This window comes from Leptospira langatensis (assembly GCF_004770615.1).
Classification (GTDB): domain Bacteria; phylum Spirochaetota; class Leptospiria; order Leptospirales; family Leptospiraceae; genus Leptospira_B; species Leptospira_B langatensis.
Genome location: NZ_RQER01000004.1, coordinates 230,687 through 461,372 on the forward strand (window position 1 = coordinate 230,687; position 230,686 = coordinate 461,372).

Annotated in this window: 207 protein-coding genes and 3 tRNA genes (2 of these 210 cut by a window edge); 93 read left to right on the forward strand and 117 right to left on the reverse strand. The window is 44.8% G+C overall.

Annotation, left to right across the window (positions count from 1 at the left end; all coding sequences use genetic code 11):
- Nucleotides 1-524, reverse strand: the 5' end (the start) of a protein-coding gene (locus EHO57_RS05235; protein ID WP_135646185.1) for an exonuclease. Its footprint begins 1,045 nt before the window's first position; only the first 524 of its 1,569 coding nucleotides appear in the window; its start codon is at nt 522-524; its stop codon lies off the left edge, out of view.
- A 241-nt stretch (nt 525-765) separates the two neighbouring features.
- On the opposite strand from EHO57_RS05235, the gene EHO57_RS05240 reads away from it, so the two are divergent.
- Complete coding sequence (locus EHO57_RS05240; RefSeq protein ID WP_210410051.1) at nt 766-1,302, forward strand: inorganic diphosphatase; 537 nt, start codon at nt 766-768, stop codon at nt 1,300-1,302.
- A 93-nt stretch (nt 1,303-1,395) separates the two neighbouring features.
- Here EHO57_RS05240 and EHO57_RS05245 read toward each other — a convergent pair whose 3' ends face one another.
- Both EHO57_RS05245 and EHO57_RS05250 read right to left on the reverse strand, forming a co-directional pair.
- Complete coding sequence (locus EHO57_RS05245) at nt 1,396-3,303, reverse strand: 7TM diverse intracellular signaling domain-containing protein (protein ID WP_135646183.1); 1,908 nt, start codon at nt 3,301-3,303, stop codon at nt 1,396-1,398.
- Between the two features lie 156 nt (nt 3,304-3,459).
- Nucleotides 3,460-4,281, reverse strand: a complete 822-nt coding sequence (locus EHO57_RS05250) for an alpha/beta fold hydrolase (protein WP_135646182.1) — start codon at nt 4,279-4,281, stop codon at nt 3,460-3,462.
- 129 nt (nt 4,282-4,410) lie between these two features.
- On the opposite strand from EHO57_RS05250, the gene EHO57_RS05255 reads away from it, so the two are divergent.
- From EHO57_RS05255 to EHO57_RS05265, 3 genes are all read left to right on the forward strand, one after another.
- Nucleotides 4,411-5,361 (forward strand): helix-turn-helix transcriptional regulator, encoded by a 951-nt coding sequence (locus EHO57_RS05255; RefSeq protein ID WP_135646386.1) that lies wholly within the window; start codon nt 4,411-4,413, stop codon nt 5,359-5,361.
- Nucleotides 5,362-5,465: 104 nt separating this feature from the next.
- Nucleotides 5,466-6,359, forward strand: a complete 894-nt coding sequence (locus tag EHO57_RS05260; protein ID WP_246050534.1) for a sensor domain-containing diguanylate cyclase — start codon at nt 5,466-5,468, stop codon at nt 6,357-6,359.
- Between the two features lie 108 nt (nt 6,360-6,467).
- On the forward strand, nt 6,468-7,145 hold the full coding sequence (locus tag EHO57_RS05265; protein ID WP_135646180.1) for a class I SAM-dependent methyltransferase: 678 nt from the start codon (nt 6,468-6,470) through the stop codon (nt 7,143-7,145).
- Here EHO57_RS05265 and EHO57_RS05270 read toward each other — a convergent pair.
- Nucleotides 7,132-7,662 (reverse strand): DUF4442 domain-containing protein, encoded by a 531-nt coding sequence (locus EHO57_RS05270; RefSeq protein WP_135646179.1) that lies wholly within the window; start codon nt 7,660-7,662, stop codon nt 7,132-7,134. The genes EHO57_RS05265 and EHO57_RS05270 overlap by 14 nt on opposite strands.
- Nucleotides 7,663-8,061: 399 nt before the next feature.
- Here EHO57_RS05270 and EHO57_RS05275 point away from each other — a divergent pair, with 399 nt between their 5' ends.
- The 3 genes from EHO57_RS05275 to EHO57_RS05285 all read left to right on the forward strand — a co-directional run bounded on the left by EHO57_RS05275 (nt 8,062) and on the right by EHO57_RS05285 (nt 11,989).
- A complete protein-coding gene (locus tag EHO57_RS05275) occupies nt 8,062-8,787 on the forward strand; it encodes an MIP/aquaporin family protein (protein ID WP_135646178.1) in 726 nt (241 codons plus the stop codon).
- Nucleotides 8,788-8,823: 36 nt separating this feature from the next.
- A complete protein-coding gene (locus EHO57_RS05280; RefSeq protein ID WP_135646177.1) occupies nt 8,824-9,789 on the forward strand; it encodes a glycerophosphodiester phosphodiesterase in 966 nt (321 codons plus the stop codon).
- An 88-nt stretch (nt 9,790-9,877) separates the two neighbouring features.
- Nucleotides 9,878-11,989, forward strand: coding sequence for a SpoIIE family protein phosphatase (locus EHO57_RS05285; protein ID WP_246050535.1), 2,112 nt, complete (start codon nt 9,878-9,880; stop codon nt 11,987-11,989).
- A gap of 6 nt (nt 11,990-11,995) precedes the next feature.
- Here EHO57_RS05285 and EHO57_RS05290 read toward each other — a convergent pair whose 3' ends face one another.
- On the reverse strand, nt 11,996-12,643 hold the full coding sequence (locus EHO57_RS05290; RefSeq protein WP_135646176.1) for a hypothetical protein: 648 nt from the start codon (nt 12,641-12,643) through the stop codon (nt 11,996-11,998).
- A 161-nt stretch (nt 12,644-12,804) separates the two neighbouring features.
- Here EHO57_RS05290 and EHO57_RS05295 point away from each other — a divergent pair, with 161 nt between their 5' ends.
- From EHO57_RS05295 to EHO57_RS05320, 6 genes are all read left to right on the forward strand, one after another.
- Nucleotides 12,805-13,806 carry a hypothetical protein gene (locus EHO57_RS05295; protein ID WP_135646175.1) on the forward strand — a complete coding sequence of 334 codons (1,002 nt, stop codon included), beginning with the start codon at nt 12,805-12,807 and terminating at the stop codon, nt 13,804-13,806.
- A gap of 339 nt (nt 13,807-14,145) precedes the next feature.
- Nucleotides 14,146-15,477, forward strand: a complete 1,332-nt coding sequence (locus EHO57_RS05300; protein ID WP_135646174.1) for an imelysin family protein — start codon at nt 14,146-14,148, stop codon at nt 15,475-15,477.
- Between the two features lie 32 nt (nt 15,478-15,509).
- Nucleotides 15,510-17,126, forward strand: coding sequence for a di-heme oxidoreductase family protein (locus tag EHO57_RS05305; protein WP_135646173.1), 1,617 nt, complete (start codon nt 15,510-15,512; stop codon nt 17,124-17,126).
- Between the two features lie 12 nt (nt 17,127-17,138).
- Entirely contained in the window at nt 17,139-18,410 is a 1,272-nt protein-coding gene (locus EHO57_RS05310; protein WP_246050537.1) for an imelysin family protein, read from the forward strand.
- A 56-nt stretch (nt 18,411-18,466) separates the two neighbouring features.
- Complete coding sequence (locus EHO57_RS05315; RefSeq protein ID WP_135646172.1) at nt 18,467-18,883, forward strand: MAPEG family protein; 417 nt, start codon at nt 18,467-18,469, stop codon at nt 18,881-18,883.
- A 52-nt stretch (nt 18,884-18,935) separates the two neighbouring features.
- Complete coding sequence (locus EHO57_RS05320) at nt 18,936-19,658, forward strand: phosphate signaling complex PhoU family protein (protein WP_135646171.1); 723 nt, start codon at nt 18,936-18,938, stop codon at nt 19,656-19,658.
- A gap of 14 nt (nt 19,659-19,672) precedes the next feature.
- On the opposite strand, the gene EHO57_RS05325 is transcribed toward EHO57_RS05320, so the two are convergent.
- Genes EHO57_RS05325 through EHO57_RS05335 form a run of 3 tightly spaced genes read right to left on the reverse strand, consistent with a single transcriptional unit; the run spans nt 19,673 to nt 21,992 of the window.
- A complete protein-coding gene (locus EHO57_RS05325; RefSeq protein ID WP_167882295.1) occupies nt 19,673-20,581 on the reverse strand; it encodes a DUF1554 domain-containing protein in 909 nt (302 codons plus the stop codon).
- Nucleotides 20,582-20,589: 8 nt separating this feature from the next.
- Nucleotides 20,590-21,294, reverse strand: a complete 705-nt coding sequence (locus EHO57_RS05330; protein WP_135646169.1) for a hypothetical protein — start codon at nt 21,292-21,294, stop codon at nt 20,590-20,592.
- Complete coding sequence (locus EHO57_RS05335; protein ID WP_135646168.1) at nt 21,291-21,992, reverse strand: alpha/beta hydrolase; 702 nt, start codon at nt 21,990-21,992, stop codon at nt 21,291-21,293. The genes EHO57_RS05330 and EHO57_RS05335 overlap by 4 nt, the downstream gene beginning before the upstream one ends.
- A gap of 218 nt (nt 21,993-22,210) precedes the next feature.
- Here EHO57_RS05335 and EHO57_RS05340 point away from each other — a divergent pair, with 218 nt between their 5' ends.
- Nucleotides 22,211-23,014: a LamG domain-containing protein gene (locus tag EHO57_RS05340; RefSeq protein WP_246050539.1), complete on the forward strand. Its 804-nt coding sequence runs from the start codon at nt 22,211-22,213 to the stop codon at nt 23,012-23,014.
- 116 nt (nt 23,015-23,130) lie between these two features.
- On the opposite strand, the gene EHO57_RS05345 is transcribed toward EHO57_RS05340, so the two are convergent.
- Nucleotides 23,131-23,511 (reverse strand): TIGR04452 family lipoprotein, encoded by a 381-nt coding sequence (locus EHO57_RS05345; protein WP_135646167.1) that lies wholly within the window; start codon nt 23,509-23,511, stop codon nt 23,131-23,133.
- A 621-nt stretch (nt 23,512-24,132) separates the two neighbouring features.
- Here EHO57_RS05345 and EHO57_RS05350 point away from each other — a divergent pair.
- The 6 genes from EHO57_RS05350 to EHO57_RS05375 all read left to right on the forward strand — a co-directional run bounded on the left by EHO57_RS05350 (nt 24,133) and on the right by EHO57_RS05375 (nt 27,817).
- The gene (locus EHO57_RS05350) at nt 24,133-24,900 is read left to right on the forward strand and encodes a glucose 1-dehydrogenase (protein WP_135646166.1); all 768 of its coding nucleotides are present in this window, start codon (nt 24,133-24,135) and stop codon (nt 24,898-24,900) included.
- Nucleotides 24,901-24,911: 11 nt separating this feature from the next.
- The gene (locus EHO57_RS05355) at nt 24,912-26,075 is read left to right on the forward strand and encodes a thiolase domain-containing protein (protein WP_135646165.1); all 1,164 of its coding nucleotides are present in this window, start codon (nt 24,912-24,914) and stop codon (nt 26,073-26,075) included.
- A gap of 2 nt (nt 26,076-26,077) precedes the next feature.
- Nucleotides 26,078-26,434 carry a Zn-ribbon domain-containing OB-fold protein gene (locus EHO57_RS05360; RefSeq protein ID WP_135646164.1) on the forward strand — a complete coding sequence of 119 codons (357 nt, stop codon included), beginning with the start codon at nt 26,078-26,080 and terminating at the stop codon, nt 26,432-26,434.
- Between the two features lie 209 nt (nt 26,435-26,643).
- On the forward strand, nt 26,644-27,054 hold the full coding sequence (locus EHO57_RS05365; protein WP_135646163.1) for a c-type cytochrome: 411 nt from the start codon (nt 26,644-26,646) through the stop codon (nt 27,052-27,054).
- 115 nt (nt 27,055-27,169) lie between these two features.
- Nucleotides 27,170-27,385, forward strand: a complete 216-nt coding sequence (locus EHO57_RS05370; protein WP_135646162.1) for a hypothetical protein — start codon at nt 27,170-27,172, stop codon at nt 27,383-27,385.
- Nucleotides 27,386-27,478: 93 nt separating this feature from the next.
- Nucleotides 27,479-27,817, forward strand: a complete 339-nt coding sequence (locus tag EHO57_RS05375) for an STAS domain-containing protein (RefSeq protein WP_135583939.1) — start codon at nt 27,479-27,481, stop codon at nt 27,815-27,817.
- A gap of 2 nt (nt 27,818-27,819) precedes the next feature.
- Here the strand turns inward: EHO57_RS05375 and kdsB are convergent, their stop codons facing one another.
- From kdsB to EHO57_RS05410, 7 genes are all read right to left on the reverse strand, one after another.
- Nucleotides 27,820-28,560, reverse strand: a complete 741-nt coding sequence (kdsB, locus tag EHO57_RS05380; RefSeq protein ID WP_135646161.1) for a 3-deoxy-manno-octulosonate cytidylyltransferase — start codon at nt 28,558-28,560, stop codon at nt 27,820-27,822.
- Nucleotides 28,560-29,084 (reverse strand): flagellar basal body-associated FliL family protein, encoded by a 525-nt coding sequence (locus EHO57_RS05385; RefSeq protein WP_135646160.1) that lies wholly within the window; start codon nt 29,082-29,084, stop codon nt 28,560-28,562. Before EHO57_RS05385 ends, kdsB begins: the two co-directional genes overlap by 1 nt.
- 21 nt (nt 29,085-29,105) lie before the next feature.
- Nucleotides 29,106-29,933: a flagellar motor protein MotB gene (gene motB, locus EHO57_RS05390; RefSeq protein ID WP_135646159.1), complete on the reverse strand. Its 828-nt coding sequence runs from the start codon at nt 29,931-29,933 to the stop codon at nt 29,106-29,108.
- Nucleotides 29,934-29,954: 21 nt separating this feature from the next.
- The gene (locus EHO57_RS05395; protein WP_135646158.1) at nt 29,955-30,737 is read right to left on the reverse strand and encodes a motility protein A; all 783 of its coding nucleotides are present in this window, start codon (nt 30,735-30,737) and stop codon (nt 29,955-29,957) included.
- A 6-nt stretch (nt 30,738-30,743) separates the two neighbouring features.
- Entirely contained in the window at nt 30,744-30,968 is a 225-nt protein-coding gene (locus EHO57_RS05400) for a flagellar FlbD family protein (protein WP_135646157.1), read from the reverse strand.
- On the reverse strand, nt 30,965-32,068 hold the full coding sequence (locus tag EHO57_RS05405) for a glycosyltransferase (protein ID WP_135646156.1): 1,104 nt from the start codon (nt 32,066-32,068) through the stop codon (nt 30,965-30,967). The genes EHO57_RS05400 and EHO57_RS05405 overlap by 4 nt, the downstream gene beginning before the upstream one ends.
- 77 nt (nt 32,069-32,145) lie before the next feature.
- Nucleotides 32,146-32,949: an MlaD family protein gene (locus EHO57_RS05410; RefSeq protein ID WP_135646155.1), complete on the reverse strand. Its 804-nt coding sequence runs from the start codon at nt 32,947-32,949 to the stop codon at nt 32,146-32,148.
- 135 nt (nt 32,950-33,084) lie between these two features.
- Here EHO57_RS05410 and EHO57_RS05415 point away from each other — a divergent pair, with 135 nt between their 5' ends.
- The 3 genes from EHO57_RS05415 to ftsZ are packed head-to-tail and all read left to right on the forward strand — an operon-like array spanning nt 33,085 to nt 36,251.
- On the forward strand, nt 33,085-33,828 hold the full coding sequence (locus EHO57_RS05415; RefSeq protein ID WP_135646154.1) for a cell division protein FtsQ/DivIB: 744 nt from the start codon (nt 33,085-33,087) through the stop codon (nt 33,826-33,828).
- 4 nt (nt 33,829-33,832) lie between these two features.
- Nucleotides 33,833-35,059: a cell division protein FtsA gene (gene ftsA, locus EHO57_RS05420; RefSeq protein ID WP_135646153.1), complete on the forward strand. Its 1,227-nt coding sequence runs from the start codon at nt 33,833-33,835 to the stop codon at nt 35,057-35,059.
- Nucleotides 35,060-35,069: 10 nt separating this feature from the next.
- Entirely contained in the window at nt 35,070-36,251 is a 1,182-nt protein-coding gene (gene ftsZ / locus EHO57_RS05425; RefSeq protein ID WP_135646152.1) for a cell division protein FtsZ, read from the forward strand.
- Nucleotides 36,252-36,323: 72 nt separating this feature from the next.
- Here ftsZ and EHO57_RS05430 read toward each other — a convergent pair whose 3' ends face one another.
- The 12 genes from EHO57_RS05430 to EHO57_RS05485 form a co-directional block, all read right to left on the reverse strand.
- A complete protein-coding gene (locus EHO57_RS05430; RefSeq protein WP_135646151.1) occupies nt 36,324-37,394 on the reverse strand; it encodes a lipoprotein LipL41 in 1,071 nt (356 codons plus the stop codon).
- An 88-nt stretch (nt 37,395-37,482) separates the two neighbouring features.
- On the reverse strand, nt 37,483-38,313 hold the full coding sequence (locus EHO57_RS05435; protein ID WP_135646150.1) for a bile acid:sodium symporter: 831 nt from the start codon (nt 38,311-38,313) through the stop codon (nt 37,483-37,485).
- Between the two features lie 3 nt (nt 38,314-38,316).
- Nucleotides 38,317-38,850: a hypothetical protein gene (locus EHO57_RS05440; protein ID WP_135646149.1), complete on the reverse strand. Its 534-nt coding sequence runs from the start codon at nt 38,848-38,850 to the stop codon at nt 38,317-38,319.
- An 8-nt stretch (nt 38,851-38,858) separates the two neighbouring features.
- On the reverse strand, nt 38,859-39,605 hold the full coding sequence (gene map, locus EHO57_RS05445) for a type I methionyl aminopeptidase (RefSeq protein ID WP_135646148.1): 747 nt from the start codon (nt 39,603-39,605) through the stop codon (nt 38,859-38,861).
- Nucleotides 39,606-39,679: 74 nt separating this feature from the next.
- Entirely contained in the window at nt 39,680-40,312 is a 633-nt protein-coding gene (locus EHO57_RS05450; protein WP_135646147.1) for an arsenate reductase/protein-tyrosine-phosphatase family protein, read from the reverse strand.
- A gap of 36 nt (nt 40,313-40,348) precedes the next feature.
- Nucleotides 40,349-41,107: an amidohydrolase family protein gene (locus tag EHO57_RS05455; protein ID WP_135646146.1), complete on the reverse strand. Its 759-nt coding sequence runs from the start codon at nt 41,105-41,107 to the stop codon at nt 40,349-40,351.
- Between the two features lie 31 nt (nt 41,108-41,138).
- The gene (locus EHO57_RS05460) at nt 41,139-41,750 is read right to left on the reverse strand and encodes an RDD family protein (protein ID WP_135646145.1); all 612 of its coding nucleotides are present in this window, start codon (nt 41,748-41,750) and stop codon (nt 41,139-41,141) included.
- 13 nt (nt 41,751-41,763) lie between these two features.
- Nucleotides 41,764-42,150 carry an MORN repeat-containing protein gene (locus tag EHO57_RS05465; RefSeq protein ID WP_135646144.1) on the reverse strand — a complete coding sequence of 129 codons (387 nt, stop codon included), beginning with the start codon at nt 42,148-42,150 and terminating at the stop codon, nt 41,764-41,766.
- Between the two features lie 11 nt (nt 42,151-42,161).
- Nucleotides 42,162-42,677 (reverse strand): MarR family winged helix-turn-helix transcriptional regulator, encoded by a 516-nt coding sequence (locus EHO57_RS05470; protein ID WP_135646143.1) that lies wholly within the window; start codon nt 42,675-42,677, stop codon nt 42,162-42,164.
- Between the two features lie 4 nt (nt 42,678-42,681).
- A complete protein-coding gene (locus tag EHO57_RS05475) occupies nt 42,682-43,224 on the reverse strand; it encodes an acyl-CoA thioesterase (RefSeq protein WP_135646142.1) in 543 nt (180 codons plus the stop codon).
- Nucleotides 43,225-43,356: 132 nt separating this feature from the next.
- On the reverse strand, nt 43,357-44,010 hold the full coding sequence (locus tag EHO57_RS05480; protein WP_167882294.1) for a DUF4253 domain-containing protein: 654 nt from the start codon (nt 44,008-44,010) through the stop codon (nt 43,357-43,359).
- A 46-nt stretch (nt 44,011-44,056) separates the two neighbouring features.
- Nucleotides 44,057-44,872, reverse strand: coding sequence for a hypothetical protein (locus EHO57_RS05485; protein WP_246050541.1), 816 nt, complete (start codon nt 44,870-44,872; stop codon nt 44,057-44,059).
- A 221-nt stretch (nt 44,873-45,093) separates the two neighbouring features.
- Here EHO57_RS05485 and EHO57_RS05490 point away from each other — a divergent pair, with 221 nt between their 5' ends.
- Both EHO57_RS05490 and EHO57_RS05495 read left to right on the forward strand, forming a co-directional pair.
- Nucleotides 45,094-45,993, forward strand: a complete 900-nt coding sequence (locus EHO57_RS05490) for a FecR family protein (protein ID WP_135646139.1) — start codon at nt 45,094-45,096, stop codon at nt 45,991-45,993.
- Nucleotides 45,990-47,231 carry a hypothetical protein gene (locus EHO57_RS05495; RefSeq protein WP_135646138.1) on the forward strand — a complete coding sequence of 414 codons (1,242 nt, stop codon included), beginning with the start codon at nt 45,990-45,992 and terminating at the stop codon, nt 47,229-47,231. The genes EHO57_RS05490 and EHO57_RS05495 overlap by 4 nt, the downstream gene beginning before the upstream one ends.
- A 141-nt stretch (nt 47,232-47,372) precedes the next feature.
- On the opposite strand, the gene ompL47 is transcribed toward EHO57_RS05495, so the two are convergent.
- The 6 genes from ompL47 to EHO57_RS05525 all read right to left on the reverse strand — a co-directional run bounded on the left by ompL47 (nt 47,373) and on the right by EHO57_RS05525 (nt 51,912).
- Nucleotides 47,373-48,431 carry a multi-beta-barrel domain surface protein OmpL47 gene (gene ompL47, locus EHO57_RS05500; RefSeq protein ID WP_135646137.1) on the reverse strand — a complete coding sequence of 353 codons (1,059 nt, stop codon included), beginning with the start codon at nt 48,429-48,431 and terminating at the stop codon, nt 47,373-47,375.
- Between the two features lie 64 nt (nt 48,432-48,495).
- Entirely contained in the window at nt 48,496-48,984 is a 489-nt protein-coding gene (locus EHO57_RS05505; RefSeq protein WP_135646136.1) for a hypothetical protein, read from the reverse strand.
- A 50-nt stretch (nt 48,985-49,034) separates the two neighbouring features.
- Nucleotides 49,035-49,379: a DUF488 domain-containing protein gene (locus tag EHO57_RS05510; protein WP_135646135.1), complete on the reverse strand. Its 345-nt coding sequence runs from the start codon at nt 49,377-49,379 to the stop codon at nt 49,035-49,037.
- A gap of 9 nt (nt 49,380-49,388) precedes the next feature.
- Entirely contained in the window at nt 49,389-50,555 is a 1,167-nt protein-coding gene (locus tag EHO57_RS05515; RefSeq protein WP_246050543.1) for an Acg family FMN-binding oxidoreductase, read from the reverse strand.
- Nucleotides 50,556-50,625: 70 nt separating this feature from the next.
- Nucleotides 50,626-51,087, reverse strand: a complete 462-nt coding sequence (locus EHO57_RS05520) for an SAM-dependent methyltransferase (protein WP_135646134.1) — start codon at nt 51,085-51,087, stop codon at nt 50,626-50,628.
- Between the two features lie 114 nt (nt 51,088-51,201).
- Nucleotides 51,202-51,912 (reverse strand): hypothetical protein, encoded by a 711-nt coding sequence (locus tag EHO57_RS05525; protein WP_135646133.1) that lies wholly within the window; start codon nt 51,910-51,912, stop codon nt 51,202-51,204.
- Between the two features lie 182 nt (nt 51,913-52,094).
- Between EHO57_RS05525 and sppA the strand changes: the two genes are divergently transcribed.
- From sppA to EHO57_RS05570, 9 genes are all read left to right on the forward strand, one after another.
- Entirely contained in the window at nt 52,095-53,060 is a 966-nt protein-coding gene (gene sppA / locus EHO57_RS05530) for a signal peptide peptidase SppA (RefSeq protein WP_135646132.1), read from the forward strand.
- Between the two features lie 4 nt (nt 53,061-53,064).
- Nucleotides 53,065-53,667: a hypothetical protein gene (locus EHO57_RS05535; protein ID WP_135646131.1), complete on the forward strand. Its 603-nt coding sequence runs from the start codon at nt 53,065-53,067 to the stop codon at nt 53,665-53,667.
- 24 nt (nt 53,668-53,691) lie between these two features.
- Nucleotides 53,692-54,444, forward strand: a complete 753-nt coding sequence (surE, locus tag EHO57_RS05540; RefSeq protein ID WP_135646130.1) for a 5'/3'-nucleotidase SurE — start codon at nt 53,692-53,694, stop codon at nt 54,442-54,444.
- Nucleotides 54,441-55,145, forward strand: a complete 705-nt coding sequence (locus EHO57_RS05545) for a tetratricopeptide repeat protein (protein WP_135646129.1) — start codon at nt 54,441-54,443, stop codon at nt 55,143-55,145. Before surE ends, EHO57_RS05545 begins: the two co-directional genes overlap by 4 nt.
- 47 nt (nt 55,146-55,192) lie before the next feature.
- Nucleotides 55,193-55,264: transfer RNA gene (locus EHO57_RS05550), tRNA-Pro, on the forward strand.
- A 22-nt stretch (nt 55,265-55,286) separates the two neighbouring features.
- Nucleotides 55,287-55,363: transfer RNA gene (locus tag EHO57_RS05555), tRNA-Arg, on the forward strand.
- Between the two features lie 6 nt (nt 55,364-55,369).
- Nucleotides 55,370-55,445: transfer RNA gene (locus EHO57_RS05560), tRNA-His, on the forward strand.
- Between the two features lie 126 nt (nt 55,446-55,571).
- Complete coding sequence (locus EHO57_RS05565; RefSeq protein WP_135646128.1) at nt 55,572-55,814, forward strand: AbrB/MazE/SpoVT family DNA-binding domain-containing protein; 243 nt, start codon at nt 55,572-55,574, stop codon at nt 55,812-55,814.
- Nucleotides 55,811-56,221: a type II toxin-antitoxin system VapC family toxin gene (locus EHO57_RS05570; protein ID WP_135646127.1), complete on the forward strand. Its 411-nt coding sequence runs from the start codon at nt 55,811-55,813 to the stop codon at nt 56,219-56,221. Before EHO57_RS05565 ends, EHO57_RS05570 begins: the two co-directional genes overlap by 4 nt.
- Before the next feature lie 31 nt (nt 56,222-56,252).
- Here EHO57_RS05570 and EHO57_RS05575 read toward each other — a convergent pair whose 3' ends face one another.
- Nucleotides 56,253-56,873, reverse strand: coding sequence for a hypothetical protein (locus EHO57_RS05575; RefSeq protein ID WP_210410047.1), 621 nt, complete (start codon nt 56,871-56,873; stop codon nt 56,253-56,255).
- Between the two features lie 140 nt (nt 56,874-57,013).
- Here EHO57_RS05575 and EHO57_RS05580 point away from each other — a divergent pair, with 140 nt between their 5' ends.
- Both EHO57_RS05580 and trxA read left to right on the forward strand, forming a co-directional pair.
- Complete coding sequence (locus EHO57_RS05580; RefSeq protein ID WP_135646126.1) at nt 57,014-57,925, forward strand: TIGR01777 family oxidoreductase; 912 nt, start codon at nt 57,014-57,016, stop codon at nt 57,923-57,925.
- A 51-nt stretch (nt 57,926-57,976) separates the two neighbouring features.
- Complete coding sequence (gene trxA, locus EHO57_RS05585; protein ID WP_135646125.1) at nt 57,977-58,294, forward strand: thioredoxin; 318 nt, start codon at nt 57,977-57,979, stop codon at nt 58,292-58,294.
- A 160-nt stretch (nt 58,295-58,454) separates the two neighbouring features.
- Here the strand turns inward: trxA and EHO57_RS05590 are convergent, their stop codons facing one another.
- The 4 genes from EHO57_RS05590 to metG form a co-directional block, all read right to left on the reverse strand.
- Nucleotides 58,455-60,182, reverse strand: coding sequence for an acyl-CoA dehydrogenase family protein (locus EHO57_RS05590; protein WP_135646124.1), 1,728 nt, complete (start codon nt 60,180-60,182; stop codon nt 58,455-58,457).
- 167 nt (nt 60,183-60,349) lie between these two features.
- A complete protein-coding gene (locus EHO57_RS05595) occupies nt 60,350-62,071 on the reverse strand; it encodes an alpha-glucosidase (RefSeq protein ID WP_135646123.1) in 1,722 nt (573 codons plus the stop codon).
- 14 nt (nt 62,072-62,085) lie between these two features.
- Nucleotides 62,086-64,719 carry a [protein-PII] uridylyltransferase family protein gene (locus EHO57_RS05600; protein WP_135646122.1) on the reverse strand — a complete coding sequence of 878 codons (2,634 nt, stop codon included), beginning with the start codon at nt 64,717-64,719 and terminating at the stop codon, nt 62,086-62,088.
- 48 nt (nt 64,720-64,767) lie between these two features.
- Nucleotides 64,768-66,798: a methionine--tRNA ligase gene (gene metG / locus EHO57_RS05605; RefSeq protein WP_135646121.1), complete on the reverse strand. Its 2,031-nt coding sequence runs from the start codon at nt 66,796-66,798 to the stop codon at nt 64,768-64,770.
- A gap of 115 nt (nt 66,799-66,913) precedes the next feature.
- Here metG and EHO57_RS05610 point away from each other — a divergent pair, with 115 nt between their 5' ends.
- The gene (locus tag EHO57_RS05610; RefSeq protein WP_135646120.1) at nt 66,914-67,417 is read left to right on the forward strand and encodes a tellurite resistance TerB family protein; all 504 of its coding nucleotides are present in this window, start codon (nt 66,914-66,916) and stop codon (nt 67,415-67,417) included.
- Between the two features lie 20 nt (nt 67,418-67,437).
- On the forward strand, nt 67,438-68,376 hold the full coding sequence (locus tag EHO57_RS05615; RefSeq protein WP_135646119.1) for a hypothetical protein: 939 nt from the start codon (nt 67,438-67,440) through the stop codon (nt 68,374-68,376).
- A gap of 470 nt (nt 68,377-68,846) precedes the next feature.
- On the opposite strand, the gene EHO57_RS05620 is transcribed toward EHO57_RS05615, so the two are convergent.
- The 8 genes from EHO57_RS05620 to eat form a co-directional block, all read right to left on the reverse strand.
- Nucleotides 68,847-70,064: an RHS repeat-associated core domain-containing protein gene (locus EHO57_RS05620; protein ID WP_135646118.1), complete on the reverse strand. Its 1,218-nt coding sequence runs from the start codon at nt 70,062-70,064 to the stop codon at nt 68,847-68,849.
- Between the two features lie 206 nt (nt 70,065-70,270).
- On the reverse strand, nt 70,271-70,492 hold the full coding sequence (locus EHO57_RS05625) for a hypothetical protein (protein WP_135646117.1): 222 nt from the start codon (nt 70,490-70,492) through the stop codon (nt 70,271-70,273).
- Nucleotides 70,492-71,646 (reverse strand): RHS repeat-associated core domain-containing protein, encoded by a 1,155-nt coding sequence (locus EHO57_RS05630; protein WP_135646116.1) that lies wholly within the window; start codon nt 71,644-71,646, stop codon nt 70,492-70,494. The genes EHO57_RS05625 and EHO57_RS05630 overlap by 1 nt, the downstream gene beginning before the upstream one ends.
- Before the next feature lie 461 nt (nt 71,647-72,107).
- Nucleotides 72,108-79,220, reverse strand: coding sequence for an RHS repeat-associated core domain-containing protein (locus EHO57_RS05635; protein WP_135646115.1), 7,113 nt, complete (start codon nt 79,218-79,220; stop codon nt 72,108-72,110).
- Nucleotides 79,221-79,526: 306 nt separating this feature from the next.
- On the reverse strand, nt 79,527-79,757 hold the full coding sequence (locus EHO57_RS05640; protein ID WP_135646114.1) for a hypothetical protein: 231 nt from the start codon (nt 79,755-79,757) through the stop codon (nt 79,527-79,529).
- A gap of 209 nt (nt 79,758-79,966) precedes the next feature.
- Nucleotides 79,967-80,743 (reverse strand): ethanolamine ammonia-lyase subunit EutC, encoded by a 777-nt coding sequence (gene eutC / locus EHO57_RS05645; protein WP_135646113.1) that lies wholly within the window; start codon nt 80,741-80,743, stop codon nt 79,967-79,969.
- Entirely contained in the window at nt 80,740-82,134 is a 1,395-nt protein-coding gene (locus EHO57_RS05650; protein ID WP_135646112.1) for an ethanolamine ammonia-lyase subunit EutB, read from the reverse strand. The genes eutC and EHO57_RS05650 overlap by 4 nt, the downstream gene beginning before the upstream one ends.
- 121 nt (nt 82,135-82,255) lie before the next feature.
- Nucleotides 82,256-83,581, reverse strand: a complete 1,326-nt coding sequence (eat, locus tag EHO57_RS05655; RefSeq protein ID WP_135646111.1) for an ethanolamine permease — start codon at nt 83,579-83,581, stop codon at nt 82,256-82,258.
- A gap of 183 nt (nt 83,582-83,764) precedes the next feature.
- Between eat and ilvD the strand changes: the two genes are divergently transcribed.
- Both ilvD and EHO57_RS05665 read left to right on the forward strand, forming a co-directional pair.
- The gene (gene ilvD, locus EHO57_RS05660) at nt 83,765-85,621 is read left to right on the forward strand and encodes a dihydroxy-acid dehydratase (protein ID WP_135646110.1); all 1,857 of its coding nucleotides are present in this window, start codon (nt 83,765-83,767) and stop codon (nt 85,619-85,621) included.
- 125 nt (nt 85,622-85,746) lie between these two features.
- Nucleotides 85,747-86,358, forward strand: coding sequence for a hypothetical protein (locus EHO57_RS05665; RefSeq protein ID WP_167882293.1), 612 nt, complete (start codon nt 85,747-85,749; stop codon nt 86,356-86,358).
- Nucleotides 86,359-86,371: 13 nt separating this feature from the next.
- Here the strand turns inward: EHO57_RS05665 and EHO57_RS05670 are convergent, their stop codons facing one another.
- From EHO57_RS05670 to EHO57_RS05725, 12 genes are all read right to left on the reverse strand, one after another.
- Nucleotides 86,372-86,869 carry an Lcl C-terminal domain-containing protein gene (locus EHO57_RS05670; protein WP_135646109.1) on the reverse strand — a complete coding sequence of 166 codons (498 nt, stop codon included), beginning with the start codon at nt 86,867-86,869 and terminating at the stop codon, nt 86,372-86,374.
- A gap of 14 nt (nt 86,870-86,883) precedes the next feature.
- Entirely contained in the window at nt 86,884-89,496 is a 2,613-nt protein-coding gene (locus EHO57_RS05675) for an Lcl domain-containing protein (RefSeq protein ID WP_135646108.1), read from the reverse strand.
- A gap of 381 nt (nt 89,497-89,877) precedes the next feature.
- Nucleotides 89,878-91,551 (reverse strand): acyl-CoA dehydrogenase family protein, encoded by a 1,674-nt coding sequence (locus EHO57_RS05680; RefSeq protein ID WP_135646107.1) that lies wholly within the window; start codon nt 91,549-91,551, stop codon nt 89,878-89,880.
- A gap of 131 nt (nt 91,552-91,682) precedes the next feature.
- The gene (locus EHO57_RS05685) at nt 91,683-91,940 is read right to left on the reverse strand and encodes a hypothetical protein (RefSeq protein WP_135646106.1); all 258 of its coding nucleotides are present in this window, start codon (nt 91,938-91,940) and stop codon (nt 91,683-91,685) included.
- Between the two features lie 11 nt (nt 91,941-91,951).
- Nucleotides 91,952-92,971 (reverse strand): endolytic transglycosylase MltG, encoded by a 1,020-nt coding sequence (gene mltG / locus EHO57_RS05690; protein WP_135646105.1) that lies wholly within the window; start codon nt 92,969-92,971, stop codon nt 91,952-91,954.
- Between the two features lie 26 nt (nt 92,972-92,997).
- Nucleotides 92,998-93,537, reverse strand: a complete 540-nt coding sequence (locus EHO57_RS05695) for a phosphoribosyl-AMP cyclohydrolase (protein WP_135646104.1) — start codon at nt 93,535-93,537, stop codon at nt 92,998-93,000.
- Between the two features lie 90 nt (nt 93,538-93,627).
- Nucleotides 93,628-93,981, reverse strand: coding sequence for a single-stranded DNA-binding protein (locus EHO57_RS05700; protein ID WP_135646103.1), 354 nt, complete (start codon nt 93,979-93,981; stop codon nt 93,628-93,630).
- Nucleotides 93,982-94,135: 154 nt separating this feature from the next.
- The gene (locus tag EHO57_RS05705) at nt 94,136-94,444 is read right to left on the reverse strand and encodes a hypothetical protein (RefSeq protein ID WP_135646102.1); all 309 of its coding nucleotides are present in this window, start codon (nt 94,442-94,444) and stop codon (nt 94,136-94,138) included.
- Nucleotides 94,429-94,983, reverse strand: coding sequence for an RNA polymerase sigma factor (locus EHO57_RS05710; protein WP_135646101.1), 555 nt, complete (start codon nt 94,981-94,983; stop codon nt 94,429-94,431). Before EHO57_RS05710 ends, EHO57_RS05705 begins: the two co-directional genes overlap by 16 nt.
- 23 nt (nt 94,984-95,006) lie before the next feature.
- Nucleotides 95,007-95,459: a Spy/CpxP family protein refolding chaperone gene (locus EHO57_RS05715; protein WP_167882292.1), complete on the reverse strand. Its 453-nt coding sequence runs from the start codon at nt 95,457-95,459 to the stop codon at nt 95,007-95,009.
- Between the two features lie 58 nt (nt 95,460-95,517).
- Complete coding sequence (locus EHO57_RS05720; RefSeq protein ID WP_135646100.1) at nt 95,518-96,189, reverse strand: response regulator; 672 nt, start codon at nt 96,187-96,189, stop codon at nt 95,518-95,520.
- A gap of 294 nt (nt 96,190-96,483) precedes the next feature.
- Complete coding sequence (locus EHO57_RS05725; protein WP_210410046.1) at nt 96,484-97,764, reverse strand: phosphoinositide-specific phospholipase C-related protein; 1,281 nt, start codon at nt 97,762-97,764, stop codon at nt 96,484-96,486.
- Between the two features lie 264 nt (nt 97,765-98,028).
- Between EHO57_RS05725 and EHO57_RS05730 the strand changes: the two genes are divergently transcribed.
- Nucleotides 98,029-98,529 (forward strand): DUF1801 domain-containing protein, encoded by a 501-nt coding sequence (locus EHO57_RS05730; protein ID WP_135646099.1) that lies wholly within the window; start codon nt 98,029-98,031, stop codon nt 98,527-98,529.
- 68 nt (nt 98,530-98,597) lie between these two features.
- On the opposite strand, the gene EHO57_RS05735 is transcribed toward EHO57_RS05730, so the two are convergent.
- The 6 genes from EHO57_RS05735 to EHO57_RS05760 all read right to left on the reverse strand — a co-directional run bounded on the left by EHO57_RS05735 (nt 98,598) and on the right by EHO57_RS05760 (nt 107,366).
- A complete protein-coding gene (locus EHO57_RS05735) occupies nt 98,598-99,833 on the reverse strand; it encodes a lipase family alpha/beta hydrolase (protein ID WP_135646098.1) in 1,236 nt (411 codons plus the stop codon).
- Between the two features lie 132 nt (nt 99,834-99,965).
- Entirely contained in the window at nt 99,966-100,316 is a 351-nt protein-coding gene (locus EHO57_RS05740) for a CsaA family protein (protein ID WP_135646097.1), read from the reverse strand.
- A 65-nt stretch (nt 100,317-100,381) separates the two neighbouring features.
- Nucleotides 100,382-101,515: a hybrid histidine kinase/response regulator LvrB gene (gene lvrB, locus EHO57_RS05745; RefSeq protein ID WP_135646096.1), complete on the reverse strand. Its 1,134-nt coding sequence runs from the start codon at nt 101,513-101,515 to the stop codon at nt 100,382-100,384.
- 1 nt (nt 101,516) lies between these two features.
- Nucleotides 101,517-101,960: a response regulator gene (locus EHO57_RS05750; RefSeq protein WP_135646377.1), complete on the reverse strand. Its 444-nt coding sequence runs from the start codon at nt 101,958-101,960 to the stop codon at nt 101,517-101,519.
- A gap of 3 nt (nt 101,961-101,963) precedes the next feature.
- Entirely contained in the window at nt 101,964-103,997 is a 2,034-nt protein-coding gene (locus EHO57_RS05755; RefSeq protein WP_246050545.1) for an ATP-binding protein, read from the reverse strand.
- A gap of 228 nt (nt 103,998-104,225) precedes the next feature.
- Nucleotides 104,226-107,366 (reverse strand): SpoIIE family protein phosphatase, encoded by a 3,141-nt coding sequence (locus tag EHO57_RS05760; RefSeq protein ID WP_135646094.1) that lies wholly within the window; start codon nt 107,364-107,366, stop codon nt 104,226-104,228.
- A 173-nt stretch (nt 107,367-107,539) separates the two neighbouring features.
- Between EHO57_RS05760 and EHO57_RS05765 the strand changes: the two genes are divergently transcribed.
- The 4 genes from EHO57_RS05765 (at nt 107,540) to rdgB (ending at nt 111,474) form a co-directional block, all read left to right on the forward strand.
- Nucleotides 107,540-109,108 (forward strand): hypothetical protein, encoded by a 1,569-nt coding sequence (locus EHO57_RS05765; protein ID WP_246050547.1) that lies wholly within the window; start codon nt 107,540-107,542, stop codon nt 109,106-109,108.
- Complete coding sequence (locus EHO57_RS05770; RefSeq protein ID WP_135646093.1) at nt 109,105-110,349, forward strand: acyltransferase family protein; 1,245 nt, start codon at nt 109,105-109,107, stop codon at nt 110,347-110,349. The genes EHO57_RS05765 and EHO57_RS05770 overlap by 4 nt, the downstream gene beginning before the upstream one ends.
- A gap of 202 nt (nt 110,350-110,551) precedes the next feature.
- Nucleotides 110,552-110,890 carry an STAS domain-containing protein gene (locus EHO57_RS05775; RefSeq protein WP_135646092.1) on the forward strand — a complete coding sequence of 113 codons (339 nt, stop codon included), beginning with the start codon at nt 110,552-110,554 and terminating at the stop codon, nt 110,888-110,890.
- Nucleotides 110,887-111,474: an RdgB/HAM1 family non-canonical purine NTP pyrophosphatase gene (rdgB, locus tag EHO57_RS05780; protein ID WP_135646091.1), complete on the forward strand. Its 588-nt coding sequence runs from the start codon at nt 110,887-110,889 to the stop codon at nt 111,472-111,474. The genes EHO57_RS05775 and rdgB overlap by 4 nt, the downstream gene beginning before the upstream one ends.
- A gap of 3 nt (nt 111,475-111,477) precedes the next feature.
- Here the strand turns inward: rdgB and EHO57_RS05785 are convergent, their stop codons facing one another.
- Both EHO57_RS05785 and EHO57_RS05790 read right to left on the reverse strand, forming a co-directional pair.
- Complete coding sequence (locus tag EHO57_RS05785; RefSeq protein ID WP_135646090.1) at nt 111,478-113,124, reverse strand: ATP-binding cassette domain-containing protein; 1,647 nt, start codon at nt 113,122-113,124, stop codon at nt 111,478-111,480.
- Between the two features lie 236 nt (nt 113,125-113,360).
- Nucleotides 113,361-114,047, reverse strand: a complete 687-nt coding sequence (locus EHO57_RS05790; RefSeq protein ID WP_135646089.1) for an OmpA/MotB family protein — start codon at nt 114,045-114,047, stop codon at nt 113,361-113,363.
- A gap of 155 nt (nt 114,048-114,202) precedes the next feature.
- Here EHO57_RS05790 and EHO57_RS05795 point away from each other — a divergent pair, with 155 nt between their 5' ends.
- From EHO57_RS05795 to EHO57_RS05810, 4 genes are all read left to right on the forward strand, one after another.
- A complete protein-coding gene (locus tag EHO57_RS05795) occupies nt 114,203-114,895 on the forward strand; it encodes a hypothetical protein (RefSeq protein WP_135646088.1) in 693 nt (230 codons plus the stop codon).
- A gap of 121 nt (nt 114,896-115,016) precedes the next feature.
- On the forward strand, nt 115,017-115,610 hold the full coding sequence (locus EHO57_RS05800) for a TetR/AcrR family transcriptional regulator (protein ID WP_135646087.1): 594 nt from the start codon (nt 115,017-115,019) through the stop codon (nt 115,608-115,610).
- A 68-nt stretch (nt 115,611-115,678) separates the two neighbouring features.
- Nucleotides 115,679-116,926 carry a crotonyl-CoA carboxylase/reductase gene (ccrA, locus tag EHO57_RS05805; protein WP_135646086.1) on the forward strand — a complete coding sequence of 416 codons (1,248 nt, stop codon included), beginning with the start codon at nt 115,679-115,681 and terminating at the stop codon, nt 116,924-116,926.
- A 96-nt stretch (nt 116,927-117,022) separates the two neighbouring features.
- Entirely contained in the window at nt 117,023-118,036 is a 1,014-nt protein-coding gene (locus tag EHO57_RS05810; protein WP_135646085.1) for a zinc-dependent alcohol dehydrogenase family protein, read from the forward strand.
- A gap of 75 nt (nt 118,037-118,111) precedes the next feature.
- Here EHO57_RS05810 and EHO57_RS05815 read toward each other — a convergent pair whose 3' ends face one another.
- On the reverse strand, nt 118,112-119,911 hold the full coding sequence (locus tag EHO57_RS05815) for an N-acyl-D-amino-acid deacylase family protein (RefSeq protein ID WP_135646084.1): 1,800 nt from the start codon (nt 119,909-119,911) through the stop codon (nt 118,112-118,114).
- A 557-nt stretch (nt 119,912-120,468) separates the two neighbouring features.
- On the opposite strand from EHO57_RS05815, the gene EHO57_RS05820 reads away from it, so the two are divergent.
- Both EHO57_RS05820 and EHO57_RS05825 read left to right on the forward strand, forming a co-directional pair.
- Nucleotides 120,469-121,392, forward strand: coding sequence for an esterase/lipase family protein (locus tag EHO57_RS05820; RefSeq protein WP_135646083.1), 924 nt, complete (start codon nt 120,469-120,471; stop codon nt 121,390-121,392).
- 128 nt (nt 121,393-121,520) lie between these two features.
- Nucleotides 121,521-122,558, forward strand: coding sequence for a 2-dehydropantoate 2-reductase (locus tag EHO57_RS05825; protein ID WP_135646082.1), 1,038 nt, complete (start codon nt 121,521-121,523; stop codon nt 122,556-122,558).
- Between the two features lie 4 nt (nt 122,559-122,562).
- Here the strand turns inward: EHO57_RS05825 and EHO57_RS05830 are convergent, their stop codons facing one another.
- The 3 genes from EHO57_RS05830 to EHO57_RS05840 all read right to left on the reverse strand — a co-directional run bounded on the left by EHO57_RS05830 (nt 122,563) and on the right by EHO57_RS05840 (nt 125,048).
- Complete coding sequence (locus tag EHO57_RS05830) at nt 122,563-123,507, reverse strand: DUF2167 domain-containing protein (RefSeq protein WP_135698310.1); 945 nt, start codon at nt 123,505-123,507, stop codon at nt 122,563-122,565.
- A 125-nt stretch (nt 123,508-123,632) separates the two neighbouring features.
- Entirely contained in the window at nt 123,633-124,241 is a 609-nt protein-coding gene (locus EHO57_RS05835; protein ID WP_135643757.1) for a DUF2062 domain-containing protein, read from the reverse strand.
- Between the two features lie 18 nt (nt 124,242-124,259).
- Nucleotides 124,260-125,048, reverse strand: coding sequence for a tetratricopeptide repeat protein (locus EHO57_RS05840; protein WP_135643758.1), 789 nt, complete (start codon nt 125,046-125,048; stop codon nt 124,260-124,262).
- Between the two features lie 355 nt (nt 125,049-125,403).
- Between EHO57_RS05840 and EHO57_RS05845 the strand changes: the two genes are divergently transcribed.
- Nucleotides 125,404-127,509: a SpoIIE family protein phosphatase gene (locus EHO57_RS05845; RefSeq protein WP_135643759.1), complete on the forward strand. Its 2,106-nt coding sequence runs from the start codon at nt 125,404-125,406 to the stop codon at nt 127,507-127,509.
- Between the two features lie 14 nt (nt 127,510-127,523).
- On the opposite strand, the gene EHO57_RS05850 is transcribed toward EHO57_RS05845, so the two are convergent.
- The 3 genes from EHO57_RS05850 to EHO57_RS05860 all read right to left on the reverse strand — a co-directional run bounded on the left by EHO57_RS05850 (nt 127,524) and on the right by EHO57_RS05860 (nt 128,880).
- Nucleotides 127,524-127,877, reverse strand: a complete 354-nt coding sequence (locus EHO57_RS05850; protein WP_135643760.1) for a hypothetical protein — start codon at nt 127,875-127,877, stop codon at nt 127,524-127,526.
- Between the two features lie 120 nt (nt 127,878-127,997).
- On the reverse strand, nt 127,998-128,414 hold the full coding sequence (locus EHO57_RS05855; RefSeq protein WP_135643761.1) for a MaoC family dehydratase: 417 nt from the start codon (nt 128,412-128,414) through the stop codon (nt 127,998-128,000).
- 13 nt (nt 128,415-128,427) lie between these two features.
- Nucleotides 128,428-128,880: an FAS1-like dehydratase domain-containing protein gene (locus tag EHO57_RS05860; protein ID WP_135643762.1), complete on the reverse strand. Its 453-nt coding sequence runs from the start codon at nt 128,878-128,880 to the stop codon at nt 128,428-128,430.
- 203 nt (nt 128,881-129,083) lie between these two features.
- Between EHO57_RS05860 and EHO57_RS05865 the strand changes: the two genes are divergently transcribed.
- On the forward strand, nt 129,084-131,483 hold the full coding sequence (locus EHO57_RS05865; RefSeq protein WP_135643764.1) for a sulfatase family protein: 2,400 nt from the start codon (nt 129,084-129,086) through the stop codon (nt 131,481-131,483).
- Nucleotides 131,484-131,591: 108 nt separating this feature from the next.
- Complete coding sequence (locus EHO57_RS05870; protein ID WP_135643765.1) at nt 131,592-131,819, forward strand: hypothetical protein; 228 nt, start codon at nt 131,592-131,594, stop codon at nt 131,817-131,819.
- An 89-nt stretch (nt 131,820-131,908) separates the two neighbouring features.
- Here EHO57_RS05870 and EHO57_RS05875 read toward each other — a convergent pair whose 3' ends face one another.
- Nucleotides 131,909-133,210: an OmpA family protein gene (locus tag EHO57_RS05875; RefSeq protein WP_167882254.1), complete on the reverse strand. Its 1,302-nt coding sequence runs from the start codon at nt 133,208-133,210 to the stop codon at nt 131,909-131,911.
- A gap of 216 nt (nt 133,211-133,426) precedes the next feature.
- On the opposite strand from EHO57_RS05875, the gene EHO57_RS05880 reads away from it, so the two are divergent.
- Together EHO57_RS05880 and EHO57_RS05885 are read left to right on the forward strand one after the other, a co-directional pair.
- Nucleotides 133,427-134,461 (forward strand): helix-turn-helix domain-containing protein, encoded by a 1,035-nt coding sequence (locus EHO57_RS05880; protein ID WP_135643767.1) that lies wholly within the window; start codon nt 133,427-133,429, stop codon nt 134,459-134,461.
- Nucleotides 134,462-134,659: 198 nt separating this feature from the next.
- A complete protein-coding gene (locus EHO57_RS05885; protein ID WP_135643768.1) occupies nt 134,660-136,411 on the forward strand; it encodes an alpha/beta fold hydrolase in 1,752 nt (583 codons plus the stop codon).
- Between the two features lie 45 nt (nt 136,412-136,456).
- Here the strand turns inward: EHO57_RS05885 and EHO57_RS05890 are convergent, their stop codons facing one another.
- Together EHO57_RS05890 and cutA are read right to left on the reverse strand one after the other, a co-directional pair.
- The gene (locus EHO57_RS05890) at nt 136,457-137,065 is read right to left on the reverse strand and encodes a hypothetical protein (protein ID WP_135643769.1); all 609 of its coding nucleotides are present in this window, start codon (nt 137,063-137,065) and stop codon (nt 136,457-136,459) included.
- A 95-nt stretch (nt 137,066-137,160) separates the two neighbouring features.
- Nucleotides 137,161-137,478, reverse strand: a complete 318-nt coding sequence (cutA, locus tag EHO57_RS05895) for a divalent-cation tolerance protein CutA (protein WP_135643771.1) — start codon at nt 137,476-137,478, stop codon at nt 137,161-137,163.
- Nucleotides 137,479-137,645: 167 nt separating this feature from the next.
- On the opposite strand from cutA, the gene EHO57_RS05900 reads away from it, so the two are divergent.
- Nucleotides 137,646-138,503 (forward strand): patatin-like phospholipase family protein, encoded by an 858-nt coding sequence (locus tag EHO57_RS05900; protein WP_135643772.1) that lies wholly within the window; start codon nt 137,646-137,648, stop codon nt 138,501-138,503.
- An 85-nt stretch (nt 138,504-138,588) separates the two neighbouring features.
- Here the strand turns inward: EHO57_RS05900 and EHO57_RS18750 are convergent, their stop codons facing one another.
- Entirely contained in the window at nt 138,589-138,738 is a 150-nt protein-coding gene (locus EHO57_RS18750; RefSeq protein WP_167882050.1) for a hypothetical protein, read from the reverse strand.
- 480 nt (nt 138,739-139,218) lie between these two features.
- Nucleotides 139,219-139,371 carry a hypothetical protein gene (locus EHO57_RS18755; RefSeq protein WP_167882255.1) on the reverse strand — a complete coding sequence of 51 codons (153 nt, stop codon included), beginning with the start codon at nt 139,369-139,371 and terminating at the stop codon, nt 139,219-139,221.
- Between the two features lie 444 nt (nt 139,372-139,815).
- Here EHO57_RS18755 and EHO57_RS05905 point away from each other — a divergent pair, with 444 nt between their 5' ends.
- The 8 genes from EHO57_RS05905 (at nt 139,816) to EHO57_RS05940 (ending at nt 162,169) form a co-directional block, all read left to right on the forward strand.
- Nucleotides 139,816-140,979 (forward strand): acyl-CoA dehydrogenase family protein, encoded by a 1,164-nt coding sequence (locus EHO57_RS05905; RefSeq protein ID WP_135643773.1) that lies wholly within the window; start codon nt 139,816-139,818, stop codon nt 140,977-140,979.
- A gap of 86 nt (nt 140,980-141,065) precedes the next feature.
- On the forward strand, nt 141,066-142,490 hold the full coding sequence (trpE, locus tag EHO57_RS05910) for an anthranilate synthase component I (protein ID WP_210410030.1): 1,425 nt from the start codon (nt 141,066-141,068) through the stop codon (nt 142,488-142,490).
- Nucleotides 142,487-143,065 (forward strand): anthranilate synthase component II, encoded by a 579-nt coding sequence (locus EHO57_RS05915; RefSeq protein WP_135643775.1) that lies wholly within the window; start codon nt 142,487-142,489, stop codon nt 143,063-143,065. The genes trpE and EHO57_RS05915 overlap by 4 nt, the downstream gene beginning before the upstream one ends.
- Before the next feature lie 4 nt (nt 143,066-143,069).
- Entirely contained in the window at nt 143,070-144,977 is a 1,908-nt protein-coding gene (locus EHO57_RS05920) for an ABC transporter ATP-binding protein (RefSeq protein ID WP_167882256.1), read from the forward strand.
- Nucleotides 144,974-145,393: a response regulator gene (locus EHO57_RS05925; RefSeq protein ID WP_135643776.1), complete on the forward strand. Its 420-nt coding sequence runs from the start codon at nt 144,974-144,976 to the stop codon at nt 145,391-145,393. The genes EHO57_RS05920 and EHO57_RS05925 overlap by 4 nt, the downstream gene beginning before the upstream one ends.
- 540 nt (nt 145,394-145,933) lie before the next feature.
- Nucleotides 145,934-155,815, forward strand: coding sequence for a type I polyketide synthase (locus EHO57_RS05930; RefSeq protein ID WP_135643778.1), 9,882 nt, complete (start codon nt 145,934-145,936; stop codon nt 155,813-155,815).
- Nucleotides 155,812-156,261 carry a holo-ACP synthase gene (locus EHO57_RS05935; protein WP_135643779.1) on the forward strand — a complete coding sequence of 150 codons (450 nt, stop codon included), beginning with the start codon at nt 155,812-155,814 and terminating at the stop codon, nt 156,259-156,261. The genes EHO57_RS05930 and EHO57_RS05935 overlap by 4 nt, the downstream gene beginning before the upstream one ends.
- A gap of 10 nt (nt 156,262-156,271) precedes the next feature.
- A complete protein-coding gene (locus EHO57_RS05940) occupies nt 156,272-162,169 on the forward strand; it encodes a carboxyl transferase domain-containing protein (RefSeq protein WP_135643780.1) in 5,898 nt (1,965 codons plus the stop codon).
- A 49-nt stretch (nt 162,170-162,218) separates the two neighbouring features.
- Here the strand turns inward: EHO57_RS05940 and EHO57_RS05945 are convergent, their stop codons facing one another.
- From EHO57_RS05945 to EHO57_RS05980, 8 genes are all read right to left on the reverse strand, one after another.
- Nucleotides 162,219-165,194, reverse strand: a complete 2,976-nt coding sequence (locus tag EHO57_RS05945) for a PP2C family protein-serine/threonine phosphatase (RefSeq protein WP_135643781.1) — start codon at nt 165,192-165,194, stop codon at nt 162,219-162,221.
- 1 nt (nt 165,195) lies between these two features.
- A complete protein-coding gene (locus EHO57_RS05950; RefSeq protein WP_135643782.1) occupies nt 165,196-165,618 on the reverse strand; it encodes an ATP-binding protein in 423 nt (140 codons plus the stop codon).
- Between the two features lie 10 nt (nt 165,619-165,628).
- The gene (locus EHO57_RS05955; RefSeq protein WP_135584139.1) at nt 165,629-165,970 is read right to left on the reverse strand and encodes an STAS domain-containing protein; all 342 of its coding nucleotides are present in this window, start codon (nt 165,968-165,970) and stop codon (nt 165,629-165,631) included.
- The gene (locus tag EHO57_RS05960) at nt 165,970-166,893 is read right to left on the reverse strand and encodes a hypothetical protein (protein WP_135643783.1); all 924 of its coding nucleotides are present in this window, start codon (nt 166,891-166,893) and stop codon (nt 165,970-165,972) included. Before EHO57_RS05960 ends, EHO57_RS05955 begins: the two co-directional genes overlap by 1 nt.
- Before the next feature lie 224 nt (nt 166,894-167,117).
- Nucleotides 167,118-168,185: a sensor histidine kinase gene (locus tag EHO57_RS05965; protein ID WP_167882257.1), complete on the reverse strand. Its 1,068-nt coding sequence runs from the start codon at nt 168,183-168,185 to the stop codon at nt 167,118-167,120.
- 222 nt (nt 168,186-168,407) lie between these two features.
- Nucleotides 168,408-169,127, reverse strand: a complete 720-nt coding sequence (locus tag EHO57_RS05970) for an MgtC/SapB family protein (RefSeq protein WP_135643786.1) — start codon at nt 169,125-169,127, stop codon at nt 168,408-168,410.
- 112 nt (nt 169,128-169,239) lie between these two features.
- Nucleotides 169,240-170,019 carry an inositol monophosphatase family protein gene (locus EHO57_RS05975; protein WP_135643787.1) on the reverse strand — a complete coding sequence of 260 codons (780 nt, stop codon included), beginning with the start codon at nt 170,017-170,019 and terminating at the stop codon, nt 169,240-169,242.
- A gap of 11 nt (nt 170,020-170,030) precedes the next feature.
- Nucleotides 170,031-171,374, reverse strand: coding sequence for a HEAT repeat domain-containing protein (locus EHO57_RS05980; protein WP_135643788.1), 1,344 nt, complete (start codon nt 171,372-171,374; stop codon nt 170,031-170,033).
- A gap of 192 nt (nt 171,375-171,566) precedes the next feature.
- On the opposite strand from EHO57_RS05980, the gene hflX reads away from it, so the two are divergent.
- The gene (gene hflX / locus EHO57_RS05985) at nt 171,567-173,345 is read left to right on the forward strand and encodes a GTPase HflX (RefSeq protein WP_246050591.1); all 1,779 of its coding nucleotides are present in this window, start codon (nt 171,567-171,569) and stop codon (nt 173,343-173,345) included.
- Between the two features lie 20 nt (nt 173,346-173,365).
- Here the strand turns inward: hflX and EHO57_RS19015 are convergent, their stop codons facing one another.
- The gene (locus EHO57_RS19015; protein WP_281275678.1) at nt 173,366-173,491 is read right to left on the reverse strand and encodes a hypothetical protein; all 126 of its coding nucleotides are present in this window, start codon (nt 173,489-173,491) and stop codon (nt 173,366-173,368) included.
- A gap of 113 nt (nt 173,492-173,604) precedes the next feature.
- Here EHO57_RS19015 and murB point away from each other — a divergent pair, with 113 nt between their 5' ends.
- The 3 genes from murB (at nt 173,605) to EHO57_RS06000 (ending at nt 176,203) form a co-directional block, all read left to right on the forward strand.
- Complete coding sequence (gene murB / locus EHO57_RS05990; protein WP_135643790.1) at nt 173,605-174,558, forward strand: UDP-N-acetylmuramate dehydrogenase; 954 nt, start codon at nt 173,605-173,607, stop codon at nt 174,556-174,558.
- Nucleotides 174,559-174,573: 15 nt separating this feature from the next.
- A complete protein-coding gene (locus EHO57_RS05995; protein ID WP_135643791.1) occupies nt 174,574-175,155 on the forward strand; it encodes a TetR/AcrR family transcriptional regulator in 582 nt (193 codons plus the stop codon).
- Nucleotides 175,156-175,492: 337 nt separating this feature from the next.
- Nucleotides 175,493-176,203 (forward strand): TetR/AcrR family transcriptional regulator, encoded by a 711-nt coding sequence (locus EHO57_RS06000; RefSeq protein WP_246050550.1) that lies wholly within the window; start codon nt 175,493-175,495, stop codon nt 176,201-176,203.
- Nucleotides 176,204-176,346: 143 nt separating this feature from the next.
- On the opposite strand, the gene gpmI is transcribed toward EHO57_RS06000, so the two are convergent.
- Nucleotides 176,347-177,987 (reverse strand): 2,3-bisphosphoglycerate-independent phosphoglycerate mutase, encoded by a 1,641-nt coding sequence (gpmI, locus tag EHO57_RS06005; protein ID WP_135643794.1) that lies wholly within the window; start codon nt 177,985-177,987, stop codon nt 176,347-176,349.
- Between the two features lie 242 nt (nt 177,988-178,229).
- Here gpmI and EHO57_RS06010 point away from each other — a divergent pair, with 242 nt between their 5' ends.
- The 4 genes from EHO57_RS06010 to EHO57_RS06025 all read left to right on the forward strand — a co-directional run bounded on the left by EHO57_RS06010 (nt 178,230) and on the right by EHO57_RS06025 (nt 184,407).
- Entirely contained in the window at nt 178,230-180,275 is a 2,046-nt protein-coding gene (locus tag EHO57_RS06010) for a hypothetical protein (protein WP_135643795.1), read from the forward strand.
- A 160-nt stretch (nt 180,276-180,435) separates the two neighbouring features.
- Entirely contained in the window at nt 180,436-181,461 is a 1,026-nt protein-coding gene (locus EHO57_RS06015; RefSeq protein WP_135643796.1) for a DUF1554 domain-containing protein, read from the forward strand.
- 11 nt (nt 181,462-181,472) lie between these two features.
- Entirely contained in the window at nt 181,473-182,600 is a 1,128-nt protein-coding gene (locus EHO57_RS06020) for a DUF1554 domain-containing protein (RefSeq protein ID WP_167882258.1), read from the forward strand.
- A gap of 163 nt (nt 182,601-182,763) precedes the next feature.
- The gene (locus tag EHO57_RS06025; protein WP_135643799.1) at nt 182,764-184,407 is read left to right on the forward strand and encodes a hypothetical protein; all 1,644 of its coding nucleotides are present in this window, start codon (nt 182,764-182,766) and stop codon (nt 184,405-184,407) included.
- A gap of 115 nt (nt 184,408-184,522) precedes the next feature.
- Here the strand turns inward: EHO57_RS06025 and EHO57_RS06030 are convergent, their stop codons facing one another.
- The gene (locus EHO57_RS06030; protein ID WP_135643800.1) at nt 184,523-185,338 is read right to left on the reverse strand and encodes an LA_0442/LA_0875 N-terminal domain-containing protein; all 816 of its coding nucleotides are present in this window, start codon (nt 185,336-185,338) and stop codon (nt 184,523-184,525) included.
- Between the two features lie 139 nt (nt 185,339-185,477).
- Here EHO57_RS06030 and EHO57_RS06035 point away from each other — a divergent pair, with 139 nt between their 5' ends.
- Together EHO57_RS06035 and EHO57_RS06040 are read left to right on the forward strand one after the other, a co-directional pair.
- Nucleotides 185,478-186,032, forward strand: a complete 555-nt coding sequence (locus EHO57_RS06035) for an RNA polymerase sigma factor (RefSeq protein ID WP_425460772.1) — start codon at nt 185,478-185,480, stop codon at nt 186,030-186,032.
- Nucleotides 186,033-186,197: 165 nt separating this feature from the next.
- Nucleotides 186,198-187,232 carry a FecR family protein gene (locus EHO57_RS06040; protein WP_210410018.1) on the forward strand — a complete coding sequence of 345 codons (1,035 nt, stop codon included), beginning with the start codon at nt 186,198-186,200 and terminating at the stop codon, nt 187,230-187,232.
- Nucleotides 187,233-187,306: 74 nt separating this feature from the next.
- Here the strand turns inward: EHO57_RS06040 and EHO57_RS06045 are convergent, their stop codons facing one another.
- On the reverse strand, nt 187,307-187,753 hold the full coding sequence (locus tag EHO57_RS06045) for a DoxX family protein (RefSeq protein WP_135643802.1): 447 nt from the start codon (nt 187,751-187,753) through the stop codon (nt 187,307-187,309).
- Nucleotides 187,754-187,902: 149 nt separating this feature from the next.
- Between EHO57_RS06045 and EHO57_RS18760 the strand changes: the two genes are divergently transcribed.
- The 3 genes from EHO57_RS18760 to EHO57_RS06055 all read left to right on the forward strand — a co-directional run bounded on the left by EHO57_RS18760 (nt 187,903) and on the right by EHO57_RS06055 (nt 190,445).
- Nucleotides 187,903-188,067 carry a hypothetical protein gene (locus tag EHO57_RS18760; RefSeq protein ID WP_008590138.1) on the forward strand — a complete coding sequence of 55 codons (165 nt, stop codon included), beginning with the start codon at nt 187,903-187,905 and terminating at the stop codon, nt 188,065-188,067.
- A 69-nt stretch (nt 188,068-188,136) separates the two neighbouring features.
- Entirely contained in the window at nt 188,137-190,080 is a 1,944-nt protein-coding gene (locus tag EHO57_RS06050) for an ABC-F family ATP-binding cassette domain-containing protein (RefSeq protein ID WP_135643803.1), read from the forward strand.
- Between the two features lie 29 nt (nt 190,081-190,109).
- Nucleotides 190,110-190,445, forward strand: a complete 336-nt coding sequence (locus EHO57_RS06055) for a rhodanese-like domain-containing protein (RefSeq protein ID WP_135643804.1) — start codon at nt 190,110-190,112, stop codon at nt 190,443-190,445.
- Nucleotides 190,446-190,450: 5 nt separating this feature from the next.
- Here the strand turns inward: EHO57_RS06055 and EHO57_RS06060 are convergent, their stop codons facing one another.
- Together EHO57_RS06060 and EHO57_RS06065 are read right to left on the reverse strand one after the other, a co-directional pair.
- Nucleotides 190,451-191,374: an alpha/beta fold hydrolase gene (locus EHO57_RS06060; RefSeq protein WP_135643806.1), complete on the reverse strand. Its 924-nt coding sequence runs from the start codon at nt 191,372-191,374 to the stop codon at nt 190,451-190,453.
- Nucleotides 191,371-191,985, reverse strand: coding sequence for a TetR/AcrR family transcriptional regulator (locus EHO57_RS06065; protein ID WP_135643807.1), 615 nt, complete (start codon nt 191,983-191,985; stop codon nt 191,371-191,373). Before EHO57_RS06065 ends, EHO57_RS06060 begins: the two co-directional genes overlap by 4 nt.
- 159 nt (nt 191,986-192,144) lie before the next feature.
- Between EHO57_RS06065 and EHO57_RS06070 the strand changes: the two genes are divergently transcribed.
- Both EHO57_RS06070 and EHO57_RS06075 read left to right on the forward strand, forming a co-directional pair.
- Entirely contained in the window at nt 192,145-192,897 is a 753-nt protein-coding gene (locus tag EHO57_RS06070) for an acetoacetate decarboxylase family protein (protein ID WP_135643808.1), read from the forward strand.
- A 51-nt stretch (nt 192,898-192,948) separates the two neighbouring features.
- A complete protein-coding gene (locus EHO57_RS06075) occupies nt 192,949-194,130 on the forward strand; it encodes an acetyl-CoA C-acetyltransferase (protein WP_135643810.1) in 1,182 nt (393 codons plus the stop codon).
- A gap of 81 nt (nt 194,131-194,211) precedes the next feature.
- Here the strand turns inward: EHO57_RS06075 and EHO57_RS06080 are convergent, their stop codons facing one another.
- Together EHO57_RS06080 and EHO57_RS06085 are read right to left on the reverse strand one after the other, a co-directional pair.
- Nucleotides 194,212-195,219 carry an LLM class flavin-dependent oxidoreductase gene (locus tag EHO57_RS06080; protein ID WP_135643812.1) on the reverse strand — a complete coding sequence of 336 codons (1,008 nt, stop codon included), beginning with the start codon at nt 195,217-195,219 and terminating at the stop codon, nt 194,212-194,214.
- Between the two features lie 3 nt (nt 195,220-195,222).
- Entirely contained in the window at nt 195,223-196,017 is a 795-nt protein-coding gene (locus EHO57_RS06085; protein WP_135643814.1) for an SDR family NAD(P)-dependent oxidoreductase, read from the reverse strand.
- 221 nt (nt 196,018-196,238) lie between these two features.
- On the opposite strand from EHO57_RS06085, the gene EHO57_RS06090 reads away from it, so the two are divergent.
- A complete protein-coding gene (locus EHO57_RS06090) occupies nt 196,239-196,745 on the forward strand; it encodes a methylated-DNA--[protein]-cysteine S-methyltransferase (RefSeq protein ID WP_246050555.1) in 507 nt (168 codons plus the stop codon).
- On the opposite strand, the gene EHO57_RS06095 is transcribed toward EHO57_RS06090, so the two are convergent.
- The 3 genes from EHO57_RS06095 to EHO57_RS06105 are packed head-to-tail and all read right to left on the reverse strand — an operon-like array spanning nt 196,717 to nt 200,756.
- On the reverse strand, nt 196,717-197,985 hold the full coding sequence (locus EHO57_RS06095) for an amidohydrolase family protein (RefSeq protein ID WP_135643819.1): 1,269 nt from the start codon (nt 197,983-197,985) through the stop codon (nt 196,717-196,719). The two genes, EHO57_RS06090 and EHO57_RS06095, sit on opposite strands and share 29 nt — an antisense overlap.
- A 14-nt stretch (nt 197,986-197,999) precedes the next feature.
- Nucleotides 198,000-200,147, reverse strand: a complete 2,148-nt coding sequence (locus EHO57_RS06100; RefSeq protein WP_135643820.1) for a tetratricopeptide repeat protein — start codon at nt 200,145-200,147, stop codon at nt 198,000-198,002.
- A gap of 30 nt (nt 200,148-200,177) precedes the next feature.
- Nucleotides 200,178-200,756: an LIC_10572 family protein gene (locus EHO57_RS06105; RefSeq protein WP_135643821.1), complete on the reverse strand. Its 579-nt coding sequence runs from the start codon at nt 200,754-200,756 to the stop codon at nt 200,178-200,180.
- A 203-nt stretch (nt 200,757-200,959) separates the two neighbouring features.
- Between EHO57_RS06105 and EHO57_RS06110 the strand changes: the two genes are divergently transcribed.
- Both EHO57_RS06110 and EHO57_RS06120 read left to right on the forward strand, forming a co-directional pair.
- Nucleotides 200,960-202,249, forward strand: a complete 1,290-nt coding sequence (locus EHO57_RS06110) for a homoserine dehydrogenase (protein WP_135643823.1) — start codon at nt 200,960-200,962, stop codon at nt 202,247-202,249.
- A gap of 267 nt (nt 202,250-202,516) precedes the next feature.
- Entirely contained in the window at nt 202,517-202,888 is a 372-nt protein-coding gene (locus EHO57_RS06120; protein ID WP_135643826.1) for an STAS domain-containing protein, read from the forward strand.
- Here EHO57_RS06120 and EHO57_RS06125 read toward each other — a convergent pair whose 3' ends face one another.
- The 5 genes from EHO57_RS06125 to EHO57_RS06145 form a co-directional block, all read right to left on the reverse strand.
- Nucleotides 202,889-203,578 (reverse strand): phosphopantothenoylcysteine decarboxylase domain-containing protein, encoded by a 690-nt coding sequence (locus tag EHO57_RS06125; protein WP_135643828.1) that lies wholly within the window; start codon nt 203,576-203,578, stop codon nt 202,889-202,891. It abuts the gene before it with no gap.
- A gap of 8 nt (nt 203,579-203,586) precedes the next feature.
- Complete coding sequence (locus EHO57_RS06130; protein WP_135643830.1) at nt 203,587-204,126, reverse strand: phosphopantothenoylcysteine decarboxylase; 540 nt, start codon at nt 204,124-204,126, stop codon at nt 203,587-203,589.
- 36 nt (nt 204,127-204,162) lie between these two features.
- On the reverse strand, nt 204,163-205,488 hold the full coding sequence (locus EHO57_RS06135; protein WP_135643832.1) for a hemolysin family protein: 1,326 nt from the start codon (nt 205,486-205,488) through the stop codon (nt 204,163-204,165).
- A gap of 221 nt (nt 205,489-205,709) precedes the next feature.
- On the reverse strand, nt 205,710-208,193 hold the full coding sequence (locus EHO57_RS06140) for a tetratricopeptide repeat protein (RefSeq protein ID WP_246050558.1): 2,484 nt from the start codon (nt 208,191-208,193) through the stop codon (nt 205,710-205,712).
- Between the two features lie 192 nt (nt 208,194-208,385).
- Nucleotides 208,386-209,387, reverse strand: a complete 1,002-nt coding sequence (locus tag EHO57_RS06145) for an NAD(P)H-dependent glycerol-3-phosphate dehydrogenase (RefSeq protein ID WP_135643836.1) — start codon at nt 209,385-209,387, stop codon at nt 208,386-208,388.
- Between the two features lie 164 nt (nt 209,388-209,551).
- Between EHO57_RS06145 and EHO57_RS06150 the strand changes: the two genes are divergently transcribed.
- From EHO57_RS06150 to recG, 5 genes are all read left to right on the forward strand, one after another.
- Nucleotides 209,552-210,244, forward strand: coding sequence for a hypothetical protein (locus EHO57_RS06150; protein ID WP_135643838.1), 693 nt, complete (start codon nt 209,552-209,554; stop codon nt 210,242-210,244).
- A gap of 94 nt (nt 210,245-210,338) precedes the next feature.
- The gene (locus tag EHO57_RS06155) at nt 210,339-211,337 is read left to right on the forward strand and encodes a metallophosphoesterase family protein (protein ID WP_135643841.1); all 999 of its coding nucleotides are present in this window, start codon (nt 210,339-210,341) and stop codon (nt 211,335-211,337) included.
- A 4-nt stretch (nt 211,338-211,341) separates the two neighbouring features.
- Complete coding sequence (locus tag EHO57_RS06160; RefSeq protein WP_135643843.1) at nt 211,342-212,019, forward strand: hypothetical protein; 678 nt, start codon at nt 211,342-211,344, stop codon at nt 212,017-212,019.
- Nucleotides 212,016-212,411 carry a hypothetical protein gene (locus tag EHO57_RS06165; protein ID WP_135643845.1) on the forward strand — a complete coding sequence of 132 codons (396 nt, stop codon included), beginning with the start codon at nt 212,016-212,018 and terminating at the stop codon, nt 212,409-212,411. Before EHO57_RS06160 ends, EHO57_RS06165 begins: the two co-directional genes overlap by 4 nt.
- Nucleotides 212,392-214,506 carry an ATP-dependent DNA helicase RecG gene (gene recG / locus EHO57_RS06170; RefSeq protein WP_135643847.1) on the forward strand — a complete coding sequence of 705 codons (2,115 nt, stop codon included), beginning with the start codon at nt 212,392-212,394 and terminating at the stop codon, nt 214,504-214,506. Before EHO57_RS06165 ends, recG begins: the two co-directional genes overlap by 20 nt.
- A 67-nt stretch (nt 214,507-214,573) precedes the next feature.
- On the opposite strand, the gene EHO57_RS06175 is transcribed toward recG, so the two are convergent.
- The gene (locus EHO57_RS06175; protein WP_135643850.1) at nt 214,574-214,912 is read right to left on the reverse strand and encodes a TIGR04452 family lipoprotein; all 339 of its coding nucleotides are present in this window, start codon (nt 214,910-214,912) and stop codon (nt 214,574-214,576) included.
- A gap of 203 nt (nt 214,913-215,115) precedes the next feature.
- Between EHO57_RS06175 and EHO57_RS06180 the strand changes: the two genes are divergently transcribed.
- A complete protein-coding gene (locus tag EHO57_RS06180; protein ID WP_135643852.1) occupies nt 215,116-215,880 on the forward strand; it encodes a M15 family metallopeptidase in 765 nt (254 codons plus the stop codon).
- A gap of 73 nt (nt 215,881-215,953) precedes the next feature.
- Here EHO57_RS06180 and lpxA read toward each other — a convergent pair whose 3' ends face one another.
- The gene (gene lpxA / locus EHO57_RS06185; protein WP_135643854.1) at nt 215,954-216,733 is read right to left on the reverse strand and encodes an acyl-ACP--UDP-N-acetylglucosamine O-acyltransferase; all 780 of its coding nucleotides are present in this window, start codon (nt 216,731-216,733) and stop codon (nt 215,954-215,956) included.
- Nucleotides 216,734-216,887: 154 nt separating this feature from the next.
- Here lpxA and EHO57_RS06190 point away from each other — a divergent pair, with 154 nt between their 5' ends.
- Nucleotides 216,888-217,235, forward strand: a complete 348-nt coding sequence (locus EHO57_RS06190; protein WP_135643856.1) for an Hpt domain-containing protein — start codon at nt 216,888-216,890, stop codon at nt 217,233-217,235.
- A gap of 26 nt (nt 217,236-217,261) precedes the next feature.
- On the opposite strand, the gene EHO57_RS06195 is transcribed toward EHO57_RS06190, so the two are convergent.
- From EHO57_RS06195 to zapE, 4 genes are all read right to left on the reverse strand, one after another.
- Entirely contained in the window at nt 217,262-218,404 is a 1,143-nt protein-coding gene (locus EHO57_RS06195) for an N-acetylneuraminate synthase family protein (RefSeq protein ID WP_135643858.1), read from the reverse strand.
- Nucleotides 218,405-218,509: 105 nt separating this feature from the next.
- Nucleotides 218,510-219,310, reverse strand: a complete 801-nt coding sequence (gene panB, locus EHO57_RS06200; protein ID WP_135643860.1) for a 3-methyl-2-oxobutanoate hydroxymethyltransferase — start codon at nt 219,308-219,310, stop codon at nt 218,510-218,512.
- Nucleotide 219,311: 1 nt separating this feature from the next.
- A complete protein-coding gene (gene folK, locus EHO57_RS06205; RefSeq protein ID WP_135643861.1) occupies nt 219,312-219,764 on the reverse strand; it encodes a 2-amino-4-hydroxy-6-hydroxymethyldihydropteridine diphosphokinase in 453 nt (150 codons plus the stop codon).
- Nucleotides 219,765-220,625 (reverse strand): AFG1/ZapE family ATPase, encoded by an 861-nt coding sequence (gene zapE, locus EHO57_RS06210; protein WP_135645388.1) that lies wholly within the window; start codon nt 220,623-220,625, stop codon nt 219,765-219,767.
- 355 nt (nt 220,626-220,980) lie between these two features.
- Here zapE and fcpA point away from each other — a divergent pair, with 355 nt between their 5' ends.
- A complete protein-coding gene (gene fcpA, locus EHO57_RS06215; RefSeq protein ID WP_135645390.1) occupies nt 220,981-221,898 on the forward strand; it encodes a flagellar coiling protein FcpA in 918 nt (305 codons plus the stop codon).
- Nucleotides 221,899-221,957: 59 nt separating this feature from the next.
- Here fcpA and EHO57_RS06220 read toward each other — a convergent pair whose 3' ends face one another.
- On the reverse strand, nt 221,958-222,545 hold the full coding sequence (locus EHO57_RS06220) for an LA_3696 family protein (RefSeq protein WP_246050560.1): 588 nt from the start codon (nt 222,543-222,545) through the stop codon (nt 221,958-221,960).
- Between the two features lie 80 nt (nt 222,546-222,625).
- On the opposite strand from EHO57_RS06220, the gene EHO57_RS18765 reads away from it, so the two are divergent.
- Together EHO57_RS18765 and EHO57_RS06225 are read left to right on the forward strand one after the other, a co-directional pair.
- Nucleotides 222,626-222,769: a hypothetical protein gene (locus EHO57_RS18765; protein WP_167882259.1), complete on the forward strand. Its 144-nt coding sequence runs from the start codon at nt 222,626-222,628 to the stop codon at nt 222,767-222,769.
- 23 nt (nt 222,770-222,792) lie between these two features.
- Nucleotides 222,793-224,370 (forward strand): flavin-containing monooxygenase, encoded by a 1,578-nt coding sequence (locus EHO57_RS06225; RefSeq protein ID WP_135643863.1) that lies wholly within the window; start codon nt 222,793-222,795, stop codon nt 224,368-224,370.
- A 7-nt stretch (nt 224,371-224,377) separates the two neighbouring features.
- Here EHO57_RS06225 and EHO57_RS06230 read toward each other — a convergent pair whose 3' ends face one another.
- The 7 genes from EHO57_RS06230 to EHO57_RS06260 form a co-directional block, all read right to left on the reverse strand.
- A complete protein-coding gene (locus tag EHO57_RS06230; RefSeq protein ID WP_135643865.1) occupies nt 224,378-225,160 on the reverse strand; it encodes a TlyA family RNA methyltransferase in 783 nt (260 codons plus the stop codon).
- Nucleotides 225,141-226,076: a polyprenyl synthetase family protein gene (locus EHO57_RS06235; RefSeq protein WP_135643867.1), complete on the reverse strand. Its 936-nt coding sequence runs from the start codon at nt 226,074-226,076 to the stop codon at nt 225,141-225,143. Before EHO57_RS06235 ends, EHO57_RS06230 begins: the two co-directional genes overlap by 20 nt.
- Nucleotides 226,073-227,101 (reverse strand): synaptic vesicle VAT-1 family membrane protein, encoded by a 1,029-nt coding sequence (locus EHO57_RS06240; RefSeq protein WP_135643868.1) that lies wholly within the window; start codon nt 227,099-227,101, stop codon nt 226,073-226,075. The genes EHO57_RS06235 and EHO57_RS06240 overlap by 4 nt, the downstream gene beginning before the upstream one ends.
- Nucleotides 227,102-227,228: 127 nt before the next feature.
- Nucleotides 227,229-228,011: a dienelactone hydrolase family protein gene (locus EHO57_RS06245; RefSeq protein ID WP_135643869.1), complete on the reverse strand. Its 783-nt coding sequence runs from the start codon at nt 228,009-228,011 to the stop codon at nt 227,229-227,231.
- A gap of 148 nt (nt 228,012-228,159) precedes the next feature.
- Nucleotides 228,160-229,383: a hypothetical protein gene (locus EHO57_RS06250; RefSeq protein WP_135643870.1), complete on the reverse strand. Its 1,224-nt coding sequence runs from the start codon at nt 229,381-229,383 to the stop codon at nt 228,160-228,162.
- A 59-nt stretch (nt 229,384-229,442) separates the two neighbouring features.
- Entirely contained in the window at nt 229,443-229,883 is a 441-nt protein-coding gene (locus EHO57_RS06255; protein ID WP_135645392.1) for a GlcG/HbpS family heme-binding protein, read from the reverse strand.
- A gap of 313 nt (nt 229,884-230,196) precedes the next feature.
- Nucleotides 230,197-230,686: the 3' portion of a neutral/alkaline non-lysosomal ceramidase N-terminal domain-containing protein gene (locus EHO57_RS06260; RefSeq protein ID WP_135643871.1), read on the reverse strand. Its footprint extends 1,532 nt past the window's final position; 490 of the gene's 2,022 nt are visible here — the last part of the coding sequence; its start codon lies beyond the right edge, outside the window — the gene reads right to left on this strand; the stop codon is at nt 230,197-230,199.

Sequence of the window (230,686 nt, forward strand, 5' to 3'; positions counted from 1 at the left end):
CTTACTTCGATTTTTAGATGAGGATTCACTCCTTCCGACAAGGAATAAAGGACTTCGTTCAATTCGATCCCTTTCTCGTTATTCGAAGTGATCTCAAAATTCCGGATAGCGTTTGCCGATTTTCTTACGATTTGAAAGAAGACTTCTCTAACATTCTCTAAGCCGCCTTTCTTGGACGATTTGCAGCCCAATGCCAAAAGCATTACTTCGAGTTCTCCGGTATTCTTTTGAGAATAGATGCGTGGGATCACCAGGAGCAATCCTTCGGCGACAAGCTCCTCAATCTCCGTTACAAGCCTGGGATCCAATACTCCTGGCGCTGGAATCACAGGGATCTTTCCTGTCGTTAATCCGACTACGTTACTTGACTCTCCCGCAGTCAGCAATAGTCTCTCTGCTTCCGGACTAAAATAAGGTCTTTCTCCTTCTGGAAACGAATCTTTGGATCTAAGATTGAGATACAGCGGCTTAAAAGCAGCCAGCTGTCCGAGTTCGAAATGTTTTTGATCAGGTGCGGAAGTCATAACGTTATACAAATTTTAAGACTAAAAATATATTCATAATCGTCTCAAATTGATATAAAAAAACATATTTTTGCTTTATATCATACTATGTCTCTTCAAGCTCGGATCGACAAATATTTCTAATTTATTAAAAACGAATATATTCAATAACTTATAAATCGAACACGCCTACTGCATCCTTGCGATATCGAGCATAATCTACTTGATAGTTCCCGTCCCTCCTTAGCAATATCCTGGAATGATACAGCACCCTTGGCATGAAGCAAGCCCCGGCCCGAATCCTCCTCACGAGATCCACGCACTGATAGAAATCCCTGCAGGCAGTAAAGCCAAGTTCGAGGTAGATAAGGAATCCGGTCTGATCAAATTAGATCGAGTAGTCTTCGCGTCCGTCCATTATCCCGCGCATTATGGTTTTATCCCCCAGACCTTAGGCGATGACAAAGATCCTTTAGACATTCTAGTTCTTTGCTCCCAAGGAGTTCCCCCCTTATGTTTGGTACCGGCAAGAGTGGTCGGTGTGATGAGAATGATAGATAGAGGAGAAGGTGACGAAAAGATCCTGGCGGTCGCCTCAGGAGATAGAAGTTTTGATGGGATCGAAAATGTTTCCCAACTTCCTGCGTCCTTTCGTGCGGAGCTAACCCACTTCTTCTCCGTTTATAAGCAATTAGAAAGAAAAGAAGTCAGGGTAGAAGAACCCGAAGGCCCTGAAGTCGCGAAAGAGCTCATCCTGAGAGCATTAGATTTTTATAAACAAAAATATCCTAAGAAATAATACGGGATACTTAAGACGACCCGCAGAAATAATTGAGTGCCTATCCGTTAATATGAGATGGATCGTATTGAGCGAACAAGAGGTCGAGGAAAATCATCCCACGACCTCGTATACTTCGCTGGAATTGCTTTTGCCTTTTACCCTCACCTTGCCCAGCTTCTTGAAAGAATACTTCTTACGATTCTTCAACTTTCTGTAAGTATTATCACTCAGAAGAAGATTGGCATGAAATTCTTTCGTTAGCCCTTCTATTCGAGAGGCAAGATTGACTGCGTCGGAGATCACTGTTCCGTCCATTCTTTCCTCCTCTCCGATGGTGCCGAGCATTAGTGTTCCAGTATGTAAACCGATTCCGATCTTGATCGGCTCATAATTCCGATCCGCCCTGGATTCGTTCAACGCCTCGAGCTCTCTCAACATTTCCATCGCAGCTTCCAAGGCTTGGTCGGGAAGATTCGGAAAAAGGGCCATGATACCGTCCCCAAGATATTTATCTATGAAACCGCCGTGCTTCCGAATAATGGGCCCCATTCTTCTCATATAGGAATTCAAGAAATCGAAATTATCCTTAGGGGTCATCTTTTCGGATAACTGAGTGAAAGAACGGATATCGGAAAAGAGTATGGTCATCTCTCTTTGCACCTGATCCCCCAAACCGATCTCCGTAATATCGTTCTTATTTAGGAATTTCAAGAATGCTAAAGGAACGAAGCGGCTATAGGCCTTGTTGACTTCCAATAAGTTATCCGACAATCTCTCAATATACAAGAACGCCTGGGAAAACCGGAATGATAATAGATAAGACTGTACAAAGATGAATACGAACAGGCCCAAAGGAAGATAATATCCGGTGTTGATGACCGCTTGTGCGTATAGGCTATCGTTTACCGCTGCCGCAGTAAGAGCGAGCACTCCACCCAATGCCATTAAGGATCCTTCCGCTCTGCCCCGCACCAAACGAATGAGCACTTTAAAGAACCATACTATGATAAACAAAAGTACGATTTGAAAAGGGATCAGAGTATGAGAATAAATACTCGCAGGTGTGATCACCACCATTCCGGAAACTACTAGATTGAACCAAAGACAGAATTTTCGGATCTTGGCAGAGAAGGAATGGGGGTATAACGCGTCCAAATAGTAGATGAAGAATGGCACCGCCATATAAAAGGACAAATATTCCAGCTTATTAAAGAACTCCCAGGGCAGATCCGGGAACTTTTGGATCAGGAATCTTTCTCCAGTTACAAAAATCCTGAGACAGATGCTAGCGCAGAAGGCTCCGAAATATAATCCTGTACGATCCCTTCTTCTTAAGGAGAACAAGCCGAAATGGTACAGGGCCATGATGATAATGCTACCGAACAAGAACATCTCATTGGAAACCCTGCTATCCCTGAAACTGAGTAGATCGTTCTCCGTACCGATCCTTAAAGATTCCCAGAGGCCACCCTTGTAATGATTGAAGTTAGAGACCTCCACCTGAAGGATCATCTCCTTGTTCGGCTCTCCGATCGGAATGTACAAAGGAAGATATTGAGGACGAGAAGAATTCGGATCCGTTCCTACTACACCGTTCCCTCCGATCTTTTTTCCATCCAGGTATATGGAGGCAGCCGTCCCGGCAGCTTGGAAATGGATCATCAAGCGTCCCGAATTTTTACGTGGAAGGACCTTTAACGAATAAGTCCCGTAACCGAATGCCATCAAAGGATTCATTCCAGGAAGATGTGGGATCTGGTTCCAGTTCCCTGGCACTTGAACGAGAATGGGATTTTCGGACTTTCCATCCGTTTCCGGACGAGAGATCGGCAATTTCAACCATTGGAATTTCCACTCCCCATCCAAAGGCACAATCCCGTCTTCGGCGAAATTCCAATCCTTTAGATCCAAGACTCCTTTCTCGGCTCTGGGAGCAATCTTCGGATATACCTTAGTTCCGCAGGAAAGTAAGGGAAGGATAGATACGAGTAGAATGGAAAAAAGCAAACTGCGATTCATACGGATTCGGAGAATTTGACGAAATAGCATTATATTTTCTTCCTCTTCGAAACGTGTTTCGGCCTTGGACTTGCAAAGCAGGAAGCAATATTATTGAGATTTCTTTTGGGAAAAAATCAGAAATTTGCCTATTCTTCCGGAATCTGTAAAAAAATTTCAGAGCTTTTTGAGGAAAGTCTCTAATATATGATTGAATTCCAAGGGCTGGTCCAAATGCAACCAATGCCCAGCTTCTCGAACTAAGTGGAAAGAAAAGCCCCCCTGCAATCTGTGCAAGGAGAACCGATCCTCGTTTTCGGAGATAACGATCGCAAGTTTCGGTCCTGTGTATTTTCTAAGAGAGGGGTTTGGATCGTAATCCAGCAATTCGCTCGTAATACGGACCACCATTTCCTTTGGTGCCTTACGCAAATCCTCCAAGATCCTTTTCTTCACCTTAGGAAAGGAATGAGAGAGTAACTGATCCCAATAACCGTCTACCGTTTCTCGATAAGCACTGGAATGAAGAGCCTCCTTGATCTGATTTCGGACGGTCTCCGGGACTTCCTTGGGATCTCCGTTCGTATCTACCAGAACAAGACCTGCTACTCTGCCCGGATTTTCTCCGGCATATTGGAGAGCGACACTTCCCCCCATACTATGACCGACTAACACGAATTTGGGGAGCTGGAGAGAATCCACTATCGCAGCAATGTCTTTGGCCATTGAAGCGATCCTATAGTCTCCGTCCCTAGGTGGCTCGGAGTCCCCATGCCCTCTCAGTTCGATCCGGATCACTCTTCTTTTTTGCGCCAAGAAATTCTTGGCGTCCTCCCAATGAGATGCATTGCCCGCAAAGGAATGTACGAATACGATCGGAAGACTTCCATTCCCTTCGTCCTTAAAGAATATTTTTCCGGAAGGACCGGGAACGGATTTACTGAGTATGTCCCCCTTGCACAGAATGATACCGAATGTCGAAGTTGCTAAAGTAATCATAAATAAACCCCTAATCTAGTTCAGCCCGGATCTTCTCCGAACTTTTCCTTAAAATAATTTCCACACATAAAACAGTGTAATGGATTATACATGACAAGATCTGTCATATTTATAGATTATATTCATATTATGAGAGCGGATCGGCTTTTAAATATCCTTCTTCATCTGCAGGCCAAGGGAAGGACCACTGCTAAAGAACTTTCTAAAAAGCTAGAGATCTCGGAACGAACAGTACATCGGGACATGGAGGCATTATGTAGTGCAGGGATCCCTATTTACGCCGAACGCGGGATAGGCGGAGGATGGGCCCTAAGCGAAGGATATAGGACCAATCTCACCGGTTTCAAGAAAGAAGAAGTGATCTCACTTTTATTAGTTCATTCTTCTAGGGTCTTAGAAGATCTAGGAAAGAAGAAGGATTTCGACTCCGCATTTGTCAAACTGCTCGCGGCCCTTCCTCCAGCCTACAGAAAGGATGCGGAGACTGTACGGCAAAGGATCCATATAGACGGAGCCGGTTGGAACCGAGCCATCCGAGAATTGCCTCTACTTCCCGTTCTACAAGACGCGGTCTGGGAGGAAAGAAAGCTCAAGATCATCTACGAAAAGGAAGGCAAAAGGGAACCCAGAACGATAGAACCGTACGGGTTGGTCGCAATGGATACAACTTGGTACGTTGTAGCGAAAAGGGGTCGAGAGATGAGAGTCTATCGGATTTCCAGGATCAAAGAAGCCGAAATGATCTCAGACAGATTCGAAAGACCTAAGAAATTCGATCTGGCAAAGTACTGGGAAGAATGGGTTTCCGAATTCAAGTCCAGAGTACCCAAGTACATTGTCACCCTAAGAGTCACGGAAAGCGAAGGACAGAGGATCAAAAGCCTTCCCTATGTTCGATTCAAAGAATTGCGTACGTTAGACGGCGGATTCGCCGAGATTGACATCGATATGGAAACCAGAGAATGGGCCTTGAGCCATGTCATGCATTTCGGAGAGTCCATCTATGTCCAAGAGCCTGGAGAATTAAGAGAGGCGATCATCCAGAGAGCAAAAGACATCCTCGAAATGTATCGTTCTTAATTTTAAATTAACACGATTTCGCCTCAATGATGAGTGATTTTATTTTGGACCCGTGGTAATCTTTTTCTAAGCTGTTGCTTCTAATTGCGGAGATGTCTTCGACCTTGAAAAACTACTGGATCCGAAATCTCAACTTCCTGGAAAATATGGAAGATGCGATCCTTATTGTCGACGCCAAGGGGAAGGTCCTGGACTCGAATCATTCTGCCCAAAATATGGGCCTGCTCCCCGAAAAGAATAACGTAAAGGAACGTTTTTGGTATTCCAAACTGGTAGATCAGGATCCTAAGGAACATTCCTATCTTACTATTCCACTCCCCTCCGGAAAGAAACGATTCGTATGTAGGACAATCTCCATTCTAGTAGATGAGAAGGAACCGGCAAAAGCATTCTATTTTCGGGACCTGACGGATCAGATCCTCTATCAAGCCAAGGCAAAGCGCTTCGAGTCACTCTTCAGAAGAAGAGAACTAAAGATCAGAGAATTAGAAATTCGTGATAAACTCACCGGATTATTCAATCGGATGTATACGATCGAAGCATTTCAAGCGGAAGTCCATAGAGCGGAACGAAGTGAGTCCAAGATAGGAGTCGTATATTTTGATGTGGACCGATTGAAAGCGATCAACGAGATCTACGGCACAAGCAAAGGAGACGAGTTCCTAAAGGCATTCGGAAAGATCCTGTTGGACAATTCGAGACGAAGCGACATCTCCTCCAGAGTAGCCGGCGAAGAATTCCTTTTACTTCTTCCCGGTGCGAGTAGGAATATAGTCTTGGAAAGAGCCGAAAAGATCAGAAGGTTATTCTCAGAATTCTCTATAACTGAGAAATCAAAAGCCATCCAAGCAAGCGTTTCCGTCGGAGTCGCCATGTTCCCTGAAGACGGATCGACCCAAGACATTTTATTGAAAGAAGCCCAGGCGGCACTTTCCGTAGCAAAAAAATCAGGAAGGAATAGGGTCGTCTCCACGAGCAGAGGGGATTTCGAAATTTAGATCTTCCTTCGGATCTTACTCCCTTACTCTTTCGCTTCGCTTTGCACATCAAACCAGCGCTTGCAAAAATTGATTTATCCAATTCGATCTAAGATGTCTTATGGAAGGATGGGTCATGTAGAACGTTTCGAAGGTGAAAGAGCTCAGATCTACGAGAGAAGGATAAGTAAGATGATCCCTTTCTACGATGGGATCATGGAATTGGTCGCGACCGAGTTATTGGCAATCACTCCGGAATCCGGAAATATTCTTTCAGTAGGTTGCGGAACGGGAGGAGATTTCAAGAGCCTTTTAAAGATCGCTCCCGAAAGATTTTCCATCACTGGAATAGACCCTTCTCCTGAAATGATAGAGCAAGCAGTTCGAAAATATAAGGAAATCCATTTCGAATGCAAAACGGTAGATCAACTTCCTCTCGATCCCAAATTCCATTCTGCCACTTTATTATTGGTCCTTCATTTTATAGAAGATGACGGTGGAAAACTTTCCCTCTTAAAGGAGATCTATGATCGATTGAGGCCCGGAGGAAGTCTGATCCTATTCGACCTTTTCAAATCCATGCCGGAAGAAGATGACACTCTTCATTCCTACGTTAGATCCTATCTTTTGCAATTCAAAGGCTGGGAAGAAGAAGCCTTAACACAATATCTGAAAAGATTCTACGAATTGCATAGGATCCCGGAATCCAGATATCTGGAACTTTTTAAGGAAGCCGGTTTCTCCCGGGTCCAAAGAAAATTCCAGGCGTTTCATGTAGGAGGATGGATGGCGACTAAGAAGGCTTAAAGGAAGAAGTCATATTCTTGGACGCTAACTTCTTCTCATAAAATTCCTTAGAAGCGGCATAGATCGTCTTTTCAAAGGTGGCATAGACTTTTCCTTCTTCATCCTCGTATTTTACGGGAAGATCGAATACTATTTCACCTTTTTCTAATATTCCTTGTCTTGTTCTTTCGATCAATTCTTCAGTGATCAGGAATTTGGCCTTTACCTTGCCCACGATGGGCCTTACGAATTTTACCTTGGCAGCCTTGTCCCAGACCACATATTCCGGACCGAGGATCCACATCATGAGCAACATGAAATAAGGATCTACAGAGCTATAAATGCTTCCTCCATAAATCGTTCCAACACGGTTCAGTGTTCGAAGATTCTTTTTCAAGCCCACATGCAGCTCTTTATAGTCGGAAGAGATGAACTGGATCTTTCCTCCGGTACACCAAATACAAGGCCAGTAATTCAAGCGCAGCCTAAGCCACCAGGTGGAGAGTGATTCCTTTTTATCCGTCTTATATAGTTTCATAACAAAACCGTGCAATGATCCGCTTCGAAGTCTTAAAAGCAGCCCAGCGTTTCATTCCGAACTGAGCAAGAATTTTTTCAGGATATTCCGATGATCGCTTCCGTACTTCTTACTCAGAATGTTTTGCAATTCGGTTTCGTTCCTTACGGATTGCTCCCCTTCCAAACCGAAAGAACGTGCGCGAAGGAATAAGCCGAAATGGCCAAGGAAATTGACGCAGAAAGTCCCGCGATGCCTAATCCAATGGGGGGGACCGCAGAATACCAAGGGAAGCGTATGATAAATCCGTTTTTCGTATTTCTTAGGATCTCGTTTTAAGCTTGCCCTGGTTCCCACTCCATTCGATCATCCTTCAGCGAGTTTTAGCACTAAGACCGAAAATATGAGGCAAGATCGAGAATGTTATCCCCCTTCTTCGGAGAACTTTTAGGGACCTTTACGCTTATCCTTTTAGGCGACGGAGTAGTCGCAGGCGTATTATTAGAAAAATCTAAAGCAAAGGATTCCGGATGGATGGTGATCACTTCCGCCTGGGCCTTTGCAGTCATCATTGGGGTCTTCGTTGCCAAGGCATTCGGAAGTCCGGATGCTCACTTAAATCCTGCGATCACTTTAGGATTCGCAGTACAATCCGGAAACTATTCTAAAATCTTAACATACATTCCTGCGCAATTGTTAGGGGCCTTTCTGGGCGCATCCGCAGTTTATATGCATTATCTTCCGCATTGGAAGGAAACTAAGGACAAGGGAAAGATCCTTGCTGTCTTTTCTACGGATCCCGCGATAAAACATAGGAGTTCAAATTTCATCAGTGAATTTTTAGGGACCTTCGTTTTAGTGCTTGGGGTTTACTCCATCTTCTCTCCTCAGATCACGGACCTAACAACTCCTATGGGGATCCTTTCCGTAGGGATCCTAGTCTGGGCCATAGGACTTTCTATGGGAGGAACAACTGGCTATGCGATCAATCCTGCGAGAGATCTAGGTCCCAGACTCGCTCATTCTATTTTACCGATCCCTAATAAAGGTCCATCCGGTTGGGAATACGCCTGGCTTCCGGTCCTTGCTCCGCTTGCAGGAGGAGTCGTAGGCGGATTTTTATTAAAAGTATTTTTTGGATCGTAATACAGGATGATCTTAGATCGAATACACTGGAAACACATGAAACTTTTCTTTCTCAAAACATTCAGCCTGATCCTCGCCGCTTTTCTTTTTTACTGTGGAGGAGATCAAATCCGCAATCAACCTATGGACGGAACATTGGATTCCCAAGGGCACAGAGGAGCGAGAGGTCTAAAACCGGAAAATACTTGGCCCGCTTTCGAAGAGGCTCTGCAACACGGGATGACCACTTTAGAGCTGGACACCGTTCTAACTAAAGATCAAAAAATCGTAATACATCACGACTCGAACACAAATCCTGCGATTTGCACTAAGAAAGACGGCACTGAGATCTCTTCAGTCTCCCTGTATGATCTGACTCTGGCAGAGCTGAAACAATTGGATTGCGGCTCTAAGAAGAATATTAACTTCCCGGAACAGGCTTCCGTCCCAGGCACAGAACTCATCACTCTCGGCGAATTCTTCGATAAGATCAAAACCTGGGAAAGAACAGGAAAACGTCCTAAACTTCCCAAATTCAATATTGAGACCAAGTTCCCAAATGATGAGAATTCGAACGTGTCTCCCGAGATCTTAGAAGCTCACGTAAGTCTTCTTTTAAAAACGATAGAGGCGGCAGGCATGGTAGATAGAAGTACTGTGCAATCCTTCTATCTTCCCGCATTGAGCATAGCTAAGAAGAAGAATCCGAGGATCAAGACCTCCGCATTATTCTCTCTTACTTATCCGCAAGGGATGGCGATGAAATTAGGGTTCGGAGACTCCCGAAGACATGCAGTTTTGGAAAAAACCAAAGAGTTGAAAGCGGATATTATCTCGCCTTATTTTCTGTATGTTTCCCATGATTTCGTGACACAAGCGCATTCATTAGGAATTCGTGTTATACCTTGGACGGTAAACGATCCGGAAGAAATGAGAAGACTGATACGTGTCGGAGTAGACGGGATTATTAGCGACTATCCGGATCGACTGAATTCGGTTTTAAAAGAGACTGTGACTCCCTGATTTCGGTCCAATTCCGGATTAAAAGTTTGAATTCTTTGTGTTTTTACGGAGGAATTTCTCCATTCATCTCCGCAAAGAGGATGCTCGGTTGTCGGATAATCCTAAAAAATATTCGACAACTCGATCGGATTTTCTATGCTACCAGGCTGTGAGACGACCTCTTACAGCTTTTGCGATTCTACTAACGTGCATTTGCACTAGTCCTATATTCGCTTCTCCCATCCAGAACGGAGTGATTTCCGTTTCCGAAAGATCACTGAAGGAAAATCCGGAAGCGATTTCTCTGGAAGGAGATTGGCAATTCGCATACGGAGAATTTGTAGATCCCAAAGAGACGGCTAAATTCAAGAGCTGGGAGATCCTGCCCATCCCTCATTCGTGGCAGGGAAGACAAAGTGGTGATAAGGTCCTTCCAAGAGAAGGTGCAGCAACATTACGTTTAGTCCTAAAATTCCCTGCAGAAGATATTGGAAAGGAGATCGGCCTATTTCTTCCTGACTTCGCATCCGCATATAAATTATATTACAATGGCAAGTTGCTCTATTCATCAGGAAGCCCAAGTTTTCGAGCAGAGACGGAGATCGCAAAGATCAAGCCTGTGTATCTGCCCTTGCGAATAGAGAAAGAAGAGACTGAATTACTTCTTCATGGCTCGAATTGGATCAATAATTTCGGTGGATTTTGGCAGGTCCCCAAGATCGGGACCGTAGCCGAGATCAATCAGGAAAAGCTCATCAGCCAAGTCAGAGAGTCCTTTCTCTTTGGCGGACTCCTTATGATAGGGCTTTATCATATCGGTTTATTCTTATTTAGAAGAAGGGAGAAGTCTGCCTTATACTTTGCATTGTTTGCGTTCCTTCTCGCATTGAGAAACGTGTTAGTAGGAAGTCGCTTAGTCTTGGACCTATTCCCGAACTTTCCTTGGGAATCGCTCTTTCGTTTAGAATTCTTTTCCTTTTATACTTCCGTTCCTATATTCTTACTATTCCATCGTTCTTTATTCCCCAAAGACACTCATGCGGTAGTCGTTTACGGGGCTTGGGTGCTCGCGATCGGATACGATATTACCCTTTTATTAAACGTTTCCTTCTTTACCACACTGCTTGCCCCGTTCCAGATCGTTGCCGGGATCCTAGTCATCTATGTCTTGGTCACTGCCTGCATCGGGGTATGGAGAAAAAGAGAGGATTCTTTCTTATTCTTAGCAGGTTTCTTTACTCTCGGCTCAACTGTCGTAACGGATCTTCTATTGGATCGCTTGAATATCAGAGGAGTGAATACTTCTCCGTACGGTCTGTTGATCTTCACTATGTTCCAATCGCTCATCCTTTCTCGCAGGATCGCAAGAGCCTTCCGTAAATCGGAAGTGCTGAGCGAGAACCTAAAGATCACAAACAGCGCACTGAATATCCTAAAAGATAATTTGGAAGTCATGGTACGAGAAAAGACTTCCGAGCTAAATCATTCCTTGGAAAGGATCCGAAAGGATCTATTGGTCGCACAACGGATCCAGATGAAACTCTTTCCGGAGAATTCGGAGTCCTATAAAGAATTAAAGTACGCAGTAAAATATCTTCCAAGAGATGAGGTAGGTGGAGACTTCTACGACATATTCGAAATCTCTCCCGGAGTATATCGGATCTTCCTCGCGGATGCCACAGGACACGGAGTGCAAGCAGCGCTTGTAACCATGGCGATCAAGGCCGAATACGAAGGAATTAAATTCGGAGCCAAGGACCCGGGCTTCTGTTTGGATCTTCTGGACGATAAGTTCCAGAGAAAGTTCTCTTCTTTAGGTACGATCTTTTCTTCCATCATCGTAGATATTTATGCTAGAGAGAATCGATTGGTCTATGCATCCGCAGGACATCCGGATCAGGTCTTATTCACTTCCTCCGAAGCCCTTACCTTAAGAAGGACAGGTGCGATCGTCGGCTTAAGGAACAATAAGACTTACGAAAATGTGGAGAAAGTCTTCTATAGTGGAGACAGGATCTTTCTTTTCTCGGATGGAGTATTCGAACAATTCAATTCCCAAAGAGAAGCCTGGGGAGAGGCCAGATTGAGATCTAGGCTCTCCGAATTATCGAAAGAGCCGATAGAACATATCCCAGATCTCGTAATCAATGATATCAAAACCTGGCTGGGAAATTCTCAGCCCCAAGATGATATTAGCCTGATCGCAGTAGAAAGGGTCTAGACCCCATCACTCTTCGTCTTCTTCGAGTCCTAGATAGAATAAAGCCCATAAGGTATCGAAGAGGATTTGCATTAATAGTGCGAATCTTTCCTCTCTATCCTCGACGGATTGGTAATCTTCGATCAGGAATGAGACAAAGGGTTCCAATATCTTTCTTTCTTCCAAGTCGGGGATCGCGTTCAGGGTCTTGAGGCTGAATTTTTCCTCCGCAGGAACATTATGAAAGTTTAATCTAGTATTGATCACTGTAACCGCTATTTCCAAGAGCTCGTTGTCGGACATAGTTTTGACGCCCGCATCGTTCAATCCGGAAAGCAGGCCTGAGATTGCCTCGTCAGTGATCTCTTCGCTTCTATCCTCGTCCTCGTCGCTATAGGCTTCGGAAATGGCGATCAGCACCGCAGTAGCATGATCCAGAAAAGCGGAAAGCGCCTGGTCCAATCGCTCCTCATCTTCTTCCGTTAATTCCCTTTTAAATCCTGAATCCAAGTCGTCGTAAAAAGGCTCCGGATCGTCCGACTCGCAAGCGACAGAGGCAAAAGTGCGGACCGCCAACCAGAATGGGGATTTTTCGTGCCCTATGCGAAGGATCTCACTCGCATACCCAGAGACTGCGGCCCTCCATTCCGAGGGAGAATAGCTAGGAATTTCCATACTCCGAAGATAGGGATTTTTCTCAGACACGTCGACTCTATAAATATTCTCCGGCCGATTTTTGCGGAATAAAAATAGAATTCCGCTCCTTCTTCTCATCTATCTTGCGTAAGATAAGATTCTAGTTGCTTCGTCTAAGGATTTTCCGAATATCTTACCGCATGAATATAAGAACGGACTATGATTTTCCAAGATTCGATCCTCAATCCAAACTAGGGCATTATGAAAGTTGGTTCGTACGAGGAAATCATCCGACTCGGGCCCAAGCGCTCTGGATCCGATACACGATCTTCTCCCCGAAAGGCTCACCTGCAGATGCGATCGGCGAGATCTGGGCCATCTATTTCGATGGAGAAGAAGGAAAACATTACGTTTCCAAGTCTGAATTTCCCATCCAAGACTGCAGATTCCAATCCGAACCGTTCCATATCCAGATCGGGAATTCTATCCATACCTCTTCCAGGATTTACGGAACTGCAGGGACTAAGCCTGGATCGGTTCCCATGGAATGGGATCTGGGATTTTCCGGAGGAAGCAGTCCTCTTTTCCTTTTTCCCGAGAATTTATACGATAGTAAATTCCCTAAGGCAAAGGTTTTGGTAGGGCATCCCTCGATCACGCTTAACGGATTTATAAAATTCGGAAATCATAATGTAGAAGTATCCGATTGGAAAGGGAGCCAAAACCATAACTGGGGATCGAAGCATACCGATCAGTATGCCTGGGGCCAAGTAGTCGGTTTCGACGGGGACAAGGATTCTTTTTTAGAATTGGCTAGCGCAAAACTAAAACTAGGGCCGTTCTGGACCCCAGAGATCACTCCAATCGTATTTCGGTTCCAAGGGAAAGAATTCGCATTGAACGGTCTCTTCTCCTCATTTAAAAGAGCCGAGTACAAATACTTCGATTGGAGATTCCAGGCGTCTTCCCCCGAGATACGAATAGAAGGTAGGATACACGCAGACAAAAAGGATTTTGCCTGTCTGCGTTACGCAAATCCTCCAGGCGGTTGGAAATACTGTTTGAATACTAAGATCGCAAGAGCCGAACTTCTCATCCAAAGAAAGGGAGAAACTTCCCCTCTTCGTCTATTGGCCCCTAGAACCGCGGCATTCGAGATCTTAACCGAAGACTCTTCCCATGGCTTGAAAACGGAAGTTTGACAAATAAAGTCCTGATTCCGACCTTTTTCGAATTGACCGAGTTCCTTCTCTAAAAAATTTTGAGAGTCAGCCTCATTTTCGTTTAGGAAGTTCCAAGCCTAGAATGGCATGAAATTGCTGAAACGGAAAGGAGCTAGGGGTTTCCCTAGTTTTGGGCTGAGATGAACGATTCTATACTTAGAAACATTCTTGACTATATTTGAGAATAATTCTCACTTGCAGAATCAAGCCGGTGCCTGTCCCAGGTGCCGGAGGGAGTCATCCCCACAGTTCATCTCTGGCCCCGGCCCGACGGATTCGTTGGGACCGGGGATTTTTCAGCGAATTAAGGAGTTTTACATGCGGAACTTGCATCGAAAAGTTTTCAGCCTTCTTTTTAGCCTTTTATTCGGGCTCTCTTTCTTCCAATGCTCCGGGTCCGGTGGATCCGATATGTCCGGCCTAGCATTGATCGGCCTCGTGGATAGCCCTCCTTCTGCGACAATACCTGAGGCGCTAACACGTTATGCTGACTTAGCGTATGAATCGTATAACCAAGCGGTTACAGATGCGACCAGTTTGCAAACTGCGATCGCTACCTTTAACGCCACACCGAACGATACGAATCTTACTGCAGTAAAGAATGCTTGGGTAGTAGCTCGTTCCAGCTATTTGGTGACCGAGGCGTTCCGCTTTAGCCAAGGACCGATCGATCTGGATCCGGGTTATTGCGGAGGGTCTGCTCCTTATTCCGGAACGGACGAGTGCGAGGGTGCGCTTAACTCCTGGCCCTTGGACGAAGACGTGATCGATAACTATATAGGCGCTACCGCGATCGGCTCCATTACATTCACAAATATTTATTCCAAGAATGGCGACTCTACACTCGCTGCAGGCTCGGAAGGAGATCCGGATAAGGTAGTCATGACCGGCTATCATTCCATCGAATACCTGTTATGGGGAAAAGACAATAGCGGTACCGGACCTGGAGGAGCAGTCAACGCTGTTCCTGGCCAAAGGACTGCTTCCTATTTCCAAGATGCTACCAATGGTGCGAAGAGGTTAAAATTTCTCTCTGAAGTTACTGTGGGCTTGATCGGTCACTTGACCCAAGTACGAGACCAATGGGTAAGCACCGATCCTTCTAACTTCCGAGCTACTCAATTCCTTTTGACTGGGAACGAGAACACTTCCCTCTCCGATGTTTTCAAAGGAATGGGAGAATTTGTGGCTTCCGAATGGGGAGGAGATCGTTTAGCAGGGATCGCTAGCCAATCGCAAGAAGACGAGCACTCTTGCTTCAGCGATACTACTAAGGCGGACTTCTATTACGATGCACAAGGATTTGTGAATATTTGGAGCGGAAATTTCAATATTAAGAAAGGCGTAACGATCAGCACAGGCCCTGGACTTTCCGCTCTGCTTAGCTCCAAGAATAGAGTGAATGTTCTCTCCGATGCGGATAGAGCGAGGGATACGTTCTGCATCAATTTGGACGATGAGACCACAGATCCAAATTATACGACCCATTGTCCAAGCGGCTCCATTACGCATCGCTACGATCAGATCATTATCAATCCTGCTGATACGCAGCATACTGCCTTGGAGAATCTGCAAACTCTGATCTCAGATCGTTTGGCAAGGGACTTCGCAGCAGCAGCCACCAAATTGGGAGTCGATCTGACGCCGTAATAAATCCTAAAAAATAGAATGAAGAAATAAAAATGAACTGTGATACCAACAAAGGTTCCGGAAGAATTTCCGGAACATTACAAAACACTAAAGGGAATCGTCTGATCCAGGCGATTCCCTTACTCGTACTCGGGATATTTCTTGCGAATTGCCAGCAATCCAAAGGGAATGAGGATATTGCCGCTCTGATCGGAGCATTAAATAACAATACTTCGGCTAACGCAACGGATCCTGGCGAAGCATACTCCGGCGGTTATACTACGAATTTCATCACGAATGTAAGCGCGTTCGACGTGCGGGCTGCGAACCTCCGATACGGTGGAGCTAGCGAGTTCAACAGTGGTAACGCATTCTTCAATCGAAACTGGGCCGCAGAAGGAAGCAGCGCTGCTTTCGGTTTAGGTCCAACATTCAATACAAACTCCTGCCAAAACTGTCATTTACATGATGGAAGAGGCGCTCCTCCAAGCTCCGGTTCTGCGGACAATTCGCCTGGGATCCTATTTCGCTTATCAAAGGACGGAACGGATCCTACTACTGGAGGTCCGGTCGGTCTTACGAATTACGGATTGCAGTTGAATCATAAGGCGATCGGTTGCAATCCGATCTTGTATACGGGAGTAAACTTCGATTGTGATACCGGATCCGGCAGCGTGGCGGGAGCGAATTTCACTCCTCCGGAAGGAACAGTCTCTATTTCTTATGCGACCATCGCTGCTCCGAATTATCCGAGCGGAAGCCATACCTATCCGGATGGAACCGATATAACTCTAAGCCAGCCAACCTACACGTTCACTTGGAACGCTCTCTTTGGAGATCCGACGAGCACGGGAGAAGGATTTCATTTCTCCCCGAGAACGGCTCAGATCATTCCAGGCCTAGGTCTTTTGGAAGCGATCCCGGATTCGATCCTACAAGGCTGGGCGGATCCAAGCGATCTGGACGGAGACGGGATTTCCGGAAAGATCAACCAGGTATGGGACATTACGGCTAACGCGAAAAAGATCGGACGTTTTGGATGGAAATCGAACGAGCCTACACTATTCCAACAAACACAAGGAGCCTTCCAAGGCGATATCGGGATCACAAGTCCCCTTCATCCTGTGGACAATTGTCCGGCTGCCCAAACTGCATGCTTGGCTGCCGCAAGTGGAAGCCCGGATCCTGAGATCACCGCAAGTCTTGCAAATGCAGTGATCTTCTACAATAAGCTAGTCGGCGTTCCGGCAAGAAGGAATATCAACGATCCGGATGTGATCGCCGGTAAGGCATTATTCTCCAGTGTCGGCTGCGATAGCTGTCACAAGACACTCGTTCAAACAGGTTATGTTTCCGGATTTCCCGAACTTTCCTACCAATACATCAAACCGTATACGGATCTCCTATTGCACGATATGGGTCCGGGCCTCGCAGACGGTCGACAAGACTTCGATGCAACAGGACAGGAATGGAGAACTGCCCCGCTCTGGGGAATCGGTCTGATGCAAACAGTCAACGGACACACAAAGCTTCTTCATGATGGAAGAGCGAACGGAATCGAAGAAGCCATCCTCTGGCACGGAGGAGAGGCCCAGACCGCTCGACAAAATTTCCAAGTCTTAACTGCGACCCAAAGGGCCCAGTTAATTCAATTCTTGAAATCTTTATAAAGGGAATATAGAATGAACTCATCGATCCAAAAAAATAAGATTAGAAACATTTACGCAGGGCTTACTCTTTTACTCATCGCCGCGAATTGTGGTGGAGGCGGAGGTTCCAATATGTCCGGACTCGCCCTTCTATTCCAATCGGGATCCGGATATACGGATTTTCTAAAGTACTCCGGAGAGAATCTGATCCTTCCTACTCTTCAGAGTTTGAAAGACGATACTGCCGCATTATCAACGGCAGCAAATACATATGCAGGTTCTCCGGATGCGAGCACAAATCTCACGGCACTAAGAGCTGCCTGGATCCAAGCCCGTGTCTCCTTAAAGAAAGTGGAAACTTTCTATTTCGGACCGGCTTCCCTTCCTTCTAGCGCGAGCTATTATACTAAGCTGGATGGTTTCGAGAAGGGTTCCAGCACTCGACCTCTTTGGACGAATGTCAATCAGGTCATCCTAAATCCCGGCTCCAATCCTTGTGCCACTGGAACCATAGATGTTTCCGCGCTGAGCATTTGCGCATTTAAGTACAAAGGCTTTGAAGCCTTGGAAATGCTGATCTTCGACAATGATGGAGATCCCGCAACATCTACTAGTTTAAGTGCGATCAATACAGCAAACACGGGCAATGCGAGAAGAATGGCCTATCTCCAGGCCTTAGCCGGCCTAATCGCGCAGGACGCCGCCACTCTTTATACGACTTGGTCTCCTACAGGAGGAAACTTCGTAAAAAGCTTTATTGCCGGAACAGGAACATACTTCCGTAGTCCTGCCGAGTCTTTCGATACGTATATTCAATCTGTTGGGAATCTATCGGTCCAAATGGAAGAATTAAAATTGGGAACTCCTGCTTGCTTGAGTAATTCTTGCACGACGGCAGCCTCTCCTACTTCCAATGCCTTCTCCACGGAAGCGATCTATTCGAAGAATGGATACTCGGATCTGTACTATAATCTTCTCGGGATCGAGTGGGCCTATCTCGGAAATCCGGCGGACACTGAGATCCATTCTATTTCCACTTTGATCCAGGCCCAAAATCCTAGCTTAGATACAGACATCCAAAATGCGATCACCGCTCTCAAGAATTCCCTAAATTCCAAAGTCACTGGTTCCGCCGATCTTTTTGGGGATATCAATTCGGATGGAGGAGCGGTAAACGGCACCAATGTAACTACTTATGTAAAACCGGTCTGGTTACTCGCGGCGACACTGAAAGGCTTACTTACTGTTGATGCATTTTCCGCATTGGGAGTCCCGAATCTTCCTTCTGCAAACGACGGAGATTAAGAGAGACTTTAAAAAGTCCTTGCTAAGGCTCGGATTTCCTCTTTTCCTAACCGGCTATGATCAGTTCTCTTTACTCTCTTCTATTTTTCACGGGATGGACCATTCTCTTAGTTCTGTTCGTAGCAGGCTTTAGAACGGTTCAGGTCCTAGCCGGAAAGAAAAAATCGAATGAATTCCCTGCCTGGGTCCAACATGGCAGCGATCTATATTGGAGACTCCACCGAGCTCATATCAATTGTATCGAAAGCCTCCCGGTTTTCGCAGTCTTGGTTTTAACCTCTGCCTATCTAGGTTTTCAGGCTCCTCTTTTCGATTCCTTAGCAATGATCGTTTGCGGGGGAAGAGTTTTGCAAACTTCCGCACATTTAAGTGGGGGTGGGGAATGGAACGTGAATGTGAGATTTACCGGCTTTCTGATCCAATACGCTTCCTTCGCTTATATGCTAGTGATCCTTCTTCGATCCATGCTTTAAAAAACCTCTTGACCAAAGCGTACATTCGAAGTTAATCTTCGAAAGAAATTCAATGGCTTCTAAATTCGATTATCTCCGTAAGAATCTGTACGCTATGGCGGAGCTTTGCTTGGAACAGATATTGATCCTGGACGACGCTATCGAACAGGAAAATTCGGATCTGGCCAAACAGGTGATCGAGAGGGACGATCTGATCGATAGTTTGGAAAAGCAAAACGATAATCTTTCTCAGAATGCGATCTTAGAAGCGATCGCTAATAGAAATCTATTGGGAATGGATCAGATCGATGGCGAAGTCGTCCTGAAAAGAGATCCACTTCGCTTTGCACTCTCTGCAATCCGAATCAATCGAAGCTTGGAGAGAATGGGCGATCAGATCGTAAACTGCGCCACTTGTTACAGAAGAGGTCTTTTGCCCAAAGGTTTCTTTAGAGAAGAAGAGCTCCTGGACAAGATGCTATCCAGGGTAGTAACCCTGATCGGAATGGCGGTAGAATCCTTGGTGGAAGAAAAGAACCGCTTCTATGGTTCCGTCCACACTGTCGAGGAAGAGCTAAACAATCTCTGCCATGCTGCATTCTTAAAATTCGTATTGGATCCTCGTTTGGACAAGAATCAGTTCGCAGATCTGTATCGAATGATACTCGGGATCGAAAGAGCCGGAGACTATGCGGTAAATATTGCGGAAGAATTAGTTCGCCTGAACACAGGAATGGACATACGACATCTTTCCGATCCGGTCCAGGTAACCGAGAAAACAACCAAGAGCGTTTAACGATATCTTCTCTTTTATTGCTGCACGCAGATCAGAGATAGAACAGAATCACATGCAACGGCAACGGAAGAAACCCCACTGATCGTCGCATCCGATTGGTTCCCATCCACTCCTAGAACAGTATTCGAATTGGAAGTCCAACCGGAACAATTGCTCCCGGTAGTCCAATCCGCATTTAAGCCGGTCCAAAAACCCACTCCAGAAGAAGAAATCCCATTTCCGGAAGAATCTAAAAAATAACCGTTCGCATCCGTATCATAGGCCTTTGCACTAGTTGCGATATCCCAATACTGCATATTCGGTTTTAAGACCCAGTTGATCTGAGGAGCAGAAGCCCTTCTTATTGTCCCTGAAACCTCTAAGGCCTTATAACTCCCGGAAGGTAAAGTGGGATGACCGGAGACCTCGGTCGAGCAAATTGCATCCGCAAAATTTGCAGAGAAATTCCCGGCATAACTCGGATTCGTAGCAAAAAGATATCTATCATTGTCCTTTTGCTTCAGACTATAATGAATCGTTAGGTCCTGCGGATCCAAGATATCCAAAGTAAAAGAATTGTCCACGGTATCGGTATCGTCCGCGTTAGCCAGGATCTGGATCGTCTGAGCAGTATTATAATTCGAAGCGGTGAATACCAAAACGCTAGGAGTAACCGTAGCTAAGGAAGGATTACTTATGCTAAAACTATAACTCGCGGAACTACTAGGAGCTTTCGGCAGAGAAATAAAAAGAGTTAGAGACGATTCCTCCACAACGAGAGATCCTCCGGAAATGAGTACCTCCTGATTGCAGCTATCGAGTAGACAAGAGATGATCGCATTTTCATAAAATTCCAAGCTAGAAGGATCGCCTGGATTCTTTGTCTTAATAGCACAATCGACAAGCAATACGAATAAGCATACTCCTGAAAACCAACGAAACAAAGGATACCTCATTCCCTATAATGTGCAGGCTCCGGAGACGTAGGACTCGTCCCTTCTCCCTGCTCTAAATAGCTTTCTAGTTCTTCCTTTAGCCCGTGAGGAAGTTGCAATCCGGAACTTTCTATCCTTTCATTATATTTACTGAAAGAAAATCTATGACGAGAAGTTCCTAAGTAAACACTCAGAGCTTCAGAACCCCACTCTAGGATGTCCCGAATATATTCTTCGTTCTCTTCTAACTTCTCCGCATAAGGAATGAATAATGGACGATTGACCGGGCGACCTATGGTCCTATAGAACAGGAGCCTGCGAAGCACTTCGTGATCCTGCCAATTTCCGGATTCGAGTGCTTTTTCTACCATTCTTAGATTGATGCAGTCGAGGAATTCTACTTTCAGATTCTCATTCTTCAGTTTTCTGCGTAGAGTGGCCTTGATCTCTTCGGATTCGTATAAAAAATTAGGGCAGTACTCCGGACATTCTTGGTCCTTATGTAAATCACAATAATGTAATAGAATACAATCAATATCGGAAGAAGGTTCTACGATCCCGAAATTGATCGAACCCAGGATCTCCACTCCGGTCCTGAATCCCTTATCCTCGAGTTCCTTTAATGCGATACGACAAGCCTGCATTCTACGCAATGCTTCCTTGGTATCGTAGTTGCGGTACTTATTCTTGAGAGCTACATATTTTTCTATCAGGTAAGTCATGCAAAGGTTTCTCGCAAATAGCGGTTCATACCGTTTAATACTACCTCAGGGATTTCATGTCCACCCGGAAATGCCAATAATTCCCCTATCCAACCGGCTTCTAACAATACTGTCTCCAATCGTTTGGCGGCCGGGTAGCCTAGAACAGGATCCATTCTACCATGACTTTGAAAAAACTTATATCCCGGAGTTTGGGAGGCAAGCTTGGACCAATTGGTCTCATCCAATAGAGTTCCGGACAGAATGACAAGTCCTTTCGGCTTTTCCTGAGAGTTCAGCGTTAGATCTAGAGCCAGCATAGAACCTTGGGAAAAACCTCCCAAAACGATCCGATCCATAGGCACATTCAATGCTTGGATCATTGCCTCCACTTTCTCTCTAGCTTCCGCAAGGCCTGCCGGGTAACGTTCAAAAAGTTCTCTGGAACCGCCTGCCACCATGGCTCTTTGTAATGCTTCCATATCAATGGGGAACCAGGCTCTTCCGTTGTAGCCAGGCATAATGGGAACCTCTAAGATGCCTTCCGGAAAAATGAAATTCGTTCCTTCCGGAACATCCATATAGGAATACAAAGGAAGAAGATCGAACGCATTCGCTCCATATCCGTGTAAGAATATTACAAATGGACCTTGCGGATCTCCCGGGATACAGGCAGCTTTTACCGGTCCGATCTGAATTAAAGGAATTTCATTAGGCATACATTCCTTTTAAAGAATCGGTCCCAAATTGGCAAATCGATAATTAAGCCCGATTTATAACCGATCACTCATTCCAAATATGCAATTCATTTGAGAAGGTTCCCTAGAATATTATGAATTCATTTTATTTTAACGACCTTTTATATGGAAGGACATGTTGATATTTTATTGTCTTGTTAGACGAAATTACCCATCTTGCCCTAAGGTCCCGGTTTCGCGTGAAGATCATTCCTGCTAACATCAAAGCGATCATACTTGTTCTCTCTCTTTCTCTTCAGAACTGCGGGACCTATCTATTTCTGGCAGAAGAGAATGCCAAAACTAAAACCTATAATGGCTTAGTCATAGATCTATATGCGATCGCAAGTGCAAATCTGATCCATTACTGGCCGTTAGACGGGGATACAGAGGACAAGATCGGCGGCTTAGATTTAATTCCCGCAGGAAGCTCCGCCCCTACTGTTACCTTCGATCGGCATGGACTTCCAGGAGGAGCCTACCATTATCCGGGAGACGGCCTTACCTACCATCAATCGCTTTTAGCTCCCGGAGAGCCGATCTTAGATGGGGCTACTTCTTCATTCACGATCAGTGTATGGGTGAATGGAAAATTCAATCCGACATCCGGCGGTGGGAATGCTATTTTTCTCAGCCAAGGAGGAGGATTGGGAATGCAATATTATTCGAATACTGATGTGCCTTGTCTGAATTTGCTGCGAGCCTTTACAAATACGGGAGGGACCGGAGATGTAGATATGGGATCGGGTTGTACTTATGGAAAAGACGGAGTTTGGTATAATATGATATTTGTTTGGGATCATCCCAAACTAATCGGACATCTCTACATAAACGGAGTTCTATTTTCTACTTATACTAACGGAGGGAGGATAGGCCCCTGGGCAACTGGTGGCGCATTCTCTCTAGGATATTCCGATCTAGGAGGAGCCGGCTTTATTGGAAACATCGACGAGATAAGAGTTTACAATCAAGTCATACATCCAAGTCCCTTTGTAGGATGGTAAAGATAAACGGAAAGGTGAATGCAGATCCTGCTACCCAACATATTAAAAATACAGAATGCAAAAAGGGCAAGGCTTCCTGTTTTACAAAGCCCTGCCTCTCAAAGGATGGAAAACCCTTAGATCACTGCTCCGTCAGCCTTCAGATCACATTTGCTGGTCAAAAGAACTGTGTAGAACGGGCCTAAGACAAGAAGTCCAGTTGTCTTGATCTCTTTTACGCAACCATCCACATCGTCTTTCTTGTAGTATTTGCTATCATCCACCTTGGCAACTGCACCGGTCAGAATAGTATCCATTACAACGGCCTGTGCTACGAGGGCCGCAGGAGCTCCTAGGCTTCCGAAGATCAATGCCTCGGTTTGGGTGGTCGCATCTTTGATTTGCTGTCTTGCGTCAGCGCCTTTTACTCTATTAGAGAGACCGATCGGGTCCAATACAGCACAATTTCCTAATGTTAGGGCGATCAAGAATCCCAACATATAAACGGTTTTTTTCATGTTTCCTCGTCAGATGTTCTTCGCAACATTCGTGCGCAAAAACGTTTTTAGAATTTTAATCTATATATTTGCCCACCGTAGAAGACAGACACAGTCTTGAGAAAATTTCTATTTTATTCTCCAATAAACACATTCTAAATTCATAAAACACAAATCCGTTATATTCCATTTGGGATACGCACTAGAAGGCCAATCCGATCGAAAACGGAAACTCATCCGATTCCAGAAAGAGAGCCGTATCTATAAACAGAAGATCCAAAATGTATCGAGAGATCTCAGCAAACCGCAAACTCAGTTGTGAAAGTTCGATTTCACTAGATACTCATTCAAGTTTTGATCTCAAAATACAAAAGGTATCGATCTCATTCTCGATGCCCATCGCAGATTCCGATCTCAAAGAACAATCGATCTAGATCTCGATCCTCCATGATATTGCGAACAAATGTTCAATAACACCGAACACTGTTTTATCCCTCGGAATATCGAGGAATTTTTCCTTGTCGGGAATGGATAGTAGATCCATCTTTTACCAGAACAATCGTTCTGTTTCAGGCGAACCGAATCATAAGGATCGATTCGCAATATTTAAAGTTTTATATCCAAGGAAAGAAGAGGAATCCAATGGCAAAACAATTCGAAGGCAAAGTAGCATTAGTAACGGGAGCCGCTTCCCCAAGAGGATTAGGCCGAGCTATCGCAAATACGATCGCAAAAGACGGCGGAGACGTGGTAGTTGTGGACCTAAACAAGGAACATATCGAGCAGGCAGCTGCCGAAATCGCAAAAGAATTCGGAGTTAAGACCTTAGGAGTCGCAGCTAACGTAACCAAGCCTGACGATTGTGACGCAGTCATCACCGCAGTGAAAGATACCTTTGGAAAATTGGACTTCTTAGTAAATAACGCCGGAGTCTTGAAAGACAATCTTTTCATCCGAATGACCGAGCAGGAATTCGACTTCGTAATGGACGTAAACGCGAAAGGCGTCTTCTTAATGACCAAGTATGCTTCCAAACTGCTGCTCAAGGCTCCTTCCGGAAGGATCGTAAACATCTCTTCTCTTTCGGGATTGAGCGGCCAACCTGGACAAGCCAACTACTCTTCTTCTAAAGCGGCAGTGATCGCATTGACCAAGGTAGCAGCAAGAGAGTTCTCCGGAAGAGGAGTTCTAGTCAACGCGGTATGTCCTGGTTATGTGCAAACGGATATGACTGCTTCCCTTCCGGAAGAAGTCCAAAAGAAACTCACCGATCCTATGTTCATTCCCCTCAAGAGACCAGGAACACAACAAGAGATCGCGAACGCAGTGGAATTCTTCCTATCCGACAAGGCTTCGTATATCACCGGTGTATTTCTCCGTGTGGATGGCGGCGCCGGCATAGGAATGTAAGAGGGAAAACCATGAGAGAAGTAGCAATCATCGGGGCCTATGAAACGGTCCACGGAAATCTGAAAGATAGAACTCTTAGAGAACTAGTTACGGAAGCAGGGAACGGAGCCATCAAGGACTCCGGGATCGACAGAAAAGAGATCCAAGCTGTCTATGTGGGAAATTATGCGGGAAACGAGTTTAACGCTCAGAATACGATGGGTTCTTATGCGGCCAACTTACTCGGATTAGGTGACAAACCCGCAATCAGAACCGAAGGAGCTTGTGCTTCCGGCGGGATCGCAATGCGCCAAGGAGTACTCGCGGTCGCCTCCGGTCTGTATGACACTGTACTTGTTCTAGGCGTGGAAAAAATGAACGGGTTAGATCCGGAAACCACAATGGAGATCGTAGCGAGAGGCCAGGACCAGGATGTGGAAGGTGGCTATTGCATCTCCGGACCTTCTGGCTTTGCATTGAATGCGATCCGCCATATGCACGAATTTGGGACCACTAAGGAAATGCTCGCCACAGTTGCTGAGAAGAACTATTATCATGGAAGCCTGAACCCTTTCGCTCATAAGCAAAAGGAAATTTCCTTCAATAATATCATGAGAGCAAGAATGGTAACCACTCCATTCGGTTTTCATGATGTTTCCTTGGTAACTGACGCTTCTGCAGCGGTAGTGATCACTACTAAAGAAAAAGCCAAGTCTCTTAGAAAGGATTACGTAGTAGTCAAAGGATCCGGGATCGGAGGAGATTACTTCAATGTGGCTCTTAAGAAGGATTCCGTAAGCTTCCCAGCATCCGTGCAAGCAGCAGGCGAGGCGTTCAAGATGGCCGGTGTAGAAAGAAAGGACATAGACGTTCTAGAATGCCATGACTGCTTCACCATAACAGAGATCATCAATATCGAAGATCTTGGTTTTGTGGAAAAAGGAAAAGGCGGACAATTCACGAAAGACGGTCATACTCGTCTTGGCGGCAAACTTCCTGTAAATACTTCCGGAGGCCTGAAAGCAAAAGGACATCCGGTTGGCGCCACAGGAGTCGGCCAGGTAGTGGAAATGACCTTTCAATTGAGAGGACAATCCGACAAACGTCAGGTGGCAAACGCGCGCACTGCACTCACTCATGTTTTGGGTGGCCCGGGTGCAGTCAGTATCGTTCATATCCTACAGAGGGGAGAATAAGAATGCAAACTGCAGAATTAAACGCACTCACTGGAAAGAAATGCAAGTCCTGCGGATTCGAAGCAACGGATCCTGTAGTTTCCTGCACGAACTGCGGTTCGGAAGATGTAGAACCTAAAACCTTCTCCGGTAAGGGAAAGGTTTATACCTACACTGTAGTTCATGTGGGATTCGGACATCTCGCATCCAGAGCACCTTATGTATTGGCAGTCATCGAATTGGAAGAAGGCGCCAAGACCATGGGACTCATAGAAGGAGAATACCAAGGCAAGCCTATCACGGAATCGGTAGCGATCGATATGCCTGTTCAATTCCTGAGAACGGAAGAGAAAACAGGTTTTATCTTCAAGTCCGCATAACGTCCCTTCTGCGGGGAGAGACCTCCCCGCATTCCCTTCTTCCCAATCCAATCGATACTAAGAATCATCTCGAACAGAGAGTAGATACCGTGCCATTTCTTGACATTTCTCATCGGAGCCCTCGACTCCCGGACAATACCGTGACAAAAAAATCCTTTGCATTCTCTTTCCGAGAAAGAAAAATTGGATCATTCCAAAAGGAGTTATTCATGAAAACTCGGGCAATCCTGATTTCCCTATCCGTTTCCATCCTCTCCCTCATCTTCGTTTTGAACTGTGGAGATAAAGAAAAACCGAAAGAAGAGGCTGCACCAGCTGCTGCTTCCGCTCTTTCCCCTGAACTAGAGCAAGGAAAAGAGATCTTTGTACAAAACTGTGCGTCTTGCCACGGTGAAAAAGGTGCCGGAGACGGAGTTGCTTCTGCCAGCCTGAATCCGAAACCTAGAAATTATAAAGCACCTGCAAACGAGTGGAAAAACGGTCCAACCGAAGCCGGAGTTCTTAAGACTCTGAATAACGGTATTCCAGGAAATCCACAGTTGATGGTTGCATTCAAGTATTTGGGCGAAGAGAAATTAAAACTCGTAGCTAAATACGTAGTTTATTTGAACCAAAATTGATTTTTTTGTTTCCGAGAGTCAGGTTTGGCTCTCGGAAATTTCCCCTCTTTAAAAACCCCAAATCCCCTCTTTTCTTCTGGAAGTTTTATGGGCCAACTCCAAGCTAGTAAACGTGATGAATAAATCCTCTTCATCTACAGCACATTGCGATTCCTGCGGAACCGATCGTAATTCCCCCTTAATGAGAGAAGTGAAAACGTATGGAAAATGGTCCTGGTTTTTGATCCTATTCGGGATCTCTTCTAAACCAACCTCTGTTTCGTTCCAATGCTCCAAATGCGGACAGATCTTTGATAGACTTACTCCGGAGGAATTAGAGCACTACGTTTAATAGGCGTTCTTCGAGGCCTTTGGGTCCCATTTTCAGTCAGAAACGGGATTGACGGTCTTCGAGAAGGAATGTCTTTTGTGCTAAATAAGGCAGATGTCTGACGAATTCAAAATAATCGTGGATCTAGAGCCCAATGTCCCTGTAATCCATATTTCGGGAGAAATAACGTCCGAAGCGGATGACGAGATCATAGGAAAGTACCAATCGGTTCCTGAGCAACGCAGAAGCAGAGTGATACTCAATTTCCACGGAACGTCTTACATCAATTCGGCGGGACTCGCGACCTTGATCAGCCTAATCACCAAGGCCAGTGAATCTTCTTCTAAGATCGAATTTGCAGGATTAAACGATCATTTCCGCAAGGTAATGGATATCGTAGGTTTGACGGATTTCGTCCTAATCCACAATACTCTGCAAGAAGCTCTGAGCTGATCTTAGATCAGTCCCTTCTTCTTAAAATCTTCCACAACAATATTCAGGTCTTCGGGTGTATCTACGCTTAACGCGGCCCTCGAAGCTATATATACTCCAATAGAATGTCCCGCTTCCATAGCTCTTAATTGTTCCAAGGATTCGGATTCTTCCAAGTTGCTTGGAGGAAGTTCCGGATATCCCAAGAGAAAGTCCCGATCATACCCGTAGATCCCAAGATGTCTATATGCGGGAACGGTTTTCTTAAATTGGCTAGGTAGAGGAGAACGGGAGAAATACAATGCTCTTCCGTTCCGATCCATCACTACCTTGACCCGATTCGGGTCCGAGATCTCATTTTCTTCCAATAGAACTGCGGCAGTACTCATGGCCCAATCCTTTCGGTCGAGTTTGAGTTTGGCGACTCCGTCTATCAGCTCGGATTCTATCCCAGGCTCGTCGCCTTGCACATTGATGATGATCCCGTACTCCGGATATTGAAGTGCAACTTCTCGAATCCGATCCGTTCCGGAAGGATGATCGGGAGAAGTCATGGCTACCTTTCCTCCGTTTTCCAGGACAGCTTTGCGTATCCTTTCATCGTCGGTAGCGACCACTACTTCGGTCAATATAGAGGACTTTAAGGAATTCTTATATGTCCAAGCGATCATAGGAAGGTTCCCGATCATCGCAAGCGGTTTGCCTGGAAATCGGGAACTTCCGAATCTGGCGGGAATGACCCCGAGTACTTTGGGTCCCGTCATTAATTCACGATGAATTCTGTGAAGTAGACTTCTTGGATCTTTCCGTCCGTGAGGATATGATTGATCTGAGCCTTGATCTCTTCTCTTAGATCCAATTGGTCTTCGACTTCGATCAGATCGTCCTTGGTCTTTCTTCCGATGATCAGGTTCACCAAGTCTCTCATTTGTGCGATACGTTCGGCAAGTTCTGCGGTGATCTTGGCATCGTCTCTCGCAACACCGAAGGACAACTTCATCTTCACGAAGTGGGTCTCTCCCTTGTCTGCGGTATTGATCCTGAACTCATCCTGGAATTGAAAGGTTACCAAAGGAGGAGGAGGCTTTACCAAGGCCACGTTCTTCATTTCTCGGAACGTGCTAGTCGCGGCCTGTTTCGCAACAAACATGGAAACAAGCACAACTATGATAATTCCAAATACGGCACCGGCTATATAGATCAGCCATTTGATAAGGGGAGACGAGCCGGCGCCAGCATCCGCTGCGGGTAAACCGCCTTCTTCCTCGTCTATTTCGGGATCACCCATGGGTATTCTCCTTTTCCTCTTCTACTGTCCACTTTCTGTGGAAGATTCCGAACCGGGGACCCTGCTCTTAGGCAGGCCGAAATTCGATTCGTATTCGCTACGTTTGGTGGATTTTTCCGTTAAGATTACGATGTCTATTCTTCTATTGAAGGCCTTTGCTTCCGGAGTTCCTTGGTTCTCTACAACCAAGGGCCTGTAAGATCCGAAGCTCACTGCTTGGAACCAGCTCGGATCCAATTTGCCCACTCCCACGATATAATCCGTGGAATTGATCGCTCTCGCTCCCGCAAGATCCCAGTTATTCAAATAGGTTCTTTCTTCTCGATTTGGATTGGCTCCGGGCAAGACAGCATCCGCGTCGCAGTGACCTTCTACCCGAACGAATCTTTCTAGACCCTTGATGAGCCCGCTGGCCTTTTTCAACGTAGACTTGATCGGTTCCTGTAAAATGGCGGAGCCTGGATTAAAATAATCGGCGCCGACGAGACTGATCACAAGGCCTCTTTCGTCCTCTGTCACTCGTACTTTTCCGGCTTCGATTTCCGGTTTGAATAATTCGGTCGCAGTCTTCTTGGATTTAGAAAGAGCCTTTCCTGTAGTCATGGAGGGAAGGCTTTCTATGTTCATCCCCATCTCTTCCAGTTTTCCTTTGGAAAGAGTTTGGCCCCCATCAAAGAAGCCTGTGGTAGTCTTGAATGCGGAGAGAATGATCTGCATCTCGATCGCATTCGTCTTACCAGTACGATACAACATGATGAAGAAGCAAAGAAGAAGGGTCACCATGTCCCCGTACGTGAGCATGTACTCGGGAATATTCTGAATGCATTCTGGACATTTTTGCTGAGCCATGACCTTCTACCGAAACCTCAATTAATCGTTCTCGTCCTTGAGCACACCGCGTTCTCCCGGAGGAAGATAACTAGCGAGCTTATCCTTAACAATACGAGGGTTGTCCCCGGATTGAATGGAAAGAGTTCCTTCTATCATGATCTGTCTTACTAAAAGTTCGTCTTCGGATTTACGCATGAGTTTTTTCATGATCGGGATCGCGACCATGTTCGCACCCATGGATCCGTACAATGTGGTGATCAACGCTGCCGCCATCCCTGTTCCGATCGCACTCGCATCCCCGGATCCAAGGTTCTTCAACATCTGAACGAGTCCGATGAGAGTTCCGATCATCCCAAATGCGGGAGCGAGAGCTCCCCAGTTTTCCCACCAGCCTTTTCCGGCACTGTGACGAGAAGCGATATTGCTCATCTCGGTTTCCATAATATTACGCACGAGTTCCGGGTCAGTTCCATCCACCACGAGAGTAATTCCCTTTCTAAGGAATTCTTCCGGAAGTTCGTTCACGTCATCTTCTAATGCGAGTAGACCTTCTCTCCTTGCTTTCTCGGAGAAGGAAACGAGTGTCTTAATGAGTCCGATCAGATCGCTTTTCTCTTCGCGAAAGGCCTTGCGAGTTACCTTTCCCAGATCTAAAGTATTCTGCCAAGGGACCGCCATGATCGTACAAGCGGTAGCTCCTCCGAACGTAATTAAGATGGAAGGAATATCGACGATATCCAAGGGATTCAAACCCGCGGATAAGATCCCGAAAATAAATACTGTTACGGCAGAACCAAAGCCGATGATTGTTGCTATATCCATGATCTTTTAATCTGCCCTCTTTAATTGATCCGGCGCGGAACCCAATGGAAACACCAACACGCGCTTTTTGAACTCGATGATCTTTTCGATCACCTGGGGTATGCTTTCCTGGACTACGTATTTTCTATCGTTAGACAGAGTGATCGTCGTATCCGGGTTCGCTTCGATACATTCTATATGAGAGGCGTTTAGAACGAATTCAGTCCCTTTCAATCGGTGTAAGGTAATCAACCGCCTCTCCTCCCATGAGAGTTCTTTTTAATAGTCTCGACCGTATTGCTGATTTGGATGATGAATTTTTCCTCCGTAAACCGGTTTACAGAGGTCTGAAAATCCTTGGATTTCCAGTCTTTGCGCTCTGCCTGGGCCAAGGCCTCATTCAAAGAATCCACAGTCTGCTCTTGGAAGAAGATCCCAGTCTTTCCAGATACTACCGTTTCCAAGGCTCCTCCTTTCGCAAACGCCACCACAGGAGTACAATACCCTTGTGCCTCTACAGGTGCGATCCCAAAATCCTCCATTCCAGGAAAGATAAAGGTCCTCGCCTTAGAAAGATACTCCTCTACTTCCTTTCTTGGTCTATGAGGAAGGATCTCCACGTTGGAAGGTAGATTTTTTACTAATTTCTTATACTCCTGCCCGCTCCCCAGGATCTTGAGAGTTCGACCGTTCTTTCGATACGCTTCGATTGCTAAGTCGATCCTCTTGTACGGAGCGAATGCGGAAACGATCAGATCGAAGTTTTCTTTTTTAGAAGACTGGACCTTGTAGCCTTGGGGCAAGCAAGGGGGGAAGACTACCTTTGCATTCCTTCTATAGAATTTTTGGATCCTTCGAGATACAAAGGCGGAATTGCATAAAAACTCATCCACGCGATTTGCAGAGGCTGCATCCCAGGTCCTGAGATAATTCGAGACCGCTTGGAACGCGAAGAATTTCAAGCCACTCCGATTCGGAAAATAATCATAATACAGATCCCATACATATCTCATCGGGGAATGTACATAGCTCACATGGATCGCGTCCGGATCCGGGATCACTCCTTTGGCCACACAATGAGAAGAAGAAAGGATCAGATCGTATCCTCTTAGATCCAAGGACTCGATCGCAGTCGGAAACAAAGGAAGATACCAGCGGTACTTGGATTTGAAAGGAAGTCGATCCGTGAATGCGGTTACGATCTTTCTATTCTCTATCCTTTCGTTTAGCTTTCCTTTTTCGTAAAATAGAGTGAACAGGTCCGCATCCGGAAAGACTTTGAGGATAGAATCTAAGACAACTTCCCCGCCTCTCATTCCGTTCAACCAATCATGGATCACTGCTACTTTCATAAAAACTAGGATCGGCAAGGAGGCCTTGTTTGTCCCCGCCTTTTCGCAAGGAAGAAGAAAGGAAAAAAGCTCTCTTTCTAGAGTCGGTTCAGGTAGAAATCGCTGGAAACATTCCCGATCAGGGTCGTCCTGCGATAGAGGTTGATAGAGAAAGGAATCGGAGCACTGCGCTCTATCTTTCTATATCCTTCCACATATCTTCTCGCATCGTCTCCGAATACTCTTAGGTCCGTAACCGTCTCGGCAAGATTATCGTAGGTATCCGGATCGTTTATGAGTCTCGGGATAGTTCCCTTATTCCCTTTTAACTTATACGTGATCTCATCCAGGTTGCGGAAAAGAAGGGTGATATCGTTCCGATTCTCTCGGATCACTCCTGTAGAAGCCGCAAAGAAATCATCGTAGTATCTGGCAGAGGGTGCGAAGTCAGGACGAAATCCGTCTTCTTCCTTGTATGTTGGCTTAAAGAATGTTGCTTTGGGATTCTCTTCTGCACTTCCAGGATCGATGTCTATGGTACGTCCCGCAAGCAGGGAAGCTGTCTTAAAACTGATATTATAATTCGAATAGAGAGTGATCGGCTCTGCCAGTCGGATGGTCAGCTCTACCGCCTTGGTCCGATTCTTGTCCAAGAATCTTTTGTCAGGGACTTCTTCGATCGAGACCACATCCACGTCTCGAACAATCCCTCTTTCCAATCCTAGAATGCTCACAGGAGTTCCGGGTCGAATGCCTTGGGACTTTGGATAATAAATCTTTAAAGTAAAAGGATAGTCCTCTTCCGATCCGGACCGCTCGAGCACAGATTGATAGAGAAGAAAGAAGAAGGCGCAGAAAAAGGCAATGCCTAGATGCAAAGGGGAAGGGATGGGGAACTTCATACTTTCTTCTCTTAGATACCTTCGGTCCCGATTCGTATCAACTAAAACCTCAGTTCTCGGGAAAATTGGACAGGATCAGGGTCAAATTCCCGATAGACTTAAATAGAAAGAAGAAAAAACCCTATCTAGGGCAGCATGAGACATAATATAATTGACTTTTTGAAAGAATCCGTTCAAAAAAGAACGAGTTGGTGGCTTCTGGCCTTCCTCTTTCTTTTAGCCAGTATGCTAGGATGGGGAGTTCGGAGAGGTTCTCTCCCCCAGGAGCTGAACAAGCTCATACTGACCGGACACGAGACACTCAAGACCGAAGAAATAGTTCAGATCATGGGAATCCAACCGGGGACCTCCTTCGAAAATTACGACCTGAGCCAAATGGAACACCGACTAACCTCTCACCCCAGGATCAAAGCAGCTCATCTGGAAAAGAAAACGGACGACCAGCTATTGGTAGAGATCACGGAAAGAAAACCTACTTATATCGTGAACTCAGACGGTCATCTCTTCGAGATCGATTCCGAACTTAAAATACTTTCTATGGACGATGTCCGCACTCCGGGTCTGGCTGTTCTTTCCGGAACCTTCCCTAGGGAAAAAGGTGCCATGGCAGGAGCCGCTTTCAAAGACCTTCACACTTCCGTAGAGAATGCATTTCGTTCTTATCCGGCATTGAAGAATCGGATCTCAGAAGTCTCTCTTCATGAAGACGGAGAGATCTTTGTGTATGCGGACATTCCGAATCCGGTGAGCGTGCAGGTAGGGACCTTATTCCAAACGGAACAGGTCCGAAAATTATACGCAGTATTAGCATATCTTGAAAAAGATAAAGTAAGACCAAAGCTCGTGGATATACGAGGAGAAGACGCGGTCTACCATTAAGAATATGGAATCTTCAGAAAGAACAATCGTAGCCCTGGATCTCGGATCTTCCCTCACGAAAGTGGTAGTCGGACGTCCTGTCTCCGAGTATGAAACCGAGATCATTGGCACCGGAGTATTTCCTTCTTCCGGGATCAAGAACGGCTCCATAGTAAATATAGAGGCCACTACCCGTTCCATTATAGAAGCGGTCAGCGAAGCGGAACTTATGTGCGGGCAGGAGATCGGTTACGTTGTGGTGAACGTAACCGGTAAATCTGTCAAGGCGGACAACTCCAAAGGAGTGGTTGCGATCACAAACAGGGATAGAGTGGTCACCGAGCCCGATGTGGTCCGTGTCATAGAAGCGGCTCAGGCAGTGCGAGTTCCCGCAGACCAAGAGATCCTGCACGTTCTTTCCAAAGAGTTTGCGGTAGACGATCAATCTTCCATCAAGGATCCGATCGGAATGACTGGAGTCCGCTTGGAAGCCGAAGTCCATATAGTCACCGCAGGTATAACAGCTCTTCATAATTTAGAAAAATGTATTGAAGCTGCGGGTCTAGCAGAAGAGACCAGAGTGCTTTCCAGTCTGGCTTCTTCGGATGCGGTGCTTACCTCCGGAGAAAAAGACCTCGGAACCGCGGTCCTGGACATAGGCGCGGGTATCTGCGATCTGATCGTTTATATAGACGGAGGGATCTCTTACTCGGCAGTGATCCCATTCGGAGGATATAATGTCACCTCCGACCTATCGATCGGGTTAAAGACCACCATCGAGACTGCGGAGCTAGTCAAGAAAAGATACGGTCATTGTTCTTTAGAGGAGATAGATCCTACGGAAACGGTAGAGATCCCACCGATTAGCGGAAGACCCGCACGCTCCGTTCTTAGAGAAGAATTGGTGCATGTGATCGAGCCCAGAATGAGAGAGATCTTCGAGATGGTGGACGCGGAACTCGTGAAATCCGGAAAGAAATCCTTTTTAGCCGGTGGAGTCATTCTAACCGGAGGCGGAAGCCTTCTGGAAGGAATAGAAAGTCTGGCGGAAGATGTGTTTCATCTAACGGTAACCAGAGCGCGTCCTGCAGGATTGTCCGGACTAGCGGACAGAGTCTCTTCTCCTGAATTTGCAACTGCTGTTGGACTTATTAAATACGCATCTCGGTTAGGGGATATGGAAAGGAAGTCCCAGGATAGAAGCGAGACCTGGGGCAAGAAGATCCGGAGATGGATAGAGGAAAACCTCTAAGGAGTGAATCATGCTGCGTTTCGAAGAAGAAGATAAAACAAGCCCGGCAGTTATAAAAGTTTTGGGTATAGGCGGGGGCGGAATGAACGCAGTCGCCAGAATGGCAAATTCCAGTCTGAGAGGAGTGGAATACGTCATCATGAATACCGACGAACAAGTATTAAGACGTTCTAATATAGAAAATAAGATCGCTCTCGGCTCCAAGACTACCAGAGGAATGGGAGCCGGAGGAGATCCTGACTTAGGCGCAAAAGCCGCAGAAGAGGACCGAGAGAAGATCTCTGCCCTGATCCAAGGTGCGGATATGGTATTCGTGACTGCGGGAATGGGAGGAGGAACCGGAACAGGTGCCGCTCCTATCGTAGCTAAGATCGCAAAAGAGCAAAAGTGCCTAGTCGTCGGTGTGGTCACCATTCCATTCTCCTTTGAAGGAAAAAGAAGAATGGAACTTGCGAAACGAGGGATCGATCAGTTGAGATCTCACGTGGACACTTTGATCCTCGTAAACAATGAATCCATCTTCCAAGTGGTGGAAAGAGATACTCCGATCGACCAAGCGTTCCGAGTGATTGACGACATTCTATTGAACGCAGTGAGAGGGATCAGCGATATCGTAAACAATCCAGGGATCATCAATGTGGACTTTGCGGATGTCAAAGCGATCATGAGAGATACTGGAGACGCAGTCATGGGAGTAGGAGAAGGTTCCGGCGAGAACAAGGTCTCCCAGGCAGTGAATTATGCGATCGATAACGCTCTCTTGGATTCCAGATCCATTGCTGGAGCGACTTCTCTTCTAATCAACGTTACCGGAGGAAGCGATCTTACCATTTCCGATTGGAACGAGGTATCTCAGATCATCACTTCTCAAGTAGACCCGAATGCAAACATCATTATCGGTTTGACCGAAGACGAAGAACTCGAAAAGAGAATTCGGATCACTGTGATCGCCACCGGATTCCATAAACGTCCTTCCGGATTAAGCTCTACTCCAAAACAGCAGATCCAGCCCCAAAGAAAGGCAGTCGGAATGGAAATGGAAGAGCAATACCAAAACTTCAAGTCTGAACCGGAACGCATCAACGAGGCGGAAACGTATAGGGCTTTGAAGGCAAAGAATCCTTCTGCGAATATGAAAGAGGACTATGATATTCCTGCTTTCTTAAGAAGAGGGGAAAAAGGCAGAGGATAACTCTGCCTATATTCTAAAAATCGAATTCGACTTTCGGATCGAGAAAGGCAAAGCCGTATTCAAGTATATCCGTTACTCGATAGCTTCGGCAGCAGAAGAACTTAGTTTCCTAAGATCAATCAAATAAGATTCTTCAGGACCACCCAATTTTACGGCTTGATCGTACAGTTCGCTGGCCTTCTCAAAATCTCCCTGAGAAAAATAGTATGTGGCTAGATTCGCTTTTGCAGCCCACGATTTCCCTTTTGCTTTTTGGTCCGCCTTTTCCCAAGCCGCTTTCGCTCTTTGGAAGCTTGGGGTTTCTCCCTTGATCTCTTCGTATCCCTCGGTGAGATAGGATTCGATCTCCGGATCCTCATCCTTAATAAAGATAGATACGTTTTCCGATTTCACCCTAGGGGAAAGTCTCGCTTCGATCTCCGGAATAGTTTCGTCTAACGCTTTTGAAAGAGAATCCAACATGGCAGGACAATTCGTATCCCCTGCCCCATTGTCCACTACAACCGGTTTAGTGATCACTGCCTTCTTCATTTCTCCGGTGTCCACCCGTACGAGACTCGCCTCTATCGGCAAAAGGATCCTGCGAACACCTGTTGGCCTCATCACCGGTTGGGATTGTGGCGCTCCGTACACCGGCCCATAAGAACGGTACCTTCTATTCTGGTTTACGGCAGCCGCTACCTGCAAAGCCTGAACGCCCATGGCCCAGTAATCCGCTCTCATTTCGATTGTGCATTCGCTCACCGGCCTTGCCACAGAGATATATAAGATCGCTTCCGCGCCTAAAAGTTTGCCCATTTCGATCCGGTTCTGGGTGATCCCTGTCAAAGAAAAGGTCTGCTCATTCAATATGTCCGCCCTTTTACTCAAATCGATCAGCTTAAAATAAGAATCATTGGAGAAGGCCTCGAAGATCTTTTCCGGAACTACCGCAAGAAAGGAACGACTAACGTCATAATCTTCCATCCAGACATCCGACTTGGGCGGCTCCACTGCCAGACCCACATTACGAACCCCTTTTAAAAAGACCCTAAGTTCCCTTCCTTCCTTGGTTTGGGGATAATACGGATATTCCACTCGCACCGACCGGCAGGAAGCGTAGATAAAACAAGCAATGAAAATATATAAAAGATTTCGGCGCATAGAAGATCCGACCTTCCCTCGATCTAAATACTATCCTTTCTTCTGAAAATTCGGAAATTATTTTTTCATTTTCGGATCCAGCAGGATCTTAAGCGGATTTTCTTTCCTTCCATACCCAGGCAAAGACCGCTGCCAAGGCATACATCACGAGCCCATACATTAAGATAGTCAGTAATGTCTCTTTTTGCCTTACATGCAATTCTGCGAGCAATAACGCCAAAGAAAGACTTCTGATACCGGATACCATGGACAGGGATGCTTTAGTCTCTCTTTCTGATCCAAACAACAACAATCCGGGAGAAAGAGAAACAAGGACGGTTCCGATCGCTGCGATCCAGATCAATGGTCCGAGGCTCAAAGCAAATTCCCCGTATTGAATGATCAAAAGCAAAATAGAAAGTGCCAGACAAAGAGTACTAAATCTTTCCACCCACTCCGAAGAAACGTCCGCTATTTTTGAGAAGAAGTATCTGAATCCCAAGCCGACCAATAATGGTAGTCCTTGTAAAAAGAAGCCGATCATGAATAGTTTCAGGAATAGATCCAGAGAGAATCCGTCCCCGCCTTGGTAGATGGAAAAGATAAGCGGGGTTAAAACAGTATTCGCTCCATTCAAGATCGCAATGAGCAGCCCGCCCAAGGCAGGATTTCCTTGAGCAGTCAATACAAACAATCCACCCGACGCTCCTCCTGGAGAAGCAGAGCAAAGAAAGATAGAGATCAAAGCAAATTCGGAAATGGAAAGCGACTTACCTAAATAGAATGCGGACGCAGGTAAGATCCCGAAATTCCAAAGGAATGCGAATCCTAGAATAGGAGCGAACTGAGTCCAGGAACCTATCTCTTTTCTTTCGATCCTCATACCCAATCCAAGCATGGAAGACAAAGACAGAAGGACTAGGAGGGTGCGTATTAGCATTTTTTAATTCTTTTCGAGTACGTTCCGAATGGATTTTCTCTCTTTGAACGTTTGAGAGATAAAACTGGAGATCGCGAAGAAGAATGCAAATCCCAAAAAAAAGTACGGGGCGATCGATACTCTTTCCGGAGGCAGACTAGTCTGCACGAGCAAACCGTAAAACCCTACAACCAGCAAAGTAGCAGGAACTGTGATCGCAGCTCCCGTATTCACATACAATTTGAATCGAATTCCATTCTCTGACTTCTTTGCAACTCCGTACGACCAGAGCCAGTTCCTGTATTTGGGCAGAGTAGACGCATTCTGGAATAAAAGTTTATCTTCCTTGATCTGGATCTTATAGCCGGCTTGCTCCAAGAGTTTGCCTGCCTGATCGAAATTCCAAGTAGGCTCGAATTTACCTTTTAAGATCGCAGGCAGGAAGGTATGAAAATGAAATTCAGAGAAAGATTCCTTCTTCTTACGATCCCAAAGAGAATAGAAGAATACCAGAATGAAAATCAAAATAGGAAGCGTGTTTAAAATTATATGGATCATCTTTGCTTTTATGCCGCCGTTAGAATGATGGGTCCGAATTCTGTGACAACCACGGAATGTTCGAACTGAGCGGTATAAGAACCGTCGGGAGTCGTCAAGGTCCATCCGTCCGATCCTTCTACAAAACCTTCCGCTCCTGTCGAAACAAATGTTTCCACTGCGATTACCTGTCCCGATCTTAAGATCCGTTTGTCCCTGGGTTCGTAATAATTACAAATATCGAATGGTTCTTCGTGGAGGGACTTGCCTACTCCATGTCCGCATAAGGTTCGGATCACCTTAAACCCGTTCTTCTTCGCGGTATTCTCGATGGTCCTGCCGATCGAATTCAATCTTTGTCCGGTTTTCACGTTAGCAAGAGCGAGCTTTAAAGCCTCGGAAGAAACATCTAAGAGTTTACTTAGACCTTTATGATCTTTTCCAACGATCAGAGTAAAACCCGTGTCCGCAAAGTATCCGTTCAATTCCAAAGAAACATCCAAATTCAGAAGGTCGCCTTCTTTCAAGATCCTGTCACTTGGGATCCCATGAGCGATCTCCGTGTTCAAACTAATACAAGTGTATCCGGGGAATTGATACATGAGTTGCGGAGCGCTTCTTGCCCCGAACTTGGAAAAATAAGAATGCGCGATATGATCTAATTCCTTCGTGCTGATCCCTGGCTTAGCAGCTTCTCTCATTTGGACCAAAGTGTCAGCAGTGATCCTACCTATCTTTTGTAACGCTTCCAGATCTTCTTTATTACGGATCGTCATAAATATTAGTTCTACAGAAAGAAAGGAAGTGGCAAACGATAAATCTAGGAATTCCTAGAAGAATCAAAAGAATCTCAAAGTTTCCGTTTCACTTCTTGGAATGTATACAGAAGTTCGGAAGCAATTTGATCGCACGTCTGCAAATATCTTGCTAAAGGATTTTCAGAGTCGTCCGCAGACTTAGGATCTTCGAAAGGCAAAGAGATCCGAGCCTCCGCTCCCGAAACATAAGGACAGGATTCGTCTGCTTGGGAGCATACCAAAATCACAACGAATTCCGAGGTCGGGTTCGGTTGGTCTTGGAATTTTTTAGAGAACGCAAGAAGGGCAGGAGTACCATCGGCCCAACGGATGGAGTATTTTGGATTGCGAGGAGGCCCTTGGTTCTCGAGCCTAAAACCGCAAGTCTCTAGAGCTTGGATCGCATTCGGATGGAATTCACTGATCGTAGTCCCACCGGAAAACGATTTGATCCCGGGAAGATCAAAATACTGAGGAATGGCTGCGGCGAATGCCTGAGAGATCTGGCTCCTTCTCGAATTCTGAGTGCAGACGAATAAAAGATTCGCCTTTTGCCTTGTCTCGAAAGATTGAAGGATCGCGTCGGAAAAAGAGTCTAGGACTTTTTTTCGATTCGGAACGATGTTAGCCATCTTGGATTGTTGCGTTTCCAAATATTTTTTAAGAGGTTGGAATAAGGGAGACATTCCGCGAACTCTAAGCAGTAATTACCAAGGGGCAAGCTAGATTTTTACACTTAATCCGTAAAATTCCAGAGCGTTGCTATATAAGATTTTTTGCAATAACTCTCCGTCAAAGGTATCCAAGACTATGTCCAGATCCTCTTTCGAGAAAGGAGAAGGAGATCTCGTAGAAGGCAGATCTGTTCCGAAAAGAAGGGAGTCCGGATTCCTTTTTGCGATTTCCAATAGAGAATCGGAGATCTCTAAATTTGTTCTACCAAAACCGGTTGCCTTGATTCTCACCCCCTTCTCAGCAAGCCTTAAGATAGTGGGAAATCCTTCCTTAGACAAACCTAGATGATCTACAGAAACCTTAGGCAAGGAAAGGAGAACTCCTTCTAAGAACTCATCTATTTCCTTTGCATCAATATATAATTCAACATGCCAACCCGCCAGATCGAATACCTTGGCTCCTATTTCCTTGATCCGAGAAAGCTCTTCCGAGCCTCCCCTTCTCACATTAAAACGAACGGCTCTCACTCCTGCCTTATCTAAAGCGAGAATCTCCTCGTCCCTAGTGTATACGGGAAGTTGGGTAACCCCTACATAATTTTTTCCTAATGTAGTTAGGGCATCCAACAAATAGGTTTGATCAAATGCTTGAAAGGAACCGGATACGACTGCTCCGGCGGTAACGGAAAGCCAATTAGTATGCTTACGATAATCGGATACAGTAAAAGACTCCGGCAAGAAACCATGGTTTGGGACGAGAGGGAACCTAGGATCTATAATATGGAAATGAGAGTCGAAGATCCGCATGTATAAGAGTATAACACCGGTAAAACAAGAGTCAAGATCTTGACTTATCGTTGGACTGGCTTTCGAACCAAACTACCCTGGCCCCGGAAACCATATCGTGCAATGCCCTCTTCTGATGAGAGAACAAGATCAGTAAGGCGGAAAGCCCGTAGTATACGACCGAATCCCAAACCGCAAAGTCCTCGAGAGGATTTGCCTTCTGGAGAATGCGATTCACACCTGCCCAGGTCAAACCGGTCATTTCCGCACTATGCTGCATGAATATCATAGAATCGAAACTTGCCTTAGTGATCGTAACAGCGGACAATAATAGCTCCGGCAAACAACGTAAGAAGGATTTAACCCAGCCCAGATCCTGGTAATCGCAGTCCACCACCAAGATACCCGCCCAGTTCTTGCCAAGGGTGCGACCGAACTTCGCATGCAGTATAAATCTATAACCTACGTATAAAAGGGAATGTAAGGCAGTATAAAAAGGAAGCAATTGATATACCGTCTTATCATGATAGTATATTACAAATCCGTAAGGAATAAAAACCGGACAGAGGACCAAGAAATCCAGGAGCTGCGCATAGATCCGAATGCCTAGTCCAGCATGTCGAACGGATCCTTTTTGCAGGACCACCTCTTTGAAAAAACTCATGCCTTTCCCTTGTTCATTCGTAGACTTCCTTGTCTGCCTTCCATTTTCCCTTGAATATAATCGAACCGTCGGAAGCCTTTAAGATTCCCTTACCGTCTCTCTTATTTGCTTTCCAAGTTCCTTCGTACGAGCTTCCGTCCGGATACAGATTGATCCCTGTTCCTTCCTTGTTTCCCTTTACCCAAGTTCCATCATAAGATTCTCCGCTTTCAAGCAGAAGTTTCCCTTTTCCGTGAGCGAGTCCATTTTCAAAATTACCTTCGTAACGATACGAACCTGGAAGAGATCTAATTCCGTAACCTTCTCTACAATTTCCCTCTAGACATCTCGCAGAAAAGTAATAATATGCTCCGAACACAATAACGGGCAGAAGGAGCATTGGATAATAGGATCGATTCATTCGGTTACGAATTAAGATGGATTCTCTTTGGAGAATTCTTTGAAATTTCTTTTACGAACGATGGAATTCAATCGTTTCAATAGACGCTTTAGATCGTCTTCGCCCATTGCACTGATCACGGCGTCTTGGGCTTTTTCCCAGATCGGGTATGCGATCCGAAGAGCTTCGAGGCCCTTGTCCGTCAAAGCTACCTTTCTGGCTCTCTTTGTATCGGAAGGAATATCGGAAACATATCCAAGCTCTTCTAATGGAGAAAGGTTTCGCAAGAGAGTGGTCCTGTCCATAACCAGGAGGTCAGCAAGAACGGAAAGTTCCAAACCATCGGAGGCTCCCAAGGTGTGCAGCAAACTGAAACGTTGAGACGTTAGTCCCGCTTGCTCCAATTCCCTATCGTAAAACTGAGTCACTGCGCGAGAAGCTCTTCGCAGGTTAAAATTCACACAATTCAAACCTGCGCTAGTCATGTCTTCCTTGCTCGGAAATCTTTCCGATCTACGAGCGGTAGTATTTTGCGCTTTCTTGGACATTTATCTAATGAGATCCAATTCGTTCTCCAGAGTATTTTCCTTCTCCGACTTGTTTTCGCAACTGTTTTACCCTGGCTTCGAAGGAAGTATCTTCCATATCTTCCTCCTTATACAAACAGGATTCTAGAAAGGAGAATATTTCTTGATCGTGACGGGCAGGTCTTCCCTTGGCTAGATCCACAAACGTAAAATCCACCCAGGCAACTGCCTTCAATCGGGTGCCCTCCTTATCGAATAGAAGGGCCTCATTGCTAATACCTCCCGGAGTCAGGCGGCTCAAACGTGTCATGATCTTGACGATATCGTTATGTCGTACCGGTTCCAAATACTGGATCTGGGTCCTGGATACCACCCAGGATTTGCCGTATCGATTCCCATATTCGTAAAAGTCAAAGCTGGCGCTCTCTCTCAAGTGCTCCGATCTGGCCTCGATGAAATAATCCATGTATCGGGAATTATTCAAATGCCCGAAAGGATCGCAGTCCTGAAAGCGGATCCGCGTAAAATTATAAGGGGAAAGCTCCGGTTTAATAAGAGTAGATTCCATTCGTTTCTCCATGAGAAGAATTTTAGTGCAAATACATATATGTAATTACACATGTGTATTTGCATATATAGACCATTCTCAGAGATCGGTCAACGGGATTTTTTAGGAAATTTTAGTTGGTAAGAAGAAGTATTAATCCCACCATAAAGGCAAAAGATGATCCTCTAGTATCATTTTCTCCATTTCTTCCAGAGAACCTAGGTTTTGCTCCACAGCATCCGGACAGAAATCGTACGCTTCTTTAGCGAGTCTCTTTACATCTTTAGGCGGATCTACGAGTAAGGCACTGATCGAATCCGAATCAATGATCACGAATCTCATGGAAGAATATTTTTCTTCCCATTGTCTGAACTTCTTCTCTATACTTTCCGTATCGATATTATATTTGGGTGCGGCAGTCCCGATCTTTCTCAGAAGTTCGTATTTGTCTTGTTTATAAACGATCACAGCTCTATAAAAGGCGTTATAATTCCCGCCCTCGAACTCCGCTTCGTAGCCCGTAAGAAAGATCGTATATTTCCATTCTTCTAGCTTGGGTCTGAGTTTTCCCAGAAGATCCAGTGCCTCATCTTCTTTCATTCGAACGCTGATCCCGGGAGAAGGGACCAAGACCTCTTCTCCGTCCGGAGAGGCTTCTGTAGATCTTATATAAAATTTTTCTATTTTAGAATTTGTGAATTTTCTCACCAACTCCAAGACTTCCTTGTCCTTATCCCCACCGATCTCCGACTTGGAACAAGATAAGAAGAAGCCGAAAAGAATAAGTGATAGGAAAATCCTCTGCATGTTTGCCAAGATCCAAGACCTTTCCGATTTGGGAATCAGATTGTTTTTATTTACCAGGGATCTTATCCAGTACATCCGACCAATGAGATTTGTCCTGATCGGACATCCTTCCCTTGCGATCGTATCTGACGTTATAGATCCCGTATTCCCCTCTAAAAAGCTTGGCGACTTGGGAATTCAAAGTCTGCTTAGTACAGGAGGAATTCTCCCACGAATAAGCGATCCGATTTTCCGATTCTTGGTCTTTGGACCAATTCAGATTAGGACAATCCTTCTTCTTTCCGGACTCCAGAAGCGAATAGATCTGAGAAACAGAGGAAGATCGTACCTTATATACATGAATGGTGACCATTTCATTCCAATAGAGGACCGACTCGGCTTTAGGAACATACTGCAATAAAGCCTGTTCGTTTGTATTCACTTCGGAGGCAATCTTCCACTCTCTGCCATCCAAACGAATGACCTCGCCTTCCGCTTCCAATGAAAAATCCTTTCTGAGTTTCTTTTTCTCGGATTCGTGGACCAAGACTTCCGCTTGCAAGTGAGTGGGAAGCCCATTATCATTTTTTAATGTAATAAGGATCCATTTCCTGGTAGTACCGATCTTACGGATCCAGTCCATATTTTGAGCAGAAGAAGGGATCCTTTCCTTAAGAGAGAGTGTTCCCATAGGAAGAGGCTTTTCCTTCTTCCATAAAAATTGTTCGGAGGAATCTTCCGGGATCTCATACACTTCCAGACTTTCCAAGGAAGGATTTTTGATTGTGCCGGCCAGGCTCAATTTCAATTGTTTGTTTTCCGAAAGAAAGGAGATCTTTTCAATTTTGAACCAATCATTCTCCATCTTCTTCTTGCGGACCATATCCGGAAAACAAGAGGATCCGAAGATTACAAAAATGACAAGGACCCACGGAATCTTACCGAAAAAGATCATAGAAGTAAATTGTTCTAAAGAAAGAAATTCTTCGCTTCCCTTTTTCGCCTAAACATTGTATTTTGTGCGTATCCGAAATTTACTGTTAGAATTCCGCCCAAATTCTCATCTAATAATGGGTAGTACTATAGTTTCTCCAGGTTATTTCCATGTTTTCTCAAAAACCTAAGTTTTCCGTTTTTTCGTTCCGCCTAGCGAATGTCCTTTTGATACTTCTTCTCTCCGTATCCATGATCGGCTTATTGGCAGAACCTAAGAAAGGAGTCCATGAAGACGTATTCGAGTATAAGGTAAAAAAGAACGATACACTCTCAAAGATCGCCAAAGAATTCCTGCAAGATCCTAGAAACTGGAAAGAATTACTAAAATATAATGAGATCCCAAACCCTTCCTTGATACGTGAAGGCACGACTCTTTTCATTCCTGGATTCTTAAGAAAGGACACTATCTCCGCAACAGGAGAAAGAATAGAACCGAATTCGGGACCAGTGGCGATTGCCGATTTCCAAAAGGGACAGGTCCAGTATTCCAGGGATTTCGCTCCGAACGGCCTTCCCGCTTCCTGGAACAAACTCTCCAAGGACCAGATCTTGAATACGGAAGACTGGATACAAACTGGAGCGAATTCGTCTTCTAAACTTCTCTTTAATAAAAACGGTACCGTCGTAGAGTTAAGAGAGAAAACTTTGACCCGCATCCTGAAAATGAATGCGGACTCTATGAGCAACTTTAAGATGAACAAGGACGGAAGCATTCTGGAACTTAAGTCCGGTTATCTAGAAGCAAAAGTCCCTCCTAAGAAAGCGGGAGACGAGATCCGCAAATTTACAGTAGTCACTCCGACAGCAGTTGTGGGAGTTCGCGGAACGGAATTGTACGTGAACATGGTCGATCCGGACACTACTGCAGTAGGATGCTATAAGGGAGAACTAGAAGTCTCCGCAGAAGGAAAGACTGTAGCAGTCCCGGCAGGATTCGGAACGAATGTGGTCAGAGGGCAGGCTCCTTCTAAACCGGAAAAACTTCCCGAGAAGGTGGAGTTAGAGTGATCCAGAACCGCCAGTATATTAGAAAATTATTATTTTTAATTCCATTCCTATTTTCCTTCCTGCTTGCAGAAGGGATCTATTCTCAGCAACAAAGGATCAGCCTTCGTTGGAAGGCAAGTGCCGGAGCAGTGGAATACATTGTGGAGCTCTGTGAAGACAAAGAATTCACGAGCGTTCACCATTCTTATAAAACCAAAAATACCCGGTACGAATTCCATTCTCAGGATTCTAAATACTTTGTTCGAGTCGTCGGACTCAATGCGGAAGGTGTCAGAGGAGTCTCTTCTCCTGTAATTTCCTTGGAAGCAAAGTTTGCGGCGGCTCCAAAGGTTAAAGTAGAAAGACCTTCTAGTGTGGTCGCTGCTTCCGAAGAATTGCGGATCTCTTTGGGAGATCCGAACATGCCTGCAGTCTCAAATTCGAATACTTCTTCCGCAGGAACTCCTACAAAGCAGATCCCGGTAACCACTTACTATAGGGTCAACGGTGGAGACTGGCAAAAATATGACGGATCCATTTCTCTTATCAACGAAGGCTGGAACGAAGTTGAATTCTATTCCGAAGATATTTTGGGAAACAAGGAAACCCCTAAAAAGACAAGGTATCTGAAGGATACTACTCCGCCTTTAGTTCGTTTGGTGGGCCAGAAGAAGGGACCTTCCGGTCTGTACGAGATCAAATCCGGTGCGGAACTTACTCTGCAGATCACGGAGGAAGGCTCGGGTATGGAGGAGATCTCCGTTTCCCTATATTCCAGAGACGGAAGCGGCGCAGAAGAAAATGTTTCTCGCTCCGGAGAGGAAGCAAAGAAGCCGATCACCATTTCTTCCGCAGGAATAGACGGACTTTCCATTCTACGCTGGGAAGCGAACGATAAAGCAGGGAATTCTATTCAATCGGAACTTCCCTTGCTTTTAGATGCAAGAGCTCCTACCTGCGTTTTTGCTCCTACCGAGGGAAAGCTAAGAGAAGACGGCATCTACTATCTGAAAGAGAATGGGCTTATCTCCGTTCGATGCGAGGATCCAGCCACCGGTTCCGGATTGTCTAAATTGGAATATAAGATAGGAAACGGGCCTCTCACCGCTTATCAAACTCCGATCGGTTTCCCTGTCGGCGCTCATACGGTAACCGTATATGCTTCCGATCTGGTCGGGAATCGATCCGAGTTTAAGATCAAAGTAAACGCACTTCGTCCTGACTGGCAAAAGGCCGGAACGGAACTCCAAGAGAAGTAATCTTATTACTTCTGATATGCCGTTTATATAATTACACAGAAAGATACCTTGCTGCGTCTTCTTGTAAAATTAAGAAGGCCGACCTGCATTAAGAAAAGAGGATCAGGATCCGCCCGTTAGAGACGGATCCTGATGGGAATATTAGTTTTCTGAATTAGTTGGAGTTGAAGACGGGGCGGAAGAAGCAGGCTTAGCTGCTGGGGTAGCAGGAGCCGGTTTGTTGTCCACTTTCTGGATCTTAGTTTCAGGAGGAGTAGTATCCACGATGAATGCGATCCTTTTCACATCGCTTTCATTTCCTACCGAATCAACAGACTTAGCTTCTATCGTATGATTTCCTTGTGCTTCTACCGAAACCGGTTCTGTATAAGGCTTCCACTCAGATGCGTCAACCTTAAAAAAGATTTGTTTAATCCCGGACAGGGTATCGGAAGCCTTAATCGTGAAAGAGTTCCCGTTCTTTACATAAATCTTATCTTTTACGGTGACTAGGGCGGAACCAAAAAGCTCGACCAAAGGTTTTTCTTGGTCCACAGTCACTGCCAATACGGAATCCGTAGAGACGTTCCCGGATTTGTCCAATGCGGAAAACTTAATGGTGTTCACGCCGGCTTTCTCCAGCTGGATCGGCTTTCCGTCATAAACTCTTGGCTCGGAACCATTTAAAGAAATCTTAATATCTTGTACTCCGGCCAAATTATCCTGAGCAGTGATGACATAAGTCACAGTCTTAGTTGCATAGTTCGTGTTCTCATGCACGATCAACGCAGAACTTGGAGTGATCTTGGTAGAAGGAGGAGTATTGTCCACGAGCACGTTCAGATGCTTCTCCGGTTCCTTATTCCCCGCCTTATCGACAGCACGATAGGTGATCTTAGTAAGACCTTCTTTTACGAGAGTAATTGCGGATACATATTTAGTATAATCTCCGGAGCCGATCTTGTATTCGATATAATCCACCGAAGAACCTTCGTCCTTAGAATTAAAATCGAAAGAAGACTGGGAGTTAATGTACATGTCCGGTTTTTCGGAAGAAGACTCTCTTTCTGCGCGATCCGCAGAAGACGCAGGCTGAGTTCTGGAAGTCTCTGCCTTGGGAGCTGAGCTCTTAGGCTGATTGGAACCGGTAGGAGTTTGAGCAAAGACTGCACTGGAAACTAGCAAGAATGCTAGGGATACCCATAAGGGATTTCGATTCATTATCTTCTCCAATAGAAGCTTAGTGTTATCAGTGTTTGACGAAGAAAAACCTAGGATTCCGGGCTTAATTTTTGTGATTTTGCCTCGAAAAAGACCCTAATTTCCAGATCCGATACGCCGGGAAGAACGTGCAAATCACCGGCAAAAGCATCAGAACGGCATAGGTCCTAGAGAAAAAATTCGCGGGGATGGCAAGGATCGGAGCATGTGCCGACGAGTAGAGAGTCAGGTCCGAGTGAACCACAGCGCAAAGATGTAAATTTTGGATTGTGGAATATACGAAATAGATCGGGACATACGCCACATAATAATAGACGGAGATCAAAAACGGCAAGAAAGCGAAGACTAAGGACACGAGTCCGGTCGAAGGCAAACCGTAAGAAGTCAGAAAAAACGAAAAGATCGCACTCGCAAACGCCACCTGAGTAAACAGTACGAAAATAGAATCATCTTCTTGCAGGCAAGTCCCTGCATCCGCTAATTGGATGCAAAAAGGAACCAACAAGAAAGAGAAAACTCCCAACCAAAATAAGATCTTCCTTAATACATTCATGTTCTGTATTTTTCATTCCACAAGAAAAGAAAGAAGGAGTCAAACGCAAACTAAGCGGACAGGAATTCCCGGAGAGCGACCGCATTATTATATTCCGTATTTTTAGCAGAATATAAAAACGTAATCACCGATTGGTCCAAGGAAGCCTTTAGCTTTTCTACTCCTTCCGGATTCGATCTCAATTCCTTAAAATACCTGGCTTTGAATTCTGCCCAATGTTCCGGATCGTGACCGTACCATTTTCTGAGTTCGTTGCTCGGAGAGATTTCCTTTAACCAAAGGTCGATCTTTCCAGCCTCCTTACTGATCCCCCTCGGCCAGAGTCGATCGACTAGGATCCTCTTTCCGTCTTTGGGACTCGGAGCCTCATATACTCTTTTGATCTGGATCTTCAATGCAAATCCTTAGCGCAGAATAAAGTCTTCTACGTCTCTTCTTGGACTAAAGAAACGATAGTCGCTTCTTCCCAAACGAACAAGCATCTGGATCTTTTCTCCGGGCTTCAAAGAAGATTCAAATTTAGTCCTTAACTCGTTCATCTCCGGAAATTCTTGCAAGATCTGGCTCAACGGGTGCATCGCAAATCCATTCTTAGTTACGGAGAGATGCAATCGAGCATAGTCCCTTCCCGCCTGTACCCAATCCAAAGGTTCGTTCTTAGCAGTCTTGATAAACGCAAATCCTTTCGAACTTTCTACTTGAGAAGCGAATATGTCCATCCCTGATTTCTTATTTGCATCCGAATGCCAGGTTTCCTTTCCGGGGGTTAGAAAGAAGTTCCTGGCAACTAAATTCCTGAGACCGGATACCCCAAAACCTCTCATGGAGATCCCATCCTTAAACTTTTCCATCTCCGAATCGTTGTATCTGAACCAGATACGGGATTCCTCGTATTTAGGATAGGTGTAGGTCTCCACTTCCATCGCTGAGATCACTTGCTTTCTTAAAACTTCCGATTGGGACTTGGGAATAAAACCAAGTTCCGAGTATCGAATATTTGCATCCTTACGTATGGCGGAGAAGTCCTGCTCGGTCAGATCCTCTCCCTCGTAAATCGATCTCTTAGTGGCTCTTTCCGAAATAAATCCGGAGATCGGTTCCGTCACGATCGCATCCTGTTTTCTTAATATGATCTTTGCGATCGGTTTCTTTCCGATATCCTTAGTCGTATATTTTCCTTCCGGAAAAAGGGATATCTCCGCCTTATAACCTAAGCGAGTCGCTCCTAGGCTCAGCACTTCTAAAAAAGTACCCTGGCCGATATGCACTTGCCGAAAAGGAGGATCTGTTTCCTTCAGTAAACGGGTCTCGTCTACATACAAAAGAGCGGACTCGTCGTTTAGTATCTTGAATTTCCAAGGTTGGATATTATGCGGATTGGGAGCAGAGATCCCGATGCGGATCGCTTTTAAGATCGGACTTGCCGGTCCGGAAAGAAGAATTGGATCGAGAGGATCGGGTCTCTCATAGTCCTTTCTAGTTTCGGCACCAGAGCAGTACTGTAAAAACTGCGGAACGGTTAGAACAAGGCCGGAGGCGATACTTACTTTTAGGAATTTCTTCCGAGTCATGAAATTCATGAGCGAGAAAACTAAGAGGCTCTCCAGCCCAGTCAATCCAATTCGAAGGAAATATCTTGCTCTATTCCCAATAATTTATCATCAACTCACTCGACCAATCCGGTTGGACCACAGAAGACATAGGAAGGAATTCTCGCATCACAGGCTTGATATCCACCACGGGAGTTCCATCGATCGCATCCAGATATTTTACGAGAAGGTTTCTTCCATCTCTTCTCAACAGTTCTACGATGGTAACACCTAAATGGTTTGGACGGTCCTTCTTTCGTTGGGCAAAGATCCCGACCCTCGGCCATTTCTTATTTTCTCTCGGATGTTCGCTGCCTAGGACAACAGGCTTGTCTATCGCCTTATGAAAAATATATACAATCTCTAAATGGGAGAATGATTCGATCCCATCCAAACTCTCGGTTGGGATATCCTCCTCCAATCGGATCTCGGAGACTATCTCGGCCCAATAATCGTCTTCTGTTTCCTTGCGTGAGTTTGCAACAGTCGCAATCGGTCGAATCGTAAAATCCATATAGCCTCTGTTTTCTTCTATTGAGGCATTGAGACGAAGAATTCGGCAAGAAATTAACAAACGCCGTTATCCTCCATTTCGGATAACAACGCTTGTTTTAGGACCAGAAAGGAGTTATCTGCTCTCGTCGCCTGGTTTTGCGACTAGGAAGTTTTTGATGTACCCGATATTCTCCTCATCGAATTGGAAGGTAAGAGGCTTGGAACCGCTGTATACTCGAATAGTAAATTGGTTCGTTCCAAGAATAGCCTGTTCATCTTCTTTTTTTAAGAGAAAGGTACCGGTAAGTTCCTTATGAGTATGAGAAGCGGTCTGGGTCTTCGTTTGGGAAGAGTGAATACTATTATTTGTCTTCGTAAAATCCACAAATGCACTTTTATGACCGGTACTCGCATTGTTCGAGCTGCTGGATGAAAACCCAGGAGATGTAGACGAGGTAGTAGTCGTAGTCGACGAGAAACTTGTCACCATTTGACTGTTTGCATTTGCTATGATCAAAGGATTCGTTTTATCGCCAATCTTAATGAAACCGGTCTTTTCTAGAGAGCTATCTTCTGTTTCCACATGAATATTAAATCTCACTATGCTAGGGATCGCCTTATTATCCGCTCCAATCTCTCTAGAAAAATCGAAAACAGCGTAATAATGAGCCCAAGAAGCCTCCCCGAATGGCGTACTCACACCTTCGGAAGTCTGTTGCTGTAACTTCATAGAAACAATATGAGAATTCTTGAAATCGTCTCGCACGATGTTTACTTTTCCGAAACTAGCACAGTTCACCGCAAATAACGCAAGGGCCAAAAAACTAAGGATTGTTTTTAACAATTTTCCACTCCAATATCTTTGTATTTGATAAACAATTATTCTTATCCTCCCAGTCAAGTGAAACGGACAGAAGAACTAAAAGCCGTATACAGCCTCGAACAGACCGAGCACACTTCCTAACTTAAACGAATGCCCTCAGCTATTTCATTGACAACGAACCGGTACCAAGATCCTATTTATTTGTGGATCGAAATCGAATCGCCTTAGCCGTTACCTTTGTAGTAACCATCCTTTCCTTACTCGTGGGACTCATTAACCTGGCCTCCAGCGCCTCTCCTTCCAAGCTAACCAGAGTAGACGGTAGCTCCGGATTCGGAACGGATCGACTGGGAGCCACTCTCATCAAGATAGAAGGAGAGATCCACTCCGGATCTTCCAGCTATGAGTCCGCCGGAGCGCAAACCATACTACACCAACTGAGAGCCGTCGAAGACGATTCGAATATCGTGGGAGTCCTGATAGAGATCAACTCACCGGGCGGCTCCGTAGGCGCTTCTCAAGAGATCTATAAAGAGATCATGTATCTCCGCAAAGAAAAGAATAAGAAGGTCGTAGTCTCCATGAAGGACATCGCCGCTTCCGGAGGATATTATATAGCTTCCGCAGCGGATAAGATCTACGCGTTAGGCGGAACACTCACAGGCTCCATCGGAGTGATCGCAATCGCTCCGAATATCAAAGGCCTTTTGGATCGCTACGGTGTCAAGGTCCGCACTTTCAAGGAAGGAAAATACAAGGACTCACTCTCTCTCTTCCGGGACAATACACCTGAAGAAGATACGATGATCCAGAAAATGCTCTCCGACACATACGAAGAATTCGTCGAAGACGTAGCCAAAGGAAGGAACCAGACCGTTAAGTTTGTAGAAGCCTTGGCAGAAGGAAGAGTATATTCAGGCCAAGACGCATTCCGGAACAAGCTAGTAGACGATATAGGCGGAAGAAGAGAAGCATTAGCAGAACTCTCCAAGCTCTGCAACTACGAGGGAACCCTTCCACTCTACGAAGAAGAAGCGAATCCTTGGGATAAATTCTTTCAATTGCTGCAAGCTAAGTCCGGCAGTGTATTCGGCGGAGAAAAAGCGATCCTGCAAGAGCTGAAAAGATCTCCAGTTCTCGTTCTATATCCACAGGCAATGGCTTGGTAAGATTGTGCTAAAAGAATTATTTTTTAGATTCATAGACTTACTTGATGCGGTCTTGTTCGAACCCTTTCGTGCGGAGAATGTGATCTCCTCATGGGGAACCAATCCTCTTAGATCGGTTTGGACCTTTATCCTATTCCTCTCCTCATTGAGTGCGGGAGCCGGTTATGTTTTCATTTCCCCTCCTTTTACGAACCGAAGCGTAGGACAATTGATCACTGCGGCGATCGCTCACTTGATCTTCTTCCTTCTTCTTCCGTATGCAGTCGCGTTCATCACTGACGGTTATGCGCAGAGTAGAGGAAGAAAAGGGAACGCTGCCATATTTCTGCATTTCGTGCGCTTCTCCCTTTCCTTATTCCTCACTGCCGGGGCCTGGGGGATCCTACTCTCTCAATTCGGATTAAAGGGAAGCTTCGGGATCGTCACTTTGTATACGATCCATTACGGATTCTTTATCACGGTAATGGTGCGTGGGACTTCCTATATCTACGATCTGAAATTCAGGGATTCCTTAGTGATCAATTTAACTACCTTTCTAATCACTTTCTTTCTTCCCTTAAGCATGTACTTTGCTATCATTTCCTCGTTTACACCGGCTTTTCAATAGGAGAAATCACAAAAGAACTCTCGCATGAACATCCTGATCACGAACGACGACGGAATTTCCTCGAATGGAATTCTTGCCTTAGAAAAAGTTCTGGGAAAAGAGCATAATACATTCTTAATCGCACCTCTAAAGGAACGCTCTGCAACTTCCATGGCTCTTAGCATTCACGATTCTTTGAGAGTAGAGAAGGTGAATGAGAACCATTATATCGTAGATGGTTACCCGGTGGATTGCGTGAACATAGGGCTTCATGGAAATATCTTTCCTAAGATCGACCTGGTACTCTCCGGTATCAATCGTGGAGTGAATATGGGCCACGACGTTCACTATTCCGGCACAGTGGGTGCTGCGAGACATGGAGCCATCCACAATCGACGCTGTCTAGCTGTGAGTTCCGGGAATTGGGATAAGAGTTACGATTATATAAAAGAAGCGGAGCTCGTACGGGAAATACTCCGAGCCTGGACAGAGAACTTTCTGTCTGGCATCGTATACAATATCAATATCCCCGAAAAATTCGAGGCCTCGCTTTCTTCTGTCGAAGTAGCCAGACTTGGCAAGAGAACCTATGTGGATACCTATGAGTCCAAACCGATCATCGGAGGGATCTCCGAATTCTTCTTAGGAGGATCCGATCTAGGACATATACAAGAAGAAGGGACCGATTTCGATATCTTCTTCAAAGGTAAAGTACCCATTACACCTCTTAGCTTGGACCAAACCGAGAGATCGGAACTGGAAGAGTTCAAGAAAAGGATCCACGCAAGATCAAAATGACGGAGAAGAAGACCCCAAGAAAAATTCCTGCCAAAAGAAGGATCTTCACCGAGATCCTAAAGGAAAACTATACTTTCGCGATCACCCTCATAGACAGAGAGATGGCCGAAACAGGAAAGGATCCGGAACTACTTTACAATTTTGCAATATGTTGTTCCAGAACAGGAAACCACAAGAAATGCGTTTCCGTCCTGGAAGAATTGATGGAAGCCTTTCCTAAATTCTCCGAAAGGGATAACGCATTCCGGATGATGATCTATTCCATGATCAAGACCGGAAACTACAAGCTTGCGATCGAAAAGACAGACGAAAGATTAAAGCTTGCAGTCGACGATATCGTATTATTATCCCTAAAGGCTTCCGCTCAGGAAAAATCTGGAAACACAAAGGCCGCGATCGAAACCCATCTTAGGATACTCAGACTCAGACCGGACCATAAAAACAGCCTGAACTCGGTGGCCTACTTGCTCTTAGAAGGAAAAGAACCCAAACCGGAAGAGATCAAAATGGCAATGGAGAATCTAAAACGGGCTCTCCAGCTTGAACCGGACAATGCGGCTTATTTGGATTCCTTCGGAGTGCTTCTTTCCAGATTAGGCAAAACGGACGAAGCAAGAAGAGCTTTCGAAAAGGCCCTGGTCAAAGCTCCTTCCGAAGATATTATTTTGGAACATCTGAAAAAACTCGCTCAAAGCAAGTAACAAGCAGCTTGACACCTCGCCCTTCTGCGAAATTATGGATTACGATCCGGGATGTAGCGCAGTGGTAGCGCATCTGTTTTGGGTACAGAGGGTCGCAGGTTCAACTCCTGTCATCCCGAATCCCTCTTTTACAAAACAAAAGACTCGGTAGCTCAGTTGGATAGAGCAACTGCCTTCTAAGCAGTGGGTCGGGGGTTCGAATCCCTCTCGGGTCACCAAACATGGTGGACGTAGCTCAGTTGGTAGAGCTCCAGATTGTGGTTCTGGCTGTCGCGGGTTCAAGCCCCGTCGTTCACCCCAGTTTTCTTCTAACACCAATCAATTTTACAAAATCAATAAGATCCAAAGGAGCTCGAAGCTTTTGCACGAAAGCAGGCCCCTATTTTCATCTTGACAACTCCTTACTTTTTTTGTTATCGTAAGGAAATGAAGCTCCGATCCAAAATCACTTCAAAGTATCAAATTACAATTCCAAAGGAAATCAGGGATTCCCTAAAACTTTCTATGGAAGATGTAATTGAATGGTCTATCGACGAGCACGGTATTCATATCGAATCCGCAAATAAACCCTTTTTGAAATACCAAGGTTTTCTGAACGAAGGATCGACCGATATTAAATTGGATATTAAGAAAGCTTGGGAAGAAAGAGCTAAAAGATACTCTAAATGAAACTCATTTTAGATACCAATTGTTTCATTTCATTCTTAAATCGAAGGAACCAAGAACAACATGAAAAAATGGTCTCGTTTTGGGAGAAAGTTTCCCGCTTAGAATATGAAGTTATATTAACTTCCCACAACGTCTCCGAGATAGTTTTTGTATTTAAAAGTATCTATTCCGTTGAGCAGAAGGAGATCAATCAACTCATCCAGGATCTTTTAGCAAACCCAGGAGTCTCCTTTGAACCAGCTTATTATCCGGATATAATTCTATCCTTGTGGCCGAAAAGTATCAAAGATTACGGAGACGCAGTTTTAGCTGCAGCAAGCAGAATATTAGAAGTGCAAATTGTGACCTTCGATCAGGAATTCAGCAAATCCCTAAAAAAGCTCGGAATGGACCCTTATCTGATTTGAATGTCGCTGATCAAATAAAGAACCAACTTGTTTATTCCAAAACCTGAATGTCTTTCAGGCAGACATCTTTTCCGATCTCATCGAAATTGCCTTGGACTGCCCAGATGCTAATTCCTTTCGGATAATCCTTTTGAGGAACAGAAGAAAAGTTACTATGCAGAGGAATATGGACCGTATCCGATCCGGAGAAATCCAAAACCTTGGTCTCGTAATCCGTATCGTCAGGCAGTCTGGATTCTTTATCTACGTTGATCGCTTCTCTCAAGACGATCCTGAGTTTTAGTTTCGGGGTCTTGGTAGAACAAGCGCTAACTTGGATCTCTTTCCAAGGAGTTGGTCGATATACTCCATCCTTCAAACGATGCGTAAGTCTTAGCTCCAGATCGAAATCCGATTTTTGAGAAGAAGGTCTTAATTTTCTCCATTCTGTCTTTGGATTTCCGTCCGCAAGATACGGAGCCTGAGAGGATCTATCTTCCAGATAGGAGTCCGTGAAATCAAAACGTAAAAAAGGAGGTTCGGATTTGTACGACTCCAACTTGGAGATCGTAGAAGAATACAGGTAATAATTGCAAATTGCCAATCCGACCACGAAAATTAAGGCAAAGATCTTTGGAACGGCGTTCGATTTTATTGGATCCACTCGTTTCATCTTCCGATTTCCGACGCAAGAAGCAACTCGGATTTCCTTTCTTCTTGTCGAATCGAAACCGATTTCGAATCATGATCCCCAGAAGAATTTAGGCAAAAAGTTTTTAATTCTTCCTACCAAGTTATGGGGAGCTTCGCCTTATGCTCATTGGAATTGCCGGCGGCACGGGACTAATCGGATCCATGTTGGCGATCCGCTTGAAAGCGGAAGGTCATAGAGTCAGGATTTTCAGCCGTAGCGGAAAGCTTCCTCCTCGCCTGCAAAGAATTTCCGAATGGGATGTGCGGATCGGAACTCTTCCCACACGCGCCGACTTAGAAGGAGTCGAAGGGATTATCAATCTCGCAGGAGAACCGATCGCAGGAGTTCGCTGGACCCCAGAATACAAACAGAGGATCCGTTCTTCCAGGGTGGATTTTACGAGAGACTTGGTGGGACGACTGACTTCCATGGGAGAGTTCGGACCCAAATTCCTATTCAACGCTTCCGCAATCGGGATCTACGGTTCCTTCGAAACTGCTACTCCTCCCTTTGATGAGGATAGCCCTCCCGCCGAAGACGAGTTAGGCGTTCTTTGCAAAGATTGGGAAGAAGAAGCACTCGAAGCCCAAAAGGTCGGTATTCGCACGGTTCTTCTTCGCACAGGAGTAGTTCTCACTACAGAAGGAGGAGCACTCTCTTCCATGTTGCCCGCATTCAAATTATTCGCAGGCGGTCCCATCGGCACAGGCAACCAAGTCTTATCCTGGGTACATATCGAAGACCAACTCTCTGCGATCCTATTCCTTCTCCGCAAAGAAGAAGCAAAAGGACCTTTCAATATAGTATCTCCGGAGCCTCTTTCTAACGAGCAGTTCAGTAAAACATTAGGAAAAACGTTAGGACGTCCTGCATTCACTCGCATGCCTTCTTTTGCACTTTCACTCGCTCTCGGCGAAGGCTCGATCGTCGCAACCCACGGCCAAAGAGTGGTGCCAAAAAGACTGCTGGAACTAGGATATAAATTCAGATACCCAAGCTTGGAAGGCGCCCTGCGGAATCTTTTAGGTTAAAAAGAAAAAAACGGATTGTCCATTTCGATTTAGAATGTGTCTAATCTCTGTATGGAAAACACATTACCAGGTTCCTTCAACGACCTACTCAACAACCACGATAAACCGATCCTTGTAGATTTTTGGGCAGAATGGTGTGGCCCTTGTAAAATGGTAGCTCCCGAGCTAGAGAAATTCGCTCAGGCTCATAAAGGGGAAGTCACCGTCGTTAAGATCAATATCGACGAGAAACCTGAACTGGCTCAACAATATGGAGTGCAATCCATTCCTACTCTCGTTCTTTTCAAACAAGGACAGATCGCGGAGAAGGTTGTAGGAGCCATTCCTCAAGCGCAGATGGAAAAAGTCTTCGCTCCTAAATTAGCTTAATTGAATTTGCTTGGGCGGCCCTCTCGCTTCGCGAGAGTCGCGCTGCTCCGTGCTACGCTATCGCTTCGGTCCCAGCTTCTCTCGAATGAATAGACGAGAGTTCTTAAACAGCTGGGACTGATCCTCACACTTCGCATCGCTGCCGCTTAGTACAGCAAGATTACCAGTTTACGATCTCATCTACTTCTTCCGCAGTTAAACGGAAGGCTTCGTAATTCCCTTTCGCTTCCGGCAAGGTCTTGAACAGAAAGGCTCCCATTCCTTTTGCAAATGCATCGAACTTGGATCTCTTCGCTCCAGATTTCCGATCATGAACTGCTTGCTCTAAAAATTCGGAAAGAACCAACGCGCCGTAAGCCTGGTCAGAAAGATCCACTCGATAGGTCTCTTTCCATTCTCTTGGCTTCTCTTCTATATTGCGGTTCCAATCGTTGAGTAAAGCCTCTCCTAAGGAAGCAACCTCTTTGAGTTCAGGATACTCTTTCGCAGCTTGGAAATTCTTTCCTAACTCGGAAACGAAGGAGTCTCGGATCTTAGTACGATTCATCGCTCCCAATGCATGATCGGTGATGATCAGGTGAGTTCCTTCCCAGGTCTCATTGATAATACAATCGTTGTGCAGTCTAGGTAGACAAGTATAGTCCCCGATAATCCCGGAACCTCCCAAGGCCATGATCGCCCTATGAGTGATCAATGAAGAAAGAGAGGAAGAACGGTATTTCATAAGAGGGGTAGAGATCTGTTCCGCGAGGATCCCTTTTTGGGTCCAGTCGATACCTCGGAAGATCGGCATGACCAAAGCCGCATATAGGATCCTGATCTCGGCCAATTCCCTCGCATAAGCGGAGAATTCTTCGATCTTCTTTCCGTAAGCTGTCCTATACCGGGAATACTCCCTTGCTTCCATAAAGGCCCTTCTGGACATTCCCGCAGCGGCCAATCCCACATGCACTCTGGAAGTTCGGATCACGTATCGGATCAGGTTGGCTATCCCGTGGGCAGGACGACCCAAGGCCTCCGCCTCTACGTTCTCGTACACGATCTCGACTGTGAGTTTTCCTTTGGAACCGATAATATCTTTTTTTCTTAATATATGGTGACCGTTCAGTTCCCCGTTATCCTTGATCCGAGGAACCAAGAACAGACCAACCGTATCGGTATCTTCTATCTTAGCGGTGGTAACCCAGAGGTCTCCCGGATTGGAACAGAACCATTTCTCTCCGTTTAAGATCCATTTTCCGTTCTCGCCCTTGGTAGCGATCGTCCGGTTGGCTCCTACGTTACTTCCGCCCACTCTTTCGGTTACGTACTGTCCCGCCATAAAATGGGAGTCGGAACCTTTACCCGCGACCAGAGGAAGGTATTTCTTTTTCTGTTCTTCGGTGCCGATCCCCTGGAGAACGCGGATCATTCCCTCCGTCATTGCGAGAGGACAGGTGACCCCTCCTTCTCCGTTTTGATTGGCAAGATAGGTCAACGCCTGTCTATGTAGATCGGAAAAAGGAAACTTCCATTCATCATGAAAGTCTAAATTAACAATTCCGTAATCGTAGGAGATCTTTCTGGAAAGCTTTTGCTCGTGAGAATATACGATCTGGTCGATCCGCTTTCCTGTTCTGTCGTATTTGACTACTTCTCCGTATTTTCCTTCCTTATGAGAGGCTTCGGTGAGCTCGTCCAGGACTCCTCCCACCAATTGTCCGTATCCTTTGAGGTGATCTATCATCGCCTTTTTATGATCCGGTTTATAATCGGCAGAATATCGATCTATGATCCTTTGGAGGATCTTGTCTTCTTCGTAAAAATTCTTACCTCGATTTCCCGGATAACCTGTGAGATCGTAGGCGGATAAGGCGGGGTTCTCCGCAGAGTAAAGAGTATGACTCATAGCAATTCCCGAAGATGGATTCTTCTATCGCAATAATAAGCCTTTATGGTACGACTGCGAGAACTTTTTCCGGGACTATAGCCACGCTTGGCCCGATTGAACGTCGTTTGTTTGGAAGGAAAAGATCTGGACGGCTATAGAACGGATCGAGAAATCGCAAAGTCCTCTTAGTATTCGAGGACCATTCCTTCGTAAGGAGCGATCTCGAAGACTACCGGGATTTCCATCTTCTCCGGTTTTCTATGAGTGGAGATCAAGATCTGAGCAGTGCGATTCGCATTCGCCACGATCTTCTTGGATTCGTTCTCAAAGTTAAGAATGATCAGACACTTCTTCTTATCGTATTCCCGAGTGTATTGTAATACGCCGGGAGGAGAATCGTAATCCAGGGCTATGGTTCCCTTTTTCAGGATCTCATTCCCCTTACGAAGCCATATTAGCTTTTTATAAAAATTTAAAAGACTTTCTATGCTACGGGACTGGGTTTCCACATTGATCGTATCATGCTGAGAGAAAACCGGAAGCCAAGGCTCCCCTTCGCTGAATCCCGCGTTCTTATCGGCAGACCAGCACATCGGAAGACGGCAATTGTCTCTGCTTGGATACACCGGCCAATAGCGAATACCCACTGGGTCCTTGATCCTATGCTTCGGAACCCTCTCATCCATCATTCCGAGTTCCTCTCCATAATACAGAAAAGGAGTTCCTCTCAGAGTGAGTAACATCATCGCAGCGATCTTTGCACGATGAACTGTTTCCCTTCCCTTAGCATATCGAGTAATATGGCGACGAAAATCATGATTACTTAATGTATAGTTGGGCCATCCGCGATCTCGTAGGTATTTCTCCCATTCCTTGATCACGTCCCTGAATTTTTCCGCCTTCCAAGGAGTGTAGAAGAATGCGAAGTTGAACGCAAGATGCAGCTCGTCCCCTTTGTCTCCGTAATAGGAAGCAGGAAGAGCGCTCGTGCCGGGAGGTTCCATCATGACTTCTCCCACCGACATCTTGTCTCCGTAAGAATCCAAAAGTTTACGAAGATCTTTCAGGATATCGTGCATTTCCGGACGATCCCGATCGTAAATATGGTTCTGTTGGTCGAACGGCCTTGCGATCCATCTCTTACGAGGATTGCTTCTGAGCTCGGCGTCCTTAACGAATAAGTTCACTACGTCCAGACGGAAACCGTCTACTCCCATATCCAACCAGAAGCGGACCATATTAAAGATGGCTTTTTTGACTTCCGGATTTCTCCAGTTCAAGTCCGGCTGTTCGGCTAAGAAGGAATGATAATAATATTGCTCCGTATGCTTGTCGTAAGTCCAAGCCTTTCCACCAAAGGTCCCCATCCAATTGTTCGGGGCTCCTCCTTTGACTGGATCCCTCCAAATGTACCAATCCCTTTTAGGATTATCTTTCGAAGAGCGGGATTCGAGGAACCAAGGATGCAAATGAGATGTATGGTTCGCAACCAAGTCCATGATGATACGGATCTTTCGTTTATGAGCTTCTTTTAATAAACGTCTGAATGAATCCAAGCTCCCGAAGACAGGATCTATATTCTCGTAATCCGAGATATCATATCCGAAATCGAACATAGGAGAAGGATAAATAGGAGAAAGCCAGATAGCATCTATGCCTAGGGAATTCTGAGTACCGTCGTTGAGATAATCCAATTTTTGGATAATACCATCTAGATCGCCTACTCCATCCCCGTTGGAATCCTTAAAACTCCTAGGATAGATCTGATAAACGACCGCGTTCTTCCACCAGTCCGGGTCGATTTTTTTGGAACGGTGTACAGGGGCCGGCTTCTTGGTGCGCCTGGCCGTAGCCCCGATAGCTTTTTTGCTTTTGGAAGCGACTGTGGAACGACTTTCCGAATCCATTCTGGGGACCATTTTTAAAAGACGAGTTCCCCTGTCATCCTTTCCACTGGCTGAATTCTTAAGATCCGAGCTTCCAAAGATCGTAATAATTCGGGGTCCTTGACCTGCTCCCCTTCTGCTGTTTGCAAATAAAACGAATCATATGCGTAGTCTGCCGAAGTAGAAACTCGTAAATAAGAAACCTTTAAACCGAAGTCGAATACCTTTCTTAGGATCCTGTATACCAAACCGACCATATCCGGCATCCGGACCTCCATGATCGTAGTGTCTGTCAGATCCTCGTTAGAGAAACGAACGGATCGATTCACTATGCTTTCCGGTATCGTCTTACGTGGATTCCATTCCGTTCTTTCGAAGGCGATCTTATCTCTTTGCAATTCTCCGGAAGCCATCAGCCTTAGCTTTCCTTCCATACGGGAGATCTTTTCCGCAGGAATATTGCCGCTGCCCTGTGAGTCTGTGATCTGAAGAATATGAATATGAAATTCTCCGTGGGCATAGCTCTGCATTCCGACAAGGCTCAAGCCTTCGGAAGAAACAGAACAGCATAGATCTAAAAGGATTTCAGGAATATTACGGCTAACCACTTCTACCGTTACGAATGCAGGATCCTGTTCCGAATCGAAGAGAAGATCGTTCCCTTCTTCTTGACTTAGGATCGCGATCGCTTTAAAATGTTTTAATATTTTACGATTGGAAACCGTTTTTAAAAAACTAGCAGGGATCACGGAGTAAGCAAAAGAAGCGATCGATTTCGCGATCTTAGCATCCTGTCCTTCTTTTTCCGTGAGATAAGCGACCAGATCCTTACAGAGTGCGAGTCTTTCCTCTTCTCCGTGAGCGTATTCGTCGTCCGGTTTCTTATTTCGGAATGCATCTATCGCATTTTTATAAAGTTCATTTAAGATAGCCTTTTTCCAATTCGTGAGCACATTGCTGCCGACGGACTTTGTATCTATAATAGTAAGGACGTATAGAAGTTTTAACCTCTCCGCATTAGCGACAGTCCTCGCAAAATTTCGGATCAAAACCTTGTCCGAAATATCTCTCTTGGAAGAAAGCTCCGACATGAGAATATGCTTCTCGACTAAGAATCTGAACAGGTCCGTATCCTCTTCCGAAAGGCCCAAACGAGAACCCACAGATACCGCGAGCTCCGCTCCATATTCGGAATGATCTCCTTCCTTTACCTTCCCCGCATCATGAAGAAGAATGGCAAGAGCAAGGATCTCGGTCTTAGTGCATTCTTCGTAAACTTGAGCGATATCCTTGTCTTCGAATTCGTTCTTATCCAAGCGATCCAATTCGTATAGGATGAGAAGAGTATGTTCGTCTACGGTAAACTCATGATGATAACTGAATAACGGGAAGTTTGTGCAGGCCCCAAACTCGGGAAGAAGAGCACCGAGCACCTGGCATTCATGCATTAATTTTAATATTTTTCCCCTATCCTTAGGGTTACGAAGAATGTTCAAAAATTCCCCGTTTACCTCCGCAGAATAACGGAAGTCATCATCCAGAAAATGGGAAGCGAATCGGATCTCGCTCAGAAGACTTCCCGAGATCCGGAAACCGGTCTCCTGTATCATTCTAAAGGTAAGAAGGATATCCTTATAGATCGTATGGGGATCCGCGAATAGATTTCCTTCGACAGGAGGAAATACCGTATTCTCTATCCGATTGAAACGAACCCCTTCATAAACGAGATCGTGACCACGATCGGATTTTCTGGACTCTATTATAGAATCCAAATATAAGCGGATCGTAAAGAACACGTTTTTCTGATGGCTGTAGAGAATGTTCATGAACTTCTCTACGGTCTGGAGTTCTTCTTTCTTGCCGAAGCCGAGGTATTCCGCGACCTCAGGTTGCAAATTCAGATCCAATCTGTCGTTCTTTCTGCCCGAGATCACATGCAATGCGATCCGCGTTCTTACCAGAAAATCATATGCTTCTTCCAAGGCTTGGACGTCCCCGTTCTTAAATACGGGAAGATGGGCCAGTGCACCCAAGGATTGGATGGGGCTTGTGGACTTCTCCTTCCAATATACGTACTGGATGTCCCTGAGTCCGCAGATATCCGTCTTCAGATTGGGTTCCGAAAGAAGGATAGGCCTTCCTTCTCGAAGAAATCTTTCGGAGAGTTGGCTTTCTTTTGCCTCGTTGTACCTTGTGGCGTACTTTGCAGGGAGCTTGTCCAAGAAATCGGTTTGGTATTTCTTAAATAACTCTCTGGAGCCTGTGAGAAATCGACTGTCCAGAATGGCATGATAACTGGACATATCGTCCAGATAACGAAAGGACTCTTTGATAGTACGGCAAGTATGACCGACTTCCTTTCCGGAATCGTAAAAGAAGGTATTTATGGAAGAAATGATCTCGGAAAGCTTCGCATCCGGAACTCCATTATGCAGATATAATATATCCACGTCGGAGTGAGGAGCCATCTCCATTCTTCCATAACCGCCTAACGCTACAATGGCGATCTCTTCTCCCTTTTTCAGGATACCCGAGACCTTTTCGTAGCGATTCCTAAGAAATGAATCTATGATAAAGGTAAGTTGCCTGGAAACCAATCGGCCGGAAACGGTTCGGCTCTTTTCCAAAAGCCTTTGGAAACTATAGGAAATATCTAATTCTAAAGGCATACTCTACCGATCTCGGTCTTCTTATTTGACCGATTTATTAGACTCTTCTTATTTCAGCTTATCGCCTGGTTGCGCTCCGCGATGAGGAACAAAAAGACTCAAGCCTTCTCCTTCTCCCGCAGCCAAAAGCATTGCTTCGGAAACCCCGAACTTCATCTTTCTCGCTTTCAGGTTCGCAACCGCAACGATGCTTAAACCAACAAGATCCTCAGGCTTATAAGCGGCTTTTATCCCAGCGAAAACGTTCTTGGTCCCAAGAGGTCCCAGATCCAATTTCACTTGGACAAGCTTATCCGCTCCATCCACAGGACCCGCTTCCAGGATCTTACCGACCCTTAGATCGACCTTACTTAATTCTTCGATAGAGATCTCGGAAAGATTCGCTACTCCTTCCGTTTTAGGAGCAATGGCACTCTCCGGTTTAGCAGTTTGGCTTGCGTTTTCTTCCAACATAGTTTGAATCGCTTTTTCCTCTACGCGTTTAGTGATCATTTCATATGCGGCCACTTTCGTTCCTTCCAGATCGGAAGAAAGATCCGCAAATTCCGGCTTCTTATCCAAGCCTAACAGTTTATATACTTTCTCTCCGGCCTTTGGTGCGACAGGATAAAGATAAATGGAAAGAATTCGAGCTGCATTCAAAGCCACAGTGACTGTTTCTCTCGCAAGCTCAGCGTCCGTTTTGATCTGGATCCAAGGAGCAAGATCGTTCACGTACTTGTTAGCGATATCTCCTAAGCGAGAACATTCCTTCATCACTCTGGTATAATTGCGAGTCTCATACCATTCTCTGATCTTGGACTCCGACGCTCTCAGTTCATCCAGGATCTTACGACCCTCTTCGCTTAGTTTACCGAGCCTTCTATCAAGTTTATCTAATATAGAAGTGGAAGTCCTAGAAACCAAGTTCACAAAATTCCCGACAAAATCCGAGTTCACTTTGGCAGTATAATCGTCAAAGGAAAGATCCAAATCGTCCATTCCCGGCCCGAGCTTTCCCGCCAGATAAAAACGAAGGTGCTCCGGATCCAAGTGTTTCAGATAACCTTCGGCCTTGATGAAAGTGCCTCTGGATTTGGACATCTTCTCGCCATTGACCGTAATGAATCCATGGACATGCACTTGAGAAGGAGAACGATAACCGCTTCCCTCCAAGGTCGCAGGCCAGAAGAGAGTATGGAAATACAGAATGTCCTTGCCTATAAAATGGAAGATCTCCGCCTTCTCATCCTTCCAAAAGGAATCGAAACGAGCACGATTTCCTTTAAAGAAATGTAAACTAGATGCCATATAACCGATGGGAGCATCCAGCCAAACGTAGAAATACTTTTCGACTTCTCCGGGGATCTTGAATCCGAAATAAGGCCCGTCCCTGGAAATATCCCAATCTTGCAAGCCTGCCTCGAACCATTCCTTTAGCTTTTTGCGGACTCCATCCACAACATGATTCTCTTTTTCCACCCAGTCGGAGAGATACTTCTCGAAATCCCCAAGCTTGAAGAAGATATGCTTGGAGTTGCGACTAACGGGAGGAGTTCCGCATAAGGAACAATGGGAATTCTTTAGATCCTTAGGGGAATAAGTGGCTCCGCAGACTTCGCAGCTATCGCCGTATTGATCGGGACTACCGCAATTCGGGCAGGTTCCCTTGATAAAACGATCCGGAAGGAACATCTTATCAGTATCGCAATAAGCCTGCTCTATCTCTCTTTCTGCGATATGTCCTCTTTGCTTTAAGGAAAGATAGATCTCTTCGGAAAGAACTCGATTCTCTTCGGAGTTAGTGGTATAATAATTATCGTATTCAACCAAGAAGCCGGAAAGATCACGATAATGTTCCGTCCTTACGCGATCGATCAATTGCTCGGGACTGATACCTTCTTTTCTCGCAGCCAACATGATTGGAGTACCATGAGTGTCGTCTGCACAGAAAAAATGGCATTCGTGACCGGCAGTCTTTTGGTACCGAACAAAAATGTCGGTTTGGATTGCTTCTAATACGTGACCTAAGTGGATAGGACCGTTAGCGTATGGCAAAGCGGAAGTAACGAGAATCTTACGTTTTGATTCGGCTCTCACAGAGTCAAGTTGAGAAAAATTACCGCAAAAGCAACATGGATTTTCATTGCAAAACGATTGGTTCGATTAAAATACAACGGAAAAAAGGGAATGCCCTCATAAGGAAGGCTATAAGATGGAAAGGGTTTCATCCTTGGCGAGTAAGGTTCTACCAGGCCATGAGTTCTATGAAAAATTCCAGAAAAGTCTGGATCGGGAAACCGAGATCTTTCAACTCAAGATGAATTATGCCAAGGTCTTAGTCAGCCTTTGGTCTTACTCTTGCCATGCGGACGGCGTTTTCCATAGAAAAGAAGGAAACTTGGTGGGACAAATGGTCAAGGCCATGTTCGACAAGGATTGCATTTTTGATCATCACCACGATCAAAAGGCAGAGATCGTCGAAGAACTTTCCGAAGTATTCGAATCCCCACTTCCCATCAAAATGATCACTGATTTCGCGGAAGGAAATCCTGTGCTCGCAACGAACTTTTACGAAGATGCAGTTTGCATCGTGACTGCAGATGGGAAATTTACAGTAAGAGAAAAAGAATTTTTAGAGGATCTCGCCAAAGAATTAGAGATCTCCTCTATGGATAAGAAGAATATCGAAAATAAATACGCGGGCGACGAAGAGTAAAATCGGTCGCCCGACCTTGCATGCCTCCTAGTATTACGTTTTTATTGTTCGCCTATTTAGGCCTTCAATTCCTACTCTCCGGTCCCTTTTTACAATTTCTTGTAAACATCTTCTCCTATAGATTGTTCAAGTTCCGTTGGTTTACGCCGGGCATACTACTCCCCGGGCTCTGGGTCTGGGCAAAGCATTTCATTATCCATTTTCCTGGAGAATTGGGAACCGATATAGTACACGCAAAGGGAAACCAGATCCATTTCAGGATATCCTTTGCCAAGTTATTTAAAGGAAAATTAATATTCAAAGGAGTGAATATACGCTCCTTCCACATGGACTATACAAATCGAGTGGACTCCCGAAAGAAGATAGAGTTCCTACCGAGGCGGGGAAGGATACAATTCCGACTGGAAAAGGTCGCTCACTCCAGCATAGACATAGAGGACAGAACCCTGACTCCTGTCTTTACCATACAGATCAGGGATATCCGAGTGGAGAACGGGCTCTTGGATGCAGGATCTCCTCTAGAGATCTTGTTCAGAAGTAGAATGGGCTCCTGTCGCTTAGGAAGAGAAGGTTTACTCCGAACAGGAACACTCCGAAGCGGGGACCGAGGCTATCTGAATCTAAGCGGGATCACTTGGGGAGAATTAGCCGGTTTAGAGATCATACCATTGCCCTTATTCAAGAAGCAGGTCCATCTCACAGTAGAGTTCCGGCATATAGACGAAAATCATACCGACTTCGAAGGAACCTTAGTGCATACAAATCCGGAAGAAGAAGGAGAAAACGAAACGTATCCATTCCGTTTCGGAGTCGACTGGAATGAATTCAATCTTCCTTTCGATCTTGCCTTACGTAAACTGATCATGGAATTATTCTTACAAACCAAGTTAGAAGGCCTAATGGCCAGGACACTGCAAACGATCGCGAAAGGGATCCGGCTTTTTTTAGGGAAGGATTGAATACGATTAAATTTTCCTCCTACCTCTGGGCGACCCCGCTACAGCGGGCCGGGCTACTACGGGTTCGCTACCGCTCATCCCTTCGCCACTCCATTACTTTTATCTAAACTCTTCTTCAATCTCTGCTCGGGACTGAAGCCCTGCGTATCCCTGTCGCAGGGTGTGAGCGGGGGCGGATTTCTTTTATTAAACCCAAACAACCAAGTCAATTACCCTTAAATAAAAAGAAAATTTGTCATTTTAATTATTATGAATATGCGTGCACCCTAAATACGAGACAGGAAATACATTCGCTGCATGTTGCTTTTCTGCAGCGGTATAGTTGGGACTCTCAATTATAGAATTATAAGTAATTACAATAGTTTTTATACATTTTTGCCTAAGCACTTCATCAGATGGCATGTCGCAACTAATAGTCAAAAATAAAATAGTTAATAATATAATGAATTTATAAATTACTTCAATCCTGCTCATAAAAATAGAGGTAAATACTCCCATATGTTCTGCTCCGTAATTATATCTGAGTAGATTCCGAAAATAAACGCTAAAGATGGATCATTTCTGACTATAGCACCAAAAATCTGCTCTACCAGAACGTTGCTACCGTATAAATCGGTTCCTGCTAAATGATCCGCATGAGATTCCAAAAAAGGAGTCCCGTTTCTTTGGGAAGGTCGTCTCAAAATCCTTCCAAAGAAATCAATACCATTCATACTATAAAACTCATCAACATGACCATACTCATGTTTCAAAGTAGCATTCCATTCCATATGGCCAAACCAATCTCCAGGTTTCTTATACATAAATACCACAGGACCGGGGGTTAATCCTCCGCCATTATTTAATACTGGAAAATCATGAAATAGGTTACCTAATCCAGAATTGGTCACTAACACTGCCCCATGCTTAAAGCTATACTGAGGTAGTCCTTTACCTGTGACAAGATTGTATAGTGTACCAAACTGTGAATCAAGGAAAAGGATCTGCGAATCCAACAATAGCGTCGGAATTCTTAGGATCCAGCGGCCAACTTGCGCTAAGCCTTTACCCAACAAGCTATGACTCAAATCATGTCCTATCGATTGGAAGCTCGGGCTATTTCCGTTGTGGAAATTCTTACCAAGTATATGACCAACGATCCGGTTGAACATGTGGATCGCCTGAGATAAGTTCACATGCCCATTCGGGTCTATGCTATTAGTAGGGTTTCCTCCCACGTACATGTATCTGTTAAGACCATTAATCCCCTGGTTCGCTCTATCATCCGCCTGGATGAATCTCGCCAAGAATGGATCATAATAGCGGGATTTGTAGTAGTAAAGCCCAGTGTCCTCATCTAAGATCTGGCCAGTAAACTTGTAACGGAATATATCAGGACCACTAGATTCGGTGTTGTTCATCTCTCCATAAGGAAGGTAACCTACGTAGCTAGTCCCTGATCTTCCTGGACCGGATACTGGGTTCCCATTGCCATCTGTGAGCATCGACGTTGAGCCAAGTCTGTCCGTCTGGTAAAAGAATCCTCCTACCGCAGGCACACCCGATCCGTCTATGCTGCTACTGCTACTCTTAGAACCGATCGCTGTCGTGTTTTCTAAGGCAGACGGAATTAGATTCCAAGGCCCTGCGTTGCTTTTGGGCGACCCCGCTTCCGCGGGCCGGGCTACTTCGGGTTCGCTACCGCTCATCCCTTCGCCACTCCATTACTTTTATCTAAACTCTTCTTTACTCTCTGCTCGGGACTAAAGCCCTGCGTATCCCTGTCGCAGATTGTGAGCGAGGATTTCTCTTCTTTATTTTAGCTTCGCTGCACAATTGTGCAGTTGGGGTTAATTGATAGATTCTCAAAATACACGTTCATTTTCATTATTTGGAACTTTAACAATTCTTTAATTTACTCATTCCCTGCGTTAGAATTTTGGCAGGCCACCAGACCTAGCAATGCTAATTCAAGAGTTTGCTGCTGGGTACTTGGATCTCCTGGCAGAAGAAAGGCCGTAAAAATCTGCTTTTCGCAGTTCTGTTTATTCTTCTTTTTTAACTCATTCTGCTGCCAAGGAGTATTGCAACCATGTTGAGTAAAGATTAATAGAATTATTGCTAATATACTTTTCATTAATAAGACCTCGGAAAAGGAATGATGACTATACCAAGAGATAAGAATATATTGAAAATAATATACTCATTTCTTGGATTAGAAGGAACTTGAGAAAAGAAAACATTTCTAAAAATCAGATAGTTCAAGTATGCATCCGAATAATTATGTAAATAGTCATTTGTACCTGCTCGAACATCTGCATTCGTTTCCAAATAGCCACCTCCAGATGAACCCTGGAATGGCCGGGATAGCGCACTAGAGTAATAGTCAATCCCACCCCAGTCATAAAACTCACTTATATGCCCATATTCGTGTTGAAGAGAATTCCGATAAGCATACTTGGCTAAAATTCCATTTCCATGTCTTCCCATGTAGATTACTGGAGCTAATGTTATTCCACCTCCGCCCCAGCCCTCATCTTTTAAGATATTTCCAATGCCCGAATTTTCTATCAACAGGGCACCGTGCCTAAAAGATAATTTTGGCAAACCATAACCGTTTAAAAGGTTATATGAAAGGCCGACATAGAATTCGAAAGTCAAAGCAATCGAATTTACGATAGCAGCAAGTGTATAGCCTACTATTCTTACTGCTCCCTTGAAAAGCATGCCCCTGCTCAAATCATGCCCTATCGACTGGAAGCTCGGACTATTGCCATTGTGGAAATTCTTACCAAGTATGTGGCCCACGATCCGGTTAAACATGTGAATCGCTTGAGATAAGTTTACATGCCCGTTCGGATCTATACTGTTAGTCGGATTTCCACCCACGTACATGTATCTATTGAGACCGTTGATCCCCTGATTTGCTCTATCATCAGCTTGGATGAATCTTGCTAAGAAAGGATCGTAATAGCGGGATTTGTAATAGTAAAGCCCCGTGTCCTCATCTAAGATCTGACCTGTGAATTTATAGCGGAATATATCCGGACCACCAGATTCGGTTGTGTTCATTTCTCCATAGGGGAGATAACCAACGTAGCTTACTCCAGATCTTCCTGGACCGGATACTGGATTTCCGTTACCGTCTGTGAGCATGGATGTAGATCCGAGTCTGTCCGTTTGGTAAAAGAATCCCCCAACCGCAGGTACACCTGAGCCGTCTATGCCTGAATTGCTTTTGGGCGACCCCGCTACAGCGGGCCGGGCTACTACGGGTTCGCTATCGCTCATCCCTTCGCCACTCCATTACTTTTATCTTAACTCTTCTTCACTCTCTGCTCGGGACTTAAGCCCTACGTATCCCTGTCGCAAGATCGTGAAGGAGGATCTTTCTTTTTTACTTAAGCTCCGCTGCACAATTGTGCAGTCGGGGTTAAATTTACCTTTTTACATTCCGCAAAGGCTGCAAGAAAAAATTCCTGATAAGCCATCAATCAATCTTTAATCTATTTCTGGCATTGAATCAAATACAATAGAAAGAAATTCAATGCATCAGTTTTCTCTGCAGGAGTATAATTAGAACTACTATTAATTGCATCAACAGAGGTAATGTAAGTCTTTATACAATTATTTTTCACAATATTTTCCGAAGGTGCATTGCATTTACTAAAAAATAAAACAAACGCCAATGCAACAATTACTAAAGTTTTCAATTTCATCAACGTCTTACCTATTCCATAATGTAGCAAAAACTATAACGATTGATCAGTAATCTGACTAGTGTATATTCCATAAAGTATACCTAATATCTCATTAGAGCTTAAGAGTAAAAAATATATTCTATTAACTATAATATTATATCCATATTGATTTGTTCCTCCCAAGGAATCTGCATGAGTTTCTAGATACGGAGCCATATTCCTTTGCAAAGGTCTATCAAGCACCCGCCCAAAGAAATCCAACCCATTCATACTGTAAAATTCGTCTACATGTCCATATTCATGCTTGATGGTTGCGTTCCATACCATACGGCCAAACCAATCGCCTGGTTTCTTATACATGAAGATCACCGGTCCAGGTGTAAGCGCTCCGCCATTGCCAAGCACAGGAAAATCATGAAGTAAGTTACCCAATCCTGAGTTCTCTACCACCACCGCTCCATGCTTAAAGCTGTATTGAGGTAAACCCTTACCAGTTGCAAAATTGTATATCGTACCAAATTGAGAATCAAGGAAAAGGATCTGCGCATCCAACAATAATGTCGGAATCTTTTGGATCCAACGACCAAGCCATGTTACACCCTTACCTAGCAAACTATGAGACAAATCATGCCCGATCGACTGGAAGCTCGGGCTATTCCCGTTGTGGAAGTTCTTACCAAGTATATGACCCACGATACGGTTAAACATGTGGATCGCCTGAGATAAGTTCACATGCCCATTCGGGTCTATGCTATTAGTCGGATTCCCACCCACATACATGTATCTGTTGAGACCATTAATCCCTTGGTTCGCTCTGTCATCTGCTTGGATGAATCTTGCTAAGAAAGGATCATAGTATCTGGACTTGTAGTAATATAGCCCTGTGTCCTCATCCAAAATCTGGCCAGTAAACTTGTAACGGAATATATCCGGACCACCCGATTCGGTTACATTCATTTCCCCATACGGGAGATAACCTACGTAGCTTGTCCCTGACCTTCCAGGACCAGACACTGGGTTTCCGTTACCGTCTGTGAGCATCGACGTAGATCCAAGTCTATCCGTCTGGTAAAAGAATCCTCCTACTGCTGGTACACCAGATCCATCAATACTATTACTGCTCTTAGATCCAATCGCTGTCGTATTCTCTAAGGCAGACGGAATTAGATTCCAAGGCCCTGCATTGCTCGAGTTAAGTCCACTGCAGTCTTGTAGAGCAAAGGTCCCTGTTATAGAAACTAACAGTACTGGCGTAGAAAATCCTGCGATCCTCATTCGCTGGAGTAACTCGTTGCCTTTAAGTAGATACGGATATGCTAAGTAGAGCAATCCTACAAAGAATAGAATGTATCCAATTCTGAAAGCAAATGTTGGAATTCGATTCTCAAAGAATGCTGAGTAGGCAAGGAAACGATCCACTGGTGCAGTGAGTCTGTTCTTCCAATAGGTGCTACAATCCACTGTTAGATTCGTGCATAAATTAAATGGATCGAACCAGTTTCCTATTCCGCCGGCGACTCTTAGTTCATCGCTCTGCGTGATGAGAGTAGGATTTGTACGAGTGATTTGGGTGAGTATTTCTCCACCAAGTCCTTTCACATACATGGTATGTTTCGCTGTTTTACTATGATCTTTTACGATTTCATAATAATCGTCTATGTTATAGGTTACTAGATTCGTTCTTATATTTTCCGACTTAACTCGGTTCCCTGAATAGTCGTATGTATATCTGAGTCGCTCTCCGTGTTGCGTATGATACTCCGTCATCTTGCCGAAACTATCATAGAAAATTGCCTCTCCATCTCGGAACGTCATGTTCCCAGAAGCGTCGTAGGTATAATGGATCGTTTTGCGTCCACTTACTACCTTCGTCACTGCGTTTGCATGGGTTGAGTCTCCGTAAGTAAATACTACGTTTCCTTTTTGGAGTAGGTTTCCATTTGGCGTATAGCTATAGTTCTGTGTTCCAAAACTTCCTTTCGCTGTTAGGAGACGATTATCTAGATCATACGTATACGTATGGCTTCTACTCGCATTCTTAAGGTCCGTTTGTTTTAATACATTCCCTGCTGCATCGTAGTCATAGGTTAGAGATTGTAAGGTCGTGCCTTTCTTATTCGTAGCGATCTGCGATGTCGTTTGGAATGTGGACAGATCTATCTTTACATCTGTGACGATTCCGTTTCCGGCGGTCTTTCGGAACACTGGGCTTCCATCTGTAAACAACGGTCCTGTGTATTCTACTACACTCACTCCCTTGCTCTTTCCATCCGCGCTATCTATTGTTACTTTCTCTAGATTGCCGTTCAGTGAATAGCTCTGGTGAATTTTCGATCCTTCCGGGTAGGTAATCGTAGTCGCCCTACCCAATGAATCGTAATCGATCTTCGTGATCAGATGATATCCATCGATAGCCTTCGTTTGATGGATCGGTTTGCCTTGTGCTCCATATTGTAGCTCTGTCGTTCCAGACCCATCTGCGACCTTCGTCATCCTTCCGATTCCGTTAGGTGCACTTGTGTCGTCATACGTGTAACTGATTGGAGTTTCACCTCCATTCGTTCTGGTACTCTTGATCCTTCCGATCGAGTCGTAAATGAAGCTTAGAGATTTATTTCTTGCGTCGGTTTGTTTCGTCACTCTTCCCAATATGTCATATGTATAACTGACTGCTCCAGAATTCGGATCGGAGACGCTGGTCCTTCTCCCTGCTAGATCATACACAAACTTCGTAGATAATCCGGCAGGGTCCGTGATCTGAGACGGCTGTCCGTTCGGCGAATAGGTTGTCGCAATCGTTTTACCGTTCTCGGTAGTGGAAATGATCTGGCCCAATTCATTCTTGGTTTGGCTAAACGATTTCGTAATATTGTCAGGATACGTAACGGATTTGGAAACAGAAAGTCCCAAGTAAGAAATACTCGTAACCGTCGGACCTTTGGCATCCGTATATGTATTCCCACTCGAGCGAAGGTCCGGATCCTCGTATTTGTATTCCGTCCAGAAAGGAGAAGTTGTCGTAAAATACGGATTCGATTTCTTCACGAGCAAACCGGTCCGATAATCATATACCGAATCTGTGATCAAAGACACTCCACTTGCCGCTGTATCCGATACACTACGCAGAACATTCTCAAATGGATCCGAATATTCTGTAACTGTAGTTTGGATCCCGCTCGTTGTATCCCGGATCGTTTTGGTGACCGATTGGTTCTGAGAAAGATCGGATAGATTGAATCTGGCCGGATTATCATACTCGTACGATTCGTTCCAGTCTGAATTTCCTCGATACGTCACCTTCGACAATCTTCCAAATCCATCATAGGACTTTGAAGAAATCACTCCGTTCGGATCTGTATGCGAGATCTCTAATCCCAAGCTAAGATCGTAGTTAAACTTTTCCGTATGCCCTAAAGCATTCTTCTTCTGGATCGGAAATACATGGATCGTAGGATCATACACGATCTGAGACACATTTCCCAGAGCATCCGTTGTCGATACAGGATTTCCAAATGGATCATATGTATAACTAGTATTTTGTTCTACTCCGCTTCCAGAAAACAAAGTGATCGAAGTCACGGTATCTCCATTATATGCAGCCTTTCTGTCCATTACCAAAGCTCCATCCACAGACTTTTTTAATTGGATCGGTCTTCCAATCCTCCAATTTGTAGTATCATGAAGTAAGGAAATATCGTTAGAAGTAATATGCGTACCCGCAATATCCGTTTGGTTCTTAGGAAAACCGAAAGAATCCAGAGTATAACTCGTGTTAGTTGCCAGATCCAAAGAGCCGTTATGATACGAACTCTGGGACACTTGGGTCGCCATGGCGATCTCCGTCCCGAAAGGATTCGGGAATTGGAATCCGCTATAGATCGTCTGAGCGATCAAATTCCCCGAAACATTAAAATTACTAACAGTCATCGGAGTGTCTGCCAAACGATACTCGCTTTGGTTGAATTCGCTCAGCTTATAGAAACCTGTGCCTTGGTCCGTTTCCTTGACGCTGGCAAAACCGAGACTTCGCATAATATCTCTTTGGCCCAGATAGAATCTCGCATTCTTATATTCGAAATTCTGACCGATGACTACACCCGAACCCACATTTGTAGAAATGTTCGTAACCAATTGACCAGGAGAAGTATCCGGCACATTCGGATAATTACCGCTGCCTACAAGGATCGCACCCGAATGCAGATGTTTGGAAGAATAACTAACGTTCTCGGATTGGACCCCGTTCGTTACGGCGACCAGATCGTCTTCATCCGAGGATTTTGCATTCGCATTTCGAACGATCACATGGCCTTGCGTCTTATCCTGCCAAAGCTTGATCAAAAGAGCGTCCTTGGAACCGTCCCCATTCACGTCTTGGATAATAAACTGACCCTGGTCCGCCCGATACACACCATTCGTGGTTTGCTCGTTCAGAGTAAATTGCCCGAACCCGAAAGCGGAATTATAGGAAAGAGCACCCGCTCCGTTCGAAATATACGTTTCTACTCCCTGAGTTTCCTTATTATACAGGACCAGATCGTCCAACCCGTCCGAATTCACATCGGAAAAACTAAATTGGATCGCCTTCGTTCCGTCGTCCGCATTTAAATCGCTGGCAACCTGAGCCGCAAAGCCTTTGCTGGAATTTAAAGAAACCTTAATCTGATTTCCCACCACCGTCACAAAATCAGGAAGATTATCCGAGTTTACATCCCCGAAAAAACTTCTCAAACGATCCGCGCTCGTACCAAGATCGTTCGGAACGGTAGTCGCAGTCTTGGAACTCAGATCGAATGTGGTTACATCCAATCTATAGCGGATCGTCCCGTTCGCACTTGCATTCAGGTCGTTCAATTGATTCTGTAGATCCGTTTGCGTAGAAGTAACAGGACCGATTGTACCCGCATACACAAGTTGCAGATCGTCTGACAAAGTGTTGGGAACCGGGATTGGAGTCCCGACAAGAGCCGCCTGCAATAGAGTGATATCGATATAATTCGGATCTGAATTCAAACAAGCTACATTCTCTCCGTTGCTATTCGGAACGAGAACGATATCATCCATCGAATAATTCCCAATGCCTAAACTAGAAAGATAAAAACCGCATCCTCTCAAATAATAGTCCGTAAGAGAATTAAAGTCGGAGCTGGAAACACTGGATGCGCCCAGAGTGATAACAGTATTTAAGATATCACTTTCCGTATTGTATTCATTCGTGATCGAATCGGCCTGCGCGTTTGCAGCTTGGAGTTGTGCGTTGATCTGGGTGTACTGAGGATTTTCGCTGTACTGTACCAATCTTACATACTCTGCCTTCCCGTCCGAATCCATGTCCATGAATTCGTTGATGAAATAATTCGAAGTACCTGCAATTTGGATCGCATTCGCAAAGCTACCCTTTTGGTTTAAGTAAATATTGAAATTCGAACCGTCATAATGAATGAAATCCGCAAGACCGTCTGAGTTCATATCTGCAAACCAATCCGCAGGAGCCTTATCTGCCGCCATTCTCTTAGGGTTCGTACTGGAATGTTCGAAAAAGTAAGAATAAGGAGCAAACGACTTCATATTCCGATTCGCCGCCGGGATCACAACATTAGAGAAACTGGAAGGACTACTAAAGGAGTTCGCTTGGGAATAAATAACGTTCAGTTTACCGCCGTTCTCGAAAGCAAAATCAGTTCTCCCATCTCCGTCCAAGTCCGCCGCTTGGAAAAAAGTATTATAATGCAAAGGAAGGATCGGGCTCAAGAAACTCGCATTCGGATCGATGCCGCCGTTTTGGACTGTCCAGGCGCGCAAGCGGATCGAATTATTCGTTTCGGAACCGACCACACTCGCAAAGTCCAGGATCCCATTTCCATCCAGATCCATAGGGGTCCAATACGTAAGCCCCGAATCGATACCGGATGCGCAATACGTAGGACCGCCCCAATTATTATAATCCAAGCAAAGAGAAGCCAAGTAATTAAAGAACCCTACGTTACCGCTCCAACAAGGAGCGTAAGCCGCACAAAGACAAGCAGAAGGACCGCTATTGCAACTTTCCCTGTCTGGCACAGGAATATGCATCGCATATTGGAGATAGTCTGCGAGCCTCTTATCCGTGGCAGTAGGTTGAGTCGGTAGAGGATTCCCGAAAAGAAGATTTGCATACAGCAAAAGGCCGCTCGGAACAAATAGATTCACATTCGAGACAGTAGAGTTCAAGTTCGTATCCGCAGGAGGTTGCAAAAGGAAACCATCACTGCCGTACGTAAATTCAAGATCCGCATAACTTTCGGAGCCGAACGCATTCGATTCTTTTCTCTTAACGGAGCTAAGAACGGATCTCCCGGTAGTAGCTCCGATAGAATAATCAAAATCATATTCTCGGATCAAGGACCCGTCAGCATAGATCTGGATCGCATCCAAACGTTTCGTGGTTTTAACTAAGGAACCGCTAGAGTAACTTGGGAACGAATCCGGTCTGGAATCTGAATATTCAAATTTAATACTGCGATTTTGGTAGGTGATCTCGTTCGGATAATATTCTCCGTTAGAACTATCTTCAATATACGTAATATTATAACCGTTACCGAAAGGATCGCGGACCTGGCTCAAAGCCCAAGCGCGAATCGACCCGCTTCTTCCTATCGCTTCGATCCTAGAATCGCTCGTAGAACCGTAACTATACGTCACCCCATCCTTATCGGTCGCCGTCCAAGAACAAGGGCCGCTCCCGCAAACACTATTAGGAATGAATTGAGCCCAAGATTCCTTGCGACTATGAAAATTGGACTGGTTCCCGGAGACATCTACCAGAGCTCCTACCTGATCGGAAAGAAAACGATCCTTTCCGTCATAATTGATCCCAAAATTCTGATCTCTAGAAATAGAAAAGATTCCCTGCAAATCCCAACCCACTCCAAGGATCCCATTCTCACCGCCCGAATTATAAGAAAGTGATAAGGCGGGGACTATCCCTTTAGTGCCCGGAGGAAGAATGATCTCAATCGAAGAAGACAAGGCTCCGTTAGGCAACGCAGCAAGTTTAGGAAGAGGTTGGGGAACCAAAGTACCCGTAAGGCTTTGGATTAGGGATCGGATCGAAAAACCGCTGAACAATACGAGCACGAGTAACGGAAAACAAAATAGAAGAACAATTTTTCTTAGGGTCCGATTCATAAATACCAAGTAGAACATTCCTAAACGGCAATCCAGAATGTGAACGATTGCGCATCAATTCACGGATTGCCGAGTTATTTGTACTCGGAATATGCCGAAATATATAAAAGTAAGTCAATGGAATTTAGAAAAGATCAGAAAAAAGTCTGAATGGATTGGAAAAATTTATAGGATTTATTAATAGAAATGAAATCTTCTCTAACGCAGAATATTAAACGAACGTTCGCCAAAAGGAGCCTTGCTTAGAATCATTTAAAGACAGAAAGGATTATAGCACATTTCCTAACGAAAGTTGGACATCCCAACCTATCTCACTCCCTGGCCGCTTCTCTCCACCAAGCTATCCAACTTGATCAGACCGGAAACCATATCCTTCATCGCCGAACGAAAGATCTTTCTTTGTTCAAGATCCACGTTATGCCCAGCGACATCTGCTTTCATAGATTCTAAGGTATCGCTTACCAAGGCCAAGATACCGTAGATAGGTTCTTCTTTATTTGTAGAATCGATGATGAACTCTATATTTGATTTATACATTTTCGTTTCCTTTTTTCCGCCTTCCGAAATAGTTTTATGAAAAACATTTCGGATCTATTTATCATAAAAAACTTATTCCTTTGGGGAGAGTGGTTCAAGTCGAATTTGCCAATTTGAACCGCCTTTTAAAGATTTTTCCGAATCTTCTTATTGTATATCCCGATGACCTTGCTTTTGCTCCAGGTGTTCGAAATAGAATATTGAAGATATCAATCGATTTGAATCTCCGATGTATTCGGATTTTCTAAAAAGTCCGGGCTCATCTCATCCTTTAAATCCACTCCAGATATCCCTCTTCTAAGCGATTCGGAAAGCAGATAGATCGTCTTTTCTGCGGCCCTTCGGAAAACCAGACCATCCGGTCTTATATTCGAGATGCAATTCCTGCTCTCATCCGTCTTACCCGTTTTCGGATCGAAGGTAAGGTACATTCCCAAGCTATCTGCAGAAGTCAATCCTGGCCTTTCTCCTATCAACATGACAGTAGCCCTCGCTCCCAAGGGCTCCCCTATCTCATCGCCGATCGCAACTCTTCCTAATTTTGCCAATACAAAAGGGCCCATTCTGAATTTCTTATATACTAATAACGGAAGAAGGACTGCAAGAAAGGGAATTAAATTCGAATCCAATGCCTTAGCAGAAAGACCGTCAGCGGCAACGATCACTAGATCGTATTCTCCCCGTAGCGCTTGTAGCTTTCTGAGAGAAGGCTCCGATAACCTTCGTCCTAGATCCGGTCGAAGCAGATACTCCTCCCGATTGCGAGCGAGACTTTCTACCGTAACTGCTTCCATATTCAGATCCTTTCCGAAGCGCCCCAGTTCGACTTGTAATTTCGGAAAGTCGGGCTCGACTAAGACTGCATCCCTTGCTCTTGCATGATCCAATCTGAATTTCAAAAGTTCTTTTGTAGGAAGGGATCCTCCCGATCTTCCTAATCCAATTCTAGCAGAAGTGAGCGCCTTCCATTCTTCCCATGAGATCATTTGGATCTTTCTCCCAGGATCCCTTCTAATAAGAACTTTCCCTTATTTTCCTTGGGCAGGAACACATGAGATTGATCGAATAAGCCGGATTCCAAAAGCCAAGTCTCAAATTCGGGAGCTGGTCGAACGCCAAAAACCTGGCGCAAATACAAAGCGTCATGAAAAGAAGTACTTTGATAAGATAGCATAACGTCGTCGGCGCCCGGGACTCCCATGATATAATTGCATCCTGCTGCGCCAAGTAAGGTAAGAAGATTGTCCATATCGTCCTGATCAGCATCCGCATGGTTTGTATAGCAAATGTCCACTCCCATCGGAAGTCCCATGAGCTTACCGCAAAAATGATCCTCGAGACCTGCCCTTACTATTTGTTTTCCATTATATAGATATTCCGGACCGATAAATCCAACCACTGTGTTTACGAGAAGTGGATCGAATTTCTTTGCGACTGCATAGGCTCTCGCCTCTAAGGTTTGCTGATCGATCCCGAAATGTGCTCCCGCAGATAATGCGCTTCCCTGGCCTGTTTCGAAATACATTACATTATTCCCGACGGTCCCTCGTTTTAATTCCAATGCCATTTGCTGGGATTCTGCCAAGATGCTCAGATTCACTCCGAAACTCTTGTTCAAGGCCTCGGTTCCCCCGATAGACTGAAAGACCAGATCCAAGGGCGCACCTTCTTCCATTGCTTTCATAGAAGTAGTTACATGACAAAGAATGCAAGACTGGGTAGGGATAGAATACTTTTGGATAATAGAGTCCAACATTTCCAAGAGAGCGATCACCGTAGGAACATTATCCGTCGCAGGATTGATACCTATGACGGCATCTCCGCTTCCTAAAAGAAGACCGTCCAAAATACTAGCCGCGATCCCCTTTGGGTCGTCTGTAGGATGATTCGGTTGTAGCCGGGTCGACAGTCTCCCAGGAAGCCCCAACGTATTTCTGAATTTGCTGATAACAGGGGATTTCTTTGCAACCAAGATCAGATCTTGGTTGGACATGAGCTTGGAAACCCCAGCAAGCATTTCCGGAGTCAGACCATCCCTGAGTTTTGCGATCTCAGCAGAGCCTGTTTTTTCATCCAATAGAAGATCGCGCAACTCTCCAACAGTAAAAGAAGAAATAGGAGAGAAGGCTTGCTTGTCGTGAGACTCCAGGATAAGCCGGGTCACCTCGTCTGTCTCCGCAGGCACCAATTCTACATTCAAAAATTCTGATAGATGCAGATCGGCGAGTGCCATTTGAGCGGCTATCCTTTCCTCCTGGGTAGAAGCCGCTACTCCTGCAAGCTCATCTCCCGATCGAAGAGGACTTGCCTTTGCCAGAAGGCTTTTTAGATCCGGAAATGTGTACGTTCTGGTCCCTAAAACGGTTCTATATCCCATATTCAGTCTCGAGTGAAATTCCTAGAAATAATATCCCGCATTCTTCTCGAATATCCATCGCAATCTATTTGGAAAAAACAACCGAGCAAGAAATTTGCGATGGAGGAAAAGAAAAATACTCTCATAATTCGGGGACTCTTTTGGCAAAAAGAAGTTTTCTCGCCCATAAGATCCCGCTCAGTAAGATCAAAACAAAGACCGCGAATAATCTAGGATGCTGCCAAGCAGTGACTGCGAATACCAAGACGGATAACATGAGCGCGATTGCCGGCATCCATAATCTTCCGGGAACTACAAAAGGTCTTTCTCGATCTGGCTGTTTTCTTCGCAAAACAAAGAAGCTGATCATGGATCCTAAATATAATAACAAAGCGCCGAATGCAGAAAGAGTGATCAATTCCGCGGTCTTACCGGTTAATAAGGCGCCGATCCCAAAAGCTGTATTCGCAAGCAATGCATTCGCGGGCGTCTTGAATTTTGGATGTACCTTCCCGAAGAAAGAAGGCAAGAACCTTGCCCGTCCGAATTCGAAGCTGGCCCTACTTCCGGCTAGAATAATTCCATGAAAGGAAGCGATGAGTCCGAACAATCCGATCGTGATCAATAAGTGAAAGGCCCAGCCTGTCTCTCCATACAATTTGCGTAAGGCTAAAGGAAGAGGATAATCCGAAGCGGGACCTCCGGGCACAGAATAAACGATCATCTGCCATCCGCCTACCCCTACGGAAGAAAAGAAGACTAACGCACAGAGGAGCACCAAGGTCCCAAGCGCAGACCCGAATCCGATCAGGATATTTTTCTGTGGGTCCTTGGTTTCTTCCGCGACATTGGCTACGCCTTCTATCGCCAAAAAGAACCAGACTGCAAACGGTAAGGAAGCAAGAGCACCGGACCAACCGTTCGGCAAAGGGTCCAAGCTAAACTTCTCCCAAGAAAAACTAGGCAATGTCAGTCCGGAGAATAAAAGTAATTCAAAAACTGCTAATATAGTTACCCCTAACTCGAAAGAAGCCGCGGACTTTACTCCCAAAATATTCAAAGCGGTAAAGAATAGATAGGCAAAGATAGAGATCCAAACCGGATCGATCCCGGGGAGAAAAAGAGAAAAGTACGCTCCGATTGCGGCGGCAATCGCAGGAGGAGCAAATAGGAATTCGATGAGTTGGGCTGTGCCCACCAAATAGGCCCAACGATTTCCTAAGGCCTCCTTTGCATAATCAAAGGCTCCTCCTGCTTTCGGGATCATGCAAGCGAGCTCGGTATAGCTAAAGGAAAAGCAAACATACAGCAGAATGATGAGTAAGGTAGCAATTCCCAAACCCAGGGTCCCACCCACTGGCAATCCTAGATTCCAGCCGAAATACATTCCGGAGATCACATATCCCACTCCCAGACCCCAAAGTAGCCAGGGCCCGAGACTTCTATTTAGTTCTTCTTTTTCTTCCATTCTCTTCTATGTTTTGCAAAAACTATGCCCGTTCGCTTTCTATTTCGGCTTTAATGGATTGCAACCAACTTGTAGGAGCTCCTACAAAACGCCTGGCGGATAGATCGGACCTTGGTCCGATTACTTCTCTTCTACCCATCGGAAAAAACTCGACGTCTAACCTTGTACCAGGTAGCGTAAAATATGCCTCAGTACAGATCCCGCACATCCACTCACGGAAGAAATATGGCCGGAGCCAGAGCCCTTTGGAGAGCCACCGGTATGAAAGAAGGCGATTTCGGAAAACCGATCATCGCAGTCGCAAACTCGTTCACACAGTTCGTTCCGGGACATGTCCACTTAAAAGACCTAGGCCAAATGGTCGCGAGAGAAATCGAAAAGGCGGGAGGCGTCGCCAAAGAATTCAATACGATCGCGGTAGACGATGGGATCGCGATGGGTCATGGGGGAATGTTATATTCCCTTCCTAGCCGGGATCTGATCGCCGACTCGGTTGAATATATGGTGAACGCACATACTGCGGACGCACTCATTTGTATTTCCAATTGCGATAAGATCACTCCTGGAATGTTGATGGCCTCTCTCCGATTGAATATTCCTACCGTATTCGTTTCCGGTGGTCCTATGGAAGCAGGAAAGGTCAACTGGAACGGAGAGATACGAAAACTAGACTTAGTAGATGCAATGGTCGAAGCTGCTAACGAAAAAGTTTCCGACGAACTAGTGAGCCAGATAGAACGTTCCGCTTGCCCTACCTGCGGTTCTTGTTCCGGGATGTTCACTGCAAATTCGATGAACTGTCTCACAGAAGCATTGGGACTTTCTCTTCCGGGGAACGGTTCCACTCTTGCCACTCATGCGGACAGAAAGGAATTATTCCTAACCGCGGGTAAACTGATCGTCGAACTCGCAAAACGTTATTATGAGCAAGGAGACGAATCCGTTCTTCCTAGAAATATCGCGACCTTCCAAGCATTCCAAAATGCGATGAGCTTGGATGTTGCGATGGGCGGTTCCACAAATACTGTGCTCCATATCCTTGCAGCGGCAAGAGAAGCGGAACTGAACTTTACTATGAAGGACATTGACGAGATCTCTCGCAAGGTTCCTTGCATTTGCAAGGTCGCTCCTGCCACTCAAAAGTATCATATGGAAGATGTTCATAGGGCCGGTGGGGTCGTAGGAATTCTATCAGAATTAGATCGAGCAGGGTTGATCCATCGAGATGTTGCCACTGTTCATTCCGAAACTCTAGGAAAAGCATTAGAAGAATGGGATATAGTTCGCCAGAATGCAGACTCCAAGGCATACGCATTATTCTCCGCGGCACCGGGAGGGATTGCAACCACCGAAGCCTTCTCCCAATCCAGACGTTGGCCTGAGTTGGACTTGGATAGAGCGAACGGATGTATTCGAGACGTAGAGCATGCCTATTCCCAAGACGGAGGCCTGGCAGTTCTCTACGGAAACATAGCTCCGGAAGGTAGTATCGTAAAGACTGCAGGGGTAGACGAGTCTATCTGGAAATTCAAAGGCAGAGCCAGAGTCATGGAAAGCCAAGAAGAAGCTGTCGCTATGATCCTGGGCAACGAAATTGTAGAAGGTGATGTGGTCGTCATTCGCTATGAGGGGCCTAAGGGCGGCCCCGGAATGCAAGAGATGTTGTATCCTACTTCTTATCTGAAGTCCAAAGGGCTTGGAAAGGCCTGTGCACTCTTGACGGACGGAAGATTCTCCGGAGGAACCTCCGGACTTTCCATCGGACATGTTTCTCCGGAAGCGGCTGCCGGTGGAGCGATCGGCTTGATAGAAGAAGGGGACATCATAGAGATCGATATTCCCGACAGATCCATTCACTTGAGAGTTACGGACCAAGAATTGGCAAAGAGAAGGGAAGCCATGAACGCAAAAGGTAAGGAAGGTTGGAAACCTAAGTCCAGAAAAAGATTCGTTTCCGCCGCCTTAAGAGCGTATGCAGCATTGACTACTTCGGCCCATACCGGAGCGATTAGAGACGTAAGCCAAGTAGAACATACCTAAAATTCCGTCATAGCGATCCGATCCGTCGGATCGCTATTCCTAAAGTATCGAAAGCCGAGAAAGGAAAAATCCCGGCCACTCGAAAAAGGCTGGAAACGACTTTTAAAACGGAGTAGTTTGTTCGCATGTCGAAAAAGCCCCTCTCTCTTCCATCTATACAAACTCCCACTCAGCTCATGGATTTTCTCCGAAAAGAATCGGATAATCCTAATTTCGATTCTTGGCTAGACGAATTGGCCGAAAGAGCGACTGACGGAGACAAACTGGTCTGGAGTTTCTTATACCAAGCGATCCGAGAAGCGGATACCGGAAGACTGTCCTGGGGATTTCATAAGAGATTGTTGTCCGGGGTATTCCATATGCTAGCTCGCATCGGGGACTCCCAATCCTATCGACTTCTTATCAACTACGTAAAATCTTTAGACCGTACCATCCCGATCGGAGCCTTGGAATTGATCAGTGATCTGATCCCTACCTTCACAGAAGTGGACATGGATGAGATCATGAATATCGCATCCTTAAGCGATCCTTTTAAATCCGCATTCGGGATCTATGCCATCGCGCAGATCGCTTTAGAAGGAAGGATCCCGGAAGATAAGATAGATCAAGTCCGATCTTTCTTGCAAGATTATAGAAACACCAGTTATTTCTTAGATCATACTGTCGAAAGAACCTTGGAATTCCTGGATACGGATAATTCCAGTATCCTTTCTTTCGTAGATCAGATCGCGAGCTGATCTAGAGATCGGTTCAAGGACCGGCAACGCATCTTGCTTTCAACGTACCTGACTTTACGCTAGAAGTAACCGATCCGTCCGCAAACGAAACTCCCCAAGCATTTCCGGAACCTGAGTTGATATCCGTAGTAGAAGACCAATTTGCCGTACTAGAAGATGCTTCCGGGAAGAAGGTTATACTGATAGAAGGAGCCACTCTGCTCCTATCAATGATACTTTTCAGCTCGTTGATGCTGGGAACTCTCCAAGATTTACTCGAAAGAGAAAGAGTATTACAATAAGATAATGCGTTTTGCCAGGTGTAAGTGGTAGCAGTTCCAGTCGAGCAGCTCGAACCGCTCAGGCCGGAAGAACATTGCTGCCAAACCAAAGAAGTCGCAGAATCCGTTACAGTCCCGTCCCCATTATCCGTAAAGGGAGCCGCAATCGAAGGCAGAGCGAAAATGCAAAGGATTAACAAAATGGATCTTCTCATATAATCTCCCAAACCGTTTCGAATTCCTGCGATCATTCGTTTGTACTGCTTTACTCACTCACGCAAAGAACGACAGGACTCGTAGTGGTCTTATTCGAGAACCCGACGACTCCCTGTCCGTTCAAGAAGTATGCCTTGTCCCCTGTTCCTAAATAAGCGGTAGAGGACCAATAGATCGTACTATTGGTGGCATTCGCGAACAGAGTGCTCGGGATCTTACTCACGGTCCCCGCATCCAAACTATAATTCGGCAAAGTATCCAGCTCATCCGAAGAAGGAACTCTCCAGTTCGTCTTACCCGCAAAACCGCTACCTGAGTTCATTACATTGTATTGAGCGCAAAGGTTGATCGCAGTCAACCAAGCGCCGGTGGTATTCGTGCCGGTGGTACAGCTCGTGCCCGAACTTTTTCCGGTGATACAGTTTCTCCAAGAGAGACCGGTCAGATTGTCCTTCACAGTAGCATCGCTCGTAAACGTTGCATTCAGAGTAGGACCACTAAAGTTCCGGGTAGAAGGAGTATTCGCAAAGTCCCCGTCCTGTCTAGGGAAACTAGAATCTCCACAAGAGATCGAAGTAGTCGCATTATAACAATTCGTAAGCCCAGTATCCGCAATAGATCGATTCTTCTGGCGGACAGTTGTAGTAAAGCTGATCGCACTAAAGGAAGAGATCGCATTTCCTGCAAGATCCTGTAACTCAGCCGTGCTCAACGTATAACTGATCTTAGTATTCTCGGGGAAATTGATCCAAGAGAGTTTGATCTTCAGAGTCTTGGAATCCGTCCACGTGAATGTGGTCCCGTTCGCAGTAGAAGCCGCAGCAGAAGAAGTCCCATCCACAGTGAACAGATTGATAGTCAAAGTCGGATTAGAACCGTCCGTCTTCATATCCTCGTTAAACACGATCGTAAGATTTCCCGGATTCGGAGCCACCCCTGTGCTCGTATCCGAAGGAGTGGAAGATTGCACCGATGGTGCAGTAGAATCCTTGGTCACAGTCCTCGTGCTAGAACCAAAGTTCCCGATCAGGTTCGAGACGCAAACTCTCACCGTGTTTGCTCCATCACTGAACGCCGAGTTTTGGATAGTAGAAGTCGTATCGGTAGTTCCTGCACTCACCGTCCCGGTCACGTTGGAGTTCCCACCGCCGTTAGACAATGCGGTCCCGCTGGAACAATCCGTTCCTCCGATCCGGAGCTGATAACTTCCTGCCTTATCACTATGCCAACTGATGGTAGCGGAACTGGAAGCGGAGACTAAGCTCGAACTACTTCCGGCAGTGATACTTACATTCGCCACCGTAGAATCCACGGTATAAGAAGAAGATACCACGGAAGAAACATTCCCCGCATTATCCCTAGCAATATATCGTATTTCTGTAATGGAACTGTCCGCTGCAGAAATAGAAGAAGTAAACTTGCTTCCGTTCGTAATGCTTCCGGAAGATCCAGTCATCGTAGGATCGGTGCTATTGGTAGTATAGACAATCTTGTCGCAACCCGCACTCGAATCGGAACAGGATAAGAACACGCTTTGGGTGGAAGAATAGTCTCCCGCAGTCGGATTCGGGGTAACAGTCGGAGCGGTATCATCTCTAGTAATATCCACCAACTTCTGACCTGTTTGCGTGCTAATAGAATCGATCACGCAGATACGAAGGGAATTCGATCCCACCGAAAGGGAACTCGCGCTGATATTCGCAGAATTACTAACAGAATTCGTAACGGAAGAAGGACCTTCTAATATCGTTCCATCCGTGCAAGAAGTAGAGTTCACGCGGATCGTATACGTTCCATCTCGGTTCGAAGACCAGTTGAACGTAGCGGCGTTGATCGCACCACTGGAATTACTAATATATTGAGAATTCAAATTGGAAGTGGTGATATCCGGCAAATGATCGTCTATAACGAAGACTGCGGTTTGCACGGCCGCTTGTAAATTGCCTGCGAGATCCCTACACAGATATTTCACCGTATACGATCCGTTTCCGCTGGCACCAACGGAGAATGTAACCTTAGGAGGACCACCGATCTGTCCGTGGATCGGAGAAAAGACAGGAGTGTCCCCATTCGTAGTATAAGCGATATTTCCGGGAGCCACATTGTCGGAGCATGTAATCGTAACGTCTTGCGCGGAAGCAAAGGTCCCTGCACCCGGATTGATAGAAGAACTAGGAGCAGTCACATCGTTTGCGATGCTTTGCAAGATCGTATTGTCCGGATTGGAAACCCCGTCGTCCGTGGTATCGTAGCCTTGGCCAGGAACTACAGTCACCTGACCACCTATGCAATTCGGGCCAAGAGTTAGAGTAGTGACTCCGTCATGAAAGCAAAGATAATAATCCGCAACCCCATCCCCGTTTGCATCCACTGCATCGGCGACTCCATCATGGTTGGTATCGATGAGGGGAATGTCCGGGATCCCATTATTGTTTGTAGAAATGCCGTCCGCCTTTCCATCTCCGTTTACATCGGTAACGGTTCCGGTAGAAGAGCCTTCTCCTCCATTTAAATTAACGGGTTGTCCTGGAGCAGGAAGATGATGAGCGCCACCACCGCCGAGTAAGCCGAGAAGAAGAAATAAAGAATTTCCTCCACTCTTAGGCGAACAGTTTGAAAGCAAAAGGAGAAGAAACAATAAGAGACCGACGATAGACTTCATTGAGACCTCCTTGCACTAGGCGCATGGATAGCTTCCGTTTCAAAAACCAAATCTGACAAATCAAAAAAGAAAAGGTTCCTTTTTTTTAAAGTTCCGCGACTAGCATTGCTTAGTTGAAACAAACTTCCCAAGAGTCCATGCAAAATTGCAAAGCGGAACCTCGGATAAAATATTAGGAATCGAAATAGTCATTCCTGTAGAAACTGCTACAAGAATAGAAGAGAGAATAACCCGAAAGGATTAGCCATTGCCTAAAAATCAGAACAAATTCTATAATATAAGAAGAATATAAGAAATACAACCCAAGGTCCGGACAAAAAAAATCGGAGCCTCTTTAGGAAGAGAACTCCGATCTTTCAATCTGAGAGACGCGAGTCGGTTTTAAGCCGAGTATTGATCCATCAAGGATTTTGCAATTACTCTCAGAGCCATTACTTCTTCGGCTCCTTCAAAGATGGAGAATACTCTCGCATCCACGAAGTAACGAGATACTGCGTATTCTTCCGCATAGCCCATACCGCCATGGATCTGCATTGCTTCTCTGGTAACCCACTCCGCAACTTTGGAAGCGTAGAATTTGATCAGGGTTGCCTCCATCTGTCCTTGGTGGTTGTCCAAAAGTTTCGCCACAGTATTGGTATATTGGCGAGATGCCTGAACGATCATCGCCATTCGAGCGATCTTATACTTGGTCAGATTGTAATCGAAGATAGGTTTTTGGAAAACTTGTCTTTCTTGAGCGTAACGAAGACCCGCTTCGAGAGCAGCTTGCATTACACCGTTCGCACGAGCAGCAGTTTGGATCCTTCCGCCGGCGAAACCTTCCATCTGGAAGTAGAATCCTTTTCCTCTACCGCTTTCCATTCCGATCAGGTTTTCTTCCGGAACGAAATAGTCTTCGAAGGAAACTTCGAAAGAGTGCATACCGCGATATCCGATGGTTCCGATCGCTTTACCGCTGATCCTGCCACCGTTGTCTTGCTTATAATCGAACTCATGTCCTGGGAAGCTAGGCTTCTCCGCGAGAAGAATAGAAAGACCCTTATGCTTCAGCTCAGGATCGGTCTCAGTTCTGGTCAGGATGAGAAGAAGGTTCGCATACCCTGCAAAAGTACACCAGGTCTTAACACCGTTGATCGACCATCCGCCGTCTACTTTCTTAGCGGTTACGGAAACTCCGGCAACGTCGGAACCATAGTTCGGTTCGGTCACCATGATACCGCCCATCTTCTCTCCGGAAGCGATCAAAGGAAGCCACTTCTCTTTTTGAGCGTCTGTTCCACCTTTCAAGAGAGCCTTGGAAAGGATCTCAGGACGAGTGATCAAGGAACCAGCGATTCCCAGAGATCCTCTGGAAAGTTCCTCGGTCACAACTAACATAGAGATATTGTCTGCTTTATCGTTTGGCTGAAGACCACCGTAAGTCTCAGGAATACAAAGACCGAAGCAGCCCATGTCCCTTAAACCTTGGATAATCTCTTCCGGAACGATGTCGTCGTGGCGATGCACATGCTCCGCCTTAGGAGCAACCACTTCTTCTGCGAATTGCTTGAAGGTTTGGCGGAACATTTCGTGGTCTTCGCTTAGTCCGTAAGCTCCGAAATGTCCGAGGGAAACGATGAGGTCCGCGATATGATTGTAGTTTTCGATCGCGCTCGCTTCTTCTAAGAATTTGTTTGTGGATTCATCGAATAGTTTGGAAACGAGGTCCTGGGTGCTGATCCCATATTCAGTAGGGCGAGAAGAAAACTCGGAACGAATATGAGAAACTACTTCGGCCGCGAAAACGAGAGCCATTAGTTTTTCCAATTCTCCTGTTCCGAGAGAATCGTTCCATGCGTAATCGATGAAATTTTCTGCGATCCTTTGCTCCGAAGTCAACCATGCGATTTGGTATTGGACCAATTGGTTTTGGTCCATTTTGGAAACGGAAACTTTTCCGCCGGAGCTGCATTTTGCCGCGAGTGCCTTGGTAACTTGTTCGATTACTGCTGAAGACTTGCTTAAAGCCTGTTTTGCCGACGAAGCGTCCGTCGGAGCTTTGATTGCGATCATCTCTTTTTTCCTGCCGATGTTGCGAATTATTGCTTCAAAATACTATAACCTGGGGTCGTTTCGACCTGTCATTTAAGTTTTGGACCCAAGTCTTGAGCAAAAATGAGACAGAATAAGGGGAATGACGATCGTCAGGAGGACTGGTTTTTCACGAGAGAAGATCTGATCTTCAGAAGATTGTTCCGGATCCTTCTGACCTGATCTTCGGTTAAAGAGATTTCCTTTCTTTCCACTCGATCCAGGACCATGCTTGCCTTCTCTACAAATTCTATAGCCGCATCGCTTGCGGATTCTCGCCTAGATTGTTTTTCCTTGAACAGGTCCAAGGATTTTTGGACCTCAAGTAATTGTTCGGAAACGGACGCGATCTCATCGACAGGAGAACTCATAAGAAACCTCTTTAGTCGTACAGAACATCGATGTACTTTTTCTTAGCTTCGGCATGTTCTTTAAAAGATTTAGAGAAGTAATGAAACCCATCCGGCTTCAATAAGAAGAAGAGATACTCCGTTTGAGAAGGCATGAGTGCCGCTTCTAGAGAAGGCTGACCTGGATTCGATATTGGCCCCGGCGGATAGCCCTTGTTCATATACGTATTATAAGGAGAAACGATCTTCAAGTCCTTCTCGAAGATACGAGGATGGGGCTTGTCGAATAGGTACTGGATCGTAGCACAAGACTCCAAAGGAATATCCTGTTTCATTCGATTCAAGAAGACTCCGGCCATGAGAGGTCTCTCTTCGTTCTTCTTAGCCTCTCTCTCCACGACGGAAGCCAATATTACGATATCATGCAGCTTCTTAGGGTCCAGATCCTTTGCGTTCGGGATCTTCTCCACACGAGCAAAGAATCTCTTGATCATCATCCGAACGATCTTGTCGGCGGGAAAATTCACAGGCACACTATAAGTTTCGGGAAATAAATATCCTTCGGCGGTAGTCGCAGGGATCTTGAATTCTCTCAACAATTCCGTCCTAGAGGCGGCGTTCAGAAAATCGGCACGGGTCTTAATTAAATTTTTCTTAACTAACAGATCCCCTATCTGCCTGTTATTGTATCCTTCCGGAATGGTAAAGGTGATCAGTTTTACCTTTCCTTCGGTGATGACTTGCAGGATCTTACGCGCGTCCATACCGTCATTGATCTCGTACAGTCCTGCTTTCAGTTTTCCGGCAGAACGAGTGATCTTGATCAAATATAGAAAGTAAGTAGAGGATTTCAGTAATCCGTTTTTAGAAAGAGTCTCCGTAACCTTGGCTGGAGAATCTCCAGGCTCGATCGTGAGATCGATCTTTACCTGGCCGGCTCCCACTGCTCCTCCTTTCATTTCATCCACAACAAAGAAGGCGAGAATTCCTAGAACGGCAAGTACCGCGAGGAAGGCTACGGATCTGAATACGAATTTATTCTTAAAAATCATAACATGCGCTCTTAATTTCTATCGGCTCATTTTCCAAGAAAGGGAATATTCAAAAGACGAAGATCTCCCTTCTTATCCTTCTCTCTAAAGAAGCAGGAATAATATCCTTCATGACAGGCTGCCCCTTCTTGGTCCACTTCGTACACAAGAAAACTTCCGTCTTTGGGAGTTCGGATACGCTTCAATTTTTGAATATGACCGGAAGTATCACCTTTGCGCCAGATCTCGTTCCTGGACCGGCTAAAGTAAATTCCCATGGATTCGTTGCGGCTCAATTCCAAACTCTCAGGGCTGGAAAACGCCTGCATCAAGATCAAACCCTTGGGATCTTGGGTGATCACAGGGATCAGACCGTTGGTAAACTGAAGATCCTGACCTTTCCAATCTTCTAAGTCCAGTTCGGAAAAACTAGGATCCAATAAGAGCACGGTATCCTCGTCGCAATCTACCTGTACACCGGTAGTTTCCGGGATCTCTCTGCGTAATTGTTCCCAGTGACTTTGCGTCATTTTTTCCAATTTGGAGATCTTGCCTGGTTGGGCGTTGGCCCAAATCACCGTAATCATTCTACTCCTACAAAGACTTTGAACCAAAGTTTTTCGTCAAGAAAGGTGGAACCTTCCGGATCTCTCCGAAAGATCCCACCAACGAAAAGTTTAAGCCGCGTCTTTCTCTTTTCGATCGCCGAAGCTATCGAATCGAACTTCGTCCGCTATTACTTTGACCTTGGAACGGCTTTGGCCCTCCTGATTTTTCCAACGATCCTGCTTGAGTTGCCCGATCACCGTAACCTTCTTTCCTTTTTTCAAGTATTCGGAAACGTTCTCGGCGGTGCGCTCCCAGCTCTCTATATCTATATAACTGACCTCGGACTCTTCGCCCTCCGTCTTCTTGTAGTTATGGTTTACTGCCACGGTAAAGCTTGCGACAGACTTGCCGGATTGAGTCCTCTTCAGTTCCGGGTCCGAGGTGAGATAACCGTCCAAAACGGTTAACGAAATATTTTTCATTGGTGTTTTCCTCCAAAGGATATGGAGAAACCAGGTAAGAAGAAGAAAGAATGCTCGTTCTTTTAGATAAAAATTTCAGACGGAATACGGAAAATTGATTCTGAAAATGTACTATAAATCCCGCCCCCAAAAAGAGGGCGGGACGAAGAAAATATTATTCTTCCAAACTAGAAAGGTAAGAGTCACCGTCCAGAAGCAAAGAAACTCCATGGTACATATCTTCTTCGGGGTTCAAAGAACCTCCTCCGGAGACTGCGAACCATCCGATGGAAACACCCAAGAGGAGCACGGCGGCCGCTGCCAATACGTTTCTTACGGGAAAGCGAACTACAGTCCGATTTCCTTCTTCTTCCTTATAACGGCGAATAACGCAAGAAGCCAATTCTTTGGACCAATTCGGATCCGTTTTTCTAATATTGATCTCTTCTTGCATTGGTAGATTTTGTTTTAGAGTTTTCCCCATACTTCGCCTCCTTCTCTTCTTTCGGAATTTTGCATTCGTCGGAGCATCTCCTTTCCTCGAGCCGCTCTGGACTTCACTGTCCCTGCGGGAACTCCCAAGGCCTCAGCGATCTCCTTTTCGGAATATCCGGAAAGATAATATTCGATCACACTTTTATAGGCATCCGGTAGATTCGAGATCCATATCTTGGCTTTTTCCCAAGTAGGAAGATCCAAAGTCTCATCCGGCTCTTTTTCCGCCGCAAAAGTTCTGGTCTCTTCTTTAGATCTTTTACCGGCTTTTTCCGCCTTGGTCTCTTCTCGAATCAAATTCTCGTTCATTCGAATGGATTCGTTTCTGGCAATCGTATACAGCCAAGTAGTCAGTTTCGAGTCTCCTCTGAACTGATTTTTTTGAAGAGCCTTGTAAGCTCGGAGATAAGTCTCCTGAGCCACGTCGTCGATCGCATATGCGAAGCGTTCATACAAGTAACGGGAGATCGCCGCTAAGACGATCTCCCTGGTTCCTTCTACGAAGCGGGAAAATTCTTCCTCTCCCATTTTACCCCCGAGAAGCGAGAAACTTAGTCCTCGTCACCCTTATCGAATTTACTTTGGAACTTTAATATTAGATCCGCGAGCTTACCTCTTTGTTCAGGAGTTAATACCGCGTGAAACTCGCTTGCCTTCTTAGTGAAGAATACCCTGAAAGCTGCGATTTTCTTCTCTTTTTCTTCTCCCAGTTTGTTCCATTTGTCGATATTCAGTTTATCGGCGCGGAGTTCTTCTACGAATTCCTTAGGAACAAAATGTCCTCCGATCTTAAGCTCTTTGCGTTTAGCAAGAACCTCATCTTTGATCTTTTCCAAAGACGCAGATTGAGCCTCAGTCAGATCTAATTCGGACTTAAGTTTTTTGACGATATAATTTGCCCTTTTTTCATGGGACATCCATTTGTGATGACAACCTTGGGTTAGAAGGGTAGCCATTCCCAACGTTAACAAGATTGCGGCGATTTTCGAAACTTTGCGAAACATCTTTTTCTCCTCTTTACGGACCTGGGACCAGAGGCTAAAAAGGCGGTTCCCAAAAAAATTAAGGGCTTAGGATCAAAATATCTTCTTCTTTGATCTCGTATTTGGAAGCCAAGCGAGTGACCAGGGAGGCCAACAATTCGTTGGATCTCTTCATATAATAGAATTCCTCTCCTACTTCTATGAAGAATTTTCGGGGATTCGGTAATTCTTTCAGGATAAATGCGATCTCTTGAGCGATCTTCTCCGCATTCTTTTGAAATGGGCAACCGATCAACTTTACTCCGGTCCCGTACGAGTCCCTCTTCGTCTTTTCGATGGAGAAAGGGTAACTCTTTTTATCAATGAGTTGGCTTTCGGGGATCCTCAGGACGGACACTATCTTTTGCAGAAGCTTGTCCGGATCGAAAGGCTTCAGGATATAACCAACGAGCTGCTTGCTATGCGCAGCATTGACCACATCTTCTTTTTCGTTACTTGCAGTAAGAAGTACAACTGGAGAATTCTTATTCAGATCAGGGATCTTATTGGCCAAACGTATCCCGGAAAGAACGGGCATAAGATTGTCCAGAATGATGAAATCGTATTTTTCCTTTCTTAGCTTCAGTTCCGCGGCCATTCCGTCTACGACGTGATCCACTTGAAAATTGAAACGTTCCAAGAAATGAATGAGAAGTTCGGCAGAACTCTCGTTGTCCTCTGCGAATAATACCTTAAATATAGGTTGTGCCATTGATCAGAAATTCCCCTTAGATCCGATTCGCTGCCGTTAAAATCCCGAGCAAAAGAAATTCTTTCTTTCGTAGATCCTCCTCCTGGGTACGGCCTCGTCGACGATAAAATTCGTGTTAGAATCTAGTTATTGGGGGAATTTTCCGGATCATTCCCCTTGGGAAACCAGGGAAATCCCAAAAGCCAAGAAGCCATCTGCCTCTTTGAAAGCTATTGTTCAGTATTAATCCGTTATATTATAGAAAATTGAAACGAAGATCCCGGAATGAATCCGGGATCTTTCGATAGGAAAGGATTATCTACCCGCTTCCCAATATCCTTCGGTGTATTGGTCGGTTAGATTCGCCCAAACTTCCGAGACTCCTTTTGCCGTCTTGGCCTCTAGGAGCTTTTTATTCTCATACGGAGTGACCGGTGCGGAGAAGGTCCAGCCCTTTGCGGCACATGCGCTCTTACCGTTTGCCCAATTTCCGCTGGCGTCAGTGATCGCCCAATTGCTGCTAGAATCCTTACAAGCGTAACGATATCCGTTAGAGCAATTATTATCGTTCCAACGTCCGCTTCCTACGACTTGGAGGCAGTCTTCGTTATTATTGTAATTGTTCGGTTCTGCAGAATCCCAAGACCAAAGGCCTTGTTTCGCAAAATCTGGACTGAACTGATCGATACCGAATACGCTGATCCCGCAAGAAAGCATCTGAGCAATATTCGCATTTGTGAATGTTCCTGTGTCTTTTGCTCCGTCATAGACGCCGAAATAATTCGTGCTATCGTTGTAAACACGGGTCATGGTAGAATCGTAAACGCTTCTGGACCAGTTGCAATCCGGATAGCCTTTGAAATCAAGAGGATGGATCGTATTGTTACCGAAGAAGATCTTCTTATCGTACTGGTTCCAAACTCCGTCGTAGCATCCGTTGCTCATCATGAGGATCCTGCGATTCGAAGAAACCAGATCCTTTAACTTAGGCATCCCCGCCGCGTTCGGAATATCTCCGCAAGATCCGCTTGGGTATCTGTAAAGATAAGGATCCAAATAGCTTCTTACGATCCCTAAGAATTCATCGGCCCTGTTATCGATATAATCCTCGAAATAAAGCACCAATACCTCATTTCGATTCGCAGGATTAGAGATCCAATCCCTGATCTCTGCCAACCCCTGAGAAGCAGGGCGATCGAATACGTTACAGCCAAGACCGCTTGCTTGTCCGTGGCAGAGCAAGAAATCGTTTTTAAAATTCGTGCTGAGATAATAATGAATATCTAGTTCTATGAACCTTGCTCCTAACCTCAACTGATCCGTGATCGAATAGATCTGATTCGGAAAAGCATACGAGAAGAAGGGACCAGCATACGCCTTACTATTATAAGAGTTATGCGTTCCGTAGAACAGAGCCTTGTGCACAGGCAGATTCGCTTCTATTTGCACCTGTCTTTGTACTGCTATGGATTTCGCATCGGCAGACGTCTCGAAGATGTCAATTGGGTTTGGAGTCACCGCACCTCTACTCGCATAGAGATTTGTTCCCGCAAAACCGATCAACAAGAAGGAGAGTATTGTTAATTTTCTCTTCATTTGCATTCACCTTTTTTTATTTAGCTGAAATGCATCTTAATTCCCAGGCCTTAACTTGTAACAAACTTATTCTTATAAGGCACTTATATAGTATATTTTTTATTGAGAACACTCGTTATTTTAAATTCAGGCCCAATTAGTGGGGGGACAAACAAACAGAGTTCGGTCAACATTTCCTTTATATTACGAATTCTTAATATTTGAACACATTCTACCTATCGAAAATAACTTGCCTAAGATTGGAAGTGAGTCAGGATTCACCGTATGCCCGCAAAGAAGAAATCAACTCCTCGTCCTAAAAAGTCCTCTCCCAAGAAAGTTGCCCCAAAGAAGACCTCTTCTCCCAAAAAGAAGACAGAGATCAAGTACAGCGATAAATCCTCAGGACAACCGGAGTTGGTTCGCATCTTTACGGAGCTAAAAAGACTGATCCTGCCCTATCATAAGGGAAGCATACAGCTCCGGGGAGATTCAGGCGGGCAATTCAATCTCGTCAGCGAGAAAGAGATCAGTGTCGTCGGCAAAAAGAAGCCTGAAGTATTTTTTGCCACTCTACTCGTTCAGAAAGGATATGTAGGCTTCTATTTTATGCCCGTATATTCCGATCCAGATGTAAAGAAACAGGTCCCGAAAGAGCTGCTGAGTTGCTTAAAAGGCAAAAGCTGTTTTCATATCAAGAAAAGCGACCCTCTCCTTTATTCTCAGATCGAGGAAATTCTACAGATCGGTTATGATAAGTATAGATCCAAGAATTGGGTAGATTGAGTACCAGCACCGCTCTCGGATCGATAACAACTCGAAAGAACAATCCTTAAGATCGGAATATCAAAGAGTTATTCTTTCGATCCGAAGATCTCTAAGAAATATTCTCTTAGCTCGGTCGAGGGCATGATCTGATAATGTGAAAGCCCTTTTAAGCCTCTTACTCTTCCTTCCGGATTTTCCTTCTTTCTGAAAACAGAATCACTAAGCAGAGTGAGACTAGGTTGCTCTACGATCCCATCCCCAATCCAAGAGGACCAAGGATTCTCCTCTTCGGCTACGAAACTATAGATCTGATAGGCGTCTATATCATCTAGTTCCCCGAAATATTGCGGCTTCCAGTACCGGGAAAGATGGGATCCGCTCTTCCAATCTTGCTCTCGGATAATACCGTGAGAAAGATCCTTCATGGCGTCGCTTCTCTGGTTCCCGATATATCCGACTAATTGTACGGGAAATACGGGCAGGGATTCCGCACCTAGACCCAACCAAAATCCGATCTTTTCAATATAAGAACCCCCGTCCGGAGAACTAATAAATAATACTTTCTTAATATAAGAAGGAAGAGGATAGGTCTGTTCTTTAGCGAGATTCAAAGCACTCCTAAAGATCAGTCCTCCCTGGCTATAACTCAAAACGTCTAGCTTAAACTTTTGGATCTCCGAATCCTCTAAGATCTCCCGCATTAGATCAAGTAAACTGGAACCGTTGTCGGAGATATGGGACCCTGGATTGAATCTGAGATAAAAAGGATAGTATCCTTCCTCCAACACCACATCTGAAAAAGAGATTTCCGATTCTGTTTTCCAAAGGCCCTCATCGCAAAATAATCCGGGCACGCAAAGGATCGGTTTTTGAGAGCCGGACTTCTTCCAATCTGCTAAGACCTCTTCTACACTCACATCTTTTCCCTCTAAACGAAAAGAAGGTTTGATCTCAGAAGTGGTGACTAGTCCGGCAAAGGATTCTCCCACGATACTGGAGACGGAAATATTCTCGAATAACTTCTTCTTTATAACGGAGTCAGCGTCGTTTAATGCCTGTAATGCGACATACATGGCCTCCGACGTGGATTCGAATGCCTTGGAGAGACCTTCTTCCGTTTTGCTTCCTGCTTCTTGCAAGGATTTGCCGGTATTGCGTAGGAATTCTTCTAGCTTAGTTCCCTTTACCAAAGGAGCCTCTGAGATTTGGGAAAGACTTTTAGCGCTCCATTCAAAAGAGCCTACGAGTGCAGCCTTGACTCCGGACAAGATCCCAAGAGAAGAATCTTTGGCGAAGGAGACTGCAAATTTTCCCAGCTTCATACTGGGTTCTGTGGGTTTATAAGGCATAGAGACAGCAAACAATACGGATTTTCGGGGGAAGGTCAAGAGGGAAAGAGAAACAGCGAGCAAAACTAGGCCTTTGCAGGAGGCCTAGTTTCAAAAATCCTTATATTAAGAAGCGAGGCGTGCGAAGTCGATGGCGTCGTTTTTAGTAAATTCCGCCTCATCTTCCATGAATCCGAGGAAAAGAGCCTGGGCTCTCATTCTCGCGACATTCGCGGAAGGATAGTCTAGGACGCAAAGAGCCTGCTTGGACAATAGATCCCCCTCTTCTCCAAGAGAAGGAAGAACCTCGCTGGATCTGCGGACTCCTACGGTTTGTCCAAAATCCAGGATTAGGCGATACGCCTTTTCTCCATGCTCAAGCACGAGTTCAAAACCGACCACTTTTCCGATCCTAAGATCCAGATCTGCAAACGGTTTTTCAGAAACCAAGTCTGTATATTCGGTAGATTCCATCATATCTTTAACCTTCGAGGAGGTAATTATTTGACAAAAAAATCACACGGTTAGTTCCAAAATGACTTCTAGACCGCAGGCAAATCAAGGAAAAATCTTGTGTATTCGTTGGGAACGCTTTCGAAAGAGAGAAAGCCTCCATGCTCTTTTACAATCCCCAAGCTGACGGAAAGTCCGAGTCCCGTACCTTTTTCTGCTCCTTTGGTTGTGAAGAAGGTATTGAAAATGGATTTACCTACTTCGGGAGGTATACCGGATCCTAAATCTTCGATAGTAATGCGGACCCATGCCTTGCCGGCGATTTCTTCGCGTTTGGCGTTTATTGAGATCCTCTTGTCCTCATTAAATGCCGGATAACGTTGGTTCAACGCATCGATCGCATTGTTGGTCAGGTTCAACAAGACTTGGAGGATCTGCCCTTCCTTACACAGAACGAAAGGAAGCTCAGGGTCTATGCGTAGATCCATTTGGATCAGACTCATCTTCAGTCTTTGTTCCGTGATCGCCCTGGTCTTCTTGATCAGATTGAACACGCTAACTGGTTCATACACCCCTTTTTCCTGACGAGCGAACCTAAGTAGATCCTTGACCATTTCGGAGATCCGTTCTCCTTCCTGCTTGATCTTAGAAGAGATCTTTTGGATCTTTGCCGGGTCCATCTCTCCTTTAGAGATCATCTGCGCGTAATCTATGATCGCCATGATTGGATTATTGATCTCATGGGCCATTGCTCCCGCAAGAAATCCCATTGCCTCGACTTTTTGGCTCTGTCTAAGCTGCTCTTCGATCTCGTATTTCTCCGCTTCGGCTCTCCTAAGAGCGTTATGCTCTTCCATCTCTTTGATGGCTCTTTTGAGTGCAGGCACGAGTTTGACCAAACGGTCTTTTAGTACATAGTCAGTCGCACCTCTTGTCAAGGTCTGGATGGCCGCATCTTCTCCGTATGTTCCCGAAACGAAGATAAATGGGGTCGCAGGGCATTTTTCCTTAGCGAGAGAAAGAGCGGACAATCCGTCGAAATTCGGTAATGAAAAATCCGAAAAAATAAAATCCGGTTTCTCTTCAACGATAGCCTTTATATATTCTTCTCTATCCTGAGCGTGTAGAGGGATGTATTCCACTCCCCCTTTTTTTAGTTCTCTTTGGATCAACTCCAAATCGGTCGGAGAATCTTCCAAAAAAAGGAATTTAAGTGCTCTCATATTAATGCACCGATTTATTTAATATACACCAATATTGTCCGATTTCAGATACTGTTACGATGAGCTTTTCGAATTCCACAGGTTTAATAATATAACTATTAACACCTAATTTATAACTTTCCACTATATCTTTTTCTTCCGCAGAAGAAGTGAGCATCACTACTGGGATCGTTCTCAGATTCTCGCTAGATTTAATTTCCTTTAACACTTCTAGACCGTCTACTTTAGGCATCTTCAGGTCCAAAAGTACAAAAAGAGGTCGTCCCGTGTTTTCACGATCCTTATATCTTCCTTTAGTAAACAAGAATTCTAACGCCTCTTCTCCATCTTTCACATGAAAAACTTGATTTACTAAATTATTTTTTCTAAATCCGCGAAGGGTCAACTCCGCGTCGTTCGGATTATCCTCCGCGTAAAGAATATCGTAATGTCCCGACTGATTCATCATTTAATCCTTGTTAGGTAATGTAAAATAGAATGTTGCACCTTCGCCTATTTTGCCCTCTGCCCGTACTTCTCCGCCATGACGTTTTATGATCCTGTCCACAATTGCAAGACCGATTCCCGTTCCTTGAAACTCTTCGTTAGAATGCAATCTCTGAAATACCTTAAAAAGCTTGTGAGTATACTGATTATTAAAACCGACCCCGTTATCTTTTACAAAAAAAGTCTTATCCTTCTCCCCGCTCAAATATCCGATCTCTACAGTCGGATGCTGGGACTTGGAAGAATATTTAAACGCGTTTGAGATCAAATTCAACCAGACTTGTTTTAGCATAGCACCGTCTCCCCTGATTATGGGAAGATCGGAAATACGAGTGTCTATCTTATCGTATTGATATTCTTGATTTATGATCTCTATCGCATCCATGACCATATGCTTCATGTCGACTCGATCCGCTTTCGGCTCCACTTTAGAAACCCGATAGAATCCGAGAAGATCGTCTATCAATTGTCCCATGAATTTGGAATTGGAAGCGATCACGTTCAAAAGACGAACGGCTTCAGGCTCCATCTTCGGAGCAAAATCCTCGAGCATGATCCTTGCAAAACCGTCCACTCCTCGGATCGGAGCGCGCAAATCGTGAGAAACGGAATAACTAAATGCTTCCAATTCCTTATTTGCATATTCTAATTTTTTAACATTCTCTTCAAGGTCTCGGTTCAGTTGGTTGATCAGGAATTCCTTTCGATTCCTTTCAGTCACATCCAGCCATTCCACAACACTACCTAGCCTTTCTCCCTTTTCGTCGATCACAGGGTCTGCGCTTAAATTGAATTCCCTTCCTCCTATGGAAATGGAACTTTTATGAGTGAAATTGAATGTAGAAAGGATATGTCTTTGTTTTTCCGGATGAACATGGAATGAGTCTATACAAGAACCCAGCAAGGATTCGGGAGAAAAATTCGGATATTCCGTTCTGATATTCTCCTTAGCTGCTTGGAACATATTCACTACGGATTTATTCGTATATACAACGTTTAGATCATTATCAGCGATCATGATATTGCTCGATACGCAATCTAAAGCTGTCTTGATCATGAGCATTTCCCTCATGTAGATCTCTTTTTCATTAGAGATCCCTTCCTCTAATGTAATGTCCGAAAGAAGGAATACTTTTCCCAAGTCCCTTCCCTCTCTGTCGTTCAATGTAGTTCCGTTTGCAAGAATGATCTGTTCTTCGGCAGTTCCAGGCTTCAGGACCAACTTGCCCTGCTTCGATTTTAGATTGTCTAAACTGATTAGCAGATCGGAAGATTCGGCAAGCAACTTCTCGGATTTATCATTCAGTAGGATCCTTGAGCCGGATTTGTCCAAGACAACAACCCCATCGGCCATATTATCCATGATCAATCCCAAGAGTGTATTCTTCTCGAAAAAATCAGTCTCCGTCTTTGCTCTTAGTTTATATTCGTTATTTAGGAATTTATATAGGACAACTAAGACAAATATATTAAATAAGAATGATATTCCCAGGATCCATTCTGCGATCATCATTTTAGTCTTGGAATCGGAAGACCGAATGACCAAAAGCTTACTTTCTCTTTGCTTCAAGTCTTCCGCTAAATGCTTCATTTCCTCTTCGACGGGAATGATCCGAGCCTTGATCCTTTCAGCGTCTCCCGGATGATCCAAGATCTCATGGATCAATTGGTCCCTTTTTAAGAATGCCTTTTCTATCTTGTTTAGAGTAAGCTGTTGTTCTACATTATCCCCGGTCTGGGCCTTTAATTCCTGCCAAGCCTCGATAGCGACTAACTTGGAATTTTCATAATTTTGGACATGTATCCGTTGGCGGGTAGAGACATAGGAGAGAAGATTGATCTCCGATTCCCGAATCGCGGCGGAAAGTTTCTCTAGTTTCGACAATATTCCGAAAGTATGACTTTCCCAGTCCTTGGATACAGCGAGGTTCCTGCTACTGATCCAGGAGGAGAATCCAATGATCAGGGCGAGAAATCCGGCCCCGATAAATCCCATTCTTAATTTCGTATTGTACGAGAGCATGAAAGTATGAGAACTCTTTCACGATCTTAGTGTGTATCGATCGATCGCCGAAAAAAGCCCCGCGCATTTTACTTTTTTTGACTTCGATTGGCAAGATATTTACACAATTTGGACAAAATTAATTTCCAAAGAAAAATTACGGCTAAATGTTTTGCATTAAGTCTCATTAGCCAAAAGAACTATTCGAAAAACTAGAGCTCATCACTCCCGAGTATCTAACATTTTTCTAATTTTTGTTACTTGAGAGTTATCCGGTTCCAAACGTTGTGCTTCTAGTATCAGATATTTCGCTCTTTCATAGTTCCTAAGTGAGATCGAAACGGAAGAAAGATTGATCAAATTCCGGACATTCGTCGGTTCTCTCAAAAGTAATCTCTCTCCGAAGTCCTGTGCCTTATGGAATTGTTTTGCTCTTCGTGCTGCGTAAGAAGCGATAAATAAAACTTCTCTGTCCACCGGTCGGATATTCAAATATTCTTCTGCGTAATGCGCAACTTTGGGATAATCCTTCAAGCGAATATGGAATTTCAATATTCCCTTCTTTACTTCCGGGAGCCTATTATCGAGCCCATCCGCCTCTTCCAAAAGAGTTAAAGCTTCCGTAATATTCTTTTCTTTTGCTTTCTCTTTGGCGTTTCTCATCAATTGGCGAATCTTTTCCTTCTCGCGGATCCGTTCCGGGATGCCTTCTTCTTTAAAGGAGATTCGGACCAAAGATAGGTCATCGGTCAGGCCACCAGTTCTTTTGATCGCCTCATAGATCTTCGTTAGATCTGCGCTTCCTTCTTCTATCAATCTTAAGAAGAGCTGCTCGTCGTTATTGATGATCCGGCCCCCCTCTTCGTCGTTACCTAGCAATAGATCATCCCGACCGTCCGAGCCTGCGACAATCACGTCGCCTGCTTGCAATTGAAAGGTCTTTACGGAGATCTTTCCTTCCATCCCCGTAGTTCCAAGCTTTCGGAACATCAGATCGTTTTCAATAAAGCTCGCCTTGCCGTCCCTGTATAGAGCAGTCCAAGGATGCTCCGCGTTGATATAATATAAACTTCCGGATTCTTCGTCTATGAGCCCGATCACCGAAGAAACCAACATGGAACCTTCGAAACTCTCGAAGACCTTATGAAGCTCTATGAATGCGTTCTTTAACCATCTTTCAGGAGATTGTTCCTTCATGGTTTCCACGATGCGGGTCCTTTCAATAATGGATTCGCATACCGCTCCTAAAACCAAGGCTCCACCGGCTCCTTGCATGGATTTTCCCATAGCGTCTGCGTTTAAGAAGACTGTATATTGTCTTCCCCGCAATCGGATCTGGTTGGCGATATTCATATCGCCGCCGATCTCGTCGTTGAATCTGCGGAAGCTGAACTTCTTCTTTTGCTCTAAAAGAAAATCCACTTTCACATTTTCAGAAGTAGCCTTGTTCGCTCCGAGAGGTTTGATCAGAAGGGAAGTAAGGAAATAATCACCGTCTTGCTGTTGCTTCAGTTCGTTTACTTCCGCAAGAGTCGCTTGGAGTTCCTTGGTCCTCTCCTCTACTTTTTCTTCCAATTCGTCCGCGTATTTTTGCAATCTCTTACGAGCCGCCTGGATACTTCTCGCCATCTTATTGAAAGATCTAGCGATGAATCCGATCTCATCCTCTACTCTAGGCACCAATCTATATTCGAGGTTTCCGGAATTTACTTCGGTCAATCCCACAACCACTTCGTCCATTGGCTTCACGATCGCATTTTGGAAGAAGAACCGGAAACCGAACACGATCACCATGAAGGTCCCTATCATGGACAATACCAAGATCAAAGAAGGATCGTGCTGAAAGAGCCTATAATCCCGATAATTAAATCCTACTTCGAAGATCTTGCCCTTTGGATCCGGAACGAAATAATAAGAGAGATACATTTTGGGTTTGGGATCTCCCACGGAATACACTCGGGTCCCTCTGTAGATCCTAGCTCCGGTAGGATGAATAGGAGAGAGCGGGGTCAAGACGGTTTTTAATACTTCCGCCGAAGGTCTTGAGGATTGCACTGCTCGTAGAGCGTCCTCGCGGACCAATGTGAGAGTTTCGGATAATCCCGGCTCTTCCGAACTTAATAAATTTTGAATGGATTTCAGATTGGAAGGATTCGGCAAACGAGAATACTTATTTCGAATTATATTCAGCTTTCTGTATATATTCGTAAAGTAGGCATCCATATCGGAATCGCTCACTTTTTCCTTCTTCTTGCTCTTCAGAAATCCACGCACTCCGTTCGCATATGCAGAGAATTCGGAAGGGGACTCATCCAAAATAGGTTCGGACTTCTTCAGCCTCTGGTCTGCAGATAAATTTCCCAAATTGCAGAGAAGGAGTTTCTCCCTTAAGAAACGGACTTCCAGCTCATCCTCTTTCTTAAAGCGAAGATCCTTAATCCCTCTCTCCGGATGAAATTCATTTTCCTGAGGATCGTAAGAAACGATATAAGCTAGTCCCTGAGAGTCCTTGTCCTCGGTGACGGAGATCTGGCTGTCCCTTCTTTTCATCTCATCGTAAGAATTCTCATAACCGTTCAAAATGGAATAACCCACGAGTTGGTAACATACGAAGAAGGTCGCGAGAGAGACTCCTACGATCCGACTCAGAATGGTTGTCCTTTCCTTAGTGGCATTCACGTACACGATCATGATCAGGAACAATCCGGTAACCATTCCGAGATTAAAGGATTGCTGGTAAGTTGCCCGGGCCACCGTTCCGTTCCGACTGAGAGCATTCAAAATTCCCGGGACAACCGTGATCACTGCATAGCTAAGAAGAATATAGATAACGGAACGCCTTTCTTTTCCGGTCTCAATGATCGCCTTCCAGATAGCGATCACCATATAACAGGCTTCGTAGAATAAAATGATGTATATAAAATATCCGTAAAATAGATTCGCTTCGTAATCCCAGTAATGGCTCCCAGGAACGAAAGAACGAGGAGCATTCCAACATTCTATCGCATAAAAGATCGCAACAAAGAGAACCCCCGCGTATAACAGCCAATAAAAGATCAAACCCGGGATGATGCCCTTCTTTCTAGGTTCCGGAAAATAAATAAAGAATCCTACAAGCTGAGTAAAGCTCATCAGAGGAGCGGTAGTCGTAATGAAACGATGGTAGATCGTTCCTTCTTCAAAAGAAATGAATCCCCAAGTATATCCTACGTTATGAAATACGGTGGTAAGAGCGCAGACTCCTAAATGAAAAGCAGCCTTACTTCTATCCTTGATCGTTAAGAAAAAGAAGGCGATATACAAGAAGAACAAAGAGATCAATATCGAACCGAAAGAATAGAAGTTTAAGAAAAACGGATCCATATCAAAGCGTTCCCAGGATTACGATCCCGGAAGCATAGAAGAATTATCTTGCTTCGAGCAAGCGTAATTTATTTCCAAAAGGAGTCGCTTTGGGGAGAAGAAAATTTTATCCTATGATTTCTCCGCGAAATCGGCCCGAACAGGCTTAAAGCACGTTCTAACGAAGAATCTACTTGACCGAGGAGTCGACTGCCAGATCTTTATTGGAAAACATTCGCCCTGTCATTTTTCCTTCATTCATGCAAGCCTTTCCTGAAAAGAAATTACCCCTTTCCATTCTATTCATTCCTGTTTTCTCATTGTTGGGTTACTTAGCGGCTAATTCCGCATTTTTCACGCAACCGTACCAAGAAATCGGGGATTACGCCGCCAACGCATTGCAAATCCTAAAGGCAGGTCAGTTCCAAGAAACCTTAGGAGCTTATTCTCGCTTTGTTGTGAACCATCCGGGTCCGATTACATTCTATTATCTTTCTTGGATGGAGAAGATCTTCTTCTTCGTAAAATCACCTCATGGAGCTCATTCCATCGGGATCGTTTTATACAATCTTGGCCTGCTCCTCGTAAGTCTTAAGATCCTATATAGTAGGACAGAAGACAATCGTTCTTCCGTATTTTTACTCATCGCCCTACTGATCGGGCTCATCCCATTATTGCCGGGGGCCTTCTCCAATATTTGGAGCCCTGGCGTCATCCTATTCCCCACATTATTGTTCTTACTCGCCTTAGCGGATTTTACAGGCGGATCGATCCGGAACTTCTTTTGGCTTACTCTTTCCGCAAACCTGATCGTCCAGAACCAGATCGTAGGGATTTCCTTCGTATTCCCTTTGCTCGCGATCGGAATATTCTATTTTTATAAAAGCTACGGATTTGCAGAATACAAGAGCAAAGAATTCCTGATCATTGTTTTCTGCTCCATCGCATTCACGATCGTATGCTGGCTCCCTCCCTTATTGGAAGAATTCTCTCACTCTCCGGGGAATATTACAAAAGTATTAACCTTAGCTCTAAAGAATTCGACCGTCCACAAGATAGGCCCGACTCTCTCTTATGTTCTATCCTACTATACCGCTTCCTTTTCTTTCTTAAAGGAGTTTCCAGCTCTTTTAGTAGTCGGTGTATTCTTCGGGATCCCTTTGTTCGGAAAAGACAGGCTCCAGGAATTCGACAAAAGACTCCTGACAGTTCTATTTTGGGCCTTCGGCCTTACTCTGTTCGGCGGGTTCAAGATGAAGGGAGGTCAGATCTCCCATATATACTGGTTCACTTATATAATAGCGGCCCTTCTCTATTATTTAAACATCAAGGTGTTTTTCGCCAAGATAGAGTTCCCAAGCAATAGATCTTTCTATTGGTATTTTGCAGTTCTATCCTTTCTCTGCTTTGCATTCTACGGCAAGAACCAGGAATTCAAATACGACGACAGAGTGGATAAATTCGTAGAAGCGATCTCTCCCCAAAAAGAGAACAAGTATAGGATCCTCTGGAAATCCAATGAAAAGGATTTCAAACAGGGAGACATCGGCATCGGGATCGTTCTCAAATTAGCAAGAGAAGGATACAGCTCCTGCCTGAATGAAGAATGGCATTTCCTAGTAAGGGACGCCTTTAGATGCTCGGATTCCGAACCTGCACACACAATTATATTAGAAACTCCTGATACAGAAAGCGAAACCTTCCAAACGATAAGCAAGGATTCCTTCGTATACAAATCAACAGCCCTAAGGATGACTAAATGAAAGAGTATTTCCTCGGAATATTCCGTTCCGACGATAAAGAAATAGCCCCGTTCAACGGGATCAGGACCATGTGCTTCTTTATGCTCATTTACGGGCATATGTATCGGAGCGTAGAGGTCTTCATTCCGGAGATCAATCCATACATGAGAAATTTTTTGGACAACGGTTCCACTTGTTTGGACATGTTCTTCAGTGTGAGCGGATTCTTGATCGCGACTCCTCTTTTCGCAGAGTTGAACAATAAAGGAACTATCAACTGGAAATTCTTTTATATTAAAAGATTCTTAAGGATCTTTCCTCCGTATTATGCGTTCTTAGCTTTGCAATACTTCGTCTTCATCCCGATCATGTTAAAAACTGCTACGCCTGAGATAGCTGCACAGATCGAAATATACAAAGGAAGGATCTGGTATGATATATTCTATCTTTCCGATTATTTGAAAGGGACAATGTTCCACGGTTGGTCCTTATCCTTGGAAGAACAGTTCTATATTATCTTTCCACTTTTTCTTTTGACCGTATTTTCCAAGGTGCCGGAAAGGTTCCGGCTAACCTTGCTAGTAGTTCTCACGATTATTCCCACTATTTATAGGGCAATCTTCTCCTATACGATCCTATTTAAAACGACCGGATCGGAAAGTGTAAACCTGTACAATACGTATTTCTACTATCCGTTCCAGGGACATATAGATTCCATTCTTTGCGGGATCGTATTCTCTTATATATTCAGTTTTCGTAAACATTGGCTGGAATGGCTATTTAAGTCAGGAAGACTCGGAACAGTTCTTCACCTATGCGTTTGGGCAGTCCTTGTTACCTATACGATCTTGGCAGAAGAATTCAAAATGAGCTTTCACCAGATCATTCGTTATCCGAGCTTCTCCATACTCTGGATCCTGATCTTTATTTTCACAATGCGAAAAGACGATCCGATCGGAAAGTTCCTCTCTTGGAAGGTATTCTTTCCATTCGCTAAGCTATCTTACTGCGCGTATCTGATCCATGTAGTGGCGATGGTCCCTCTTTCCAGAAAGCTTTTATTCGCAGATGGAAAATTAGAACAACATGAATTCCTATTATATACGATCCCTGTTGGGCTCTTCGTATTCTTCTGCGCGTATTTCTATTATCTGCTCACGGAAAGACCGTTTACCATTATCAAAGATAAACTCATCGCCAGATATAAAGCAAAGATGACCTCGCAAGTATTCAGAGATGAATTGAACAAGGCGACTTCATAAATGGAAGGTTCTTCTTGAACGAGTGAGGGAATCCGCTTCATTAGAGGGACATAAATCCTTTTTTTCTAGATTTGTTCCCGAAAATTACTCTAAGAGTGGTTTTTCGGGAATTTTATCGGAAAGATCCCACCATATCTTCCGAAAAAGCTGTTTTTTGCTTGCTATTAAAAAATCGAATATGCAAACAAGGTTCGTTACCCACATGGAAATAACCGTTCAAGGCGATATTCATATCATCAAAATTTCGGGGTCTATCCTCCAATCCGATAGCGAAGAATTGGATCGCAACCTAAGCGATCATAATTTTGAGCCTTCTCCTAAGATCATAATCGATCTTACCGAAGTGAGCCATATCTGCTCCACTGCTTTGGGTATCCTTGTTTCTTATAAGAAGAAGTTTAACTCCGCAGAGGGAGATATCATCATCGTAGTCAATGACGACGATCTTCTGCAACTTTTCGAGATCACGATGTTGGACAAAGTATTCAAAGTACTTCCGACCATTGACGATGCTTTCGACGAGTTCAAACTGGGAAATTGAAATCCCTAGTTATAGCCTCCAACAACTCTCATAAAGTTCGCGAAATTCGGGCCATCTTAGATCCTTTGGGGTTTAGTTTATCTACTCCAAAGGAATTGGGAATAGACTTCGGCCCGGAAGAAACCGGAATCACCTTCCAAGAAAACGCTCTCTTAAAAGCTAGAGATCTATATTCCCTTTCCAAACTTCCCTCTCTTGCGGACGACTCAGGTATTTGCGTGGATGCTCTGGGTGGAGAACCCGGCGTTTATTCCGCCAGATTCGGAGGAGAAGGTCTAGACGATGAAGGAAGAGCCCGCCTTCTACTCAGCAAAATGCAAGGAAAGAAGGATCGAAACGCAAAGTACGTCTGTGTGATCGCCTTAGTAACTCCGGAAGGAGAATATACTTTTGAAGGGGAATGCCACGGATTGATCTCCGAGGAGTACGAAACCAGTGGGAACGGTTTCGGCTACGATCCTATCTTTTACTACCCGCCCTTCTCCGCTCATTTCTCGCAAGTTTCAGACGAAAGAAAGAACTCAGTGTCTCACCGAAAGCTCGCCTTAGACGGCCTGGTGAAACACCTAAAACAATATTCCTAATTCTTAATTTGCTTCGGTCAGAACAGGTCCGCCGGCGAGGCGTTTGTAGAATTCCTGTCCTTCTCTCTCTAGGAAATCTTCGTAGGTTCCCTTGAAGTCTCGGATCCCTTCCGTAGTGACCTCGAGGATCCTTGTAGCGATAGAGCTCACGAATTCTCGGTCGTGAGAAACGAATAGGATGGTTCCTTCAAATTTCGTTAAGGCATAGTTCAAGGATTCAATGGACTCGAGATCCAAGTGGTTGGTAGGCTCATCCAATGCCAAAAGATTGTCTTGGGTAAGGATCATCTTTCCGAGGATGATACGGGACTTCTCCCCTCCGGAAAGTACCTGAGTAGGTTTCTTTGCCATATCACCGCTGAATAACATTCTACCTAAGATCGCGCGGATCTCTTCCATCTCCGTGCCTGGAGGTGCGAATCTATATAACCATTCGATAATGGAGTCCGCGTCCTCGCCGATCCCTTCTCGGTGGTCCTGCGGAAATACGGAACTCTCCACGGAATCCCCAAAGGCAACAGTTCCGCTGTCCGGATCGATCTGTTTCATCAAGGTTTTCAAGAGAGTGGTTTTCCCCACTCCGTTTGTACCGATGATCGCGATCTTCTCTCCCTTGGTAATATTGATAGTGAAATCCTTAAAGATCGATCTATCGTCGTATGCCTTGGAAATATTGTCCGCTAGGATCACGTCCTTCCCTAAAGGACGTTTCATCTTGAATATAATATAAGGGAACTGACGAGAAGAAGGTCGGATCTCGGTCATATTGTCTTTGATCTTCTCGATCATCTTTTGACGAGAAGTCGCTTGCTTAGATTTTGCAGCGTTCGCGCTGAACCTACTTACGAATTCCTGTAACTCTGCGATCTTTTCCTTAGCTCTCTTATTGTCAGCTTGGGCTCTTTCTCTAGCACCTTGAGAAGCTTCCATGTACTCGTCATAGTTTCCAGGATATACGGACATGGACTGATAATCCAAGTCGCAGATATGAGTTGCGATGGAATTGATAAAGTGTCGGTCGTGGGAGATGACGATAACTACTCCCTTATAATTCAGAAGGAAGGATTCCAACCAGTTAATGGTCTTGATATCCAAATGGTTGGTAGGCTCATCCAAAAGAAGAACGTCCGGTTTTTGGAATAGGACCTGAGCGAGTAAAACCCTAAGTTTAAAACCGCCCGTTAAGAAAGAAAGAGTCTGGCTATGGATATTGGTAGGAATTCCAAGACCTTCTAACAATTCACCCGCAGTACTTTCCGCTTCGTAACCGCCCATTTCTCCGAAGGCTTCTTCCAACTCGGAGACTCGGATCCCATCCTCATCGGACATCTCTGGCTTGGAATAGATCTCATCTCTCTCCTTGGCGATCGCCCAGAGTTCCTTATTCCCCATCATCACAGTATTGATTACTGTTTCGTTTTCGTACTCATAGTGGTCCTGCTTTAAGTAACCGACCTTCACTCCTACGTCGATTGCAACGGAACCTGCGGCAGCCTGCTCCATACCGGCAAGGATCTTCATAAAAGTAGATTTACCGGAACCGTTAGCTCCGATCAGACCGTAGCGGCAGTTCTCCTTGAACTTGACTGTAACGTTTTCGAAGAGGATTTTCTTACCGAAATTTAGGGAGATACCCGAAACGCTAATCATACAACCTGCCTAAACACCTAAAATAAAAAGGGATTTTCCTAAAGAAGAGGGGATACGTCCAAATTCCTCAAACTACTCGGATTTGCCAAGCAAAACTAATAGGCAAGGAGCTTACACCTCAGGGACGAACCGATCGTCCCAGGGAATATTCAGGTCGCATTCAAACTGCAATACAAGGAAAGATATTTAGAAGAACAAGAGAGTATATAAGGATTTCTTGAAATTCCTGAGGAATATCATTCGCTCATTTTTCTCAACTCTTCTATTCCCGGAAGATTGGATAGATCCGGAACGATCACGATCTCAATCCTTCGATTTGCAGCCTTGTTCTCGGGAGTAGTGTTCGGAACGGAAGGTCTAGAAGCTCCCATGGAAGCGGCGCTAATCCTTTCTTCCGGCATTCCGGATTTCACCATGGTATGAAGAACGGTCAAGGCACGAGCGGATGCGAGTTCCCAATTCGAATAACCTTTTATTCCAGTAGGAACATCGTCCGTATGACCTTCTACCTGGAACCTTCTACCCGGAAGAGAGGCGAGAATTCCTGTGACTTCCTTAATAGCGTCTGTGCCTTTAGGAGAAAGATTCGCAAGTCCCGGAGGAAATAAAATATCGGAAGAAAGTACAACGACCATTCTTCCATCTACGATCTTGATCTTCAGTTTGCCAGAATCAATCATGCTCTTGAAACTGGAGAGAAGGTTTCTATACTCTTCCACTCTTCTGTTCGTTTCTTCCTGGATGCGTTTCATGTCGTCCATGGATCTCATCAAAGCGAGTTTGTCTTTTTCCATGGCGGCCAAGTCTTTGGCCTTTCGATCGTATTCCGCCTGTAAGGCGTCATAGCTGGACTTAGTAACGCAATTTGAGAGCAGGATCAAAGTAGATGAGATGAGAAGAAGAGGACGTACTCGAGATTTCATCGTTTCCTCCGAAAGACTTTTAGTTAAAACTGAGACAAGCACAGTATAACTATCGATTTTTTTCCGTTTTTCCTAAGATATTCTTACGAAATTCGAATTTAATTAGGAAAAAATCTGGCAGGAATGCCGGACTAGAGTTAGTCTGTTAGTTAAGTATGCGCCCTTATCAGTTAGAACGTTTAAGAGTCAGATTCTTTCCTTATTTTTTAATATTCTTACTCTTCTTTCATCTGCCTCTGATCTCTCAGACTACTCCTGCGGGAACTCCCGTAGGACCAAAGGAATCCGTCTCTGGAGGAGCGCCCACACTAAAGAAATTGGTGGAAGAAGTTCGGGTCTCATTGAAGGACAGAGGCTATGCCTTCGATAAAAAATCCCAGTTCACCGGATCCGTGTTCAAAGGAAACACAGTACTATTCAAATTGCAATTCCCGGAAGGAAGGGACAGAAAGATCGTTCGCAAATTAGGAGTAGGACTCGCTCACGAGATCCCGGACCAATCCGTAATGATGCAGATCTTTCTCTCGGATAGCGAAGACAGAAAGCTTTCTCCTTTATTTACAGGTTATGTGGAACCTACTTTTATCTATGAATGGGAAGCTCGCTTCGGAGAAAATCATTTCCTAGTAGAGATACGCTTAGACGAATCGGAGACTAACGTAGCAAACTTCGAGCTTCTATTCGGAAGTCAGATCTATACTCCTGCGGCAGCCTTCGGTAGAGAAGAGAAGGACCAGAACTTAAACCAACCCGCTTCTTCCGGAAAAAAACATCCCGGATCGGAGGGAAGGATCCCGGGGACCAGCGAGTTAAATAACTACTTCGAAGTCTTTAAGAAGGAATTTTGATTTTTCTCAGTTCGTCCCTGTACGTGTCGCAGGCTCTCGGACAATCCGCTCCTTCCTAAGAATACGTTAATGAATTGCGAAATTACAGCGTTTGTTATAACTTCGCTTAGAGGCCGGATCAGTGAAAAGAAAGGATGGTAGTCCAATCTACCCCACAAACGGAGTCTTTCGAAATTCTAGAGAAAGGATTTTAGAAGGGGCAGCCATAGCTTTCGCCAGAAAGGGATTTCATGGAACCTCTCTCCGGGAAATTAGTAGAGAATGCGGCCTGGAACAACCCAGTATCTACCATCATTTCCATTCCAAAGAGAATCTTTTTAGAAAAGCGTTGGTAGCCACTCACCTGCTGATCCTAAACGATATCCGAAGTAGGATCATCAAAGACCAAGGACTTAGGATCGAAGTTGTCTCCGTCTTTCGGGCAATTTCGGACATCGCAAGGGAGTATCCGGAGAGAGCCAAGCTTCCGTTCAGTTTGGTCTATTCCGCGCCGGAAAATCTTCTCCAAGAATACACCAACCATTACGGAGCCCAGTACAGAAAGCTTTTAGAAGCGGCGGTAGACAGAAATCCTCCCACCAAAAACCCGGAACTCAAACTTTCCCTTCTAGTAGATCTATTGCACAGCCTGATCCTTTCCATCTCTTCCGTTCGATATTTCGAAGATCGGGTAAGAGGCTTGGAAGAAAGGATCGATCATATTCTTCTCTCCTAGCCTTATAAGCCTGCTTTTTAGCTGTTTTTTTTGTCGAAACCCCTGGTCGGTTCTGTTTTCTGGTCCCCATGAGCGCACCTGAAATCGTACCAATCGGCCAACTTCCTCCATTAGGAGTTGTCCCTAAAAAAATGCACGCACAGGTCATCCGACCAGAGCGTTTTGGCGACCCGATCAAATCCATCCAACCGGAAGAAATCGACGTACCTGAAATTGCCCCTGACGAAGTACTCGTTGCGGTCATGGCAGCGGGAATTAATTATAATAACGTATGGGCAGGCCTAGGCTTTCCAGTAGATGTGATCGGAGCCCGAAATAAGAAAGGTGAACCTGAAAAATTCCATATCGGTGGTTCAGACGCATCCGGGATCGTTTATAAAGTAGGTTCCGAAGTTAAGAACGTAAAAGTAGGAGACGAAGTAGTCCTACATTGCGGGATCTGGGACAAGAACGATCCTTGGGTCAAAGCAGGAAAAGATCCTATGTTTGCGCCTTCCCAATTGATTTGGGCATATGAGACGAACTGGGGTTCTTTCGCTCAGTTCTGTAAAGTGCAAGACCACCAATGCCTACCTAAACCAAAACATCTTTCTTGGGAAGAAGCTGCCGCTTACATGCTCGTGGGCGCGACCGCTTACAGAATGCTTCACCACTGGAAACCGAACGATGTAAAACCGGGTGATGTGGTTTTGATCTGGGGAGGAGCAGGTGGACTCGGAGCCATGGCAATCCAGATCGTAAAAGCCGCAGGCGGGATCCCGATCGCAGTAGTGTCTTCCGATGATAAGATCGATTTCTGTAAGAAGCTTGGCGCTGCCGGAGTCATCAACAGAAACAACTTCAAACATTGGGGAGCTCTCACTTCGGATATCAACAAGCCTGAAGTATTTGTAGAATGGACCAAGCAAGCCCGTGAATTCGGAAAAGCAATCTGGGACATCGCAGGCAAAGGAAACAATCCTAAGATCGTATTCGAACATCCGGGTGAGACCACGATCCCTACTTCCGTATTCGTTTGCGAAACCGGAGGAATGGTTGTGATCTGCGCAGGAACCACTGGCTATAATGCAACTGTGGATCTAAGATATCTTTGGATGCGTCAAAAACGTCTGCAAGGATCTCACTTCGCAAACGACGAAAACGCAGCTGGCCTGAACCAACTCGTGATCGACAAGAAGGTAGATCCTGCTCTCTCTCATACGTACAAGTTTGAAGAGACTGCACAGGCTCACCAATTGATGAAAGAAAACAAACACCCTTCAGGAAACATGAGTATCCTTGTAGGTGCGGACAAACTTGGCCTAGGCAAAAAGTAAGTTCAGAAGAAGGATCCGGATCCGCAGAGGTTTCGGATCCTTCTCTTATTCCAAATCCTCTCTTCCAATAATCCTTCCCTAATAAAGACCAAATCTATGAAAGCTATCCTTCTTCCTTCCTTCGGAAAAGAAAATCTCGCACTTACGGATTTACCCGATCCTGGAAAACCGGGACCAGGAGAAGTACTCGTTCGATTTCGTGCGGCCTCTTTGAACTTTCGGGACTACTTAGTGGTACAAGGAAAGTACAATCCGAAATTCCCTGTGCCCATGGTACCTTGCAGCGACGGCTCCGGAGAGATCGTCGAAGTAGGCGAAGGAGTTACGGAATTCCGTACGGGAGATAAGATCAACGCAACCTTCGCTCCATATTGGTTGAACGGTCACGCAAACAAGAAGGAACTCAGGACCACATTGGGCGGCCCGTTGGATGGAACTCTTAGACAATATGCCATCCTTCCAGCTACCGGTGTGGTGCCCATGCCTTCTCATTTAAGTTTTGAAGAGGCGGCTACCCTTCCCTGCGCCGGACTCACTGCTTGGTCTTCCTTCTTCGTAGAGAACCGATTGCAAAAGGGAGAATCCGTAGTGGTGCAAGGAACCGGAGGAGTCTCCTTGTTCGCTTTGCAATTTGCGAAGAAGGTAGGGGCCACAGTGTATCTAACCTCTTCTTCCGATGAAAAACTAGAAAGAGGAAAGGATCTAGGCGCAGACCATCTCATTAATTATAGAAACGTAATAGAATGGGGAGAGAAGGTCCGAGAACTTACAGGCGGAGACGGAGTCGATCATGTTGTAGAAGTGGGAGGAGCGGGAACCTTGGAGCAATCCATTAAGGCGGTCAAACTCTTCGGGACCATTCATCTGATCGGTATCCTGGCAGGAGCCATCAAGGACCTGAACCTTTTGCCGATCGTCATGAACCAGATCAAAGTCCAAGGAATTGTAGTAGGTCATAGAGAAGGTTTCCTTGCTATGAACAAAGCGATCGAGACCTGGGGACTAAAGCCTGTCGTAGACAAGATCTACGAGCTTTCCGAATTCAGAGAGGCCTTGGAGTATCTCAAGGACGGAAAACATTTCGGAAAGATCGTAATTCGCATTCCTTAATCTTTCTAATATAGGATCATTTCGACTCTCCAGATCGAATGACCGAGAGAAAACTCCTCCCGGTCTTAGTGGAAATTAGGCTACCGATGCGGTAGATTTTACCTTCTGTCCTTTCCGAGAAGAATACAGATAATCCTTTTCCTTATACGCCATGAATCTTCCGAAGCCGGATTCTTTTCCGATTTGCGGAAGAACAATACCATTCTCGACAGCAACTTTTCCATTGATCAGAACAGCTCGGATCGCTTCTTCGTTTCTGCGAACCAAACGGACCATTCCTCCGAATTCCGGCATCGGAGTTTCTTGGATGGTTTCCACTTTTTCGTTTAAACCGTTTGGATCGAGAAGAACGATATCTGCCTGTGCGCCTACCTTTAGTTTTCCGGTATCCAAACCGAACCAATCCGCGATCTCACCTGTAACTCTCCATACTGCCTTCTCTGCAGAAAGGAAAGGTTTTCCTTCCAGCTCCGCATCCCGGACCAGTTTCAAGAAACGAAGAGGGAAATTATAATGAGCCATTCCTCTCAAGTGAGCGCCCGCATCCGAGAATCCGATCAGGACATCCGGATGGCTGACGATGTATTTCAAAGGCCCTTTTCTATCGTTCCCGATCACAGTGTACCAACGGATATCATTCCCAAACTCTGCACATAGATCCAAGAAGGTCTCGACCACATGCTGCTTCCTTTCTTTTGCCAATTCGGAGAAGGATCTACCAACCAGTTTCTGGTCTCGGCATTCCACGATCTTGGATTGGTTGAAATCCCTATGAAAGACCCTGGGCAAAAACCAATTCGTCCATTGACGTCGGAACCATTTTCTATATCCGGAATCCAAAAGTAGTTTTCTACGCTCCGCAAGATCCGCCAAATGAATGGCTGCCGTACCTGCCCCGAATTCTTCAAAGACGACTACATCCACTCCGTCCGCATATAGATCGAATACGGCAGGAACGGCCTGCAATCTCACATCCCCTCTTAAGATCGTGTTCACGATCCGAGTCAGAATAGCGACTAGCTTATAGATCCCTCGATTAGATCTTGGGTCCATGAGAGAAATGATCGTGGTCTTTAATTTCTTCTGAAAGACCCCTATACTTTCCTTAAAGAATAAAAGAACATTATATTTTGTAGATACGTTCGGAACACCTTGAAAGATCCGATTCTCTTTCCTTACGATCCGATTCAATCGATTGATCTCGGACCAATTCGCAAAGGTCGAAGGAAGAGGCTTACTCCTGAAACGAGTGCCGTCCATCTTGTCCCAAGTAAGAGTATTGATCGAAAGTCCCAGGTAACCGCAATCGATCGCTTCTTGCAGAAGTTTTTCCATTTGTCGCATCTCTTGCTCAGTGGGTTTTACTGAGTGAGACAAAGATCTTTCCAATCCCATCGAAAATGCACGGATCGCAGAGTGACCTAAAAAGGTAGAAACATTCGGCCCTAGAGGGAGAGAATTGATATGATCTGCATATTCCTTCATAGAATTCCAATCTTTCTTTTTCTGTAAGAGAGGAAGCACCTGTTCTCTGGGAATCGCCTCTACACGACTGAACATGTCCGCAAGATCCTCTGCGGAACCGATACAAAGACTGAGAGAGCAACTACCCATCGTAACTGTAGTCACTCCATGCATCACAGATTCTTTCAGTCCTGGAGAGGCCTCTACCTCCGCATCGTAATGAGTATGAAAATCTATAAAACCAGGAGTGACCCAAAGTCCTTTGGCATCATAAACTTTGTTTGCATCCCCTGAAATGGATGCGGAGATCTCTGCGATCTTGCCGTCAAGTACCGCGACATCTCCGATAAAAGAGCGGCCCCCTTCTCCGTCGAATATCCTTCCGTTGCGAATGAGCACGTCATATTTCATCTGAGTTGATTCTCCTCTTCTATTCTATCTTTAAGAGAATCGTTAGAAAAGTTGATAATTTGGCTGGGTCAACCTTTTTCACATTTTTTGAATATAGATGAACAATCGTTTACAAAAACCAAATCATTTCTGGGCACGATATTCGCCTTTTGCAGATACGATCCGATTTCTTCCTTATTCGTATCTGCTACAGTCCGTAGCTTTCCCAATAGCGGTCTACAGGAGATATAGGTCTCCCGAGCTCTATATAATGAGACATAATTCTAAATTGCTAAAAATGAGATAAATCAAAAGGACCCTAAGGGATAGGGAAAATCCATGGTCATATCGATCCCTTTAAATAAACGAACGTTATAAATTAATAATAGTTTCATATCAAACGTTCTATCAAGAGAGCTTTTTTCGAACGATTTCAGTTGACAGTATTGTTCCCGGAATTATAGTTCAAAAGCTCGGTTTGTACCGAGCGATATACAGAAAAAAGCGAACAAAGACCAAAGCGAAATCTCAGTTTAGAGAACACAGACATCAAGAGAATAGTGAAGAGGTAAACTCAAATGCGTAAATTAGGACTAGCGTTATTGCTCCTATTTATTTGTGGCGGCTCGTTGTTCGCATCAGGCGGCGGATCATCGTCCAAACCATTGGCTGGATCGTATCCAATCATCCTTTCCCACGGCCTTTTCGGTTGGGGAACTGATTCTTCCGGAATCATCAGCATCGTTAGTTATTGGGGAGGTATGGACTCATACCTTACGTCTCAAGGAGCTACCGTTTATGCTCCTACTAAGACAGCAGCCCAATCCAATGAAACCAGAGGCGCAGAGCTAAATACTAAGATCCTTACGTATATGGCTGCAAATGGCTTCAGCAAGGTTCATATCCTTGGCCACTCTCAAGGTGGATTGGACAGTCGCTACGCGATCACCAACCTGGGACTTTCTTCTAAAGTTTCCACTTTGACCACCCTAAACACTCCACACAGAGGATCCCCAATTGCAGACATCGTAAACACTGTCCTGCCTGATTGGATCAAACCTTTTGTAAATGCGATCTTAGGTGTAGTGGTCCAATTAGTATACGGCGGAGGAAACCAAAACGCTCTGGGAGCGCTCGGATCCTTGACTACCAGCGGAACTGCAGCTTTTAACACTCGCACTCCAAACGTAGCTTCCGTTAAATACTTCTCTTACGGATCTTATATCACCATTCCGGACCTGATCCAACACCCTCTCATGGGAATCCTCCAACCAGCTTGTGCTGCAGGTGGATTGTTCAACGGACAAGGAGCAACCTGCGACGGACTCGTTCCTTATTCTTCCCTTCAGTGGGGAACTTTCAAAGGCGGACCTGACTATGGTATCCTTACCACTGGTGTAGACCACTTGGAAGCTTCTAACACTTTGAACTCTGGAAAACCTTGGTACGATGTAGAAGGTTATTTCCTGAAAATGGCTCAGAACGCGAAAGCAAATCAATAATCTCGTTCTTTGCTTAGAAGAAAAAGCCGGGTTTCACCCGGCTTTTTTTATGCCCGAATCTATAGTCTCGATACGGAATACTGATTTTATAGTTGGTATTTTTATAATATTCTTCATTCTTTCCGCTTATGAGTTTTTCCCCTAAATTTGCGATCTTAGGTGCCGGAAGTATCGGAACATATATAGGAGCTTGCTTGGTAAAAGCAGGATATCCTGTAGTATTTGTTGGAAGAGAAAGATTAAAACAAGAGATCCAATTATTCGGTTTAGGGATCAGCGATTACAATGGAAAATCCTTTACCCTTGCCCCAAGCCAAATTCGGTATGTCACGGATATAAAGGAAGCCAAGGATTCGAACGTATTCTTGGTTACTGTCAAAAGCAAGGATACGAAAGAGATCGGAAAATCAATCCGTTCTCTTTTTTCTCCGGAAGAACTTTCTAAGATCGTAATTGTTAGTTTTCAAAATGGGATCCGAAATTCTAAAGAGCTGGCCTCCGTATTACCGGAACTAAAGGATCGAAACCTGCCTGGCATGGTCCCTTTCAATGTAGTAGCAAAGGGAAAAGGTCAATTCCACCAAGGAACAAGTGGAGAACTCGTGCTCCCTTCGAATGACTATGGGAAAAGGATCCACTATTGTCTAAGAAAGGCGGCCTTACCCTCCAAAGTGCATAAAAATATGGATGGTGTGCTTTGGGGAAAATTGCTTTTTAATTTGAATAACAGTCTGAACGCTCTGGCAGGAGTTCCCCTAAGAGAAGAACTGTCCCAAAGGACCTATAGGAAGATCTTAGCTTCTATGATCACGGAAGGATTGGAGATCCTTAGCCTTTCAGGTATCCAGCCGGCAAGCGCGGGCAAAATGATCCCATGGCTTGCACCCATTATATTAAATCTGCCCGATTTCCTTTTTTTTAAAGTAGCTTCTTCGATGGTGAAAATCGATCCGGAAGCGAGGTCCTCTATGTGGGAAGATCTACATTACGGACGTAAAACTGAGATTTCTTATTTGAATGGAGAGATAGTACGCTTAGCGGACGAGATCGGTCATAAGGCACCGATCAATCGCAAGATCGTTTCTTTGATCGGAGAAGCGGAAAGCGATTCCGGAAAATCGAAATACGATGCGGAAACGCTTTCTAATCTATTAGGAATTACTTAAGTTCTTAACTCTCCGTATCGGTAGGAGGAGGAGTCGACGCGGTTGGCTCTTCCGATTTTCCCTTTCCGAATATGAATTTCTTTACAGCATAAAATAGACCAATCACAGCAAGGATGATGATCTTAGCGCCTTTTGCAAGAAAGCCTCCGATAAGCGCAAGTAGTCCTGCTTTTTTCAGTAAGCCACCGGCAATCAACCCTCCGATCCCATACGCAGCCAAACTATCGACTTTAGAGTCGTAGTCCGCATAACGGTTTCCTTCGGTGAACTCCACACTTTCCAGGATCTTGCCTACATCGTTCTCTACTTTTTTCAATATGGGAATATCCCCGAGAGCGTTCAGTAATAGATAACCGTTCCGACCTAAGATCCGAATATTATAATTAAGAGTATTTACCGGAGCGCCATCGAACTTATATTCTTTTGCCCAATGTAGTTTTTTAGCGGCCGAATCATAATACGGAGAAGAAGCCCAACCGATCAATTCCAATCCGGCATATCCGTCTTTCTTTCTCTGCTCGCTCTCTTCCTTAGTAGCGTCCTGCAGCTCGGTCAATAGTTCATCGTATTTGATCTCTTTGGAATCCTCGTCATCCACATGACCTTCCTCCACATAGTCGACAGTGATCGCATATGTTCCCAGATCCAAAGGCGTATCGGTAGCGAGAAATAAGATCCCTAATCCAGGTTCGCTGTTAGGCGGATTTCCCCATACATCTTCCAAAACGATCTTACTATCCTTTGGATTCAGATACTTGTACCCTTTCGGTACTTTGATATTGGCGATCACTTTTCCGTCCTTGTTTGCAAGAGGAACGGTATTGGTTTCATATTTTAAGGATTTAATCCATTTTGTTAAATCCTCATCTGTAGCAAATTTTTGTGCAGATGCAGGGACGCTCCATAAGAAGGTTCCGACAACCAAATAGACCAGGAATCTACGAATCATATTTTTATCTCCGAGCTTGAAGTTCGAGTAGCGAATACTATGTGGATTCGAACTGAATTCGGACAACAAATAATGTTGGCTTTGGAAAAAATAAATTGAAAAGAACGATCGCTATACGATCTAGATCAGCTAGATTTTGCGCTGAACAATCCGATGTCCTTTCTAACGTGCTTCGATTCCCATTCGGATAGAGTCATCCCCTCTTCCTGGGCTTTCTTTTCTCTATAAGAATTTACTAATTTGAATGTAAGAGGATATCCTGCAATCCCCAACGGGATCCCGAATGCGAAACCGCCCACGAACATTGGGAGTCCCATCTTATCCAAAAGAAAAATACTCCAATGATAGAAGCCTGTGATGAGATCCATAGACTCGGATTGCTTTGATATGGAAAGCAAAGTATCGAAGCTGACCTCTTGGAAAGGAATGTTGAACAAGAAAAGTATATTCTTCCCGATCCAATAGAATAGGGAATAAAAGAAAGGAACCGTTGCCGCATTCGTGATCCAGATCATCGCTATCGCGATCGGAAGATAGAATCGAATCCCTATCACACGAAGAAGGACCCAAGTTCCAAGCCCCAAATACATCTGCACACCGACTAAAGGTGTCATTGCCCATATCAATCCGATCGTGGTACCTAAACAAAGTTCGTGAATGGGGGCGTGAGATTCTTGGAAGGGCAGAATGATCTGTTTATGAAGAATTCTGCCAATAGCTCTAAGAAAATTCATGAGGAGATTGTTCCTGTATTATTTAGAACCGGCTGCTTTCGCATATTGTTCCCAGGATTTGGAGTATTTCTCCATGGCCGGAAATAATTCGAATGCCTTTTTTGCGGATTCGGCAGCGGCCCGAGGATTTTTTTCGAAATCATTTTGTAATTTTGCAAGAAGGTAATATGTTTCTGCCTGAATGATAGAATCCCTATATTCAGTTTCTATTCCCTTCTTCAAATATAAAATAGAAGAAACCTTATCTCGATTCAGTAGATATACGAGTCCCATTCCATAATAAGCGGAACCTTCCGGTTTGGCGGAGATCGATTTAGAATACCAGTCCAGAGCGTCCTTTCTCAGATCCTGAGATAAGAAAAGATTTCCCAGATCTGTCATGAGCATAGAGGTATATTCCTTATCTTTTAAGGCCTCGGCTACTGTAAGAGCCTTCTTAAAGTCGGACTCTGCCTTTTTATATTCCTTCTGATGATTCCTGATCTGAGCGATCCCTCGCAAGCAGTCGATAGAAGCAGGATTCTCTTTTAAGCAAAGCTTATATTCTTTTTCCGCGGCGGGATCGTCTTTGCGAAGATACGACATCCATCCTCGAAGATAATGGACCTGATCCGTCTTGCCCGTCTTAAGTAATTTACTCTTCGCCTTTTCTACCGACTCGGAGATATGACCCGAGTCCAATAGATCTCGAATTTCTAAAATAGTAGGCTCTTCTTTAGCCCCATCGCAGGATAGGATAAGAGCAAAAATGCTGATCGCTTGTATTAGTGGGATAAAACGTGAATTTGTAGGAAGACTAAAGCTCATTCTAATCAATGTGGGAACTTTTTCATACTGCCTGGTATTGTTCGCCTGGCAAACAGGAATTTCAGGCTTTTTGTTTCGGACCGATAAAATACGCCGATTTTTCCGGAAAAAGTGCAGTAGATACGTTTTTTTAGACGTTTTTTTTACTTCTAATCCTCTTTAAGCTTCCCGAAAGAAGGATGAGCGTCTCTTCCTTCTTCCTGAACTTAAGCAAAAAATATTCACTCGAATGTGGGAATAATAATATTGGAAATTATTATTTTCCTAATTTCCGAAACGAAAACGCTTGTTAGTCGGAGAACGATTGACGAGAGAATCTAACTCAATGGAGGATGGTTCCTAACCTTCCTGCCTAATGCACATTTCGAAGTATTTATTTTTCTTACTCGGGCCTATCGGTTTTCTGATCTTTCTTTTGTCCCTCACTCCGTGGCATAAGGAAGAGAATCTTCGCGCCTATCACGGAGTAATCGACCTAAGAGGGGTCCAAGACGCCTCCTCGGGACCTGTAGACCTTTCAGGAGAATGGGAATTCTTCTGGAGCCAAGAACCTGGGCAGATCTTAGAATCTTTCCGCGGCACCATGACTGTTCCTGGATCTTGGAATAGAGAGACGGAACTACACCCATCCTACGACAGACTCGGATATGCCACCTATCGTTTAAAGATATTAGTCCCGGATGTATGGGTAGGCAAAGTACTTACGATGAGCTTAGGAACGGTTTGGAGTTCCTACAGACTCTACATGGACGGAGAGATCCTAGGAGAGTCCGGGATCCCCTCTAGTAATCCTGAGTCCGGTCTCGCCAGAGTGCAACCCCGTTCCTTCTCCTTTATTCCTAGCTCAAACCAAGTTGTGATCGAGATCTTTGTAGCGAATACGTACGCTAGAGAAGGTGGGATCAGCTCTCCCGTTAAACTTGGCCCTTCCGAAGTTATGTTATCCACTCGGATAAGAGCGATGTTCATAGACATCTTTGCCTTTTCGAGCCTGGTGATCATGGGCCTCTATCATATTTCCTTGTATTTATATCTGAGATCCAGTAAGGCTCCTCTGTATTTCGGGATTATGAGTATGGCGATCGGTGTTCGCGCCTTGGTCACGAATACAAGGCTTCTCATGGAGTTCTTTCCTTCCGTTCCTCAAAGCGGAGTACAGACCATAGAGCAGATCTCTATGATGATCGCGGTTGCTCTTTATATTCTATTTTTCTTAGAGACTTTTACCGCTTATGTTTCCGAGATCTTTGTAAAGGCTTCTTTAGGGATAGTCGCCGTTTTTATAGCGATTACTCTTTTCAGTTCCTTAGAGTTCAATAGCAACAAGATCATGTACTTCCACATGTTCATTGCGGTTACGATCGCATACGTTCTCTTTGTGATCTTGCGCATCGACTTCGACCAAGAAAGCAATTCTTCTTACGTTCTGTATGGTTCCGGCCTCTTATTCTTGGGAGTGGCTATCGACTTATTCTATACCTATGTCCTAAAGGTTTCCTCTCACCAATTGTCCCATATTGCGTTAGTATTCTTCGTATTCCTTCAATCTCTCGTGATTGCTTCGGATCGCTCCTCTAAATACAAAGAGGCAAAACTACTTACCGAAGACTTGCAGACCATGAACCTCGAATTATTCGAGATGAAAGAAAAACTGGTCCAAAAAGTAGAAGATAGGACGAGGACCCTGAATGATACTCTCCAGCAGATCAATCGAGAACTCGAGATCGCGCAGAACGTACAAAGAAAGATCCTGACTCCTCCGGAAAGAGAGATCAAGGGGATCCGCTTCGATTATGTATATAAGCCTTTGGAAAAAGTGGGCGGAGACTTCTTGGATATTTCCGAGATCAAACCGGGACAGGTGCGTGTGCTTCTTGCAGATGCCGTCGGTCACGGGGTCCAGGCCAGTTTGATGACCATGGCCTTGAAAACAGAGTATGAAGAGTTAAAGAAACTGGAATGTCCCACTTTTGTACTCAGAGAATTGAATGGAAGATTCTTGCGTAAGTTCGATACTCTCGAGAGTATCTTTCCTTGCTTTGTAGCGGATATCTATCTGGATAAAAAAGAAGTCCTCTATGCTTCCGCAGGACATCCGGATCAAGTGCTGCTTTCTCCCGACGGAAAATACGAATTATTACATAAAACCGGACCGATCTTAGGTCTCTTCGACGATCTTGAAGTCGAACTTGCCACCTATCCTTTCCCATTAGGAAGTCGTTTATTATTGTTCTCTGATGGACTTATAGAGAACAGGAGAAAGGAAAATCGCTGGAGCACTGTGGAGACGATCGCCTCTAAGGCGGGAACTCTTTCCGGCTCCAGTTTACAAAAACTATTAGAAGAACTAGTCGTGATGGAAGAAAGGTCCCGAGGAGACGAACAACGCTACGACGATATCACGATCATAGCGATCGAATCCAGGGACCAACCTCAACTCTCCGATTCGAACCGCCTATAAACGGCGGTCCTTGGTTAGCCTTCCTTTCTTAAAAGAAGAAGGGTAAGTAACCCACAAAGAAATTCAAAACCGCTCGGCAATAAAAGCATAGGATTCGCCATTCCTAGTAAAACGAAAATGGCGATCGCCACAAATTGAAAGCTTCTAGAATGAGTAGTTAATTTCAGAAAGGGACGTATATTCCAACTTCCCATTTGAAAATAAAAATATCCTAATATTGCGAGAGCAACTCCTACAACTCGGACCCAAACATCCTCCGCGCTTAAAAGGAAAAGGCTTAGAAAAAGATCGGGAACCAGGATCAGCAAGGTCCCTTCGATCAATAGAAATACACCGAAATATTGCACACTCTTTGCAGCATTTATCATGCGCAAATGCATACTCCAATCACGCGCAAGGGCAATCGCTTTTTATTTCTTAGATATTGAGAAGATATAAAAAAGCCCTCGGAATCGAGGGCTTTCTCCAAATAGTTTGTTAGGAAAATCTTAGCAAACTACAACTAATTCGCCAGAAGCTTTTACTTCTCCGGATTCGTCTGCAGCTTCTACTGCAACCGTAAGAAGTTTCTCTCCATTTTCTTCTTTCTTGCGTTTGATCTTTCCAGAACAGGTTAACTTTTGTCCAGGCTTAGTCATTGCTTTGAAAGTAACCCCGAACTCCCTGATCTGCTTTTGGTCTGCCCAAGCAGTGCAAAGTCTTCCGATCTGAGCCATTACGAACATCCCGTGCGCGATGGTGCCGTCTAATCCAGTCTTACGAGCAAAATCCGGATCGTTATGGATCGGGTTAAAATCGCCACTCGCTCCCGCATAACGCACTAGGTTTGCGTGAGTCACTGGATCCACTTTTAAAGGAGGGAGTTCTTGTCCTACTTCGTATTTATCGAATTCAATCTTACTCATGGTTTTCCTCCGATCATTGTTCCGGCTTACGGATAAAAATAGACATTTCAGCTTCGATCACTGTGTCGCCTTTCGCGTCTTTGATCGTAGTCTTGAATGTCATCGTATCCATCTTACCAACGGTAACGTTAACGCACTCTCCCTGAGAAGATACTCTACCGGGATAAAGGGTCTTAACATAGTTATATTTTTCTTTTAGGTGAAGAATTCTGGAAGTGTCCACTCCCATGTTTTCCATATCCTTCCATATTTTAGGATATCCCCAAAATTGGATCACAGTTGGAAATGTAGGAGGAGCCGGAATATCTTCGAAGCCTGCTTTCTTAGCGGCTTCTACATCGAAGTAGATAGGATTGGTTTCGCCGATCGCTTGGCAAAACTCTTTGATCTTTCCTCTCTCCACATCGAATTCGTAACGATCGAGTTTTGTGCCGATCAGGTCTTTTGAAATGCCTTTTTCTGCCATAATCCTTTCCTTGGATTGGTGTTAAAAACTTTCCTAGAATCGAAATAGTTTTATCTCCCTATATTTTGGAGACCAACTATTCCAGTCCATTGCTTTTTACTAACGAACGTTCTGTTCGGAAAAACAGTCGTTCACCGAATACTGTTCATTCGAATGATAAGGGTTGTAAAGTTAAACGTAGGCAAAATCCTGACCTTGTCCTTATGATTTCTTTTGAACCCAAACTTTCCAGGATCGGTATATATTGCCTTGCCTTCTTTCTCTTAACAGAATGCAGACAATTGTCCTCTCGCTCTTTCTTCCAAGAAGAAGAGACAGTAATTCCAGTATGGGATGGGCTTCGCTCCTTAACTAGATCCGGAAGCGTTTGCCAAGGCGATCCTGAAGAAGCGATCAAGAAGATCTCCTATCACTATAAAAAGAATCCTTCCAGATATTCCGGGCTTTCCGTTAAAGAAAGATGGAGGAACGTACAACTTACAGTATTAAAGGATAAGGAAAATCTTCTGAATGAATCTAGGGACAGTTTGTTCCTCTTTCAGAATGGAGACTGTTCTCTATCTTCCGAATTCACGATCAAAGACGCTGAGCTTTCCTATTCTTCAAAAACTATATTCAGTTTTTCTACTGCAGTTCTTTCCCAGTCAGGAGAGAAGGTTCCTGCCTCCGGCAAGTTGGAGATTTCCTTAGGACAAACCCAAATATTCTCCAGAGAAGTTTCCGGCAAAGGGGATAATTGGCAGGATTTCGAGATCCCGATAGGAGAAAATATAGCAAAACTTCTCAGATCCAAACCTGCACCCAATTGGAATTTCAAATGGATCCCTAAACAAGGAGGAGATCTCATCTTTCTGGGTCAGCCAATATTGTATTCCAAGGTATCCGACATCCAAGATTGGGGATCTAAGGAAAACCTAATATTGATCGTAGTAGACGCACTTAGGCCGGATCGTTTAGGCTTTGGAGGTTCTCCAGTCGCTACCAGCCCAAATTTGGATCAGCTTGCCTCCGAGTCTGTGCTATTTGAAAACGCCTTCTCGAATGGGAATTGGACTAAACCAAGCATGATCTCCTTTTTCACTTCTAAGATCGCCTCCGAACTGGGTTTAGGAAACGCTTGGTTCTATTCTACGAATCTACACAGAAAGATCTTTTATTCCAAGGCTCCTTCTACCCTGCCAAATCATCTAAGAGAAAAAGGGTATTTAACTGCGAGCTTCATGAATAATGTCTTTCTCTTGGACTATACGGGAGTGGGAGTCGATTTAGGTTTTCATAAACTATTCCAGCCGGGAAAAGATAAGGCGGATACGGAACTGATCCTGGCAGAGTCGTCAAAATTCCTGAAAGAAAACAAGGACAGAAGATTCTTTCTTCATATTAACATCAATACCCCTCACTATCCTTATCTTCCCGAAAGAAAATATATAGAGGCATTGGAGAAACAAACCCCCACTCAGGTTTGGAACCAGTATGATCCGTTCGTGAAAAAGTATATGGCAGAGATCTTATATACCGACGAGGTCATCGGAAAGATCTTAGAGGAAGCTAAGAAGAACGGAGTCTTCGATAAGACCTGGATCGCAGTCGTTGCCGATCACGGGGAACTGCAATCACTAGAGCATTATTACCATCATCATTTTGTTGCGGAAAATCTACACGCGCATGGAGAATCCCATTACGACGAAGAGATCAAGGTGCCTTGGATCCTTCATCCCCCGCTTTCGGCTAAGACTTATATCAAGAAATGGAAATTCCCGGACCAAGTCTCCCTTCTTTCCTTATTTCCTACCTTAGTTGGTGCATTAGGTTTTCCTTGTGGAGCCAAGGCCTGCGATGGGAACGATTATTCTCTCGCGATGTTCGGAGATTCAGGGCCGGAAAAAGAAGAATATATATATACGGAAGGAAGATTCTCCGAATCCATCCGAAGTAAGGAATTCAAGCTTATCCGAAGATATCCCGGCTACGATTTTGTACGTAGAACAAAAGAAGGACTTCCACATCAAATGTCCGAGGAACTTTACGATCTGGTCAAGGATCCTCAAGAATCCAAGAACCTCGCCTTAGAACCTTCTACTTTGCTAAACAGAGCAAGAGAGGAATTAGCGGCCCATAGTTTAAAAAAGAATACCTTCCGACTTAGATTGCCTGCTTGCGCAAAAGATTGTTTGCGTAAAGTGGATCTAAATCTGCAAGGAGGGATCTACAGGATCTTTTCCCAAGACGATTTTCATTTAGACAGAGTAGAAGCAAGATCGGCCTCGATTAGCGTCCGACAAACTGCAGGAAAAGAAGTGATACTTTCCTTTCAAACGGTGGAGCCAGCTTTCGGCTTCCGGCTATCTATCACAAAGGACGGAGCGTTAGAAGATTATAAATCCGGAAAATGGGGAATTCTTTCCAGTGCAAGCGTAGGACTATATGCGACATCTCCGGAGACAGTCGCCTCCTCTCGGCAACCATACGAATTCAAAACTTCTAATTTACCTTACTGGTACAACGACGCCGGCCTTACAGGCAACACCGACTCTTCGGAGCAAGCAGCTCTAGGAAAAGAAGTACGCAAAGTATTGGAGAGCTGGGGTTATATCCACGAGTAAAACTAATTTTACATCCAAGTTCTTATTCCCGGATCGCAAAACCTCCTTGCATTTTCCCACTTCTGCCCTACTTTATTTCGATAAAACCAAAGAACTCGGGTGAAAAGAATGAAACTGAAAAATGCGATCCTATGCGGACTATTCCTAATTTTACTTTCCAATTGCGGCTCCAACCCGGTGCAACGCTGCCAGGATAGAAGAAAGGTAATGAGAGACGCAGTTTGCCAAGCTGTCTCTGCGCATATCGGAACTAGCACTTATAACGATAGTTTGGTTGCCTGCTTATTACAGGATAACGAATACAACGATTGTTCTAAAGAAAGCTATTTTAAATAAATCTAAACTATTCGGCGAGGATCTACAATTCTCATTCGCTCGGACATTCTCGATCGTAGATCCGTATTTGGATCTATATTCCGATCGGATCAATCCAATACGATAGTGATGTCCACTCTTCGGTTCTTTGCCCGACCGGCATCATCTTCGTTTCCTGCTACAGGCTGGGATTTTCCATACCCTCTGTAGGACATTCGAGTTTCTTCGATCCCATGAGCGTCCCTCAGCTCTTGTAAAACGCTCAATGCCCTGTCTTGAGAAAGTTTCAGATTATACTCTTGGCTTCCTCTGTCATCAGTATGTCCGCTGATCCGGATCTCTCGATTCGGATATTTCTTCAATACGTCTGCGATCCGATCCAAGACTTTCTTCGCTTCCGGTTTCAACTCGGACTTGTTATAATCAAAGAGTAAGTTATCCAGAGAAAGAACGACTCCTTCGTTGGACTTGCGGATCTCCACAGGGGCCCGATCCGCTTTCTCTCCTTCAGGATTTCCTTCCCATTCCGGCCATTCCAAACCGTTGCCCTTGCTTGTATTCGGTTTCTTCTTAGGTTGCGAGCTTAAGTCCGGAAAACCGCCCAGCATTTTCTTTACTTCGTCGGCAACCTTATCCTTATCAGACTCGCTTACAGAGTTTTGTTTGGAATAGACCCCATGGATCTCGAAGGACATTTCCTGCGCGATCCCGTTAGGAAAGACAAAAGTGTATGCCAATTGAACGTGTTTGTATTGAGGGACTCCTGCTTCCGAATCGAAAAATACCTGACCCTTTGCAAAACCGTAGATCTTATATGGAACGCCGGGGGAGAAAGTCTCATTTTCCTTCATTAGATTATAATTATATTCTATCAGATCTGCTTTTCCGGATCTTCCTGCGTACTCCCAAGTTTCGGGACCTTTATACGTATATTTTGCTTGGACTGGGATCTCTATCCTTGCAGAGCTAAATTGAAAACTTTCAGAAGCAGGCTTTACCCAAACTTCTCCTTGGGAAACACTTTTGTCCGAAAAGCTCGGAAGAGATCTAAGGTTCGGCATACTGTATTCGGGAGGAACGGAATATTGCCCCGTTTCGGAAATGAAGAAGCGGCTCTTGAAAGTCTTATCCTTATAAAATGCGGGATCTATTTCCGGGAACTTAGTATATGTATCGAAAATGGCGGAGAAGTCGCAGCCTTCCTTCTTACAAGAGACCGCTTTTAGTAAGATCCTGTTCTTATCCTCTCGATGGATAATCCTTTGGCCTTGCCTCGCTCTTACTCTATGGTATTCGTTTAATTCCAGATCATCTCCCGACTTCATTTTCCATCGGAATAGCACGGAGTCTTGGGAGAGTAGGATCGAGGGAAAAATGAAAAAGAGAAGAAGAAGCCCTCGTCGAAATACCATAGTTCTAGTTTCGAATACTTTCCGAGAAAACTTAGGAGTCAGCCCGAAAAAAACCCGCTTTCTTCGTTTATTATTCGTTCGAAATCAACTCACTCCCACATAAAAACGAATTAGAATGGGCTTATAAGGAACTTGACAACCTTACTAAAAATTCCATCCACTTAATACGTGATCCCTCTTTTCCAAGAGATTGTTTTTTTCGGAGTGCTATTCTGTATGCTTCTCAGCATAGGATGCTTGGTCCGGCCCGAAAAAAGTCCGAGCTTTAAGATCCTCTCCCTACTTTCCTTTTGCGTCTCGATCCAATTCCTTTCCATTTTCTTTCTATTGAGGGAAATTTATTTCGAACCATTGTTCTTAAACCATATGCATATTCCCTTGGCCTGGTTCTTGGGTCCGGGAATGTTCAGTTTATTTTCCGTAACGGTTCGGGACGAACAGATGTCTTGGACAGAAAAGAGCTTCTATTTGCCTGGAGTATTCTTTCTAATCTTCTTCCCTTTATTCTATCTCGCGTTTCCGGAAAGTTTTAGCAGTAGACCGATCGATTATTTCAAACTGAGGACCGTCAGTTGGTTGGATGTCCTACTAATTGGGGCTTATTCTGCGAATCTCATTTTCTATCTCTCAGTAGTCTGGCAGACCAGAAGCGTATTTCGATGGCAAAGATTGAAAGAAGATGCCGGAGCGAGGATCCTTCTCTTTGTGATCTTAGGCAGCGGTAGCGCAACGTTAGTCTTGGTTCTCGCCTTCCTGATCCGAGACCTGAATCTCCTGTTCGCTTCGGTCCTAGGAACAGTGATCTATGCGGTGATCGGCTATCTATTCCAGATCCATTCCCCTCATGTTTTCCAGGAGATCGGTCCTTCCATGAGAGACGCATATCGAAACTCCAGATTAGATGGAGTGGATACCGCGGACCTGGAGACTAGGCTCGATTCTCTAATGAAGAAGGAAAGGATGTACTTACAAGAAGATCTTTCCTTAGGGGCTCTATCTAATCAGTTAGATATCAAACCTTATCAGCTTTCTGAATTTTTGAACCAAAGAAAGGGTATGAACTTCTCCAAATTCGTAAACGGCTTCCGAGTAGCAGAGGCAGTACGTATTTTAGAAAAAGAAGATGGAGCGAATATTCTCGCAGTCGCCTACCGGTCCGGCTTCAATTCAAAGGCCACGTTCAATCTTGCCTTCAAATCCGTTACAGGCGTTTCTCCAAGAGAGTTTTTAAGAAAAACAAAAGTCTCTTAGCGTCTTATTTCTTTTAGTCCGGATCTATCTTCGAATTTGAACGAACGTTCTTCTTTGAATTCGTATAAATAAAAAATTAAGACCTTTTATTTTGTCTAAAATCCGAATCCCAGACGACCCAATTTGTAACGGGAGCTATACTCCTTCCCCACTAAGCGAATAGAATTTGAAAGATCGAAAAGCTTATGGAGAATAGCGATGAGAAAAACATATCGAACGTTAGTTATGCGACTTTGCATACTAACTATGACGATGGGTGTGTTCTTTTACTCTTGTAAAAGCGAATCACCAAATAATGCGGAAGCGGCGGCCTTACTTGCATCTTTAGATCCAAGTTTAGCCCAAGCAATTGGAAACCAAAGCGGAACAACAGGAACTCTGCGGGCGGCGGATACCGAATCGGATATCCAGGCTGCATTCGCACAAGAGAATGATGGAAGCTTTACTTTCGACAATACGATCAAGGTCAATGCCTTTGACGGAGTCTCTTTAGAAGTAAACCTTTTCAAACCTGCAAATATTCCCAGCGGAACCAAACTACCCGCAATCGTATTCGTAAACAGTTGGGCACTCAACAAATACGAATACATAGTCCCTGCTGCGAAATTAGCAAAGAAAGGCTATATCGTTCTTTGTTACAGCACTAGAGGATTCGGGGCTTCCGGTGGATTGATAGATACTGCAGGACCGAAGGATAGAGCGGACCTCAGCTCCATTCTGGATTGGTTGCTCGCAAATACTCCCACCGACATCGCCAATATCGGTATCTCGGGAGTATCTTATGGAGCGGGAATCTCCTTAACAGGGGTGAGTACCGAGCCTAGAATTAAGACTGCGGTAGCCATGAGTGGTTGGGGAGATCTAAAACGCTCCTTGTACGGAAACGATACTCCTAGACTTGTCTGGGGATTGATCCTAGTTGCCTCCAGCTATATTACTGGAAGACCGGACCCTATCGTAGCTCAGAACTTCGCGAGCTTAATACAGCATACCAATATTGATTTTGTTACTTCTTGGGCGGCAGACCGTTCTCCTCAAACCTACGTAGGACAATTGAACGCAAGCTCAGGCAAATCAGTAATGATCTCGAATAACTTCGAGGACTTCTTGTTCAACCCGAACGGGATCTTGGATTATTATACCCAGATCACTGTTCCTAAGAAACTCTTAATGAACGAAGGGATCCATGCTTCCGCAGAAGCGACAGGACTATTAGGAATTTCTAACTTTGTTTGGGACAATGCCTACGACTGGTTCGACTACTGGTTGAAAGGCGTAAACAACGGGATCATGGCAAAACCTCAGGTTACCCTCCAAACCCGTTTTAACGGCCCGAGAGTTACCTATCCTTCTTGGCCGGCACCTACCGTGGGGAACAAGACCTATTATTTGAAGCCAAGGGGCCTTTTCACTAACGGCGAGATCTCTACGAGCCAGAACACTACAGTGACCAACACTACCATTCTTTCCGGAGCTGACACTGTTGCTACTACGGGCTTCCCTTTACTTTCGGATATTCTTTCGGCACAGGTAGGGATCCCTACTACAACGAATCTATTCTTCGAAAGCAGAGTAAATGGGATCGTATATCAATCTTCTGCTTTGAGCAGCGCTCTTAAGATCAGAGGAAAGATGTTCTGGAACGGAAGAATCTCCTCTACCTTAGGAAAAGCGAATATAAACGTTTACTTCTATGACGTTGCTAAGAGCGGCACCGCTACTCTGATCACTCATGGAACGTATACGATCTTTGACGCGGCTGCCAACGAGGCTCGGGACATTTCCATTGACTTGAATGCTGTAGCTTATGATGTGCCTGCGGGAGATAGCATCGCTATTGCGATCGATACGTATGACGTTCTGTATTCTGTCCCTACGACACTGATCTATGGGCTGGATGTAAAACATCTCAAGTCTCCTCAGACGACCTTGGTAATCCAATCCGAGTAAACTATATTTTCATCCTTACTAAGCGGGCAATTTGCCCGCTTTTTTTTATACTTCCCTCTCTTTTCTCCACTCTAGGTATTCTTTCAACTCTACGAGCTCAATATAGCCTTCTTCTTCCGGGTCGTCAGGGAGGATCCCTATCTCATAATATCCGATCTCTTTGGAGAATGCTTCTTCGCCTAGGACGGCTTCTAACATTAGGCCGACTGCTTTCTTGACATGGGGATTGGATTCCACATTCGGGAAATCCGGGAAACAGATCCGAACCCCGAACCCTTGGCCTTTATTTTCCAAGGGCAAAAACCAGATCTCTTCGGAATCCAGCTCCAAACCTTCGTAAAAAATGACAGTCCCTTTTTCTTGGTATTGGTCCACCGAAAAGATATCCCAGCCGGGGACTTCGGGGGCGAGATCTACGAATCTTTCGGCTTCCGCATAGAGCTCTTCATCTCCGGCAGTAATCACGGTTAATTCATTGGGGCCTTCTTCTCCCCCACCGATCTCGAAATAAAACTCGGAATTCACATCCTGAATACGATCCATTAGATCGTCCAGAAGACGGTCTCTTTCCTTATCTTCCAGGTCGTCAAGCTTGGCATAGTACCGGCTGTTTTGAGCAAACCAGTTCCAGAACTTTTCCGCTTTTTCTTCCATTCATTCGCCTCGATCCCGATTCAGGAGCAAATTTCAAACTCCGTGTCTCGATAAAAATATCCGAATGTATGAAAAGAATGTTTAAAGGGAAAGAATTATTTTACGGTTTCGGATTCTATCCAATCCAAATACTTTGGATTCCCCTCTTTGATCTCCCAGGAGACCACACACGGCACGGTGTAACTATGCAACTCTTTCACCCTAGCCACAACCTTCTCCGCGAGAGCGGCTGTGGTCTTTAGTAAAACAACGAATTCATCGTTGTGCTCTACTCGACCATGCCATCTGTAAACGGATCGCATAGACGGGATCACATTTGCACAAGCAACCAGTTTCTCTTCTACCAGAGTTTCAGCGATCAGCATCGCTTCATCCTCATCCTTTGCAGTGGTGTAGATTGTTCGATAGCCCATACTATTGTGATACTCCTGTACTGCGCTTGTTTCAAGGAGATTCCCCTATATTTCAAGAAGAAGGATAAAAACTCGTCAGAAATGGGTAAAAAAGAATCCAACTTTAAGACCAAAACGGTTCAGGGAAAATTCTGGACAAGAAGCGGAAGTAATTTAAGAAATTGGTAATGGTTTCCCGAAAAGCACCTAATATTCTAATTCGAAAATCGTATGACGCTCTTTGCTTCAACTCCGCATTTTTCGGATTCTATGCACACTCCGGTTTTTCCTTGGGACTGAAGGAGATCGGATTCGTACCTTCTAAAATTACGGGCTCTAGCTCGGGGGCCTTGATCGGCTCCCTGATCGCCGGCGGATTCCCTCCGGAAGAGATCACTCGGTTTATCCTTACCTTGAAAAAAAGCGATTTCTGGGATGGAAATATTCTGACCCAGTTCTTGAAACCGTTCCGAAAAGGGCTCAAGAATTATTCCGGCCTACTCAGCGGCAAAAAGATCCGAAATCTTCTCGAACCGTATTTAGGGGGGAAGGATGTATCCGAACTTCCTACCAAAATGGGGATCTCCGTTTCAAATCTGACCAAAGGGATCCGGGAACTTAGAACGAGCGGAAATACGATCGATCTGATCCTTGCGTCCATGACCTTTCCGATTCTTTTCGAAATTCCTAATATAAACGGAGAGGAATTCTTGGACGGTGGAGTTGCCGATGCCGAGCCTATCAAGGAATTCATCCTAGATCCTAGCATTAAGAGGATCATCGTCCACGATATAGAAAACAGAAAACCTGTCTCCGAAAAGATACTGATGAGAGCCTTCGATTCCTGCGTGAATGTGATCGCAAGCGAGACTAAGGACCTAAAAGATATTCTCGCTAAAAAGTACGGCAAGAAGATCATCCGAGTGGTAACAAACACTCCTTATCTTCATCCGAATAAAATGGAAAACGGAAGGCTGGCACTTGAATTAGGAAGAAGATCCGCTCATTTCATGAAGGACCAGATCCTAGGCAAGATTAAGAACTAAAACAAAAGCCGTCCGGTAAAAGACGGCCCTGTTTGGAGAAATGATCAAGAAACATTCAAAATACGGAATATTCTTCCGTATATGATTACTTCTTAGGTGCTGCTTCTTTTTTGTGTTCTGCTTTGTGCTCTTTCTTAGCTTCTTCTTTTTTAGGAGCTTCTTTCTTTTCTTCCGCGCTGATTGCGAAAGCCGCAACTAAAGACAGAGTGGTGATCGCTAATGCTAGTCTTTTCATCGTTTTTTCCTTTGGGTTCGTTTTTGATCTGGGAGAATCTCTTCTCCGATATCGAGAAACTTATAAAACTGCCCCTCTGTTTTGCAAGCAAAAAATACAATATAACAGATATTTTTCCGTTATTTCGATAGGTCCGAATTCTGAAAATCTTCCCGAAAAAGTAGCTGACACTGAGGAAAGAATGGAATGTATAAAGCTCAAGGGGTTTTCTCCTATGTCGCTTCACTATTATATCCGGTGGCTGTGAAACCTGCCGGATCCTTTTTCCCAATCTTATAATCTTGGATTTTTAAACCTTCTCCATTTGGCAAATGCTGTCGATTTAGGTGCGTTTAGCTCCTCGGACCTGCCAATCCTATTGTAACTAACGCCCTCTTGCATCGGAAAGCCTTGTAAAATGAAAAGGGCCTCCGTTTCGGGAGGCCCTCCTTGTCGCTGAACTATTACATCCAGTGGCACATTCAAACGATCCTAGTCGGATTATTTTTTGTGCTCTTCTTTTTTATGCTCATCTTTTTTGTGAGCTTCTTTCTTGTGCTCTTCTTTTTTAGGAGCTTCTTTTTTCTCTTCTGCGCTAAGAGCAACAGCAGCAACGAAAGAAAGAGCAGTAATCGCTAGTAATAGTTTTTTCATTGGATTTTATCCTTTAAAATTGTTTTGGACTTCGAGTAAAACCCCAAAGCCCGGGGTAAAGATAATCAGGAAAAGAACGGGTCGACCACAATCAAATTTCGATAAATCGGGTAAAATTTCATTCAAATAGTTCCCGATTTTTTTTCGTGATCCACTATAAAATTGCAATTCTAAGAAGGAACCGTGGAACTAAATTTTTATCCGCTTGGGTCATACGGGAGAATATTTTTTGACTGAAATCTTTCGGTCTGGAAATTTCTTTCCAAAAATCTTTCTTAAATTCTACGCCCGAATTTCGGCATTTAAACCTTCTTGCTGATCTTTCTAGTTAGCCAATACCGATCGTACGTTCTTGACTCGGTACCCAACCGCTTAGAACCTGTTCATTAGGGTTTCCTAAGGGATTTATAGAGAAACTCATTCCAACCACAAGGTTTATATTTAATGGACTTCGCTCTTTCGGACGATCAAAAAGCGCTCAGAGATCTAGCTAGGGACTTTGCCAAAAACGAGATCAGACCCAAGGCAGAGCATCACGACAAAACGGGTGAGTATCCTCTTCAAATCTTGAAGAAGGCATGGGAAACCGGCTTAATGAATATACACATTCCGGAAGCATATAACGGCGCCGGAATGGCCGAGTTGGATGACGTAATCATAGGCGAGGAATTATTCTGGGGATGTTCCGCAATGGCGACCGCTATTCTTGCAAACAACCTGGCTCTTGCTCCCGTTCTCATCGGTGCAAGCGAAGAAGTTTTGAAGAAATGGGTGCAACCCATGACGGAGCAATTCCAACTTTGCGCGTATGCAGTGACCGAGCCAGGGGCTGGTTCCGACGTTGCAGGGATCCGCACTTCCGCTAGAAAGGTTGGGGACGAATATATCATTAACGGTTCCAAGATGTGGATCACAAACGCAGGCTATGCGGATTGGTTCTTCGTTCTGACTAAAACAGATCCTGCTGCGGGTCATAAAGGGATCACCGGTTTTATCGTTAGTTCCAAGACTCCAGGTGTGATCGTCGGCAAGAAAGAGTTGAACATGGGACAAAAATGTTCCGACACAAGAGGGATCTCTTTCGAAGAAGTAAAAGTCCATAAGAGCCAAATGATCGGTAAGGAAGGAGACGGTTTCAAGATCGCCATGGGTGCGTTCGACCATACTCGTCCTGGGGTTGCGATCGGAGCGGTCGGTGTAGCAAGAGCAGCCATGGAGCATGCATTAGAATATGCTAAGACTAGAACCGCTTTCGGCAAACCGATCGTAGAAAACCAAGCGATCTCCTTTATGATCGCAGAAATGGCGAGAGATATCGAAGCGGGCCGTCTTCTTTGCCACCAAGCCGCTTGGCTGATCGATAACGGTTTCAGGAATACGTACCAAGCATCTATCGCTAAAGCTTTCTGCGCGGACGCTTGTATGAGGATTACCACCGATGCGGTCCAAGTACTCGGCGGTTACGGTTTCAACTCGGAATATCCTGTGGAGAAACTGATGAGAGACGCTAAGATCTTCCAGATCTACGAAGGAACTTCTCAGATCCAAAGATTGATCATCTCCCGTTATCTAACTGAAGGTAAGGGGATCGAAGGACCGAACCTCTGAAGGAATTCTCCTTAACATACGAAGAATTTCTGGAAAAGACTAAGTCCGGAAATTTGATACCGGTGTTTAAACAGGTCTTTTTAGATCTGGAGACCCCCGTGTCCCTTTTTGCAAAATGGGGAGGCACGGAGGCAAAGCATTCCTTTCTATTGGAATCGGTAGAAGGTGGAGAGAACGTAGGTAGGAACTCTTTCTTAGGAAAGCAACCTTATCGATTGCTCTACGGAAAAAACGGTTTGTTCTACGTTTCCAAAAGGAACGAACCGGAAACAGAGATCATCACGTACGATCCTCTCTTCTTATTGGAATACTCAATGGGCGAGGACAAGTATGTTCCGGATCACAGACTTCCTTCTTTCCAAGGAGGAGCTGTGGGTTTTCTTTCCTTCGGCGCAGTCCGTTATTATGAGAATATTCCGGACACGAAACCGGAAGACGAACCCGCTCCGGATGCATACTTTGCACTCTACGACGAGGTTTTGGTCGTGGATCATGTGGATCGTCTACTCAGGATCGTGGTCAACGCCAGACTTTCCGAATTCGAAGATCCGAAAGCCTGCTACGAAGCTACATTAGAAAAAATTGATGCGATTGAAAAGGAACTGAGAGAAGGAGAACTCCCCGGCTGGGTTTCGCATCCGCTCGAATCCAAAGAAAAACTGGAGTACGTTCCTAACATTCCGGACGAAGACTATAAAAAAGCGGTCCAGAAGGCGAAGGAGTACATTTATGCGGGAGATATCTTCCAAGTAGTTCCTTCTAGAAAGCTGGAGTTCCGTCCAGGAGTTCCTCCCTTCCAAGTTTATCGAGGATTGAGAACGGTAAATCCAAGTCCTTATATGTATTTCTTAAAGCTGGACGATATTTCTCTCGTAGGTTCTTCTCCCGAGATCATGGTCAAATGCAAGGATAGAAAGACCTACCTGAGACCGATCGCCGGCACGAGGCCGAGAGGAGCCAATCCGGAAGCGGACAAACTCCTGGAGGAAAATCTTCTTTCGGATCCGAAGGAAATCGCAGAGCATATCATGCTCGTGGACCTGGGCAGGAACGATCTAGGCAGGGTTTGCGAGGCAGGAAGCGTACGAGTGGAAGATTTCAAGATCATTGAGAAATATTCCCACGTTATGCATATTGTAAGCCAATGTTCCGGAGTGCTGAACGAAGACAAAAGCGTTTACGACCTTCTTCGTGCTACTCTTCCTGCGGGAACGGTTTCCGGCGCTCCTAAGATCCGAGCCATGGAGATCATTGACGAGCTGGAGAGAACTCGAAGAGGGATCTACTCGGGAGCCCTGGGTTATATCTCTTATGCAGGCGATACGGATATGGCCATTGTCATCCGCACTATTTCTTTTTACGGAGAGAAGGCGTTCGTGCAAGCGGGAGGAGGAGTGGTTTACGACTCTTCTCCGGAAGGCGAGTTAGAAGAGACCAAGAATAAGATGGCAGCACTTCTCCGAGCGGTGGACTTCGCAAGAAACGGATTGAAGGGGGAATGGAACAGATGATCCTCCTCATCGATAATTACGATTCTTTTACATACAATTTATTTCAGTATTTCAGCCAGATCGGAAATAAGGTGGAAGTTTTTCGCAACGATAAGATCGATCTGAATACTATCCAAGACTTAAAGCCGAAAGGGATCGTTCTGAGTCCGGGCCCAGGAAGACCGGAAGATTCCGGAGTCTGCCTTGACGTATTAAAAGAGCTAGCGGGCAAACTTCCCATATTCGGGGTTTGCTTGGGTCACCAAGCGATCGGCCTTGTATATGGAGGAAAGATCGTGAACGCCCCAAGTATCATGCACGGAAAAGTTAGCTTGATCGAACACGACGGTAAGGATATATATAAGTCCTTGCCTTCTCCTTTCTTAGCGACCCGCTATCATTCTCTCGTGATCCAACCGGAAAGTCTTCCTGCGGAATTAGAAGTCGCTTCTAAGACCGAAGACGGTGTGATCATGGGAGTGCGCCATAGAACAAAGGCTCATCTTTACGGAGTCCAGTTCCATCCTGAATCCATTATGACCCAAAACGGATTGGAAATCGTAAGAAATTTCTCTCGGATCGTTGCAGAAGCCTAAACTGATGAAGATCTTCTTCCGTTTAATGTCTTATTCCGTACGCTATAAGTACAGATTCTCTTTGGGTATCGTATTTGCTCTTCTAACTGCGGTCCTAAACGCAGTCTCCTTGACCTCGATCATTCCTCTTTTCGATACAATGGCTGCGGATCCGAATACCAGATTTCAATTCGAATTCACTGCGGCGGAACAAGAGATCATTACAAAAGAAGAATCGAATATAGGGATCCGCCTGAATCCTCTGGAAAGAGCAAAGAAAGTATTAATCGATCTGAAGAGATGGTCCAACGGCAGGACAAAATACATGGAACCCAAGCAAGTGGTTTGGGCAGTCTGTCTTTTTATTCTTCCTTTGTATGGGTTAAGGCTTCTGGCCTATCTTGCCTCAGTGTTCTGTTTGGCCACGGCGGGCTATTGGGCCGTTCGGGACATTCGACAGGAATTATTCGAGAAGAACCAGATGCTCCCTCTCACCTACTTCTTTAAGGAGAAGACGGGGCTTTTGATGAGTAGGATCATCAACGATGTAGAAGTGGTGGCGGCAGTCATCTCTTCGAATTTCAGGGATGCGACCATCAACTTCTTCTATGTGATCACTCACCTGCTAGTATTACTTTATTTGAATACGGAACTTCTACTTATCGCCTGCGGGACTGTGCCTTTGATCATTCTTCCGGTAACCTTGTTTACTAAAAAGATCACTAAGTCCACAGAAAGATTACAGGAGAAGATGGCGGATCTGAACGCAAATCTGCAAGAGATGATCTCCGGGATCAAAGTGATCCGAGTATTCCATACGGAAAAACTCGAAAAGGAAAAGTTCCAAAAGATCAACCAAACAGTCTATCGTAGGAATTTCAAGGGCCAATACTATCTGCAGATCGCTCCTAGTCTAGTAGAGCTAACTTCTTCTCTAGTTGTGCTTGGCTTCTTCGCATTAGGTGCAAAATTCATTTTGGCCGGAAATGTGGACTCTCCATTCACAGTCGGTCAGTTCATGGTATTCCTGCTCACTCTTCTTTTCCTTCTTCGCCCTCTCACCCAACTTTCTCAGATGGTAGGCAAGGTCTCTCAATCAATCATCGCAGGAAGAAGGATCTTCGAGATCATAGATTTGGAAACGGAAGATCACAGCGAAGAAGAGAAACTGAAATCCTTTAAACTCTCCGAATCCATCGCATTCCGGAATATCAGCTTCGCGTATCCTGGGACGAGTTCCGAAGTGTTGAAAGATATCAATTTGGATGTAAAGATCGGAGAGACTGTCGCTATTGTTGGCGCCAGTGGTTGTGGTAAGTCCACTCTGATGGACTTAATTCCCCGCTTCTTCGATCCAAATAACGGCTCTATCGAATTCGATGGTAAGAATATTAAGGATTTCTCACTTGCGGATCTTCGTAAAAAGATAGGGATCGTAACCCAGGACATTTTCCTATTTCACGGCAAGGTCTCTGACAATATCGCTTACGGTAAACCGGATGCGAATCGAAAGGATGTGATCCGCGCCGCGCGTCTCGCTCACGCACACGATTTTATCAAACAGATGGACAATGGATACGATAGTATCCTTGGAGTCCGAGGATTGAATCTCTCCGGTGGACAAAGACAACGCTTAGTGATCGCAAGAGCGTTACTGCGGGATCCGGAGATCATGATCTTGGACGAAGCGACTTCTGCCCTGGATGCCGAATCCGAAAGATTGGTCAGCGACGCTTTTAGAAGATTATTCGCGAATCGCACTACCTTTGTGATCGCTCACAGACTTTCTACTATTAAAGACATTCCTAGGATCCTTGTCATGGACAACGGAAGGATCATCGAAGAAGGAAACCACACTTCCCTCATGGAAAAGAACGGGATCTATCGTAAATTAACCGACAACCAATATGCCGGAGCTGGAATACTACCTTGAAGCCACTCGTACTGATCGTAGACGATAATGATCGTTATGCAAATAATCTACAGGCCTATCTAACCAAGATCGGTTGTGAGACGATTCGCGCTTTAGATGCCGCACAAGGTTGGGAATTCTATCTTGCGAATAAATCCAAACTGAAAGCGGTCATCACGGATATCACCATGGAAACCCAAACCTCAGGCCTTTGGATGATCCGAAAGATCCATAAGGATGGATACGCGGGTATCAAAGTGATCGCGACCACCGGTTTCGACGTGGGCGGCGTCATGGCGATCAGCAGATATCTTCTGCCTTGGTTTGCGGGAATAGAATATATGGTACCCAAGGTGCCTTTAAAGAAGGGAGAAGTCCTCATGCTTCCCACTACGATCCCTTCTACTTCTTTCGAAGAAAAGATCAAAAACTCTTAATCATCCTATTTCTTGGATCTATACCGATCTTCGGTCGAATATTCGGCTACACGGATAGATCCATTCCTTCCCATACATAAGATCCTATTATTCTACTTCAATTTCCGGGATTGAACTGAGTATTCGAGCCCCAATTTTACATAGATTTCCTCTCATCCGTTGCGCAAAAAATCCAGGCATATTAATAAATCTTAAAGTAATTCCGCACTCAAACTTAGCCGTTTCGTTCAAATCGAAACGAAGTAAACCGATCCAAAAGAATATAAGATAGAAAAATAATGAACGTTTGTTAACTAACATAAGTTAGTTAACAGTTTTAATTAACTTTCGTTAGTTAGTATAGAATATATGCAGTTATATTATAAATTAGGAAAATAGTTTAACTGTAGCATCTGTTATACTTGGCGAACCATTGTTCATGATCCTTCATTTTCCATTTTGTTTGCATAAAAAATTTTTTTCTTGAAATCAAAACGTTAAACTCTCCGAGTAAAAGTGAAATAACAATAATCGAAAATTTTATGATGGAAGGCATAACAAATGAAAGCGAATTATTCAAGCGAGCCTGTATCTCAAGAACAAGCGTCTCCTATCTTTAAACATCTCTCCGAACAAGAAGTAAAAACATATATAGTATTCGGAGGACAAGGCACCGATCCAATGCCTGAGCTTCGCTCCTTCTATGAAGAAGGTCCATCCAACTCCGAGTATTGGGAGATCGTATTCGCTTCTATCGAAGAAGTGCTCAAGACATTGCCTAAAGAAAAGATGATGGATTGTTTTCCGAACGGATTCAATCTGAAAGAATGGTTGCTCGCTTCGGAAACCACGCCCGACGCATCGGTTCTTAAGAATTGCTGTTATAGCATTCCTCTCATATTCATCACACAAGCTTCTAGTTTATTTAGAATACTGAAAGAAGGATCCGAATGGGATTCCTTCTATTCATCAGCTAACGGGATCTTCGGACATTCCCAAGGGATCTATTCCGGTTTACTTTTATCCTCTTCTCCGAACAAGACCCTGTTCCTAAAAAACCTTTCTTTGATCCTAAAGAACCTGCTTTATCTAGGGATCCGGTCCCAAGAGGAATTTCCTTTCTTAGAATTGGATCTAACATACAAGAAATTCCTAAAGCCTGACGAAGTCGCTTCTCCTATGGCGGCTCTTCGGCTCGAAGACGATCGCATCGTTCTAGAAGAATTAGAAAAATTTAATTCAGGAAAGAGCGCCGAGGATATGATCAATCTGGGATTGAAGAACGGCCCTAAGGCGAGAGTATTTTGCGGCTCTCCGGAAAGCCTTTTAGAATTCAGAAGTATTCTTTCCGGTTTAAGCCTTCCGGGTTTGGACACTTGGACCTTCTTAAAAGTCTCTTCTCCTTTTCACAGTCCTTTGCTCAGAAGAGTTCCCGTTCTAACGGAAGCTGATTTCAAAAAGATCGGTTTTCAGCCGCAAGGAGAAGACTTAAGGATCCCTCTTTTCGATACAAGAGACGGAAGGGATCTAAGATCGGAAAGGGATCTGGCCCTGTCCTTCGCGAGGATGACATTTGCGGAGACCTTGGATTGGGACGTTTGTTTGAGAGAAATGAGAGAAGAAGGATCCAAAGTCCTTTTGATCTCCTTCGGCCCGGGAACAGATGCAGAGAAACTCTGCATTCCGAGTATCAAAGGAAAATCCTTTCTCGTCAGAAATCTAAGCAAGTCCGATTCTTGGCGTCATTTTAAAAAGGAAACTAGTTTAAATTTTCCTAAACCTTGGAAGGAATTCGCTCCCGAGTTAGTTACATTACCGGACGGACGAGAATTCTTAAAGAACGGTTATACTGTTTGGAGCGGGAAGCCTCCCATATTCGGAGGAGGAATGACTCCTTCTACCGTTGAGCCTGGGATCGTGATTGCCGCCTCTAAAGAAGGATATCTGGTAGAATGGGCCGGGGGCGGTCAGGTCACGGAAGAGCTCTTTAGAAAGAGAATGGATGTCTTTCGCAAGGAACTCCCACAAGGAGTGGGGATCGTAATCAACCTTCTCTACTTGGACGCTTATTTATGGAATTTGCAAGTTCCTCTGGTGAAGAAATTGAAATCGGAAGGAGCGCCGATCGAAGGAGTAACCATCTCCGCAGGAATCCCTGACACGGACGAAGCGATCAAGATCCTAAAAGACTTCGAAGCTCACGGGATCTGGTTGAACTCTTTTAAACCGGGAACACAAAAGCAGATCCGACAAGTCATCTCTATCGCGAACCTGATCCCAGATTCAAAAATCCTAATGCAGATCGAAGGCGGAGCAGCAGGCGGTCACCATAGTTGGGAAGATCTAGAGGAATTGGTCCGCGCTTGCTACTCGGAGATCCGAGATTGCAAAAATCTGATCTTAGCCGTAGGAGGTGGGATCGGAGAACCGGGCGAGGCAAGTTCTTGGTTGTCCGGAACCTGGGCAGGAACGAACCCTATGCCGGTGGACGCAGTCTTCCTAGGAACAAGATTGATGGCTGCGAAAGAATGCGCCACTTCCGAAAAGATCAAAGAAACTCTGGTCCAACTTTCGGGAGCCTCTCATTGGAAGAACACACAAGATGGTAAGAATGTAGGCGGAGTCATCTCCGGAAGATCCGGTCTAGGCGCGGATATTTATTATGCAGAGAACACTTGGACAAAATTATCCTCTCGCGCAGAAGAACTTACGAAAGGAAAGGAATCCGAAGAGGCTAGAAAAGCGGTACTTTCCAAAAAAGAAGAGTTAGTCGCTCTTATCGACTCCACTGCCAAACCGTATTTTGGGGACTTGGAAAGAATGAGCTATACTGAAATTCTTTCGAGATATCTGGAATTGACCTGCCCAGGAGAGAGACTTGTTTCTCCCGAAGGGAATTGGCCCGATCATCCTTTTATAGATAAAAGCTTCCGAACAAGATTTAAGGAGCTAGTCCATAGATTCGAGGGAAGAATATCAATTTCTTCGAATGGAGATTCGATTGTAAATAAGGTGGATCTTATTTCGGACCCGAAGGAATTCTTAAGGGAATGGTCTTTGGCGTATCCGGAAGGAAGTAATGTATTCATTCTTCCGGAGGATAAGATCTTTTTCTTGGATGTTTGCAAACGTCCAGGCAAGCCGGTGAACTTTATTCCCGTTATCGACGAAGACTTAGTGAAATGGATCCGTTCCGATTCTCTTTGGTATTCTCATTGTGTGGGGATCGATCCGAATTCCTGCGCTTGGATCCCAGGGCCCAAAGCAATATCAGGAATTCGTAAAGCGAACGAACCGGTTGCTTCTATACTAAAGGAATTCTTAGAAAAGAATTTCGAAGGAAAAAACCCGAAGAAGATCACTTGGTCCGAACTATTCGAAGGTCCAGGGAACGGAATCCGATTTAGTAAGGAACAACTCGGCTCTAACTCGATCTCCATCCAAGAAAATTCTGACCTAGAATTGAACGCGTGGGTTCTCCAGCTTTCAGAACTCGGACAAGGATTTCTTTCCGGTTTATTAAGATCCCCAAGAATCGGGAATTCTATCTCCGATCTAAGATCCTTTTTCGAACCCCGGATCGGTCGAGAATTCTCTTGGGAAACAAGTAACTCTGGAGAGTTGATCCTTCTTCAGATCTTAGAAGAGAAAAACAAGAAGGTAGAACTCAAACTATTAGAAAAGGACTCCGCAGAACTTACTGTCTTTTTCTTAAATCCCAAAAATCAAACTTGGGTCCCATTCAAAAGGCATTTCCATTCGGGAAAAAGACCGGGCTCCCTCTTCGAAGAAGATATCGAATTCAGAGAAAGATCCATCCAGGAACTCTATCTCAAAGTTTGGGAGCTGGAACGACAGATCGTCCCTGGCCCGAACGGAAGATCGGCGGAGGTCTTAGAGTCAGAGATCATATTAGAAAAAGAAGATATTCTGAATTTCAGAAAGGCAGTGGGCGAACTCAGAAGATCCGATCTGAAATCCGAACCGAACCCTCCGATCAGTATGAGTACTGCTTTCGCATGGAAGGTTTTACTTTCCCCTCTTTTCAACTTAGAAAATAGGAATCTATTCAAACTACTCCACCTTTCTCAGTCCTTCCAATGGGAGAAGGAAATGATCTCTGTAAAACCGGGAGACCGCTTGATCTCTCAGGCAAAGCTAGTTCGAGTAAGAAAATTAGGTGCCGGGCAAGAGATCCTGATCCAAGGACAGATCTTCCGATCCGGGGTGAAGGTTTGCTCCTTCCAAACTGGATTCTTGATCCGAGAGGCTCTTAATCAATTCAAGGAATTCGATTCTATTTCTCTAGAAAGGATCATCCTTCTGAAGTCGGAACCCGAGATCCTTGCCTTGCTGTCTTTGCCTTGGATCAAAAAGGAAGATCCTTCTTCTCTGCAAGTAGGCACTAGATTAAGATTCGTTTCTTCCCATCGATTAGTTCAACCTTCCGGATCCGGAATGGAGAAGACTGTCGTTACAGGTAAAATAGAGATCTTACATGCGAATACTTCTTATCCTTGGGGAAGCTTCGAGTTAGAAGAAGACCTTGCAATAGGAGCTCCTACTGCCCTGGATCGATTCTTCTCCGTATATTCGGATGCGGATCCGGAGATCCAACTCTCCAAGCAATATCGCGTCTTTTCTCAGACCTTCTTTGCACCATCCGATATGTCTGAATATTCCGCCGCATCGGGAGATACGAACCCGATCCATACGGACATCGATTTTGCAAAGTATGCAGGCTGGAAGGATAGGATCGTTCATGGTCTTTGGACTTCTTCCAGAGTAATTAAACAAATCGTAATAGATATTTGCAATGGGGATCCAAGCCGTCTTCTATCTTTCGAAGAGAACTTCCAAGCTCCGGTATATTTGGGAGAAGAGTTGCTAGTAGAAGCAATCCACACTTCTCAAAAGAACGGAAATCAGATCTTAAGCATTAACTTAACCAACAGAAACGGAGAAGTGAAGCTAAACGGAAAGGCTATCGTTTCCACTCTAAGGACCGGCTATGTATTCACAGGCCAAGGTTCTCAATCCCAAGGTATGGGAATGAAACTGAGGGATGAGTTTGCAGAGGCTAGAAAGATCTGGCAAAGAGCCGAAAGCACTACTCAAGACGAATTGGGTTTCTCTCTTCTGAAGATCGTCCAAGATAACCCTACGTCTCTCAAAGTAGGAAATAAGATCTGGAACCATCCGAAAGGAGTACTGCATCTCACTCAGTTTACTCAAGTTGCGTTAGTCACCAAATCCATGGCAGATTGGGAGATCCTGAAAGAAAGAGGATTCCTGATCGAGGACGCTCCTTTCGCGGGACATTCCTTGGGGGAATTCTCCGCCTTGTCCGCAAGAGGATTCTTGGGATTCGAAAATGTGATCCGGATCGTTTATGGCCGGGGACTCACCATGCAAGGCCTGGTCCCAAGAGATGCGGAAGGCAGAAGCCCATACGGCATGAGCGTAGTATTAGGAAATCGTCATGTAGGCTTGGACGAAGAGACCATATTAAGGGTCGTCTCCGAAGTGAAAGAGGAGACAGGACTTCCTCTGGAAGTAGTGAACCTGAATATTAGGGATAAGCAATATTCAGTGACTGGGGACCTGAAGGCACTTTCCCAAATGGAGAACCGATTCAAGGAACTCGTGAGAGGTAAGAAAACGACGATCCGATTAGAAGGGATAGATGTTCCGTTCCACTCTCGCGTTTTGGTGAACGGTGTCTCCGATTTCAGAAAGACATTGGTACAGAATATCCCTGATTCTATTTCCAGATTCGAAGAGTTGGACGGAAAGTATATCCCGAACCTGGTAGCAAAACCATTCTCTATTCGGAAAGACTTCATCCAACATACGTTTGAGATTTGCGGAAGTCCGATCCTAGGAGATATCCTTTCCGGAAAGTCCGGCTCTCTCTCGGAACAAGATCTAAGAAGAACACTTCTCATCGAGCTATTGGCATATCAATTCGCAATGCCGGTACAATGGATCAAGACCCAGGATGTATTCTTCCAGGATTTGAATGTCAAGAGACTCATTGATATAGGTGCCAGAGGGGACCTCGCTGGAATGTCCAGACAAACCCTAAGGGATCTTCCGGATCAATCTTCTTATGAGATACTGCATATAGAAGAAAATCGTAATATTGTTCTATCCGAGCTGGAGGATTGCGAACCTGGTGCCTTCTTAAAGATAGAAGAAGTCCCTCACGTCGAGGAAGCGGTAGGAGCTCCTACAATCCAAACTACAATTGCCGCTCCAAACAAAGCTGTAATTGTAGAAGAGACCAGAGAAGCCGGCGTCAGCGGTGGCGACGAAGACTCAGTCATCTTAACAAAAAAAGAAGCGTTGCTCACCCTTCTCTCCTTGAAGGCGGGAATGCGTGCGGATGAGATCTCGGATGAAGAGAATATAGACTCTCTCTTCGGAGGAAATTCTTCCAAGAGAAACCAAGTCATGGCGGATCTGGGAGCGGAGTTCAAGACTCCAAGCTTGGATGGAGCTCATGAAAAATCACTGAAGGACCTCGCTAAACTTTTAGAGGAACAGTCCGCTTATTCACAACCTGGCCCTTACTTACGAACCGCTTTCGAAGAAACTCTCAAGAAATTCTTCCCGCCCGATTTCGGAAGAACGGAAGTATTCAAGCATTTGAAAGAAGAGAGAGGATTGAATCCTTCCGGAGTCTTTGCTCTCAGCCTATATCTTCCATTAGCAGTAAGAGAAGGCGATTCAGTACGCAAAGGTCCACTTAGTCCGATCGCTTTGAATTCCAGGATCGCAAGCGCCAAAGAAGCTGCGAAATGGTTGGATAGAGCCGTGGATCTTTACGCTCAATCGAAAGGCATCCGCATCGGCAAACTTTCTGCCTCTGCGGGAGGTTCAGGCTCCGGCGCCAAAGTAGATGCAGCTGCCTTAGAAGAACTAGAAAGAAAATATTTTGGCGCAGAAGGGATCTTTGGAAAAACCATCAAAGACTTCCGAGTCAGACTTTTGGGAGAAGATCCTTTTTCCGAGTTCCTGATCAAGGATCTAAACGCCTTGAGCGAAGCGAGACAGAAGGCGTCTTCCGAGACGGTACCTTCTTCTTTATTCGAAGAGAAAAAGATCGTTGTATTTAGCAACTCGGAACAATGGGCCAAGAAGAAGCTGCTGCAATCCTTAGCCCGATTCAGGAATGGAGAAGTAGATTCCTTTGGCGAAGACGAAAAGATCTACTTCGCAAACCAGGAGACTGCTCCGCTTTCTAAAGTATTAGAATATTGGAATAAATTCTGGGAGAAGGACAAGAATGGCAAGTCCCGCAAGGAATATCTGCAAACAGTCGCTTCTTCTTGGAAGAAGGACTCGGATCCAGTTTTCAAATCCAAGATCTCCGTCCTTAGACCTAAACTGGAGATCTCCGGGGACGGGTCCTGGAACTTTAAGGAATTAGAATATTCTACCGATCTAAAGGATTTCCTAAAAGATAAGATCTCTATCGCGACAAGCCAAGACCGTGGAAATAGTTTTCAGGAAAATAAGTCGGAGACTAATTCGATCCTGAGATCTCTTTCTGCTTCCAGCATAGAAGGGATCTCTTTCTCAGGAATGAAGGCGTTGGTGACCGGAGGAGGCCCGAACTCGATCGCACTAGAAACCGTGTATGCTCTTCTTTCAGGAGGAGCGAATGTGATCCTCACCACTACTTCTTATTCTTCCGCGAAAGTGAAATTCTATAAGAAGGTTTTCCAAACCTACGGAGCGAAAGGCTCCTCTCTTACCTTAGTTCCATTCTCCCAAGGATCCTTAGAGGATACTCGACTTCTGGCGGAATGGCTGACCAAGAAAGATTGGGAACCGGACCTTCTCATTCCATTCGGTGCAGTAGGCGAGGAGAATTCCACTTCTCAACTGGATGATTCTTCTCTGCAATCCCTACGCGTTATGCTCCTTGGAGTAGAGAAGCTTATAGGGACCTTAGGCAGAATGAAAAACAGAGCAGGAGATATCTCTCCTCTTCATGTGATCCTTCCTCTATCTCCGAATCATGGCATCTTCGGCAAAGACGGCATGTATGCGGAGACCAAACTGGGTCTCGAGAGTCTGTTCCGAAAGAAATTCTCGGAAGCCGAGGACTGGGGTCGTAACACTCGTATTCACGGTTGTGTGATCGGCTGGGTTCGCGGCACAGGCCTTATGGAAGCCAACGATATAGTCGCAGAAGCTTTGGAAGAAAGAACGGGAGTGCTTACCTTCTCCAGAAGAGAGATGGGTTTGTTACTCGCAAGTCTCATCCATTATACTGCGAATCATTCCAAAGAAGAGATCTCTAAAGCGAATTTTACCGGAGGATTGGACTCTCAACCTGAGCTCGGAAGAATTCTCTCGGAGATCCGTGCAAATATCCTTTCCGAGGCAAGAAGCAAGAAGGAAACGAATGCATTGCAAGAAAGGCTTCTTCCTTCTTCGAAGAAAGCGGAGACAAAGGAATTCTTGCCGAAAGAGGTCTATAAATATCCTTCCGTTCCTGGAAAAAGTAAGTTAGACGAAATTGGAGACCTAGGTCATCTCAATCTTTCCGAACTGATCTGTGTGGTCGGGTTTGCGGAAGTGGGTCCCGCAGGAAGTTCCTTAAGCAGATGGGAATTGGAAAAGAGCGGAGTACTTTCCTTAGAAGGTGCCTTGGAACTCGCATGGATCATGGGGTTCATCAAATACCAGGCTTCCGACAAGGGAAGATCTTGGACGGACGCAGAAACAGGTGAGCCGGTCCAAGAATGGGAGATCAAATCCAAGTACGAAGAAAGAATACTTGCGAACACAGGGATCCGGATCATCGATCCGGAAACAGTCGGATTCGATCCTTCTGCGTTATTCGCCTTTACGGATGTCGTCCTAGAAGAGGATTTCTTCATCCCTGTTTCCAGCAAGGAAGAAGCGGAAGAATTTAAGAAGGCAGAGCCGGATACTACCGAAACCTACCACGATCCTGAAAAGGATAAATGGTTCGTTCGTAGAAAGAAAGGCAGCCAGATCAAGGTTCGCAAGGCAATCAACTTCTCCAGAAAAGTAGCAGGACAACTTCCAAAAGGTTGGGACCCGGCAAAATACGGGATCCCAAAAGATCTCTCCAAGCAAGTGGATATGATCACGATCTATAATCTCTATTGCACTTGCGAAGCATTCCTTCGTTCCGGCATGGAGCCGATGGAATTGTATCGCTTCCTTCATCCTGGACTCGTCGGCTCTACTGTCGGATCCGGTTTAGGAGGAATGGGCAAGATGAAGCGTATGTTCCAGGACTTCCTCTTAGGTAAGGAAAGACAGCATGACGCGTTGCAAGAATCGTTAATCAACGTGACCGCGGCTTGGGCACTAACCTCTTATGTGGGTGGATACGGTCCGGTGCAAACTCCGGTCGCTGCTTGTGCAACAGCAGGAGTCTCTTTGGAAATGGCAGTCAGCCTGATCAAAGAAGGAAAGGCCAACTTCATGTTAGCCGGTGCCTTTGACGATTTCTCAGAAGAAGGCTTGGTCGGCTTCGGAGATATGCAAGCCACAGCGAGTAGTGTGGAGATGGAAGAGCAAGGCATCGATCCGAAAGGGATCTGTCGTCCAAACGATATACGGAGAGGTGGATTCGTAGAAGCTCACGGTGGCGGGGTCATTCTCTTAGCAAGAGGCGATTTGGCCTTGCAAGCAGGATTACCTGTATACGGAATTCTAGCTTATGCCGGATCCAAAACGGACGGGATCCAAGCATCCATTCCTGCTCCAGGTCTGGGACTTCTCTCCTTAGGTGCGGAATCTTCCGAAGTAAAATCCCCGCTGAGAAACGCGTTATCCGTATTTGGACTTACCGCAGATGATATTGGGGTCGCTTATAAGCACGATACTTCCACCAAAGCGAATGATAAGAACGAAAACAAACTCTTATTCAATTTACTGAATAAACTAGGAAGAACTCCAGGCAATCTACTTCCGATCGTTTCGCAAAAATCACTCACAGGACACTCCAAGGGAGGAGCCGCCGCTTGGCAGACAATCGGAGTACTGCAGACCATGGAGACAGGGATTGTGACAGGCAACCGAAACTTAGAAGAAGTAGATCCGGATATGAACCAATACTCCTTCTTGACGTTTACTGATGAAAGTATTTCATTCGGGAAACATAATATTAAGGCGGGAATTCTGACCACTCTCGGTTTCGGTCACGTGGGAGCGCTCTGTCTATTCGTTCATTCGGATTACTTCCTGGCTGCACTGAGCGAAGAGCAAAGAGAAAAATATCTCTCTATCCGAAGAGAAAGAGAGATCCAAGGAAGAAATAGATATCATGAAATTCGAATGGGCATAGGCAAGCCTCTCTATGAGCGCAAAACCAAATCCTATTTCGAAGAAGAAGAGACCAGTCTTCTCCTAGATGCGAACTATAGGTCCAAGTCGGGAGATCAGAAATGAAGACACAAATAGAAAGTCTCTTCGCTTCTTTCGGATCTTCTTCCAAACCGACCGCTTCGATCGGGGTGGACCTAACGTTCATTCCCGAATTCGAAGAAAGTTTGCAGGACAAGGGCACATTCTTCTTTGCAAAGACTTTTAGCGAATGGGAAAGAAGCCGCGCTTCTTCCAAGCCTGCCAATCAAAGAGCTGCTTTCTTCGCAGGAAGGTATGCGGCCAAGGAGGCGGTGATCAAGGCTTTGGATGGATATCGACTCTTCCAAACGCCCGAGATCCGAGTGAATTATTCCGAGATTGAAATACGGAACGACGACTTTGGAAGACCTTATCTACGGTTTTACGGAACCTTCCTGGAATATATGGAAGACCTAAAACCGGATTCGATCCGAGTCAGCATCAGCCACACGGGGGATTACGCTTTTTCAGAAGTCCTCCTTGTACTTTAGGAGAAAGCGAATGATACCAGCAAGCAAACCAGAAATCATAGAAGGAATATTAAGTCTTCCTGAAATAGAATCCGTAATCCGAGATTTAAAAGCCCTAAATCCGAACCGTGTGGGTCTCAAAGAAGAATTACCGGAAAGAAAAGGAAAACTAAAAAAGGTCTTAGTCGCCAATAGAGGAGAAATCGCAAAAAGATTCTTCTTAGCATTGAGAGAAGAAGGGATCCGTTCCGTTGCGGTAGTCACCGATCCGGACAGAGAACAGTCTTGGTACGAATCCGCAGACGAGATCATTTACATCGGCGAATCGGATCGATATTCCACCTCCAAGACGATCGTGGCCGCCACTCTACTTTCAGATGCAAACGCAGTCTATCCCGGTTATGGATTCCTTTCTGAAGACTACAGGTTCGTAGAAGCATTAGAAGAAGCGTCCTCTATATATAATAAAAATATTATATTTATGGGCCCCAAGGCCGCGGTAATGCGCAAAGTCGGGAACAAGTTGGATGCAAGAAAACTCGCATTGGAGAACGGCATTCCTCTTCTCCAAGGGAGCGGACCGATCACAGGCGGAGAAGAGATCGCGGTCCAAGAGGCGGAGAGGATCGGCTATCCTATCATGATCAAATTAGATAGCGGCGGCGGCGGAAAGGGAATGGTCGTCGTTCGCAGCTCCAAAGAACTATTGCCTGCCATAGAAAGCGCGGTCCGTATCGGAGTTCAGTCTTACGGAAACGGAACCTACTTCTTCGAGAAATACGTAGAGCGTCCTGCTCACTTCGAAGTGCAGATCTTCAATTCCACTGCAGTCGGGATCCGAAAATGCGCCGTGCAGAGAAGGAATCAAAAAGTCGTAGAAGAAAGCGGAGAAACTTTCTTGGACGATCGTACCTTATTGCAATTACTCTCTTCTGCAGAAAAGATCGCACATATCTCCGGATATTCCGACGGATGCGCTGCTGGAACAGTCGAGTTCTTACTAGATAATGAGACTGGAAATTTCGGATTCTTGGAAATGAATACAAGACTCCAAGTAGAATATCCTGTCACAGACCAATCTCTTGGGATCGATCTTGCCAAATGGCAGATCCTTCATTTCGACGGAAGAGAGCAAGAGATCCCATACGACTCAGTGATCCGAAGAAGATTCGCAGATCGAAACCATTCCATCCAATGCAGGATCTATGCGGAGGATCCATTCCAAAACTATTCCCCTTCTCCAGGAAAGATCAAGGACATAGAACTTCCTACATTCAATGGAGTTCGATGCGATTTCGGATTCAGAAAAGGAGACCGAGTATTAGGAGATTATGATCCTATGATCGGTAAACTGATCACCACCGGAACCACGAGAGAAGAAGCACTTCTCCGAATGGAAAGGGCTCTAGCGGATCTATACATCCGCGGGATTACTACGAATATAGAACAGTTGATGAAACTCGTGCGGAACGAATTGTTCCGGTCCGGCGGCTATGATAACAGAATTCTAATAGACTATCCGGAACTCACTCGTCCCGATCATGAATCGGAAGAAGAAGGAGCCATCTTCTGCTCTTTAGCGGATTGCATCCTGAATTCTGAAAACGACGTCAAGAAATCGTTTCGAGATCGTGATCTCCCCAAGTTATTGCATTCCCAAGATTCGGAATATACTAGCTATCAATACGATCTTAAGACCGAATCCAAGAACTATAAAGTTCGTTTGTTCAAGACTTCGATATCGACATACCAAGTGCTCTTGAACGGAAAAGACCAAGGTAGGATCAGTTTCTCCTTAAGCGGAGAAGCTGGAGAAGAATTCCTGATCGAATATGCAGGCAGAAGCGTTCCGACAAGGATCGATCGCAGACCTTCTTTTCATTTGGTACGCTTTCCTGATAAACAAGGAAAATTAAGATATCTAAGATTCTCCGTTCATTCCGGAAATAAAAAATCAAATCAATCTTCCGAAAGGATCCTCCGCTCCCCTTTCCAAGGAACCTTTGTAAAGATATGCAACGACCCTTCTACGCAAGAAGTCTGGAAAGAAGGAGCCTTGGTGGAAGAAGGAACTCCTATCCTAGTCATATCCGCCATGAAGATGGAGACCATCTTAACGGCTCCTTCTTCCGGAAAACTGACCTATCTGATCGATCACGGAGAGATAAGCAAACTCATACGAGGAGTCACAGCTTCCGGCATGGTCTTAGGCAAAGGCTTCAGCGAAGGAGAGATCCTTGCCAAGATCGAAACGGAACAAGCAAAGGGAAAAGAAGAAGATTTAGAAATTTATAATGCGCAAGAAGGCAGCCTTTGGGAAGCGCTTCCTTATCTTTCTTCCGAATCTCCCGTCAAAGCAGCGACCATGCCGAATCTAGTCCAAAACGGGGGAGATCTCAGATCTCTATTCCGTTCCTGGATATTCGGCACTTTTAGAGAACAGGATGTGATCGAAAAGTTGGAGATCATCCTTTCTCAATTAGAATTTCTGAAAGCAGACGGATCCGAAAAGAAACTCTGGGGAAACTTCTTCATAGATATATTAAAATTCCATGTTTTAGTCAGAAGGATATTTTCTTCCGATCCCGGAACGAAATTCTCCCATTACGGCGAGGTCCATAGGCTCCTATCGGAATGGGATACCGAAGGATATAATCCGCCTAAGAGCACGAAGAAGCTTCTCTCCAACACATTCCATTACTACGGAGTAAAACCTTGGAGCCCTCTTAGAAGGACCAAGGAACAGAAGGAAGCGTTCTTATTCTTAGTAAGAGCATATGCAAATCTCAGAGAAGGAAAAGAGACCTTTGCAAAACTTTTGGAGGCAATTTCGACTTACGCACCTCCTACTCCATCTATAGACCTTGCTCTGAATGGGATCCTTTATCTGGAGGAAAGAGAGAAGGAATCGTCTCTCGAAAAAACAGTACGAAGGATCCTGACTGCCAGAGGAAATCGACCCCAGAAGTTCAAGGGCGGGGACGCAACCATCTCCAGGGAGCATGTTTTCGATTATATTCGATTCGTAAAATCTCCTTGGTCCTTGGTTTCGGACCAAGACGCCAAAGAACTGGAAGAAGAGTTCAAGAAATCCTTTACCAACCCGCTTCCTCTTCTTCCGGAAGATGCGGATCCGTACTTGTTCAAGAACATCGAGAACCGAGTGGAATATTGGCAAAAAACAGGATCTATGAAAAGATTATTCTCTCCTGCCAAAGGACATTATCTTTATCTAATGGAATCCGAGACAGAATCCCAGTATATCCTGTTTTCGACTCTTCCTTGCGAAGAGAATAAGGAAATCAACCGTTTCGATCTAGAGATCGTCTCTAAGAACGGGGCATGCATCCTACAAGGAGCCCAGACCATCCGAAAGTCGGATATCTTCCGTCTAGAGGTCCTGGTAGGAAACCTACAAGCTCCTTTCGACTTAGGCTCTAAGGAAGAAAATATATTAAACCATACGAATATAATGGAATCCGCAAATTCGGTGGTTCGATTCTTCCTTCACGGAGTATACAGCCAATTTACGATGGATTTCATTCCCAAGGATTCGGACAGATCCGTGAAGCTTTCCTTCTTCTTTAAGGATGGAAAGCTAAGAATGGATATCGCTCATCCGAACGATCCCAGGTTCCCGTATTGTCAGGGAACGGATCCGAAGGATCTAACTGTATTCCAGAAAGGGAAATGGCCACTGGAATGCTGGGTCCAAGAAACATTCGATCGTAAGACCGCAAAAGAGATCCTCGTTCCAAACGCAGACGGGTTATCTAAGAAAAACCCGAAAACAGGACAGGAAGAAGAACAGAAAGTAGGAGCTAAGATCTTCGAAGGAAGCATCGGAGACAGACCTGCATTATGTTTTTTTAAAGATTCCAGAGTTGCCGGAGGAGCGACAGGAGACTTGGAAGGAAGGAAATATCTCGCCGCCGCCTATTACGCATATCGCAAAGATATTCCTCTGTACGTTTGGAACGATGGAGCGGGAGCGAATATAAAAGAAGGAATGGTATCCTTGAATCGGGCCGCCGAAGGATTCTTTATGAATTCCTTATTAACCTCCTTAACGGAAGCTTCTGAGTTCCGATCGGCAATAGAATCCCATCCGGATCCGATCCTACGGGATATCTGCCAGCAAATGGAAGAAAAATACGGATCCGAATTCAGAAAGTACGATTCGGGAGACAGACCGAAGCATTGCTTCGTAACAGCAGTGGGGATCGGTTCTTCCACTGGATTGGACGTCTACGGATCTTCCCAAGCATCCCTTCAATTATTGTTAAACGAAGACGAGTCATATCGCGTACTCACCGGATCTTCCGTAATCGAGTCCGTAACGGGTGAAAAGTTTACCAACTACGAGATAGGTGGAGCGAGGATCATGGGTCAAGCAACCGGAACAGTGGACTTTGTTGCAAGCGATAAGGTCCAATTGATCTGGTACATCCGCCGCATCCAAGAATCTCTATTGGGCGATCATTCTACTAAAAAGGAAAATGTTCCTAGAACTACACCTGAAGAATCCAACGTCCTGGATGAGAACGAGCTTTTTCATAATTCGGATAACGGTTTCTTCTTGCCGATCAAGGAAAATTATTCCGGCTCGGGCTCCCTTGTTTCGGGACTCATTCGTTTGGGAGAAAGTCCAGTGCTTGCCATGGGACCTCGTACGATATATGGATTCCATTCCCTACCTTGCGTCATAAAGGCAAAGGAATCCGTGCGGATCGCGGAGAAGACGAATTCGAATCTTCTTCTCATCTATGGAAACAGATGGTTTAGGAGTTCTCATTTGGACGAATACGATTCCCTAAGACCAAGAAGGGATTTCCAAAAGTCTCTACAAGATTTCCAAGGAACTTGTTTGCATTTTGTAAAGGATCCTTCGGGACTTAGGATACCGGAACTCGCATCCGCTGCGGAAGTTTGCTTGCTCTTAGAGCCGAACGAGAAAACGGGAACAAGCGCTCAGAAAGAATTCGCGAACAAAAGACGTTGGGCGACATTCACCGCGAAGAATGAAACGGAAGCATATCAGATTATTCGAAAATTCTTTCATTTGATGACTCATAGAGAGATCCGAGATTTTAATCCGAATCAGGCGAACATCGGTCTTCCTTCCGGGACCAATATCCCTTACGATATGAAGGAAGAGATCGTTCTCAAGATAATCGATCCGGATACATTCTTAGAATTCGGAGAATGGGACCCTGGCTCTAGCTTGATCACAGGGATCGGAAGGATCCAAGGAAAGACTGTTGCGATTATCGCAGACCAACCGAAAGGAGGAGGATCTCCCGATGCACCTGGCACAGAGAAATTCAGGGTCTTTACCGAGTTTGCGAACAAACATGAACTACCTCTTCTCATGCTTTCCGATGCTCCTGGATTCGTGCCAGGAACCAAACAGGAAAGATTAAGGATCCAGCAAATAGGCGGAGAATCTTTAGATAGGAACGTACTGTCCAAGATCCCCGTCGTCTCCATAGTCCTAAGACAGAACTACGGAGGAAGACAGATCCATGCATTCAGCGGATTCTTGAGACCCGGGATCGCATACTATTCGTTAGCCGATGCGATCCTTGCAGTCATGGGAGCTAATTCTGCATTCGACCTATTCCAAGGAGCAAAGATCTCTTCTCTTCGTAAAGAAGGAAAGGATAAGGAGATCGAAACCATACAAACCGAGTTTTTCGGAGCGTTCGTACAAAAGTCCAGAGCGGATGCGGATGCGAAGAATACCGGAGTATTAGACGGAGTCTTTCCTTCCGTTTCCGGACTAAGAGAAACCATTCGACAAGGATTGGAAGAAGCAGATCGCAAGATCCACTCCTGGAAAAAGACCCAAGAGAAATACTCTAAAGGGGAAGTATACCGGAATAATTCGGGAAAGGATGAAGACTGGAGAGACCTCATCCTTCCCTAATAATTCTCTTCTTGCATTCAAAAGGAGTTCGGCTTAAGCCGAAACTCCTTTATCTTTTTCGGATCGCGATCATTGCGATATCGTCAGAGAGTTGAGAGAAACCGGACTTGCCAAGGCCTTGCTGCGTATGAGCCTCCACATCCGTGACGATGGTTTGGATCAATTCTTCGGGACGTTTTTCCCCGTTTGCCTGCAATAACTTCGCCAGTCTTTCTCTGGTATACATATCCGAGCTTGGACTTCTCGCTTCATCCAAACCGTCAGTGTATTCGAAGAATATATCTCCCGAATCCAAGGTAAGCACTCTTCTTTCTATCGTAGTTTCGAAGAAGTCATTGTCGTCCATACCGATCGGCAGTCCGCCCGCAGGCAATTCCTTGATCTTCTTATCGGAAGCATCATAGAAGAGAGGCTTAACGTGTCCTGCTGAAATATATTCCAGCTTAGAGGTATTCGAATCGAAAATAGATAAGAAGAATGTAATGAAGATATGGTCAGGAGTATCCTCGTATAGATAACCGTTCGCCTCCAGAAGGATCTTTTTCAAATCCCTTTCTCCTTTTCTAAGGATAGCTCGGATCTGAGCTCGGAATAATGCCATTACGATTGCAGGTCCCACTCCATGATTAGAGACGTCCCCGATACAAATTGCGATCTTACCTCCGCCAAGCTCGATAAAATCGTAGTAGTCCCCGCCCACTCCGGTCATTGCCTTATAGAAGGCGCCAAATTCCACGAAGTCGTTCAAACTCGAAGGAAGTTTCTCAGGTAGAAGTCTTTTCTGGATCTCTTCTGCAGCCAGGAGTTCTCCCTTCATTTCCTCTCTTTCCTTCAGTCCGTGAACCATGTCGTTCAAGGACTCGCTTAAGACGCCGATCTCATCGTAGCCCGCAGGAGGGAATTCTACCTCTAAATTCCCTTCTCCGATGGTCTCCGCGTTCCTACTGATCACACGGATCCTTCTGACCATAAGCCAGGCAAGACCGTAAGCCAACAGAATAGCGGCGATCCCGATGATCCCCGTGTATCGGACCATTTCCTCCCGGTTGCCTCTCATTTGGCGGACACCTTCCGTGCGATCTATTAGAATAATATTATATCCTAATAAGTCTTTACGAAGAAGGTCGTAGATCAGGCCTTTTCCGGACTCATCTCCGGGAGCCACCAAAGGAGTGGAATCCAGGGCCCACATGACTTCCTCGGCCTCGCTTCTGCTTCGGACCAAAATACCGGAATCCCAGGAAACTCCTTTTGCTTTAGGGAGTTCCGTTTCCGAATTTCCGGATAGGATCCATTCTCTTAATAATTTCCACTTAGCTCGAACTGCCCTACGTTCGTTTTCATCCTTATAATATTTACGAATTCCGGACGGCCCCGCCTTGAAGGGAATGAATGCAAAGTCCTCTAGCGCGGCCTCTCTCAAACCGTAAAAAGCGTCCTCCGCCTTACGATCCGCAAAGAAACTCCAATCCCCCTTGGTAGAATCCATACGTATTAGAGAATCCTTATATTCTTCCAGAAGGGATTCCAGGTTTCTGATCTTTTCTTGGATCTCTTCGGGAGATTTCTTGTTCTCTCCCTCTTTGGGAGGAAGTTTCAGCATCTTCTCCCATTCCAGGATCTCTTTTCCGGTATCCGTGATCTTCTTCTTTAAGCCATCGTGATCTTCGTCCCATTTCTTTTCGGCCTTTACGAAAGCAGAGGCATACGGCTGAAGTTGTTCCAGCTTAGTTTCCCTCTTCTTTAGCATTTGGCGATATGCAGAGGCAAGATTTCGGAAGTCTTTATCGGCAGAAGGTTTTGCCTTTCCGTCCTTACGCAGCTCGTTCATTCTCGCCTTCAGCTTTTGGGAAACCTCCCCAATTTCAGCGGAGACTTTCTGATCTTCTTCGATATATTTCTTCCAATCGCCTGCGTTAGATGCAATCTCTTCTGCCAGAGCTCTAGATCTTTCCGCTGTGCTTGGATTCCGAAATACTGGACGATAGACTACTTCGTATTGGCGACCACCCACCTCATAGCTTTCCGGCTCCGATTTGTTTTGAATGACTTCCAATACATCGGTGTCACCGAAGAGGCTTTTGCGACTTTCCACATAGTCCGCTTGACTAAACAGCTTCTTGCCGGTCTCGGAACTTTGGGAGAATAGAAGACCTGTATCCAAAGTCTCTTTCCCCATTCTGTCATATGCTAAAATTCTAATTTTATCCGGCAGAAGGCCAAGAGAAGAGATCCGATCCTTGAAGGAACCTCTAAAGAAATTTTGAAGCGCTTTTGTAAGGGCAGTCTCTCCTAATGCTGCCTTCTTTTCTCCGTCCGGGATTGCCTTTTCAGAAGCTTTTCTTTCCTTATCCAGCTTCTCCCTATCGATTTGGTATGTTTTCTTTTTCTTAGGATCCAGATCCGCCTTGGCGATCTCAGCTTCCAAGAACTTCACTTCTTCATCGATCTCTTCGATCCTCGTCTTAGCACTTTCCGCACTGATCCTTGCAGACGCGGTCCGTTCCGCAATGGCTCTGATCTTATCGTAAACAGGACCGTCTATGGGAGACCCGTTTTCTTTTCGTAACTCATTGCGAACCTTGGATTCGAATTCGCTGATCTCTTTCTCGGAAAGATAACGTGTGAAGTAAGTATCTACAGATTTATAGACATTCCCGCGTTTTACATTCAGACCGATGGATTGACCGAAGGCTTTCAATGCTCCGAACAATCCTCCTTCTTTCTGGACCACGGTTCTCCTAAACTTACTTAACTGTTTCTTCTTTTCCTTCACACGGATCTTAAACTCTTCTACGAGGATCATGCTTCGGCTAAGATTCTCCAGGTCCAGAACGACAGAGTTCACATATTCCAAAGGAGGTTTCAGCTCAGATTCCAGCTTTTCTTCCAGAGCTTTGGTCTGCTGAGAATAATGGATTGCGGAAGTGAAACCTAGGATCGCGATAACTAGAGCCGCAGTAAAAAAGGAGAGCTTAGCCCGGATTCCGGGTAAGACAGCCCTGAGAAATTTGTTTTTGATCATCTTATTCTCTCGTATGGATCAGAGTAAGTTTATTGCGCGGAGGATTTTTTAGACGTTGGTAACGGACTACCATTATCTTCTTGATGGAACGTAAGCCGAAACCTCCGTCGGCCCCGCTTTCATATAATTCCTTCCAGGTTTCGCTTTTTTCTTTGGTGGGATCGAAGGGAATTCCCTCATCGAGAATGGAGAATTTCCAACTTCGTTTATTCTTCTTCATTCTAAGTTCTATCTTAGACTGGTTCGGCTCGGAAAAACCGTGCTCGATCACGTTCGTCATTGCTTCATCTAAGCAAAAGACGATCCTGCCTTTGACGATATCGGCACATTCCTCTCCCAAAAATTCGCGAACCTCGCTGCGAATTTTGGATAACTCGTCCAGATCGACGGAGTACAGTAGTACCTTTTCCAAAAAGGGATCCATTAGAAGGATCTTATACTCCGCCGATAGCGTCGTCTAAAGTAGGGAATATCCTGACTTTCTTGGTGAAGTACATGAGTTCCATCGTATCCTTGACTTCTTTCTTCAAACTACAGAATACGATCTCACCGGATTTCTCCTTTAAGAACTTTTGGATAGAGTTCAGCACTCCGATCCCTGCGGAAGCAATATACGTCAGAGCCGCACAATCGCAGATGATCGTCTTGATCCCGTTCCCTACGGCAGCTTCCAATTTGATCTTCAGATCCGGCGCGGTCTTCGCATCCAGCTCGCCCGCGACCTTAAGGATTAATTTGCTGCCTTCTACTTTTTCATTGAATGTAAGATTTGCCATTACACACCCTTCCTTAATTCCTTCATTAAATCTTTCGCTTGGATAATTCCGTAAAGTTTTCTTTCTAGAGAATCTATTTCGTAATAGTATTTCACGTTAGGATCTCCTTCAAAAATGTGAGCATATTTGCGTATGCCTTGGATAGCTTTTTTGGCATTCCCTTCCAGGATCCCTTTCGTGATCGTATAATATAGTTCGATCGCCAACGAATCTCTGAGAGTTTCCTTAAAGCCGTGTTCCCTCTTGCTCAACGCGTCCAAAAGATTGTCCACCTCTTGTTCGCTGTACGTTTCCGAATCGCTATAGTTAACAATATAACGAGAAAGTAATTTTTTGCACCGGACCAGGTTGTTTACTTTTGCAGCGGAAAGGATCTGCTGGTAAAGATTATGGACTTCGGAGTCCAAATAGACCTTTTGTCGAGTACCATCCAATTTAACCGGTTCGAAAGCCGATTTCAATTCTTCTTTGGAGAAGTTCTTGATCGAGTCCTCGAATAATTTCTCGTTATTGCTGCTGGTTAGTTTAGCGAATTCTTTTAAAGATTTTTCTAAAACAGCTACGAATTCCAACGCCTCTGGGGAAAAAGCGACACTCTGGACTTCTTGGATCTTTTCCAAGAAGAAGATACATGAGTCCCCCAAAGCCGAGAGGCTCTCTTGTATCGCTTGAGAGACGAGTCGTTTACAATGATGTGGAATGGTATGCAAATAGGAAGGATTCCTGGAATCTTCCTGGATCTTATCGATCATCTTACTCGCAGCAAGAGCGGAATGCGACTTTTCCTTTTCCCAACCCGCGTAAATGAAAGGATCATAGAGATACTTTCTAAAATTCTTTTTGCCCGACATAGCAAGAAGGCGAATGGTTTTAACGAATTCCTGTGCGAGATCCTGAGGTATTGAAGTTCTTTTTTCGGCCATTGATAAAAGGATCTTTAGAACCCATTTGACTGGGTTTTTCGCCGTTTTGAAACAATATGTTAGGCGAAAATTCCAGGTAGATCCAGAGCAGAATGTTTTATTATCCTATCAAAAAGCATAGCAAATTCCGAAGAAGGAACTCCGGTCGAAATCCGGAAATCGGACATAAGATCCCGTAAGGCATCTCGTAAAAATGAAAGAAAAGAGTTTAGTATCAGTAAATTTTAAACTAGTAAAATAGCTCTGGTGCCTTTAGAAGGCTCGCTCTCGAAATCCAAAAACGCATCCAGTCTCTTGGCCATATCGAAACAAATGGAGAGTCCTATGCCCAGACCTCTTTCTCGGATGGTGCCCAGACGGGAACTCAGACGCCCCTCTCTCAAATCCTTCAAATGTTCCGGATCGATTCCCATCCCCTCGTCTTCTACCTGGAATTTGAACTTCTCATCTTGTAATCCGGCTGTAATTATCACGTTCTTTCCAGGAGGAGTGAACTTGAGCGCGTTCGAGATCAGGTTCCGCAGTATGATCTTCACAATTTCCTTGTCCGTACTGATCAAGGAAGGAGGCTTTACCTGCAAGGAAAGTCCTACCTTTTTCATCTGAGCGATTGCGCCATAAAAAGAAACAAGCTCCGAAAATAGTTCTTCCGCATTAAATAATTCTTTTTTAATATTCAAATATCCAAAATTAGCGGAAGCCCAGTGAGCGGTGTTATTAATAAAGTCCGTAACCGATTTGAGTTCGTTAATGATCTTCTTGGAGAATAATTCCTTGTCTTCCGGAGCGATGTCCGTGATCAACATAAGCTCTGCAAGAGAACCGACCTGAGTTAAAGGTCCTCTTAGATCGTGAGTAAGGACCGAAAGCACCCTGTCCTTGAAATCGTTCCTTCTTTGTAGCTCTTCTCTTTGTCGATACACTTCGTCTATGTCGATAAAAGCGACTACGAAATAGTTTTCCCACATGGAGCATTTTATCTCGTACCATTTATCTTCTCCGCTCTTTAGGCGGATCTGAGTGGTCACGAAAACGGTGTCCTTTCCACCTTCCTTCGCTTCCTTTATCATGGAGTACCAATCAGTCCTCTTGCTCTCCCGATATTCAGGATCCGGATACGCGAGAAGGAACCAATCTTGTACGTTAGATAGATCCTCGTAATCGTATCCAATCTGGTCTAAAAAGGCACGGTTCAAATATAGCAGTTCTTCGCTGCCTGCCTCTCCGGAGGAAAAAACGAAGGGACAAGGAACAAAATCTCCGATCTTACGCAGTAAATCTGGATGATTCATTACATCCGAAGGGTTTTGCAGGTTCATGAGAAGGAGTCTCGGCCGAAAAGTATCGGGCCAGAGTATACTCGACAAAAAGGAATTTTAAAGCGTTTTTGTTGAAGATCAAAGTATTTCGCCTTGGCTCTCTGTAGAGATCGATAGACGAAATTTCGACAATCTTTTGGCCCAATTTACAAGGGTAAAATATCCCAATTTAGATATAACACATTCACCAAGGGATCAGTTCGATTCTATACTAATCTTTGTAACGTCCGCTAAGTCTCTGATCTCATCTACGATCTTTAAAACATCGAATTCTCTCGGAACAGAGATAGTAAGTTTGATCTGAATGCTTTTCGTTTGATAATCTTGCATAAAGGACTCCGATACCAAACGAAGTCTGTTCCGCAATAGAAGTTCCCTGAATCCTTTCCGATGGAATTTCTTCTGTTTTAGATCCAAGATCAATACCTTGTATTCGTACTTACCAAAATACTTTTCTTCGATAGAATCAAATACGATCAGAATGACCAAAGTTGCCAAGGTAGTCAGCCCGGAAGCAAAGTATAGCCCTGCTCCGACCAGCAATCCGATAGCCGACACCATCCAAATAGAAGCGGCGGTATTCAGTCCCTTTACGGTAAGACCGAATTTCATGATGGCACCCGCACATAGGAACCCTACTCCGGAAACTACCTGAGCCGCAATCCTGCTTGGATCTCCTCCCGTTACCGAATAATAATCCGGAATATAAATGGAGAGAAGCATGAGCACAGTAGAAGCCAGTCCGATCAGGATATGGGTCCTAAACCCGGCTCCGTGATTCTTCCCTTCTCTGTTCCAACCGATTGCCCCTGCAAACAGGATGATGATAGAGATACGCAAGACCACGGAAATAGAGTCTATGGTCTTGGAGTTTAAGATATTCTGGATTTGGGTTAGGATCTCGGGGAAAGACATTCTTCTTTTAGAGATCTATTTTAAAAGAAAGGAAAATAGATCCGTTACAATTTTGATACGATCCGGATCGAATGAAAAGCGAATATTCTGACCTTTGCAAAAATTCGAAAGTTTAAGGTTTATAACGATAAACTTCTTTTACTAGATTTGCGTCTCTTCCTAGAATAGCGGACATTCGTACCTTATCCCAAGCCAGCGGCTCTCCGTTCTTATCCAAGGCGGAGCCGCCTGCTTCTTCCAGAGCAAGAACTCCTGCGGCAAAATCCCAAACCTTGGCTCCGCTTAGATTCATGAACAGATCCGTCTTTCCTTCCAGCAATTCCAAAAAGCCAGCGCCTGTCGCCGCCAAAGCCCGGGTTGCCAAGGCCCTCTTACTCACTGCAGAGATCCATTGATAGTCCGAGTCTTGGAATGTATTATTGATCTCTAAAGAAAGAATGCATCGATCCAAGTTCCCACCTCGGGAAAGTCGGATCCGATCTTCTCCTATAAATGTTCCTTTTCCTTTTTCAGAGAGAAGGAACTGATCCGAACAAGGATAATAAATACAGCCTGCATACGGAGATCCGTCCTGCAGAAAGCTCAGGATCACACTGAATTCTTTCATTCCTCGGGAGAAGAGAGCGGTCCCGTCCAACTCGTCGCAGACAACGCAAGTCTTAGGAAGAGGTTCCGGATTCTCCTGTTCTTCCATCACGAAAGAAAGGCCCGGAAATTCCTTGTTCAATATCTCTTCTAAGATCTGATGAGATCTTAGATCCGCCTCGGTCAGGACCTGCATGGGATCCTTTAGATCGTATTCGGAAGATCCATTAAATAATTTTAATATTTCCGAACCGGCCTGCTTGGAAGCAAACCGGAATACATCCAAAATATCGGAACGCAGGACCACTTGCAGGGAAATTAAGGACTATTCGGATCTTCTTGAGTAGAAGGATTCGCATCGGAATCGGAAGAGGAAGTCGCCTGAGGATTACTAGGCTCCACATCGTCCAGGATGGATGGCCTTTTAAACTTGGGTTTTTTCTTTTCGGAAGCAGGGGCAGAAATCGTTCTGATCTGCAGATACTTTCCGAACACCCAACCTTGTACGGTTTCCGTAAAGGCGTCTTTGTACTTGGTATTTACTAAAACCTTAAAGTAAAAGTCCTCGATCCGTTTTCCATCTATGGGAATGATATAAGCAGCAGAACTCTTGCCCAGCACCTTCCCCACTTCTCCGATCTCCAGATCGCGGATCTTTTGCGCTCCGACATAAGGCTCTCTCATCAACGGGGTCTTGTCGGAAATAACGGTCATGTACTTGCCAAAGGCCTTCAATCGAAAGAGGCGGATGCTGATCTCTTTTGTGATCGATTCCGAATTTGAATTCGCATCAAGGATCCTTAATAAAGCAAATATGGCGAATGAATTCTTTTGTTCCGTAAGAGTATCCAGGATCTGAGCTCTTAAATTCGGTTTTGAAGCGAAGGAATCCTCCAAGATCTTCATAGAGGTCCTGGTCTTATGCCTTCCTAAAGCCTCAACGGCGGCTTTTTGCAATTCTTCGTCGTTTGAATTCAGATAATCTATAAAAATACGAATGTCTTCTGGAACTTGGTAATAGCCGAGCCCGAGAATGGATGCCTTAACAATTTCCTTATCATCGGAGGTCAGTCCCTTCTTCAGGAGAACCTCTCTTGCGCCCGGGTCCATGGTCTTTCCCATTCCTCGGAAAGAATACACTCGAATATCCCGATCGGAAGACTTGGCTCCCGCATAAAAATATTCCAGGGAAGAGCGAGATCCTATATCCGCCAAACCCTTGTAAGCCGCCTGACGCACATATTCGCCGTCCCGATCGATCATCTTATGGATCGTCTTGGCACCGATCTTATTTCCCAAACGACCTAAGGCGAGTGCAGCAGCAGCGCGCACTCTAGGGATCGGATGAGTTAGACCGTATTTCTCCAAAACAGAGTATCTATGATTGGCTTCCGCCTCGAAAACCTTAAGCAATCCACGCTTGAATTGCTCGTTATACTTCTTGGTTTCCTTATCGACTACCTGCTTTTTGGGTTTTTCCGGAGAAGGTTGTGGATCTGCAGGTGCATTCTCATTAGAAGGATCGGCTTGGGGATCCGCAGGAGCTTGCTCGGAAGAAGGCTGCGCATCCGCCTGAGCAAATAGAGGCGAAAGATAAGGCCCGACAGAAAAGGCTAAGAGAAGAGCTGTCGATAATAAGCGAGAAGTAATTCGAGAATGCATTCTAATGGATCGAAAAGCAAGCTTTGGTCCAGGAAACATTTTCCTGCTCCAGCCTCTATTCTTTTTTTCGACCGCTCGTTATCGGCCAATTACCTTTTTTTATGCAAGAGCAAGATATTGATAGAAAAGTTACAAAAATAGGCCTTCCAAACTAACAAAATTCATTTCTTCGAAAAATCCTTTTTCCCGGAACTGCTTGACGCTCTTTCTTCTAGGTGGTACCGTCTTACTCATAGAAGGGAGAACAATCTTATTAGTAAGCTCAGTGGCAACCTATCCGGATTAAAGTCCAACCAGATCCAAAGACTCAAAAAGCTCTCCGAACGAAGGATCCGGGAAAATGTGATCATCACTCCCGAAGTTTCTCGAACTCTCACAGAAATCTCATTCGAAATCAGTAGACAAGTAGGCGTTCTCATAGATAGGAACGGCTATGTTACCCATGTTATAGTAGGCTCGGACAGTTCCATCGATATCCCTTGGCTGGATCGGATCCGTACATCCGAAGCCCGTTTACGTGGTCTTCGCCTGGTCCATAGCCATCTAAAGGAAGAGAGCTTAAACCAAGAGGATTTGACCGACTTAGCCTTATTACGTTTAGATTATATAACTGCGATTACGATAGACGACAAGGGTCTTCCCCGCTCCTATTATTCAGCTCATGTAAATCCGGAGGATGAGGAAGGAGAACCTTGGACAGTCCTTCCCAAAAAGAACCCGGGACAACTCGAAGAAGGTATCTTAGAAGAGATCCTGGATCTTGAGAGCAGAATGGCGAGATACCGCCGCAATCTAAAAGGCGCTCAAAAAGAAAACCGTGCCTTCTTGGTCGGAGTCTATCCGGAGCACAATCGCGTTCGTCCCCCTAGCCAATCCATCGAAGAATTAAAGGAACTCTGCAGGACCGCAGGAGTCCATGTTGTAGATTCGTTTATCCAAAGAAAGAATCGTTTGGATCCTTCTACAGTATTAGGAAAAGGTAAACTAGAGGAAATCGTCCTGAAAGCGATCCAGAAGCAGGTAGAACTTTTAGTATTCGACCTGGAGCTGACCCCTTCGCAAGCAAAGAAGATCTCGGACTATGCGGACCTGAAAGTATTGGACCGAACCCAATTGATCCTAGACATCTTCGCAAGGAATGCTACGAGCAGGGACGGTAAGCTCCAAGTAGAACTCGCACAGTTGAAGTATCTGAAAGGAAGACTTTCCGAATTGGACGATAATATGTCCAGGCTCACCGGTGGGATCGGAGGAAGAGGTCCCGGGGAAACAAAACTCGAGATCGGAAAACGTAGAGTAGAAGAAAGGATTTCCCGACTCGAACAGGAATTAAAATCCCTGAAAAAACGAAGAGAGATCGCAAGAAGAAGACGTAAGAAAAACGAGATCCCGGTCTGCGGGATCGTGGGTTATACCAACGCAGGAAAATCCACTCTCTTGAATGCGATGACGAATTCGACTGTGTTATCCGAAAACAAATTATTCGCGACCTTGGATCCTACTTCCAGAAGGATACGCTTCCCGGAAGAAAGAGAGATCATTATCTCAGATACTGTAGGATTCATACACGATCTTCCTCCAGAACTATCCAACGCATTCAAAGCGACTCTCGAAGAATTGGGAGATTCGGATCTTCTCGTCCATGTAGTGGATATTTCCAATCCGGATTTCAGGCAGCAAATGGAAGCCGTGGAAACTATATTAGAAGATCTGAATCTATCCGATATACCTAGGATCCTTGTATACAATAAGATTGACGGGCTTCCGGAAGAGGCTCGTAACGAGTTACTCAGAGAAGCGGACGCGGATACGATCTATGTCTCTGCGATCGAAGGATTCGGGTTACAAACCCTCTTGGACAGGATAGAAGAAAGGATCTACGCCCAAGCGGAAGCCAAACTTTTGGAATCTAGATTATTGGAAGAAGAGAACGAAGAGTGGAAAGAGGAAACCGAAAAAACGTACGTTTGATGGTTTGAGAGACGCGGATCTTAAACCAGACCCGCTAATTTCTCCTGGTCGAGAGCCAAACGGATCACAGAGTTTACGTAAGTTTCGCGATCCGATCTTCCGCTGATATAGTCTTGATAAACGGATTGTAATAGCAGATAAAACATTTCTTCCGTCCCCTATAAAAGAATGTTCGGACCTATCCGGATCTCTCATAAGCGTTTTTTCCAACCTAGACTTTTTTCTTGCCGATAGATCCAAGCGCGGAAACCTGAATAAAGTGGCTCCTCTCTCCGAAATACAGATCCGAGAACTAAAGAATTTGGTCGCGAATGCCGGCATTACCTTTCGTGAAAATTCGGATCTAAGCGTGCATTGTTCCTTTAAGATCGGCGGTATCTCCCCTTTCATCGCAGAGCCGGAAACCCGCGAACAGATCCTAGAAACACTTTCCATTTTTCGAAAATTAGAGCTGCCTTGGAAGATCTTAGGCGGAGGAACCAATCTTCTCATCTCGGATCATCCGAACGATTTCGTGATCCTCAAACTTTCCGGCGGTTTTAAGGAATACAAAGACATCGGAGGGGGCCTCTTTGAAGTAGGAGCAGCTACCAATACGACCCCTGTCTTTCGACAGATCTCTCAGAAGGGTTATACCGGAGCCGAGTTTTTGAGCACTATCCCTGGTTGGACCGGAGGAGCAGTGATCCAAAATGCAGGCTGCTACGGAGGAGAGCTCTTCGATCTGATCGAAGAAGTAGAGTTTCTAAGAAACGGAGAGATCCTAAAACGCAAGCCTTCCGAAGTAGAACATGGCTATCGTTCTACTGAATTCTTAAAGAAGAAGGACTCTATCATTCTTTCCATTCGGATCCGACTGAAAGAAGGGAATCTAGAGGAAATCGAAGCTTCTCTCAAAGAAAAAAGGGATAAGAGGAATTCTTCTCAGCCGGAGAACAAAAAGAGCGCCGGCTCCATGTTCAAGAACCCGAAGATTTTTGACGAGACCGGAAAAGAAATCAAGGCTTGGCAGTTTATAGATCGAGTCGGCCTGAGAGGGACTAAAATCGGAGGAGCCCAGATCTCTCCGGAACATTGCAATTTTATCGTAAATACCGGAGGCGCAAAAGCTTCCGAAGTGAATCAATTAGTCTCTCTCGTCCAAGAAAAAGTAGAGAAAGAAACAGGCGTGATTTTAGAAAGAGAAGTAGAATACTTCGGTTCTATTCCCTAAATCCAGGAAGGCCAGATGGCAATTGTTCGAGATCCGGAAGACAAGAAAGAAAGAATCCTCAGCTCAGCACTGAGATTATTTACGGAAAAAGGTTTTGAAGGAACGCCTATCCCTGATCTCGCAAAGGATGCTGGGATAGGCGCCGGCACCATCTACCGTTATTATAAAAACAAAGAAGAACTCGTAAACGAACTCTATCGATACTGGAAAAACAAGCTCAAAGAAACCTTGTCTACCGGGTATCCTGAAAAGGCAAAGTCTAAGGATCTCTTCTTACATCTTTGGATGGCACTTGCAAATTTCTACGATAAGTATCCGGAAGCATTTGAATTCCTAGAGTTGCATTATCATTCTCCTTATCTAGACCAAGCAAGCAAGAAGGCTACTATCCAAACCATGGAACTTATCGCCACCTTCTTAGAAGAAGCAAGGAACAAAGGAGATATTCGTTCCGACTTGGGTTCCTTGGAACTAGTTTCTCTTTGTTATGGAAGCTTCGTGGGAATGGTCAAGATGGCAAAGGGCGGATACATTCGCTTAACTCCGGAGACCTTACGAAATTCAGGCTTAACTCTTTGGAAGGCGTTAGCGAAATAAATTATTATATTTTGGATACTACTCTCTTGTCCAAACTCCTGCCTATCTAAGTAGAGGAAATTCCCTCTCCACAAAAATCTTTTCCTTTTGCAAGAAGCGGAACCGGAATTCCGACCGAACCAAGCCTCGGGTCAGCAAATTCTCTTTTCTTCGATCAGATAGATTTATATTATGTTAATAGATTATTATATTTTTCTGATAAGCGGAATCGGAATTCCGATTCCGCGACCTAGAAGAAAATAATTCAAAGCACTGTCAATCTTACCTTGACAGTAATGCTCGTTAGTCGAAACCTTCGGCCTTGTTTTGAAAAAGAAAATTTGAAATGGTGACTTGGATGGAAAATCATACACTTTCAGAGACAGTAAGTATTTCCTCGGAGCCAGAGCTCACACCCGATACGGATCCCGCAAGAGAGGACAAGGAGGCAAATCACGAAAAAGTACACAGAAAACAGGACGAATCTAAAGAAAGGATCATTCGATCTGCAATGAAGCTCTTCGCAGAAAGAGGATTCTTTGAGACCAGAATCCCGGAGATAGCCGCTCACGCAAAGGTAGGCGTGGGTTCTTTATATAGATACTTTCGAAATAAGGACGATATCTTCAACGAAGCATTTCGAGCTGCCGTATTGGAGCTTTCTAGATTCTTCGATGAGGCTTCTCTAAAAAACTCTTCTCCAAGAGAACGGTTCTTCGATTTTTGGCAGGGTCTTGGGATCTTCTCCCATCGAAAGCTAGACCAGCTCATCTTAATAGAAAGGAATTTATCTTCTTATCTATTGGATGAGGAAAGTCATAAAGAAGCAAATCTACTCAGAAAGAAGATTTCAGATTATTTTGCTCCTTTTCCGGGAGAAACAAATCTAAAGTCGGTCTATCCTTCGATTATACTAGGCTCTTTTACAGGGATTCTTAGATACCAAGCGATCTCCGACAAGCGTCTGGAAAATGCGATCTTGAAAGAATCCGCAGAAATGCTTTGGGATGGATTTTCAAAACTACCTAAGCCGGACACAAATAAAAAGAAACAGACCAAGAAATCCTGATCTAATTAGGACAGCAAATCAAGCCCGGATATTAACGCCGGGCCCTTTCTTAAGAGAAACTCTTTCCATTGGAACTTAAGCAAAAATAGGAAAGATCTTTCTTTCCAACCAAGGATCGGTTTTTCCGTTCCTCTAATTCGCGTTTATCTAGCGATCAAACTAGGGTAATATCCTTCCGGGGTTTCATATCCCATGATATCCAGGATAGTAGCCGCCACATTTGCAAGCCCTGGATCCTTTAGATCGGAGCGTAACTTCAATTTGCCTTCCGGATCCAAAACACTAAATGGCACGGGGTTCAGAGTATGCGAAGTTTTGGGAACCGGCTTGCCTTGCTTGTCCTTCTCCACATTTCCTTTTTTGTCCAACTGATACATTTCATCCGCATTCCCATGATCCGCGCTTACAAGTAAAACTACATTACTTTTTTTGCATGCATCTGCCAACTTCTGCATGCACCCATCCAAGAATTCCATTGCTTTTACGGTTGCCTGATAGTTCCCCGTATGCCCCACCATGTCGCCATTAGGAAAATTGATCCGATAGAAATCGCTCTTGTTCTCTGCGAGGACTCTTTCCAATTCCTGAGTGATCGATTGCGCCTTCATTTCAGGAGTCTGATCGAATGGGATGACATCGGATGGGATCTCCTTGTATTCTTCCGTTTTGGCGTCGAATTTGCCAGAACGATTTCCATTCCAGAAGAAGGTTACATGTCCGTATTTTTGGGTTTCGGAGAGAGCGTACTGAGCAACTCCTGACTTGGCCATGTATTCGCCCAAGGTTCTATCGATTGCGGGAGGACTAACCAGAAAACGCTCCGGCAACTGTAAGTCCCCATCGTACTGCATCATTCCTGCATAGCAAACCTCGGGTAATTCTCCTCGATCGAATTTGTCGAATTTCTTTTGGGTGAACGCCTGAGAGATCTCGATAGCTCTATCTCCTCTGAAATTCGTAAAGACTACCGAGTCTCCATTTCGGATCGGACCTACCGGCTTTCCATTTTCTTCGATCACGAATGAAGGAAGATACTGATCGATTATCGCAGGATCTTCGGCCCGGAATGTCTCTATCGCAGTCTTTGCGTCAGGGAATTTTCTTCCTTCTCCTTTTACGTGGATCTGCCATCCCCTTTCTACCATGGACCAATCCGCCTCGTATCTGTCCATGGTGATGGTCATTCTTCCCCCACCGGAAGCGATCTTGATATCTGCTCCTTTCTGCCTAAGAGAACGCAGCCACTCTTCAAATGGATTCAAATATTCTAATGCAGATTTTTCGGGTACATCCCTTCCGTCCAAGAGGATATGCAATCTGATCTTCGGGACTTGTTCTCGGATCGCAGCTTCGATCAAGGCTTTGGTATGGTCAATATGCGCGTGCACATTCCCGTCGGAAAACAATCCGATCAAATGCAAAGTGGAGTTTTTGCTCTTAGTATTTCCTACGATCTCCTTCCAGGCCTGTCCCTCGAATAACAGTCCTTTGGCGATAGAATTGTTGACGAGTTTTGCCCCTTGATCGAATATTCGTCCGCATCCCAGAACATTGTGGCCCACTTCCGAATTTCCCATATCTTCGTCGGAAGGCATACCCACTGCTGTTCCATGGGCTTTCAAATGAATGGTTGGAGATTCCTTCCAGAGTTTGTTCAAGAAGGGAAGCTTTGCTCCGGCAATCGCATTGCCGAATTCGGGACCTCTTGGCGTAAAGCCAACCCCGTCTAATATCACGAATAATACTTTTTTAGGGACGAAAGGAGTTTGTTTCTTGAGTTGCATTCCATTCCAAGAAAGACCCTCCTCACTCTTAGTCAAGAGGATTCATATAGAGAGTTTGGCATACATCCTTCGGTTTAGAGGCGTTTTATCGAAAATAAGTGTAAACTTCGTTTTTTCGGTGGAAGCGATCTTAATACGATATATGATGGTTTTACTTGTTCGAAGAATCGCTGTTCTTCGAGGCCCTTCCCTATTCGAAACGTATATGCTAATTTCCTAATATATAGTTACTTCGTATTAAAATGAGCGCAAAAGGCCCCAGACCCCTAGATCCAAACACTGGAAATGTCTCCGTTCCAAGCTTCTTGAAAGTCAAGAAGCTGAACGAAGTAGTGAGTTACTATATGAACGACAAGGTAACTCACTCCTTGTACAAAGCGATCTCTGCCGCCAGCTCCTTTAAGAACGTTAAGAAACGACAATTATTCGAACCTCATCATAAGGTTCCGGAAGTTGCAGACCTAAGTCCCAAAGAGATGGACATGCATCTCAAAAGATTATTAGAGGACGGCACTGTTTCTCAATTAGCGTATCTGATCAGCCAAGACGTAGAAAGACCTCCGGAAGGACTTCCTTGTTATGCGGCTATTCCGGAAACCGAAGCCTTGGATCTAAGTCGGATCTATTTGGAATTGTTAGACCTTTCTGTTTCTTCTTTGCTAGTCTATCTGGATCGCAAACCCGAATTGAATAAGGCACTCGTTTGGGAAAATATGGAAAACGACTGGGATGGTGGAGGAGTTCGAAAAGAAGCTCCTTTCCCGCAATTATTCCTATATTTAAGGCAAGCATTCCAGAACGAACACTTTCGTATTACCCCAAATCCGGAATTCGTAAAAGATTTCTTATTCGAACTTGAAGACGATCTTCATAAGAAAGGAAGAGTGATAGACGTTCCAGGTTACGGTCTATTCGGACTAAAGAGCCCTAAAGAAGCGGTTCAGATCCTGGAATATATCGACGATTTCATCGAAACCAAGGGAAGCAAGCAGCTACGTTATGCTCTCTTTGAAGAATTCCAAAAGATAGCGATGGAAGAGAAATTCTATTATTCCAATCCTTCTCATCCTGAGACTACCAAATTCAAGATCGCAAGGGCGGAGGCCTTCGCAACTGCACTTCCTTCGGGGAATCCGAATCCAGGAAGCCCCGGAATGCTAAGCGTAGTGCTTATCAGAAGTCTATCAGAAATCGCAGAGAAGGAATTGCAAAGGCAATCTTCCGAAAGAGATCGAAATCGTTTTCATGATATAAAAAGGAACCTTCTTTCTGAATCAGGTTCTTGGGAGAAAAAGGTCCTACTCGTACCGGATAAAGAGTTCAAGCAATTCCCAGAAGAATTAAAAAGAATGTTAATAGATGATCTGGAGATCGGTTACTCTACCTGGGAAACCAAGACCTCTACGATCCATTCCTTCTTTCATAAGGAAGCAAATAGCGTTCGACAGATCATTCTCAGTCTTGGCGCCGCAATGGGTGTGGAAACCTGGAAAATCCTTTGCATTCGTCAATTGGTGGAATCCAACGAACCTCAGATCAAATCCGTATTTAAGGAACCTGATTTAGTACGAGCCTATGGTAAAGTATTAAGAAAAGGTTATATGGATTATTTCCCTTGGTATTACTCCATTCTGGATCTACTCGGAATCGGGAGGATCTTCCAAGATATCTTCTTCGCACAAGCAAAGGAGAAGATCCGGATACAACAAAATCAACTTAAGACAAAGAACCACGAGAATTCCCGTAAAGAAGAGCAGGCCAAGGTCCAAGAAAAGATCAAAGAAGAAGAGAGGATCCGATCCGCAGAACAGAGATCCAAGATCTCCACTGCTATGGATGGATATTATTTTAAGATGAAAGTTCCTCCTACGGCTGCTGAGATCCAATCTTCCGTGCCGGAATTTTCGCCTGAACAATATTACGAAATCTTGGAACGAGAGAAGTTCGTGTTCTTGACCTGGGAAAAAGGAAAGGAAAGATTCGATCAGATCCTTTGCTATCCCGGCGGAGATTCTTTCAGAAACAAGGCGAGAGAACTGCATAAGATCTTAAGCGAGAAATTAGAGTTCCTCCAGAACAAGGTCAGAACCACTGAAGAAGAAGACGCAAGATTCCGAATTACTAAAGTAGTGAAACATGTAGATGAATGGTTCGCGTCCAATAAGAGTGGCGAGAAGAGTGCTTCCCCAAATAACGGAGCCAAGAAAGGAAAACTAGAACAGGAAGATCCTTTCGAGTCCTTCCGGGTTGAGATCAATAAACTGAGAAAGACCGGAACCGACGCTTAACTAGCCGGAATTTGATCCCAAACTTTTTAGAACGATTTCTATAAATCGAAAATCTCCGAATTTTTTTATTTCCAGAAGAACGAACGATAAAAAAAAGTGAGCAAAAGCTCATAAATGGGTTTGTTGGATGGGAAACTATATAGAATTCCCCGGAATTAAAATGAAACAAAAACGGATCGTGCTAGTCCAGTTTTGGATGGTTACTACTTTTCTCTCGTTCGGTTGCAATAAGGCAAATCCGATCAGCTTGGATGCAAGCGGAAGCGCTGCAGGAATGTTACTCGGTGTCGAGATGCCGAATATTTTCGGTGGAAGCGACTCCATTCCGTCGGATCTTCCTTCGAATGATATCGATGTGTTCTACGATGCTCAGAATAACTATGTAAACCTGACCTTCTCCCAAAGTTTTACTGGGACGGAAAGATTCATTATTTCTATCGAGAGTTATACGACTGTGTCGACACCGGCCATTGTCTCCTATAATTACTTCGATCTCGCGGCAGGAGACACTCAACATCAGATCGGATTCGCTTTAGAAGCGGACGATGACGATTGCTTCGATAGAGCGGGAGATAAGATCCTAGCAAAGATCACCCGAGACTCTACAGGAACTTCTCATACATATTCTTTTTCTGTAAAAGACGGTGATTACTGCATGTTCGAAACCGAGCCTAAGTATGCCACCGAGTTGAACGGGATCGATAATATGGATAATCACTGCGTGAATCTCGCAAGAAGCAAAGGATTTGCAGGTTATACCAACTATAAGGCCTTTGTGGGAGTTCTTTCCAATACGAGCGCAAACAGAGATCCAGGAGAAACAGCCTCCGACGCGGCTCTCATGAAGAACAATAAGAGATACGTTCGAAAGAATTCGGATAGTGTTTGGACAGTGGTTTTCATAACGGATTCGAGTTGGCCTTCTTATTATAATTTTTATAATCCGATCCTGGATTCTGGCAATTACTGGACTGGAATGAATTCCGGTTGGTCTATCATGAATGCAGGGCTCTGCATGAACGACGCAGGCACAGAGAGCTGGATGCCAAGTACGACTTCTAGTGCGAGCGGTGCGGTAGGGACGACTAGTTCTTCCTTTGCAGACACTGCCTATTGGACTATTAATGCTTGTACTCAAGGAGCCGGTGGAACTGCATTGCCTTATGTATGCGTTTATTCCCCGTGATAAAGGTTAATATGAGAGTTCCAAGATCTTTCTTTAAGATTTGCATATTACTGAGTCTTAGTCAGGAAGTTTCCTTCTGTAATAAGGCGGAGACAGAAGCTTTGGATGGGAGCAAACCGAGCTTAGGCGGAGCCTTTATCCTGGATCCTACCCTTTTGCAATTTTCTCCTCGTTACACGATCAAAGCATTGGTAGACGGAGGCGGAAATCCTTTCGTAACGGAAGGGGAAGAATTAGATATAACACTTACTCTTGAAAATTTTCCGGACGATCCGAATGAACAGGCAAATTTTCAATTCTATCCCGGAAGTTCAGAGCTTTTGATCACCGGAATGGATGAGAATTCGCAATACAGCGATTACTTCTTAGAATCCTCTCAGAAGCTTACTGTAGGTCTGAATCTAAATCTGACCCATGATGTGGATTGCTTGGACCAAGATTATTATCTGATCGCGGTCGATACGGTTTCCAACATTCCCCAAAAGATAAAGATCAATACTTTTGATAGCGATAAATGTCTTTATCTAGCGACTAACGGAGGGAAGGGCTGGACCGGTTCATTCGCTACCCAATCGGTGACGAACGGTTACGGTGCGGTAGAAGCCGCCGATGAAATATGTAATTCTAATATTCCTACGGCTTTCTATGCCGGCGGAGGAGAACCTCCAGTTTATAAAGCGATGCTTGCGGTAAGTTATACCGGACAGTACGGAGCCACACGCAATACTTCCACAAATTGGGTCTTCTCTCCTTATACCATTTATTATGGTAGAGATGGGAAGAAGGAGATATTCCAATTCTTCGATCTGAGTCGCGTGAACTTTGCCGGCGAAGAATTCTGGACCTATAGTTTCGGGACCTCCGGAAGGATTTGGACCGGATTTACGGACATGAATTGGTCTACAGGAACTCCTTCTCAATCGGAATGCGCGAGTGTTTATAATGAAGCGGGATCCATTGCTTCTTGGTATGTGAATTCCAGTGCAAGCGGTTTGACCGGAAATCATGGCTTGGCAACTAATACCGATTATAGATCCATTTCGGAATATACAGTTCCTACAAGCCCTACTGCTGGGCCTCTACCCGTGATTAGTAATTGTAATAAAGACAAACGCTACTTTATTTGCGTAGAGCAATAATTCTAAACCTGCAGGGATCGGCTTTTCCTGCAGGTTTTGGCACTAGGAAAGAAAAAAATGATTCCTTTTGCAAAAAATCCTCAAACCCTTCCCCTTATGCTTGTTGAATAATTTGCATACAAAATGAAATGGATCAACCGCCGCTAAACAGTGGAGGACAGAAATGAAATCGCATCGTATCTTCTCTATCAACCAGTATTCCTTATTCTCTCAGGCGGCCCTCTGTACTCTTCTTAGCATTCTATCTCTCGGTTGTAATAATGCAAAGGCGATCAATATAGATTCCAGTTCTTCCGCAATTGGAGCCCTGGTACTGGGACCGATCGCAAACGACTGGAATACAAGCAATGGAACCTCTTCCGGCCCCACCTCTACTGTTAGCGTTACTGTGAGCGGATACACAGGGCTGACTGCAAAGCCGATGAACCTGACCTTAACAGATTCTGTGACAAGTGCCACAGATACTCTTCAGATCACTGCAAACGGCACATTCGCATTTAGTACGGCACTCGACACCGGAAACGGATACTCTGTTTCCTTAGGAACTTATACCGGTTCCACAGGCGGCCAGACTTGTACACTTACCGGTACGACTGGCACTGCGGGAACGACTGCAAATTCTACGGTTGCTTGTGAAAGACAACTCGCAATGGCAGCAACTTGGAAAAGCGATGCGGGCACCCAGAATTTCAGATTATTAGGAATAGATCATTCTCAAAGTCCTTACAATGTAAACAGCAACGTGGCTCTCTCAGTAGGAGGATCTCCTTCTAACGTAGATCCTGAGCTTGTCTGGGGAGGAGGAAATTATCTTCTGGTATGGAAGTCTGCCGACAACACGATCAAAGGACAGTTGTATAATATAGAATTAACTGCTGTAGGTTCTACATTCCAAGTTTATTCGGCAACTGGAGTGACCATAGGCAAACTAGCGGCAGCATACAATCAAAGTAATGAATTCGCAGTCGTTTGGACCGAGCTAGGAAGCGTCAATACTAGCTTTAGATACCAGCGAATAGATGCTACGACCGGTTCCTTAAGTGGTTCCGCAACCAATATTGCAACGACCGCGATCACCTCCGCGAATTATTATAACGGCGACGTAGTATATGACGGAAGTCAGTACATAGCGGCTATGAGAATTACGACTACCTTAGGCGTTCATTCCATCTATTGGTATAGCTTTACTCCTTCGGGGGGAAGTATCAAAGGCAATTATTCCAGCAAAGTAGGTACTACTTCCTATTATCTAAGAATGGATTACCCTTCTATGATCGTCTCTGGAACGGATGTTTGGACCTTCCTGAGTAGGACGAATGTAGATACTACCGGAAGTGTTGTGGACGCAAGCGTTGTAAAAATTAAGAATTATGCAAGTTCTTCGGCAAGTCCTATAGCTACCGACACGAATCCGTATGGTTGCGGTCCTGCGGACGGAGATCAGTATTATATTCCGAGCGCCGGGATCTATGGGACAAATATACTCGTGGGTTATGATGTATTCTGCGGAGATGTAGGTGGAACTTACAATGATGTCCATGATGTTCCCGTAAATGCAACTACTGGAGCTGCTGGAGGTGTGACTACTTATTCGGATGGTGAGATCGGTTCCGAAACCACATACGGTTCTTCTACCACTTGTAGATCCAATACCTGCTTCATGAGCGCCGGCGACGAGTACAATGACGTATTTTACTTATTCGATCCGTTCTTTACAACCTCTCCGTATTTAGGGGACGTCGGAGGAACAAGCGTATTGTATGTTCCTTCCGGCGGAGTTCAATTTCCAAAAACTGTAATCGAATAAACAAAAAAGGCCGCTGTCCAGCGGCCTTTTTCTTTGCATCCGAAGCTTATTTCTGATCTATCTCTGAGAATATTAGGGTCCTATTCGAAAAAAGATCCGATCTCCGAACAGGCTTTTAGAAACGAAAATCGTATTTCACTTCTCCGTTCCAACCCATTCCATTTCCTCCGAAATTCATAGGTCTGTAAGAAGGAGCAAAACTGAATTTAAAACCTGAGCTTGGTCCTTCGCCTAAGGCAGCTTCCCTCTCTGCTTTTACCCCTAAATAATAGGAATAGAACAATTGCAAACCGTAGACGAGACCTACGATGTACTGGTAATCATTCCCTTCCGCTGCGAGATGCTGGTAGTGGTTGAACGCACCCTTATTCACTAAAAAGGCACCGATCAATCTTTCCCCGGTATTTGCGGGAAGTTGTAAGACCGGGTCGTTGAGGGCAAATATGAAATAATTTGTTGCCCCGCTCTTATATGCAGCATGGGCCGCATTGAACTCCTGCTGGGTCTGCAGCGCCTTGTATACCGCTCCGGCAAAGAGAACAAATGTCCCAGCCGCAAGATATTTCCTATCGGCCTTCCAGATCCCCCAGCCAGGGACCACAGCAGAACGAAGAGAATAGGCCCAGCGAGGTTTATTGTACCAGCGGGGTCCTGTAGGAGTCTCCGGTTCCGGCTCCTTCTTCACTTCCTCTTTCGGTTTGACTGGTTCTTTTTTAGGTTCCAGCTTAGGAGTATCTTTCAAATTCAATTCTACGATATCTGTCTTCGGTATGGTTAAAACCTTGCCATCCACCTCTAGATGAACTTCTGTACGAGTTTGGTTTACGACTTTCCCTTGTAATACTTTTCCGTTTTTCAGGGTTAGGCTAGATCCAAAGAGGTTAGGTGTGAAACAAACAAGGCAGATGATAAAAAGCCAACGATAGGCCATATTTTCCGTAATTCCCTTCAGCATTTGATAAGGAAGACAAGCGATGTCTCGGTTTACCCTCCCGAAATGGTTGGGTTTATTCAAGAAAAATCCGAATTTACTTGAAAAAAGACTGAAAGAAAAAAATTTCTATCCTACCGTGTCCGAAGCCTTGTTTTTCGAAAAACTATACAATAAAAATAAGGATCACTTGTTTTCATTCATTAGGCGCTCGATCCAAGACGAATCGACTGCCTTGGATTTACTCCAAGATACCTTTCTTAACTTCTTTAAACATTACACGAACAAAGAACTCCCGGACGAGCAAGTTTCGAGAATGATCTTATTCAGGATCGCCCGGAACCTAATGATCAATCACGGAAAATCCTACTACCAAAAGAATGTGGCCCTGGTTGGAGAAGAGACTTCTTCTCTTTTCGGTTCCAAAGCCCAGGGTCCTGAAAGCCAAGTGATCGAAGAAATGGAGGCCCAGAATCTGGGCAAGATCCTAAGCGAATTATTAGCAACTCTTCCTGAGGAACAGAAGACCGCGATCGAGCTGCGTTATTCGCAATCCTGCAAATTGGAGGAGATCGCACAGGTCTTAGATCTGTCCGTTTCGGGGGTTTCTAGACTCTTAGAAAGAGCCGAGAAACATCTATTACAAGAAGGCAAAAAGAGAGGGTTCCATCCTTCTTCTTTTTTAAAACATTAGGAATTTATCTTTATTTATGTTTATCGAACGCGCGATCCATTTCGTCAAAAAAGCCATACTCATTGAAAAAAATGAGCAAGTTCGTTTTTATCTGCTTGTTGATCCTGATGAACGGGTAAGACACAAGGTGCAAACCCAGGACTAAAGGAAAGAGGAATCGAAAGAATGAATTCAGAATTTCAAACATTCGCCGACGTCCTCCAGCGGACAAATCCCGCTTCCAAGGCTCCTGATTTCGATCCTTCTTGGATCGGTAAGTCTCCCCGTTTCTCTGTGGAGGCAAGTATCATGCAATCCCCTAAGGATAATGTAGTACAACTAACCGCAAATAAAAAGAAAGGTTGGTACCTAGCGGCAGCGGCGGTTCTGTTAGCCGGTATTGGAGTAGGCACTTTCTTTGCTTTCTCCAAGAAAGAGGCTCCTGTAGCTGAAGGTGTTCTTCTCAAAGCCGCTGTAGTCTTCGTAAAAGGAGACGCTAAATCCATCAAAGAAGCACCGACCCAATTGCATTTGGGAGATGTCCTCTCCGAAGGCGATAGGATCGTAACCGGCAAGGGTGGATCCATCGACATAGGTCTTACCGACTCCAGCGTAATCCGCTTAAAGGAGAATTCGGAACTCGTCTTGAAAGGACTTCGTCAAACGGATGCTTCTCAGATCAGACTCTCTTTGGTTTCAGGACGTATCTTGAACCTAGTAGAGAAGGAAAAGAAGAACGCGAACTATTTCGTAGATACTCCTACTGTAGTCGCTGCGGTTCGAGGAACTTCCTTCGAAGTAAACTCTTCTCCTAAAGAATCTTCCGTTTATGTTGTGGATGGTTCTGTCGAAGTGACTCCTCTTATTCATGACAAGACTCAAAGAGTTTTGAAAATCGGAGGATTGATCATCGTTACCGACGAGAAAGTAGAAGTCATCGAAGCTCTTAAAAAGGACACTTTTGTTGAATACGAAGAAATGCGTACCAACTTGAACGGCTTAGACAAAGAAGTTTTGGAAACTACTCAAAACCTCAAGTCTGCTAAGACTGAGCAAGAGTTGGAAGAGATCTATGACAAGAGCATCGAACATATCATCATGAAAGATGGTAGAGAGTTAAGAGGAGTGGTTGTTTCTCAGAAAAAAGGAAAACTGATCGTGCAAACTCTGCAAGGATCTTATATCCTGGATGAGAACTCGGTTGAAAAGATCCTCTACTAAGAGAACTTTAAGCCTCCTAAAAAAACCCGAGTGGAAACGCTCGGGTTTTTTTATGCCTTCTCAAATCGATCGTTTCAAACCGACCAATCGGAAAGTTTTCTATCGATAGAAAAAGAACCGGAACCAAAAAAGAATAACGCGAATGCCATGGCAACTGCCAGGATATGATATTCGAAACCTTCTCCTCCCTTATCGCCGAACCAATTCATAAAAAAACCGTAAGAGGCATGAGTGCTTGCCGCAACGACCAAGGTAACTCCGATCCCGAAAGCCCAGATCCGAGTGAGAAGGCCCAAGACCAAAGCGATCGTTCCCACAAACTCGAATCCTATCACGAGGACCCCCAAGAAATACGGAGCGCCCAAGGTAGAAGTGAAATAGTCCATCGCGGTCTCGAATCCGGCCCCATCGAACCAGCCCATCGCCTTCTGAGCGCCATGGGGAAAGATACAGATCGCAAGGCCCAATCTCAGGAACAGAGGCGCAAGCCCATCTCTCGTTTGTACTAAGGAATAGAACATAATGGGCTCCCATGGAATCCGAAGAGAGGATCGATTTCCACCTATTTTCGATTCTGACGGAAGAAGGCCAGGTCCTATCCGGACAAAATAGGTTGTCGAAAGGCCTATTCCCGTAAATTTTGGCATTACGAACGCATCGGAAGGTACCTATGTCTGAAGAGACAGCCGAAAAGAAGAACAAAAAGATCAACAAGATGAGCGCTCAGGAGCTAGACCAAGCTCTGAAAGACGCAGTCGAGAAGATGAACGGGGAAACGAGCAAGTACGTACAACATCTTAAAGCGAGAAAAGAAGAACTCGCTAAAAAGAAGTAAGCACTACTTTCCATCCAACGACCCTCCGCGCTCGTGCGGAGGGACAACCTCCTCTAATTCCCAGGAACCATGCTCCAGTTCATCGATATAAAGCACAGGTTCGGTAGCTCCACCCTCTTCGAAAAATTCTCCTGGCATATTAAACCCGGCTCTAAGGTAGCTTTAGTCGGACCGAACGGTTCCGGCAAATCCACTCTATTCAAAATGGCCGTAGGAGAGCTAAACCCAGAAGAAGGTTTAGTCAGTCGATCCAAACATACCGAGATCTCCTTATTCCAACAGATCCCCGACTTCGATTTCGAAGCAAAGGTGATCGATACTGCATTATCTAAGCATAAACATTATAACGAATACATAAAACGCGCCGAGGACATTCACAGAAGAATGGACCAAGTGGACCATGATTCTCCCGAGTTCAATAGCCTTCTCGAAGAACAAAGCGCTTTAGAAGAATACGCATTCACGTACGGTGTCCATGAATTGGAAGGCAAGGCTAGGCAGATCATTGGCGGTTTAGGCTTTTCTAATGAACAAATGGAAAAGAAGGTAAAGGAATTCTCCCCTGGCTACCAACACAGATTAGGACTCGCGATTGCGATCCTGAACCCCGGAAATCTTCTTCTTTTGGATGAACCTACAAACCATTTGGACCATGCGTCCAAGGCATGGCTCGCCGAATATTTAGTGAGCACGAATCGTTCTTTCGTACTAGTAACTCACGATCCTGAATTCCTGAATTCTACTACCGACACGATCGCGGAACTGAATCCTTCCGGAGTATTGGAATTCAAAGGAACTCTTGAAGATTACTTCGAGCATAAGAACGAACTCTTAGATAAGCTACGCATACAATTTAAGAAAGAAGAAGCATATCTCAAGAAGAGAACCGAATGGATCGACAGGTTTAGAGCAAAGGCCACTAAGGCGAAAGCCGTCCAAAGTGCCATCAAGCAATTGGAAAAAAGGGACAAGGTCGACGCTCCCGAAGAATCCTTCTGGAATTCTAAAACGGATTACGAATTCAATTATACTCCTTGCGGAAATCTTTCCTTTAGAATTGAGGATGCGGATTTCTCCTACGAAGCAGGAGGAAAGAATATATTCTCCGGAGCGGAACTCCATGTTTCGAATGGGGATAAGATCGCGATCATAGGTCCGAACGGAGCCGGAAAGTCCACTTTCCTCAGATGTGTATTAGGAATTCATAAACTGACCAGAGGAGTCGTAACCTACGGGCCAAAGACCCGAATAGGATACTTCTCCCAGAACCATCATGAGAATCTGGATCCGGAAAAGACGCTCTTGGAAACTGTACTCTCAGTTTATCCCGATTATCCGGAAGTAGAGGCAAGAAAGCTTCTAGGTTATTTTTCGTTTACCGACGACAAGGTCTTCAAGAAAGTCGGACTCCTTTCGGGAGGAGAGCAGAGTCGGCTCAGGCTAGCACTATTAGTCCGTTTCAGCTCCAATACTCTTTTCTTGGATGAACCAACCAACCACTTGGATCTGGTAGTTCGGGACAATTTAAAGAGAGCCCTGCAAGCATATCCTGGTGCGGTCCTAGTAATCTCTCATGATCCTGATTTCTTAAAAGATCTGTGCACTCGAACCGTTTCCGTATCCAACGGAAAGGTCAAGGATCTGAATACGAGCTTCTCGGATTATCTTCGTTTTCCTCCGGAAGAATTGGAAGCAGAGGGAGGAGCGATTAAAACCTACACTCCTGCAGAGAACAACGATGCTAAAGACAAGAGCAGATCTCAGAAGAATGCCGATAAAAATCGTATCAAGAAACTGCAAAAAGATATAGAACAGATCGAAGCAAAGATCGCACTCTTAGAAAAGAATAAGGCGAATTCGGAAGAACTATTGGCAGATCCGGAATTCTATAAGAAACGCAGTTACCAAATGGAACTGGATACTTATAACGAGACAAAGGCAGAGATTGCTCGTCTCACCGAGAATTGGGAAAAATTGCAAACTGAAATGGAAAGTCTTACTTCCGCAGTCTAAGAAACAGAAATTATTATAAGGAAACCTGAATGGATCCAAAGGAACTCAAAGCCAGACTAGACGCAAGAAGCTCAGGAAAAGACGACTTCTATTTATTAGATGTGCGTAATCCGAACGAACAAGAGATCAGTATCATCAAAGGAACAGATCTACTCATTCCTGTTTCAGAACTTCCGACTAGAATATCCGAACTGGATTCTTGGAAAAACGCAGGCAAGGATATCATCGTATATTGCCGCTCCGGAGCAAGATCCGGGAACGCATGCGGATTCATGAAGTCCTCCGGATTTACCAAAATATTCAATTTAGAAGGCGGGATCCTTCTCTATTCGGACGAAGTCGATCCTTCTCTTGCAAAATACTGATCGATCTATTTAGACAAGAAACTAGAGATAACCGGAAGCACTTGCTCCGGTTGTTCTATATGCGGTAAGTGTCCGCAGTCCTTCACTAATACAAACTCAGACTTTAATAGATCTTTTACATAGACACCCGTTTCAAGAGGAGTCGTATGATCCTGATCTCCCCAGAATACCAATACTTGCTTATTCGTCGCGGCCAGGCCTTCGAAATGAGGTCTTGGATCCTTTGAGATCAGATTCCTAAGAGTAGAGAGAATAGCCCGTCCAAAGCCGTAAAAGCTCATCTGCATTTCGTATTTTTCCACCCAGCCTTTTGGCACCTTGGAAGGATTCACGAAGTCTCCCGCGATCCCTTTCGGCAAGGTAGGAAGAAAGATCACAGTGTTCAAATATTCCCCGAGAAAAGGAACCGCCAAAGGAAAGATGCCTGCCTTTGCAGTAAAAGGGTCCAAGAGCACTACCTTCTTCACACGTTCCGGATTCTTGGCCACATAGGAAGCAACGATCGGACCTCCCATGGAAAGTCCCATAATATCAAAAGGTCCATCTATATGCAGAAAATTTAATAGATCTTGGATCTGAGAACGGAATAGATCTATATCGTACACAATGTCTGGACGATCCGAATAACCTCTTCCAAAGAGATCGAATCTAAGCACTCTATATCCTTCTGTAATTAGAAGCTTTTGGACTGGATCCCAAATAAAATATGGAGTGGAAAAACCGTGAACAAGAACGACTAGTTTTCCTTTTTCAGGACCGGAGAGTTCGTAATGAGTTAAGCCTTGGGGAAGCCGAGCGTAATTCCCACTCTCGGCCCCTGCTCGAACGGAATCGTTTAATTCCACCTTCTCCTTTGATCTTACAAAAGGAAGGATGGATAGAAGAAGAAGTAAAAGAACGACTCCGCTGAGGAGAAGTTTTTGTCTCATTCTACGTCTAAGAGAATTTTACGGAAGAACAGAAAGCCTTCGTCCAAAGGATCGCCCATGCCTCTCTTTTTGAGCATGCCGGTCATATCCAGAACGATGATACCATACATCCAAGAATACATGGTCCTTGCAAGAGAAGGATAATCTTCTTCTTTGATACGGAACTCTTTGGATCTAACTCCGGCGCGGATGGTTTCGAGGAAAACACGATAACTGGTAGGGAGTTTCGGAAATGCCTTACGATGCATATGGCCATGGACCGTATTGAACATAACCTTATGAAGTTCTTGGTTATGCCCGGAAAAATCATAATACGCACGAGCGATCAAGGTTAGTTTTTCGTAGCAATTCTTTCCGTTCAGACGAGCCGCTCTAAGGGTCTCCGTCAACTGAGCCTCTCCCTGAGAGATAATGATCTTTATAATATCTTGTTGGCTCTTAAAGTGAGAATAAGGGCTTGCGACGCTACAATCCAATTTTTCGGCTATCCTTCTCATGGATAAGCCATCGATTCCTTCTTCGTTCAGAATATCCAAGGCCGCTTGGACGATGGACTCCTTGTTTAAGCTATTACGAGTACGTCTTCTGGGACGTGTTGCTACTGCAGTCATATACTTTTTGCCTTAGGGGACATTTTAAACCCAAAGGGCCTAAAGATCATCCCCAAATGTCCAGTTATCCTAAAAATGGGGAAGATGTTCAAGAGTTTCCTTTTCAAATTCGGGGTTTTTCACAGGAATGGTACAAAAAAGAAAGAAACGGATCATCCGATGAAAGCAAGTCCTGCAACCAAGGCTAAGCCAAAGAAGAAAGCCTCAAAATCGGCACTCAAATCTCCCAAAAAAGCCATAGATACCGGAAGCAAATCCGCCTCCTCAAAGAGACATTATCCTGCCCCCTGGTCCTTAACAGGAGAAGGATTCTTATTCCCCTTATTCGGAAAAAAATCCTATAACGCCGAAATGGCATTCTTAGACGAAGAAGATAGAAAGTCCTACAAGGGAGGACTAGGCTCCTTGATGCTTGTGAACTATGAAAGATCCGATGTAGGACCGTATTACGAACTTTTATATATTCCAGGAAACTTCGAACATAAGGGCAAAAATTACAAAAGGATCACTCGCATCTTCGTATCCAGTCAAACTTCCGTAGAAGAAGGCATCCTAAATTGGGCCATTCCGAAAGAAAGAGCGGACTTCGTTTGGAAGAAGGAAGGATCTCTTACTAAGATAGAAGTCTCCCGCAACGGAAAGACATTCTTCAAAATAAAAATGCGATCCTTGGGTTTTGGATTTCCTGTAAGCACATCCATTCTACCATATGTTCTCTTACAAAAACAAGAAGATGGGACCAAGCTTAGCACTGCGTTCATCGGAAAAGGAAAGGGCAAGTTCTGCAGGATCGAATCCGTTTGGTCGGACGAGACAGTATTCCCTGACTTTATCAAGGGCGGAGGTTTCAAAACCGGCGTCTCCGCGGATCCATTCGACCTGGTCTTTCCAGTCGCGGAAAAAGTGGATTAAAATCTATCAAAATATCATATTAAATAAATCGAATATTAGGACAGGATAATTATGGAAGAAGCGGTCATACTAGACGGAATACGGACCCCATTCGGGAATTTCGGTGGGACATTAAAGGACGTAAGCGCCGTTGATCTAGGAGTATTGGTCTCCAAATCACTTTTGGAAAGAACAGGGGTCAATCCTGCCAATATAGGAGAATCCATTTTCGGGAATGTGGTTCCTACCGGAAAAGAAGCCATCTATTTAGCCAGACATATAGGATTAAAAACAGGATTGCCTATTACAGTTCCGGCTCTTACACTCAATCGTCTTTGCGGTTCCGGAATGGAAGCGATCATCCAAGCTGCCAAAAAGATCTACTTAGGAGAAAGCGAAGCTGTTCTCGCGGGCGGCTCCGAATCCATGAGCAATGCTCCGTATGTTGTGCGTAACGCAAGATGGGGTATCAAATACGGTTCCGCAGAATTCGAGGATTCTTTAGAGCAAGGTCTCACCGACCAGTATGTTGGCCTGATCATGGGAGCCACTGCTGAAAATCTGGCGGACCAGTACAAGATCAGCAGAGCCGAGCAGGATGAGTGGGCAGGGATCTCCCAAACCAGAGCCGAAAAAGCGACGGTCGAAGGCAGATTGAAAGAAGAGATCCTTCCGGTTACTGTAGGAGGCAAGAAGCCTGTTACATTAGAAAAAGATGAATTTATTAAGGGAGCTTCTTCCATCGAAAAACTGGGAGGACTTCGTCCTGCGTTTAGAGAAGGTGGAACGGTTACTGCCGGGAATGCGTCCGGACTGAATGACGGAGCGGCTGCTACTATCGTAACTTCTGCTTCTTATGCCAAGAAAATCGGAAAGAAACCTTTGGCAATCATCCGAGGATACGGACATGCAGGCTGCGATCCTGCGAAAATGGGAATAGGACCCGCTCTTGCAATCCCTATCGCTCTTAAAAAAGCGGGACTCAAACTCTCCGACATGAGCCTAGTAGAAGTCAATGAAGCATTTGCGGCTCAGTATCTTGCAGTCCAAAAAGAATTGGGACTGAATCCGGAGATCACCAATGTAAACGGTGGAGCGGTAGCGATCGGACACCCGCTGGGAGCGAGTGGAGCCAGAGTGACAATCACCCTAGCTTATGAACTCAGACGCAGAAAGGCAAAATACGGAGTCGCCTCACTCTGTATAGGCGGCGGTCAAGGGATCGCTTTGATCCTGGAAAATCCGGAAGCTTAATTTTCAAAAAAAACTCGGTCCTGGCGTTTCTCACGAACAGGACCGAGTCCATCTCAGTTCCAAATTCACGATCTGTATTTATTACCGTTTTTCCAGCTCGAAAGCTTCTGCAAGAAGTTCGTAAGAGCGGAGCCTATCCTTAAAATCGTACGTAATTGTGGAGACCACGACCTCGTCTATTTCGTATTCTTCGGTCATCTCCAGAATCCTATTCTTTACTACCTCGGGTGTTCCCGCAATCATTCTTCCGCGATTATGAAGAAGTCGGACCCTTTCATAGTCTGAATAGACGTAGGGCTTTATCTCTTCATACGAAAGAATTCCCTCACTGATCCCTTTTTCAATATTGAGAAGCTGCCTGTCCATAATGGCTTGCATTTCTTCTGCTTTTTCTTTTGTTTCCGCGCAGAGTACGAAAATGCCCACGCTCGCTCTCGGCGCTTGTAACGCTTCCGAAGGCTGAAATCTATCCTTGTACGCCTTGATGCTTGCGTATCCTCCAGTAGGATTGATGAACTGAGCGAAGGACAGGGCCATTCCAAAATGAGCTGCAATGAGAGCACTCTCCCCGCTAGACGTTAGGATCCACATTTCAGGAACAGTTTCACAAACAGGAATCGCCTTCACCTTGGTTTGGATGGAATCCGGCTCCGCGTTATCCGTTAAGAAGTCTTTCAGATCGATCAGTTGCTGTACAAAATCATTTTGAACAAAACTATTAGAAGGATTTAATATGGCTGCGGTCAGTCTATCTCCTCCTGGTGCTCTGCCTAATCCAAGATCTATTCTTCCTGGAAACAAAGTCTCGAGCATTCTAAAATTCTCCGCAACTTTCAGGGAACTATGATTGGGGAGCATGATCCCGCCGGAGCCTACTCGAATTCCTTTGGTTTCTCCCGCCAAATGAGAGATCAAGACTTCCGGAGAAGATCCAGCCAGTCCAAGGATATTATGATGCTCCGACACCCAATACCGAGTGTAGCCCAAACGATCGGCAAGTTTTGCAAGCTCTATTGTTTCCTGGACCGCTTGGAAGGCAGTCCCTCCTTTTCGGATCGGAGATTGGTCTAAGACGCTAAGTTGGATCATACTCTAAAACGCAGACTTCACTACTCCTCCATCCACTCGGATCGCCGCGCCATTCGTCGCTGATGAAAGAGGAGAAGAAAGATAAGTTACCATATTTGCGACTTCTTCTACAGTTGCGAATCTTTGCAGAAGAGAAGTAGGGCGAGCATTCTTAAAGAATTCCTTTTCTATCGTATCAGTGCTAGTGTTTTGCTGTTTAGCAAGATCTTCTAGGAATCCCTCTACTCCTTCGGAGCGGGTCGGTCCAGGGAGGACAGAATTCACCGTTACATTCGTCCCCTTGGTCAATTCTGCAAGTCCACGACTTAGAGAGATCTGGGCGCTTTTTGTAACCCCGTAATGGATCATTTCATTCGGGATCTGTATCCCGGACTCGCTGGAAATGAATAGGATCCTTCCCCAATTTTTCTTAAGCATAGAAGGGAGATAAGCCCTGGAAAGGCGGACCCCACTCAGAACATTCACCTCAAAAAAACGGATCCAATCGTCGTCCGGGATATCCGTGAAATCCTTCGGCTCGAAGATGCCTACGTTATTCACTAAAATGTCTACATTAGGAAATTTTGATACGATAGAAGAGACTTCTGCCTGCTTTGAAAAATCCGCCTCTACTCCCGAAAGAGAAGCTGACGGAACCTCTTTTTTGATATGAGAAATTGCTTCTTCAACTCTGGATTTGGTCCTTCCGTTTACAATGACGTGGGCCCCTTCTTTTGCCAAACTAAGAGCGATTGCGAATCCTATCCCGGCGGTTGAACCAGTAACTAATGCTGTTTTATCTTTTAATTGTGTATCCACTTAGATTTTGTCCTGCTTCTTAGACTGCGATCGAACGAACTTCAGTGAGAACTGTTTTGCCTTCCGATCTTAATACTTTGGTCGGCGAAAGATCCGAATGTTTTTGTCGGAATCACGGCTCACAGAAAGTTTACCGAAGGACTTTCAATTTCAGATTGTATAAAATAGGAAACGCACATATTCTTTCAAGCATGGTAATCACTTCTCGGATTGATACCCCATTGGGCGTTTTGCTTGCCGGCGCCGTTCCGGAAGGGATCTGTCTTCTGGAATTCACAGAGAAGGAAAGGATCGAAATGCAATTGGCAAGGTTAGAAAAGGCCTTCCGTTGCAAGATCGTTCCCGGAGAAAGTCCCTTCTTCCCCAGATTAAAACTCGAACTGCAAGAATACTTCGAAGGAAATAGAAAAGAATTCACTGTTCCATTTGTCATCCAAGGATCTGAATTCCAAGAAAAGGTTTGGAAGGCCTTACTTTCCGTTCCTTACGGAAAAACAAACTCATACGAGTCCCAAGCCGTATTCGTGGGAGATATCAAATCCATCCGAGCAGTGGCTAAAGCGAACGGAGAGAATCGGATCGCAATACTTGTCCCCTGTCACAGGATCATAGGAAAGAACGGAAGTCTTACCGGCTACGGTGGCGGACTCTGGAGAAAGCAATTCTTATTGGATCTGGAAAGAAGGAATTCGGACGCTCCTACCTTACCGTTTTTCCAAGATGAATAACGGAGCGAATGCTTCCTGGAAAAGTAAATCCTTCGAACGGAGACCAACCGCTCTTACTTTTAATATCTTCTTTTTTGAATGTAGTCGGAGTGTTGAAATCCAGAACAGTGAAGCTTGCACAATAGCCTTCTTCAATTTTGCCGAAACCATTTCCGAATTCCTTAGGTAAGAATTCTTTTACGAAGCTCCCTGGATTTTCAGAACAGATCTCTGCGATCTTCTCCAAGGAAACTCCGGCTGATTTATGCAGCCAAGTCACGAATAAAGCATACGTATCTAGCTGGGAAATCCCGGAAGTTCCTTTCAACTTTTCTTCAATGGAATGAGGAGCATGATCGGTAGCCAGATAATCGATCCAACCGTCCTTCACTCCTTGTAGCAATGCGTTCTTGTCTTCCGGTCCTCGAAGCGGCGGATTCATTTGGAACCAATGGCGGTTCGAATCGTTGAGCATGCTTCGATCGAAGTACAAATGAGTAGGAGTCACTTCACAGGAGACCTTTACACCCTTTTTCTTAGCGGCGATGATCTTTTGCAGTCCTTCTTCCGTGGAATAATGGCAAAGCTTTCCGACTAGTTCATACTTCTCTATTAAATAAAGAGCGAAGTCGGTAGCCAGAGTCTCCGCAATTGCAGGCCTGCGATCCTCATGGTATTTTGCTTCCTGATTCTGCTCCAGGATCTCGGGATCTTCGCAATGAAAACTAACGTTGCATCCTTTGTAATGACGGATCGTATTCTCCAATTGCTCATTAGAATAAAAAAATAGTTCTCCGATAGAAGGTCCCATAAACGCTTTATATGGGACATGAGAATGCAACGGCTTCGTATTCGGACCAATTCCCGCATACAAAGTAATTCGAATAGGGGAATGATCCGCAAGTTCCCTTTTCTTGGCGTACGTTCTATCGTCCGTGGGAGGGATCGGGTTATTGGGCATATCCGCAATATGGATCACCCCTCCGTTGATTGCAGCAAGTCCTGCCGACTGAAAGTCTTCCTTGTATTTATGTTTTCCGGACTCATCTTCTCTTGCGTGAACGTGTATGTCCCCGAAACCGGAAAAGATAAGATACTTTTCCGGATCGAAGGCTAACTCGTCCGACTTAGGATCTTGTATTAGAACATTCTTATGTATAGAATTGATTAACCCGGTACTAGGATCCAGATCCAGGGTTGCCAGATAGGAGCCCTTGGAGTCTTGGAACTTCCCGGATATTCTTCGGATCGTAGAGGCCATACGACCAAACTCTCCTACACGCCTTTTTTTTCTATCGCATTCAATAGCTTCGTAACCGCAGGAGAGGATCCCTGCTCTCTTCTGATCTCGATCGCAAGTTCCTGAGCCTCAGAGAGTCGATTCGCATGATAATACATTTCCGCAAGATGAAGCTTGTTTTGTATATGCTGAGGCAAGATGGACCTGACTTCTTCCGCCAATCGAATTGCCTCTTGCAGATCTCCGATCTTCTTAGCGCAATAAGAAAGAATAAAAAGCATTTCCGGGTCTTTCACGACTCCCATGGATCTCAACTCTTGTGCAGCTAAGTATGCAGTCTTGTAATCCCGGATCTTGAGCCCGAGCTTTAGGATCAACTTAGAGCGGATCGGATGAGGCTCGCTCTGGTTCTGTAGATCGATTAGCATTCTCCTCAACTCTTGGGGAGAACTGGTGTATTTCATTTTATTCGCGATCTCTTTCCAAGAAGAGCGAGACCCGTTCCGAGGATCGAGTTCCGTAGTATGCCATGCTTCTTGATCGGAACCGGAACGAATGGATTGGATCATCCGATTGAATTGATCCGCAAGACTTCCAATCTCGTCCCAGGCCTCGGGATGCAATTCCCTTTGCAGATCTCCTTCTGTGGCGAGTTCCAATCCGGAATATAATCTTTCCAGAGGATGCAATAAGAAGAAGGAGAAAAACGCGTTTGCGGCAATGGAAAACAAAAGCAGACAGAGTAAAAATGCAATAAGAGGTTTTTTAAGAAGTCCGGTCTCAAAAGCCAGGTATTCTCCGTAAGGGATCCCGATTTCCTTTGTCTGCGTCTTTCCAGGAGATTTATGTATGATAGAATAATAATATTCTTCGGAACCTATGCCTGTGATCCGTCTGAATCTAGGCTCGCCGTCTTGGACTAACTCTCTCATTTGTTCTAAAACAAGGGCACGCAGGGCTTCGCCTTCTGCGGAAGAATTCTTAACGGACTCGGAAAGAATTCTCATGAATTGGGCAAGCTTCTCATCCTTCCCTTCGGAATTCAGAACATCCAGGATCCAAGCTCTGATCCCTTTTTCAGGAAGATTGCGTATCTTCTTACGGACCTTCTCCAGACTTTTGGAAAAATCCATTAGATTTTCCGAATATTTTTCGGAATTTTTCCAGGACTCCGCTACCTTTGAATAAGCAGGATATTCTTTGGAGATCGAAGAAGGATTTTCCCATATAAAGGAAAGTATTAGTTCTTTTCTCGATTCCGTAAATAAAGAAGGTTCCAAACCTCCGGAGGCGGAAAGAATGAAGCCGTCGTTATTCTGTGCAGTCAAGGAATACGAATCAGAAGAAAGATCCTGAGCTTTCAATCTCTCTCGAACCGTATCTCCAAAAGACTCCAATCCAGGTTGTATAAAAAGCCAACTGCTTCCTTGAAAAACGAATAAGAGCAATAATATGATCCCCAGTAAGATGGGAGCTCTTAGGCTAAAAGCTTCTCCGGAAGCTCTTAGATGTACGAACCATGCCAGGAATAATGCAACTAAGAAGATAGGATTCCAAAAAGACAGGGCAATAGCTCTATCGATCGGAAAAGCAATCTCCTTGAAATGATATAGGATCGTAGTTCCTAAAAGAAGAAGAAAGGGCACCCAAACGGAAAGTGCCATCAATCGAACATCCAATCTATGTGCTTCGAAACTTCGCCACACCCCAAAGCACAAGGTCGAGAAAAGATAAACGATCCCAATCCAAGCAATGATCTTCTCATCCGTTCTTCGGATTACGTCGAAGACCCCTCCGGAAAAGTCGTAGACCGGTCTGCTAAAGATGGTTCCCACTATATGCAGTATCAAAACGCTTAAAGCAAGAAGGTAACCCACTCCCAAAAGTATTCTTCCGGTGCGGATCGTTGCCTGGGGATTCAGTAAAAAGAAATATAGACTTAAGTGAGCGAAGACCAAGAAGGCGGAAGGCAAAGCCACCCATCTATGCAAAAAAGAAAGAGGATGATAAACAGAGGTCCCGACTAAAAAGGAAAATTGCAGAAGGGCGCAGTATAGAAATACCCAACCCAAATGCTGCGTAGTCTCCAGCTTTTCCCTTCTTGCCAGAAGAAAAAAAGCACAGAGACCGGAGAGAATGAATCCGGTAAGATAGCTAACGCTAGCGAAGGTCAATACTGCCATTTCCTACCCTCCGGAAATCTTTGGTTCGATCTATTTCACGCAGATCGCAGCGAATTTATGCGAGGTCTCGCTGGACCCATATTCGCCTGTACTCAGATTGACAGTCGTATAATCACCTTTATCGCTCGGACTAGTGGACCAAAAGACTCCTGCCGATTTGAGCTTCTTATCCGCTCTTTTAGAGAAGCTTTTCAGTTCCTCTTTGTCTGGTAATCTTTTGCGTCTAGAAGAACAATATTTCACTGCATCTTCCCAAGTGACGGCTTCTCCCGCGGACTCGTCCCAACCGTGTTTTCCGTAAACGGGGGTCTTATCCAAATATTCGCGAACAATAAAGTATCCGAAAAACAAGATCAATGCAACTGCGATAAAACCGATGATCTTGACCCAGGTGGAAGATCCTCCACTCGGCTGAGCAGATCTCATCGGCAATTCTTTCATCGTTTCCGAGATCTTAGTGGCGACTGTTTGTTGCTGGTGTCTGTTGGAACGACCGTGATCCGGTCTCTTCTTATGCTGCTGCTGACCCCGGTTTCCCCCTGGGTGTTTATGGGAAGATTCTTGTTTTTTCCCGGCTGATTTGCGAGGGGGCTTACGACGATTCGCCATAAAGAGGTTATCCTTTCATTCGGTGGATTTGAGCGGCGATCTTAACAAAGCCGACTCGACGGATCTCTAAGACCGTCTTCAAATAGATTCCTACCAAGAGTAGGCCATTTAGTAAAGAAAAATCCATACAAGCTTAAGGAAAGCCCCTGCCCAATCGGAAAAAGGTCGAATGTTTCGAGTATGCGAGAAAGGATTGTCCCAGAATGCAAACGATTCGGATCGGATTAATAGGCGCAGGCACCGTTGGCTCGGGAGTTTTAAAAATTCTTTCGGAAGAATCTTCCAGGTTTGAAAAAGAATTCGGCTTATCTGTTCAAGTACATACAATTTGCACGCGTACCCCTTCTAAGATCGCTCCCCTTTTAAAGAATTTTTCCAAAGCAAAAGTAACAGAAGATTACAAAGCAGTCGTAGGAAACCCGGAAATTGATCTGGTTTTAGAGCTTGTAGGAGGTACTACAGTCTCCGAAGAGATCGTACTCGAGGCCTTAAAATCCAAGCAAACGGTCGTTACCGCAAACAAGGCATTGCTCTCCGAAAAAGGAGAAGGCATTTATAGAGCCGCAGAAGAGAATTCTACCGAGATCGGATTCGAAGCGGCAGTAGGCGGCTCCATCCCCATCATTCGAGCTATTCGGAACTGCATGGCCGGAGATAGAATTTTAGGACTTTACGGTATTCTAAACGGAACTACCAACTTCATTCTTTCCAAAATGGAAACGGAAGGTTTGGATTACAAAGAGGCTCTTGCTCTAGCGCAGGAAAAGGGTTTCGCGGAAGCGGATCCTAGCTTCGATGTAGAAGGAATAGATACGGCTCATAAAATAAGTATACTCGGGTCCCTTGCCTTCGGCGAGAAAATTCCTTTACAGAGCATTGCAATCGAGGGAATAACAAAGATTACGCGATTGGATATCGCCTTTGCCTCCGAACTAGGCTATAGGATCAAGTTATTAGGACTTGTCCGTAAATTGGACGGAAAGGTCGAAGCTAGAGTGCAACCAGTGATGATCCCAAAACATCATGCCTTCGCAAGTGTGATGAACGAAACAAATGCTGTGTATTACAAAACGGCATTTGCGGGACCGGGTCTGATCGTAGGAAAAGGAGCGGGAGCTCTTCCTACTGCGTCTGCAGTGGTTTCGGATCTGATCTTTTACGGTCTGCGAAGAGGGAAACATCTTCCGGGCGAAAAGAACAGATTCCCCAAGGCATCCATATCGGAAGCGAATCAAACCGAAGCTAGGTATTATCTGAGGTTTAACACCTTGGACCAGCCGGGAGTTTTGGCCGAAATCGCAAAGGATCTAGGAACTAACGGAGTTTCTATTTCTTCGGTTCGACAAAACGAATCCCAAAAAGAACCGGTTGAAGTAGTGGTCGTTACCCATCCTTGTGTGGAGGCTTCTATTTCAGCCTCCCTGGGTAGGATAGACGCGTTAGAGGTGATTTTAGAGCCTTCTATTGCGATCCGTCTGGAAGATAAGCTATAAAGATGTTCGAATGTCCGTCTATCCTCTCTCTATGGAAAGGTTTCGGGGATTCCCATTTGGATTTATTTTTGGATATTGACGGGATTTCTCGTCCAATCACCTTCGGAACGGTACCTCCTTGGTATCTGCTCCAAAAGGAAAATCGAGAATACTTTTTCGTGGAAACGCAAAAGCCCATTCTACACCGGAAAACGTCTCCGGCTGGACGGAATTAACCGCATCCATAAAAGACGGGATACTGACGCTATAAGCTCGGACTGGATAAAAATGGCAAAAACGGAATTCGAAGGCCTGTTCATAGAAACTAGTAAAACATCAGTGGGGGACAAGGAACTCCTGGTCGTCACCATGAACGGAAAAGTGACGAATACGAACGCTTTCGAAATTTCCAGAAAGATCAATTTCGTTTTCGACGAAGGGATCTACGAGATCATATTGGATCTGTCTTCTTTGGAATATATCAATAGTGTAGGAGTTGCTACCCTACTCACTCTGATCAAGACTGTGGACCAACATAACGGAAAGATCGTGATCGGCGGTCTGAACCATTTCTTAGAGAATGTGATCCGATTGATGGAACTTCCCAAAAAAGTGGCTATTTACCATACTTTGGAAGAAGCCAAAGCAGTCTTTAAATGATCACGGGGACAGTTGTCCTTCCTTAGAAGCAATATTCAAATATTCTAAAATTTGAGCTGCAATCTTCTCCTTAGAAGCTGGTCCTAATTCCTTTCTAGAACCTTCCCTTCCGAAAATGATCACGCTGGTATCCAGATCCCCGAAACCTTTGGAATCCTTGCCCACATAATTTCCTACGATAAAATCCAAATTCTTTCTTTCTAATTTACCTGTGGCATTTTTATCCAGAAGATCGGTCTCCGCAGAAAAGCCCACTCTCAATATATGTTTCAGATTCTGAGAAACCACTTTCTCATCTACGGAGAGAAGAATATCCGGATTCTTAACGAGTTCCAAAGATAGAGTTTCGCTTCCTTCTTCTTTCTTGATCTTGGAATCGGTAGAATTCTTGGGACGGAAATCCGCAGGAGCGGCCGCCATGATCAATACAGAAGAAGATTGCATTTCCTTTAGAATAGCATCCTTCATTTCTTCCGTGGTTTCTACCTTTACCACTCTAGCGCCTTTAGGATTGGAATATTGAGCCTCGGTTAGGCCTCTCACGTAAACCACTTCGATCCCGAGATACGCAGCCTTCTCCGCCAAACAGAAGCCCATTTTGCCGGAAGAAGCGTTGGAAATAAAACGTACTGGGTCGATCCACTCTCGAGTAGGTCCGGAACTTATTATAATTTTTGAATATTTATCCAAGGGAAAAACTATTGGGAAGATTTGTTATAGTACTCGATGATCTTCTTTTGCATCACAGGAACGTCGGCCAATTTTCCGTAACCTTCGTCACCGCAAACCACCACTCCTTCCTGAGGATCCAGGATAATGACCCCGTCTTCTTTCAAACGGGCCAGGTTCCTTTGAGTGCTGGGATGAGTGAACATATTCGGATTCATCGCAGGTGCCACTAACACAGGACATTTCGCAGCAAGATAGGTAGAAGTTACAAGATCGTCCGCGATCCCGTTCGCCATTTTCGCGATCAAATTCGCGGTAGCAGGGACCACAGCAATCACTGCGGCTCTGTTTCGAGCGTCTATATGGGCCATTCCGTGCTCGTATTCGTCTATCTGGACTTTTTTGCCGGTAAGAGCCTCGAAGGTGATCGGACCTATGAACTTGGTCGCATTCTCCGTCATGATCACGGAGACAGGATATCCTTCTTTTACAAGATTACGAACCAACTCGCAGGCACGAAAGGCCGCGATACTTCCGCTGACTGCAATTAGAATATCCTTCTTTTCCATTCTTACAAAGTACGAGCTGTCGAAAGGATTTACAACTTAAATCGCAAAGGAAGAAGGTCTGGAAAGTCTAGTAAATCGAACTGTCATGATCTTATTCCCGTCCATTTTCTCAACAGTCAGTATTCCTTCCGGGATCTTAACTTCGGTCCCTTCTTTAGGAATATCTTCTAACTTATCCAAAATAAATCCTGCGATGGTACGGATATCGTTCAGTTCTTCCTCTTGGATCCCTATGAGGATCTCCTTGAGTTCGTCCAATTCCGTCTCTCCGTCTATATCGAACGCATCAGGAGAATGAGAAGGAACAGCATCCGTTTCATGATCGTCGGTCTCGTCTCGGATCTCACCGAAGACCTCTTCCACAATATCTTCCATGGTCAAGAGGCCGGAAACTCCGCCATACTCGTCTACGACGATGGCCATATGCTGTTTCGCAGCCCTTAATTTTTGAAGTATCTTCTCTATGGACATTCCTTCCGGAACGACGATCGGAGGCTGCATGATAGAAGTCACTTTCGTAGACTTCTTATTTCTCTTGGACTCGGAAAGCCAGGCGAGAAATGCCTGAACATGTATGATACCTACTATATTATCAGTCGTTCCTTCGTAGACAGGATAACGGGAGAAGTGATGTTCCGCGATCACCACGAGTACTCCGTCCATACTGGTATCGGCAGGAATTCCCACAATGCTCAAACGATGTGTCATTACATCTTTAGCAAGATGCTCGGAGAATTCGAAAGTCTTTTTGATGATCTGGAATTCTTCCTGATCTATATTTCCCTGTATGTTTTGTTCTTGGATCAGGATCATCAACTCTTCTGGAGAATGGATGATCCGATGGGAATCTTCCTTAAAACCGATCCTTTTCAGGAGAAAGGAAGTCATCCCGTTCAAGAAGAATGTGATCGGAAAAAATAGATAATAAAAAAAGAATATAGGAACACTTGTGACAAGTGCGAGAGTCTCCGTCTTTTGGATAGCGACCGTCTTAGGAAGCAACTCTCCTAAGAGAATATGCAAGAAGGTGATCAGAGCAAATGAGATCGCTACCGCAACCCCATGAGCGGTCACATCCGAATAACCCGCATAATGAAAGATAGGAAGGATCCAACGAGAAAGATAACCTTCTCCCACCCAACCGAGGAGTAGACTCGCGATCGTGATCCCGACCTGACAGACGGAGAGCATGTCGTTTAACATGGTCGCAGCCTTCTTTGTGATCACGGCCAAGGGTCGATTTTCTCGGATCATCTCCTCTAAGCGAGAAGGTCGGATCGAGACCAATGCGAATTCTGCGGACACGAAGAATCCATTGGCAAAGATAAGGAGAAGAATAACGAAAAATCCGATCACGTCCATTAACGACAAGATCTTCCGAAATTCAGATTTAGGTTGGTAACTAGTTCGAAAGAATAAAGCAAGGTGGGGGAAAAATCTATATGGTCCGGAGAAATCCGGATTCTACTATCGGGGTCCATCTGATGTAAATGATACCATCCATGAAAAACCATGCGTTGTCGAGTGTTTTGGAACCGAAAAACTTGAAAAATTCGTAACTACTTCGCATAGGAAATGCATGTTTATTCTGCATTTCGGACCATCTTCAGAACCTTAGAATTCAGGTTCGGGTCCCCATTCTCATTGGCCAATCGCTCCAGTAAGTTTATGTCGGATTCGGACTCAGGATTCCAAGATTTAACATAGTACAGTCGAGAAGTGCCTGTACTCAGCCAGAACCTGGCCCAGTCCAGAAAATCCTCAGATTTATCTCCCCAACCGGAACCGCTTAGGGAATCTTTCGTGAATACGATACGATCCGGAAGATTCCTAAAATCCAATCTTCTCTTCATTTTACGAAAAGCGAAAGTATCCGGCCCACAGGACCATTCGTAATCCCTAAGTCCGCTCGGAGACTTGTTAGAAACCTTGATATTCCAAAGCAAAAGAGAGGACTTGCCCTGAAGGACTTTTATTCCTTCATAATATTGTAATGAAATAGGCTGCCAACTCAGATGACCTTCGCCTTCCGGCAGATTCTTAGGAGAAAGATTCTCGCAAGCGGGAATATATACCTTCTTTGCATGATCCGAGTCTTCTCTCTTATCGAATCTACGGAATAGTTTGATCTCCGAATCCGGGAATTCCTTCTTCAAATAATCTACAGCTTCTATTCCGGAAGCGTTTAAATAGACCTGAACCCGATCTTTCTTAGAGAAGGAATCCATTGCGGACCTCAAAGCAAACTGAGCGGTATAGCTCGTGGCATTATCCGTATTCAATTCTTTGAATTCCAACTCGGAAGAATCCCCGTCCTTTTGGAATAAAAAGACTCTCTTATCTTTTACGAACAGAGCTAATAACGGCTGGCTGATCTTTTTGAAATTCGCATTAGAAATAGGATCCAGTTCCTCTCTGATTCGAGCCGCTTCTTTTGCCCGGATCTCGGACCAAGAAGAAGTCCAAGGCTCTCTTCCAGGCGGATAGAATCCCTTGTATTTGAGAGATCTCATATGACTTCTCACAATACCTAACTCTACCGGAGAATCCTCTTCTTGTAGTTCCAAGTTCTCTTCTGAATGGATCAAGAAAGAAAGAAGATCCTGATGATATCCATGTCTAGAATAGAAATCGATAGCTGAATTCTCCAAGTTCTTCGTTCCAAAAGAAGGAGGAAGATAATTCTTGATTTCGTATACTTTATCGTCCGGATAACCTGCAGCGGCAATGCGGATCGCCTGATCCAAAAAGGATTTTACTCCTCTTAAATTCGTAGATTCCTTATGAGAAAGAAAAAGCCCATTCAATCGGATCCACTCCTCCTTGTAAGAAGGATCTTCTCTTAGGATACCGGCAGCCTTTGTGAATTCTATGATCGCTTTTCTAAGATTGTTCGTCTTTAGCTGCAGGAAACCGTGAAGCAGAGTTGCGGAGTATTCTACTCTTCTCCAGCCTTTGCTTTGCGCAAGAAAGCTCAGATCCATGGCAAGTTTTGCCGCAACCTCAGGTTCATCTTCGGAAAGGATCTGTATGATCCTAAGTCTGGTCGATAGATCATCCTCGGATAAATTCTTAGGAGTACTCACGGATTGCAGAGCGTCCACTGCCTTATGGGAATTCTTGGATCTCCAAACCGCAATAGATACCAGATCTCTCGCGCTGTTGATAGAGATAGATTCTCCCAATAAAGGATGTAGGATCCTTGCAGACCAATGCAGGAAATCCAAATTCAAATAATAGTCCAGCGCTCTGGAAGCATCTCCTTGTAAATAGGCAAGAGTTCCCAATTTCAAATAGAGAGAATTCTTATACGAAGTCGTTATCTCTCCTTGGCGATCTATGATATATTTTAGGACCTTCTCCGCTGCGTTTGCATCCCCATCGATCAAATAATAATACGCAAGTTTCTCGTAAGAATACGGTACCAGCCTCCCTCCTAGATTCTCGGACACGATCCCGATCTTGGAGAATTGGATCGCATCCCTGGCAAATCCTAACTCGGCCAAGTAATCCGAGATCCCGGGTAGAAAATGAGAAAGAAAAGGAAGATGTTTTAGCTCCTTCTCCTCCGGATCGGTGACTCCCGGATATGGGGAAAGTATTCTCTGCAGATTGGTATATTCCCTTTCATGACTCGAGTCACCGGGCTTCATGTCCGCAAGATATCCGCCTAAGCGAAGCATCCTGCAAAAAGAATAGTATGGTTTCTTAATGGAGCATTTTACTTTTTCGGAAGGCTTTTTATAAAGAAGAACGTTACGAGTAGATTTAAGCAGATCGACCAGATACGGATCGTTTGCAGGAGCGTTCCAAGCTTTGAGGCCTGCCTCTCCCTTGCCCTTCTTGGAAAAATAAATATCCTCGAAATACTGCAGGATGACTTCTGCAAAACTGAGATCCTTATCCTTTCGAATGGCTCCCATCAGATTGGAGAATTTTCCGGAGTCCTTGTTTAAGAGCAGATATTCTCCGGCAACGATAACGAACTCAGATCTTTGGGCCGGACTTAGGCTTTCCGGAATAGAATTGAAATCGGTTTCCTTAGTTAAAACCGATTTTCCATCCATCAAAAAGGAGAAGTTTCCGGGAGCCCCGGTCCAGCCGTACTCGCCCCGAGACTGAGCGGACAAGGATTGGCAATAGGAACAAAAACAAATTAATAAAAATGGAATGTACTTAATGAAAAGGCGGGATTCGCCTAGTTTACGAATATTTAAAATTGCGTTTTGCAAGGGAATCGATTTCGTTCTTAGATCGGCTTAAAGACCTTCGCGTTTCAAGTCTCTGCCCATCAAATCTCTAACAACGTCCTTCGGATTCTTATGTTCGTAAAGCATTTTATACACCTCGGTCGTTATGGCCATTTCGATGTTCAATTTCTGGGATAACTCGAAACCGCTTTTGGCAGTTTTCACGCCTTCTGCGACTTCGGTCATTCCTCCCAGGATAGAATCCAAGCTCTCTCCTTTACCTAATCTAAAACCGACTGTACGATTTCTGGAAGCTTCTCCACAACAAGTCAGGATCAAGTCGCCCATACCCGATGGCCCGAGAAAGGTAAGAGGGTCGGCCCCCAATTTAACCCCTAGTCTGGAAATTTCAGTAAGACCCCTGGTGATCAAAGCTGCTCTCGTATTTTGTCCGAAGCCTAGTCCGTCTGCTACTCCTGCGGCGATTGCGATCACATTCTTCAAAGATCCGCCGACTTCCACTCCGACCACATCGGGAGTCCAATAGGTCCTAAAATAGGTGAAACTGAAAATTTCCTGAACCTTTCGAGCAGTTGCCTCGTTCTTGGAAGCAATACTCACTATGGTCGGAACTCTTTTTACAAGTTCCTTTGCGAAGCTAGGCCCCGATAAATAAGAAAGTCCACTATGGAATTTTCCGGGTAACTCCGCTTCGAAGATCTCGGAGACCAAACGAAGGGTTCCATTCTCTATACCCTTACTCGCGGAAACAATAGGGGCCTTTTCAGGCAGATACGATTTAATTTCTTTTAAAATATCGGTGATCGCATGAGAAGGAGGAGCCGAAACGATCATCTGCATATCCTTGACCGCTTCTTCCAAACGTAGAGTTCCCTTTAAATTCTTGGGAAGATCGACCCCGGGCAAATATTTTTCGTTGCGATGGGTTTCGTTTATCTCTCGGATCAGGTCGGCGTTCCTTCCCCAGAGAGTGACATCGTAACCTTTGTCTGCGAGCAAGACTCCGAGCGAGGTGCCAAAACTTCCGGATCCGATAACGCCTATTTGCATGAATAATCCTTTCCCTTCTACCCAAGGAACGATGATCCTGATCGGGAATGCTCGGAACGGCAAGAAAAAAAAGTCGAACGATCGATGTTCACTTCCTTCTAAATTTGAAAGAAAATAGAAATGAGGTTTACCGACCGAATCCGAAAGGCTAACTTTGTTCTTCCATGCTCGATCTGCGCAAACTCTCGGGATTCAATCTTCTGGATTTTCTGACCGGAAAAAGTTTCCAAGAAGAAAGAGGATTAAAGAGCAATTATCGGATCGCAGTCCTTCTTCATTCCCTGAACAAGGTCCTACAAAAAAAGGTGGTCGAAGGAACGGAGGATCTTGAGTCCTTAGAAATGGATTCGGGAAGAGGAGTACTCTATCTCTTTGGCCATTATTGCATCAAGGGACTAGCCTGGTCCAAGCTCCTAAGAACCGATTATATCAAATACAAATTGTCCCTTCGCCCTGTCCAAGTAAGTGGGAATAGAGTCGTGTTCCGAATAGAGGCTTTCCGTCTTTATGATTACAATCCTAGATCTGTGGATCCGATCCGGATTTTTTCCAAGGTTTTCAAATTCCATCGCAGATTAATTTTAGAAGAGATCGTCGAAGAGATCCCAGAGATACTATCCCTTACAGAAGTAGGGAATGAGATCCAAATCGATCTGAATTATTTTTTAGCGGAGATCCCGGAGGTTGCCGGAAAAGTTTCCGTCCAAAAAGTAATTCCGGAGAAGGGAAATGTTTTCCTTTTCGTTCGCTCGAACACGATCCTAAAACCCTTACTGGATTTTTTTGGACCGGATTATTTGAGAGTCGAGCCGATTTCCGAAAACGAAGACAGTATGCTGATGCTCTGGAGAGACTAGAAAGATTGGACAATCTCATGCCTTTTTTCAGAATCAGTATTGAGAACAGGTCGAACGGCGTTAGTCGTTTAATGTAAGATTAGGATAGGTCCAAATGAGGATTGTTTACCTCACCGATATCCACGACGGGCTAAGAGGATTGAAGGAAGTCCTCCTAGGAACCGAATGCGATCTGTATCTCTTCTCCGGCGACATCATCTACAAAGCCTTTTTCAATCCTGAACGCATTATAGAATTCGTAACCCTCCAAGAAGAAATGTATCGTTTCACGGAGAACATGAAGGAAGAAATTAATGCGTACGATTATGCGACTAGAGCCGTTCGTTTTCCTGAAAAATACCAGACTGCGGTCGTAGAGAAATCTCACGATTATAGAAGGCTCTTTCATCAAGCGGCAAAGACGATGAAAGAGAAGTACGAACTTATAGAGATCATAATCCAAAAATACGCTAAGGCTCCTGTTTGGGTCTTGCCGGGTAACTACGATATAGATCTTCAGTATTCCGCTCTATATGAAAGGGACCTACATCGAAAGATATTCGAGTTCGGAGGATTGAAATTCGCCGGATACGGGGGAGCCCCGGTCATCACCTCCGGGATCCCGGAAAAACTCGCAGTGAAATTCCACGAGTACACTCGTAATGGAAAGAATTACAGCGAGCCGGAGGATTTCTTTAAAGAAGAAAATCCGGATATAGTAGTCATCCATAATCCCGCGTACGGATTCTTGGATAAGATCCCAAGTTTCGGAAATGTGGGATCGCAAGGGATCAGAAGATATCTAGACGATTATTCACCCTCTCTCGTAGTATCCGGTCATGTGCACGAGGACCAAGGCATTATCAAAAAAGGAAAAACAGTGTTTTTGAATCCTTCTAACTTCGGACCCGTGGATTCCGTATTTGGATTCCAACCCGGAGGCTTCTTCTCCGAGATAGAAATAGAAAACAATCTTGTAAAAAAAGTAAAACTGAATAGACTATCGGATCACTCAATTCGCCATCTCATGGAGGTCGATTGTTCTGGAGACAAGTTGGAACTTGTCAGTACAAGCAACGACTCTGAAGTTTCGGCGGAAGATTTTATTCGATAGTAGTATGACTCTCCCTAAACTAAGTTCGAACTCTAATATCGTTAAATTTATCGGTCTGAAGAAATTCTTTAGATCGCATGAGACTCATGTCTCCAGAGAGAGGATAGAGGATTTCAAAAAATTCAGTAAGCTTATCAATTACGAAGGGGATGAGGTTGCCTTCGATATATTAGGTTCTTTGAATTTCGGACAGGCAACTCAGGATTCCGACACCGATATCGTCATGTATACCAGATGCGAGGAAGGAAAGATGGGGGAATGCGGATTGGAAAACTGCTATAAGATCTCTCTCTTCAAACATATGTTCCTGAACCTGGTTACCTTTGAGCATAATTCTCAGGCTTACAAATTAGAGATCGTAGATAGCATCAATCTGAACCAGCTTGAAAAGGATATTAAGGAAAAGAACGGTGAATCCCCGATCCTGATCCGATTCTGCTTTTATAGATCTATCTGCAGAGGAGTGAATCGCAGGCTATTGCATAGATATGAGAATATGATCTCGGAAAACCTTCCTCTCTGGGAAAAGATCTCCGATTCCTTAGAAGAATGTTTTGAAGGTATTATCAAATCCTCTCAACATACTTATTCCTTTCATAAATATGCCGGAAGATTGGCAGAGAAAGGAATTTATTTGCCCGGGTCCATGGCGGAGAAGATCAAGGATTATCTAAAGCAATGATCACCTTTCTTACCTTAGTCGCCGCTCTGGGTGCTGCTGCACTCTTCTTTCATGTTTTGTATACGGTAGATACCAAGAGACTGGATAAGAAGGATTCCAAGAAGCCGAAAGATAAGAATTACGGAAATCCTAGAAAAGTCTACGGAGGAGATTGGGATCCGAATCTTCCTAGACCAAGGCTTTGCCCCGTATGCGGACGTTTCTTGGATAAACATGAATATCTATACGCAGTTCTTTTTGAGCCTGCCACTCCCGGAGCGAAGCGCCAGGCCAGGATTTATGGTTGCCGATATTGTTACTTAGGATTGGATGATTCGAGTTCGGCTCCGGAAGGAATTCCTCAGAATTCTCCCGAACCAAAACCAGTCCACGATGAAGAACTCGGTCTCTGAAAAAAAGAATCTAAGCTTACAAAGTTCCATCGCCGTCCTGAAAGGCGTAGGTCCTAAGAAACAAGAAGTCTTGGAGTCCGTAGGGATCAAGACCCTTCAGGATCTTTTGGGCTGGTTCCCTCGTCGCTACTTGGATCGAAATCTCACCGAAAACATCCTGCTGAAACAAGGAGAGTCAGTCACTCTCATCGTCGAAGTTATAGATTCCTATTTGGCTCATGGAAAAAAATCCAGGTTAGTGGTCTCTGCGAAGACAAAGAACAACGAGCCTATCAGTTTAGTTTTCTTTAAAGGGATCCAATTCTTTCGTAGGATCTTTCAGTCGGGCATCCTGGTAGCTGTTACGGGAAAACTGGAATACTTCCGGGGATTCCAACTCATTCATCCGGACTACGAGGTCCTCTCTCAAGGCGGGAATTCAGATATCTCCGAAGAAGATCTACCCGAAAGCATTCATACAGGCCGGATCATTCCTCTCTATCCAACTACGGAAGCGATGAGAGATGAGCATATCAATTCCAGAGAATTAAGAAAGCTGATCCATTATGCTTTAGGAAGTTTAGAGGGAAAGATCCCGGAAATCCTGCCTTCCGAAGTATTGAAGAAAAGAAATCTAATGGATCGTTACAATGCATACACGGAGATCCATTTCCCGAAAGAAGACGAGAATCTGGGTCGAGCCAGGACCAGATTCAAATACGAAGAATTATATTATTTTAATCTTCTGATCGAATACAAAAAGTCCCAGAGAGCAAAAGTCCCGAGGATCCTATGGCCTTTGCCAGAATCGAAAACAGCTAAGAATTTGGTCCCCAATCTTCCTTTCGAACTCACAAAGGACCAGAAGGAAAGCCTGGAAAAGATCAATGAATGGACCAAGTCGGACACTCCTGCGGCAATCCTATTGCAGGGAGATGTGGGCTCCGGTAAAACCTTGGTAGCATTACTAACTGCGCTTCGTTATATCGATAACCATGTACAAGTATGCATGGTTGCTCCAACAGAGATCTTGGCCAGACAACATTACCAAACCATAATGAACTTTTTAGGGAATATGCCTTTTCTCGGAATAGAACTCCTGGTAGGAAAGGAACCGAAGAAGAACCGAGCGGAAAAGATCTATCGGATCAAGACCGGTGAATCCTTATTTGTCATAGGAACTCATAGCGTATTCCAAGAAGATGTGGAGTTCAAAGACTTAGGGCTCGTGATCATAGACGAACAGCATAAATTCGGAGTAGAACAAAGAGAGACCTTAAGATCCAAAGGGAAGAATCCGGATATTCTGGCAATGACTGCGACCCCTATTCCCAGAACTCTTTGTCTGACTCTTTATGGAGATCTCGAATTAGTCACCTTAAAGAACCGGCCTGCGGGTAGGATCCCCATCAAAACACTTTGGTTCACCGAAGACAGAAGGGCCGGAGTCTATAAGTCCATCCAGAAATACGTAAGCCAAGGAAGACAATGTTATATCGTTTATCCATTGGTAGAAGAATCCGAAAAATCGGATCTAAAGTCCTGTATAGAAGCCTATGAGACCCTAAGAAAAGATGTATTTCCCGAATTCAAAGTCGGGCTCTTGCATGGAAAAATGGACACCTCCGAGAAAGATAGGGTGATGAAATTATTCCAACAGAATGAGATCCAAATTTTAGTCAGCACCACTGTGATCGAAGTAGGCGTGGATGTCCCAAATGCATCGGTCATGGTCATCGAGCATTCGGATCGATTCGGCATCTCTCAACTACATCAGTTACGAGGAAGGGTGGGCCGGGGAAAACACGAGAGTTTCTGTATCCTTCTCTCCGACTCAAAGATCACAGAAGAAGCAAGATACAGGATCCAAGCCCTTGTGGATTCCAACGACGGATTCTTTCTTTCCGAAGCCGATCTAAAACTGAGAGGCCCAGGAGAGCTCTTGGGTGTCCGACAAAGCGGACTTCCTGACTTCAAGATCGCGGACTTAAGAGAAGACAGAGAATGGATCGAGATCTCCAGAGAGGATGCGGAAAAGTTCGGAAATCTGGGGGACCTAGAAAGATCCGAGATCGCTCAGAGATTCTCGGAAGGCGCACTTCTTTTCTCCAATTAAAAATAAAAAGCCTTTGATCCGCCGAGTCCGACAGATCAAAGGCCTTCTTTCCTTAACTAAATTAGAATTAGTAAATATAAGGAATAAGAGTAGGTCTAGCTTCCAAATTGCAGCTATAGCCACCTAAGTCCACAGTCAACAGGTTGAAGATCAGAGCGTTATTAGCGCAATCATCCACGTCCGATTTATTATAATACTTATCATTTTCGACTTTCGCAAGTTGCGGAGCGAGAACGGAAAGTACAGAGAAGCCGGTTGTAGCAGATCCTATGACGGCGCTCGTAAGAATAATATTCTTAGCTTCGGTGCCACTAACGGTATCCGGATAAGATAAACCTATCTTATCGAATAGAACGCAATTGAACATCAGAGTCAGGGGCAGAAGAAGAGTGATGATTTTTTTCATCTAGGGTTCTCCCTATTTGTTTTTTTACAAAAAATTTCCAACTGAAAGCTAAGTTCAATCTAATTTCGAAGAGAAAGCAATCCAAATTCGTCGTTTTTAGGATCTAGATCGGCAAGATGAGATCATGTAAAATCAAGCGACTCGGATCAAGAAGAAGGTCGAAAATCCCTTTTCCAAGAATCGCTTTTGAAGAATATGGAAAAATGCCGTCCAAAGTCTTTCTAGTCTTATTACTTACTGCTTTAGGAACTGATTCTGTTTTTTCTCAATCCAACGAAGAAACATACCAAGGAGTATCCAGCCTTTCCTATCTCATGGGAGATTTTCAGAAAGAGAAGGCCTTGGTTGCTTATTCCAATCCGGGAGATCCGAGGCAATTCCACCTACGCCAGGAAACTAAGACCGCCTTTTTAAAATTGAAAGAGGAATACAAAAAGGCCCATCCGGAAGAAAGGCAGGCGCCTTTTATCGTTTCCGCGTATCGCTCTTACTCCGATCAAAAATCCATTTGGGAAGATAAATACTCAGGCAAGAAGAAGATGAGAGAGACTGTTACAGGCAAGGCCCCGAACGAGATCGTGTCCTTGATCTTGGAATTCTCCAGCGCTCCTGGGACCTCTCGTCACCATTGGGGTACGGACATAGACATTAACGCATTAGAAAATTCTTATTTTGAAAAAGGGGGAAAGGGAGAAGTCTTCTACAACTGGATGAAACAGAATGCCCATAAATTCGGATTCTGCCAACCCTACACTCCTAAACAAGATAGAGGGAATAAAGGCTACAACGAGGAAAAATGGCATTGGTCCTATGCCCCTCTCGCCAATCGATTCCAAAAAGATTGGGTAAATGCATATAAAAACGGCCAATTGAAACTTACCGGTAAGTTCCAAGGCTCCGAAGTTCTGGGAAACCTTCCCTTAGAATATGTGACTTCGATCAATCCGGACTGCGAAAGGATCAAATAAAAAAGACCGGATCCTTTTTAAAGGACTTCCGGTCTTCTTCAAATGAGTATTCTAAAATACTTCGGAGCGAGGATTATCTGTGATTCATCACTCCTCTATCGCTGTTCCTAAAGAATTTGATAATGTCCAAAACTTCCTTAGGATTATTGGATTGTTTTTCCAACTCGTCTAAAGCCGCTCTGTAATTCATTCCGGAATGATAGATAGTCTTATACGCATTCTTGATCGCAGTGCGAAGTTCGGGAGAGAATCCTGCCCTTTTTAATCCCACTGTATTCAATCCGATGATGGAGCAAGGATTTCCGTCTGCAGTCGCATAGGGTGGAACATCTTGAACTACTTTGGAACAACCTGCGATCATCGCATAGTCTCCCACAAAACAGAATTGGTGAACTGCAACCAAGCCGGAGATAAAGGCCTTGTTCCCTACTGTCACATGTCCTGCAAGCACTAGTCCGTGAGTTAAAATATTGTCGTCTCCTAGAATGCAATCGTGGCCCACGTGAGCATTCCCCATAACGTAATTCCTGTTTCCGATGATTGTAGGAGAATCTACCTTCGTTCCTCTGTGAATATTGGAATATTCCTTAAACGTATTATTATCGCCGATGATAGTTTTACTCGCAGTGTTCGGATCGAATCCTAAGTCCTGAGGCCCTACTCCGATCACGGCTCCGTGATGAACTTTGTTAAATTTGCCGAACCGAGTTCCTGCGAAAATTCTCGCTCCGGTCTCGATCACTGTTCCCTCGCCGATTACCACATCCTTCTCTATGATGGAATATGCTCCCACTTCGACGGATTCGTGCAATTCTGCTTTAGAATCGACTATGGCTGTTGGGTGAATTTTCATTAAGTTTCGCCTCTTAAATCTTCGATAATACGAAAATCGACGTGGATTTTTTATTCAAGCTAGAAATAATTGGGGTCGGTAATCGATCCGAAATCCGGTCGAATTTTCCTATGCGAAGTCTGTTTGCCAAACGCGGTTCGGAAAGGAGAGAAATATGCTGATAGATTGGTCTCGTTTAGATTCACTCAAACAAGGTGATGACGAAGATGACAGAATATGGCTGGAAGATATGGTTCGCTCACTTCGCAAGAACATGAACAGTCGTTTAGAGAATATTAAGACTTTTGCAATCGAGAAAAAGGCCCAGGAACTGCAAGCAGAACTTCATCAGACCAAGGGAGTTGCCGCCAACTTTGGATTGGCAGGAATGCAAAAGACAGTAACGGAAGCAGAATCGAATTTGAAAGCGGGCAATATGGATGCTACCGTAAAACTTTGCGAGGAGCTTCCAAGCCTTTGGGAGCAGACCAAACAGGAACTGGCTCCCAAATTTCCAGATTAAGATCTCAAATCCCTAATTAGGGAAGATCACTTCTTCCCTTTACGTTCCAAAAAATAAGAATCCACCTTATCTGTGATAGGTTTGATCTTTTCTTCGTAAGTAAGAATTGCTTCGACAGTCTTCTCATATAAAGACATGAGAAGTGCTTGAGCCGCATCGCACATTTGCTCTTTACGGAATCCTTCTTCGTGCAATGTCTCCGTGATCGATCCGTCCGGATTGAAAGGAAGGGATGCAAGAAGGTTCGAAACCACGATTTTATCGTCTCCCGCAACATGGCTCGGATCGAAGATCACAGGAAGAATCGTTTGGTTCTTTGCATGAGTGATCACATTCAAGTCGGGAGTATTTCGGCAATATCCTTCCTTGATGAAAAGAGTTTTTACTCCCCTCTCGCAAAGAACTATATTCAAATTTCCTTGATTAGCAATGTATTCTGCAGCGGAGAACCATTCGATCGCTTCGTTCCCGAAACCTCTTTTCAAGATCACAGGTTTGCCTGTCCGCCCAACTGCTTCTAATAATTCAAAATCCTGCGCGTTACGAGTTCCGATCTGGATCATATCCGCATGCTTGGAAACCTCTTCCGCCATGGTATGGTCCATGACCTCGGTCACATAAGGAAGTCCGGTTTCTTCTTTTACTCGATCGAGTAATTTAATTCCGTCCCAACCCATTCCTCTCCAATCCGTCGGACGAGTTCTAGGTTTGAAAGCACCACCTCGAAAAATGATCCGGTCCAGGATCCCGTATTTCTTTCCGAGTTCAACGGCTTGCTTAGCGATAGTAATAGTCTGTTCGTAGGTCTGAGGAGAATCAGGACCGACCACAAAGATATGTTTCCCTGTTCCGAATTTACGGACCAGTCCATCTTTGCCGGGAACTTCTACAATGCGGTTCTCTCTATGAACCACTTCGCCATTCTTTCCGGCAGCAGTACGTGCAATATTTTTGTAAGGAAGGGATACGTTCCAGATTCTAGTTACGCCCGGAAGTTCCTTCACGTAACCTTCTTTGTCGGAGATCTTACGAGTATCCCCAATAAAATGAATCGTGTCCGAGACTACGGCTCCGCGAATGATCTCAGTCGCATTTCCGCACTCGGTGGCGAGAGCCTTTATTTTTGCTTCGGTTTCCGGGTATCCTTTCTCGAGTTCTACTATGTCCACGTAGCCGCTTTCTCCTCTCTTTCGAAGATTTTCGAATCAGGATCGATTCTCTCTCCAGCCTTTCGGTTACACACGGAACGTCAAGAAATCCACAAGAAAAGAGATTTAATGAGAATGTTCCGGCCCCGGAAAACTTCCATTTCGCACTTCTTGAATATAATTTTTGACTGCACCCGAGACTTCTTCGTACCCGTTCATATAAGTTTTCAAGAACTTAGGACGAAAGCCCTTGTTCAGTCCCAGAAAATCGTAAATAACTAGGACCTGACCGTCCGTATCAGCCCCAGCTCCAATTCCAATGGTAGGAATCGGAACCGCTGCGGAGATATCTCTCGAAAGAGCAGAAGGCATTAATTCAAAAACAATGGAGAAGGCTCCGGCATCCGAGATCCCTTTGGCTTCGCTTAGCAAACGAGCCTTATCTTCTTCGGCCTTACCTTGGATCTTATGGCCACCCAGAACGTTTACGGACTGAGGAGTGAGACCTATATGTCCCATTACAGGGATACCGATCCTTTCTAATTTGTAGATGAGTTCCAGGATCTCAGGACCTCCCCCCTCGAATTTCACCGCGTCGCATCCGCTTTCTTTCATTACTTTTCCGGCGGATCGGATCCCTTCCTCGATCGATACTTGGTAGGATAAAAAAGGAAGATCTACAGTGATAAATGTATTAGGAGCTCCTCTTCGAACTGCCTTCGCATGGTAGATCATTTCATCCAATGTGACCGGCAAGGTGGTAGGCTGTCCTTGGAAAACGACTCCGAGAGTGTCACCCACCAAAATACAATCCACACCGGAATCCTCTAGGATCCGAGCGAGCATGAAATCGTAGCAAGTAAGGACCGAGATCTTCTTCTCGAGAGGCTTCTGTCCTTTCGGGAATATTTTACTGACGTCTCTCATTTTATTCCTCCGAGGGAGCAGGAAAATCCTCAATCACAGAAGATTCTCCAAGTTCATCTAAAAGTTCTAATATAAAAGGACGAGTGAATAAGCTATGGTGAGGAAGATGAAATCCCTTCTCATGCAATCTGATCTTTTCATATGTGAGAATATCTATATCGATGATCCTAGGTCCTTTGTCCCTTGTGCGAACACGACCCATTTCATTCTCGATATTGAGCAATACTTCTAACAAAACTTTCGGCGCTAGTGTTGTTGAGATCTTTAGGAGTTGATTTAAAAAATCGGGTTGGTCCGTTACTTCTAACGCTTCCGTATTCATCGGAGTACCTTGCTTCAGGATCTTGATCTCCGGATGAGCCCCTATCCTAAGAACTGCATCTTTCAGATATTCTTCTCTTTTTCCCAAATTAGTGCCGAGAGAAAGAATAGAAATGTGTTCTTTGGATCCCATTTATTCCACCTTATAAACCGAATGAATAAGCCTATAGTCCGGGCAATCCAAATGCAAAGGATGTGCCATCTCCATCAGTCTAGAAAAGATCCTTCCTTCCGCTTTATCCTTCCATTCAACGGGAGAAATATTGGAAGTAAGGATCGTTAGTTTTTCTTCTTCATACCTGGAATCAATTAGATCGTATAATTGGGAATTTGCCCAATCCGATTCTTTGTTAGCGCCGAAATCATCCAGGACTAGAACTTCTACATCAGTGAATTGTTTCTTGATGGTCTGTTCCATCCCATGAAGCTCGCTTTCTTTCTGATAGCTATCTCGGATCGTAGAAAGAAAGTCCCGATTGATCTTTGCGTATTTACACTCAGTCCCATATCGAAGGATTAATTCATTTAAAATGGCGCAGGCAAGAAGGGTTTTTCCGGATCCGGTCCCTCCCCAAAGATACAAGCCTTCCGGCTTGATCCCTTCCTTTCCCCAATCACGTATAAGATCGTGGGCCCAATTATGAGCGATAACGAACCCGTCTTTGCCCGGTGCATCGACATTTAAGTCCATTCTATCTAAGGTCCTGTATTTGTAACGAGGAGGAATACCTGCTTTTCTTACCAGGAATTCAATGCCTCCCAACTCGATTCTTGCGTCATGACAAACGCAAGGAAGCATTTTGTTCTGGCTCTCATCATACACCATATAAGGAGCCTTACCTCCGCAGGGACAGGACTCGCCCACGCAGGAACAAAGCACAAGAACCCCCGAACTGGAATTTTTCACGTTCTCTTCCAAAAGAAAACCCACTCCTTCACAAATTTTGCAAGTAGGAGAACCTTCTCGGATCGGAGTTAAATTTTTTAAGTTCATGCTTTGAGTCCAAACTGCGAGAAAGGGAAGGAAGAGAAAGAAAGAAATCTGCAATTTCTCCATTTCCGAAGGATCATAAAAATCTGCTGACAAGTTCTCCTTCTAAAGCGATCCTGGAGGAGTTTTCCGAAAATCCTTCGGGGAATGAATAGGCGGAAAACTATCGATTTTCCCTAAAAATGGCCGCAAAAAAAGATTGGACGTTTATGTCGCTTATTCAATAAAAAAGGGAAATTTTTTCTAATCCGGGTTTATATCCGCGGATAGGTAACCGATAGTTAAACAGAAGAAAAGGACTTTGCCGTCCTCTTTCTAAATCCTATCTTTGAATAGAGAAGGCACAGGTGTGAGCACTATGAAGGTGATGAAGACTATATTCGTTCTTCTGACCGTGGTCGGACTCAACCTCTCCTTGTTCGCACAGAACCAACAAGGCGGGGGGCAGGACACTACGGATGCCAAGGCAGCAGCCGATAAGATCGACGAACTGCTAAAAGGCGAGCTAGTTCCGGAAGATGACGACAAGAATCTGACGGAAGAAGCTAAGAAACGTAAAAAAGAGATCCAGGAGCAGGAAGCGATCTGGAAGAACCCTGACTTCAAAGGTTACGACAAAAACTTCCAAGAACTCCATCAGCTTTCTAAGGCTTTCGCGAACAACAAGTTCCGCCTGGCCCTAACTAGCTATCAATCCGGAGTGAATACCGTCCTCAAGATGAGGGAAGCTGTTGAACAGTACCGTAAAGAAGAGGCGGAGAAGAAGCGTTTAGACGAGAAATGGTATTGGCAAAAAGTCGACCGTAAAGCTCGCGAGGATCGCGTCGTTTCCCGTCAAAAACTGGAAGCTAAACAACAAGCATTGAATTATTTCACCAAGGCTATCAACCACTTGGACGAGATCAAAAACCCGGATTTGCGTGAGCGTGCCGAGTTTAAAAGACTTCTCTCCGATGTATATAGATCTTGGATTGTTACCGAATACGATCTACAAAACTTACCTCAGTGTATTCCTATACTGGAACTCTACATCGAGGTTAATGAAAATGAGAAAGAATACCCAGCTCACAAGTATCTTGCAAGCTGCTACGCTTTCGAAGAAAACATGATCAAGAAATACGGTGGAGCGAGCGAAGACCAAATGTTCAAATTCCGTCACAAGAAGAACATTCACCTTCTAAGAGCTACCGAGTTGAAATATGGAAAGGATTCTCCTGAATACAAACACATCGTTGCTTTGATTAACAAAGACGAAGTGATTTCGGTTCGCCCTTAATCCCTCTCTTTTATTCAATGTAGGAAAAAACCCCGGCTTCAAAACCGGGGTTTTTTTATTCATTGGAATATTAATTTGATGAGTGCTAAATAGATTGGAAGCACAGCGCCAAATATTCCGGCGATGATCCATTTGGTTTGGTTATTGATCGACTTGTGGATTTCAGCGAGTTCTTTATATACTTCCGTAAATTGTTCTTGGATCTTTGCAAATCCTGCATGCATTTCCGCTCTTAATTCCGCGATCGCGATCCATACTCTTTTAAATTCTTCTTTTACTTCGAGCTTAAAATCAGTTAATTCTTGTCGGAGTTTTCCTACTTCGCTTTGCAGTTCTTGTTTTATTTCCAATTTCAAATCCGCCATTTCACTTCGAAGTTTTGCAGCTTCGGCTCGAAGTTCGATACGCAATTTTCCTGTTTCTTCTCGAAGTTCCAAACGGAGTTGACCGGTTTCCTCCACGAGTCTTCTCTCGAATCTTTCGGAGATCGTTTCTTCCATGAATTTCCTGCCTCCTGCTTGGGTTTGGTTCAGGAAACCGACTAGGGCCTCCGTTCCTTCTTCTCCCAGGCTATTCCTTAATTCCTTCGGAACGACGAATATTTCCTCTGTTGGCATTACGATACCTTCCGTTTTAGATTGTTTCAAGCCTTTCGCTCTTATATCACGGGTTCGTAATAGGAAAAGTGGTTCTCATTTTTAGGGATTTTCTAAGTAGGGATGCGGAAATGTCATTCCGAAAGAAAACATACTGGTCTATTCCGGAATCTGCATTCGATTTTCGGTCGGAAATCCTAAGATCGGACGATCGCTTGAAAGAAACCGGTTATTCTCTATTCCAAGCGAAACCCGAGGCAAACTGTTTCGGATAAGATCTGTAGAGGAGAGAATCAAAATGACAGCTCAAACATTAGAAAGACCGAGCGTGAATCAAACAGCCCAAGCGGAAAAGATTTTAGATGTTCTCATCATTGGGACCGGATTTGCAGGACTCTGTATGGGGATCCGACTAAAGAAGGCGGGAATAGGATCTTTTGTTATTTTAGAAAAAGGGAATGGTGTAGGAGGGACCTGGAGAGAAAATACCTACCCGGGTGCTGCCTGCGACGTACAGTCTCACCTTTATTCCTTCTCCTTTGCTCCCAAATCGAATTGGTCCAGATTATTCGGTCCTCAAAGAGAGATCCTAGATTATATGAACGATTGCACCGATCGCTTCGGAATCAGATCTCATATTCGCACGAATGTAGAGGTGAACGGGGCCCGCTTCGACGAGAAACTTGGGATCTGGGAGATCAGCACTGCTAACGGAGAAGTATATAAAGCAAAGGCGGTTGTAAGTGGAACCGGTGGTTTGAGCCGTCCAGTTCTTCCGAATATCAAAGGGATCGATACATTCAAAGGCGCAAAATTCCATTCTGCAAAGTGGGATCATAATTATAACTTGGAAGGAAAAACGGTAGCAGTGATCGGAACAGGAGCGAGTGCGATCCAGATCGTACCTACCATCGCTCCGATCGTGGGTACCTTAAAACTTTTTCAGAGAACTCCTCCTTGGATCATTCCGAAACCGGATGCACAGATCGGAAGTTCCGTAAAAGGGATCTTTAAATTCATTCCTCCTCTTCGTTGGTTGTTCCGAAAAGCGATCTATTGGATCAACGAGATCGGAGTGATCGCATTTGCAATCAATCCGAAGCTTATGAAGATCATAGAGAAATTTGCAAAGAATTTCATCGCAAAGAGTATTCCAAATCCGGAATTAAGGCAGAAACTAACTCCGACGTATACGATTGGTTGTAAACGGATCCTTCTCTCCAACGATTATTACCCCGCCTTGAATAGAGAGAATGTCGAGCTGGTCACAGACGGGATCGAAGAGATCACAGCTTCCGGCGTCAAGACTAAGGATGGAAAGGAACACAAGGTAGATGCGATCATCTTCGCGACCGGCTTCCAAGCAGCAGAAGCGGTCTCCCCTTTTGAGATACGTGGGAGGAACGGCCAATTACTTTCGGATGCTTGGGAAGATGGAGCGGAAGCGTATCTTGGGACAACTATCTCGGGCTTTCCGAATCTCTTTATGATCGTGGGACCGAATACAGGTTTAGGCCATAGTTCTATGATCCTGATGATCGAATCCCAAGTGCAATACGCTCTGCAAGGAATTCGTTATCTTCGTAAGAAGAATATAAAATTCATGGATGTCCGAAAAGATGTACAAGACCGATTTAACGCTGAGATCCAAGACCGTCTCAGTCGTTCTGTTTGGACCACCGGAGGTTGCGTAAGCTGGTACAATACAAGCACAGGTAGAAATACCACTTTATGGCCCGGATTTACATTCGAGTTTAAGGCAAGGACCTTCTTCCTTCGTTCGAAAGATTATGAGTTTGTTCGAGTAGATGGAAAGGCAAAGAAGCCGAGCTTCGGTTCCAGATTCTCCATGGCACTAAACGCAACCTTCGGTTAAGAAAGCGTCATAGCGTCCAGTAAACCAGGATTTCCCGATTGCCATCTCTCCCGGCGATCGGGGACTCCCCCGCTCCTATAAATTTCCCACCGATCTGCTTTCTTAGAAAACGAATAAAAGACCGAAGTATCTGAGATCGAACATAAGGATTTCTTAAAACTCCTTTGTCCAAATATCTAGACTCTACTTCGAATTGGGGCTTGAAAAGACTTACCACTTTCCAATTTATAGAAGGTCTTTCTTGTTTTAGTTTTGCAACTGTAGGAAGCACTGTTTCCAGAGAAATAAAACTCAGATCCACAACTAAGAAGATCTCTCTGGGGAATTCTTGCTCGGATTTTTGGGACCAAAGTTCCGTTAAAAGTTCCCAGCTCGTATCCTTGATATGGAAGCGATCTCGAACAATGACCCTGGGATTCATTGCTACCTTGGAAGCCATTTGGCCGTAGCCTACATCGAATGCAAAAACGAATTCGGCTCCTTCTTCCAATAGGACCTGAGTGAAACCTCCTGTGGAAGCTCCCCAGTCCAAGCAAAGTTTTCCTTTTATATCTAAGTCCCATTTTTCGATCGCAGACTTGAGTTTGTAAGCTCCGCGACTCACATATTTAGGAATGATATCTCGAATCCGTATCTCCGCCGATTCTTGGAAGGAAAGTCCTGCCTTATCCACCATTCTATCATTCACAAGAACGGAACCGGATAAGATCAGGCTGCGGGCCTTTGCAATATCTTCTGCAAGACCCTTCTTAAGCAGCAGCTCATCTAGTCTAATTTTTTCTTTTGCCAATGTTCGCGGGTAGGGAAACGAAGAAGTCTGTGAATTCAAGCGAGTCCTTAGAACTACTATCGATCTCCGATCCCAAGGTTTCCAGTTCAGCGACAAGGGTCAGCACCATCTTCTTGCAAACGTCCATCCCATAAAGAGAAGGATACGTGATCTTGCCCGACCTATTGTCCTTGCCGGGGGTCTTTCCTAAGTCTTCTTTGGTTCCTTCTATATCCAGAATATCATCTGTGATCTGAAATAACAAACCTAACTTGGCTCCGTACTCGCCTATTGTTTTTGCTCTCGTCTGAAAATCGGCCCGCAAACGGTTTCCCATCAGAAAGGAAGCTCCTATTAAGGCCCCAGTCTTCATTCTATGAGTTTTGACAAGAAGCTCTTCTTTACTTCCGGATAAAGAAGAAGGATTTCTTTCCAAAAGTAGATCATACATTTGTCCGGAAACCATTCCAGGAGCTCCGGCACCTTCTGCCAAAAGAGAAAGAAGATCCTTGTGTAGATTCTGATTTGTGCTTTCTACCCGAGACAACCAACCGAACGCGTATGCTTGCAAAGCGTCCCCTGCAAGAATAGCGGTCGCTTCGGAGAATTGTTTATGAAGGGAAGGCTTGCCTCTTCTAAAATCATCATCGTCCATGCTAGGAAGATCGTCGTGGATCAAGCTGTATGTATGAATGAATTCTAATGCAGCGCCGATGGCTAAAGAGTCTTTGTCTATCTTTCCGTAAGAAGCAAAGACTAGGATCGGTCTTAATCTTTTTCCGCCTGCTCTTAGGCTGTATTCCATCGCATCCGCAAGCTCGGGAGTGGAATCCTTTTGGAACTGAGGATACGCTTCCTTCTCCAGATATTCCTCGAAACGTTCTTTGGATCGTTTCAATTGAGAAGAAAGTTCCGACACTTGGATTAGGTTCGTCATTTAACAGGATCGACTGAGATCACAACTTTACCGGTAGTATTCCCCGTTTGGAAATGTCGAACTGCGTCGGGAAGATCCACGAAAGGATATACGGAATCGATATGAGGAGGATCCAAATTCAATTTTAGTAAACCTTTCAGATGAGTGGTTAATTCATCCACTTTTTCGTAGAGCCAGATCAAATTAAATCCAAGCACTGCTTTGTTATCCGAAACGATCTCCAATGTATCCACTTTAGGACGGGTAAGATAACGCCAAGCCAGAGTGAGCCAATTCACTCTATCTCCTTGGCTCATAAAAGAAGCAGAACCATAGACTACCATTCTTCCCATGGGAGCCAAGGTTTCATAGCTTGCCTTGAAGATCTTGCCACCTATGCATTCTAATACTAAGTTCAGTTCCCTTCCGCCGAGAGCGGATTTCAATTCTTCCGGGAAACGAGAAGAACGGATGATCCAAGCATCGTATCCTTCTTTTTCCAAGAGAGAGATCTTAGAATGATTTCCTACAGTTCCTAAAGTCCAGGCACCGAATTTCTTTGCGATCCTGTTCGCGTAGATCCCCACTCCACCGGCAGCACTGTGGATCAAAACGTTTTGTCCCTTCTTCAGATCGCCTAAGGGAAGAAGAGCATAATACGCAGTCAGCCCTTGGACCAAAAAACCGGCGCCTTGTTCGTAGCTCCATCTGGAAGGAAGAGGAAAGACATATCTGGAATCTATATTGATATAGTCCGTATATGCCCCGAAGCGAGTGACTCCCATGATCTTGTCGTTCTTTCGAAAGTGTTTCACCTTCTTTCCGACTGCGATCACTCTGCCTGAATATTCCAGACCCGGAATAAAGGAGCCTTTAGGAGTCGCACTATACAATCCTTGGATGGCAAAAATATCCGCGAAGTTCAATCCGATGGCACGGATCTCTACAGTTACTTCGTTGTCTGCTGGTGGAGGAAGTTCCTCATCCCTTCTCTCTAAGGAATCCAGGGAACCCTTGGTATCGACTCGATAAACGGAGCGAATCATGAGGGCATTTTGCTTCTTCTTTTACTATCCTAAAAGAAAAAAATTTCCCCTTACGGAATTCTTTCGATCGCTAAAAGAAAGAATAGAAGCCGAAGACGGGAAGTTTTCCTTCCCGTCCGGATATGATTTATCTTGGGAAGATCTCTTTCAGGAAATTCTTTAGCTCCGCCCAAGAACGTTTGTCCGCTTTTTCATTGTATGCGGCGCCTTTGGAGTTGTCGTTTCCAGCTTCCTTGATCGTGAAGGAATGGACCGCTCCACCGTACGAAACGAATTGCCAGTCTACTCCAGCCTTTCTCATTTCATCTTGGAAGCCTGCGACCTCATCCGCCTTCACAAACGGGTCGTCCGCACCATGAAGTGCCAGGACCTTTCCTTTGATATTCTTGGCGTCCTCGGTCTTATTCGTGGAAAGTCCACCATGAAAGCTAATAGTGCCTTTTAATGGCGCACCACTTCTTGCTAATTCTAGAGCGGTGGTCCCGCCAAAGCAATAGCCTAATACAGCCAAACTATCTTGGTCCACACCTTTCTGAGACTTTAATGCGTCTAACGCAGCCTGGGCCCTGGCCCTTAATAATTTACGGTCCCCTTCTCTGAAAGTTCCGGCGAGCTTAGAAGCCTCTTGCATATTTCCGGGACGATTTCCTTTTCCGTAGATATCCGCGGCAAAAGCAACATAACCTAATGCAGCCAATTGCTCGGCTCTCATCTTAGTATTCTCTCCGAGCCCCATCCAGTCGTGAACGAGCACGATCCCGGGTGCGTTTTTTGCTCCTTCTGGATAAGCGACGAAACCTTCTAAGGTTGTATCACCTTGCTTGTACTCTATTACTTGGGTTTTTACTTTTGCGGTCAAAGAACCTGTTGCTAAAACGAAAACGATAAATAACGAAAAGATCCGATTCATATTAATAATTCCTAGAACTCCTTTTTGAATTGGAAATACAGGAACCGATCGAAGGAATTTGTCACCGAAAAAAATACAAGTTAGGGATCTTTTCCGCCGAGAGTATAGGGAATTACGAAGCAATCTCGAACGTAAAACTAGACTGAGGTTAAAAGAATACCACTCGCAGATCGATACCACCATGAGTAATATGAACTGTTTCTAATTTATTGCCGATGCTTTTTTGAAAAACAGACCAAGACTCTTCGTCAGGACAAAGAATAAAACCGGAGATATCGGTCGGCAAGGCCCACCATTCCTTCAATGTTTCTGCGATCCGCCTATACAAACCTGCATTCGATCCGTTCTTGATCCTAAGTCCGTACGGAGGATTGAGAGGCATCCAGATCTTTTTAGGGCTACCCATAGAATTCCAGACTTCCTTAGGCGAGAAGGAGAAGAAGTCCCCGAGTTCTCCGCTTATCATCAATTTTGCATTCGTTCCCAAAGACTTTATAAATTTCTGATATAGAGAACCTCTTTCTTCCAAATAGGAACAAACATCTTCTTCTAGATCGTTCCACCAAACCCTAAGGCTTAGATCCGATCTTATTTCGGAAAGTCTCTTTTTCAAGAATTCCCAAGTGGGAGAAGGAAACTCTTCTAGATCTTGGAACAAGTAGCTGCGATCATAATGGGGAAAACTGAGACCATTTAGTAAGGAAATCGATTCCCAAACAAAGGTGCCGGAACCGGCAAAGGGCACAAAGATCGCATCCGGATCCGGGCTCTTCTTCTCCAAGAGAGAAAGAAGAAATACTGCACTGTCTTCTCTCATGGGAGCGGATTTAGAAAGAGGAGAAAAATTCCCTCTCTTGAACAATGGCTCTCCCGCAAGACTGATCGAAAGCACCAAATCTTCTCCGACCATCAAAGCGTTCAGCTCCGTCTGTTTCTCCTTTTCAGAAGAAGGTTCCGAATACGAATCTTCCCAGAGCGACTGTAGATCTTCTCTGGAGACCTCCGCTCTTCCTCGTACTTGCGGATGAAAGCGAACTCCCCAATTTTCAGGCAGAAGCTTAGAGGCTTTGATCTGCTCCAATAGCCCATCAAAAGAGAATTCCCCATCCAAATAAAATTTTCCCAGATTGAGCCTGAAATCCCGGATCCAGGGAATTCTCGCCAATACTTCTAGCGCCTGACGAAAATTCGTTTTTTCTAATATGAATTTTTCGGGAAAGACCTTGAATTCGGGAACATGTGTCCTCGGAAGAAAGGGATCGGAAACGATGGTTTTTAAGAGCGCCTCGGTTTCTTTCGCGCTTCCGGGAGGAAGTAGGAATTCCCATCTGCGAGGCTGTCCCGCTTTGAACCTGGAGATTTTCCAATCCATACGGATAGAGTTCGGGACAGCGCTTTCTCGCAAAGGGAAAAAGATCGTCTTCTTACGGCTTATTTTGCGGTAAGGGCAGCGACTCCTGCTTTAGCAACTTGTCCGTCTTGGAAGGATTGAGCTCCTGAGACTCCGATCGCTCCGATGATCTTGCCATCCAAGAGGATTAACTCTCCACCTTCTAATGGAAATACTCCCGGCACTGCTAAGAGTCTCAGTCCAATCCCTCCTTTTTCTACCGCTTCTTCCAAGGATCGAGTTGGTCTCTTGAAATTATTTGCGGTAGTCGCCTTTCCTCTTGCGATCTCTACTGTTCCTATATTCGCGTTGTCCATTCTTTGCAGGAGCACCAAATTCCCACCCGAGTCAACGATCGCGATCGTCATCAACCACTGGTTCTTCTTCGCCTCGGCTTCGGCTGCAGCAAATACTTTCTTGGCTTGTTCTAAAGAGATCACCGGTCCATAGGTTAGGGTCTGAGCTTGGGTCGAGTAACTCATTCCTAAGAGAAAGAGCGCGGATAAGAATCGTTTCAAAGTTCTGAAGTTTTGGTTTAGTGTATGCACAAGGATTCTCCTTAAATAGAATATGGGTTCTCTATGAAACATAGAAGGCCCGTTCTTAGTTTTAGTTTGGATCTTTGTCTTGGACCAATACGGTGAATGCAAGACTGGTTGAGGTGGGACGAAAAACGAAGGATCGTCTATCGTATCAATCGGAGTTGTCGAAATGTATTTCCGACAACTCCTTGAAATATCTCTCTTCTGAACTCTTTGTCAACTAAAAAGAGTTTAGGAGAGAATTTGGAACGGTTCAGAACTCAGGAGAAACGAATTTAGGCTGATTTCCTCTAGGTTGGATCACAAATCTATACTTGCGTTTGGCATACTGTTCCGGATTGTACCAACGGATCTCATATACAGCCATTCCCTTACCGGAGTTAGAATCCCTTTTTACTTCTAGATCCACTCCCTTATCGTTCACGACTTCTCCGTCTCGAGTTAACTCCTTCCATTCTCCGCCTTCTTCCTTAGATTCAATGGAAACCAAGCTCTCATGCAAAGAGATCTGAGAAGCTCCCACATCTTTGTATTTGAATACCCAATATTTTTCCATATTGGTTTCTGCGAGAATGAGTTCCGGCTGATCGATCACTTCTCTTTTGCCTTCTGCAGACTTGGCTTCCGGATAACGATCGGATCTGTCCAAATCATACTTCCAAGAAGAAGGAAAGGATTCTTTTCCTCCGGCAGCAGGAAGGTTCTTGGTCAGGTCCACCAAGTGAGCTTGTAAGAAAGGTTGG

Coding starts and splice junctions, on each gene's coding strand:
- EHO57_RS06190 (WP_135643856.1), top strand. CDS start 216,888: ATGCTGATAGATTGGTCTCGTTTAGATTCACTCAAACAAGGTGATGAC.
- EHO57_RS06105 (WP_135643821.1), bottom strand. CDS start 200,756: ATGGCGAATCGTCGTAAGCCCCCTCGCAAATCAGCCGGGAAAAAACAA.
- EHO57_RS06075 (WP_135643810.1), top strand. CDS start 192,949: ATGGAAGAAGCGGTCATACTAGACGGAATACGGACCCCATTCGGGAAT.
- EHO57_RS05700 (WP_135646103.1), bottom strand. CDS start 93,981: ATGAAAAATATTTCGTTAACCGTTTTGGACGGTTATCTCACCTCGGAC.
- EHO57_RS05270 (WP_135646179.1), bottom strand. CDS start 7,662: ATGAAACTATATAAGACGGATAAAAAGGAATCACTCTCCACCTGGTGG.
- recG (WP_135643847.1), top strand. CDS start 212,392: ATGAAGAACTCGGTCTCTGAAAAAAAGAATCTAAGCTTACAAAGTTCC.
- EHO57_RS05590 (WP_135646124.1), bottom strand. CDS start 60,182: ATGAGTCATACTCTTTACTCTGCGGAGAACCCCGCCTTATCCGCCTAC.
- EHO57_RS05305 (WP_135646173.1), top strand. CDS start 15,510: ATGAACTGTGATACCAACAAAGGTTCCGGAAGAATTTCCGGAACATTA.
- EHO57_RS05245 (WP_135646183.1), bottom strand. CDS start 3,303: ATGAATCGCAGTTTGCTTTTTTCCATTCTACTCGTATCTATCCTTCCC.
- EHO57_RS05360 (WP_135646164.1), top strand. CDS start 26,078: ATGCAAACTGCAGAATTAAACGCACTCACTGGAAAGAAATGCAAGTCC.
- EHO57_RS05775 (WP_135646092.1), top strand. CDS start 110,552: ATGGAAATAACCGTTCAAGGCGATATTCATATCATCAAAATTTCGGGG.
- EHO57_RS05370 (WP_135646162.1), top strand. CDS start 27,170: ATGAATAAATCCTCTTCATCTACAGCACATTGCGATTCCTGCGGAACC.
- EHO57_RS05710 (WP_135646101.1), bottom strand. CDS start 94,983: ATGGGAGAGGAAGAATTTTCCCGCTTCGTAGAAGGAACCAGGGAGATC.
- EHO57_RS05615 (WP_135646119.1), top strand. CDS start 67,438: ATGCCTCCTAGTATTACGTTTTTATTGTTCGCCTATTTAGGCCTTCAA.
- EHO57_RS05385 (WP_135646160.1), bottom strand. CDS start 29,084: ATGGGTGATCCCGAAATAGACGAGGAAGAAGGCGGTTTACCCGCAGCG.
- EHO57_RS05715 (WP_167882292.1), bottom strand. CDS start 95,459: ATGTTTCGCAAAGTTTCGAAAATCGCCGCAATCTTGTTAACGTTGGGA.
- EHO57_RS06255 (WP_135645392.1), bottom strand. CDS start 229,883: ATGAGTTACTCGACCCAAGCTCAGACCCTAACCTATGGACCGGTGATC.
- EHO57_RS05595 (WP_135646123.1), bottom strand. CDS start 62,071: ATGGATTCGGAAAGTCGTTCCACAGTCGCTTCCAAAAGCAAAAAAGCT.
- EHO57_RS05430 (WP_135646151.1), bottom strand. CDS start 37,394: ATGCGCCGAAATCTTTTATATATTTTCATTGCTTGTTTTATCTACGCT.
- EHO57_RS05475 (WP_135646142.1), bottom strand. CDS start 43,224: ATGGAATCTACTCTTATTAAACCGGAGCTTTCCCCTTATAATTTTACG.
- EHO57_RS06140 (WP_246050558.1), bottom strand. CDS start 208,193: ATGGATGGAAAATCGGTTTTAACTAAGGAAACCGATTTCAATTCTATT.
- EHO57_RS05785 (WP_135646090.1), bottom strand. CDS start 113,124: ATGATTAGCGTTTCGGGTATCTCCCTAAATTTCGGTAAGAAAATCCTC.
- EHO57_RS05835 (WP_135643757.1), bottom strand. CDS start 124,241: ATGAATTTTCTTAGAGCTATTGGCAGAATTCTTCATAAACAGATCATT.
- EHO57_RS05290 (WP_135646176.1), bottom strand. CDS start 12,643: ATGGAAATTCCTAGCTATTCTCCCTCGGAATGGAGGGCCGCAGTCTCT.
- EHO57_RS05680 (WP_135646107.1), bottom strand. CDS start 91,551: ATGATCGCAATCAAAGCTCCGACGGACGCTTCGTCGGCAAAACAGGCT.
- eat (WP_135646111.1), bottom strand. CDS start 83,581: ATGGAAGAAAAAGAAGAACTAAATAGAAGTCTCGGGCCCTGGCTACTT.
- trxA (WP_135646125.1), top strand. CDS start 57,977: ATGGAAAACACATTACCAGGTTCCTTCAACGACCTACTCAACAACCAC.
- EHO57_RS05880 (WP_135643767.1), top strand. CDS start 133,427: ATGCTTCTCAGCATAGGATGCTTGGTCCGGCCCGAAAAAAGTCCGAGC.
- EHO57_RS06155 (WP_135643841.1), top strand. CDS start 210,339: ATGAGGATTGTTTACCTCACCGATATCCACGACGGGCTAAGAGGATTG.
- EHO57_RS05830 (WP_135698310.1), bottom strand. CDS start 123,507: ATGATTCGTAGATTCCTGGTCTATTTGGTTGTCGGAACCTTCTTATGG.
- EHO57_RS05610 (WP_135646120.1), top strand. CDS start 66,914: ATGGAAAGGGTTTCATCCTTGGCGAGTAAGGTTCTACCAGGCCATGAG.
- mltG (WP_135646105.1), bottom strand. CDS start 92,971: ATGATTTTTAAGAATAAATTCGTATTCAGATCCGTAGCCTTCCTCGCG.
- EHO57_RS05310 (WP_246050537.1), top strand. CDS start 17,139: ATGAACTCATCGATCCAAAAAAATAAGATTAGAAACATTTACGCAGGG.
- EHO57_RS05335 (WP_135646168.1), bottom strand. CDS start 21,992: ATGCCTAATGAAATTCCTTTAATTCAGATCGGACCGGTAAAAGCTGCC.
- EHO57_RS05405 (WP_135646156.1), bottom strand. CDS start 32,068: ATGAAAGTAGCAGTGATCCATGATTGGTTGAACGGAATGAGAGGCGGG.
- EHO57_RS05280 (WP_135646177.1), top strand. CDS start 8,824: ATGAAACTTTTCTTTCTCAAAACATTCAGCCTGATCCTCGCCGCTTTT.
- EHO57_RS05520 (WP_135646134.1), bottom strand. CDS start 51,087: ATGGATTTTACGATTCGACCGATTGCGACTGTTGCAAACTCACGCAAG.
- EHO57_RS05870 (WP_135643765.1), top strand. CDS start 131,592: ATGAAACTGAAAAATGCGATCCTATGCGGACTATTCCTAATTTTACTT.
- EHO57_RS05635 (WP_135646115.1), bottom strand. CDS start 79,220: ATGAATCGGACCCTAAGAAAAATTGTTCTTCTATTTTGTTTTCCGTTA.
- folK (WP_135643861.1), bottom strand. CDS start 219,764: ATGGGATCCAAAGAACACATTTCTATTCTTTCTCTCGGCACTAATTTG.
- cutA (WP_135643771.1), bottom strand. CDS start 137,478: ATGGGCTATCGAACAATCTACACCACTGCAAAGGATGAGGATGAAGCG.
- EHO57_RS05505 (WP_135646136.1), bottom strand. CDS start 48,984: ATGAATGTATTAAGGAAGATCTTATTTTGGTTGGGAGTTTTCTCTTTC.
- EHO57_RS06160 (WP_135643843.1), top strand. CDS start 211,342: ATGACTCTCCCTAAACTAAGTTCGAACTCTAATATCGTTAAATTTATC.
- EHO57_RS06150 (WP_135643838.1), top strand. CDS start 209,552: ATGCTCGATCTGCGCAAACTCTCGGGATTCAATCTTCTGGATTTTCTG.
- EHO57_RS05375 (WP_135583939.1), top strand. CDS start 27,479: ATGTCTGACGAATTCAAAATAATCGTGGATCTAGAGCCCAATGTCCCT.
- EHO57_RS05725 (WP_210410046.1), bottom strand. CDS start 97,764: ATGAAGAGAAAATTAACAATACTCTCCTTCTTGTTGATCGGTTTTGCG.
- EHO57_RS05640 (WP_135646114.1), bottom strand. CDS start 79,757: ATGTATAAATCAAATATAGAGTTCATCATCGATTCTACAAATAAAGAA.
- EHO57_RS05355 (WP_135646165.1), top strand. CDS start 24,912: ATGAGAGAAGTAGCAATCATCGGGGCCTATGAAACGGTCCACGGAAAT.
- EHO57_RS06030 (WP_135643800.1), bottom strand. CDS start 185,338: ATGGCCTATCGTTGGCTTTTTATCATCTGCCTTGTTTGTTTCACACCT.
- EHO57_RS05980 (WP_135643788.1), bottom strand. CDS start 171,374: ATGCATTCTCGAATTACTTCTCGCTTATTATCGACAGCTCTTCTCTTA.
- EHO57_RS05675 (WP_135646108.1), bottom strand. CDS start 89,496: ATGAAGTCTATCGTCGGTCTCTTATTGTTTCTTCTCCTTTTGCTTTCA.
- EHO57_RS05440 (WP_135646149.1), bottom strand. CDS start 38,850: ATGATCCATATAATTTTAAACACGCTTCCTATTTTGATTTTCATTCTG.
- ftsA (WP_135646153.1), top strand. CDS start 33,833: ATGGAATCTTCAGAAAGAACAATCGTAGCCCTGGATCTCGGATCTTCC.
- ccrA (WP_135646086.1), top strand. CDS start 115,679: ATGAGCGCACCTGAAATCGTACCAATCGGCCAACTTCCTCCATTAGGA.
- ftsZ (WP_135646152.1), top strand. CDS start 35,070: ATGCTGCGTTTCGAAGAAGAAGATAAAACAAGCCCGGCAGTTATAAAA.
- EHO57_RS06060 (WP_135643806.1), bottom strand. CDS start 191,374: ATGAGACAAAAACTTCTCCTCAGCGGAGTCGTTCTTTTACTTCTTCTT.
- EHO57_RS05365 (WP_135646163.1), top strand. CDS start 26,644: ATGAAAACTCGGGCAATCCTGATTTCCCTATCCGTTTCCATCCTCTCC.
- EHO57_RS06070 (WP_135643808.1), top strand. CDS start 192,145: ATGAAAGCAAGTCCTGCAACCAAGGCTAAGCCAAAGAAGAAAGCCTCA.
- EHO57_RS05435 (WP_135646150.1), bottom strand. CDS start 38,313: ATGCTAATACGCACCCTCCTAGTCCTTCTGTCTTTGTCTTCCATGCTT.
- EHO57_RS05915 (WP_135643775.1), top strand. CDS start 142,487: ATGATCCTCCTCATCGATAATTACGATTCTTTTACATACAATTTATTT.
- EHO57_RS06050 (WP_135643803.1), top strand. CDS start 188,137: ATGCTCCAGTTCATCGATATAAAGCACAGGTTCGGTAGCTCCACCCTC.
- EHO57_RS06240 (WP_135643868.1), bottom strand. CDS start 227,101: ATGATTCGCTCCGTTTATCGAGTCGATACCAAGGGTTCCCTGGATTCC.
- EHO57_RS05920 (WP_167882256.1), top strand. CDS start 143,070: ATGAAGATCTTCTTCCGTTTAATGTCTTATTCCGTACGCTATAAGTAC.
- EHO57_RS06100 (WP_135643820.1), bottom strand. CDS start 200,147: ATGGCAGTATTGACCTTCGCTAGCGTTAGCTATCTTACCGGATTCATT.
- EHO57_RS05750 (WP_135646377.1), bottom strand. CDS start 101,960: ATGAATCAGTCGGGACATTACGATATTCTTTACGCGGAGGATAATCCG.
- EHO57_RS05890 (WP_135643769.1), bottom strand. CDS start 137,065: ATGGAAGAAAAAGCGGAAAAGTTCTGGAACTGGTTTGCTCAAAACAGC.
- EHO57_RS05965 (WP_167882257.1), bottom strand. CDS start 168,185: ATGAATCATCCAGATTTACTGCGTAAGATCGGAGATTTTGTTCCTTGT.
- EHO57_RS05450 (WP_135646147.1), bottom strand. CDS start 40,312: ATGTCTCCCTTATTCCAACCTCTTAAAAAATATTTGGAAACGCAACAA.
- EHO57_RS18755 (WP_167882255.1), bottom strand. CDS start 139,371: ATGAAAAAACTATTACTAGCGATTACTGCTCTTTCTTTCGTTGCTGCT.
- ompL47 (WP_135646137.1), bottom strand. CDS start 48,431: ATGAATCGAAATCCCTTATGGGTATCCCTAGCATTCTTGCTAGTTTCC.
- EHO57_RS18750 (WP_167882050.1), bottom strand. CDS start 138,738: ATGAAAAGACTAGCATTAGCGATCACCACTCTGTCTTTAGTTGCGGCT.
- EHO57_RS05850 (WP_135643760.1), bottom strand. CDS start 127,877: ATGATAAATGCTGCAAAGAGTGTGCAATATTTCGGTGTATTTCTATTG.
- EHO57_RS05995 (WP_135643791.1), top strand. CDS start 174,574: ATGGCAATTGTTCGAGATCCGGAAGACAAGAAAGAAAGAATCCTCAGC.
- EHO57_RS05460 (WP_135646145.1), bottom strand. CDS start 41,750: ATGAGTTTTTTCAAAGAGGTGGTCCTGCAAAAAGGATCCGTTCGACAT.
- EHO57_RS05625 (WP_135646117.1), bottom strand. CDS start 70,492: ATGAAAAGTATATTAGCAATAATTCTATTAATCTTTACTCAACATGGT.
- EHO57_RS05705 (WP_135646102.1), bottom strand. CDS start 94,444: ATGGGGAAAACTCTAAAACAAAATCTACCAATGCAAGAAGAGATCAAT.
- zapE (WP_135645388.1), bottom strand. CDS start 220,625: ATGAACTTAAAAAATTTAACTCCGATCCGAGAAGGTTCTCCTACTTGC.
- map (WP_135646148.1), bottom strand. CDS start 39,605: ATGACGATCCGTAATAAAGAAGATCTGGAAGCGTTACAAAAGATAGGT.
- EHO57_RS05905 (WP_135643773.1), top strand. CDS start 139,816: ATGGACTTCGCTCTTTCGGACGATCAAAAAGCGCTCAGAGATCTAGCT.
- EHO57_RS05950 (WP_135643782.1), bottom strand. CDS start 165,618: ATGGATCCCTTTTTGGAAAAGGTACTACTGTACTCCGTCGATCTGGAC.
- EHO57_RS05330 (WP_135646169.1), bottom strand. CDS start 21,294: ATGACTTACCTGATAGAAAAATATGTAGCTCTCAAGAATAAGTACCGC.
- EHO57_RS05825 (WP_135646082.1), top strand. CDS start 121,521: ATGAGTTTTTCCCCTAAATTTGCGATCTTAGGTGCCGGAAGTATCGGA.
- EHO57_RS05515 (WP_246050543.1), bottom strand. CDS start 50,555: ATGACTCGGAAGAAATTCCTAAAAGTAAGTATCGCCTCCGGCCTTGTT.
- EHO57_RS19015 (WP_281275678.1), bottom strand. CDS start 173,491: ATGTTTTATCTGCTATTACAATCCGTTTATCAAGACTATATCAGCGGA.
- motB (WP_135646159.1), bottom strand. CDS start 29,933: ATGGCTCAGCAAAAATGTCCAGAATGCATTCAGAATATTCCCGAGTAC.
- EHO57_RS05470 (WP_135646143.1), bottom strand. CDS start 42,677: ATGTCCAAGAAAGCGCAAAATACTACCGCTCGTAGATCGGAAAGATTT.
- EHO57_RS05840 (WP_135643758.1), bottom strand. CDS start 125,048: ATGAGCTTTAGTCTTCCTACAAATTCACGTTTTATCCCACTAATACAA.
- EHO57_RS05970 (WP_135643786.1), bottom strand. CDS start 169,127: ATGTCTTTCCCCGAGATCCTAACCCAAATCCAGAATATCTTAAACTCC.
- EHO57_RS05545 (WP_135646129.1), top strand. CDS start 54,441: ATGACGGAGAAGAAGACCCCAAGAAAAATTCCTGCCAAAAGAAGGATC.
- EHO57_RS05415 (WP_135646154.1), top strand. CDS start 33,085: ATGAGACATAATATAATTGACTTTTTGAAAGAATCCGTTCAAAAAAGA.
- EHO57_RS05860 (WP_135643762.1), bottom strand. CDS start 128,880: ATGGCAGAAAAAGGCATTTCAAAAGACCTGATCGGCACAAAACTCGAT.
- EHO57_RS05300 (WP_135646174.1), top strand. CDS start 14,146: ATGCGGAACTTGCATCGAAAAGTTTTCAGCCTTCTTTTTAGCCTTTTA.
- EHO57_RS05770 (WP_135646093.1), top strand. CDS start 109,105: ATGAAAGAGTATTTCCTCGGAATATTCCGTTCCGACGATAAAGAAATA.
- EHO57_RS05810 (WP_135646085.1), top strand. CDS start 117,023: ATGAAAGCTATCCTTCTTCCTTCCTTCGGAAAAGAAAATCTCGCACTT.
- EHO57_RS05875 (WP_167882254.1), bottom strand. CDS start 133,210: ATGGTATTTCGACGAGGGCTTCTTCTTCTCTTTTTCATTTTTCCCTCG.
- EHO57_RS06225 (WP_135643863.1), top strand. CDS start 222,793: ATGACAGCTCAAACATTAGAAAGACCGAGCGTGAATCAAACAGCCCAA.
- EHO57_RS05735 (WP_135646098.1), bottom strand. CDS start 99,833: ATGAAGCTGGGAAAATTTGCAGTCTCCTTCGCCAAAGATTCTTCTCTT.
- kdsB (WP_135646161.1), bottom strand. CDS start 28,560: ATGACGGGACCCAAAGTACTCGGGGTCATTCCCGCCAGATTCGGAAGT.
- EHO57_RS06165 (WP_135643845.1), top strand. CDS start 212,016: ATGATCACCTTTCTTACCTTAGTCGCCGCTCTGGGTGCTGCTGCACTC.
- EHO57_RS05865 (WP_135643764.1), top strand. CDS start 129,084: ATGATTTCTTTTGAACCCAAACTTTCCAGGATCGGTATATATTGCCTT.
- EHO57_RS05945 (WP_135643781.1), bottom strand. CDS start 165,194: ATGATCAAAAACAAATTTCTCAGGGCTGTCTTACCCGGAATCCGGGCT.
- EHO57_RS05760 (WP_135646094.1), bottom strand. CDS start 107,366: ATGGATCCGTTTTTCTTAAACTTCTATTCTTTCGGTTCGATATTGATC.
- lvrB (WP_135646096.1), bottom strand. CDS start 101,515: ATGAGAGCACTTAAATTCCTTTTTTTGGAAGATTCTCCGACCGATTTG.
- EHO57_RS05345 (WP_135646167.1), bottom strand. CDS start 23,511: ATGAAAAAAACCGTTTATATGTTGGGATTCTTGATCGCCCTAACATTA.
- EHO57_RS05350 (WP_135646166.1), top strand. CDS start 24,133: ATGGCAAAACAATTCGAAGGCAAAGTAGCATTAGTAACGGGAGCCGCT.
- EHO57_RS06175 (WP_135643850.1), bottom strand. CDS start 214,912: ATGAAAAAAATCATCACTCTTCTTCTGCCCCTGACTCTGATGTTCAAT.
- EHO57_RS06145 (WP_135643836.1), bottom strand. CDS start 209,387: ATGCAAATAGGCGTTATCGGATCCGGAAGTTTTGGCACCTCGCTCGGA.
- EHO57_RS05275 (WP_135646178.1), top strand. CDS start 8,062: ATGTTATCCCCCTTCTTCGGAGAACTTTTAGGGACCTTTACGCTTATC.
- EHO57_RS05900 (WP_135643772.1), top strand. CDS start 137,646: ATGGTTTCCCGAAAAGCACCTAATATTCTAATTCGAAAATCGTATGAC.
- EHO57_RS05250 (WP_135646182.1), bottom strand. CDS start 4,281: ATGATTACTTTAGCAACTTCGACATTCGGTATCATTCTGTGCAAGGGG.
- EHO57_RS05935 (WP_135643779.1), top strand. CDS start 155,812: ATGAAGACACAAATAGAAAGTCTCTTCGCTTCTTTCGGATCTTCTTCC.
- eutC (WP_135646113.1), bottom strand. CDS start 80,743: ATGATCTCATGGGAAGAATGGAAGGCGCTCACTTCTGCTAGAATTGGA.
- EHO57_RS05630 (WP_135646116.1), bottom strand. CDS start 71,646: ATGAGCGATAGCGAACCCGTAGTAGCCCGGCCCGCTGTAGCGGGGTCG.
- surE (WP_135646130.1), top strand. CDS start 53,692: ATGAACATCCTGATCACGAACGACGACGGAATTTCCTCGAATGGAATT.
- EHO57_RS05755 (WP_246050545.1), bottom strand. CDS start 103,997: ATGGGATTTATCGGGGCCGGATTTCTCGCCCTGATCATTGGATTCTCC.
- EHO57_RS05815 (WP_135646084.1), bottom strand. CDS start 119,911: ATGAAATATGACGTGCTCATTCGCAACGGAAGGATATTCGACGGAGAA.
- EHO57_RS06130 (WP_135643830.1), bottom strand. CDS start 204,126: ATGGAAAAGAAGGATATTCTAATTGCAGTCAGCGGAAGTATCGCGGCC.
- EHO57_RS05570 (WP_135646127.1), top strand. CDS start 55,811: ATGAAACTCATTTTAGATACCAATTGTTTCATTTCATTCTTAAATCGA.
- EHO57_RS05960 (WP_135643783.1), bottom strand. CDS start 166,893: ATGGCCGAAAAAAGAACTTCAATACCTCAGGATCTCGCACAGGAATTC.
- EHO57_RS06010 (WP_135643795.1), top strand. CDS start 178,230: ATGAGCGCAAAAGGCCCCAGACCCCTAGATCCAAACACTGGAAATGTC.
- EHO57_RS05930 (WP_135643778.1), top strand. CDS start 145,934: ATGAAAGCGAATTATTCAAGCGAGCCTGTATCTCAAGAACAAGCGTCT.
- EHO57_RS05580 (WP_135646126.1), top strand. CDS start 57,014: ATGCTCATTGGAATTGCCGGCGGCACGGGACTAATCGGATCCATGTTG.
- EHO57_RS05855 (WP_135643761.1), bottom strand. CDS start 128,414: ATGAGTAAGATTGAATTCGATAAATACGAAGTAGGACAAGAACTCCCT.
- EHO57_RS05730 (WP_135646099.1), top strand. CDS start 98,029: ATGCCCGCAAAGAAGAAATCAACTCCTCGTCCTAAAAAGTCCTCTCCC.
- EHO57_RS06000 (WP_246050550.1), top strand. CDS start 175,493: ATGGAAAATCATACACTTTCAGAGACAGTAAGTATTTCCTCGGAGCCA.
- EHO57_RS06055 (WP_135643804.1), top strand. CDS start 190,110: ATGGATCCAAAGGAACTCAAAGCCAGACTAGACGCAAGAAGCTCAGGA.
- EHO57_RS06245 (WP_135643869.1), bottom strand. CDS start 228,011: ATGAATCGGATCTTTTCGTTATTTATCGTTTTCGTTTTAGCAACAGGT.
- EHO57_RS06095 (WP_135643819.1), bottom strand. CDS start 197,985: ATGGCCTCTACGATCCGAAGAATATCCGGGAAGTTCCAAGACTCCAAG.
- EHO57_RS06065 (WP_135643807.1), bottom strand. CDS start 191,985: ATGACTGCAGTAGCAACACGTCCCAGAAGACGTACTCGTAATAGCTTA.
- EHO57_RS05395 (WP_135646158.1), bottom strand. CDS start 30,737: ATGGATATAGCAACAATCATCGGCTTTGGTTCTGCCGTAACAGTATTT.
- EHO57_RS05955 (WP_135584139.1), bottom strand. CDS start 165,970: ATGGCAAATCTTACATTCAATGAAAAAGTAGAAGGCAGCAAATTAATC.
- EHO57_RS05485 (WP_246050541.1), bottom strand. CDS start 44,872: ATGGTCCGCAAGAAGAAGATGGAGAATGATTGGTTCAAAATTGAAAAG.
- EHO57_RS06235 (WP_135643867.1), bottom strand. CDS start 226,076: ATGACGAACCTAATCCAAGTGTCGGAACTTTCTTCTCAATTGAAACGA.
- EHO57_RS06250 (WP_135643870.1), bottom strand. CDS start 229,383: ATGGATTGGAAAATCTCCAGGTTCAAAGCGGGACAGCCTCGCAGATGG.
- lpxA (WP_135643854.1), bottom strand. CDS start 216,733: ATGAAAATTCACCCAACAGCCATAGTCGATTCTAAAGCAGAATTGCAC.
- EHO57_RS05740 (WP_135646097.1), bottom strand. CDS start 100,316: ATGATGGAATCTACCGAATATACAGACTTGGTTTCTGAAAAACCGTTT.
- EHO57_RS05265 (WP_135646180.1), top strand. CDS start 6,468: ATGGGTCATGTAGAACGTTTCGAAGGTGAAAGAGCTCAGATCTACGAG.
- EHO57_RS05685 (WP_135646106.1), bottom strand. CDS start 91,940: ATGAGTTCTCCTGTCGATGAGATCGCGTCCGTTTCCGAACAATTACTT.
- EHO57_RS06120 (WP_135643826.1), top strand. CDS start 202,517: ATGGCAAAAACGGAATTCGAAGGCCTGTTCATAGAAACTAGTAAAACA.
- EHO57_RS06135 (WP_135643832.1), bottom strand. CDS start 205,488: ATGGACGTGATCGGATTTTTCGTTATTCTTCTCCTTATCTTTGCCAAT.
- EHO57_RS18765 (WP_167882259.1), top strand. CDS start 222,626: ATGTCATTCCGAAAGAAAACATACTGGTCTATTCCGGAATCTGCATTC.
- EHO57_RS05650 (WP_135646112.1), bottom strand. CDS start 82,134: ATGGGATATAGAACCGTTTTAGGGACCAGAACGTACACATTTCCGGAT.
- panB (WP_135643860.1), bottom strand. CDS start 219,310: ATGAGAGACGTCAGTAAAATATTCCCGAAAGGACAGAAGCCTCTCGAG.
- EHO57_RS06015 (WP_135643796.1), top strand. CDS start 180,436: ATGAAACAAAAACGGATCGTGCTAGTCCAGTTTTGGATGGTTACTACT.
- EHO57_RS06020 (WP_167882258.1), top strand. CDS start 181,473: ATGAGAGTTCCAAGATCTTTCTTTAAGATTTGCATATTACTGAGTCTT.
- EHO57_RS05575 (WP_210410047.1), bottom strand. CDS start 56,873: ATGAAACGAGTGGATCCAATAAAATCGAACGCCGTTCCAAAGATCTTT.
- EHO57_RS05315 (WP_135646172.1), top strand. CDS start 18,467: ATGATCAGTTCTCTTTACTCTCTTCTATTTTTCACGGGATGGACCATT.
- EHO57_RS05820 (WP_135646083.1), top strand. CDS start 120,469: ATGCGTAAATTAGGACTAGCGTTATTGCTCCTATTTATTTGTGGCGGC.
- EHO57_RS05720 (WP_135646100.1), bottom strand. CDS start 96,189: ATGGCACAACCTATATTTAAGGTATTATTCGCAGAGGACAACGAGAGT.
- EHO57_RS06045 (WP_135643802.1), bottom strand. CDS start 187,753: ATGTTCTATTCCTTAGTACAAACGAGAGATGGGCTTGCGCCTCTGTTC.
- EHO57_RS05885 (WP_135643768.1), top strand. CDS start 134,660: ATGAGAAAAACATATCGAACGTTAGTTATGCGACTTTGCATACTAACT.
- EHO57_RS05665 (WP_167882293.1), top strand. CDS start 85,747: ATGTCGAAAAAGCCCCTCTCTCTTCCATCTATACAAACTCCCACTCAG.
- gpmI (WP_135643794.1), bottom strand. CDS start 177,987: ATGCAACTCAAGAAACAAACTCCTTTCGTCCCTAAAAAAGTATTATTC.
- EHO57_RS05795 (WP_135646088.1), top strand. CDS start 114,203: ATGCGCCCTTATCAGTTAGAACGTTTAAGAGTCAGATTCTTTCCTTAT.
- EHO57_RS05695 (WP_135646104.1), bottom strand. CDS start 93,537: ATGATTACGGTGATTTGGGCCAACGCCCAACCAGGCAAGATCTCCAAA.
- EHO57_RS05490 (WP_135646139.1), top strand. CDS start 45,094: ATGTTTTCTCAAAAACCTAAGTTTTCCGTTTTTTCGTTCCGCCTAGCG.
- EHO57_RS05790 (WP_135646089.1), bottom strand. CDS start 114,047: ATGAAATCTCGAGTACGTCCTCTTCTTCTCATCTCATCTACTTTGATC.
- EHO57_RS05295 (WP_135646175.1), top strand. CDS start 12,805: ATGAATATAAGAACGGACTATGATTTTCCAAGATTCGATCCTCAATCC.
- EHO57_RS06025 (WP_135643799.1), top strand. CDS start 182,764: ATGAAATCGCATCGTATCTTCTCTATCAACCAGTATTCCTTATTCTCT.
- EHO57_RS05320 (WP_135646171.1), top strand. CDS start 18,936: ATGGCTTCTAAATTCGATTATCTCCGTAAGAATCTGTACGCTATGGCG.
- EHO57_RS05480 (WP_167882294.1), bottom strand. CDS start 44,010: ATGCAGAGGATTTTCCTATCACTTATTCTTTTCGGCTTCTTCTTATCT.
- EHO57_RS06110 (WP_135643823.1), top strand. CDS start 200,960: ATGCAAACGATTCGGATCGGATTAATAGGCGCAGGCACCGTTGGCTCG.
- EHO57_RS05845 (WP_135643759.1), top strand. CDS start 125,404: ATGCACATTTCGAAGTATTTATTTTTCTTACTCGGGCCTATCGGTTTT.
- EHO57_RS18760 (WP_008590138.1), top strand. CDS start 187,903: ATGTCTGAAGAGACAGCCGAAAAGAAGAACAAAAAGATCAACAAGATG.
- ilvD (WP_135646110.1), top strand. CDS start 83,765: ATGCCTCAGTACAGATCCCGCACATCCACTCACGGAAGAAATATGGCC.
- EHO57_RS05255 (WP_135646386.1), top strand. CDS start 4,411: ATGAGAGCGGATCGGCTTTTAAATATCCTTCTTCATCTGCAGGCCAAG.
- EHO57_RS05600 (WP_135646122.1), bottom strand. CDS start 64,719: ATGCCTTTAGAATTAGATATTTCCTATAGTTTCCAAAGGCTTTTGGAA.
- EHO57_RS05620 (WP_135646118.1), bottom strand. CDS start 70,064: ATGAGCGGTAGCGAACCCGAAGTAGCCCGGCCCGCGGAAGCGGGGTCG.
- EHO57_RS06180 (WP_135643852.1), top strand. CDS start 215,116: ATGCCGTCCAAAGTCTTTCTAGTCTTATTACTTACTGCTTTAGGAACT.
- EHO57_RS05670 (WP_135646109.1), bottom strand. CDS start 86,869: ATGATCGCAGGAATTCGAAACGGTTTGGGAGATTATATGAGAAGATCC.
- EHO57_RS05410 (WP_135646155.1), bottom strand. CDS start 32,949: ATGAAGTTCCCCATCCCTTCCCCTTTGCATCTAGGCATTGCCTTTTTC.
- EHO57_RS06040 (WP_210410018.1), top strand. CDS start 186,198: ATGAATTCAGAATTTCAAACATTCGCCGACGTCCTCCAGCGGACAAAT.
- EHO57_RS05940 (WP_135643780.1), top strand. CDS start 156,272: ATGATACCAGCAAGCAAACCAGAAATCATAGAAGGAATATTAAGTCTT.
- EHO57_RS05465 (WP_135646144.1), bottom strand. CDS start 42,150: ATGAATCGATCCTATTATCCAATGCTCCTTCTGCCCGTTATTGTGTTC.
- EHO57_RS05455 (WP_135646146.1), bottom strand. CDS start 41,107: ATGCGGATCTTCGACTCTCATTTCCATATTATAGATCCTAGGTTCCCT.
- EHO57_RS05565 (WP_135646128.1), top strand. CDS start 55,572: ATGAAGCTCCGATCCAAAATCACTTCAAAGTATCAAATTACAATTCCA.
- fcpA (WP_135645390.1), top strand. CDS start 220,981: ATGAAGGTGATGAAGACTATATTCGTTCTTCTGACCGTGGTCGGACTC.
- EHO57_RS06080 (WP_135643812.1), bottom strand. CDS start 195,219: ATGATCCAACTTAGCGTCTTAGACCAATCTCCGATCCGAAAAGGAGGG.